The organism is Paucibacter sp. M5-1 (assembly GCF_027498415.2).
Classification (GTDB): Bacteria; Pseudomonadota; Gammaproteobacteria; order Burkholderiales; family Burkholderiaceae_C; genus Roseateles_E.
Window position 1 is genome coordinate 2,809,803 of the sequence record NZ_JAPZLM020000001.1, and the last position, 224,091, is coordinate 3,033,893.

The window sequence follows — 224,091 nt, forward strand, 5'->3', positions numbered from 1 at the left end:
GCTGGCCAATCTGCTGCCCTTCATCAAGCCCGGCAGCCTGCTGGCCGGCGACCTGCCCGGCAATGTATTCAAGATCTACTGGCCGCTGGCCAGCGCGCACAGCTTTGCGGCACAGGGGGCGGTGGGGCCGGCGAGTTGAGCGCCCGGGCAACCCAAGAGAGCCGGGGCCGGCAGGGGATATCGCGCTTACCCTATCCTGCAGTCTTGCCGTCCACCCTGCCATTGCCGCAATGACCCTGCCCATCCCCTCCTGGCGCCGCCTGTTGCTCGGCGCGCTCGCCGCGCTGGCCCTGCTGGGCGGTTGTGCCACGCTGGACGAGAAGCAGCGCGAGTGGATCTTCCAGCCCAGCGACCGGACCTGGTCCGGCGGGCTGGCGGCGGCCCAGGGCATGGATGAGGTGTGGATCGCGTTCGACTCCAAGCTCAGCGGTGCGCCGGTCAAGCTGCACGGCCTGTGGATACCGGCCGAGCGCGCCGATGCGCCGGTGCTGCTTTATCTGCATGGCGCGCGCTGGGATGTTCGCGGCAGCGCCAACCGCATGCGCCGCATGCAGGAGCTGGGTTTCTCGGTGCTGGGCATCGACTACCGCGGCTTCGGCCAGAGCAGCAAGGTGCTGCCCTCCGAGGCCATGGCCTACGAGGATGCGCGAGCCGCCTGGGACTGGCTGGCGACGCAGCATCCGCGCTCGCCGCGCTATATCTTCGGCCATTCGCTGGGTGGCGCCATCGCGGTGAACCTGGCCAGCGAGGTGCAGACCGCAGCGGCCGGCCTGATCGTCGAGGGCAGCTTCACCTCCATCCCCGAGGTGGCCAGCAGCTACAAATGGGGTTGGTTGCCGGTGGGCCCGTTGATCACCCAGCGCTTCGAAGCCGGCGAGCGCATCGGCGGCCTGAAGGTGCCGGTGCTGATCGTGCACGGCAGTGCCGACCGGGTCATCAAGCCCGAACTCGGCCGGGCGCTGTTCGAGCGCGCGCCCGAGCCCAAGCGCTTTGTGCTGGTCGAGGGCGGCTCGCACCACAACACCAATGCGGTGGGCCAGGGGCTTTACCGCGAGGCGCTGGCCGAGCTGTTCGGCCACCGCGCTCAGTAAGACGCAGTGCGCCAGCGCTGCTGCTGCAGCAAGGGACTGACCCGGTAACGCTCGCTGCGATAGGCGATGAACAGCCCGTCCAGCAGGGTCGCCACCATGGGCGCGCCCAGCAGGCCCAGCCATTCGAAAGGCCCGGCCGGGTAATTGACGCCCAGCTTCATCGCCAGGTCGGCGCCCTGCTCGTCGCAGACGCCCTGCCACACCGCATCGGCCCCCTCGTTGACCAGCATGGCCACGGTGCGCGCCACGGCAAGACCCGGCACATCGCGCAGCACCAGGGGCTGCCAGCCCAGGCTGCGCCACAGCGCCGCCACCTGGGCCCGCGCGGCCTCGCTGGCCTGCGGCGCAAAGGCCAGCGCCAGGGCGTCGGCGCGGTCCGGTGCCACCGGCCAGTCCATCACGCCCAGCTCCGGATGCTTGCGCTGGTGCGCCAGCTCGGCCGCGCTATGGCCCATGGTCAGATGCAGCTGCAGCTCGCCGAGTTGCAGGCCGGCCCAGTCGGCCGACTCGCCGCGGCTGAAGCTCAGGCCCTTGTGTGCCAGCCAGTCGGCCAGGCGCTCGACCAGCGCACCGCGCCCGACCACGCTGATCGGTGGCAGCTCCACACCCTCAACGGCCGCATCGACCGGCGCCGCCGGCACGCCCTCGTAAAAGCCCTTGCCGACCTTGCGGCCCAGCCGGCCGCCGTCGACCAGGGCCTTCTGCACCAGCGAGGGCATATAGCGCTTGTCGCCGAAGTTGGCCTCATAGACCGACTGGGTCACCAGATAGTTGGTGTCGTGGCCGATCAGGTCCATCAGCTCGCAAGGCCCCATGCGGAAACCCGCGCCGCGCAGCGCGCGGTCCAGCTCGGCCGGCGTGCCGGCCTGCTCCAGCAGCAGGGCCAGCGTCTCGGCGTAATAGGGCCGGGCGATGCGGTTGACGATGAAGCCGGGCGTGGACTTCGCATGCACCGGCGTCTTGCCCCAGCGCTTGGCCAGCTCGTAGATCACCTGCGCCACGCCGGGCTCGGTTTCGGCGCCCCAGACCACCTCGACCAGCTTCATCAGCGGCACCGGGTTGAAGAAATGCATGCCCACCAGGCGGGCCGGGTTCTTCATGCCATTGGCCAGCGCGGTGACGCTGATCGACGAGGTATTGGTCGCGATGATGGCGCCCGGCGCCAGCAGCGCATCGAGCTCGCGCAGCAGGGCCTGCTTGGGCTCCAGCTTCTCGACGATGACCTCGATCACCAGCGCCGCATCGGCCAGCTCGGCGGTGGCCGTGGCCGGACTCAGCCGCGCCAGCACCGCCTCGCGCGTGCCGGCCTCCATGCGGCCCTTGGCGACCAGACCATCCAGCGCCTTGGCGATCGAGGCGATCGCTGTCGCCGCCGCACCCTCGCGCACATCCAGCAGCTTCACCGCGTGGCCGGCCTGGGCCGCCACCTGGGCGATGCCCGCCCCCATGATGCCGGCGCCCACCACGCCGATCGGCGCCGGCTCGCTGCCGGCCACGGTCCAGATCTGATTCGTCTCGCTCATCTCAACAATCCTTATTGGGGAATCCAGGCGGCCGGCCGCTTGGCCAGGAAAGCGGCAAAGCCCTCGCGCGCCTCGTCCGTCATGCGCACCCGGGAAATCGTCTGCGCGGTCAGCTCGCGCACCGCCGGCGTCACCGGCCCGACCTCCAGCTCGGCGAACAAGGCCTTGATCTCGCCCTGGGCCGCCGGGCCATTGGCCAGCAGCTCGTCGACCCAGCGCTTGACCGCCCCGTCCAGCTCGTCCAGCGCCACCACCTCGTGCACCAGGCCCAGCGCCAGCGCCTGCGCGGCGCCGATGCGGCTGGCGGTCAGCGCCAGACGCTTGGCCTGGCGCGGCCCGACCGCATTGATCACATAAGGCCCGATCACTGCGGGCAGGATGCCGAAGCGTGCCTCGCTGACCGCGAACTTGGCCTCCTCGCTGGCCACCGCGATATCGCAGGCCACCGCCAGCCCGACCCCGCCGCCCAGCGCCAGGCCCTGCACGCGGGCAATCGTCGGCTTGGGGCAGGACGCGATCTTGTGCAGCATGCCGGCAAAGCCGCGCGCGTCCTCCAGATTCCATTCCTGGGTGGCCTCGGAGGCCCGCTTCATCCACTGGATGTCGGCCCCCGCGCTGAAGGCCTTGCCGGCCCCGGCCAGCACGATCACGCGCACCCGCGGATCGGCGATCAAGCGGTCAAAGCCCTGACCGATCTCGCTGATCATGGCCTCGTTGAAGGCATTGAACACCTCCGGCCGTGTCATCGTCAGCTGGGCGACACCGCGCCCATCCACCTCGATATGCAAAGTCTCCACGCTGAAACTCCTGGTAATCGGGGGAGTATCGCAGCGGTGCGGCACCGGGATCGGGCGCCTGGGCGCAGAGCATCAGCCGGCGCTCTCCGGCGGCTCGGTGCTCTCGCGGTCGTAGTACTCGACCGTGTTCTCCGCGCGAAACATCTTCCACAGCCCCGGCTCGCCACGCCGGCCGGACCCGATCATGATCTTGTTGGAATCCGGGTACTCGCAAGTCTCGATATCGACCACAGTCGACAGCGCCAGATAGCGCATGGTCACGGTGCCGGTGTTGATGATCTGATGTGCCACCTCGGGCCCGCCGGTCGGACAGGCGATCACATCGTGCGCTCGGATCGGATAACGCTGCGCGCCAAAGCGCAGCTCGCCCTCGCCTTCGAGGATGAAGAACATCTCTTCCTCGCCATGATGGTTGTGGAAGGGGCATTGCGCCTTGCCGGGCGGCAGCACCGTCAGGTTGTAGCCCAGCTTGCGGGCGCCGATATGGTCGCTGATCTGGGCACGCTTGGAGCTGTAGTAGCCGTTCTCCTCGACGTCGTTGAACACCAGTTCGTCGAGATTCATGATGGGCTTGGTCACGCTGGAACTCCCTTGACACGATGAGAGCTTAGGTCTTGGCGTCGGCCTTGATCTTGCGGACTGCCGCCACGTCCCCGAGAAACACCAGCAAGGCGTCTCGTTCGTCCTGCGACAGCGCCTTGCTGTCCAGCAGCTGCAGCTGCTTGATGACGACTTCAAGCGCCTCGGTCAGATGACCGATCTGCTTGCCATAGCTGCCGACCTGCTCAATGACCTGCTGCTCGACCTTGGCGTTGGATGTGGCGCCAAGGTTGACGCTGAACAGATTGAAAGACCAGTTCGACAGGATGGGCTGGGTCAGCGAGCTCGGCGCCAGCTGCAAGGGCATATAGACATTTGCCACGGCATACTCCCTGCATGTGATAGCTGCGAATGCAGCGCTATTCTGCGGCGAAAGACGCCGGCGGCTCAGCGCCCGAACAAACCCTTCACCAGGCCGCCCAGCCCCTTGACCACGCCGGAGACGCTGACGCCCAGCGTCTCGGCCAGGCCCGAGGCCAGCTTGGTGGCCAGATTCTCATTGAGCGAGAAGGCCGGGTCGTCAAGCCGGCCTTCGAGCGTGAAGCGCACCTGCAGACGGCCGTCGCGCGTCATCGCAGCCAGCACCGCCTGGCGCGGCACGCCGGCAAAGGTGGCCAAGGGGCCGCCGCCGCTGGCCAGCTCCAGATTCGTCAAGGTCAGCGTGCCGGGCGCGCGCAGCCGCTCGCCGACCACCGTCGCATGGACGTCCAGATCCAGCGTACCGCGCCGCACGCCGGCCTCGGCGACCTTCAGCAGATAGGGCTGCAGCGCCAGCAGGTCCACATCGCTGAAGCGCGCGCGCAGATCGGCATCGTGGCTGGACGGCGTGTAGCGGCCCTGGATCTCGATGCGGCCGTCGCGCTGCGGCCCCTTGAACACGCCACCAAGCTCGATCTGCAGCGCCTGGTCCAGCGCTGGCAAGCGCAGTGGACCGAGCCTGGCCGCCAGCTGCTCGATGCGCAGCTGCAGCGCCGGCCGGCGCACCGAGTGGTCGAAGAAAGCCAGGGCGCCATCGGCGATGCGGATCTCGTCGATCTCGATCGCCGGCGCCGGGATCGGGTCTTGACTCGGCGCCTGAGCCCGGCCGGCGCGTTCCTCGAGCAGGGCCGGCAGCAGGCGCAGCCGGCCATCACGGCTGCGCTGCGCAGACAGATAGCCGCCCTCCACCGTCACGCTGGCAATGCGCCAGGGTCCGCCCAGCAGGCTGCGCAGATCGGGCCGGATGTGCACGCGCTCGGCCCGCAACTCATCCTCGGCCGGCCAGCCCGGCGCCGCCTGGATACGCAGCTGGCGCAGCTCGACGCTGCCGCTCCAGCCGATGCTGATGTCCCCCAGCGTCGCGCGCGGTCCCAGTGCGGCCTCGATCCGCGTTTGCAGCTGCCACGCGGCCAGGTAAGGGCCGGCGACCAGCAGCAGGACCAGCGCGATGGCAAGAGCAACAAGGGAACGGCGGCGGGAAGGAGTCACGGCGGCAACAGCGGCAACAGCGGGAAAGAAGGGCCGCCATCGTAGCGCCCACAATGCGGCCATGCACCGCACCGACATCTTCCTGCAGCCGCTGCGCCTCGAAGGCCGCGAGATCCAGATCGAGTCCCAGTGGCTCCATACCCCGTCAAACCCCGGCCCCGGCGCCGAGCCGCGCCCGCTGATCGTGTTCCTGCACGAGGGCCTGGGCTCGCTGTCGCAGTGGAAGGACTTTCCGCAGCGCCTGTGCGAGGCGGCCGGCTGCCGCGGTCTGCTGTTCTCGCGCCCCGGCTACGGGCGCAGCACGCCGCGCACCGAGCCCTGGCCGCAGGACTATCTGCAGCGCCAGGCGCGCGGGCTGCTGCCGGCCTATTTCGATGCGCTGGGGCTGCAGCACGAAGCGCTGATCCTGTTCGGCCACAGCGACGGCGCCTCGCTGGCCTTGCTGTTTGCCGCCTATTTTCCGGCGCGCGTGCGCGCGCTGGCGGCGCTGGCGCCGCATCTCTTTGTCGAGCCGATCACGATCACCGGCCTGCGTGCCGCCAAGACGGCTTACGAGCAGCAGCCCAGCGCGCTGAAGGCCGCGCTGGGGCGCCACCATGCCGATCCCGACTCGGCCTTCTATGGCTGGAACGATGCCTGGCTGCGGCCGGGCTTCGAAGGCGGCTGGAATATCGAGGCCGATCTGAGGACGCTGGCCTGCCCGGTGCTGGCGCTGCAAGGTGTGGACGACGAGTACGCGACGCTGGCGCAGATCGAGGCGATCCGTCGCCTGCATGCGCCGACCCGCTTGGTCGCGCTGCCGGACTGCGGCCATGCGCCGCACAAGGACCAGGCCGAGGCCGTGATCGCCCAGACCCTGGCCCTGCTGCAAGAAGCCGGCGCCTGAGCCGCTCAGCGCGGCGGGTCGCTCGCCCCGACCACCTGGTTGCGCCCGCCCTGTTTGGCGCGGTAGAGCGCGGCATCGGCCGCCTGCAACAGCGGCGCAGCCTCCGGCGCGCCGGCGAGCTCGAGCATGGCCAGGCCGATCGAGACCGTCACCGCCAGCTCGACCCCACCCCCCACCGGCAGGCGCTGATCGGCGATGCGCTGGCGGATGCGCTCGGCCACCTCGCGAGCGGCGGCGGCCGGTGTGCGCGGCAGCAGCACGACGAATTCCTCACCGCCCCAGCGCGCCACCGTGTCACCGGCGCGCAGCTGGCCCTGGATCATCAGTCCCACCGCGCGCAGCACGGCATCGCCGGCGGCATGGCCGTGACTGTCGTTGACCGGCTTGAAATGATCGATGTCCAGGAACAGGCAGGCCAAGGCCTGGCTGTGGCGGCGCGCCTGGCTGATCTCGATCTGGCAGCGGTGCTCGAAATAGCGCCGGTTGTGTACGCCGGTCAGCACATCGGTCAGGCCGGCCCGCTTGACACGCTCCTGGTTCAGCGCGCTCTCCAGGCAGACCGAGGCGATCGCCGCCAGGCGCTCCAGGAACTTGGTGCCGGCCCCGCTGTTGTAGCGCGCCGCATCGCTGCTGCCGAACTGCAGGCAGCCGATCAGATGGCCGCGCCGGCTCAGCGGCAAGAGCGCCACCGAGGCGATGCCCGGCGCCGCGCCGAACAGGGCGCCGTGCAGGATGGCGTCGTAGGCGCCCAGCCAGGGCCGCTGATCCAGATCCAGCGCATCGAGCGCCTGCAGCGTGGGCGGCAGCTGCAGGCCGGGCAGCGCGCTGTCCTCATGCAGCTCGGCGTCCAGGATGCTGCGGATCTCCAGCTGGGTGTCCAGCAGGGTCAGGCCGACGAACTCGATGCCGAACACCGGCCGGTACTCCAGCAGCAGCAGGCGCAGCAGCTCGCCCAGCGAGCCGGCCGCGATCAGCCGGTGCTCCAGCTGGTCGAAGCGGCGCATCTTGTCCTCGTTGGCACGGGCCTCGCGCAGCAAGTCTTCCAACTGCTGACGCAGGGCCTGGTTCTCAGCCGCAAGTTCGCTCGGGTGCATGCTCAGCCATCATCCATCGCTCTCGCGCCATCGACGCGGGCGCTGCTGCGATTCTCGCCGCAGGCCGGCATGTCGGCCCCGCAGGAAATCCCGGCCCGGGGGGTCACAATCACAGCATCATCGTCCCCGCCCCATGACAGCTGTACACCCGCATCACCCCCTGCGCAGGTCGGCGGCGCTGCTCGGCCTGTGCCTGGCGCTGTGCGCCGGCCTCGCAGCCGCCCAGCCGATACGCCATGCGCTGGCCCAGCAGCAGAGCAGCCAGGTCATCACCTACGAGCTCGAGGTCTTGCAGCTGCTGCTCGACAAGACCCGGCCCAGCCACGGCGACTACAGCCTGCAGGCCACCGAGGTCGTGACGCAGAACCGCGCCTTCTTGCAGCTGCAGGCCGGCGAGGTCGATGTGCTGAGCTCGATGAGCTCGACCGAGCGCGAAGCCCAGGGCCTGGCGCTGCGGGTCTGCCTGTATCGCGGCCTGCTGGGCGTGCGCCTGCCAGTGGTGCTGGCCAACCGTGCGGCCGAGCTCGATGCGCTGGAGCAGCCAGAGCAGCTGCGCGCGCTGCGCCACGGCCAGGTCAGCGACTGGCCCGACAGCCAGATCCTGCTGGCCAATGGCTGGCGGGTCGAGCGCATGCCCAGGCTGGCGGCCTTTGCCGAGCTGCTGCGGCGGCAGCGCATCGACACCTTTGCGCTCGGCGCCATCGAGGTCTATCCGATTGCCGACGCCCATCCGGGGCTGGCCGTGCTGCAGCGCTGGGCCATTGCCTACCCCTCGGCCTTCTACTTTTTCGTCAGCCCCAAGCGGCCCGAGCTGGCCGAGCGGCTGCGCCGGGGCTGGGAGCTGGCGCTGGCCGACGGCAGCTTTGTCGCGCTGTTCGAGCAGCGCATAGCGCCGCAGCTGGCGCGCGCCCGCCTCGACCAGCGGCGCTGGTTGGTGCTGAACAACCCGCTGCTGCCGCCCGACACGCCGCTGGACAAGGCGCCATACTGGCATCCGCTGGTGCGCAGCAAGCTGCTGCCCGCCCTCAACTCAGGAAAGCCCCGACCATGATTCTCGAAGTCGCCGACATCCGCATCCAGCCCGGCCAGCAGGCCGCATTCGAAGAGGCCATCCAGCTGGGCATTGCCAGCGTGATCACACGAGCCCAGGGCTTCGTGCGCGCCCAGGTCCAGCATGGCATCGAGTCGCCCGAGCGCTATCTGCTGCTGATCGAATGGCAGACGCTGGAAGACCACACCGTGCACTTCCGCGGCGGCCCGCTGTTCGCCGAGTGGCGCGCCATCGTCGGCCCCTTCTTCGCCAGCCCGCCCCAGGTGGAACACTTCGAGCTGGCAGCGCAGCGCCTGGTCTGAGGCCGGTCCAGAAGCAAGCAGGCCGGACACCCTCGCGGGTGTCCGGCCTGCGCCAAGCGTGTTGGCAGCGTCTTACTTCTTGGCCTTCTTGGCAGCCGGCTTGGCGGCAGCCTTCACGGCCTTGGCGGGCTTCTCAGCGGCCTTGGCGGCCTTGCGGGCAGCAGCCTTCGGATCGACGGCGGCCTTGAAGCCAGCGCCCGGGGTGAACTTGGGCAGCTTGGCGGCAGCGATCTTGATCTTGTCGCCGGTGCTGGGGTTCACGCCGGTGCGGGCTGCGCGGGCGTGCTGCTTGAAGGAGCCAAAGCCGGGGATAGTGACCGCGCCGCCCTTTTTGACGGTGGTCACCACCGCGTCCAGCAGGGTTTCGATGATGCGGCCGGCTTCGGCCTTCGTCAGTTCGTGCTTGCTGGCCAGGTGCTCGATCAGTTCGGTTTTGTTCATTCCAGGATCTCAATTCTGTGTGGCGCCCGACGATCTCGGGCGGGCGCCATTCTCACTCATAAAACGCAGCGATCCCGATGGCGACGCGGGAAAACTCTGATGAGTGCCGCAGGCACCCATCAGAGTTTCGGCCCAAGGTCGCAGACCTTGGGTCAAAACAAAGCGCCCACCGTGACTGCACGCACCGCATCCCCCACCCTCAGCAGCCCGCCGCGCAACACGCGCGCGGTCATGCCACCATGGCCGCGCATCGCGTTGTAGCCGCCCGGGCCCAGCAGCTCTTCCATCCGTGAGCAGGGTTCGCAGGGGCCAGTCAGTTCCAGCACCACATCGTCGCCAATGCACAGATGCAGGACCTGGTCGCGAAACAGGCTGCGCGCGGCGATCAGGTTCAGACCGGAGATCACGAGGTTGCGGCGCAGCAGCGCGGGGTCAAGGCTTGCCCGCCCGCTCAAGGCCGCGACCACCGGCAGGTGCTCGGCCTGGATCAGGCTGACCTGGCGCTTGCCACCGCTGCGCTGGGCACTGCGGTCGCCATCCAGTCCCCGCCCCTCAAGGGTCAGGACTTGCTCGACCGAGCGCATGGCCACGCGGCGTGCGGGCCGCAGCAGGATGGCCTCGATGCGGCCGGGGCGCGGAAACTGCTGGCACAGGGAGCGGAGATCGTCGGGCATCACAAGAAGTCTGATCCAGAAAACGCAAAGGGTCAGCACTTGCGTGCTGACCCTCATTGTTTGGTGCCCAGAAGAGGACTCGAACCTCCACGGAGTTACCCGCTAGTACCTGAAACTAGTGCGTCTACCAATTCCGCCATCTGGGCTAGTTTCTTCTTCAGCACATTTACCGAACTGCGCGAAGAGGCCGGACTATAGCATGCGAATTTGCAGGCGCGCAAGTCCTGGCCCCAATCTTTTGTTCAGGCCGCCGCCGTCATCTTGAAAATGCCGGTGGCATTGCCGGCGTCGAAGCGCAGATCCAGGCCCTGCTGATCGTCCTCGCGTTCGCGCTGGATGAACTCATAGAACGAGCCCGGCACCGGCTGGGTCAAGACCCGACCCTCATGCAGGAACTGGCGCTCCACCTGGGCCGCGCGGAAAGCGGTCTGGCGCACCCGGCCGGAGGCCGAGGTCTCGATGCTGTCCTTGATCGGCCGGCCCATCACGCGCTGGGTGTCGGCCAGCAGCTCGATGTCGGCGACCCGGTCGGTCGCGTGGTTGAAGGCATTACCCTCGGTCGCGATCCAGGCCATCTCGGCCGACTCGGCCAGCAGGGCCTGGTAGTCGACCAGCGCGAACAGCGGGTGCTGGCGCTCGAAACAGCCCAACAGGCGCGGCAGCAGGGACAGCGCGGCATTCCAGGGCAGGACCTTGTCGCGCGCCAACTGTTCCAGCAGGGCCAGATCGGCGCTGGACAGCGGGTCGCGCGAGGCGCCGATGACGCGACTCACCGCCGCCTGGAAGGCCGGCGAGAACTGCTCGGGATGCAGCTCGGAGACGAAGAACTGCGCGATGTCCTCGGGGAAGTCTTCATGCCGCCAGCTGCGCCCGGTCATCTTCAGGCGTGTCAGCGGATAGGTCTCGGCATGGGCATAGCCCAGCGGCCGCAGCACCCGCGTGATCGCCGCCTCGCCGGGAGGCAGCGCGCCGCTGGGCCAGGCCACGGTGCGCAGCGCGCCATGGTCGAACACGACGCGCTCGCCGGCACGCTGGCAGTCGGCCACATAGGCGGCGCCGGCAGGCACGCGCGCGAGCAGGTCGCGGAACAGCGCCATACTCAGCGCCTGCGCCAACTCGGCGCGCGACACCGTGTCGCCGACCGGCTTCAGCAGCGCCGGCATCACCTGCAACTGAGCAAACGTCTCTTGCGCCGCAGCCTCGCCCAGCAAGGCGCTCAGCAGGCGGCTCAGCCCGGATTCAGTCATCAATGAAAACTCCCATGCTTTGGAACGGCCGGCAAGGCCCGGCCATATCGAGCGGAGCCCGAGGCTCCGGCTTTGCCGGGCCCAGGGGCTCTGCCCCCTTGAGGGGGAGGCGCGCAGCGCCTCGGGGGTGGATCAAATATCGAACTTCACACCCTGGGCCAAGGGCAGCGAGCGCGAGTAATTGACCGTGTTGGTCGTGCGCCGCATATAGGCCTTCCAGGCATCGGAGCCGGACTCGCGGCCACCGCCGGTTTCCTTCTCGCCGCCAAAGGCGCCGCCGATCTCGGCGCCCGAGGTGCCGATATTGACGTTGGCGATGCCGCAGTCCGAACCGGCCGCGCTCATAAAGGTCTCGGCCTCGCGGATATCGTTGGTGAAGATGGCCGAGGACAGGCCTTGCGGCACCTCGTTCTGCAGCGCGATTGCCTCGTCGAGCGTCTTGTACTTCAGCGTGTAGAGGATGGGCGCGAAGGTCTCGTGCCTGACGATGGCAGTCTGCGCCGGCATGCGCACCAGGGCCGGCGCGGCATACCAGGCCTCGGGATACTGGGCGGCCAGCGCGCGGTCGCCGCCGCTGACTTCGCCGCCCTGCTCGCGCGCGGCGGCCAGCGCGGCCTGCATCGCATCGAAGGCTTGCTTATCGATCAGCGGGCCGATCAGATTACCGGCCTCGACGGGCGAGCCTATCTTCAGCTGCGCGCGGGCGCGGTCCAGACGGGCCACCAGCTCGTCGTGGATGGACTCGTGGGCGATGACGCGGCGCGTGGTCGTGCAGCGCTGGCCGGCCGTGCCATAGGCACCGAACAGGATGCCGCGCACGGCCAGGTCCAGGTCGGCGCTGGGCGTCACGATGATGGCGTTGTTGCCGCCCAGCTCCAGCAGGCAGCGACCGAAGCGCGCCGCGACGCGCGGGCCGACCGCGCGGCCCATGCGGGTCGAGCCGGTGGCGGACACCAGCGCGACCCGGGCATCGTCGACCATGGCCTCGCCGACGGCAGCGCCGCCGTTGAGCACTTGCGACAGGTAGGCCGGTGCGCCCGAACCTTCCGCCACATAGCGGGCGACCGCCTTCTCGAACAGCGCCTGCGTGGCCAGCGCCGTCAGCGGGGTCTTCTCGCTGGGCTTCCAGACGCAGCTGTCGCCGCAGACCAGGGCCAGGGCCGAGTTCCAGGCCCAGACCGCGACGGGGAAGTTGAAGGCCGAGATGATGCCCACCACGCCCAGCGGCAGGTACTGCTCCATCATGCGGTGGCCGGGGCGCTCGCTGGCGATGGTCAGGCCATGCAGCTGGCGCGACAGGCCGACGGCGAAGTCGCAGATATCGATCATCTCCTGCACCTCGCCCTCGCCTTCGCTCGTGACCTTGCCGGCCTCCAGCGAGACCAGGCGGGCCAGCGCGGCCTTGTGGGCGCGCAGCTCCTCGCCGAACAGGCGCACCAGCTCGCCGCGCTTGGGCGCGGGCACCGTGCGCCATTCCAGGAAGGCAGCGTGAGCCCGGCCGACGGCAGCCGTCATCTCGGCGGCGCTGGCCTCGTGCACGGCGCCCAGCACCGCGCCATCGATCGGCGAGCGCACGTTCAGGGTGCCGCCGGTGTAGGCGGCAGCGGGAACGCCCAGGGCGCTCAGCAGGTCTTGCGTTTGATTCGTCATGGTCTGGATTCTCACTTAACCGATGGACTCGACCTGGCGCGACTGCTGATAGGCCTGGCCGAAACGATTGGCCAGGAAGGCCGGCAGCTCGACCTCTTCCTGGCGGATGAAGCCCTTGGCCGGCAGCTTGCCTTCGCGGAACAGATCGACCGCCGCGCAGATGCCAGCGGCGGTGGTGATCTGGATCGCCGACAGCGGCGCCTTCGCATCGCGCTCGGCGAAGATCTTGCGGGCAAAGACCTCCTGCATCAGCACACCGTTCTTCATGCCGGAGACGGTCACGAAGACCAGCACGACGTCCTGCATCGTGGCCGGCATGCTCTTGCGCATGATGTCCTTGAGCTTGTCCTGGTCGCTGGCCAGGGCCAGGTCTTCGAGCAGGAACTTCATCAGATCGCGGTGGCCGGGGTAGCGCACGGTCTTGTAGTCGAGATTGCGCACCTTGCCGGCCCAGGTTTCGCACAGCGTGCCCAGACCGCCCGAGGTGTTGAAGGCCTCGTACTCGGTGCCATCCAGCGAGAAGTGTTCCAGGCCTTCCAGCGGCAGGGCCGAGATGAACTCGCCGCCATGGATGGCTTCGCAGGGGTGGCAGTACTCGTTGATCAGGCCGTCGACCGACCAGGTCAGGTTGTACTTCAGGGCATTGGTCGGGAAGGCCGGCAGCGCGCCGACCCGCATCTGCACATCGCGCACCTCGTCGAAGCCGGTGGCCAGGTGGTGGGCGACGATGCCGATGAAGCCGGGCGCCAGGCCGCATTGCGGCATGAAGGCGGTCTTGGCGTTGCGGGCCAGGTCCTTGATGGCCTTGGTCGCGGCCACATCCTCGGTCAGGTCGAAGTAGTGGCAGCCGCATTCCAGCGCCAGTGTGGCGGCGGTGATGGCCAGGTGGTAGGGCAAGGCGTTGACGACCGTGTCCTTGCCGCGCAGCTGGGCCGCCAGCGCCGCCTGGTTCTCGGTGTCGACCTCGGCGGTGGTGATGCCCTCGGCGGCCAGCACGGCCAGGTACTTGGCATTCTTGTCGATCACGGTGACCTGATAGTCGCCGGTGGCGTGCAGCAGGCGGGCGATGGTCTGGCCGATATGGCCGGCACCGAGCAGGGCGACTTTCATGGGGATCTCCTTATTCGTTCGAGCAATCAACAGATGGCCGCAGTCTAGGAATGAGCCCGGACGAAAGAAAGCATGAGTTCGACGAAATCAATGCAGATAATGACGATTCGTCAGCATCATCATTCACATCGTCGAATTCAAGGGTTATCCATGACTAGCGCCGCACGCGACCCCATCGACCGCCAGCTGATCACCCTGTTGCAGGCCAATGCCCGCGAGAGCACGGCCAATCTGGCACGCAAACTGGGCGTGGCCCGCACCACCGTGGTGGCGCGGCTGGCCCGGCTGGAGCAGGACGGCACCATCGTCGGCTACACGGCCAAGCTGGGCAGCGAGGCGGCGGACCGCAGCGTGCAGGCCTTTGTCGGCATCACGGTGCAGCCGCGCGCCGGGCGCGAGGTGGTCAAGAAGCTCGGCGGCTTCCCCGAGCTGCGCCAGCTCGCCTCGGTCAGCGGCGAGTTCGACTACATGGCCCTGCTGCGCGCGGAGTCGACGATGCGGCTGGACGCGCTGCTCGACGAGATCGGCGAGATCGAGGGCGTGATCAAGACCACCAGCTCGGTGGTGCTGGCGCTGCGCGTGGACCGCAGCGCCTGAGCCCGCAGGGTGCGGGCACGGCGCTTGCTAGATGCCACTCTCTCTTGATCGGAGTGCCCGATGAACAAGCAACCACTCTCCACCGCCCGCGCCCAGAACATCGTCACCGCGCTGAAGGCCTTGCTGCTGGTGGCGGCCGTCTGGGGCCTGCTCTACCCGGCCCTGCTGTGGAGCCTTGAGCGGCTGCTTCAGCATCAAGGCTGATCGCGCGGGGCACAATGGCGCGCCGCCTGAGCGGTGCCGCCATGGGGTGTCTTGCATGACTGTTCTGATACTCGGACTTGTTCTGTTTCTCGGCGTGCACTCGCTGCGCATCGTCGCCGAGCCCTGGCGCCAGGCCCAGATCGCACGCCTGGGCGAGAAGCCCTGGAAGCTGGTCTATACCGCCGTCTCGCTGCTGGGCTTCGGCCTGATCCTGTGGGGCTATGCGCAGGCGCGGCTGACGCCCACCGTGCTGTGGGCCACGCCGCGCGGCATGAACCATCTGGCCGCCCTGCTGACCCTGGTCGCCTTCATCTTGCTGGCGGCCGGCAACGGGCCGCGCAACCACATCCGTGCCAAGCTGCGCCACCCGATGGTGCTGTCGGTCAAGCTATGGGCTTTTGCTCATCTGCTGGCCAACAACACCCTGGCCGATCTGCTGCTGTTCGGCAGCTTCCTGCTCTGGGCCGTGCTGTGCTTTCGCGCCGCGCGGCAGCGCGACCGGGCCGGCGCGCCGGCACCGGCGGCCGGAACGACGGCTGGCACGGTGGGCACCGTGATCGTCGGCATCCTCGCCTGGGCCGCCTTCGCCTTCTGGATCCATGGCGCCTGGCTGGGCGTGCGGCCTTTCGCGCGAGCCGTGGGGGCTTGATCAGCGGTCGATCAGGGCTTCAGGGCCGCCCGGCCGAGATCGGGCTGGTCGGTGAAAAATCCGTCCATGCCCAGGGCCAGAAAGGCCTTGAGCTGGCCCGCCATATCGCCCAGGGCCTGACCCTCGCGCCGGAACTCGGTCGGCAGAAAGCTGTTCTCGGCCCGGAAGGTCCAGCCATGGACCAGCAGGCCGCGCGCATGGGCCTCGGCGATCAGCCGGGTCGGCGTTCCCAGCTGGCCGCCGGCCAGCGGGATCATCAGGTGGGTGTGCGCACCGATGCCGTCGGCATAGGTCTTGATGAAGTCCAGGCCGGCCGGCAGGGCCAGGTCTTGATAAGCGCGCAGATCACCGGCCAGGCTCAGGTCATAGGGCCGGCCGGCGGCGCTGAGCAACTGCACCAGGCGGATGGCGGTCTTGCCGCGCAGGTACTGCAGGTTTGACACTTCGAAGGACTGGATGAAGACCGGCGCCTCGCGCGTGTTGCCGTAAGCGGCATGCAGCGCTTGCAACAGCTTGTCCTCCAGGCGCGGCAGGCCGGCCGCCTCGGTGAAGGCCTTGAAATAGCTGGGGTGCTTGGTCTCGGGATAAAGGCCGACGCCATGGGTCTTGGCCAGTGCGATGACTTCCTGCAGGGTCGGGATCGGGTATTTGTTGTCGTGCGCCTTGTTCGCCAGGCGCTGATCGCGCAGCCGCTCCTGGGCGCGGATATCGGCCCGGATCTCGGCGGCTGTGAAATCCTCGGCGAACCAGCCACCCATAGACCGGCCGTCAACCTGCTTGACGGTGAGCCGGTCCGCATACTTCTCCAGCTCCCAGACATTGCTGCTGGTGTCGGTGCGGTGCAGCAGCGGCCGGCCGTCGGCGCCGCGCTTGATGCGGCCATCGGCCTCCAGCTCGACCCGGGCCAGCAAGGGCTCATGGCGGGCCAGCAGCACACCGTCCTTGCTCATGACCAGATCGGGCTCGATGTAGTCGGCGCCCTGGGCGATCGCCAGCTCGTAGGCGGCCAGCGTGTGCTCCGGCAGATAGCCGGAGGCGCCGCGATGGGCGATCAGCAGCGGCGACTTGGCGGCAGCGGGCAAACCCGTCTGGGCCAGGGTGGGCGAGGTCGACAGCACGATCGCCAGGGTGGCAAGCAGCGTTTTCATCCGGACTCCTTGTTGACAGCCCGCAGCATGCCTCAAAGCCGCAGCGCCACGCGCACCCAACCCCCCTCTTGCTTGCCCATCCTCCGATAGCCCAGCCCGTGGCGCTCGCACAGGCGCTGGACGATGGACAGGCCCAGACCCAAGCCGGCGCTGGCCTGCCGCTCGCCCGAGCCGCCGCTGGCAAGACCCGGCCCTTCGTTCTCGACCCACAGCTCACCGTCGGCCCAGCGCAGGCGCACCAGGGCGCCCGGCGCATGCTGGGCGGCGTTGGCCAGCAGATTGTTCAGTATCACCGCCAGCACCTCGGGCTGGCCGATCAGCTCGAGCGCCGGGTCTATGTCCAGCTCGAAGGGCGGCGCCGGCTCTGCACGCGCCAAGGCCGCCGAGCGCTGCAGCTCCAGCGCCTGCAGCACCAGGGCCAGCAAGCGGTAGCGCTGCGGCGGCGGCAGTTGCAGAGGCTCGCGCGCCAGCGCCAGCAGGCTCTGCACCGTCTGCGTCATGCTGCGGCAGGCCTCGCGAATGCGCGCCAGCGGCGCCTCGGCATGCGCCGGCAGGTCGCCGCGCGCCTGCAGCAGCTCGGCCGAGTTGGCGATCACGGCCAGCGGCGTACGCAGCTCATGGCTGGCATCACGGCCGAACTGCTGCTCGCGCTCGGAGAATGCCTTGTTGCGCTGCCAGGCTGCCTTCAGCGTGGCGGCCAGCCGGCCCAGCTCGTTGCGCGGGAAGTTCTGCAGCGCTATCGGCGGTTCGGTGCCGGGCGGCGCCTCGCGCAGGGCCTGATCCAGCCGCGCCAGCGGCCGCACCGCCTGGCGCGCCAGCCACCAGCCCAGGCTCAGCGACAGCAGCAGCAACACGCCGCACATCAGCCCCAGATTCCACAGCATGGCCGCGCGCTTGGGCCGCACCTCCAGCTGCTCGCTGACCTCGGCCACCAGCCATTGCTGCGGCTGCTCCAGCCGCAACAAGTGGTAATGCCGCCCCTGCTCGCCGGCCAGCTCGCTGCGCCTCGGATGCGCTGCATGAGCGGCCGCCAGATCGGGTGGGAAGCTGCTCGCATCGGCATGCAGGCTGATGAAACGGCGCAGCGGTGCGGGCGCCGCCTGGCCGGCCTGCGCCGCCTGCCGCTGATGCTCGCCCTCCTCGGCCAGCATGCGTTCGAAGAAGGTGTCTTCCAGCGAGTACATCATCGCCATCGCCAACAGCACGAAGAGCGCGCAGACAAAAAGGGTCAGGCCGCCGAAGGCCAGCACGATGCGCTGCTGCAGCGACCAGGCGGCCCTCATGCCGGCAGATCCAGCCGGTAGCCCTGGCCGGGCAGGGTGCTGAGCAGCGCGGGCCGGTCGGGAAAGGGCTTGTCCAGCGCCTGGCGCAGCTGGTAGATGTGGGAACGCAGCGCGTCCGAATCGGGCGGCTCGTCGCCCCACAGCCTGCGTGTCAGCGCCTCGCGGCTCACAAGGGCCGGATGCGCCTCGGCCAGGGCCAGCAGGATCTGCCAGCCCAGCGGCTGCAGCGGCAAGACCTGACCCTGGCGACAGGCCTCGCGGCGGCGCCGGTCCAGGCTCAGTTCGCCCAGCACCAGCCGATGGGGCCGCTGCAGACGCGGCCGGGCCGCCAGCGCCAGGCAGCGTGCCGCCAGCTCGGCCAGCTCGAAGGGCTTGCTCAGATAGTCGTCGGCGCCCTGGGCAAAGCCGGCCAGCTTGTCCTGCAACTGGTCGCGCGCGGTCAGCATCAGCACCGGCACATGGCGCTCGCTCTCGGCCCTCAGCCGTGCGCAGACCTGCAGCCCGTCCAGGCGCGGCAGGTTCAGGTCCAGCAGCAGCAGGTCGTAGTCCTGCTCCAGCGCCATGCCCAGACCCAGCGCGCCATCACCGGCACAGTCGACACGGTGGCCCTGCAGGCCCAGGTACTCGGCCAGCGTGTCGGCCAGCGCCGCATGGTCCTCGATCAAGAGGATGTTCAGGCGCGGTCGCGACGGCATCTCGGTCATCGGGGCTCAACTCTCCAGTTCGGCCAGCAATTGTCGGGCACGCGCATGGTCGGGCTGCTGCTGCAGCGCGCGCTTGAGCAGCGCGATCGCCTCGGGCTTGTGGCCGAGCTTGGCGTGGACGCTGGCCAGTGCCGCCGTCATGCCGGCGTGGGCAGGTGCCAGCCGATGGGCCTGGGCCAGCATGGTCAGCGCGATGTTCAGGCGCTCGGGCGTGGCCTCGCCCTCGCTGAGCAGCAGGCCGTAAGTGCCCAGCAGCAGCGGGTCGTGGCGGTCCGCCTCGGCGGCGGCGGTGGCGCCAGCCAGATGCCGCTCGATCAAGGCCATCGTGGCCTCTTCGATGCCGGGCGTGCGCACCACCGGCGTGCGGCCCAGGGCCCGCAGCAGGGCTTCGACCAGGGGCGGGGTCGACAGCGGGTTCTGGCCGGTGATCAGACGCTCGTCGCTGACCACCAGCGGCAGCATCAGGCCGCGCGACTCGTAGCGCGCGCCCTGGGCTTGCAAGGCATCCTCCAGCAGAAAGGGCAGCTGGCCCAGGGTCTTGCCCGAGAAGCGGCGCTCCTCGGCATTGCTGAAGCCGGTCACGCGCCGACCGGCCAGCAGCGGAGTGCCATCGGCGCTCTTCAGGTCCAGCAGGGCCGCCGGGCCATGGCAGACCGCCGCCAGCACGCCGCCGCGCTGCCAGACCCCGCTCAGCAGATGCTGCAGCGGCGCATCGCCGCGCAGATCGAACATCGGCCCCTTGCCGCCCAGCACCAGCACGGCCGCATAGTCGGCCGGCTGGAGCCCGGCCGTCGGCAGCGTGGCCTGCAGCCGCGCCATCAGCGCGGCATCGGCCTTGACCTGGCGCGCCGTGCTCTCGCCGGCGGGCCGGCCCACGGGCGCGCCGCCCTTGGGGCTGGCGATGTCGAAGCTCACGCCATTGGCCTGCAGCAGCTGGGCGGCCAGCGCGAACTCGTGGAAGTCATAGCCCAGCTTGCCGCCGTCCTCGGCCTGGCCATGGCTGCTGAGCACCAGCAGCACGCGCGGCTCGGCCGGATTGGCGTTGGCCATGCTGAAAAGGCCGAGGGTCGCCGCAGCGGCCAGCAGCAGACGGCGGGAAGTCTTGATCAGGGTCATGAGCGGCTCCGGTGATGGGGATGCGCCAGCCTAGAAAGCCGGGCGTGAAGTCGCTGTGAAGCCGGCTCACTTTTTTCTTTGCGCCGCGCGAATCCTTTGCCCGCAAACCCCACTCTTGCTTGTCGAGGTGATGGATAGATCCTCGATCACGCAAACAAACAAGGAGTTGTGATGCTTTATGTCAAGAACCTGCCGGTCTGGGAACGGCTGCTGCGCGGCGCCGGCGCGCTGGCCATGGGCGCGGCCGCGCTGCTGTTGATGCCAGCTGGGCCCTGGGCCTGGGCGCTGGCGGCCGGCGCGGCAGGCGCGCTGCTCTCGGGCCTGCTGGGTTTCTGCCCGGCTTGCGCGCTGCTCGGGCGCAAGCTCAGGCAGCCGGGCTGATCAGTACAGGCCGCGGCCGCGTGCCATCAGCCGCGTCAGCCCCAGCATCGCATCGGTGTGCGGCGTGGCCAGGCCGAGCTGCTGCGCGATCTCGCGCACCGAAGCCACCAGGGCATCGAGCTCCAGCGGCCGGCCGGCTTCGACGTCCTGCAGCATCGAGGTCTTGAAGGCGCCCAGCTTGCGTGTCACCTCATGGCGCTGCTCGGGCGTCTGATCGACAGCGCAGCCGATGCGCGCGCCGATCTCGGCCGCCTCGCGCATCACATTCGTGACGAAGCCGCGCACCAGCTCGTCGTCGAGGATGCGGTCGCAGGTCGCGCCGGTCAGCGCCGAGATCGGGTTCATGGTCATATTGCCCCAGAGCTTGAACCAGATATCGCGCTGGATGCGCTCGGAGACCGTGGCGTTGAAGCCGGCACGACCCAGCAATGCGGCCAGCTGCTCGATATGGGCGGGCCGGCCGCCGGAGGGCGCGCCGAGGATCAGGCCCATGCCCATCACATGGCGCACCAGGCCGGGCTCGGGTGTCGTGCAGCTGGCATGGACCACGCTGCCGATCACGCGCTCGGCAGGGATCAGACCGGCCACCAGGCCGCCGGGGTCGACCGACTCCAGCCGCAGACCCTCGAGCTCGCCGCCCAGTCCATCGAAGAACCACCAGGGCACGCCATTCATCGCCACCAGCACGCGAGCCTGATCGTTCATGTCCAGCAAGGCCTTGACGGCCGGGGCCACCGCCGCCAGCGCCGGGCCCTTGACGGCCAGCACGATCAGGTCCTGCGGGCCCAGCTCCTCGGGCCGCTCGCCGGCCGCTACGGGCACCAGCCAGCGCTCGCCACCGGACTCGACACGCAGCCCCTGCTGCGCGCGCAAGGCCGCCAGCGTGGCGCCGCGCGCCAATGCGCTAAGCCTGACTTCGGCACCCAGCCGGTGGCCCAGATGGCCGGCAAACCAGCCGCCGATGGCACCGGCGCCCACAATGCACACTCTCATCGTCATTCCCGTTGCTGTCTCGAGCGCCCCTGGCCGGGGCGCAGGCAGCCAGTCTCGCACACCGCTGTAGGCGTCGACTGACAGACGGCAGCGGCCGGCGCCGCTGGTCGCGGCGGGGCAAGAGGCCTATGCTGCCCAGCAATGAGAACCTTGAGCTGCGAGCGCTGTGGCCAGCGCGTCTTCTTCGAGAACCTGGCCTGCGATGCCTGTGGCGCGGCGCTGGGTTTTGTGCCGGCCGAGCTGGGTTTCGGTGCCTTCGAGATCGGCAGCGACGGCGTCTGGCAGCGCCTTGCCGAGGGTGCCACCGCTCAGCGCCCTTGCAGCAACTACCGGCTCGAAGGCGTCTGCAACTGGATGCTGCCCGCCGACTCGGACCAGGCCCTGTGCCTGAGCTGCCGCTGCACCCATGTGATCCCCGCTTTGGGCAAGCCCGAGAACCGCGACCATTGGGCGCGCATCGAGCGCGCCAAGCGTCGGCTGTTCTACAGCCTCATCGCACTGAGCCTGCCGGCGCCCAGCAAGGACGACGACGCCGAGCACGGCTTGTCCTTCCACTTCCTCGAGCAGGTCACGCCGCAGCAACGGGTGCTGAGCGGCCATGACAACGGGGTGATCACGCTCAATATCGCCGAGGCCGACGACGCCCGCCGCGAGCAGATGCGCGCCCATCTGCACGAACCCTACCGCACCCTGCTGGGCCACTTCCGCCACGAGATCGGCCACTACTACTGGGACCGCCTGGTCAGCGGCTCCGGCTGGCTGGCGGAATTCCGCACGCTGTTTGGCGACGAGCGCGCCGACTATGGCCAGGCCTTGCAGCAGCACTACAGCGGGCCGCCGGCCGACTGGCGCTCCAGCTTCATCAGCCGCTATGCCAGCGCCCACCCCTGGGAAGACTGGGCCGAATGCTGGGCCCACTATATGCACATCCAGGACGGGTTGGAGACCGCTGCCGCCTGGGGCCTGCAGCTCCAGCAGGCCCTGCCCGGCGGCGCGCCGGTGATCGCGCAGCCGCTGGCGCGCGAGGCCGAGCTGGCGCCGGCGCTGATCGAGCAATGGCTGCCGATCTCGCAGTTCATCAACGCGATGGACCGCAGCCTGGGCTCGCATGACAGCTATCCTTTCGCCATGCCGACGCCGGTGATCGAGAAGCTGGACTTCATCCACCGGCTGCTGGCTGCGGTCGAGCGTGGCGAACTGGCCATGAATTTCTCGCCTACCATCGAATCGGAGGCCTGATATGGAAACCTCGTTTCATCGCTTCTCGGATCTGTTCGCCCAGCTGGGCCTGCCCTCTGACGAGGCCGAGATCCGCAGCTTCATCAGCAGCCATCGGCCGCTGCCGGCCGATATGAGACTGGCCGATGCGCCGTTCTGGAGCCCGGCACAGGCGGCGCTGCTGCGCGAGCAGGTGCGCCAGGACGCCGACTGGGCCGAGGTCATCGACCAGCTCAACGTGGCATTGCACTGATCGGACCAACGGCTTTTGCAAGCACCCGGTTCTCGTGCGACTCGCCTTCGAACATGAAGTGGGTCGCCCCATGATCCTGATACGCGCAGCGGCGGTAGAAGGCGAGTGCGCGATGGTTATGCACCCAAGGCGTCAGCCACAGTTGCTCGGCACCCGCCTCGGCCGCACGCTGCTCTGCCCATGCCAGCAGCCGGGAACCAACCCGCTGGCCGGTGAACGGCTCCTGCACATAAAGACGCAGCAGCTCGGCCGGCGCGCCCGGCGGAGCCAGAGGATGGGAGACGCCGAACACGAGATGGGCAAAACCGATCAGATGCCCCGCCAGCTCAGCCACGCACAGCGCGTCGGCCTCGCTGGCAATGGCCGCAGCGAACACCGGCTCCGAGTAGCTGCTCAACACCTCCTTGGCCAGCGCCGGCCGGATGCCCTGGGTTGCGTAGGTATCCAGAAACACCTGCATGGCTAGCACCGACAGGCACAGCGCGTCGCGGGGCTCGGCAGGGCGTAGCAGCAGGGTCGGCTGCGGCATATCTGTGGCCGCGAGATGCCTGGCCTCGTGATCGGCAAGCACATCGAGCGCGCGCTGCGACGAGGCCTGCCGCGGATCGCCGAGCGCCTGCCGAATCGCCAGCGACTTCAGGAAGCAATCCCGGGCCGGCCCGAAGCGCCGCTGCTCGGCGAGACAGCGGCCCCAGTGGTGCAGCACATAGTGCTCCAGCTGGGTCCAGCTATGCAGACGGGCAAGCTCCAGCGCCTCGGCGAACAGCACATCTGCCTCGGCTCGCTCGCCACAGTACTGGCAGGCCGTGGCCAGCGCATGGAGCAACCAGGCGGATGGCTCGTGGGCGGGATGCTGGCGCGCGGCCGGCAGGAACTCCGTGAGCAGCGCCCGGGCGGCCTCCTGCTGCCGGTCGGTCGTGAGCAGGCTGCCGAGATCGCCGGCATGATCCAGCGCCCGCAACAGATCGGCCTCGGCCCGCGCCTGCGCCAGCTGACGCTCGGCCTGCGCCATATCACGGTGCAGAGCGGCCAGATCGGGCGCGGTAAAGCGCAGGAAGAAGGTCTCGTCGGTGGCGGGGGCGTCGTTCATGTACCGCGCGAAGGTCATGGGCGGTGCGGGCTACTGCGCCGCCGCCGGCAACGCCAGCACGCCAGACCCGACCTTGCGCCCGCCTTCATAGAAGACAAACTCGGGCTTGTCTTTCATGACCACCACCTTGTCCAGGCAGCGCAGCTGCACCTGGGCACTCTCGCCCGGGCTCACCGAATCCTGCGGGCCTTGGATGCTGACGCTGCAGGTGACCTCTGCCGCCGAGCCGGCGAAGCGCAGCCCGGGTCGGTAGCCATTGAAGAACGGCGTCGAGCGCCCTTGCTTCCCATCAAACTTCAGCAGCGACACGGTCGCCGCAAATTCCGTGGCGGCAGCCAAGGTGATGCTCTGGGGCGCAGCCGAAAGCGGACCGGCCAGGATAAGCGCGGCGGGGAAGATGATCAGCAGCTTCATGGGTCTTTCTGGGTAACAGGGGTTGCGGGATTCTCATGGGCCGGGAACAGGAAATCCAGCCCTATGTTCGTAGCGCCGGGGCCAGGTCTTGCCACTCGAACGCCGTTCCGCCATTCGCCCCATCCGAAGCGGGGGGTTTCACGGCGGGATCGGGCAGGCCCCGGGATCTCACCGCAGAATGCGCCACCACTTCCGACGAACTTCCGCCTCATGACCGCCACCACGCTCTCTGCCTTCCCCATCACCCGCCGCTGGCCAGCGCAACATCCCGAGCGGCTGCAGCTCTACTCGCTGCCCACGCCCAACGGCGTCAAGGTCTCCATCCTGCTGGAGGAGCTGGGCCTGCCCTACGAGGCCCATCTGGTCAGCTTCGATCGCAATGATCAGCTCACACCCGAATTCCTGTCGCTGAACCCGAACAACAAGATCCCGGCCATCCTCGACCCGCAGGGCCCGGGTGGCGCGCCGCTGGCCCTGTTCGAGTCGGGTGCGATCCTGATCTATCTGGCCGAGAAGACGGGTCAGTTCTTGCCGCAAGACCCGGCCCTGCGCTACGAGGCCCTCCAGTGGCTGATGTTCCAGATGGGCGGCGTCGGCCCGATGTTCGGCCAGCTGGGCTTCTTCCACAAGTTCGCTGGCAAGGACTATGAGGACAAGCGCCCGCGCGAGCGCTATGTGGCCGAGTCCAAGCGCCTGCTGGCGGTGCTGGAGCAGCGCCTGACCGGCCGCGACTGGGTCATGGGCAGCGAGTACACGATCGCCGACATCGCGATCCTCCCCTGGGTCAACAATCTGGTCGGCTTCTACGGCGCCGGCGAGCTGGTCGGCTTCGCCGAATTTCCGCAGCTGCAGCGGGTCTTGCAGGCCTTCCTGGCGCGGCCGGCGGTGGCGCGCGGACTGAAGATACCGGCGCGCGACTGAGGTGGCTCCGAGGACCGAAGCAGGTTGACGAATCGGGGACCAGTCAGGTTAAGGTAGCGCCCCATGAAAACTGCACTCTGGATCTTCATCGCCTTCCTTGCCGCCCTCTGGAGCGGCTGTGCCTGGCTAGGCATCGAGCTGCTGCAATGGCTGGCCGCGCGTCTGAGCGCCGGCGACGCCGGCGAGCTGGAGCGCGCCATCGCCCAGTGGCCACTGCCCGCCTGGCTGGAGTATTGGATAGACCCGGCCTGGGCCGAAATGCTGCGCGGCGCTCTGACGGGCCTGATGGCCGCCATCACCCACGCTGCGCCCTGGCTGGGCACGGCCATGGGCTGGCTGCTGCCGCTGGCTTGGGTGATCTGGGGCGGCGGTCTGCTGGCCCTGCTGGCGCTCGGCGCCTTGCTGAACCTGCTGCTGAATCAGGCCCGGCCGACGCCGGCGCGTTGATCGCGCGGCCTGTCAAGGACGACGGCGCAGCGCGATCGCCGGGTAGGGGCTGAGCTTGCTGTCGCGCTGCAGGCGGCGCGAGAACTCGCACAGCGCCAGAGCCGGCGGCGCATGGCGCCGGTAGACCCGCCGCAGCGACACCGGCAGGGCCTCGGCATCGAAACGCACGGGCGCGGCCAGGTAGTCGGCGCCCCAGTCCTGAAGCGCCGTGTCGGGCCTATCGGTCGCACCATGATGGACAGGTCTCCCAGATGGGGTCGCGACCGCGCATCGCAAGCGCCACAGGCAAGACCTGGCACTGCCGGGGCAAAGGCAATAGACCCTTGCTTCGTGGGCTCTTGTCCTCTTCGCCTTGACCTCAAGCCGAGTTGAGATTCGAGACTGGCGGCCTGTTTCATCAACCCGACGATCCAACGATCCGAGCCCAGGCCATGCACACCTCGACCGACCTGCTGAGCTTCCACAACCCCGCCGGCCTCTACGACCCGGCACCCAATGGCTATTCCCACCTGGCCCTCGTTCAGGGTCCGGCCCGCTGGCTGCTGTTGTCCGGCCAGGGCGGCGAACACCCCAGCGACGGGCTGCCCGATGACTTCGAGGGCCAGTTGGCGCAGTGCCTGGCCAATCTGCAGACCGCGCTGCGAGCGGGCGGGGCCGGTCTGAAGGATGTGGCGCGCCTGACCGTGCTGGTGGTCGAGCATCGCGAGGCCAGGCTGGCGCAGCTCAGCCAGGCGCTGAAATCGCTGTGGGGCGAGGCGCCGACGCCGGCCTGCACGCTGATCCCGGTGCCGCGCCTGGCACTGGACGGCATGCTGATCGAGATCGAGGCCACGGCGGTGCTGACACACCCCAAGGCCGGGAGCGGCTGACCGCGCCCGCTTAAGCCGGCGCGCCCAGGCGCCGGCTCAGCTCGGCCGCCGCCCGCCGGACCTCCTCGGCCAGGCCGGGCTTGAGCCGGCTGCTGGGCAGGCTCAGGGTCAGGGCGCCGACCAGCTCGGCCTGCGCGCCGAACACCGGGGCGGCGACACCGCTCAGACCCTCGACGCGGTCGCCGCTGATCTCGGCCACGCCGGCCTGGCGGATCTCTTCGTAGCGCTTGCCGCGGGCGCCCGAGAAGGCCAGCAGCACCCGCCCGCCCGCGCCTCTGTCCAGCGGCAGCAGATCGCCGGCGCTCAGATGGTCGCGCAGCGGCTGCGGTGAATCGACCCGGTACAGGCACAGTCGCTGCTCGCCCTGGCGCACATGCAGCGCCGCGCTCTCGCGGGTACGCGCCACCAGCGCGCGCAGCACCGGCATCACCTCGGCTTCCAGCGAGAAGCTCGCCGCACGCAGCGACTGCAGGCGGGCCAGCTCCGGCCCCAGCGCATAAGCGCCATCGGACTGGCGCTGCAGCAGCCGGCCATGCTCCAGCGAAGCCAGCAGGCGCAGCGCCGTGCTCTTGTAAAGCCGGGTGCGCTGGGCCAGCTCGGCCAGGCTCAGGGCGCGGTCGCCGGCGCGGAAGGCGCTCAGCAGGCTCAAAGCCTTGTCGACCGCGCCGACACCGCCGGGCGCGGCCTGGGTTTCGGCCAACGAGGGGGTGGCAGATTTCCTGGGCATTGACGGGGCTCGCGACACACGCGATACTTTTCAGAACACAGTTCCATCTTATAGAACAACCCTATCATGTCAAGCAGCGTTCTGATCAGCGAGGTCGGTCCGCGCGACGGCCTGCAAAGCATCGCCACCGTGATGCCCACTGCCGACAAGCGACGCTGGATAGCCGCGCTGCATGCGGCCGGGCTGCGCGAGATCGAGGTCGGTTCCTTTGTGCCGGCGCGGCTGCTGCCGCAGATGGCTGATGTGGCGGAGGTCGTCGCTCATGCGCTGACCCTGCCGGGCCTGCGCGTGCTGGCCCTGGTGCCGAATGTTCGCGGCGCCGAAGCGGCCATCGCCGCCGGCGCCCACAAGATCAGCCTGCCGATCTCGGCCAGCGAGGCCCATTCGCTGGCCAATGTGCGCAAGACGCCCGAGGCCATGGTCGAGGAGCTGCGCGCGGTCGCCGCGCTGCGCCGGGACCAGGCGCCGCAGATGGGGGTCGAGGTGGGTCTGTCAACTGCCTTCGGCTGCACGCTGGCCGGCCGGGTCGATGAGGACGCGGTGCTGCGCCTGGCTGTGGCCTGCGCCGAAGCCGGGGCCGACGAGGTGGGCCTGTCCGACACCGCCGGCATGGCCAACCCGGCTCAGGTGCGGCGGCTGTTCACGCGGCTGCGCGCCGAGCTGGGGTCGCGCGCCGGCGCCGCCCATCTGCACAACACGCGGGGGCTGGGCCTGGCCAACTGCCTGGCGGCTTTCGATGTCGGCGTCAGGACCTTCGATGCCTCGCTGGGCGGCCTGGGCGGCTGTCCCTATGCGCCGGGCGCCTCGGGCAATGTGGTCACCGAGGACCTGGTCTTCATGTTCGAGGCCATGGGCGTGGACACCGGCATCGACATCCACCAGCTGCTGGCCGCCCGCGCACCGCTGCGCGAGGGGCTGCCCGGCGAGGCGGTCTACGGCATGCTGGCCGAGGCCGGGCTTCCCAAAGGATTTCAGTGATGACGCAAGAGCAAAGACAGCAAGACCTGCCACTGGCCGGCAAGAGCACAGACCTGCCCCTGGCAGGTCTGCGAGTGATCGAGTTCACCCATATGGTGATGGGGCCGACCTGCGGCATGGTGCTGGGCGATCTGGGCGCCGAGGTCATCAAGGTCGAGCCGCTCACCGGCGACAACACCCGCAAACTGCTGGGCTCGGGGGCCGGTTTCTATCCGATGTTCAACCGCAACAAGCTCAGCCTTGCGCTGGACATCAAGCACCCCAAGGGCCTGGAGATCGTGCTGAAGCTGCTGGCCGGCGCCGATGTGTTCAGCGAGAACTTCAAGAGCGGGGCTATGGAGCGGCTGGGCCTGGGTCACGACGCGCTGACGGCGCTGAACCCGCGCCTGATCTATGTCTCGCACAAGGGTTTTCTGCCCGGCCCCTACGAGCATCGCACCGCGCTGGACGAGGTGGTGCAGATGATGGGCGGCCTGGCCTATATGACCGGCCGGCCGGGCGATCCGCTGCGCGCCGGCTCCAGCGTCAACGACATCATGGGCGGGCTGTTCGGCGCGATCGGCGTGCTGGCCGCGCTGCAGCAGCGCCATGTCACCGGGCGCGGCCAGCCCGTGCAGTCGGCCCTGTTCGAGAACAATGTCTTTCTGGTGGCCCAGCACATGATGCAGTTCGCGGTCACCGGCAAGCCCGCCGCGCCCATGCCCGAGCGCATCTCGGCCTGGGGCATCTACGACGTGTTCACGGTCAGGGATGGCGAGCAGATCTTCCTGGCCGTGGTCAGCGACACCCAGTGGGCGCTGTTCTGCGAGGCCTTCGGCCTGGCCGAGCTGCGCGCCGATGCGCGCCTGGCTAGCAATAACGACCGGGTGCGTGCGCGCGACTGGCTGATCCCGGCGCTGCGCGAGCGCCTGGCGCCCCGGCCGGCCGCCGAGATCGCCGCCGTGTTCGAGGCCCAGGGCCTGCCGTTCGCACCCATCACCCGGCCCGAGCAGCTGATGGAAGACCCGCATCTGCTGGCCACCGGCGGCCTGGCGCCGCTGACCCTGCCCGACGGCCGCGAGACCCGCGTGCCGCTGCTGCCGCTGAGCCTGGACGGCCGGCGCCTGGGCCTGCGCGAGCAGCCGCCGGCGCTGGGCCAGCACAACCACCGCCTGCTGGCCGAGCTGGGCTATAGCGAGACCGACATCACGGCCTTGATCGCCGAGGGCGTGCTGGCCTAGGCGGGCGCCGCGCCGAAGGCGGACAATCGCGGGGTTTCGGGCCGCAGGCCCGTCAACCCGCCGCCTGGCGGCCCTTCCGTGCAGCACAGCTCCCCGCCCTCCTCCCACAGCCCTATCGTGCCCGCCTACCAGGACTGGCTGGCCCTGCGTTCCTGGCCGGTGCTGCGCTTCGTCTATGCGATCGGCGGCCTGATCCCCTTGCTCTATCTGCTGGGCGACTGGCTGATCGAGCCGGCCGCCGCCGAGGTGCTGCGCCTGCGCCTGGGCTATCTGCTGTTCTGGGCCGTGCTCAGCGCGCTGAGCTTCAAGCCCGGCTGGCGGCTGCCGATGGCGCTGTCCTACCCGCTCTACACCCTGGTGGGCGTCAGCTTCGCCTGCCTGATCGACGGCCAGCTGCTGGGCCGGCCCGAGTTCATCCTGGCCACCTCGCTGCTCTATCTGATGGGGCTGCTGATCGCCAAGTCCAGCCTGGCCCTGGTGCTGGTCTGCGGCGGCCTGACCGTGCTGGCCACGGCCGTGCTGTTGCCGGCCCTGGGTCTGGACGCGACCACCGTCAAGCGCGTGGTGTTCTTCCATCTGCTGTGGGCCGGCGTCTGCGGCGTGGCCGCCTGGGTGATACAGCGGCTCAATCGCCAGCTCTACCGCACCGAGAGCGAGCTGCACCAGCTGCTGGCCGTGAACCAGCATCTGCTGGCCGAGACCGAGCTGCTGGCCCGCACCGATGCGCTGACCGCGCTGCCGAACCGGCGCCAGTTCTTCCGCGCCGCCGAGAGCGCGCTGGCCGAAAGCCGCGCCAGCGGCCGGCCACTGGCCCTGCTGGCGCTGGATGTCGACCACTTCAAGCGCATCAACGACAGCGGCGGCCATCAGCTCGGCGACACGGTGCTGCGCGAAGTGGCGCTCTGCTGCCGCGCCAGCCTGCGCGACAGCGATCTGGCGGCCCGCATCGGCGGCGAGGAGTTCGCGCTGCTGCTGCCCGGCACCGGGCTGGCCCAGGCGGAGCAGTTGGCCGAGCGGCTGCGCCTGGCCATTGCCGAGCTGCAGCTGCCGGCCGCCGTGACGGTCAGCATCGGCTGTGCCGAGCTGGCACCCGGCATGGACAGCGCCGACGCGCTGCTGGCGCGTGCCGACGAGGCCTTGTATGCCGCCAAGGACGGCGGCCGCAACCGCGTCAGCGCCGGGCGGCGCACGACAATAGCCCAATGAGCAATCGCCAAGGAAAGAAAGCCTGATATGAAATACCTGCACACCATGGTGCGCGTCACCGATCTGGGCGCCTCGCTGAAGTTCTACCGCGACGCGCTGGGCATGGTCGAGGTGCGTCGCAGCGAGCACGAGGCCGGCCGCTTCACGCTGGTCTATCTGGCCGCCCCCGGCGATGAGGCCGGCAAGTACCAGCCCCAGGTCGAGCTGACCTACAACTGGCCCGATGCCGAGGGCAAGAGCGAGGTCTATACCGGCGGCCGCAATTTCGGCCATCTGGCCTTCGCCACGCCCGATATCTACGCCGCCTGCCAGCGTCTGCAAGACCACGGCGTGACCGTGCTGCGCCCGCCGCGCGACGGCCGCATGGCTTTTGTGCGCTCGCCCGACAATATCTCGGTCGAGCTCTTGCAGGACGGCCCGGCGCTGGCCCCGGCCGAGCCCTGGGCCTCGATGGCCAACACCGGCAGCTGGTAAGCCGCGCTGCCGGCCTGTCCCCGGCGGGCCGCAGTCTGTCGGATCGCGCTGGTGCCGTGGTCGAGCTGCCCTTAGTCTGCAGGCATTGCAAACCAGGAGGAACGACCATGACCATCAGCGACGATCTCGACAAACTCGGCGCGCTGCATCAGCGCGGCGCGCTCAGCGACGAGGAGTTCGCCCGCGCCAAGGCCCGGCTGCTGGCCGGCGATGTAGGCAGCGGCAGCGGCGCACCGGGTGCCGCGGCGATCAACGAGCTGCGCCGCAGCCGCGACGACCGCTGGATCGGCGGAGTCTGTGGCGGCCTGGCTCGCATCACCGGCATGGCCTCCTGGGTCTGGCGCCTGGGCTTCACGCTGCTGGCCCTGTGCGGCGGCACCGGCGTGCTGTTCTATCTGCTGATGTGGATCTTTGTGCCGCAGGACTAGGGCCGACCCCGATCAGACCGCGCGCGCCGCGCTGCTAGCATGGCCCGGCAGTTCAGCTAGGCAGTTCCGTTCCGGTCCTACGGAGGTTACCCATGCAAGAGCAAGCGTTGCGCGGTCTGATCGAGGATGTGCGCGAGGGCCGACTGGCCCGACGGTCTTTCATCCAACGCATGCTGGCCCTGGGCCTGACGGCGCCGATGGCGGGCCAGATGCTGCTCAATGCCGGTATCGCCCAGGCCCAGACCCGCTCCGGCTACAAGCCGACCAAGCGCGGCGGCGGCGGCGCGCTGAAGCTGCTGTGGTGGCAGGGGGCCACGCTGCTGAACCCGCACTTCGCCACCGGCACCAAGGACCAGGAAGGCGCGCGCATCTTCTACGAGCCGCTGGCCGCCTGGGACCCCGACGGCAATCTGATACCCATTCTCGCGGCCGAGATTCCCAGCCAGGCCAACGGCGGCCTGGCCAAGGACGGCATGTCGGTGATCTGGAAGCTCAAGCGCGGCGCCACCTGGCACGACGGCAAGCCCTTCACCGCCGATGACTGCGTGTTCAACTGGGAATACGCCAGCAACCCGGACACGGCCGCCGTCACGATAGGCACCTACAAGGACTGCAAGGTCGAGAAGATCGACAGCCACACCGTCAAGGTCATCTTCAAGAAGCCCACGCCCTTCTGGGCCGATCCCTTTGTCGGCACCCGCGGCATGCTGATCCCCAAGCATCTGTTCGCCGATTTCACCGGCGCCAAGTCGCGCGAGGCGCCGACCAATCTGAAGCCGGTCGGCACCGGGCCCTACAAGTTCGTCGATTTCAAGCCGGGCGATATGGTGCGCGGCGCGATCAACACCGGCTACCACTTCGAGCACCGTCCCTTCTTCGACACGATAGAGATGAAGGGCGGCGGCGACGCGGTCTCGGCGGCGCGCGCGGTGATACAGACGGGCGAATTCGACTACGCCTGGAATATGCAGGTCGAGGACGAAATCCTGAAACGGCTGGAGGCCGGCGGCCGCGGCCGCGCCGAAATCACGCCGGGCGGCAATATCGAGTTCATCGTGCTGAATATGGCCGACCCCTGGACCGAGACCGAGGGTGAGCGCGCGCACCCGAAGAGCCGCCACCCCATCCTGTCGGACCCGGCGGTGCGCAAGGCTCTGGGCCTGCTGGTGGACCGTGCGGCGGTGCAGGAGTTCATCTACGGCCGCACCGGCGTGGCCACGGCCAACTTCCTGAACAACCCGGAGCGCTTCCGCTCCAAGACCATGAAGTGGGAGTTCAGCATCGACAAGGCCGGTGCGCTGCTGGACGCGGCCGGCTGGAAGAAGGGCGGCGACGGCATCCGCGAGAAAGGCGGCAAGAAGCTCAAGCTGGTGTTCCAGACCTCGATCAACGCGCCGCGCCAGAAGACCCAGGCCATCGTCAAGCAGGCGGCGCAAAAGGCCGGCATCGATCTGGAGCTGAAGTCAGTGACGGCCTCGGTGTTCTTCTCCTCGGACGTCGGCAACCCCGACACCTACACCAAGTTCTTCTGCGACGTGCAGATGTACACGACGACGATGACGCAGCCCGACCCCGAGCTGTTCATGAACCAGTTCGCCTCCTGGGAAGCCGCCAGCAAGGACAATAAATGGCAGGGCCGCAATCTCTCGCGCTGGAGCAACGAGGAGTATGACAAGGCCTTCCGTGCGGCCGAGAGTGAGCTGGACCCGGTCAAGCGCGCCGCGCTGTTCATCCGCATGAACGAGCTGGTGTGCAGCGATCCGGTGGTGATACCGGTGGTCTACCGGCCGCGTGTGGCGGCGGTCGCCAACAAGCTCTATGCGCCGCTGAGCGGCTGGGACAACGATATGTGGAACCTGAAGGACTGGTTCAAGGAAGCCTGAGCCCCATCGTTGCAGCACCGCCGCTGAATGTTCCACTGAATGTTCCAATACCTGCTGCGCCGTCTGCTCTACGCGCTGCCCAGCCTGCTGGGCATCAGCGTCGTGCTGTTCACCGTGCTGGCGCTGGCGCCCGGCGACCCCTTCGAGGAGTTGGCCACCAACCCGAATGTGCCGGCCGAGGTGCGCCAGATGCTGCGCGCCAAGTTCGGCCTCGATGACCCCGTCTGGCAGCGCTATTTCCGCTGGCTGTTCGCGATGTTCCAGGGCGACTGGGGCTTCTCCTTCGTCAGCCGCGTCGATGTGGACCAGCTGATACTGCAGCGCCTGCCGACCACCCTGGTCATCATCGGCAGCTCGCAGATCCTCGCGCTGCTGATCGCGATACCGGTGGGTGTCTATGCCGCGACCCGACCCTACTCGGTCTTCGACCAGATCGCCAACACCCTGGCCTTCGTCGGCTTCTCGCTGCCGACCTTCTTCACCGGCCTGCTCTTGATCCTGCTGTTCTCGATCCAGCTCGACTGGCTGCCCTTTGTCTACCGTGCCGATATCGCGGCCACGGGCTGGGCCTGGTGGTGGGAACACCTCAAGCAGTCCATCATGCCGGTGGCCGTGCTGGGCCTGTTCCAGGGCGCCAGCTGGACCCGCTATGTGCGCTCGGCGGTGCTGGACGTGATCAAGCTCGACTATGTGACCACGGCCCGCTCCAAGGGCCTTTCCGAGGGCGGGGTCGTGATCAAGCATGTGCTGCGCAATGCGCTGATCCCGGTCGTGACCCTGGTGGCGCTGCAGATGCCGGCGGTGTTCGGCGGCGCCATCGTCACCGAGCAGATTTTTCGCATCCCCGGCATCGGCTCGCTCTTGATCAGCGCCATCCTGGCCAATGACACGCCGGTGATCATGGCGGTGACCTTTGTGTTCGCCTGCCTGGTGATCTTCTTCAACCTCCTGGCCGATCTGCTCTATGGCTGGCTCGACCCCCGCATCAGCTACCGCTAGCGCCCATGTCTCGCCCTGGGGCGAGGCCTGGCGGCGCTTCAAGCGCCACCGCATGGCCATGCTCAGTCTGGTGATCCTGCTGCTGATGGTGGCGGCCGTGCTGGTCGGGCCCTGGCTCTGGCCGGTCGCGATCAACGATATCGACTTCACGGCCCGACTCAAGAGCCCCTCGCTGGCCCACCCGCTGGGCACCGACGATCTGGGCCAGGACCTGCTGGCCCGCCTGCTCTACGGCGGCCGCATCTCGCTGGCCGTGGGTCTGGCGGCGATGCTGATGGCCGTGATCGTCGGTGTGCTGATCGGCGCAATCGCCGGCATCTCGCGCGGCAGCGTCGACGCGGCGCTGATGTGGCTGACCGATCTGTTTCTCTCGCTGCCCCAGCTGCCCTTGCTGCTGCTGATCATCTATCTGTTCCGCGACGGGCTGAAGGAGACCTTCGGCCCCGAGGTCGGCGTCTTCATCCTGATCGTCGTCGTGATCGGTGGCTTCCGCTGGATGCCGGTGGCGCGGCTGGTGCGGGCGCAGTTCTTCTCGCTGCGCGAGAAGGAGTTCGTCGAGGCGGCGCGGGCCCTGGGCGCGAGCACGCCGCGCCAGGTCACCCGCCACATCCTGCCCAATGCGCTGGGCCCGGTGATCGTGGCCGGCACCATCGATGTGGCGGCCGCCATCATTGCCGAGTCGACGCTGTCCTTTCTGGGCCTGGGCTTCCCGCCCGACATTCCGACCTGGGGCCGCATCCTCTTCGATGCCAAGGACTATCTGGACATCGCGCCGCACTGGGCCCTCTTCCCCGGCCTGGCGATCTTTCTGGCCGTGCTGACGATCAACTTCATCGGCGACGGTCTGCGCGACGCCCTCGATCCGCGCAAGGTAATGTGATGAGCACCGACGCACCGCTGCTCGACATCCGCGGCCTGAAGACCCACTTCGCCACCGATGCCGGCTGGCTGCATGCGGTCGATGGTGTCGACCTGACGGTGCAACGCGGCGAGACGGTCTGCGTGGTCGGCGAGTCGGGCTGCGGCAAATCGGTCACCGCGATGAGTGTGCTCAAGCTCTTGCCGATGCCGCCGGGCCGCATCGTCGCCGGGCAGATACTCTGGCAGGGCCGCGACCTGGTGAGCTTGCCCGAGAGCGAGATGCGACGCATCCGCGCCAAGCAGATCGCCATCGTGTTCCAGGAGCCGATGACCTCGCTAAACCCGGTCTACACGGTGGGCCAGCAGATCGCCGAGGTGCTGCGCCTGCAGGAGGGGCTGAACCGGCGCGATGCGATGGACCGCGCGGTCGAGATGCTGCGCCTGGTCAATATCCCGACGCCGGAGCGCCGCGTGCGCGACTATCCGCACCAGTTCTCCGGCGGCATGCGCCAGCGGGTGATGATTGCGATGGCCTTGAGCTGCAATCCGCAGCTGCTGATCGCCGACGAGCCGACCACCGCGCTGGACGTGACGATACAGGCCCAGATCCTGGAGCTGCTGGCCGAGCTGAAATCGCGGCTGGGCATGAGCATCCTCTTGATCACCCATGCCATGGGCGTGGTCGCCGAGGTCGCGCAGCGGGTCGTGGTGATGTATGCGGGCAAGGTGATCGAGGAGGCCACGGTCGAGCAGCTGTTCGCCAACCCGCGCCACCCTTACACCCAGGGCCTGATCCGTTCGATCCCGCGCATCGACCTGGCCGCCACCCACAAGGTCCGCCTGGAGGCGATTGCCGGCACGGTGCCCAAGCTGATCAATCCGCCCGAGGGCTGCCGCTTCGCGCCGCGCTGCAAATACGCCAGCAGCGCCTGCACCCAGGCCACGCCGGCGCTGCGCGAGATCGCGCCCGGCCACAAGGTCGCCTGCATTCTATGAGCACCACACCGCTGCTGAAGGTCGAGAACCTGGTCAAGCACTTCCCGATCAAGGGCGGGCTGCTGGGCCGCGAGCAGGCCCGCGTGCATGCGGTCGACGGTGTCAGCTTCGAGCTGATGGCCGGTGAGACCCTGGGCCTGGTCGGCGAGTCGGGCTGCGGCAAGTCGACCACCGGCCGCTGCATCCTGCGCCTGATCGAGCCGAGCTCGGGCCGGGTCTGGTTCGATGGCCGCGAGGTCACGGCCCTGGGCAAAAGCGAGCTGCGCGCCTTGGCGCGCGATATGCAGATCATCTTCCAGGATCCCTATGCCTCGCTGAACCCGCGCATGACGGTCGGCGCCATCGTCGGCGAGGCCCTGACCATCCATAAGCTGGCCAAGAACCGGGCCGACTACGAGGGCCGCATCGTCGAACTGCTAGAGACCGTGGGCCTGTCCGCCGACCATCTGCGCCGCTACCCGCATGAGTTCTCCGGCGGCCAGCGCCAGCGCATCGGCATCGCCCGCGCGCTGGCGGTCAGCCCGAAGCTGATCGTCTGCGACGAGGCGGTGTCGGCGCTGGACGTGTCGATCCAGGCCCAGGTCATCAATCTGCTCGAAGATCTGCAGGCCAAATTCAATCTGACCTATCTCTTCATCGCCCATGACCTCTCGGTCGTCGAGCACACCAGCACGCGCGTCGCGGTGATGTACCTGGGCCGCATCGTCGAGATCGCCAGCGCCCGCGAGCTCTACAGCCGGCCGCTGCACCCCTATACCGAGGCCCTGCTGTCGGCGGTGCCTATTCCCGACCCCACCGTCAAGCGCAAACGCATCATGCTGCAGGGCGATGTGCCCAGCCCGATCAAGCCCCCCTCGGGCTGCCACTTCCACACCCGCTGCCCGATCAAGCAGATGCCGCTGTGCGGCAGCGAGTCACCGCCGCTGAAGCAGAGCAGCGACGGGCATTGGGTGGCTTGTCATCTGCGAGGCTGAGCTACGGCCATCGGCTCGGACCGAAGCGTGGGCAGTCCTATGCCGGACACCAGCACGAGCAGCCCCGCCAGGCCTAGCCACTTCAGCAAGGAGCAGATGGCCATCAGCAGGTGCAGCAGCCCCGCCAGCAACTCGACCTGATTGACCGAGGCTGTGATGCACAAGAGGCCGCAGAGGTTTTCGCCCAGGTCGGCAAACACCGCCAGCGGCAGAGCCAGGCCCAGCTTGTTCAGCCCTGGCCGGTCGCCATCGCCCGCATGGCGCCGCCCGACCTTTTTCGCAAACGCATGCGCTGCCAGCCAGCTGAACGGGATCGAATAGCAGACGATCAGGCCAAGATCCCAGAACAAGGCCCATCGCGGCGAAGCAAAGTTCTGTGCGCCCTGGCCGAACTGCCAAAAGCTCAGCTGCCAGCGCTGGAAGTCCGCATTGCTGCCCAGATAGGCCAGCACCTTGTCCAAGCTTTCCCGCAGATCGCCCGACAGCGAGCCGGTGTCCGGTGCGCCGTACAGCAACTGGCCCAGCGCCAGCACGATCAAGGGCAGCAGGCCCAGGCTGTACCAGAACAGAACCGGGGTGCGTGCGCCCGACCAGCAGCTGTCGACAACGCATGCAGGTTCCGGCGTATGGGCCTGCGGCTGCAGCACCATCTGATCTCCGTTGTCCATCACGACCCTCGTCGTGTCGCGCACGCTCATGCCGCTCAAGGCCCACCAAGGCGTGCGGCAGAGCTCGCTATGAGCCAACAAACGGCGCCCAGTAGGCAGGACGGGCTCGGCGATTTCAGACAGGCGCCGCATCAGCAGGGCTTCGCTGTCCAGAGCTCGACCCGCTCCATCGTCCAGGCGCAGTCCGCACAGCACGGCCTCGCTGGTCAACCAGGCCAGGGCCGCGTCGCTGAGCGCGGCATCGGGAGGCGGATAGCCACCGCCGACATCGCAATGCGCGCCAGGGAACCAAAGCTGAACGAGGCTGCCCTCACGGCCGCTGCGGCTCATGAACGGGCCGTTGTCACGCGCATAGAGTCGCGGCATGAACTGGAGGCGATGCTCATCCAGAGCCAGCGCCTGGCGCACATGGATGAAGCCCTTGCCCTCGGGCTTCGGCAGCGCGCTGAACTTGGCACCGAAGGGCCACATGCCGACCGAGGCCACCGTGTCCCAAACCCCGACAAACTCGATGTCGACCTCACGCTCGCGCTCATCGGTGAACAGCCTTGCCGCCTGTGCGGAGATTTCGTCCCAGCGCCGGCGATCACCGCGGTCAGCAAAGTACACATGAAGCAGGGTCGGCAGCATTGACTCCATATGCGACTGCAGCACGCCGAACTGGTTCACCAGGCCAGCGATGCTGCGCGCGGTGAAGGCCCCGCGCGAGAAGCCGAAGATGAAGATCTGATCGCCCGGCTGGTAGTTGCGCATCAGGAAGAGATAGCTCTCGGCCATGTTCTCGTAGACGCCGCCGCCAAAAGCCAGTCCGGCCAGGCGCTCCATGCGGCGCTTCAGCCGATCCCAGCCGGTGGCACCCGGCAGGCCGCCTGCGTGGCCGACACCGGGGTCGTAGTGCAGCAGGCGCCGACCGTCGGGCGACGCGGCTTTCAGCAGCTCGCAGAGCTTGACGACATTGGTATCGGCATGGCCGCCGGTGAGGTTGTTGTTGGTGCCGTCGCAGAGCAGGATCAGCTGTCGCGGTGCGGAAGAGGTGTTCATGATGGTTCAGGCCTTGGGCATGGCTTGCAGATTGGCGGCGGCCGGCAGCGGTGCCGCCAGCAGGGCGGCCGCATCCAGGATGCCGCTGCCGAAGGCGCCGTCCTGCCAGATCGCCGGGCGGCGTGCGGTACTGCGAGCCAGGTGGCGGAAGGCCTCGACGCGCTGCCAGGGCTGCGCATAGGCGGCGGAGATCTCGGCGGCACGGTGCGTCAGCCACAGCGCCGTCGTGCCCGAGCTCAGAGCGGTCGCATAGGAAGTGCCATCGCCGCCAAAGCCATAGCTGAACTTGCTCGTGCCCTTGACCGAGGCACGCCGCAGATCGGCGGCCGGCGCGCTGAAGTCCACTTCCGGCCCGTAGCTGCTGCCGCTCCAGGGCCGGTCCTCACGGGTCACGCCGGCCACGGCCACGGTGCGCGCCAGCCGGGCCGGGCCGACTACCGAGTTCACATGGTTGCCCGCCGCGCAGACCAGTATCACACCGGCCTCATAGGCCTCGTTGACCGCACGGCGCAGCTCGGGCCGCATGAAGCCGAAGAACACACCCAAGCTGATATTGATCACACCGACGCCTTCGCGCACCAGATGCCGCACAGCTTGTGCAAACTCGCGCTGCGCATGATTGATCCAGACGATGTCGGTGATGCGCACCGGGATCAGCGCCACCTTGGGTGCAGCGCCGTAGTAGGCACTGCCAGCGGCAGCCGGATCCCAGCCGCAGATCGTGCCGCCTATGCGGGTGCCGTGGCCGGCTGACACGCCGCCGCCATTGTCCTGACCCCCACCCGGTTCGGGCTGCACCACCGGCTCCACCCCCTGCGTCGCAGGGAAAAAAGTCTCACCCCTGCCCGTGTCCAGCCAGGGGCCTGCATCAAAGCCGAACACCGGATGGCGGGTATAGCCGGTGTCGATCTGGCCGACCCGGGTCGAACCCCAGGCTATCGTGTCGGGGCCGCCCAGCAAGGCCCAGGCCTCGGGCAGGCGCGTCTGCAACAGATGCCAGTCATGGCCGGCGGCCACATCGGCGGCGCGCGAGGCCGCCGAGGGTTGGGGGCGGGCCGGCAGATCGATCGCATCGCGGCCAGCCAGAATCATCGCCGAGGTTTCGTCGGCAACGGGCTTGAGCTCGGCCACGCCCAGCACCGTCAGCATCTGGGCCAGCGGCACCGACGGGTATTCGATGCTCAAGGCATGCAGCAGCGCGGCGCGCAGAATCGCTTGGTGCTCGCTGAACGGGAACAGCCGGGCATCCAGCCCAGGCAGGTATTTGCTCAGCTGCTTCTGCACTGCAGCCAGCGCTCGGCCGTCGCTGACGAGGATGAAGTTATTGCTCATCGCACACTCCTTGTTGGAATGTGCCGATTGGAGTGATGAGCGTCGGTCGACGTCATCCCCTGCACAAAGGATCGGCGCTGCTCACGCCGATCGGATCACGCGCTCTTGCTGCGAATCAGCCCCTGACCTCGCCCTGCCCCAGCACCACCCACTTCATCGAGGTCAGCCCCTCCAACCCGACCGGTCCGCGGGCGTGGAACTTGTCGGTCGAGATGCCGATCTCGGCGCCGAGACCGTACTCGAAGCCGTCGGCAAAGCGGGTGCTGGCATTGACCATCACACTGGCCGAATCGACCTCGCGCAGAAAGCGCATCGCGTTCGGATGGTTGGTCGTCAGGATCGCATCGGTGTGGTGCGATCCGTAGCGGTTGATATGGGCAATCGCCTCGTCCAGGCTGTCGACCACCTTGATGCTGATGACAGGCGCCAGGTATTCCTCGCTCCAGTCGGCCTCGGTGGCGGCCGCCAGCTTGGCGCCGGCCAGGCCGCCTTGCAGCGGGCCCAGCAGGGCCAGCGTACGCGGGCAGCCGCGCATCTCGACGCCCTTGGCAGCGAAGATCGCGCCGATGCGGGGCAGGAACTCGCTCGCCTGCTCGGCATGCACCAGCAGCGATTCGGTCGCGTTGCAGGGGCTGTATTTCTGCGTCTTGGCGTTGTCGACCACGCGCAGCGCCAGGCCCAGCTCGACCTCGGCATCGACATAGCTGTGGCAGTTGCCGTCCAGATGCTTGATCACCGGCACCTTGGCTTCGCGGCTGATGCGCTCGATCAGGCCCTTGCCGCCGCGCGGGATGATGACGTCGACGAACTCCGGCATCGTGATCAGCGCACCGACCGCGGCGCGGTCGGTGGTGCCGACCAGTTGCACGGCCGTGCGCGGCAGGCCGGCTTCGGCCAGCGCATCGCCGACGATTTGCGCCAGCGCCAGATTCGAATGCAAGGCCTCTGAGCCACCGCGCAGGATGCAGGCGTTGCCGCTCTTGATCGCCAGCGACGCGGCCTCGATGGTCACATTGGGGCGGCTCTCGTAAATCATGCCGAACACGCCCAGCGGCACACGCATCTGGCCGACGCTGATGCCGCTGGGGCGACGCTTGACCCCGCTGATCTCGCCGATCGGATCGGGCATCGCGGCGATCTGCGCGCAGCCCTCGGCGACCGTGGCGATGACCTTATCGGTCAGCCTCAACCGGTCGACCATGGGCGCGTCCAGCCCGGCCGCCGCCTCCAGATCGCGCTCGTTGGCTTTCCGCAGCGCCGGGCCGGCCTCGCCGAGGCGGCGCGCCAGCGCCAGCAGCGCGGCATTCTTGGCGGCGGTGGGCGAGGCGGCCATCGAGGTGGCGGCGGCACGGGCCTGGCGGCCCAGGGTCTGCATCAGGGTCTGGATGTCATCACGCATGCCTCGATTCTCGCCGATGGGCTCATCGCCCCATGCGCAACAGCGCTTGCTCGGCCAGCCAGCGGGTCAGCTCACCCGAAGCCAAGCCCTCGCGCGCCAGCCGCGCCGACTGTCCCGACCACAGCGACATGAAGTCGCCCGATCCTTCATCCCCTCTGGGCTCGCTGGCCGCGCGCAGCGGCGCCAAAGCGCCGCCGGCGGTCGGGAAGGCCGGGGCCAGGGTCGAGATCGGGCCGACTTCTCGCATCAGACGGTTGACGATGCCGCGCGCCGGCCGGCCGGTGAAGAGATTGGTCAGCGCCGTCTGCTCGGCGCGCTCGCTGCGCAGCGCGGCGCGGTGCGGCGGCGCCAGATGGGCCTCGGGCGTGAACAGATAGGCGGTGCCGATCTGCACGGCGGCCGCGCCCAGCACAAAGGCGGCATGGATGCCCCGCGGGTCGGCAATGCCGCCGGCGGCGATCACCGGCACGCGCACCGCGTCGACCACCTGGGGCAGCAGCGAGAAGGTGCCGACCTGGGTGTCGATCTCGTCGGCCAGGAAATGGCCGCGATGGCCGCCGGCCTCGAAGCCCTGGGCGATGACGGCGTCCACGCCCTGGGCTTCGAGCCAGCGCGCCTCGGCCACCGTGGTTGCCGAGGCGATGATCTTGGCGCCGCTGGCGCGCACCCGGGCCAGCAGCTCTGGCGCGGGCAGGCCGAAATGGAAGCTCGCGACCTCGGGCCGGAAGGCCTCGATCAACTCGCAGCTGGCCGCGTCAAAGGGCTGACGGTTCGACGCCGGCGCCGGGCCGTCCGGGTCCAGGCCCAGCTCCAGGTAGTAGGGGCGCAGCCGCTGCCGCCAGGCGGCTTCGCGCTCGGCATCCGGCGCGGGCGGGCGGTGGCAGAAGAAGTTCAGATTGATAGGCTTGGCGGTCTGCGCCCTGATCAGCGCCAGCTGCTCACGCTGCTGGGCGGGGCTCAAGAGTGCGCAGGGCAGCGAGCCCAGGCCGCCGGCCTCCGAGACGGCCACCACCATCTCGTGCAAGGTGGGTCCGGCCATCGGCGCCTGGATGATGGGCAACTCGATGCCAAACAGATCGAGGATGCGGGTATCGGGCCAGTGGTTCATCGCAGCAGGTCTCCTGCATCAGAGCTTGGCACGCATCAGCAGCTGATGCAGGGGCAGGGTCTTGAAGCCCAGCTCGCGCAGGGCCTGACCCCCGAGGTCCAGGCGCTGCAGCTGGGGCACGCGCAGCGTGGCCTGCGGGAACTCGGCGCGCAGCGCCTGCAGCAGGGCGCGGGCATCGGTCTGCGCGGGCTGCCAGTCGATCAGGCTGCCCACCACCACCGTGGCATCGTCGGGTCGCGAGAACACCAGCTGGGCCGATCCCTTCTGCCAGGCGCTCATGCCAGTGGCCGATTGCAGCGACGCGGCCGTCACCTGCAGCGGCAGATCGCGCAACCGGGCCTGGGCCTCGGCGCGCAGCCAGGCCAGCGCGGCCTCGTGCTCGAGCGCACGGAACTCGCAGGCCGCCGGAGCGACGCTGCCCGGCAGCGCCTGGTAGCCGTGCAGCTCATGCAGGGTTTCGAAGCCGCGGCCGCGATACAGGCGCAGCGCCCGCTCGTTCTGCGCGAACACCTCCAGCTCGGCCTCGGCCAGGCCGGCGGCGCGGGCGCGCGCCAGCACATCGTCGAGCAGGCGCGCCGCGGCACCGCTGCCGCGCGCGACCGGCAGCGCGCCCATCGTCGCCAGCCGCCAGCGCCCGCTCTCGGGACGCGGCGCGACGAAGGCGAAGGCCAGGATCTGGCGATCCCGGCCCTCCAGCACCACGCGGCTGAGTTCCAGGTCGATGCCCTGGCGGGCTAGCAGGCCCGGCCATTGCGCCAGCGTGGTCTGGAAGGGTCCGATCAGATAGTCGGCAAAGGCGCCGACAAAGGCCTGGTGCAGTTGCTCGGGCGCCAGCTCGGCGGCCGAAACGACAAGGGTCGGGTCTTGACTCATGGTGGCAGCAGGTTCAAGGAAACAGGGTCACGATGGCCAGCCACAGCGGCGCGCTCAGCACGAAGGCCACGGTGGACAGCACGGTGGCGGCGGTCACCTCGGCCTCGCGGGTCTGGTAGCGCTGGGCGAAGATCAGTGCATTCGAGCCGGTGGGCAGGGCCGCCAGCATCACGATCACCGCCAGCGGCATGCCGCTGAGGCCGAAGCCCCAATGCGCGATGGGCAGCACCAGGGCCGGCAGCGCGAACAGCTTCAGCAGCGCCAGCGACAGCGCGCCGCGCCAGCGTGAGGGCCAGCCGTAATAGGCCAGCGACATGCCGATCAGCGTCAGGCACAGCGGCACGACGGCCGTGCCCAGCAGCTGCAGCACCTCGTCCAGCACCGCCGGCAGCGTGAGCCCGGAGGCATTGAACAACAGGCCGGCCACCACCGGCAGCACGACCGGATGGATCACGGTGTTCCTGACCGTCAGCGCCAAGGTGCGGCCTAGGCTGGCGCCGGGCCGGGCGCGTGCCAGGTCATGCTCGACCAGCAGGGTCAGCAGGGTCAGTATCAGCAGCGCATGCAGGCTGACCACGGTGATGTGGATGGCCAGCCCGGCCTCGCCGAAGATGCCGGCCGCCAGCGGCACGCCCACCTGCAAGGTGTTGCCGAAGCCCACCGTGATGGCCTGCACGCAAGGCAGGGCCGGCTCCTCGCGACCGGCGCCGCGCCAGCGCTGCACGCCATAGATCAGCAGGATCAGCAGCATCAGCGGGCCGAAGAAGGCGCTCAGGGTCAGCCAGGGCAGGCTGTCGAAATCGACCCGCGCCGTGGTGCGGAACAGCAAGGCCGGCACGAAGAGGTAGAAGGCCGCCGCCGACAAGACCTTGGCCGGGTCCCCCCCGCTGCCGCCGGCCGAGGCGTCGCCCAGCCAGCGCATGCGGCCGACGAACCAGCCGATCGCCACCGTGATGAAGATCGCCAGCAGCTTGTAGAAAATCATCCAGGACATAGGCAGCGAGTATCGCGCCGGCCCGGCCCGGCGCCTGTTGTGGAACTCGCGTAGCGAACAAGCCTCAGGACTGCAGCGCCATCTCCAGCTCGAAGCTGAAGCAGCTGCCCTGCCCCGGCGCGCTGCTGACGCTGATCTCGCTGTCCATCAGCCGCATCAGCTGCTGGCTGATCGACAGGCCGAGGCCGGTGCCGCCGTCGCGGCGGTCGATCTCGGAGACCTGCTCGAAGGGCTTGAAGAGCCGGGCCATCTGGGCCTCGTCCATGCCGATGCCGGTGTCGATCACCTCGACCCGCATGCGCGCCGCGCTGGGGTCTTGATGCAGCAGCCGGGCGCGCACCGAGACCTCGCCGGCATCGGTGAACTTGATCGCGTTGGACAGCAGGTTCAGCACCACCTGGCGCAGGCGCTGGCCATCCAGGCGCACCCGCGCCGGCAGCTCGGCGTCGATCTCGAGCCGGAACTGCAGTTGCTTCTCCTCGGCGCGCGGCCGCAGGCTGTCGCAGGCCACTTCCAGCAGGCCGCGCAGATCGACCACGGTGGGCATCAGCCGCACCCGGCCGGCCTCGATGCTGGCCATGTCCAGCAGGTCCGAGATCAGGCTCAGCAGATGCTCGCCGGAATCGCGGATCAGATTGATCTTGCCCTGCTGCGGCGTGCTCAGGCTGGTGTCCATCTGCAGCAGCTGGGCGAAGCCCAGAATGGCGTTCAGCGGCGTGCGGAACTCATGGCTCATCGTCGCCAGGAAGCGGCTCTTGCTCTGGTTGGCGCCCTCGGCGCGCAGCCGTGCCTGGTTGAGCTCCAGCGTGCGCTCGGCCACCAGTTCCTCCAGATGGTCGCGGTGGCGGGTCAGCTCCTGCTCGGCCAGGCGGCGCTGCGAGATGTCGCTGAGCATGCCCTCGATGCGCGGGCCCAGGCCATCGGTGTCGGCGACGATGTGCACGCTCAACTCGACCCAGAGCTGACGCCCCTCGCGCCCGCTGATCAGCAGCGGCACCTGCTGCAGCACGCGATGGCGCTGCAGCGCATGGGCGACCCGTTTGAACTCGGCCAGCTCGACCCCGGCCAGCCGGCGCAGGCTGACGGTGCCGGCCAGCGCCTGCTCGGGCCTCGCATAGCCCAGCATCTGGGCCAGCGCCTTGTTGACGCTCAGCAGCCGGCCGCGGCCATCGGCCTGGAAAATGCCCTCGGTGGCGTTCTCGAACAGGCTGCGATAGCGCTCCTCGCTGCGCCGCAGGCCCTCGGACGAGGCCTTGAGCTGCACGCTCATGCGGTTGAACTGCTCGGTCAGCTGGCCCAGCTCATCGGCGCGCTGCACCGGCAATGTGGCGCCCAGATCGCCACCGGCCACCCGCCGCGCCAGGCCGCCCAGCGCCATCACCGGACAGCTGACCAGGCGATGCACCAGCCAGTAGCTGGTCACGACGATGGCCGCCAGCACGGCGGCCAGCAGGCTGCCGACCAGCTGGCGGGTCTGGCCCACGCTGACCAGCACCTGTTCGCGGTTGAACACCAGCCGCGCCCGGCCGACCGCATTGGCCGGGCTTTGCGGCGAGGCCTGATGCAGGATGTCGACCTGGCGCTCCAACGGCTGCACCAGCGCCGTGTCACGACGCCGCAGCATAGGCTCGGCCTCGACCCCCACGGCCTTGATCTCGATCTCGTGCACCTCGGGATCGGCCATCACCGCATCAAGCAGATTGGCCACCGCCACCGTGTCCAGATTCCAGATCGGCCCGCCGAAACCACGCGCCACCATCTGGCTCATGCGCTCCGCGCGCCGGTCCAGCGCCGCCGTCAGCTCACGCTCCTCGCGTGCGGTCCAATACCAGGCGATCAGCACCACCAGCACCGTGGTGGCCAGCGCAATGCCGGCGATCAAGCGCGTCTGAATACTGAATGTTCTTGGCAGCCAGGCCATGCCTCTCCCTTAACGCCGCAGCGGCTGCCAAGTGTCGCCTATGTTCAGCCCTCCGGGGGACAGGGCTTGCCATCGCGCAGCCGCCACAGGCCCAGCGGGTTGTGCGGCTGCAGCGCCGGCGGCAGCAGCTCGGCCGGCAGATCCTGATAGCAGACCGGGCGCAGAAAGCGCTCGATCGCGGCCGTGCCCACCGAGGTATGGGCCGCGCTGCTGCTGGCCGGCCAGGGGCCGCCATGCACCATCGCGGGCGCCACCTCGACCCCGGTCGGGAAGCCATTGGCCAGGATGCGCCCGGCCTTGCGTTCGAGCACCGGCAGCAAGGCCTGGGCGAGCTGCGTATCGGCCGCATCCAGCTGCAGGGTCGCGGTCAGCTGGCCCTCCAGCGCCTCGGTCACCGCCAGCAGCTCGGCCTCATCGCGGCAGCGCAGCAGCAGCGCGGCGGGGCCGAACACTTCGTCATGCAGCAGCGGATTGGCGATGAAGCGCGCGGCATCGGCGACGCAAAGCTGGGCCGCGCCCTGCACCAGGGTTTCGACGCCGGGCTGCTCGCGCAGCCGCGCGGCGCCGGCCTCGAAGGCCGACTGGATGCCCGGGGTCAGCATGGTGCCGGCCGGCTTGGCGGCCAGCAGCGGCACGGCCGCCGCCACAAAGCGCTGCAGATCAGGGCCATCGAGCCCGACCAGCAGGCCGGGATTGGTGCAGAACTGGCCGACCCCCAGGGTCAGCGAATCGGCGAAGCCCTGGGCAATGGTCTCGGCCCGCGCTGCCAGCGCCGCCGGCAGCAGAAAGACCGGGTTGATCGCGCTCATCTCGGCATAGACCGGAATCGGCTGCGGCCGCGCCTGGGCCACGGCCATCAAGGCCTGCCCGCCGCGCCGCGAGCCGGTGAAGCCGACCGCCTGGATCACCGGATGCGCGACCAGGGCCTGGCCCAGCGCGGTGCCGGCGTCGTGCAGCAGCGAGAACAGGCCCTCGGGCAGGCCCAGCTCGCGCACCGCCTGCTGGATCACGCGGCCAACCAGCTCCGAGGTGCCGGGATGGGCCGGATGGGCCTTGGCAATGACCGGGCAGCCGGCCGCCAGCGCGGCGGCCGTGTCGCCGCCGGCCACCGAGAAGGCCAGCGGAAAATTGCTGGCGCCGAACACCGCGACCGGCCCGATGGCGATCTTGTGCGAGCGCAGATCGGCACGCGGCAGCGGCGCGCGTTCGGGCAGGGCCGAGTCCAGGGTCGCAGCGCTCCAGTGGCCGTCGCGCAGGGCCTGGGCGAACAGGCGCAGCTGGCCGACGGTGCGGCCGCGCTCGCCCTGCAGCCGCGCGACGGGCAGGGCCGATTCCAGATGCGCGCGCTCGATCAGCACATCGCCCAGCGCCAGCAGCCCCTCGGCGATGGCTTCCAGCAAGCGCGCGCGCTGCTCGGGCAGGCTGCGGCGCCAGGGATCGGCGGCGGCGCGCGCCAGCGCGCAGGCCCGCTCGACATCGGCCGCATCGCCGCCGCCAAAGGTCTCAGGCAAGACCTGACCCCGGATCGGGCTCCAGGCCTGGATCTCGCCGGCGGTGCCGCGCTTCGCTGCGGCGCCTATCAGCTGCTCACCGCTGATCGCCAGGCTCACAGCGCGGCCCCGACCTTGCGCAGCGCGGCGATCTGCGGCGCCTTGGGCAGCCAGAGCTTGTCGAAGTCGCTGATCAGCGCCTGGGTGTCCAGGCCCGGCTCGGTCCTGATCGCGAAGGGCACGGCCTTGAACTTCTCGATCAGGCCCAGCTCGGTGGTCACGATGTCCTTGATCTGCGCGTCCAGGCTCTGGCGCACCAGGCCGCGTATCAACTCCTTGTCCTTGGCATCCAGGCCCTGCCAGATGCGGCCCGAGACCAGCGGCGCGAAGGGCATGAACAGCGCATTCATCTGCAGCATGCTCTTGGCCACCTTGTCGAAGCGCTGGTTCCACGAGAACTCGATATCGGCCTCCAGCCCGTCGACCTGGCCGTTGGCCATCGCGTCGAAGACCTGCGGCGTCGGGATCGGCGTCGGGGCGGCACCCAGCGACTGGTAGAAGTCGCGGTAGACCGGCGTCGGGTTGATGCGCAGCTTCATGCCCTTGATGTCCTTGACGCCGGCGATCTCCTTGGTCGAGAACACCACGCGCATGCCGGTGATGCCCCAGCCCAGGCCTATGGTGCCGGTCTCGCGCGGCAGCACGTCCAGGAGCTTCAGCGCGGCCTCGTGGCGCACCAGCTTGGCGACGTCGGTGGTCGAGCGCACCAGATAGGGCGCGTTGATGGCCGCGACGCTAGCGACCCGCGAGCCCAGCTCGGCGGCCTGGATCCAGCCCATGTCCAGCGCGCCGGTCTGCAGCTGCTGCATCATCGCCGACTCGTTGCCCAACTGGCCCGAGTGGAAAACGGTGACGGACAGGCGGCCGTTGCTTTCCTTCTTGATGCTCTCGCCGAAGGCCAGCGCGGCACGGTTCCAGGAATGGCCGGCCGGCGTGATCAGGCCGAGGCGGAATTCCTTGGCCTGGGCGCGGGCCTGGCCGATGAAGGCGGGGGCGGCCAGCGCGGCACCGGCTTGCACGAGTTGGCGACGGGTCAGCAGAGTCATGGCGAGGACCTTTCGGGTGTTAGTTCAGGAGAGCGAGCGAGAGACTCGGGAACAGCGACAGCAGCACCAGCGCGACGCAGCAGATCACGAAGAACGGCAGCGTGACGATGAACATCTTTCCCGGCTTGGCGCCGGTCACGGCGGCCGCGACAAAGAAGCTCAGCCCCACCGGCGGCGACATCAGGCCCAGCACCAGGTTGACGACGACGACCACGCCGAAATGGCGCGGGTCGATGCCGTAGACCTCGGTGGCGATAGGCAAGAGGATGGGCACGGTCATGATCAGGCCGGGGATGCCGTCGATCACGGTGCCGATGATCAAGAGGATCACATTGACCAGCAGCAGAAAGCTGACCGGGTCCTTGGCCACGGTCTGTATCCACGCCGCCGCCGCCTGCGGCACCTTGCCGTAGATCAGCAGCCAGGAGAACACGGCCGCCGCGGCGACAAGAAAAAGCACGATGGCCGAGTAGACCGCCGCGCGCAAGAGGATGGCCGGCAGCATGCCGAAGCGGAACTCGCGCGTCACATAGCGGCCGATCAGCGCCGCCGCGACCGCGCCAACCGCCGCCGCCTCGGTCGGGTTGGCGAAGCCGCCGAGGATGGAGCCGACGATGACGATGGGGATCAGCAGCGTCGGCGAGGCGGCCAGCGCGGTGCGGGCGCGCTCGCGCAGGGTCCTGCGCTCGCTGCGCGGGTATTTGTAGATCACACCCATGCAGGCGATCACGACAAAGAACAGCAGGGTCAGCACGATGCCCGGCAGGATGCCGGCGGTCAGCATGTCGCCGACCGCGACCTGGGCCAGCACGCTGTAGACCACGAACATCACCGAGGGCGGGATGATGGGGCCCAGCATGCCGCCATAGACGGTGACGCCGGCCGCGAAGGTCTTGTCATAGCCCTGCTTCTCCATCTCCGGCACCATGATCTTGGACATGATGGCGACCTGGGCCGTGGCCGAGCCGATGATGGACGAGACCATCATGTTCGCGAGGATGTTGACATAGGCCAGGCCACCGCGCACCGAGCCGACAAAGGCCATCGCCAGCTCCACCAGGCGGCGCGTGATGCCGCCGCTGCTCATGATCTCGCCGATCAGGATGAACAGCGGAATCGCGATCAGGCCGTAGCTGTCGACCCCGCCGAACATCTGGCTGGGAAAGGACTGCAATAGCACGGTATTGCCGTTGCTGTAGATATAGACGATGCCGGCCAGGCACAGGCAGACGCCGATCGGCACGCCGACCAGCATCACGAAGAGGAAGAAGGCGCCGGTCAGCATCTCAATTCACCGCTTCTTCAGCGTTGTGGATATCGAAGCCCTTGACCTCGGCACGCGGCCGCAGGCCCAGGTCCTCGACCAGATTGGCCGCCGCATGCAGGCTGAACGTCAGGCCGAAAAGCGGCAGGATGGACTGCACGATCCAGGTCGGCCAGTTCAGCGTCTGGGTGCGCTCGGTGTAGAGAAAATTGAAGCTCTCGGCCGCATACTCCTTGGCATCGAAGCCGTAGCGGGCAATGCCCACCGGGTCCATCCACAGCCAGCACATCGCCAGCATCGCCAGCCCGAAGCACAGCACGCCGAAGGTGGCCAGGGCCTTGAGCCGGCGCGCGTTGCGCTCGCCGAGATGGTCGGTCAGCAGGCTGACCGCGAAGTCCAGCCGCAGCCTTGTCATTGCCGAGGCGCCGACAAAGCAGAGCCAGACCACCAGATAGACCGCCGCCTCGTCGACCCAGTAGATCGGCACGCCGCTGTAGCGGGTCACGACGTTCAGCAGTATCAATAGGGTCAGCCCGCCCATCAGGCCCATCAAGGCCAGACGTTCGAGCTTCAGGACGGCGGCGGAGGCCTGCTGCACCCGGCGGGCCCAGAGGTGTCGCGGTGCAGCAGCGTCGTTCATCGTGCGGGCCTGGCTCTGATCAGGCCACCGAGCGGTACTGGGCCGGGCGCGTTGCCAGCGCCTTCTCGACCACGGCGGTGACGAAGGCGCGCTCCTCGCCGATCAGCGGCAGGCGCGGCCGGCGCATATGCTCGCTGCCCACGCCCACCAGCGCGTCGATCAGCTTCAGGTTCTGCACCAGCTTGTTGGACACGTCCAGATGCAGCATCGGCGTCATCCACTGATAGAGCTTCAGCGCCTCGGCCCACTGCCCAGCCTTCATCAGGTCGAACAGCGCGACGGTCTCGCGCGGGAAGGCGCAGCCGACACCGGCCAGCAGGCCGTCGCAGCCCAGCGCCAGGCCCTCATAGGCCAGATCGTCGACGCCCAGGAAGAGCTGGTAGCGGTCGCCCAGCGTATTGCGCAGATCGGTGATGCGGCGGATGTCGCCGGTGCTTTCCTTGATCGCGGCGATCCATTGGCAGTCGGCCAACTCCTGCATATGCTCCGGCTTCAGATCGACGCGGTAGGCCACCGGGTTGTTGTAGACCATCACCGGCTTCTGCGCGGCCTCGGCCATGGTGCGCACATTGAGCATCGCCTCGCGGGCGTCGGCCACATAGATCACCGAGGGCATCACCATATAGCCGGCCACGCCCAACTTGTTCGCGCCCTCGATATAGCGCAGCGCCTCGCGGGTGCTGGTCTCCGAGACATTGGCCAGCACCGGCACCCGGCCGCCAGCGGCGTCCAGCGCGATGCGGGCCACCTCCAGCTTCTCTTCCAGGCTCAGGGTGCTGGCCTCGCCCAGCGAGCCGCAGGTCACGACACCGTGGATGCCGTTGCGGATCTGGAAGTCGATATGGCGGGCCGTGCCTTCGGCGTCGATGCGTTCATCGGCGAAGAACTTGGTCGTGACGGCCGGGAAGATGCCGGTCCAGCGGGGTTGATGGCTCATGGCTGCTGCTCCTGTGTTGCTGTGTTTTCACTGCTGTTGTTGTTAATATATTTGTAGCATTCTTAAAAAACATCAGCGTAAACCACTAGCCAAGGCCCCGCCAAGCTCAGCCCGGCTGCGCGCGCAGCGTCCCGAACTGCGCCGCCGGCTCGGGCGCGCTCCAGCGCCAGGGCAGCACCGCCGCGCGCCAGACCGCCCGCTGCACCCGCAGGCGCAAGACCCGCTGCGCCCCCGGCCAGGGGGCTCGCGCCACTTCGTCGTCCCACAGCAGTTCCGCCTCGGCCTGCAGCTGCAGCAGGCCGCCGCCTGCGTAGTCGACAAAGAGCAGACCGGCCTGCGGATAGAGGCTCAGATTGCCCAGGGTGTTGAAGAACTGGTTGCCCGGGTAGTCGGGCAGGCTCAGCAGCAGGGCGCCGTCCTCCCCCTGCGCCAGTTGCACGAAACCCGGCTCGCCGCCGCGGTGCGAGACATCGACCCCCTGCTCGGGCCCGCCCTCGGGCCGGGGTGCCGAGGCGCTGGCGATGAACAAGGTGTCGCTGCGCGCGATCAGCGCGCGGGCGGCGGCGTCCAGCCCCGGGCCCAGCCAGACCGGCACCGCAACGCCCGGTGGCTGCGGCTCGGGCCGGCGGGCCTGGATGTATTTGGGGCAGTTGCCGAAGCTCTGCTCGACCGCCAGCGCCAGGCCTTGCTGACTGTCGAAGGCGCGCACGCGGCCGTTCATCCGATTGCGCCGCCGCGTGTGCGGCTCCAGGCCCAGCACGCCCACCGGCGCGCCGGGGGCCAGCGTGGCCAGCGCCGGGTCGCCGGCATCAGGCACGACGGCCAGGTGCATGGCGCGCGCGTCCGGCGTGCGGACAAAGCCCGGCGGCCCGGCCAGCATCGTGGCCCAGGGCCGGCCCTGCGGGTCCAGGCTGCCCAGCAGCAGGGTCGGCAGCTTCTCGAACAGCTCGCGGTGCTGGTCGGGCATGTGGTCGCGCAGCACCACCGGGGCGATCTCGGCCAGGCGCTCGCGCAGACCGACCCGGGCCTGCAAGGCCTGCTCACCGGCATGGAAGGTACCGGCTGCGGATGAAGAAGGGGCGGCCATCACAGACGATCCGGCAGCGCAATGAACCCGGGCAAGGCCTCGACCCGGGCCAGCCAGGCGCGGATGCGCGGGTAGGGATCCAGCGCCAGGCCGCCCAGCCCCGCCTGCGAGCTGTAGCTGTAGAGCGAGATATCGGCCAGGCTGGGCGCGGCACCGTCCAGCAGCCAGTCGCGGTTCTGCAGCTCGGCCTCCATGAAGGCGAACAGATGGCGGCCCTGCACCAGGCTGCGCTCCTCGACCGGCCGGCCAACCAGGCCCGCGAAGCGCGCGCCGGCCACGCCGTCCAGCCAGCTGGCCGCCAGGCTGAACCAGCGCTGCAGCCGTGCCGTGCCCACCGGGCCGCTCGGCAGCCAATGGCTGTCGGGCGCATAGCGCAAGACCAGATAGAGCAGGATGGCGTTGCTGTCGCTGAGCACCAGATCGCCGTCCACCAGCACCGGCACCTGGCCCAGCGGGTTCAGCGCCAGGAACTCGGGCCGGCGCTGCTCGCCGGCCAGCAGATCGACATGAACGACTTCATAGGGCAGGCCCAGCAGGCTCAGCATCAGCTCGACCCGGTGGCAATGGCCCGAGGCGGCCAGGCGGTACAGACGCAGGGGTGGGGTGATCGCGGTCATCAAAGACTCCGTTGTGAGGAGGCTTGACCTTATCTATTGCCAATACCGTTTTGAATACCGATAGTCAGGCTTTCAGAATTACGCCGCTCGAAACAATGGACCATTTGCAAAGCCTGCGCGCCTTTGTGGCCGTGGCCGATGCGGCCGGCTTTGCCGCCGCCGCGCGCCGCCTGGACTGCTCGCCGCCGGCCGTGACCCGGGCGATCGCGGCGCTGGAGGGGCGGCTGGGCGTGCTGCTGCTGCAGCGCAGCACCCGCTCGGTGCGGCTGACCGAGACCGGCGAGCGTTTTCTGCAGGACTGCCGCCGCATCCTGGCCGAGCTGGACGAGGCCGAGCGCGCGGCGGCCGGCGTGCAGGGCGAGGCTCAGGGCCTGCTGGCGATCACCGCGCCACAGATGTTCGGCCGCCTGCATGTGGCGCCGCTGATCGCGGACTTTCTGCGCGCACAGCCGCGCGTGCAGCTGCGCAGCCTCTTCGTCGACCGCCTGGTCCATCTGCTCGACGAGGGCATCGATGTCGCCGTGCGCATCGCCCACCTGCCCGACTCGGGCCTGACCGCGTTGCCGGTGGGCAGCCTGCGGCGCCTGGTGGTGGGCTCGCCCGAGTATCTGGCCCGCGAGGGCCGGCCGCAGACCCCGCAAGACCTGGCACGGCACCAGGCCATCGGTTTTTCCTTCGATGCGCTGACGCCCAAGCCCTGGCGCTTCCGCGACGGCCAGGTGGCCCATCCGCGCGTCGCCTGGGTCAGCAATAACAACGAGGTCAGCATCGCCGCGGCCGAGGCCGGCCAGGGCCTGACGCGCTGCCTGGCCTACCAGGCGGCCGAGGGCCTGCGCGCCGGGCGCCTGTCCATCGTGCTGGCCGAGCATGAGCTGCCGCCGGTGCCGGTGCACATCGTCTACCCGGCCGGGCGGCGCGCACCGGCCAAGGTGCGCGCCTTTGTGGACTTCGCCCGCGAGCGCCTGGCCGCCGAGCCGGTGCTGCGCGGCGAGGGGCTAGCCCCCGCTTAGCCGCCTAGCTCTTGGCCGTGGCCTTCTTCGCGGCCGCCTTCTTGGCCGCCGGCACCTTGGCGGCGCGCGGCTCGAACTCGAACATCACCTTGCCCTCCTTCTTGTCATAGGCCAGGAAGGCCTTGAACTTGCGGCGGGTCTTGTTCGAGACGAAGTTCTCCAGCAGCTCGGTCTTGCCCTCGGCCAGCAGCTTGCGCATCTGGCCCGTCTCGATCGGCTGCTGCAGGATGATCTTGCCGCTCTTGAAGTCGCAGGTGACGGCCGCGCCGACCGCGTGCTCGCAGACGTAGTTGCTGCCGTGCTCGTAGACATGGCCCTGGCACTTCGGGCAGGCGCCCAGCGATTCCTGGCCGCCGAAGTCGACCGGCTCGCCGTCGCCCTCGGCCTTCTTGGCATCCTCGCCGAAGTCGAACTCCAGCTTCCAGTTGCTGATCTCCTCGTCATAGACCAGGGCCAGCTCGGCGGTGAAGGGCCAGCCGGCCTTGGAGCGGAAGCCTTCCAGCGGGCCGATCTTCTTGTCGGCCAGGAATTTCTCGACCTCGTGCAGCTCGAAGCTGCGGCCGCCCGGGATCTTGCCGATCGAGAAGCCGCAGCCCTCCGAGGCGCCGTCCTTGCCGGTGCAGGTGAAGCGGCGGTAGTTCTCCTTGACGATGCCGGCGCACTTCGGGCACGGCGTCTTCAGGGTCGCGTAGTCGCCCGGAATCGTGTCGCGGTCATAGGACTTGGCCTTTTGCACGACCTTCTCGGTCATCGCGGCGATCTCGGCCATGAAGGCGTCGCGCTCCAGCCGGCCCTTCTCCATCTCGGCAAGCTTGAACTCCCAGTCGCCGGTCAGCTCGGGGCGGGTCAGCTCCTGCACATCCAGGCCGCGCAGCAAGGTCATCAGCTGGAAGGCCTTGGCCGTCGGGATCAGCTCGCGGCCCTCGCGCAGCATGTATTTCTCGGTCAGCAGGCCTTCGATGGTCGCGGCCCGCGTCGCCGGCGTGCCCAGGCCCTTCTCGGCCATGGCCTCGCGCAGCTCGTCGTCGTCGATCAGCTTGCCCGCGCCTTCCATCGCCGACAGCAAGGTGGCTTCGGTATAGCGGGCCGGCGGCTTGGTCTGCAGGGCCTTGACGTCGACGCTCTCGGTCGCGACCAGCTCGCCCGGCGCCACCGCCACCAGATTGGCATCGTCCTCCTGGACTTCCTTGCCATAGACGGCCAGCCAGCCCGGCTTGACCAGCACCTTGCCATTGGTCTGGAAGTTGAACTCCTTGCTGTCCCCGTTGATCTGGGCCTTGACCGTCGAGATCCGCGTCGTCACCTGGAACTCGGCCGGCGGGAAGAACACCGCGAGGAAGCGCTTGACCACCAAGTCATAGAGCTTGGCCTCGATCTCGGTCAGGCTCTTGGGCGCCTGCAAGGTGGGGATGATGGCGAAGTGGTCCGAGACCTTGGCGTTGTCGAAGACCTTCTTGGTCGGCTTGATATAGCCGTTCTTGATCGCGGTCTTGGCATGCGCCGCCAGCTCGCGCAGCGGACCCGGCAGGTCCTCGCTGGCGATCATCTCGGCGGTCTGCTTGGCCACGGCCAGATAGTCCTCGGGCAGGAAGCGCGAGTCGGTCCGCGGGTAGGTCAGCACCTTGTGCTTCTCGTACAGGGCCTGGGCCAGGCTCAAGGTGGTCTTGGCCGAGAAGCCGAAGCGCGAATTGGCCTCGCGCTGCAAGGTGGTCAGGTCGTAGAGCCCGCCGCAGCTGCTGGTGGTGGGCTTGCTCTCTTCGCTCACGCTGGCCGGCTGGCCCTGCACGGCGGCGGCGATCGCGTCCGCATCGGCCTTGTTCCACAGCCGGTCGGCGCGCGCCTCGGCGTCCTCGCCCTTCTTGAACTTGGGGTCGAACCACTTGCCCTCGTACTGGCCGGCGACGGCGTCGAAGCTGCCGCGCACCTCCCAGTAGTCGCGGTAGACGTGCTTGCGGATCTTCTCCTCGCGCTCGACGACGATGGACAAGGTGGGCGTCTGCACCCGGCCCACCGTGGTCAGGAAGAAACCGCCATCGCGCGAGTTGAAGGCCGTCATCGCCCGCGTGCCATTGATCCCCACCAGCCAGTCGGCCTCGGAACGGCAGCGCGCGGCATCGGCCAGCGGCAGCATCTGCTTGTCGCTGCGCAGCTTGTCGAAGCCATCGCGGATGGCTTGCGGCGTCATCGACTGCAGCCACAACCGGCTCACCGGCTTGGTGATCGCGGCCTTGGCCGTGCCGGCGTACTGAATGATCAGGCGGAAGATCAGCTCCCCTTCGCGGCCCGCGTCACAGGCATTGATCAGGCTGGTGACGTCCTTGCGGCGTATCAGTTTGACCAGGGCATTGAGCCGGCCCTTGCTCTTGTCGATCGGGTTCAGGTCGAAATGCGGCGGGATCACCGGCAGATTGTTGAAGCTCCATTTGCCGCGCTTGACGTCGAACTCTTCCGGCGCCTTGATCTCGACCAGATGGCCGACCGCCGAGCTGACGACGTAATGCTCGTTCTCGAAGTATTCGTCGTACTTCTCGAACTTGCCCGACTGGGGCGTCAGCGCGCGCACGATGTCCTGCGCAACACTCGGCTTCTCGGCAATGATCAGTGACTTGCTCATGGTTCTTTCTTTTGGCGGACCGCCGCGAGTATCGCTGGCAGCCTGCCTACAATCCGGCCTCGCGCACACGCACACGCGCGCACGCCCATGATTTCAATGTAACCAACTCGAACGATGACGCAAGCCGCCGCCGCCAAGAAGCCCGCGCCCAAGAATCAGGCCAAGCCCCAGGTCAAGACCGGCCGCCGCATCCAGGTGCGCCGCTCGGGCGTGCACGGCCGTGGTGTCTACGCGATCGACTACATCCAGGCCGGCGAGACCCTGATCGAGTACACCGGCGAGCGCATCAGCTGGGACGAGGCCATGGACCGCCATCCCCACGACCCCAGCCAGCCCAACCACACCTTCTACTTTCATATCGAGACCGGCGAGGTCATCGACGCGCTGCACGGCGGCAACAGCTCGCGCTGGATCAACCACAGCTGCGAGCCCAATTGCGAGGCCGACGAGACCGACGACGGCCGCGTCTTCATCAAGGCGCTGCGCGATCTGCTGCCCGGCGAGGAGCTGTTCTACGACTATGGCCTGGTGATCGACGAGCGCTACACGCCCAAGCTGAAAAAAGAATTCGCCTGTTATTGCGGCAGCGCCGACTGTCGTGGCACGATGCTCGCGCCCAAACGTAACAGTCAACGTCACAACCAACGCAGCAGCACCTGAACACAGAGCCCATGGCCGAACATCAACAGTGGGGGGTTGAAGCCCTCTGGCAAGACCTGGAGGCGCTGCTGCCGGGCATGAGCATCGAGGTGCTGGCCCGTGCCGAGTCGACCAACTCGGCCCTGCTGGAGCGGGTGCGCAGCGACGCCCGCCAATCGTTCGAGCCCAGCCCCTATGGCCGCCGCGCCCACGATCTGCAGCCCTGCCTGCTGGTGGCCGAGCACCAGACCCATGGCCGCGGCCGCATGGGCCGCAGCTGGCACGCCGGACCTGGCGCCTCGCTGACCTTCTCGTTGGCCCTGCCGATGTCGCTGAGCGACTGGTCGGGGCTGTCGCTGGCGGTAGGCTGCGCGATCGCCGACGCACTGGAGCCCCCCACCGAGGCCACGCCGCGCCTGCAGCTGAAGTGGCCCAATGACATCTGGCTCGATGGCCGAAAATTGGGCGGCATCCTGATCGAGACCGTGCCGGCCGCCGGCCAGCGCATGGTGGTGGTCGGCGTCGGCCTGAATGTCGGCGGCCAACCGCCGGCCGCCGATGCCCAGTACCAGACCGGCTTTGCCTCGCTGGCCGAGTTGCAGCCGCAGCTCGATCCTCCGGCGGTGCTGGCGCGGGTGGCTCGGCCGCTGATCCAGGCCCTGCTGGACTTCCAGACAGCTGGCTTCGCCCCCTGGCAATCCGCCTATGCGCGGCGCGACCTGCTGCTGGGCCGCCACGTCACGGCCGGCGCACTGGAGGGTCTGGCCCAGGGCGTCAACGCCCAGGGCGAGCTGCTGTTGCAGACGGCCTCGGGCCCGCAGGCGGTGGCCGGCGGCGAGATCAGTGTGCGCCTGGCCGCCGACGAGGCCTCTTGAGCCCATGCTGAGAGTCCTGGTTATTGCCCTGCTGCTGCTGAATCTGCTGTTCTTCGGCTGGAGCCAGGGTTTACTCGACACCGTGCTGGGCCTGCGCGCCGGCGGTGAGGGCGAGCCCGAGCGCCTGAAGCTGGCCCAGCATGCCGAGCGTGTCACGGTGCTGTCGCCGCAGGCCATCAGCGCGATGCAGACACGCGGCTGCCTGGAGCTGGCACCGCTGCCCGGCGACGAGGCCTTGAAGGCGGCCCAGGCCGCGCTCGAACGCTTCGGCCTCGGCAGCAGCGACTGGCGGGTGCAGAGCAGCGATCAGCCAGGCCGCTGGGTGGTGGCGACCAACAAGCTCGAGTCGGCCGAGCAGCAGGCCCGCAAGGAAGAGGTCTTCAAGCGCCTGCGCCTGGCTTACGAGCCGCTGCCGGCCCCGCAGGGCGAGCAGCCCAGCCTGGTGCTGAGCCAGCATGCCAGCGCCGAGGCCGCCGAGGCCGCGTTGGCCTCCTACGAAAAGCGCGCGCTGCGCGGGCTGCGGGTGCTGCAGCTGCAGGCGCCCGGCCAGTTGCACAGCCTGCAACTGCCCAGCGCCGATGGCAGCGTGCAGGCCCGTCTGCTGAACGCCAAGGACCCTGCGCTGGCGCCGGGCTTCAAGACCTGCCCGCCAGCGCCCGCCGCCTCAGCCGCCAGCGCGGCCTGAGGGGCGACCCCGCCGCAGCGCCAGGCTGGCCACGCCCAGGCCCAGCAACCAGGCCAGGCTGCTGGCGCCACCACCACCACCTCCTCCTCCGCCGTCGGTGCTCGGTGCGGGTGCGGGTGCGGGTGCGGGTGTCGGTGTCGGTGTCGGTGTCGGTGTCGGAATTGGCGTTGGCGTTGGTGCAGGTGCCGGTGCAGGTGTCGGCGCGGGTACGGCAGCCGCGACGGCGGCGCCCGCGTCGAGCATGCCGGCGCCGCAGGTGCTGGTCGTGCAATAGCACTCCAGCTGCTCGGCGTTGCTGGGTGCCTGGCAGCTGGCGGTGCCGGCGGTGGCGCCGGTGGTCGGGAAGGGGCGCACGGTCGAGGTCAGCAGATTGCGCACCTGGCTGGTCGTCAGGCTGGGCTGCAGACTCAGCATCAGCGCCACCGTGCCACTGACCAGCGGGGTCGAGAAGCTGGTGCCAACACCGCTGGTGTAGCTGTTGTCGGCCGCCACCGGCCCTTGAGTCCCGCTATTGCCGGTGCTGTAGAGCGGGTAGAGGCAGGGGCCCGTCGCATTGCCATTGGCATCGACATTGACGCAGTTGCCGCCGGGCGCGCTGAGCGTGACCTGCGGCCCGATGCTGGAGAAACCCACTTTGGAGCCGACATGGCGCAGGCCGGCCACGGTGACGACGCCGGCGCAACTGCCCGGCGCGCCGACCGCATGACCGGCCGAGTTGCCGGCCGCCGCAACCACCACCACATTGCGGGCCGTGGCCTCGGCAATCACCTGGGGATAGAAGGTCCCGCAACTCGCACCGCCGCCCAGGCTCAGGTTCAGCACCCGGGCCGGGTTCGGATTGCTGGGCACGCCCGGCACATCGACGCCCATGGCCCAGCGCATGCCGGCCATGATGTCGGAATCAAAACCACCGCACTTGCCCAGCACCCGCACCGGCAGCACCTTGGCGCCCCAGGCCACGCCGGCCATGCCCAGGCCGTTGTTGCTGACGGCCGCGATCAGGCCGGCGACGCGCGTGCCGTGCCAGGAGCTGTTGCCCACATCCTCGCTGGTGCACTCGGCGCCGAAGGTGCCGGTATTGACATCGGCCTGTGTCACCCAGTCGCCGGGATCGGAGGCATTGCTGTCATGACCATTGCCGTCATTGGCCATCGCCAGGCCGCGGGCATCCGCGTTGTTGTAGGCCACGAAGTCATAGCCGCCGACCAGATTGGCCGCCAGATCGGGATGATCGGGGAGCACGCCGGTGTCGAGCACCGCAACGACGATGGAAGCACTGCCGGTCGTGCGGTCCCAGGCGGTCGGCGCATTGATGCCGGAGACGACCTCGCCGGCCGGCGGCTTCAGGTACCACTGCCCGGCCGCAGGCCCCGACCCGGCCACGGTCGCATAGGCCGGGTCATTGGGCACCAGGCTGTGACGCCGCAGATGGTCGACCTCGACCTGCTCGACCTCCGGATCGGCCGCCAGGCGCCGCGCCAGATCGGCCGAGCTCAGCCCCTGGGCGCGCACCACCTGGGTCCGGGCATCCAGGCTCAGGCCGGCGCGCAGACCACCCCGGGCCGCCAGCCCGGTGCGTAGCGCCAGCGCATGGGCGCGCTGACCGGCCAGATCGGCCACCTCGGCGGGCGCCGCCCGGCTGGCCATGGGTTTGGCCAGCACCGAAGGCGCGGCCGCCTTGAAGCGCACGATCACGCGGGCCTGTGCCTCGTCGCTTGCGCTCGCCGGGGCTGTCGCGGCCGACAGGCCGATAGGCAGGCCGGCCAGGCCCAGGGCCAGCAAAGAGGGACGGAACACGGGGCTGCGTAGGCGCTTCATGGTTTGACCCATTCTGGGCTCGGGCACGCCCAGCGGGCGCGATCAGCGCAGTTTAGAGGGCCGACCTTTGCGTCCGTGTGTAAACAAACGCAAAACCACCCGGGTGTTCGGGCGACCAAGCAAAAAGGCCTTGCCCGTCGCCGGGCAAGGCCTTGAGGTCAACAGGACGGGCTGCTTACTTGGAAATCACGCGCACCATCTCGAGCACCTTGTTCGAGTAGCCCCACTCGTTGTCATACCAGGCCACCAGCTTGACGAAGGTGGAGTCCAGCGCGATGCCGGCGTCGGCGTCGAAGATCGAGGTGCGGGCGTCGCCGCGGAAGTCGGTGGCCACCACCTTGTCCTCGGTATAGCCCAGCACGCCCTTCAGCGCGCCTTCCGACTGGGCCTTGAACTCGGCGCAGATCTCCTTGTACGAGGCCTCGCTGTTCAGCTCCACGGTCAGGTCCACCACCGACACGTCCGAGGTCGGCACGCGGAAGCTCATGCCGGTCAACTTCTTGTTCAGCTCGGGGATCACGACGCCGACGGCCTTGGCCGCACCGGTGCTCGACGGAATGATGTTTTCCAGGATGCCGCGGCCGCCGCGCCAGTCCTTGTTGCTCGGGCCGTCGACGGTCTTCTGGGTCGCGGTGGCGGCGTGCACGGTGGTCATCAGGCCGCGCTTGATGCCCCACTTGTCGTTCAGCACCTTGGCCAGCGGGGCCAGGCAGTTGGTCGTGCAGGAAGCGTTCGAGATGATGGCCTGGCCGGCATAGGTCTTGTCATTGACGCCGAACACGAACATCGGCGTGTCGTCCTTGCTCGGGGCCGAGAACACCACCTTCTTGGCGCCAGCGGCCAGATGCTTCTCGCCGCTGGCCTTGTCCAGGAACAGGCCGGTGGCTTCGACGACGATGTCGGCACCGACTTCGTTCCACTTCAGGTTGGCGGGATCACGCTCCTGCGTCAGGCGGATCTTCTTGCCGTTGACGACCAGGGTATTGCCGTCGACCGCGACCTCGCCGTCGAACTTGCCGTGCACGCTGTCGTACTTCAGCATGTAAGCCAGGTAGTCGGGCTCCAGCAGGTCGTTGATGCCGACGACTTCAATGTCCTTGAAGTTGGCGATGGCGGCGCGGAACACCATGCGGCCGATGCGGCCGAAGCCGTTGATACCGATCTTGATCGTCATAGAGGTCTCCTAAGTCAGAAAAGCAAAATCCATGAAAAAGGGGCGCCACGCACCCCTTCGAACTCAAACCATCACTTCTTCGTCTTCAAACGGGCCAGGCCCAGTGCCACCTTGACCGTGTCCACCACATTCTCGGGCGTGAAGCCGAAATGCTTGAACAGCACCGGCGCCGGGGCCGACTCGCCGTAGCTGTCGATGCCGACGACGGCGGCGACGCCGTACTTCCACCAGCCATCGCTGACCCCCATTTCCACCGCGACGCGCGGCAGGCCTTCGGGCAGCACGGCCTTCTTGTACTTGGCGTCCTGGCGGTCGAACACCGTGGTCGAGGGCATCGAGACCACGCGCACCGCGATGCCCTCGGCGGCCAGCGATGCCTGGGCATGCAGGGCCAGTTGCACCTCGGAGCCGGTGGCGATGATGACGCCCTGGGCCTTCTTCTTCAGGCCCACCTCGGCCGGCTCGCTCAGGACATAGCCGCCCTTGCTGATCTCGTCCAGATTGGCCTTGGGCGCATAGGGCAGGTTCTGCCGGCTCAGTGCCAGCACGCTGGGGCGGGTGGCATTGCCGATGGCCATGGTCCAGGCCACGGCGGTCTCGGTGGTATCGGCCGGGCGCCAGACATCCAGGCCCGGGATCAGGCGCAGGCTGGCCACATGCTCGATGCTCTGGTGGGTCGGGCCGTCCTCGCCCAGGCCGATCGAGTCGTGCGTGAACACATGGATGACGCGCTGCTTCATCAGCGCGGCCATGCGGATCGCATTGCGGCTGTAGTCGCTGAAGGTCAGGAAGGTGCCGCCGTAGGGGATGTAGCCGCCATGCAGCGCAATGCCGTTCATGATGGCGGCCATGCCGAACTCGCGCACGCCGTAGTTGATGTGGCGGCCGCCGTTGCTCGAGCCATCGGCCTCCAGGCGGAAGGCCGGCGTGCTCTTGGTATTGGTCAGGTTGGAGCCGGTCAGATCGGCCGAGCCGCCCAGCAGCTCGGGCACGGCGGCGGTGAAGGCTTCCAGCGCCAGCTGGCTGGCCTTGCGGCTGGCGACGGTCTCGCCCTTGGTGTGGGCGGCCACCACCGCGTCCACCGCGGTCTGCGCGAAGTTGGCCGGCAGCACGCCGGCCATGCGGCGCTGGAACTCGGCGGCCAGTTCGGGGTGGGCCGTGGCATAGGCGTCGAAACGCTCGTCCCAGGCCTGCTCCAGCGCGGCGCCCTTGGCCTTGGCGTCCCAGTCGGCATAGACCTCGGCCGGCACGACGAAGGGCTCATGCGCCCAGCCCAGCGCCTCGCGGGTCAGCTTGATCTCGTCGCCGCCCAGCGGCTCGCCATGGGCCTTGGCGGTGTTGGCACGGTTGGGCGAGCCCTTGCCGATATGGGTCTTCGCGATGATCAGCGAGGGCATGTCGGTGCTCATCTTGGCCAGCGCGATTGCGGCGTCGACCGCATCGACATCATGGCCGTCGACCGGGCCGATGACGTTCCAGCCATAGGCCTCGAAACGCTGGGCGGTGTTGTCGATGAACCAGGGGGCGACCTGGCCGTCGATCGAGATGCCGTTGTCGTCGTAGATCGCGATCAGCTTGTTCAGCTTCCAGGCGCCGGCCAGCGCGCAGGCCTCGTGGCTGATGCCCTCCATCAGGCAGCCGTCGCCCAGGAAGGCATAGGTGTGGTGGTCCACCACCGCATGGCCGTCACGGTTGAACTCCTTGGCCAGCATCTTCTCGGCCAGCGCCAGGCCCACCGCATTGGTGATGCCCTGGCCCAGCGGGCCGGTGGTGGTCTCGACGCCGGGGGTGATGCCCACCTCGGGATGGCCCGGGGTCTTGCTGTGCAGCTGGCGGAAGGCCTTCAGCTCGGCCATCGGCAAGTCGTAGCCCGTCAGGTGCAGCAGCGCATAGATCAGCATCGAGCCGTGGCCATTGCTCAGCACGAAGCGGTCGCGGTCGGCCCATTGCGGGTTGGCCGGGTTGTGGCGCAGATGGCGGCCCCACAGCGCGACGGCGATATCGGCCATGCCCATCGGTGCGCCGGGGTGGCCCGAATTGGCTTGCTGCACGGCGTCCATGGCCAGTGCGCGAATGGCGTTGGCCATCAAAGTGGGGTTGCTTGCAGCGGTTTGAGCCATGGTGGGTGCGGGCGGAGTTGCGGGTAAACGTGGGATTTTACTTGGCCGCCGGCCCCACCCCGGCTTGACCCAGAGCAAGACCTCGCGGCGCCCGAGCTGGCACGCTGCGCCATGCACTGCCGGAGACACCGATGACCGCACTGACGCTTCGCATCATCCGCGACGAACACCATGCGCTGGCCGCGATGCTGCGCACGATACCGCTGCTGCTGGCCCAGCACCGCCAGCAGGGCAGCCGGCCCGATTTCGATGCGCTGCGCGCGATGCTGTTCTATGTCGATGAGTTCCCCGAGCGCCTGCACCACCCGAAGGAAACCGAGCTGCTGTTTCCGAAGCTGCGGGCGCGGGCGCCGCAGTCGCGCGAGCTGCTGGACCGGCTCGACGCCGACCACGGCCGCGGCGAGCGCGCGGTGCGCGAGCTGCAGCACCGGCTGCTGGCCTTCGAGCTGCTCGGCGAGCCGCGCCGCGCCGCCTTCGAGCAGGCCGCCCGGCGCTATGTCGACGCCTATCTGCAGCATATGGCGCTGGAGGAGCGCGAGGTGCTGCCGCTGGCCGAGCAGGTGCTCGGCCCCGAGGACTGGGCCGAGCTCGACGAGGCCTTCGCCGGCAACCGCGACCCGCTGACCGGCCATGTGCCGGACGCCGAGTACCAGGCCTTGTTCGCCCGCATCCTGAACCTGGTGCCCGCGCCGCTGGGCCTGGGGCCACCGGACTGACCCCCGACGGCGCACCCTACACTTCCGCCCCATGCGAGCCATCATCCTCGCGGCCGGGCGCGGCGAGCGCATGCGGCCGCTGACCGACACCACCCCGAAGCCGCTGCTGAGCGTACGCGGCAAGCCGCTGATCGTCTGGCATATCGAGGCCCTGGCCGCCGCTGGCGTGCGCGATATCGTGATCAACACGGCCTGGCTGTCCGAGCAGTTCCCGGCCACGCTGGGCGACGGCAGCGCCTGGGGCCTGCGCCTGCATTACTCGGTCGAGGCGCAGGCACTGGAGACCGCCGGCGGCATCGCCCAGGCCCTGCCGCTGCTGACGGCCGATGGCGACGCGGCCTTCTGGGTGGTCTCAGCCGATGTCTTTCTGCCGGAGTTCCGCTTCGACGCCGATCAGGCGCGGCGCTTCGCCGACGGCGCGCGGCTGGCCCATCTGTGGATGGTGGCCAACAGCCCGCACCACCCCGATGGCGACTTCGCGATCAGCGCCGAGGGCCTGGCCGCCAATGAGGGCGGGCCGCGCCACACCTGGTCCTGCATCGGCCTGTACCGCGCCGAGATGTTCGCCGGCATCACCCCAGGCACGCGCGCGCGGCTGCGGCCCTCTCTGGACGCCGGCATCGCCGCCGGCCGCATCGGCGCCGAGTTCTACGCCGGGCCCTGGACCGATGTGGGCACGGTGGCGCGGCTGGACGCCCTGAACCGCAGCGCCTGAACCTCGCCGGCCATGGACGTCCGCACCCTCTTCCTGGCCCAGACCTGCGCACTGCTGGCCAGCGCCGCGATGCTGTGGATCGCGCGCGGCGAGGCCGACCGGCGCAACGGCCTGCGCCTGTGGATGCTGGCCGTCGCAAGCCAGGGCCTGGCCTATGCGCTGCTGTCCAACGCCGGCCGCCTGCCCAGCCTGCTGAGCGCCGGCCTGGGCAATGCGCTGGGCGCCGTCAGCGTGGCGCTGTTCCATGCGGCGATCCGTCAGTTTCTGGGCCAGGTCCTGCAGCGCAGCGGGCTGGTGCTGATGGCATCGATGGTGCTGGCGGTGACGGCGGTGGCGCTGACGGCCGGTGCCGACTACGCGCAATCCACCATCTTCAACGGCTTCGCCTACGGTCTGGTGCAGCTGCTCAATGCCTGGCTGCTGTGGCGCAGCCCGGCGCCGACCCTGCGAGGGGTGCAGCGGGTGGTCGCGGGCTTCTACCTCTTGATGGGCCTGCTGCTGCCGCTGCGCGCCGCCGCGCTGCTGCTCCAGCAGGGCCAGGGACGCGACTATCTGAACGTGCCCGCCGACTGGCAGGCGCCGCTATTCCTGTTCGGCTTTCTGTTCATCATCGTGACCACGCTGGGCTTTCTGCAGATGTGCAAGATGCAGGCCGAGGCCGAGGTGCGGCAGCAAGCCCATAGCGACGGGCTGACCGGCCTGCCCAACCGGCGGGCCCTCGACGAGGCCGTGGCCGCCGCGATCACGCGGGCCCGACCCTTTGCGCTGCTGATGGTGGACCTGGATCATTTCAAGGCCATCAACGACGGCTTCGGCCACCATGCCGGCGACGCCGCGCTGGCCGACTTCGCCGCGGGTCTGCGTGCCAGCCTGGCCGCCGGCGAGCAGGCCTTCCGCTGGGGCGGCGAGGAGTTCTGCCTGCTGCTGCCGGCCGGCGATGCCGGGGCGGCACTGGCGCGGGCACGGCAGCTGCACCAGCAGATCGCACGGCCGCCCCAGGGCGAGCTGCCGGCGCTGCGCTGCAGCCTGGGGCTGACGCTGTGGCAGCCGGGCGACTCCGCCGACACCCTGTTCCGACGCGCCGACCGGGCGCTGTACCGCGCCAAGTCGCTGGGCCGCAACCGGGTCGAGCCGGGCTGAGGCCGGCGGCCTATTTGGCCAGCGGCTTGGCGATCGCGTCGATGCGGGCCAGCAGCTCGGGCGTCAGCTTGGGCGTGACCGCCAGCGCGCCGAGGTTGTCATGCAGCTGGCTGAGCTTGCTGGCGCCCAGGATCACGGTGGAGACGCGCGGATTCTTGTTGACCCAGGCCAGCGCCAGCTGGGCCATCGTGCAGCCCAGCTCGGCAGCAATGCCTTCCAGCGCGGCCACGGCCTGGTTTTTCGCCGGGTCCTGCAGTTGCTCGCGCATCCAGGCCATGCTTTCCAGCGAGCCGCGGCTGCCCTCCGGGATGCCGTGCTTGTACTTGCCGGTCAGCAGACCCGAGGCCAGCGGGCTCCAGGTCGTCAGGCCCAGGCCGATGTCCTCGTACAGGCGGGCGTACTCGGTCTCGACGCGCTGGCGATGGAACAGATGGTATTGCGGCTGTTCCATCACCGGCTTGTGCAGATGGTGGCGCTCGGCAATCTCGTAGGCGGCGCGGATCTCGTCGGCGCTCCATTCGCTGGTGCCCCAGTACAGCGCCTTGCCCTGCTTGATGATGTCGCTCATCGCCCAGACCGTCTCCTCGATCGGCGTCAGCGGGTCGGGGCGGTGGCAGTAGATCAGGTCGACGAAGTCCAGCTGCAGGCGCTGCAGCGAGCCGTCGATGGCCTGCATCAGGTATTTGCGGTTCAGCGTGTCCTGGCGGTTCGGCAGGCGCGGCTCGCCGGCGGGCGCGCGCTCCATGCCCCAGAAAAACTTGGTCGAGACCAGATAGTTCAGCCGCGGCCATTTCAGCGCCTTCAGCGCCGCGCCCATCACCACCTCGCTCTCGCCCTTGGCATAGACCTCGGCGTTGTCGAAGAAGTTGATGCCGGCATCGAAGGCGGCCGCCAGCATCTCGGTGGCGGCCCTGGTGTCGACCTGGTTGTGATAAGTGACCCAGGAGCCCAGGGACAACTCGGAGACTTGCAGGCCGCTGCGGCCCAGACGACGGTATTGCATGGTGTGCTGATGACAGAGAGTGAGCGGACGGGCGCGAGCGTAGCGCACAGCGCGTCATCCTGCTGACGCGGTCGCGACTTGGCCCTGTCATCGCGGCTGCGAAGAATGCGCTTTTTTGCCCGAGCCCGACGCCATGACCGACAAGCTGTACAACCTGCTCCAGACCCGCAACGCACGCAGCCCGAACCGTCGCGATTTCGTCCGCGGCGGCATGGCGCTGGCGGCCGGCGCCCTGGTGGGCCTGCCGGGCTGCGGCGGCGGAGACGACGATGTGCCGGTGCGCTTCAGCCATGGCGTGGCCAGCGGCGACCCGCTGGCCGACCGCATGATCCTGTGGACCCGGGCCCGCGCCGAAGACGCCCATGACCCGCGCGACATCGTGCTGCGCTGGGAGATCGCCCGTGACGCCGGCTTCGCCAGCTTGGCGGCCAGCGGCGACGCGCTGGCCAGCGCCGCCAACGACTTCTGCGTCAAGGTCGACGCCAGCGGCCTGCAGCCCGGCCAGCGCTACTGGTTCCGCTTCCTGGCCGGTGCGCAGAGCTCGCCGGTGGGCCGCGCCAAGACCCTTCCCGGCGGCTCGGTGGCCCAGGCCAGGCTGGCGGTGTTCTCCTGCGCCAACTACCCGACCGGCTATTTCCACGCCTATGCCGACGCCGCCAGGCGCGAGGACCTCGACGCGGTGATCCATCTGGGCGACTACCTCTACGAGTACGGCCCCGGCGGCTATGCCAGCGGCAATGCCGCCGCGCTGGGCCGCGTCGTCGAGCCGGCCAAGGAGATCGTCGCCCTGGCCGACTACCGTGCCCGCTATGCCCAGTACCGCAGCGACCCCGATCTGCAGGCCCTGCATGCGGCGCACCCGATGATTGCCGTTTGGGACGACCACGAGATCACCAACGACGCCTGGATGGGCGGCGCCGAGAACCACCAGGCCGCCAGCGAGGGCGACTACGCGGCCCGCAAGGCCGCCGCGCTGCAGGCCTGGCATGAGTGGATGCCGGTGCGCGCGCAAAGCAGCCGGGAGCGCATCTACCGCAGTTTCGAGTTCGGCAATCTGCTGGCCTTGCACATGCTGGACACCCGCATCGTCGGCCGCGATGAGCAGCTCGACTATGCCGATTACCTCGGTGCCGGCGGCAGCTTCAATGCCGCCGCCTTCAGTGCGGCCATCGCCAACCCGCAGCGCCAGCTGCTGGGCAGCGCGCAAAGCGGCTGGCTGCAGCAGCAGCTGAGCGCGTCCACCGCGACCTGGCAGATGCTGGGCCAGCAGGTGTTGATGGGCCGCATGAACATCCCCGCGCCCATCCTGTTCGAGGCCAACAATCCGGGCACCGGCGTCTCGGTCTCGGCCTATGCCGCCATCGTCGCGAAGGCCCAGACCAATCCCGGTGCGCTGACACCGCAGGAGCGCGCCGTGCTGGCCCAGCCCAGCATCCCCTACAACCTCGATGCCTGGGACGGCTACAGCGCCGCCCGCGAGACCCTGCTGGCCGCCGCACGCCAGCTCAACAAGAACCTGGTCGTGCTGGCCGGCGACACCCACAACGCCTGGGCCAGCGATCTGGACGATCTGGCCGGCAACCCGGTCGGCGTCGAGTTCGCCACCCCCTCGGTCAGCTCCCCGGGCTTCGAGGAATACCTGCCCAAGGAGAACCCGCAGCAGCTGGCCGGCGCGCTGACCCAGCTGATCGGCCCGCTGCAGTACGCCGACACCTCAAGGCGTGGCTATATGGTGGTGACCGCGACGCCGCAGGCCTGCCGCTGCGACTGGATCTTTGTCAGCGACATCCTCAGCCGCAGCTACACCGCGAGCGTCGGCAAGAGCCTGCAGGTGCTGCCGGGCCAGGGCCAGCGCCGGCTGCAGGCCGTCTGAGCCAGGCACTCGATACGGGCCGGCCGCTATAGACTGCGGCCATGTCCGAGATCGCCGATTCTTCGTTCACCCCGACGCTGCGCCTGGCCGTGGTCGGCGCCGGCCCGGCCGGCCTGGGCCTGGCCCTGCTGGCGGCGCGCGCCCTGCCCCAGGCCCAGATCAGCCTGTTCGATGCCCGGCCGCTGGAGCGCGATGTCTCCGGCGACCCGCGCACGCTGGCGCTGAGCCTGGGCAGCGTGCAGCTGCTGCAGCGCCTGGGCGCCTGGAACGAAGCCGCCGCGCAAGCCATCCTGCAGGTTCATGTCAGCCAGGCCCCGCCCACGCTGAACCATCCGATCTTCGGCGCGGCCGGCGAGCCGCTGGTGCGCATCAGCGCGGCCGAGCAGGGGGTGGACATGCTGGGCGCGGTGCTCAGCTACGGCCAGCTGGTCGCGCCGCTGCAGGCAGCCTGGCAGGCGGCGGCGGCGGCCGAGCCACAGCGCCTGCTGAGCCGCTTCGGCGCGCCGGTCGCGGGGCTGAAGGCCCTGGACGTGTCGGCAGGCGGCGGCGTCGAGGTCGATGCCGGCATTGCCGAAACCTTCGATCTGGCCGTGGTCGCCGAGGGCGGCGTGTTTGCGGATCAGGCACGCAAGAGTCTGGCGCATGACTACCAGCAGAACGCCTGGGTCGGCACCGTGACCCTGGCCGAGCGCAGCCCGCCCGGCGTGGCCTACGAGCGCTTCACCCGCAACGGCCCGCTGGCCCTCTTGCCGCTGCCACCGCTGGAGGGCCGCAAGCGCGCGGCCCTGGTCTGGTGCATGCCGCAGGCCGAGGACGAGATCGCCAGCCTCAGCGATGCCCAGCGCCTGGCCGTCATCAACAGCCTGCTGGCCGCCGAGGCCGGCCCGCTGCAGGCGATCAGCCCTCTCAAGTGTTTTGCGCTGGGCCTGAACGCCGAACGCAGCCTGGTCGAGGGCCGTACCGTGCGCATCGGCAACGCCGCCCAGACCCTGCACCCGGTGGCCGGCCAAGGGCTGAACCTAGGGCTGCGCGATGCCTATGCGCTGGTCCAGGCGCTGCGCGGTAGTCGCGACATCGACGCCGCGCTGCGCAGCGTCGAATGGCAGCGCGCCCCCGACCGCTGGAGCACCATCGCCAGCACCGACTTCCTGGCCCGCAGCTTCGCCTGGCGCTGGCCCGGCCTGCCGCTCGTGCGCGGCCTCGGCCTGGCCGCGCTGCAGGCGCTGCCGCCGCTCAAGCGCGCGCTGGCGCGGCAGATGATGTTCGGCAGCCGCTGAACCGCCCCCATGACTGAACGCCTTGCCTCCTGCAGCTGCGGCCAGCTCAGAGCCCAGGTCGTCGGTGAGCCGGTTCGCGTCTCGATCTGCCACTGCCTGGCCTGCCAGCGCCGCACCGGCAGCGTGTTCGGAGCACAGGCCCGGTTCCGCCGTGAGAACGTCTCGCTGTCGGGCAACTCGACCCGCTATGTGCGCACCGGCGATGAAGGCTCCCGCGTCACCTTCCACTTCTGCCCCCATTGCGGCGCCACGGTCTATTACGAACCCGAGGGCCTGGAAGAGTTCCTGGCCATCCCGGTCGGCGCCTTCGCCGAACCGAGCTTCCCGGCGCCCAGCGTCTCGGTCTATGAGGAGCGCATGCATGGCTGGGTCGTACCGCCAGCGGATGCGGAGCATATTGGCTGAGGTCAGTCGGGCACGAGACCTCGATGCTGTGGCGGGGCATTGATTCGCATGGACGCCTCATCAAGCGCAGCAATTGAAGACTTCGAGATCCCGGATCCGGCCCTGCTTCGGCGGCTGCTGCGGGCGAAGGATCGCATGGACGCCGCCTCGCATGAAGCCTGGCCGGTGAAGCGGCTCGCCGAGGTCAGTGGCGTCTCCGAGACCCATTTCGCACACACCTTCCGGCAGGCCTTTGGCATCCCACCGCATCGCTACCTGTTGACGCGGCGCATCGAGCAGGCGGCCACCCTGCTGCGCGACACCGAACTGCCCATCACGGAGATTGCTTTCGCCACCGGCTGGGAGAGCCTGGGTACCTTCGGGCGCACATTCCGGGACATCACCGGCAAGAGCCCCAGTGCGCTTCGCATCGAGGCCAGGGCCGAGGCCACCCAGCTCGACCGCGTGCCCGCCTGCGTCCTGAAAGCCGCGCAGCGGCCGGACCTCACCATCGCAGTTTCGGAGAAGCGTCGCCGTGCAACAGAAGGTACAAATCGGCCACCAACAAAGGAGCGCTGATGAGCCAAGGTATCAATGTGGTGGGTGTGTACGTCGATGATCAGGACCAGGCCCTCGATTTCTACGTCAACAAGCTCGGTTTCCGCGTCCATACGGATGTGCGCAATGGGGCCTATCGCTGGCTGACGGTCCAGCATCCGGAGCAGCCCTTGTTTCAGCTCGGCCTGTTTACACCCGGGCCACCGATGCACGACGAGGCGACGGCGCAGGCGCTGCGCGCACTGGTCGCCAAGGGCGCGATGCCGGCCTTGGTGCTGGCCGTGGCCGACTGCCGGGCCACCTACCAGCAACTGCAGGCCCGGGGCGTGGAGTTCACCCAAGAGCCGGTCGATCGCTATGGGAGCGTGGATGCCGGTTTCCGCGACCCTGCGGGCAACGGCTGGAAGATGATCCAGGTAGCGGGGAGCTCGACATGAACTGCAGCAGCTTCTTGAGGCGCACCCACCGCTGGGTATCGATCGCCTTCACGCTGACCGTCATCGCCAACTTCGTCGCCCGGGCGCAAGGGCCGGCAGAGCCGCCGCCCTGGCTAACCTATGCGCCGCTGCTGCCGCTGGGCCTCCTGCTGTTGACAGGGCTGTACCTGTTCGCCCTGCCCTATCTCGGCCGTCGCCACGAACGGCATGGCGCCAAAGAGCAGGGGACGCCGGCCGCTTGAAGAGAACCGGAGCGCCAGGCGGGGTCAGGTCTTGAACCCTGCTGCATCCAAGACTTGGCATCGAAACCCTTCGTGGTCCAGAATCCCTTCGACCTCGTTCAAGCTCACATCAATCAGCAGCCCCATGTTCGATCACGTTGTATTCGGCGTCAGCGACTATGCCGCGAGCAAGGCCTTCTTCCTCAAGGCACTCGAGCCGCTCGGCGTCATGCTCGTCTCGGAGGGGCCGCTGGGCATCGAGCTTTGCCGCCCCGACAGCCAATCTTCGCTGTGCATCCGCCGGGTCGAAGCGAAGGCCACACACCTTCACCTGGCCTTCACGGCCGAGAGCCGCGGGCAGGTCGAAGCCTTCTACCGCGCCGCTCTTGAGGCAGGGGGCGAGGACAACGGTGCGCCGGGCCTGCGCCCGCAGTACCACGCGAACTACTACGCCGCCTTCGTCATTGGTCCGGACGGGCACAACATCGAAGCGGTTTGCCATCAAGCCGAGGGCTAGCTGACGCAATGAAGAAAGCCCTACTTCAAGGGCTTCTCCTCGCTAGGCACCGGCGCCGCCTCGTCCGGCAGCTTGGGCTCATCGCTGGCATGGTGGTCCATCGGCGTTTTCTTGCCGAGCTGCGGCGTCTGCTCCGAGCCCGGGGCGATCTCTTCGCCCTGATGTTTCTTGGCCTGCTGAACCTTTTTGTCGTGGGCGATATTGCGCGGGTCGGTCATGGGAAGGGCTCCGGAAATGGTTTGAAGCCCATCCTCGCCCAAGCGCCGCCCTGCCCGGGTAGGACAAGACGCCTTTCCAGCCAGGACAATATCGCCAACGCCGCCCTTGGGTCGCGGGATCGGCCAGGATACGGCCGGCTCAGCCCCGCTGCCGCCGCGCCATCAACCCGACACCCGCCAGCCCGGCCAGCATCAGCGCCAGGCTGGCCGGCTCGGGCACGCTGAGCGCCAGGCTGTGGCCGGCCTGCACGTCCAGCGTCGGCGCCATCAGATAGATCAGGCCGTGGTTGAGGTTGCCGGCCGCGTAGTCGCTGAACAGGCCGATGCTGGCGCTGCCGGCGCCCAGCACCTTGAAGGACAGCGTGGCCAGGCGCAGCGAGGCCTGGCCGGCGTCGGCCACACCCGGGAAGGCCGAGCCCGACAGGACCACGCCGGTCAGCGCCGAGTCGTCCGCCCAGCCCTCGGCCAGGCTCACGCCGGTCAGCGCCAGCAGGCTGGTGTCGAAGCTCAGGCCCATGCCGAAGGCCAGCAGCTCGTCGCCGGCGCGCTCGCCGTCGAAGGGCTGCAGCAGCGCGACATCGAGGCTGAAGCTCTGGCCGACCGTGGCGGTGGTGGTGCCGGACAGCGAGATGCTGGCGGCCTGAGCCACCGACAGGGAGAGGCCGGCAAGCAGCGCGGCGAGGGCAGATTTGATCTTCATGGCTTGGTTCCTTGAGCAGACGCTCACTGGCGGGTGAAGAGGGCGTACCAGAGCTTGTAGTCGGCCTGGGTGATGCATTTGTCGGCGTCGAAATTGGCCAGCGGCTGGTAGCGGGCGTCGCCCTCGCAGCTGCCCAGCGCGGCGCGCTGCAGATCGCGGTCGCTCACATTGATCGCGCCGTCGCCATTGATGTCGCCCAGCTTGCGTACCGCGAAGGGCACGCGGGGCGCGGCCTCCTGGTAGCCGTCGTTGAGCAGGAAGGCGAGGTAGTACTCGCCGGCGGCCAGGCCGGCGAAGGTGGTGCTGCCGGCGGCGCCCGAGGCATAGCGCCATTGCACGGCCGGGCTGCCGCTGCCCGGGGTCTGGGTGGCGCGGTAGACGGCCACCCAGTCCTTGACCCCGCCCGGCATGCCGGACCAGCTGACGTTCAGCGCCTCGCCGCTGCGGATCAGATTGCGGGCCACGCCCAGCACACGCGGCTCGGGTTCGCTGCCGGCGCCGACGGTGAAGGCCACCCGGTTGGAGACCTCGGTGTAGGAGTCGTTGATATAGAGCGCCAGGAAGTACTCGCCGTCGGGCAGCGGCTCGGTCGGCGACAGGCCGCCGCTGGCGCGGCCGTCCACGTAGTAATAGCTCACCAGCAGATCGATGCCCGGCGTGGCACCCTTGCGGAACACGCCGATATAGTCCTTGGCCGTGCCCGGGCCGTCGGCGAAGCGGATGTCCAGGCGCTCGCCGCTGCTCAGCGCGGTCTTGACCAGGCTGACGCTGGCGATCTCCGTGCCCACGGCAAAGGGCAGGCGCTCCGAGATCTCGAAATAGGCGTCGTTGATCATGAAGGCCGCGTAGTAATAGCCCTTGTTCAAGGCGCCCAGGGTCACGGTGCCGGCGCTGCTGGGCGTGTAGGCCCAGCTGGTGGAGCCGACGCCGCCGGGCTCCTGGCCGACGCGGTAGACGCCGATCCAGTCCTTGGCGCCGCCGGGCGCGCCGCTCCAGGTGAAGCTGGGGCGCTCGCCGGCATTGAACTGGGTCTTGTTGATCGCCAGCTCGGCCGTGTTGCCGACATAGAAGGCGGCACGCGGGGCGATCTCGGCATAGCTGTCGTCGGTGAAGAAGGCGGCGTAGTACTCCACGCCGGCGGCCAGACCGCTGAAGGCCAGCTGGCCGTTCACACCGGACACATAGCCCCATTTCACTGCCGGCGTGGCCGCGCCGGGCGTCTGGCCCTTGCGGTAGATGCCGACCCAGTCCTTGGGCTTGCCGCGTCCGTTCAGATGCTCGACCACCACGGGCTCGCCGGCCGGCCAGACCTTCTTTGCCAGGCGCAGCGCCGGGTCGCCGTCCGAGCTGCCCTGCACGGTGAAGCTGTGGGTCTGCGTCCACGGCGACCACTCGGCGTTGGCATCGCGGTGGCGGGCGCGGATGTAGTAGCGGCCGTTGTTCAGGCCATTGGGGCCGACGGCATAGCGCTCGATGTCGAGGCCGGCGTGGATGTCCACCGGCTCGTAGTTCGGCGCACCGCTGTCGCCGTAGAGATTCTCGACATCGCGTATCAGGTCCACCACCTTGCTGGAGAAGGCGGCGTCGCGGGCGATCTGGAACTGCGTGCTGTTGAGCGCCATGCCCGAGGGCGACTGGTAGCCCGCCAGACTGAAGGCATGCGGCAGGCTCAGCACGGCGCCGTCGACCACGCCGTCCAGCACCGGCTGCAGCGGCGGCGCGGCATCCAGATGACGCTCGAACTCGTCCACCAGGCGGTTGTCATAAGCAAAGCCCAGCTTGGGGTGGCCCACGGCATAGGAGGAGACCTTCATCGTGCGTGCGCCGAGATCGAAGTCGATCAGCTGCCAGGTCCAGTTCGCGATGGTCTTCTGCACATCATCCATATCGCGCTCGCTCGACTGGCCCCAGAACTGGTCCCAGGCGGTGCCGCCGCTGATGAGGTGATAGATGGGCCAGTCACGGGTTTGGCCGCGGGCATAGAGATGGTGATGGGCGCCGATGTTCAGCACATGCTTGCGCGTGCCGGCCAGGATGGGCATGGCCGTATCGCGGAACCAGCTGGAGATATCGCCGACATACTGCTCGGCCTGGTAGGGGCGGTGCACGACGCTGATCACCCAATCCACATCGGGGTCGGCATTGGCCGCCGCCACCACCTTGCGCAGCCACTCGGTTTGGGCCGCAAAGCTGTGTTCGGAGTTGGTATAGACCAGCAGCACGCGGCCGATCTGGTGGGCGTAGTAGCTCTCGTCGGCTGCGGCCGGGATGCCCTGATAGCTGATCTTGTCGTACTCGGTGTGCGCGCGCCAGTTGGCCAGGCCCGGGTCGTAATAGGTCTCGTGATTACCCAGCGCCATCATGATGGCCAGATTGCCCGACACCACCGACGAGGGCTTCATGTGCACGAACTCATAGTGGTCCAGCGTGCCCACATCGACCTGGTCGCCGTTGTTCAGCATCAGTTGTACCGACTCCTCCAGCGGCAGGCCGGTCAGCGACTCGATCTTGGCCTTGGCCGCCTTCAGCAGCGGCGTGTGGCGGTCGTCATTGCGCAGCTGGTGGTCGCCGGTCAGCAGGAGGCGGAAATGGCCGCTCTTGCGCGCAGCCGTGGGCTGGGTGCGGAAGCGATAGACCGGCGACACCTCGCTGCCGCTGCGCACGCGGTAGCTGTAGACCGTCTCGGGCTGCAGGCCGGTCAGCTGCACGCCGTGCAGCCGGTAATTGGCCGCCAGCACCTGGGACGAGCCGGTGGCCCGGCGCAGCAGCGGCCCGCCATTCGGACCGTACTCGACCACCGACTCGCTGCCCTGCTCCGTTTTCCAGCTCACCCAGATCGAGCTGGCGGTGGGTGTCTGCAGATAGGGCATGAGGTCGGCGGCCAGCGCCGCCGCCCCGCACATCAAGCCGCCCAGCAGGACGGCGGCGCAGCGGACCAGGCGCCGGGCAGACAAGGCCATGGAGATCATCAGGGGCTCGCGGGCAGTGAGACAAGCGCCGGATTCGAGCAGCGTGGTGTGACATGAGCACGGAATGCGAATGGTCCGGATGGACCTATTCGTTTCTCTGAATGTCAACAGACCCTGGATCACTGGGTGGCCGCGCCAAGGGCCTATCCGCGCCTTCGTCCTACGTCCAAACAGCCCTCTGTCCGTCGCTCGGGATCAGGACGCGGACCTAGGCTTGACGGTACTCGGCCTGGCCAACCCACCGTCACCCCACAGCCAGCCAGCCAGCCAAGGAGGACACCATGACCAAGATCCGCACCGGGCAGGCGAGCGCACCCCTGACCCGCGCGCAGTTCCAGCAACGCTTCCAGCTGCGCTTCTACGACCCCGCATTCGCGGGCGAGAGCGAGGCCATCGCAAGGCTGGAAGCGATCGCCTGGGATGCCTTGCTGAACGGCCGCAAGGCACCGATCACCCGGGCCGCCGGTCGCGGCTTTGCCGACCCCAGCTATCAGCTGTCGGTGCAGTGGCTGGAGACTCGCAAGCGCCTGAAGGCCGCGCAGAAGCTGTGGGGCGACAGCGCGGCGCCATCGCGCGTGCTGCTGGTCTGCGGCAGTGCGCGCAATGACGGCACTTGCCCCGGCGAGGTATCCAAGACCTGGCGCCTGACCGAACTGACCCGGCGCGTCGTCGAGCGCGATGCCGCTGTGCCACTGGCCCTGCAGCTGCTATCCCAACCACGCGCTGGACCAGGCCGACGACTGGATGGCCGAGATCTACGAACGCTGGGTCGCGGCCCATGCCGTGATCATCCTGGCACCGACCTACTGGTACCAGTCGCCGAGGCCGCTGAAGCTGATGATGGACCGCATGGTCTCGGCCGATGGCAGCAACCCCGACCCGACGACGACCCATGGCAAGCATGTGGCCGAGGCCGAGGCCATCGAACAGCAAGGCTGGGACTATCCGAAGCATCTGGTCGGCCGGGCCTACGGCCTCGTGGTGCACGGCGACGTGGCCGGCGTCGAGGCGCAGCGCCGCAACCTGAGCGACTGGCTGGATTGGATGGGGCTGATCGCTGCCGGCGCCGCCGCCCAGCTCGACCGCTACATCGGCTACTACCAGCCCTACTACAACAGCCATGACGCGCTCGATCAGGACAAGGCCGTGCAGGAAGAGGCCCGCAATGTCGCCCGTGCCGTGGTGCAGGCCGTCCAGGAACTGCGCGCCGGCCGGCTGAGCCAGCCCGACAAGCAGCTCAAGCCGCCGCGCCCGAAATGAATTGTTGCTGTCATCCCCCTCGAAACGAACACAGGAAGGAATCACCATGACCGAGAAATCTGCAAGCGTTCTCTGGACCGGCGCCGGCAAGAAAGGCCTGGGCAAGATCAGCACCGAGACCGGGGCGCTGACGGACTACCCCTATGGTTTCGCGAGCCGCTTCGGGGATGACCGGCGCGGCAGCAATCCCGAAGAGATCCTCGGTGCTGCACATGCCGCCTGCTTCACGATGGCGTTCTCATTCGCCTGCGACAAGGCCGGCTATGCGACCACCAAGGTCGAAACCCGGGCCGATGTGCGGCTGGCAACGCAGGGTGAAGGCTTTGTGATCGACCGGATCGCGCTGCGCATGCAGGCCGTCGTGCCCGGCCTCGACGAAGCGCGGTTCCAGGAGATCGCGGCGGCCGCCAAGCGCGATTGCCCGCTGTCGAAAGCGCTGGCCAGCGTGCCGGAGATCAGCCTGGTGGCCAGCCTCGAATCGGGCGCGCCGACATAAGTCTTATCGCCGGCAGCCGGCACGGCGGCCTCAAGTCGCCGGCCCATCCCATCGCAGCCTGTCGGTCAACCCCTGCATCACCGCCGCATCGGCGTCGCCCAGCAGGCCCGCGCGCAGCAGCGATTCGCGCTGCAGCTCGCGCATGCGCCAGCTGAATTCGCGCGCCAGGGCTTGCACCTCCTGCTGCACTTTGGGGTCGCCCTGCGCGGCCAGCTCGGCCAGCATGCGTTCGGGGTCGGCGTCGGCATCGAGGCCGCTGCTGGAGAACGCGGCCTGGATGCGCAGCATGCGGTTCAGGCTTTGCTGCAGGACCTTGCGCAAGCGCGGGCCGGCCTGCTCGATCTGCTGGTCGATCTCGGCGCGCAGCGCGCGGAAGCGCCGCAGCGTCGCCATCACGCGGCGGATCTCGGGCAGCATCTCGGACAGGGGCTGCTGGGCTTGCAGCCAGTCGGCCATGTCGGTGTCGACGCCGCCGAGCTGGCTCAGCACCTGCTGAAGCGGCTTGCCGAATTCGCCCGGCATCAGCTTGCTGGCCACGCTGGCGCGCGCCAGCGGCGCGATGCCGGTCTCGATCAAGGCCATCAGCCACTCGGAGGTGGCCAGGATCTGGCCCTGCAGCGGGAACTCCTCATCGGCGATGCCGCGCGGATAGCCGAAACCATCGAGCCGCTCGTGATGGTTCAGCACCGCCTCGGCCACCTGCTTGCCGGCGCCCTTCATCTCGCGCAGCACGCGCCAGCCGATCACCGGATGGCTGGCGATATGGCGCCATTGCTCGGGCTGCAGCGGCCGGTCGGTGCGCAGATGCTCGGGGTCGATATAGAGCTCGCCGACGTCATGCAGCAGCCCGGCCAGCGCCAGCTGCCGGTGGCGTTCGATATCGCCGGGCAGCAGGCGGCGCGCCAACGCCAGGCTCAGCATCGCGACGCCGACGCTGTGCGACAGCCGGTCACCCTGGTAGTCGGCATACAGGGTCAGCAGCGACTGCACCGGCACCGACAGGCTCAGGCCCGCCAGCGACTGCGGCACCGGCAGCGCGCGCGGGTGCTCGCACAGCTGGGCCAGCAGCGGCTGCTGCTCCAGCAGACGCTCGGCCAGCGGCGCGAGGCTTTGCGGCATTACGCCGTTGACCACCTGCACGCAGTCCTCCAGCGGCTTGGCCAGCTTGTGCTGCAGCAGGCGCTCGCGCGCCTGCGCGCTGATGCGGGCGCCCTTGGCCAGCAGCTTGATGCCGCTGCCGCTGACGATGTCCTCGCTGGCCTGCACCTCGCGGCTGGCGGCGGTCTCGACCATATGGTTCAGGTAATGCGGATTGACCCGCTCACGGTCCGGGTCCAGCTCGTCGGGGATCGACTGTGCATCCGGGTCCGTCGTCATGCGCAACCCTCGCCAAACACCCGCGCCTGATTGCCGCCCAGGCCCTTCGCCTCATACATCGCGCTGTCGGCATGGCGCAGCAGCGTGTCGGGGTCGATGCCGGCGCCGGGATACAGGGCGATGCCGATGGAGGCGCCGAGCTGCAGCCGCAGCGTCTCGATATCGGCCGGCTGGACCAGGCCTTGCAGGATGCGCCGCGCCAGGCCCAGGCCGCGGTCGGCGGCATCGACACCGTACTGCAGGATCGCGAACTCGTCGCCGCCCATGCGGGCGACGACATCGCCGTCGCGGGCGATCTGGCGCATGCGCCCGGCGGCCAGCGCCAGCATCTTGTCGCCCACCGCATGGCCGTGCTCATCGTTGATGGGTTTGAAACCATCCAGGTCGATGTAGTGGACCGCGAAGCCGGGCGCGCCGCAGCCACTGTCGCGCACCGCCGCGGCCAGGCATTCCAGAAAGGTCTCGCGGTTGACCAGCGAGGTCAGCCCGTCATGGCGGGCCGCATGGCGCACCCGCTCCTCGCTGCGCGTGCGCTCGGTCACATCGGTGTAGGTGCGCAGCACGCCGCCGCCCTCGATGGGCACGCTGCGCACCTCGATCACCCGGCCATCGGGGCGCTGGCGGTCGTAGCAATGCGCGCGGTCCAGGATGCCGCCGGAGCGCACGAAGTCCTGGATGTCCTGCGGCGTGCGGCTGAATTCGTCGCTGGCCCACTGGTGAGCCAGCACCGCCTCGAAGCTGGGCTTGCTGGCCATCAGTGCCTCGGGCAGGCCCAGCAGCTCGATCGCGCGGCGGTTGCACACCTCGACCACGCGCTCGGCATTGACCATCATGATGCCCTGCTCCATGCGCGCCAGCGTGGCCTCGAGCAGGGTCGATTTTTCCTTCAGCCGCGCCTCGCTGGCGCGCGCCCGCGCCTCGGCCTGCTCCAGCGCCTGCTGCTGATGCTTCAGCGCGCTGATGTCGACATGGGCGGAGAAGCCCTTGCCATCGGGGCCGCGCTGCTCGATCACGCGAGCCCAGCGGCCTTCGGGCAGCGGCAGCTCGAAGGGTGCGCCGGTGAATCTCAGATTGTCGGCCAGCGTCGACAGGCCGCGCCGGAACCCCTCGCCATCGTCGCCCTCACGGCCCTGCCAGGCGCGGCGGTAGACCGACTCGAAGCTGGTGCCGGCGGCAACCGCGCGATCGCGCAGCCCGTACATCAGCACAAAAGGGTGGTTGACCCAGGCGATCTGGCCGTCGGCATCGGTCACCATCACGCCGTCGGCCACATGGTCGAACAGTGCCACGCCGTCGCTGAACAGCGCTTCCGGCACGGCGATAGGGCCGCCTTGCGGCACCGCGTGCTCGCCGGACCGCCACAGGCGGATGCGGCCCACGCCCGGCAGCGGCAGCGAGGCCGCGGTCAGCCAGCGGCCGCCATGCTCGAAGGCGAAGGGCCGGTTCTGCAGCCGGTGGCGGGCCACGCCTTTCTCGATATAGCGCTCGATCAGCGGCATCTCGAAGGCATTCAACCGGCCTTCGTAGAAACGCCGCAGATTGGCGCTGTAGGGCTCACCGATCTGGATATGGGCCGCATGCTCTGGAAACAGCGTCAGGAAGCTGCGGTTCCACAGCAGGGTGCGATCGGCCTCGTCGAACAGGCAGGCGCCGATCTCCAGACCGTCCAGGGTCTGCGCGACGGCGCGCAACAGCGGCTGGGCCCACGTACTCGCTGCCTCTGACTCGCCCCTGCTCGTGCCGCTGCCCATGTGCTGCCATCCGTCCCATAGCAAAAACCGAAGAGCGCCGTGAGACGGCGCCACCGCTCGCTGGCGGCTGCTACCGGGGCAGTGTAAGTCGCGCGCTGCGGCCGCCGCAGCGCAGCGCGTGCAGGACTGCACGGCAGCGCGGCTCGCGTCATGACCGCGCTCAGCGCAGCGGCGCGCGCTCTTGACCGGAGGCGGTCTGCGCGTCGAGCCCGCGCGCCGGCGTCTCGGTGGTCTGCTGCGCGCTGCTGCCCACCGGCACCAGTTCCTCGATCACCCAGCGGCCATAATGCTGGGCCCGGGTCGCGCGGTGGCGGCGGGCAATCTCGGCGACCCGCTGCACCTGGGCCTCATGCGCGGCCTCCACCACCATGAAGCTGTGGCCTTGCAGCGCCAGCTCGCGATGGGCCTTGACGATATTCATCTCCTGGCCGAACGCGGCCAGCGGGCTGGGGTTGGCCAGATCGGCCTCGGCCTGGGCCTGCATCTCGGCGGGCGTCAGCGTGCGCACCACGGGGCGGCCGGCCTCGGCCAGCGCCGCCCGGATCGCCGCGAGATCGGCCCCGCGCGGCAGGGCCAGCACCACATGGCCGACCGGATTGAAACTGCCGAAGCTGGTGGGATGGGGTGTGGGAGCGTTCATCGCGAGGGCCTCCTGCGAGTGGATGTGCTGCCATGCTGGGCGCGGCACCGCCGGCTGTCGACCGGCCAAGACAGGGTCTTGCTGTCGGCGGGGGACTACAAGGCCGCCAGCCGCTTGATCTAGCGCAGGAGTACATTGCACAGGCGCCAGCCCGCCATGACCCCGAGCCCCCGGGGCAGCCAGCCGGCCGGAGACCGCCCATCATGACGCTGTGCCCGATTGCCCTTGCCGTGGGCTGCAAGAAATGCCCGGCCTTCTCGGTCTGCCCGCTGAAAAGCGTGATCGGCGATCAGCCGGCGAAGGGGAAACCGGCAGTGAGCGCGGACAAGGGCCGGGCGAGCGGCGCCAAGAAGCGCGACAAATAGGGGAGAAGTTCGGAGGGGTCAGGTCTTGAGGAGTGGGGCTGGCGAGGAGCCGGCGTCCGTCTCTGCCCCGACCCGGCTTTGCGCGGCATGCGCGGCCGCCTGATGCGCCACCCGTCCCAGCATCCGGCCCAAGGAGGACAGATCCAGCGCGGCCTGCGGCGCCGCTGCGGGCAGGCTCAGCGAGGGCACGCTCGCTGCGCAGGGCGCTGCGACCTCGGGCAGCCGGATGCTGGCCAGGTCCAGCACGGCAGGGTCGGGCGCGCGCGCCAGCGCGATGCGCGGCTGCGCCGCCGACTCGGCGGCAGCGGCGCGCCGGCGGACTTCGATGGCCGCAGCGCGTTCAGCCGCAGCGCGTTCAGCCGCAGCGCGTTCAGCCGCAGCGCGTTCAGCCGCAGCGCGTTCAGCCGCAGCGCGTTCAGCCGCAGCGCGTTCAGCCGCAGCGCGTTCAGCCGCTTGTTGCTCGGCCCGGGCTTGGAGCGCACGGCGGCGCTCGCTGAGGTCTTCGACGTCGCTGACGTCGTCCATATTCCAGCGGCCGGCACCGGGCCGGCGCGGGCGGCCTGCAGACGGCAGTGCGGGGCGCTGTGCGGCCTCCAGCCGGGCCAGCGAGATCGTCAGGTCGATCGGCTTGTCGCGCTCGCGCAAGCGCGCGCTGAAGTCATTCAGCAGCGCATCGAGGTCTTCGGGCTCGAAGCCGTCCGACGCCATGGCCGTGCCGGCCCGGTCAGACCCGCGCCTTGATGAAGGCCACATAGCGATCGACCCAGGCCTGCACAAACGCGCGGCTGCCCTCGTTGATGCCGCCGTCGGCATCGAAGAAGCCCTTGCCGGCGTGGATGAAGGCCTCGGGCTGGCCCAGCGTGGGCACATCGAGATAGGCCAGGATATTGCGCAGATGCTGCTGCGCCAGCGCGGTGCCGATCACGCCCACCGAGGCCCCCAGCACCCCGGCCGGCTTGCCGGCCCAGACGCTCTGGCCATAGGGCCGCGAACCATGGTCCAGCGCGTTTTTCAGCACGCCGGGGATCGAGCGGTTGTACTCGGGCGTGACGAACAGCAGGCCCTGGGCCGCGCTGATCTGGGCCTTGAAGCGCTGCACCGGCTCGGCCGGGCTGGCGTCATCGTCCTGGTTGTAGAGCGGCAGTTCGCCGATCTCGACCTGGCCGAAGCTCAGCTCCGGCGGGGCCAGCTTGGCCAGCGCGCTGGCGAGCTGGCGGTTCAGCGAATCGCGGCGCAGGCTGCCGACCAGCACGGCGATATGGATAGCGGCCATGGTGAACTCCTGGAGTGGACGGTGCCCGATGGTAGCCGGCTTACTTGAAGAACCAGTAGCCCACCAGGATGGCCGCCACCACGCCCACCACATCGGCGATCAGGCCGCAGGTCAGCGCGTAACGGGTCTTCTTGATGTTGACGCTGCCGAAGTAGACCGCCAGCACATAGAAGGTGGTCTCGGTCGAGCCCTGGATGATGGCAGCCAGCTTGCCCTCGAAGCTGTCGACGCCGTAGGTCTTCATCACGTCCACCATCAGCCCGCGCGCACCGCTGCCCGACAGCGTCTTCATCAAGCCCACCGGCAGGGCCGGCACGAAGTCGGTCGGCAGGCCCACCGCCGCCACGGCCCAGGCGATACCACCCACCACATAGTCCATGCAGCCGGTGGTACGGAACACCGAGATCGCCACCAGGATCGCGATCAGGTAGGGAATGATGGTGATGGCGACGCCGAAGCCTTCCTTTGCGCCCTCGACAAAGGCCTCGTAGACATTGATGCGCCGCCAGGCCCCCACCGCGATGAACATCACGATGACCGACAGGATCACCAGGCTGCCCAGCAGGCCGATGTACTTGGCCATCAGCTCGGGCGGGTAGCGGTGCAGCCAGCCGAACAGCGCCGCCATGATGGCGATGAAGCCACCGAAGAAGGCCAGCACCGGCGCGCTGAGCAGATTGATGCGCTGATAGGCGGCCACCGCGACCAGGCCGGCCGAGAAGGAGATGAAGGTACCGATCAGCGTCGGCAGGAAGATGTCGGCGGCGTTGAAGCCGACCAGGCCCTGGTCCACCGCCAGCGCCTGGCGGATCGCGATCACCGAGGTCGGGATCAAGGTGATGCCCGCCGTGTTGAGCACCAGGAACATGATCATCGCGTTGCTGGCCGTGTCCTTCTGCGGGTTGATCTCCTGCAGCTCCTTCATCGCCTTGAGGCCCAGCGGCGTCGCGGCATTGTCCAGGCCCAGCATATTGGCGCTGAAGTTCATCACGATGGAGCCGCCGGCCGGGTGGCTCTTGGGGATCTCGGGGAACAGGCGCTTGAAGAACGGCGCCATGCCGCGCGCGAACAGCTGGATCACGCCGGCATGCTCGCCGATCTTCATGATGCCCAGCCACAGCGACATCACCCCGACCAGGCCCAGCGAGATGTCGAAACCGGTCTTGGCGGTGTCGAAGATGCCGGTCAGGATCTGCGAAAAGATCAGCAGATCGCCCTGCAGCAGCCGCGCCAGCGCCACGGCAAAGCCGATCAGGAAGAAGGCGATCCAGATGTAGTTGAGCACCATGCGCGGGACGGTCAGGGTTGGCCAAGAAAGGCGCCCATTATTCCGGCTGCGCGATCAAGCGCCATGCCAGCTTGAGGGGGGCGGGATAACCGGGGGTGATGGGAGGGCGGCTTTCGACCCAGACATCCGCAGTCAAGACTTCTGGGGCCCAAGTGGGCGCAGCCCGGGTCGGCCTCGACGCGGCTGCGCCACCGCCAGCTTTTGAGCGCGTGCCGGCGCTCAGGGCAAGCTCGAATCAAACCAGCTCGTGCGGTCGGCTGCCGATCGCCGCACAGTGCCGGCGGTAGTCGGCGATGCGATCGGCCGTGTCGATCCGCTGCAGCACGCTGTGGTGCGCGCCGAGATATTCGACGCTGCCTTTGACGACCACATGCACGAGCAATTGCTCACTGCCCCTCGCTTCCCACCAGTCGACATTGCCGGCGGGTTCATACACATAGTCACCGGCTCGCAGCACCCTCCCATCGTTGAGGCGGCGTTCGCCGGCGAGGTTCAGCGCATGGACTTCGCCGGTGTGCCGGTGCAAGCCCACGCGCACGCCGGGGTCGAGCCGCATCAACTCGACCCAGCCCGCACCATCGGGCAGGAACTGCAGCGGCAGCGACCACTTGCCGTCACCTTCGGGTATCCAGTCATCCAGTCCCGCACGGCGCATGGCCGCGGCGACAACGAGCTTGGCGAATTCCATGGCTGTCTCCTCAAAGGCTTGGGTGCTGGTGGCGGTATTCCTGGGTCTTGCCGCCAAAGCCATAGGCGCTGGCCCGCACGTCGTGCACATGTACATAGCTTTCGTGGTGCAGCGGGCCCAGCAGGGCAGCAAAGGCCTCGAACGCTTCGGCCACGTAGCGCGCTTTCTCGGCCTTGGTATTGGTTTCGTCGACCACCTTGACGTCGAAGTAGAAGCTGGCCAGCTTCTGTTCGGCCAAAGACTTGCCGGCGACAAACCAGTCGCGCGGGTCGACGTAGTCGATCACCACGGCGGTCAGGTCGCGCCGCTTGCCGAGCACGCGGCTGGTCAGCTCGAGCAGCATCTCGTTGATGCGTTCGGAAAGCTCAGTCGTGCGCGGCGCGCTGACCTTGACGTTGAGTATGGGCATGGCTGTCTCCTTCGCTTGCGGGGTGGTTGGTGCAGTGAATGTAGGCAGCCCGGCCCCTGCCGGAAACCGTCGCGCGGCATAATCGGTTTTGCTCGCCAAGCAAAAGCAGACGCGCAGCGCCCAAGAGCAGAAGACCTTCCGATGCGACCTTTCCTGCCCGACCCTGCGGACCTGCGCTGGCTGGTGCGCTCGCTCGACCTGCGATCGTTCTCGGCAGCGGCTCGGGAGATGGATGTGGCGGTATCCGTCGTCTCGCGTGGTGTCGATCGCCTCGAAAGCGGCTTTGGCATCACGCTGCTGCGTCGCTCCACGCACGGCTTGTCGGCAACGCCCGAGGGCGCCGAGCTGGTGCAGGAAGCGCGTGAACTCCTGGGCCGGCTCGAAGACATGGCGGCGTCGTTCGACCAGCAACGCCACCGCGTGGCCGGCGCCGTGCGGCTGGCGTCGAGCCAGGAAATCTGCGAGCAACTGATCGTGCCGCAGCTGGCCGCACTGCGTGAGCGACACCCGGCACTGCGCATCGAACTGGTGGCCGACGACCGTGTGATGGACCTGGTGACCGACGGCATCGACGTGGCACTGCGCACGACGCTGGGCAGCAGCGATGCGGTCGTCGCCCGCGAATTGGGTTCGTTCGAGCGGCGCCTGTACGCATCGCCGGACTACCTGCGCCGGCACGGAGCACCGACCGAGCCGGCGGACCTGCACCAACACCAGACGGTGACCCATACCGCGCAGGGACCGGCCGTCACATGGGGTTTCCGCCATGCCGGGCGCAAGCTGGAGATCACCGTCAGATCACAGCTGGCGGCCAGCAGCTCGGCCCTGCTTCACCGCGCGCTGGTGGCCGGCGCCGGCATCGGGGTGCTGTCACAGCCCTTGGCTGCAGCGGATGCGGCGGATGGCAAGCTGGTCGAAGTCCTGGCGCCCTTCGCTTCACGGGCGGCGTACACGATGTACGCCGTTTCCTTGCCGAGCCGGCGCAACGCTTCGCGCGTGCGGGCGGTGACGGCCTTCCTGCAGGAAGCTGCGCGCAAGCACTGGGGGCTGGCGCCGCCCTGAGCAGCACCCGCCGGCAAGGCCGCCCTGGTGGCCTTTCGCCAGGCCGTTAATCAGCCCGGCTTCAGCCTGGTTGAGCCAGACCAACTGCCAGACGGGCGCTGCCCGGCCTCAGAACGCCGGCACCACCGCGCCGCTGTACTTGCTGGCGATGAACTGCTTGACCTCGGCGCTGTTCAGCGCGGCGGCCAGCTTCTTCAGCGCGGCAGAGTCCTTGTTGTCGGCGCGGGCCACCAGCCAGTTGGCATAGGGCGAGCGGGCGTCCTCGATGGCCAGCGCGTTCTTGACCGGGTTCAGCTTGGCTTCGAGCGCGTAGTTGGTGTTGATCAGGGCCAGGTCGACCTGGGGCAGGATGCGCGGCAGGGTCGCGGCCTCGATCTCGCGGAACTTCAGCTGCTTGGGGTTGTCGGCGATGTCGCGCGGCGTGGCCAGGATGTTGTCGGTGCTCTTGAGCTTGATGAGGCCGGCGCGGTCCAGCAGCAGCAGCGCACGGCCGGCATTGCTGGGGTCGTTCGGGATCGCGACCGTCGCGCCGCTGGGCAGCTCCGCCAGGGCTTTGTGCTTGGCCGAGTAGGCGCCGAAGGGCTCGACATGGACGGCCACCACGGCCTGCAGGTTCGCGCCCTTGCCCTTGTTGAACTCGGAGAGATAGGGCTTGTGCTGGAAGAAATTGGCGTCCAGGCGCTTCTCGGCCACCTGCACATTGGGCTGCACATAGTCGGTGAAGACCTTGATCTCCAGTTCCACGCCCTGCTTGGCCAGGCCCGGCTTGACGAATTCCAGGATCTCCGCGTGCGGCACCGCGGTGGCGGCCACGCTGAGCTTCTCGGCGGCGGCGAAACCGCTGATGGCCAGGGCGGCCAGGGCAATTGCAATCTTCTTCATGGGTCTACTCCTCTAGGTACAACAGAAAAAATCAACGGCGGGCAATCAACGACGGGTGAAGCGATGCACCAGCCAATCGCCCAGCATCTGCAGCAGCTGCACCAGCAGCAGCAGCAACACCACCGTCACCACCATCACCTCGGTCTGGAAGCGCTGGTAGCCGAAACGGATCGCCAGATCACCCAGGCCGCCGCCGCCGATCACGCCGGACATGGCCGTGTAGCCGACCAGGGTGATCGCGGTGACGGTGGCGGCCGAGACGATGGCCGGCCGGGCCTCGGGCAAGAGGGCCTGCCAGACGATCTGCCAGGTCTTGGCCCCCATGGCCTGGCCGGCCTCGACGATGCCGCGATCGACACCGCGCAGCGCGCCCTCGACCAGGCGGGCAAAGAAGGGCACGGCCCCGACCACCAGCGGCGGGATCGCGCCGGCCACGCCAAGAGACGTGCCGGCCACCAGCAAGGTGAAGGGGATCAGCACGATCAGCAGGATCACAAAAGGCAGCGAGCGCAGCACATTGACCACCAGCGACAGCAGCGCATAGGCGCGCGGCGCGGCCAGCAGCTGGCCCCGGTCGAGCAGGAACAGCAGCACGCCCAGCGGCAGGCCCAGCAGCAAGGTGAACAGCAGCGCGCCGCCCAGCATCAAGAGGGTGTCGACCCCGGCCAGGCCGATCTCGGCCCAGTCCATCGCAACAAAGATATCCAACATCAGCGCAGCACCTCCACGGTCACGCCGCGCTCGCTCAGCAGCGCCTCGGCGGCGGCCAGATCGCCGCCCGTCACCGAGATCGTCAGCTGGCCATAGGGCACGGTCTTGATGCGGTCGATACGGCCCGACAAGATGCCGAAGTCGATGCCGGCGCGCCGCGCCACCTCGCCCAGCAGCGGCTCATAGGTGCGCTCGCCCCGGAAGGTCAGGCGCAGCAGCCGGCCCGGCACATGGGCGTAATCGTCCAGCTGCGCCTGCTCGTCGACATGCTCGGCCTCCAGCACAAAGCGCCGCGTCACCGCCTCGCGCGGATGCAGAAAGACCCGCGCCACCTCGCCCTGTTCGACGATGCGGCCCGCCTCCAGCACCGCGACCCGGTCGCAGACCCGCCGCACCACCTCCATCTCATGGGTGATCAGCACGATGGTCAGGCCCAGCTCCTGGTTGATCTCGGCCAGCAGGTCCAGCACATCGCGGGTGGTCTCGGGATCCAGCGCGCTGGTGGCCTCGTCGCACAGCAGCAGCTGCGGCTTCGTCGCCAGCGCGCGGGCGATGCCGACGCGCTGCTTCTGCCCGCCGGACAGCTGGGCCGGGTATTTGTCGGCATGGGCGCTCAGGCCGACGCGGGCCAGCAGCTCGACCACGCGCGGGCCGATCTCGGCGGCCGGCCGGCCGGCGATCAGCAGCGGCCAGGCCACGTTCTGCGCCACGGTCTTGCTGGACAGCAGATTGAAGTGCTGGAAGATCATGCCGATGCGCTGGCGCGCCGCGCGCAGCCCCGCCTCATCCAGGCCCAACAGCTCGGCACCGGCCACCCGCACGGCGCCGCTGTCGGGCCGCTCCAGCAGATTGATCACGCGCAGCAGGGTGCTCTTGCCGGCGCCCGAGGCGCCGATGATGCCGAACACCTCGCCGGGCTCGACCCGCAGGCTCAGGCCCCGCAGCGCCGGCACCTGGCGCTCGCCAAGGCGGAAGGATTTATGGATGTCGTCGAGTTCTATCACCGGGGACGGCGGGGCCTGGCCCCGTCAAATTCGCAGCCCGCGATGCTAGTGGAAAACCCTAGATTTCCAAGAACGGAATCGCAATAAGCAAATTCAGCCGCCGCGCGCGGGGCTCAAAAGCGCTGATTGGCCAGATCGCGCAGCATCAGCTGGATGGCCTGGCGGACCGCGCCCTCATTGGCCAGGCGCAGGCGTTCCGGGTGCGACAGCAGGGCCTCGCTGAACTCGGCCTTGTGGACCGTGCGCACGCTGCGCTGGTAGACCACGGCCCCGCCACTTTGCTCGACCAGGCTGAAATGCACCGCGCTCGCGACCTCGGTGTCCAGCGACACCAGCGGCTGCGACAGTGCCAGCAGTTGGGCCTTGAGCCGGTAGCGCGCCGCCGGCGGGCTCGGCGCCCACAGGCCGACGGCCCGCAGCGACTCCTCCAGCGCATGCTCCAAGGCCAGGCTGCTGACCTTGGAGCCCCACCAGCGGCCGGTCTCGGCGCCGCCGCTGACATCGGCCAGCGCCACCTGGCCGCGCAGGCCCTCGGGCATGAAGCCGCGCAGCTGCAGCGCATCGGCCGGGGCCAGCGCCATCTTGTGCGACTGCGAGGCCGTGCCGCAGGCGGCCAGCCCGGCCAGACATCCGGTCGCGATCAGCAAATTCCGCCTGCTCGTCACCATCACAAACGCCTGTGTTGCAGGGCCGGCAGCTGCTGCCGCAGCTGGGCCAGCCGTGCCGTGTCGATCTCCGCCAGCACCACGCCCTCGCCCTCGGGCAGGCATGCCAGCACCTCGCCCCAGGGGTCGACGATCATCGTGTGGCCCCAGGTCCGGCGTCCATTCTGATGCGTGCCGCCCTGGGCCGGTGCGATGAGATAAGCGAGGTTTTCGACCGCTCGCGCGCGCAGCAGCAGCTCCCAATGGGCCTGGCCGGTGGTGTGGGTGAAGGCGGCGGGCACGCTGATCAGATCCAGCGGGCCGAGACTGCGGTAGAGCTCGGGAAAGCGCAGGTCGTAGCAGACCGACAGCCCGACGCGCAGTTCCTCTACCTGGGCCGCCACCGGCGCCTCGCCGGCCTGCAGCACCCGGCCCTCGTCATAGCGCTCGCGGCCGTTGTCGTAGCAAAACAGATGCATCTTGTCGTAGCGCGCGGCCTGGCTGCCGTCGGGCGCGAAGACCAGGCAGCTGTTGCGCACCCGCGCCGGATCGGCGGTGCGCAGCGGCAGCGTGCCGCCGATGATCCACAGGCCCAGCTCGCGCGCCGCATCGGCCAGCGCCTGCTGGATGGGCCCGGCGCCCGGGGCCTCGGCAATCGCCAGCTTGTCCTCGTCCTTCAGCCCGATCAGGCAGAAGTACTCGGGCAGCGCCGCCAGCCGCGCGCCCTGCGCGGCCGCCTCGGCCAGCCAGTGGCGCGCCCGCGCCAGGTTCACGGCCACATCGGGCCCGGACACCATCTGGATCGCTGCAATCTTCATCATCGTCAAATCTCCGTTCAGGGCGCCGACGCCGCCGCCTCGGCGCCGGCCTTGCGGTCCACCTTCTCGACCTTGGGATCATCCCAGCTGCCGGTGACATGGAACTCGCGGGTGTTGGCCGCCATCATCGGCTTGCGCAGCACCAGCTGGGCCAGGAAGGTGCCCAGGCCGACGGCCGGATTGATGGCCGCATAGGCCAGCGAGGCGCCGCCGGCATTGATCTCGGGGACGACCACGACGCGCAGGTCCTGGGTCTCGCGCGCCAGGTCGGCATGGCCCTCCATCACGACCACCGCCTGCACCCCGCTCATGCGCAGGTTCTCGCTGCTGGCCACGCCGCGCTCGATCTTGATGTCGCCGCCGAAGCCGTCGAAGGCAAAGCCCTCGCTGAACACATCGCGGAAGTCCAGGGTCAGCCGGCGCGGCAGCGACTGCAGGCTCAGGATGCCCAGCAGCCGGCCCACGCCCGGCTCGGCCTGCAGGAACTGGCCGGCATCCAGCGCCACCTTCAGCTGCCCCCCCATGCTGGGATAGTCCGGGCTCAACGGCGAGCCCAGCCAGGCGAGCTGGCCGGTCAGCTCGCCCTTGCCGCCGCGCAAGACCCGGCCCTGGCCGAGGCGCTCCAGCAGATTGCCGGCGTCGGCCACATCGAGCTTCCAGTCCAGCAGCGTGCGCCGCCGCCCCGTGCCGTCGGCCAGCCAGCGTCCGCTGGCATTGAGCAGCGCGTCGGGGTGCTTGAGCTGCAGCTTGTTCAGCCGCCATTCGCGCTGCGCCCCGTGCAGCGAGGCCTCGACCTCGACCCGGCCCAGGCGCTTGCCACGCAGCTCGAAGTCCTCGATCACGATGTCCAGGGTCGGCACGCTGTCGCTGGGTTTTTCCAGCAGGGTGCTGACCTCGTCGGCCTCACTCTTGGGCAGCGACAACCGCGCCAGCCGCGCGTAGACGCGACCGGGCTGCTTGTCGTGGGCGCTGCGCAGCTCCAGATAGCCGTTGAGCTGCTCGGCGTCCAGATTGATGCGCCAGCTGTGCTGCTCGGGCGCGTGGGTGATGCCGGCCACCAGCCGGCTCAGCGTGCGCCCGCCCAGCTGCAGCTCGCGGGCGCGCAGCGCGATCTGGGTCGGCACATAGCCGCCCATTTCTGCAGTCCCGCCCAGGGCGGACGACGCGGCGGCCGTGCCGCCCAGCAGGCTTTGCGCGCGCGCCTGCCAGGCGTCGAGATCGACCCGGTCCAGCGTCGCCTGCAGGCTCACGCCCTGAGCCGGCAGCGCCGGCAGCTTGTCCTGCAGCGCCAGCGCGCCGGCCAGCACCCGGGGCGGATCGACGCTGATGTCGCGCTGGTACTGGGCCAGCACCAGGCTGCCCAGCTCCAGCCGCAGCTCGTCGCGCTTGCCGGCCAGCAGCGTGCTCTGCAGGCGCAGCGGCAGCGCCGCGTCCGCCTCCTTGCGCAGCGGCGCCGGCAGGTCCAGCGACAGGCCTTGCAGGCTGCTCGTCAGCGTGAACTCGGTCTGGCCCTCCTTGATGCCCAGCTGCAGGCGGTAGGCGGTCTGCCCGCCCATCTGCTGGGCGAGCCGCGCCGCCAGGCCCAGCTCGCCAGCGCGCCGCAAGCCCTCGGCCGTGACCAGACCCTGGCCGGCAAAGCGCAGGCTGCCGTCGCGCTGGCTGCCGCCCTCGAAAGTGGCGTCGCCGCCCAGCACCCGGGCCGCGCCGCCCTGCACCGTGACGCTGCGGCGGTCAAACTCGATGCGCGCCCGGGCCCCGGCCAGCAATGGCAGCTGCGGCCCCAGCCGCACATCGTTGCCGCCCAGTGTCACGCTGCCCTTGACCGTGCTGCGCTCGACATCGTCGAGCGGGATCTGCAGCGCCAGCTTCAGCGTGGCGGCACCACTGGCCGTGGCGTCCTGCAGGCCCTTGCCTATCCACTCGCCCACCGGCGAAAGCTTGATGAAGCGCAGCAGCTCGGCCATGGGCCCGCGCCCGCTGCCCTCCAGCGCCAGCACCGGGTGCTGCACCAGGTCCTTGATGCCGCCGTTGACCGCGCTGAGCTCATAGCCCAGCACCTTGGCGCGGGCATTGCGGATGCGCATGCTGCCGCGCTCGAACACCAGCTCGCCGTTGACCTGCTCCATCGCCGGCCAGCTGGAATCGGGCACATAGGCCAGATCGACATCATGGGCCTGGACCGCGATGCGGAACTGGCCGGCCGGGCTGCTGTCGAAAGGGAAGTCCCACAGATCGCCGCGCACCCGGAACTGCACCTGGCGGCCTTCGCCGCCGCGCACCGCGCGCCGCACATAGTCGCGCGCCTGGGCGCCGACGCCCAGCGGCAGGTAGCGTGCCACCCGCGCCGCCTTGGCCTGGTCGAGCCGGCCGTTGAGTTCCAGCTGGCCGGGGAAGCGGCCGCCGCGACCGTTGACCGACTGCCCCGCCGGGCCGCCCTCGCCGGTGCGCCACAGCAGCTCCAGCTCGCCGCGCAGATCGTCATTGGCCAGCTTGGCCTCGCTGAGCCGCAGTTCCAGCGCCGGCGGCTTGCCGGCACGGGGCTGGATGCGCCAGTTCAGCATCGCGTTGAAGCGCTGCAGCGGCAGCAGCGGCTCCTCGAACACGCCGGGCAGGTCCAGCAGCCCGTCCTGCAGGCTCAGCCGGGCCTGGCCGCCGCCCTCATGGGCTTCGAGCTGCAGGCTGGCGCCGGCCACGCCCGGCCGGCCCACGCCCTGCTCGGCCGACTGGGCCGCCAGTTGCAGGCCATCGACCTTGGCCTGGATGCGGTAGCTCTTGGGCGCATCCAGCGGTCCGTCCCAGCGCGCCGTCAGCGCGCTGATCACGCCCTGCGGCGCCAGTTCGTCCAGCCAGTCGCGCTGGGCCTGGCCCAGCGGCAGACGGGTCGCGATCTGGCTCATCAGGGCCAGATCCAGGCGCTGGGCCTGCAGCTCGCCGCCGCTGATCGGCGGCAGCGGCTGGCCGGGCTTGGCGGCGGCCCGCTTGAGCGAGAGCGACCAGTCCGAGCGCGGCCAGGCCAGGCCGTCTGCGCCCTCGAAACCCAGCTGGGTGGCGCTCAGCGAATAGCCGTCGGCGCGCCGCTGCACCGCGAGCCGGCCCTGGATGCGGGTCAGGTCCAGCGGCTCCATCTCGGCACCCAGGCGCAGGCGCACGGCGCGCAAGCCCACATCGGCACTGACGCTGTTCGGCTGGCCGTCCTTGAACTCGGCCCAGGCGCGCAGCGCGCCGTCGCCCTCCTCCAGCTCGAAAGGCAGGTCCAGATGGCGCTTGAGCTGGCGCAGATCGGCATGCGGCAGGTCGGCATAGAGCTGGCCGCTCCAGTGCTGCAGCTCGGCGGGCCGCTTCAGCAGCGACTGGGTGAAACGCCCGCGCAGGCTGAAGCGCTGGCCCCAGGCCGCCGGCGGTGTGGCATCCAGGCGCAGATCGTGGCGGCGCAGGCCGTTGCGCAGCACCAGGTCGACCGCGCTGAGCTCCAGCGGCGGCGCGGCGCGGCCCTCGTCGACCCAGCGCAGCCGGCCCTGGCGGATCACGAACTCGGGCTGGGAGAAGAACCAGTCGGCCATGTCGTCGCCGGTGCCGGCCGCCGTGGCGCCCTCGTCCAGGCTCAGGCCGGCCACGAACAGCCGGCCCCGGGCATCGCGGCGCACCTCCAGCTCGGGGCCGTCGATCAGCAGTTGCGAAAAGCGCAGTTCCAAGGCCAGCAGCGAGCGCGCCGACAGGGCCGCCGAGACCCTGGGCAGGCGCAGCGCCTCGCGGCCGGCCGGGTCCAGCAAACGCACATCGCGCAGCTCCAGCGCCGGGATCCAGCCGCCCGAGCGCACCTCGATCTGGCCGATGCGCAGCGTCAGCCCCAGGCTTTGCGAGGCCATGCGCTCCAGGTCGGGGCGCCAATCATTGATGTGGGGCAGAATTGCCCAGTGCAAGACCAGCCAGGCCGACAGGAGCAAGCCCCAGGCGAGCAAGACCAGACCGAGAGCCCAGCGGGTCCCCCGCAGCAGCCAGCGGGTGGGTCGCTGTGCAACACGTCTTGCGGCGGCTGAAAAGCTTGCGATGAACGACATGTACGAGGGAGAAGCTCGCGATGGAGCAGAAAACAATATGACCGTGCTTGCATCTCCTTGGGTGCTGCATGCCCATGTCAGCGACGCAGCCCGGCGCTCCCAGGTTGGCGCCGAATCTAGCACAGCGAGCCAACTGCCATGACGACGGCCGGGCATTCTTTGCAGTCTGAAACAGTCAGCGCCACGCACAGCCGCTTTGTGCAGCGCATCCGGCGCCGCTATCAGGCCGAGCTGGCGCTGCTGCCGCCGGGCCTGCCGGACCGCGCGGTGATCGAGGCCCTGGTGGCCACCTTGCAGGCCGGCGGCCGGGCGCTGCCCAGCGCCTTGCGGGTGGCCCGCCATCTGGTGCTGGAGCGCCTGGCGGTGCTGGACATCGAGACCGGCGCGGCGATGGAGGACATCACGCTGGCGATGACACTGCTGGCCGAGACCACGCTGGACCTGGCGCTGGCCGAGGCGCGCAGCGCCCAGGACGCGATCCACGGCGCGCCGCGTAATGCCGAGGGCCAGGTGATCGAGTTCTGGGTCATCGGCATGGGCAAGCTGGGCGCGCGCGAGCTCAATGTCTCGTCCGATATCGACCTGATCTATGTCTACGAGGACGAGGGCGCCACCGACGGCGCCCTGTCCATCAGCGCCCATGAGTACTTCAGCCTGGTCGCCAAGCGCCTGTACACGCTGATCGGCGAGGTCGGCGACGACGGCCAGGTCTTTCGTGTCGACCTGGCGCTGCGGCCCAATGGCAACTCGGGCCCGCCGGTGGTCAGCCTGGCGATGCTGGAGGAGTATTTCCTGGTGCAGGGCCGCGAATGGGAGCGCTTTGCCTGGCTGAAGAGCCGGGTGGTCGCGCCGCTGGCCAGCCGCAGCAATGGCCGGGCGCTGGCGCTGCGCGCGCTGGTGACACCTTTTGTCTACCGCCGCTATCTGGACTACGGCGTGTTCGAGGGCCTGCGCACCCTGCACCGCAAGATCCGCGACGAGGCGCAAAAGCGTGCGGCCGGCCGGCCCGAGCGGGCCAATGATGTGAAGCTGTCGCGCGGCGGCATCCGGGAGATCGAGTTCATCGTGCAGCTGCTGCAGGTGGTGCGCGGCGGCCAGTTTCCCGAGATCCGCACCCGCTCCACGGTCAAGGCGCTGTCGCGAGTGGCGGCGCGCGGGCTGATGAAGCCGGCCACCGCCGACAAGCTGATCGAGGCCTATGTCTTTCTGCGCCGGGTCGAGCACCGCATCCAGTTCCTCGACGATCAGCAGACCCACTGCCTGCCCGGTGCTGACGAAGACCTGGGCTGGATCGCCCGCAGCCTCGGCCTGATCTGCCGCAGCGACACCTGCGAGCTGTTCGACAAGCTCTGCGAGGTGCGCGAGCTGGTGGCCACCGAGTTCGATGCGCTCTTGCACGACGGCCAGGCGCCCAAGCCCGGCGGCTGCAAGAGCGGCGGCTGCGGCGGGCCGGCGCTGCCGGTCGATGCCGAGGAGTTTCTGGACAAGCTGCCGCCCGCGCTGGCCAGCTCGGTGCGTCGCTGGGCCCAGCAGCCGCGGGTGCAGGCGCTGCGCGAGGAGTCGCGGCTGCGCCTGGCCAAGCTGGTGGGCCGGGCGGCGCTGGGCGTGCGCGACGGCGAATGCAGCCTCGACGCGGCGCTGCGCTTTGTCGACTGGATCGAGCCGCTGCTGCGGCGCGAGAGCTATCTGGCCCTGCTGGTGGAGCGGCCCTCGGTGCAGACCCGGCTGCTTCGCTTGCTGGGCCTGGCGCGCTGGCCGATGCGCTATCTGATGCTGCATCCGGGCGTGATCGATGAGCTGGCCGACAACCGCCTGCTGGGCGAACGCTTCAGCGGCAGCGAGTTCATCGGCGATCTGCAGGACCGCCATGCCGCCTGGGCCCGCTCCGGCGAGGCCGACGAGGAGGCGCTGCTGGACACCTTGCGGCGCGCCCACCATGCCGAGGTGTTCCGCACCCTGGTGCGCGATGTCGAGGCCAAGATCACGGTGGAGCAGGTGGCCGACGAGCTCTCGGCGCTGGCCGATGCCACCTTGCAATGCGTGATCGAATGGGCCTGGGCGCGGCTCAAGCAGGCGCATCGCGCGGCGCCGGGCTTCGCGGTGATCGCCTACGGCAAGCTCGGTGGCAAGGAGCTGGGCTACGGCGGCGATCTTGACGTGGTCTTCCTGTTCGACGACGCAGACGAGAATGCCGGAGAGATCTACGGCGCCTTCGTGCGCAAGCTGATCACCTGGCTGACCCTGCGCACCGCCGCCGGCGAGCTGTTCGATATCGACACCGCGCTGCGCCCGAACGGCAACTCGGGCCTGCTGGTGACCAGCATCCAGTCCTTCGAGAACTACCAGACCGGCCGCGGCAGCAACACCGCCTGGACCTGGGAGCACCAGGCCATCACGCGGGCGCGCTTCTGCGCCGGGGACGCGGCGCTGGGCCAGCGCTTCGAGGGCGTGCGCCGCGCGGTGCTGACCGCGCCGCGCGACCCCGCCGCGCTGCGCCAGGAGGTGCTGGCCATGCGCGAGAAGGTGCGCCAGGCCAAGCCGGTGCGGGCCGGGCAGTTCGATGTCAAGCACAGCCCCGGCGGCATGATGGACGCCGAGTTCGCGCTGCAGTACCTGGTGCTGATGTTCTCCGGCCAGCACCCGACGCTGCTGGACAACGCCGGCACCATCGCGCTGCTGCAGCGCGCCGAGGGCGTGGGCCTGCTGCCGCCGGGCATCGGCCAGGCGGCCGGTGATGCCTACCGCGAGCTGCGCCGCATCCAGCACCGGGCCCGGCTCGACGAGCAGCCCACCGCCGTCGACGCCACCAGCCTGGCCGAGCTGGGCCTGGACAAGCAGCGCGACGCCGTGCTGGCCCTGTGGCAAGCGGTGTTCGGCTGAGCCCCTGGGCGGCGCTGGCCGCCCTGCTCGCGCTCGGGGCCCTGCTGGCCCAAAGCTTCCCGACGGCCGGGCTCGACTGGCAGCCGACGCTGGCCTGGGCCGAGCCCTGGCGCTTCTGGAGCGCCGCCTTTGTGCACTGGAGCGCTCAGCATCTGCTGGCCAATCTGGCCGGCTGCGCGGTGCTGGCCCTGCTGGGCTGGGCGGCGCGGCTGCCGGCGCAGGCCGCGCTGGCCTGGGCCCTGGCCTGGCCGCTGACCCAGGCCGGCCTGCTGCTGCGGCCCGATCTGCTGCACTACGGCGGCCTGTCGGGCGTGCTGCATGCCGGCGTCGCGGTCGCGGTGCTGGAGTTGCTGCGCCGGCCCGGGCGCGAGCGCCTGATCGCGCTGGCCATCGCGCTGGGCCTGATCGTCAAGCTGAGCCTGGAGCAGCCGCTCGGGCCGGCACTGCGCGCGCTGCCCGGCTGGGACATCCTGATCGCGCCGGTCGCGCATCTGAGCGGGGCGGTCAGTGGTGCCGTCATTGGCGCCGTCAGCAGTGCGATCAGCGCGCTTGCGTCGCCGCGCCGCGCCCGGCCGGCGGCATGATGAAGGCATGAACCCCACACAGCGCAAAACCCATCTCGACACCCTGGCCGTGAGCAGCCTGCTGGTCTGCTGCCTGCTGTGGGGGCTGAACCAGGTGGCGGTGAAGGCGGCGCTGAGCGAGATCTCGCCGCTGTGGCAGGCGGGGCTGCGCTCGCTGGGCGCGGCCCTGCTGGTGTGGGCCTGGGCGACAACGCGCGGCATCAAGCTGTTCGAGCGCGACGGCACCTTGGCCGGCGGCCTGCTGGCCGGCGGGCTGTTCGGCCTGGAGTTCGCCTGCATCTTCGCCGGCCTGCAGTACACCAGCGCCTCGCGCATGGTGGTCTTCATCTATCTGAGCCCCTTTGTCGTCGCGCTGGGCATGCCCTTCATCGCCAAGTCGGAGCGGCTGAGCCTGCGCCAGAGCGCCGGCCTGCTCTTGGCCTTCGCGGCGGTGGCCTGGGCTTTTGCGGAAGGCTTCGGCCAGACCAGCGACTCCGGCCGCCAATGGCTGGGTGATGCGCTGGGCCTGCTGGCCGCGCTGCTCTGGGGCGGCACGACCCTGGCGATACGGGCGACCAAGCTCTCGGCGGCCAGCGCCGAGAAGACCTTGTTCTACCAGTTGGGCGTCTCGGGCCTGGGCCTGGTCGCGGCGGCGGCATTGATCGGCGAGACGCTGGCGCTGCAATGGTCGATGCGGCTCTCGGGCCTGATGCTGTTCCAGACCGTGGTCGTCAGCTTTGCCAGCTATCTGATGTGGTTCTGGCTGGTGCGCCACTATCCGGCCACCCGGCTGGCCAGCTTCACGCTGTCGACGCCGCTGTTCGGTCTGCTGGCCGGCGCGCTCTTGCTGGGCGAGAGCATCAGCCTGCGCCTGGGCGTGGCCTTGGTGGCGCTGACGGCCGGCGTGGCCCTGGTCAACAGGAAATAGTCGCCTGTCTCCAGCGCGGCAGTCGCTGCCCGGCGGCCCGCTTAGACTGCCGCCACCCCCAGACCTGCCGGAGACAAACCATGACGATCACGCTGTGCGGCTTCTCGCTGTCCAACTACTACAACAAGGTCAAGCTGGCCCTGCTGGAGAAGGGCATCCCCTTCGAGGAAGAGCTGGTGATGACCAAATCGGCCGATGAGGCGGTGCTGAGCTGCACGCCGCTGGGCAAGGTGCCCTTCATCCGCACGCCGCAGGGCCCGCTGTGCGAGAGCCAGGTCATCATGGATTATCTGGAGACCCTCCAGCCGACGCCGGCCCTGCTGCCGGCCGACCCCTTCGAGGCGGCCAAGGTGCGCGAGCTGGTGACCTTTGTCGAGCTGCACCTGGAACTGGTGGCGCGCGAGCTCTATCCGCAGGCCTTTTTCGGCGGCACGGTCAGCGAGGGCACGCAGGCCCGCGCCCGCAAGCTGCTGGAAAAGAACATCGCCGGCTTCAAGCGCCTGGCGAAGTTCTCGCCCTATCTCGCCGGCAACAGCTTCACCCAGGCCGACTGCGCCGCCTGGGTCAGCCTGCCCCTGGTCGCGATGGCCTCCAAGGCGGTGCTGAGCGAGGACCTGCTGGCGGCCGGCGGTATCGACTGGAAGCCTTATGTCAAGCTGATCGGCGAGCGACCCAGCGCGCAGAAGGTGGCGGCCGACCGCAAGGCCGACCAGGATCGCTTCGCCAAGGCCTGAAACCTGCCCTCCCCCTGCAATCGCGGGGGAGTCCGTTCGGCCATGCCCCGGTGACACGCAGGATTCACGGTCTTGCTGAAGGATGGCGCCATGCTGCCAGACAGCATCCATCAGCCCATCCAATCCGGGAGAACCCACAGTGTCCAAACAATTCCTCGCCATCGTCGCCCTGGGCGCCGCCAGCCTGTCCGCCAACGCAGCCATCGAGCTGGGCGAAGGCGCTCTGAGCTATCAGCAGAACTTCGACAGCCTGGCCAGCAGCGGCAGCACCGGCACCGCACTGCCGGCAGGCTGGGCCTTTACCGAGACCCTTGCCAACGCCAATGCCAGCTACGGCGTCGGTGATGGCGGCAGCAATGCCGGCAACACCTACAGCTTCGGCAGCGCCGGCAGCAGCGACCGCGCGCTGGGCAGCCTGCAATCCGGCAATCTGCTGACGGTGTTCGGCGCCTCCTTCACCAACCAGGCCAGCCGCGCGATTGACAGCCTGGCGATCAGCTACACCGGCGAGCAATGGCGCCTGGGCGCTGCCAACCGCGCCGACCGCCTGCAGTTCCAGTACAGCACCGACGCCAGCTCGCTGAACACCGGCAGCTGGACCAGCGTCAGCGCGCTGGACTTCGGCTCCATCGTCACCACCGGCAGCGCCCGTGCACTGAACGGCAACAGCAACAGCGCCGCCGTCTCCGGCAGCCTGAGTGGCCTGAGCCTGGCCCAGGGCGCCACCGTGTGGCTGCGCTGGACCGACTTCAACGCCAGCGGCGCCGACGACGGCCTGGCCGTCGACAACTTCAGCCTGAACGCCACCCTGGCCCCGGTGCCCGAGCCGAGCAGCTACGCGCTGCTGCTGGCCGGCCTGGGCGCGATCGGCTTCGTCACACGCCGCCGTCGCGGCTGACACGGCTGAAGGGCCTGGCACCGGGAGGTCGCCAGGCCCTGCAGTTCATCCCGCCGCTGCTGCAGTCTGTCGGCCCGCGCTAGGGCGACAGCGGGGCTCTTGTTATGGTGTGCTACATCAGCAACACACAAGGCCCACGCCATGCAGCGCTGGAACGATTCAAGCCCGATTTACCAACAGCTCGCCGACCGCCTGGCGGTGCAGCTGCTGGACGGCAGCCCGCCCGAGGGTGAGGCCCTGCCCTCGGTGAGGGTGCTGGCCAGCCAGTACCTGATCAATCCGCTGACCGTCAGCCGGGCCTTGCAGGCCCTGGTGGACAACGGCCTGGTCGAGCCGCGCCGCGGCCTGGGCATGTATGTGCAGCCCGGGGCCCGCTCACGCCTGCTGAAAAGCGAGCGCGAGCAGTTTCTGCAGCAGGAGTGGCCGGCTCTGCGTGCCAAACTGCGCCGCCTGGGCCTGAGCGCCAAGGATCTGAACTGGGAAGAACAGCAATGAGCGATCACAACAACACCCTCGTCGAGGCGCGCGGACTCAGCCTGCGCTATGGCAGCAAGACCGCCGTCGACGACATCAGCTTCACGATCCCCAAGGGGCGCGTCGTCGGCCTGCTGGGCCATAACGGCGCCGGCAAGACCTCGCTGATGAAGGCCCTGGTGGGCCTGCTGCCGGCGCAAGGTGAGCTGACGGTGCTGGGCCTGAACCCGGGCCGGCAGCGCGAGACCCTGCTGCAGAACATGAGCTACATCCCCGATGTGGCCGTGCTGCCGCGCTGGGCCAAGGTGTCCGAGCTGATCACCCTGATGAGCGGGCTGCAGCCGCGCTTCTCGGCCGAGCGCGCCCGCGCCCTGCTCAAGCGCACCAGCGTGGGCCTGAACGACAAGGTCAAGAGCCTGTCCAAGGGCATGGTGACCCAGGCCCATCTGGCGCTGATCGCGGCGATAGACACCAAGCTGATGATCCTCGACGAGCCGACGCTGGGCCTGGACGTGATGTCGCGCAAGAGCTTTTACGAGATGCTGATCGACGAGTGGTGCGACGGCGGGCGCAGCGTGCTGATCTCGACCCACCAGGTCGAGGAGATCGAGACCCTGCTGAGCGACGTGATGATGCTGGACATGGGCCGGCTGGTGCTGAACATCAGCCTGGAGGAGATGGACTCGCGCTTTGTCGCACTGAGCCATGACCCGGCCGCCGCCGACGCGGTGGCCGCCGCCCATCCGCTGCTGCGCTACCGCCAGCAGGGCCGGCCGGCGGCGCTGTTCGACGGCGCACCGCCCCCTCAGCTCGAAGCGATGGGCCAGCGCTTTCGGCCCAGCCTGGTCGACCTGTTCATGGCGCTGACGCGCAAGCCCGAAATGCAGTCATCCAGCAGCCAAGCCTGAGGAGCCAGAATCATGTGGACACGCTTTCAAACCCTAATGCTGCGCGAGTGGATGCAGCACCACAAGGGCTGGCTGCTGGTGATGCTGCTGCCGCCGGCGATCTTTCTGGCCCTGCTGCCCTTCGGCCAGGTCGAGCTCGAGATAGCCGAGCTCTCACCGCTGGCCCTGGCCGCCGTGGCCACCGCCCTGTGCGCCGTGGCCGTCACCGGCCTCAGCTGGGGCGCGGTCATGCTGCAGCTGCCCGGCCTGGCGCGGCGCGACAGGCAGGACCGCTCGATCGAGTTCTGGCTCTCGCTGCCGGCCGGCCATGGCGAGAGCATAGGCGCGACCCTGGTGATGCATGTGCTGCTGCTGCCGCTGCTGGCCCTGCTGGTGGGCAGCGTGCTGGGCCTGGTGATTGCGGCCGGCGTCGTCGTCAAGCTGGGCGGCCTTGCTGCGCTGACCGAGGTGTCCTGGACGGCCCTGCTGGCGGCCGGCCTGGCCGGCCTGGCGCGTCTGGCCCTGGGCCTGGTGCTGATGAGCTTGTGGCTGGCGCCGCTGTTCATGATCTTGATGGCGGCCTCGGCCTGGCTCAAGCGCTGGGGGGTGCCGGCGGTGATCGCCACGGTCGTGATCGGCGGCAATGTGCTGGACAAGGTCTACGCCAACCCCATCGTCTGGAAACTGCTGAACGCCCAGCTCCATGGTGCGGGAACGGCCTTCACCAACCACGAGGGCGAGCTCGATGCGCTGCGCCACTCGAGCGGCGGCGTCGCCGAGTTCGGTGGCGGCGTGGCCCGCTGGGCGCTGCAGGACTCGCTGGCGGCGCTGCAGAACCTGGCCTCGCCCCATCTGCTGGGCGGCCTGCTGGTGGCGGCGGCCTGCTTCGGGCTGCTGGTGCTGCGCCGCAGCCGCCCCTGATCAAGAACGGCTCGCGAAAAAAACAAAGCCCGCTGCTGCGGGCTTTTTGAGTTCAGGCCGTCTGCGGCCCGGCCGCTGCGGCGGCCACCTTGGCCGCCATCTCCTTGCGGAAGCGGTTGAGCTCCTGCACGCTGGCGAAGCTGCGCTCCATCAGCAGGCTCATATTGTGGAGGATGCGCTCCACCACCTTGTTCTCCCAGACCGCGTCGAACTGGATCTGCTTGTCCAGCCAGTGCTCCAGCCACTCGGGGTCGGGCACGCGGCTCTGCACGGTGTCGCGCGGGAACAGCGCGGCGTTGACATGCAGATTGGTGGGGTGCAGGGCCTGGGCCGTGCGGCGCGCGCTGGCCATCAACACCCCCACCTTGGCAAAAGCGGCCCGGGCCTCGTCGCCGAACTTGCTCATCGCCCGCTTCATATAGCGCAGATAGGCGCCGCCATGGCGGGCCTCGTCACGCGCCAGGGTTTCATAGATCGCCTTGATGACCGGCTCGGTATGCCACTCGGCCGCGCGCCGGTACCAGTGGTTCAGCCGGATCTCGCCGCAGAAATGCAGCATCAGCGTCTCCAGCGCCGGCGCCGGGTCGAAGTCGAAGCGCACCTCGTGCAGCTCGTCCTCGGTGGGCACCATATCGGGACGGAAGCGCCGCAGATACTCCATCAGCACCAGCGAGTGCTTCTGCTCCTCGAAGAACCAGACGCTCATGAAGGCCGAGAAGTCGCTGTCATCGCGGTTGTCGCGCAGAAACATCTCGGTGGCCGGCAGCGCCGCCCACTCGGTGATCGCGTTCATCTTGATGGTGCGCGCCTGATCGTCGCTGAGTCGCTCGGTGTCGAACTTGTCCCAGGGGATGTCCGTGTCCATATTCCAGCGCACCGCTTCCAACTGCTTGAAAAGTTCGGGATAAAGCATGATCCGTCCTCGGTTGGTCGGGGCCGATTTTATGCCCGGCCCGCCCGCCAGCGCTGCAACTGCGGCCCGATGGCCGCGAGATCGGCGATATGCAGCAGCCCAGTATGGGGGCTGCGCTTTTGCAGCGCGGCGCTATTGCCGCCGGCCCAGAGCTCGAGCGCGGCCGGCAGGCGCCCGCGCAGCTCGGCCAGCGCCTCGGCCACCGGGCCGGCCGCCAGATAGCCACTGAAGCTCAGGGCCACGATATCGGAGCGGTGGGCGGCCGCCGCCAGCACGATGTCGCCCAGCGGCGTCTGCACGCCCAGCGACAGGCATTGGCAGCCCTCCAGCGCCAGCAGGGCCTCGGCCATCAACAGGCCCAGGCCGTGCTGCTCGCCCGGCAAGGTGGTCAAGAGCACCCGTGGCCGCTCGGCCCGCGCCAGTTGCGGCACCGCCTGGATGGCCTGGCGCAGCACCAGCTGCACCGACTCGCTGTAGATGTGTTCCTCGAACACCTGCAGCTCGCCACGCATCCAAAGCTCGCCCACCTGCGTAGTCAAGGGGGCGATGAGTGACACCACCCCCTCCCCCAGCCCCGAGCGCAGCAGCGCCTGCGCCAGCATGCGGCGCAGGCCGTCGACATCATGAACACGCAGTGCATCGACAAAGGGCTGCAGCTCGGCCGCCGCCGGGCCGGCCAGCCGGGCCTGCTGCTGCGCCTGGTCGAGCAGCGACTGCAGGCTGCCGACATCGGCCGGCACCAGGCGCCCGGCGCGGTGGCCCAGATCCAGCAAGCGCTTGATCAGGCGCAGCTTCGCCACCTGCTCGGGCGGGTAGGCGCGCTCGCCCAGCGCATCGCGCAGCGGCTGCGGGAACTGGTAGCGACGCTCCCAGATGCGCAGGCTGTCCTTGCTGATGCCGGTATCCCGCTCGACGGCGGTGATGCCCAGCAAGACCGGCGACTCAGCCATGCGTGATCCCGTGGATTGGCTTTCGATTGACTAATTTGTCTTGGACAAACATGAGACAAAACCAAAATATTGGCTTAGTATGGACGTAACAAGTCGATTTGACTAGGACAAACAATGAACAGACGACTCGCATTGTCCATCGCCACCGGCCTGCTGCTGGGCCTGGGCAGCGCCTGGGGCCAGAGCTGCCCGGCCCTGCTGCAGCGCGAGATGCCGCGCCTGCAGGACGAAAAGCCGCAGCCGCTGTGCCAGTACGCCGGCAAGGTGCTGCTGGTGGTCAACACCGCCAGCTTCTGCGGCTTCACCGGCCAGTACAAGGCGCTGGAGACCTTGTCGCAGCGCTATGGCCCGCGCGGCCTGGTGGTGCTGGGCTTTCCGTCCAATGATTTCAATCAGGAGGCTGGCAGCAACAAGGAGATCGCCGAGTTCTGCGAGAACACCTTCAACGTCAAGTTCCCGATGTTCAGCAAGACCAGCCTGAGCGCCGGCAAGCCTGACAGCAACGGACTGATCCTCGACCTCGCCAAACGCAGCGGCCAGGCGCCGAAGTGGAATTTCCACAAATACCTGGTGGGCCGCGATGGCGCGGAGGTGCTGAGCTATGCCTCGGCCACCGATCCGCTGAGCCGGCCCTTCACGCTCGAACTCGAACGCCTGCTCGCCAAGCCTTGAAATGGCCGGAACCCGCCCCATGTCCATGACTGTTGTATCGCCCGCAGCGTTTGTACCCACTACCGGGGACAGTGCGGTGGAACTCGCCGCCAAGCCCTCGTTCAGCGGTTACAAAAGCTTGGCGAAACCGTTGTGGCCGCAGGTCTTGGAGGAGTCTGCAAAACAACTGTTCTCAGCCGCGCGTCAAAGCGCTAAAGTCAAACCAGAATTTAGGTCGCAAGATCGCCTCTGCGAAGAGGTCGAAATCCCGGAGCCCTTCTCCTCCTCCTCCCTCCCTCCCTCGTTGGCTTCGGGGCGTCTTGCAACCTCTTTTATGTCCGGGGCTTCCGTCGCAGGCGGAAGCCCTCTTCATTTGCGGCGCCAGCCGCTGGGCGCGGCCGCCCACGCCGAGACACTGGCCCCCTTTCTCGCCGGCCTGAGCCAGCCCGGCGCCGCGCCGGCCGGCCCGCAGCGGCGCATCGCGGTGGTCGGCTCGGGCATCAGCGGACTGTCGGCCGCCTGGGCGCTGAGCAGCCAGGCCCAGGTGAGCCTGTTCGAGGCCGGCGACTACTTCGGCGGCCACACCCATAGCGTCGACGTTCAGCTGCAGGGGCAGCACTGCGCGGTCGACACCGGCTTTCTGGTCTTCAACGAGCGCACCTATCCGCTGCTGATCCAGCTGTTCGCGCAGTTGGGTGTGCAGACGGCGGCCAGCGAAATGTCTTTCTCGGTGCAGTTGCCGAAGCAGGATCTCGAGTGGAGCGGCAGCAATCTGAACACCGTGTTCGCGCAGCGCCGCAATCTGGCGCGGCCGGGCTTCTGGTTCATGCTCAAGGACTTGCTGCGCTTCAACCAGCTGACGACAGCGCTCGCCGAGCAAGGCAGCGAGGCCGCGCTGGCCCAGCCGATCGCCGCCTTTCTCGACGAGCAGCGTTTCGGCCCCGAGTTCCGCGACTGGTATCTGCTGCCCATGGTCGCCTGCATCTGGTCCTGCCCGACCGCGCAGATGCTGAGCTTCCCGATCAGCACGCTGATACGCTTTTGCCACAACCACGGCCTGCTGCAGGTGACGAACCGGCCGCAATGGTTCACGGTGCGCGGCGGCGCCCGCCACTATGTGGACCGGCTGCTGCCGCGCATCGCCGACCGCCGCCTCAACACGCCCGTCACCGCAGTGCGCCGCCTGCCCGACGGCGGTGTGCAGCTGGCCACCGCGCATGGCAGCGAGCGCTTCGACGCGGTAGTGCTGGCCACGCACAGCGATCAGTCGCTGCGTCTGCTGAGCGAGGCCGCGCCGGCCGAGCGCCAGATCCTCGGCGCCATCGGCTATCACCGCAACCGCGCCGTGCTGCATACCGACACCGCGCTGCTGCCCCGCCGCCGCCGCGCCTGGGCGGCCTGGAACTACGAACACGGCGGCGGTCGGCAAGAGCAGCAGGCCGTCTGCCTGCACTATCTGCTCAACCGATTGCAGCCCCTGCCCTGGCAGCAGCCGGTGATCGTCTCGCTGAATCCGGTGCGCGAGCCGCAGGCCGCGCAGGTACTGGGCGAGTACGACTATGCGCATCCGGTCTTCGACCATGCCGCCACCCGGGCCCAGCAACGCCTGGGCGAGATCCAGGGCCAGGGCGGACTGTGGTTCTGCGGCGCCTGGACACGTTACGGTTTCCATGAGGACGGCCTGCTCTCGGGCCTGACGGTGGCGCAGCGCCTGATGGCCAGCTGGGCCGCCACCACCAGGGCAGGCGCATGAAAACCTGGCCGACCCAGGCCCTGATAGCACACGGCCCGGTGCACCACGGCCGGCTGCGCCCGCGGCCGCACCGCTTCAGCTATGCCAGCTACTTCCTGATGTTGCCGATGCGCGCGCTGCGCGCGCAGGCCTGTGCGGCGCTGAACCGCAACAGCTGGGGCTGGCTGAGCTTTCACGATGCCGACCATGGCGACGGTGGCCCCGACGCGCTGGCCTGGCTTGATGGGCTGCTGGCCAGCGAGGGCATCACGGATGCCGATGGCGAGGTCTGGCTGCATTGCTTCCCGCGCGTGCTGGGCTATGCCTTCAAGCCGGTCAGCTTCTGGTACTGCCACCGTGCGGACGAGAGCCTGGCCGCCATCGTCGTCGAGGTCAACAACACCTTTGGCGAGCGCCACTGCTATCTGCTGGCCGGGCCTGAGCTGGCCTATGGCCGCGAGCTGAGCGCCGCCAAGGTCTTCCATGTCTCGCCCTTTTGCCGGGTCGCGGGCCGCTACCGCTTCCGCTTCCTGCACACCGGCATGCGCACGGTCGCACGCATCGCGCATGAGGACGAGCAGGGGCCGCTGCTGACGACCAGCATTTCCGGCCAGCTGCAGCCGCTGACCCGCTGCAGCGCGCGCGTGGCCTTCTTCGCCCACCCGGCCTTCAGCCTGATGCTGATGGCCCGCATCCACTGGCAGGCCTTGCGCCTGTGGCTCAAGCGCACGCCCTTCTTCGGCAAACCCGCCGCACCGACCCGGTTTCTGACCCGCTAAGCAGCCCGTCCATGAACTCCTCCACGCTCACCTCCTCGTTCAGCCTGCCGGACAGCGCACCCGCAGCCGCACGCACCGTGTTCAAGCTGCTGGCCCGGCTGCAGCACGGCAGCCTGGATGTGCAACTGCCCGATGGCAGCTCGGCGCACTTCGGCGGCGCCGAGGGCCCGCGCGCCGCGCTGCGCATCCGCAACTGGGCCGTCTGCGGCGCCGCGCTGAAAAGCGGCGACATCGGCTTCGCAGAGAGCTATGTGGCCGGCCACTGGAGCACGCCCGATCTGTGCGCGCTGATGGAACTCTTCATCCGCAACCGCGAGGCGCTGGAGGCCGTGGTCTATGGTCGCTGGTGGGGCGCGCTGGCCTACCGGCTCAAGCACTGGCTCAACCGCAACAACCGCGCCGGCAGCCGCAAGAACATCCACGCCCACTACGACCTCGGCAACGATTTCTACCGGCTCTGGCTGGACCCGACGATGAACTACTCGAGCGCCTGGTTCGAGGGCGACCGGCGCCGGCCGCTGCCCGAGGCGCAGCAGGCCAAGATGCGCCGCGCGCTCAACGAGTGCCAGGTCTTGTCCGGCCAGCGCGTGCTGGAGATCGGCTGCGGCTGGGGCGCGCTGGCCGAGTGTGCGGCGCGTGACTTCGGCGCGAAGCTGACCGGCGTCACGCTGTCCAGCGAACAGCTGGCCTGGGGACAGGACAGGCTGCAGCGCGCCGGCCTGGCCGCCGAGCTGCGCTTCCAGGACTATCGCGACATCGCCGACCCGGCCTTCGATGCCATCGTCTCGATCGAGATGTTTGAGGCGGTCGGCCGCGAGTACTGGGAGGGCTACTTCAGATGCGTGCACGACAAGCTCAAGCCCGGCGGCCGCGCCTGCATCCAGAGCATCACGATCCGCGACGATCTGTTCGAGCGCTACACCCGCTCCAGCGACTTCATCCAGCAGTACATCTTCCCCGGCGGCATGCTGCCCAGCCCGAGCCAGTTCCGCGCCCAGGCGGCCAAGGCGGGGCTGCGCGTCGTCAACGAGCTGGCCTTCGGCGCCGACTATGCCGAGACGCTGCGGCGCTGGCGCGAAGACTTCATGCAGCGGGATGCCGAGGTGCGCAAGCAGGGCTTCGACACCCGCTTCATGCGCTTGTGGGAGTTCTACCTCGCCTATTGCGAGGCGGCTTTTGCGACCGGCAGCACCGATGTGATGCAGTTCACCCTGATCAGGGACTGAGATGGACCGCCGCCTTGCCTCACTGGCCCTGATCGCGCTGCCGCTGGCCGCCCAGGCCCAGCCCGCCGAGCTGCCCGGCTGGAAGCTGCAGGGCCAGGGGCAGATGCGCTTCTTCGGCCTGCTGGTCTATGACATCCGGCTCTGGGCCACGAGCCGGCCGGGGCCGCAGTGGTGGACCGCGCCGCTGGCGCTGGAGCTGCAGTACGCACGCAGCCTGAAGGGCGCCGAGATCGCCAAACGCTCGTTGCTCGAGATGCGCCGCCAGCAGACGATCGACGACACCACGGCCCAGCGCTGGCTGACCGAGATGGAGGCCGCCTTCCCCGATGTCAAGGCCGGCGACCGCATCAGCGGCCGGCATGAGCCCGAGGTCGGGGCCGACTTCTTCGTCAACGGCGCGCTGTCGCGGCGCATCGCCGACCCGCTGTTCAGCCGCCTGTTCTTCGGCATCTGGCTGGCGCCGCAGACCTCGGAGCCGGCGCTGCGCAGCCGGCTGCTGGGCCCCGGTTCATGAAGCCGCTCGACGGCCTGCGCTACGGGGCGCTGGGCTTCCCGCTGGCCTTTGTCGCGCTGCCGCTGTACGTGACCCTGCCGGCCCACTATGCGCAGCAGTACGGCGTGGCGCTGGCCGCGCTGGGCGCAGTGCTCTTGGGCGCCCGGCTGTTCGATGCCCTGGTCGACCCCTGGATAGGCCGGCTGGCCGACCGCTGGCTGAATCGGCGCAGCGCGCTGGCGCCGATGGCGGTGGCGGCCCTGCTGCTGGCTCTGGGTTTCGTGCTGCTGTTCTTTCCGCCGGCGCTGAGCCAGGCCGGCTATCTGGGCTGGTGCGCGGCGACGCTGGTGCTGAGCTATCTGGGCTATAGCGTGCTGGCCGTGATGCACCAGGCCTGGGGCGCGCGGCTGGGCGGCGACGGCCTGCAGCAGACCCGCGTCGTCGCCTGGCGCGAGGGCCTGGCGCTGGCCGGTGTGATCAGCGCCAGCCTGCTGCCCTCGCTGCTCGGCATGGCCTGGACCAGCGCGGCGCTGGCACTGGGCCTGTTGCTGGGCCTGGCCTTGCTGCTGCGGGCGCCGCGCGCACGGCCCAGCGAGCGCAGCGTGGCCGAGCAGGGGCTGGCCCTGGCCTGGCACACACGGGGTTTTCGCCGGCTGTTGCTGGTCTTCCTGCTCAACGGCATTGCCGCCGCGATACCGGCGACGCTGCTGCTGTTCTTTGTGCGCGACCGCCTGCAGACGCCGGCGGCCGAGGGGCTGTATCTGGCCAGCTATTTCGTGGCCGCCGCGCTGTCGATGCCGCTGTGGCTGCGCGTGGTGGCCCGGCTGGGCCGGGCGCGCGCCTGGCTGGCGGCCATGCTGCTGGCGGTGCTGAGCTTTGCCTGGGCAAGCAGCCTCGCCGCCGGCGATCAGCTGGGCTTTGTGCTGGTCTGCCTGGCCAGCGGTGCGGCGCTGGGCGCCGATCTCGCTATCCCCGGCGCGCTGCTGACCGGCGTGGTGCAAAGCGCCGGCCTGGCCGGCCGGGCCGAGGGCGTGTTCTTCGGCTGGTGGAATTTCGCCAACAAGCTCAATCTCGCGCTGGCCGCCGGGCTGGCCCTGCCGCTGCTGCAATGGCTGGGCTATGCGCCGGGCCAGCGCGACCCCGCCGCCTTGCAGGCCCTGACCTGGGCCTACTGCCTGCTGCCCTGCGCGCTGAAACTGGCCGCCGCTGGCGCGCTTTACGTGCTGATCATCAAACCCGAGCAGGAGGCTGTTTCATGCGCCCCGAACTGAATCGCCGTCATCTTCTCGTCCTTGGCGGCGCCCTGCTGCTGGCCGGCTGCGCCTCGGCCCCGACGCCGGCCGACTACGCCGGCCAGACGCCGACCCTGGACCTGCGGCAGTACTTCAACGGCCCGCTGCTGGCGCATGGCGTGTTCACCGACCGCGCCGGCAAGGTGCAGCGCCGCTTCACGGTCGATCTGAAAGGCAGCTGGCAGGGCGACGAGGGCCTGCTGGAAGAGGACTTCAAGTACAGCGACGGCAAGACCGAGCGCCGCGTCTGGCGCCTGCGCCATCTGGGCGGCGGCCGCTACAGCGGGCGGGCCGACGATGTGGTCGGCGAGGCACGCGGCGAGGCCGCCGGCAATGCGCTGCGCTGGAGCTACACGCTGCGGCTGCCGGTCGACGGCACGGTCTATGAGGTCGATTTCGACGACTGGATGTATCTGATCGATGACAAGGTCATGCTGAACAAGGCGCAGATGAGCAAGTTCGGTGTGCGCCTGGGCGAAGTGACCTTGTCCTTCCAGAAGCGCTGAGCCATGTCGCTCAATCCCAAGCTGCAGCACTGGCAGGGCAAGACCGCCTGGATCGTCGGCGCCTCCAGCGGTATCGGCCGGGCGCTGGCCGAGGCCCTGCATGGCGCCGGTGCGCGCGTGGTGGTCTCGGCGCGCCAGGCAGCGCTGCTGCTGGAGTTCGTTCAGGCCCATCCGGGCAGCACGGCGCTGCCGCTGGACGTGCAGGACGCAGCGGCCCTGCGTGCGGCCGTGGCCCAGCTGCAGGCCAGCCATGGCCAGATCGATGCCTGCATCTTCTGCGCCGGCCACTACCAGCCGATGCGGGCCCAGCAGTTCGGGCTTGACGAGGCCGTGCGCCATCTGCAGATCAACTATGTCGGTGCGCTGAATCTTCTCGACGCGCTGCTGCCCCAGCTGCTGCGCCAGGCTCAGGCGGGGCGCGGGGGTCATCTGAGCCTGGTCTCCAGCGTGGCCGGCTACCGCGCGCTGCCCAAGTCCATGGCCTATGGTCCGGCCAAGGCGGCGCTGACCCATCTGGCCGAGGCGCTCTATCAAGACCTGTCCCCGGAAGGCCTGGGCGTCTCGGTCGTGCATCCCGGCTTTGTCGCAACCCCGCTGACCGCCGGCAACGACTTCCATATGCCGGCGCTGCTGAGCCCAGCCCAGGCCGCGCAGGCCATGCTGGACGGCTGGGCCGACGGACGCTTCGAGATCCATTTTCCGAAGCGCTTCACGCTCTGGCTCAAGCTGCTGCGCCTGCTGCCCTACAGTCTTTACTTTCGCGCGGTCCGCCGCGCCACCGGACTCTGAATGGACCCACGCGCCCAAGCCATCGTCACGCTGTTCGAACAGCTGCAGCCCACCGACATTGCGCGGCTGGGCCGGCACTACGACGAGGCCGCCTATTTTCGCGACCCCTTCAACGAGGTGCACAGCCTGAGCGCGATCCAGGCCATCTTTGCCCATATGTTCGAGGCCCTCGATGCGCCCCGCTTCAAGGTGCTGGAGACGCTGGTCGAGGGGGACCAGTGCTTTCTGTGCTGGGACTTCGAATTCGGCCTGCGCGGCCGTGCGCAGACCATCCACGGCAGCAGCCATCTGCGCTTCGGCAGCGACGGCCGGGTCGTCTACCACCGCGACTACTGGGATGCGGCCGAGGAGCTGTACGAGAAGCTGCCGCTGGTCGGCGCCCTGCTGCGCCTGATCAAGCGCCGGCTGCGCGTCACCTAGCGCTTCAGTGCGACATCAGCACCGGCACCGTCATCGACTCCAGCATCGTGCGCGTGACGCCACCCAGCACCAGCTCCCAAAGCCGGGTATGACCGAAGCCGCCCATCACGATCAGATCGGCGTCGCTGTCGGCCGCCTGTGACAGCAAGGCCTCGGCCACCGAGGCATCCGGTGTCCACGGCGAGATCAGCCGCTCACCCAGCGAGGACTCGGGCCGCTGCAAGACCTTGAGCTCGGCCTCGACACCGTGCAGGCGCAGATAGGCCTGGGCGCGCAGCAGCGGCTCGGGTCCGGCGAGCTCGCTCTCGGCAAAACGCACCAGCTCGACCCGCTGGGCACGCCGCAGCAAGGGCAGCGCATCGCGCAGCGCCCGCGCGCTCTCGCGCGAATCACGCCAGGCCACCAGCACCCGCTCGCCACAGCGCGGCGTCTCGTGCACATAGGGCACGAACAGAATGGGGCAGGCGCCTGAGACCAGCAGGCGGCCGACCAGGCCCTCGGGCAGGCCGTGCTGCTGCCCGGGCTCCTGCTGGCCCATCACCAGCAGATCGCTGTTGCGCGCCGCCTGCACCATCTCGGTGGCCGCATCGCTCATCACGCTGGCGAAGCTGATCTCGCCGCCGGCCGCCGCCACCAGATCGGCCGCGCGCTGCTGGCGGGCCTTGTCGGTATCGCCACGCAGCTGCACCGCCAGGCTGGAGGCCTCGGGCGAGATATAGGCGCCCGAGGCACTGGGCGCCACCGCATGGATCGCGCTCAGCTGCGCGCCATGCAGCTCGGCCAGCCTGCGGGCCAACGCCAGCACCTGCGGCGCGCGCGGGCTGTCGGAGACATGAACCACCATTGACCGGATCCTTGTGTCCATTTGTGACTCCATGCGGTTGACGGCATGCAAGCGATGATAGGGTCGGCATCCCCAGACAGCGACCATGTCAAACTCGGACCATGGAGAAGAACCGCAAGCTCAGCGTCGTGATCCCGGCCCTCAACGAAGAGCGCCATATCGCCGAGGTTATCGCCGTGGTGCGTCGGCAGGCTCCCGATGTCGAGGTGCTCGTCATCGACGATGGCTCGATCGATGCGACCGTCGAGCGCGCCCAGGCCGCCGGCGCCCGCGTCGTGACCAGCAGCCTGCTGGGCAAGGGCGCGTCGATGGTGGATGGACTGGCGCTGATCGATACCCCCTGGGTGCTGTTCCTGGATGCCGATCTGGGCGGCCTGCGCGAGGACCTGATCGAGCGCATGACCGCGCCGCTGGCCGACGGCTTGGCCGATCTGGTCAAGGCCCGTTTTTCGCGCAGCGGCGGCCGCGTCACCGAGCTGACGGCCAAGCCGCTGCTGCGGGTGTTCTTCCCCGAGCTCGCGCATTTCGTCCAGCCGCTGGGCGGCATCATCGCCGGCACGACGGCCTTGCTGCGCACCCTGACCCTGGACGATGACTATGGTGTCGATGTCGGCATCCTGATCGATGCGCATCTGAAGGGCGCGCGTGTGGTCGAGGTCGAGATCGGCGAGATCGTCAATGACAGCCAGCCGCTGGACCGGCTCTCGCTGATGGCGCAGCAGGTCAGCCGCGCCATCATGCACCGCGCCAAGGCCAGCAACCGCTTCTCCTTCGAGCAGTTCCTGGAGCTGGAGGAGGTCGAGCGCCAGTCGCGCGGCACCTTCGAGCGCGTGGCCCGCCGCCTGGCCAGCGCCGACAAGGTCGCGCTGTTCGATATGGACGGCACGCTGATCGAGGGCCGCTTCGTCGAGGCGATGGCCAAGCACAGCGGGCGCGAGGCCGAGCTCGCGCAGTGGCTGGACCGCCACGACATCGATGCCTCGACCCGCAGCGACTCGATCGCCCAGGTCTTCAAGTTCGTGCACCAGCGCGACTTCCTGCGAGTGGCGCGGGCGCTGCCCTTGCGCGAGGATGCGGTCGAGGCGATCAAGCGCCTGCGCCGCGAGGGCTGGCTGGTGGGCGTGGTCAGCGACAGCTATTTCATCGCCGCCGACATCGTGCGCCGGCGTGTCTTCGCCGATTTCGCGATCGCCCACTTCATGAGCTTCGGCAACGAGATCAGCACCGGCACCGTGCGCATCAACCCGGCCTTCCGGCACGGCGACTCACCGAGTCCCGAGCTTGTCAGCAAGGCCAATGTGCTGCGCCATCTGCGCGACCAGGCGCGGCCCGGCAGCTTGTTCATCGCCGCCATCGGCGACAACCTGAACGATGTGCCTATGCTGGCCGGCGCCGATGCCGGCTTCACGATCGCGCCCAAGCATGAGGATCTGCGCCGCGGCCCCTGGCGCGAGGTGCAGCGGCTTGGCGAGGTCAGCGACGCGCTGCTGGGCGCGGCGACTACCTGAGCCAGCCCTTGCGGCGGAAGTAGATGAAGGGCGCGGCCACCGAGGCCAGCATCAGCGCGAGCGCGAAGGGGTAGCCCCAGGCCTGGTCGAGCTCGGGCATGTACTTGAAGTTCATGCCGTAGATGCTGGCGATCAGCGTGGGCGGCAGCAGGGCCACGCTGGCCACCGAGAAGATCTTGATGATCTTGTTCTGGTTGATGTTGATGAAGCCGACGGTGGCATCCATCAGGAAGTTGATCTTGTCGAACAGGAAGGCGGTGTGCGAGTCCAGCGAGTCGATGTCGCGCAGGATCTGGCGCGATTCCTCGAACTGCTCGGCATTGAGCATGCGGCTGCGCATCATGAAGCTGACCGCGCGCCGCGTGTCCATCACATTGCGGCGGATGCGGCCGTTCAGGTCTTCCTCGCGCGCGATCGCGGCCAGCACCTCGCCGGCCTCGGCATCGTTGACGTCCTTCTTCAAGACCCGTGCGCTGACCTTCTCCAGGCTGTCGTAGATGCCTTCCAGCGCATCGGCCGAATACTCGGCATCGGCGTCGTAGAGCTTGAGCAGCACATCCTTGGCATCCTCGATCAGCGCCGGGATGCGGCGTGCGCGCAGGCGCAGCAGCCGGAACACCGGCAGGTCCTCGTTATGGACCGAGAACAGCACGTTGTTGAACAGGATGAATGCGACCCGCACATTGCGCGGCGTCTCGTCGTCATCGATCAGGAAGTCCGAGCGGATATGCAGCTCGCCGTTGTCTTCCTCATAGAAACGCGCCGATTCCTCCAGATCGTCATCGACGATGTTCTCCGGGATCACCAGGCCGAAGCGGTCGCGTATCCAGCCCTTTTCCTCGACGCTGGGGCTTTCCAGATCGACCCATACCGGACGCGATTGGGCCAGGGCCTCGGGGCTTTCGATTTCTTCCTGAAACAGTCCGCCCTTCAGGCGGCCATTGTCCAAGGTGAACACATTGAGCATGCAACAGATCTCCAGCGCCGCTGCGCCGTCATGGCAGGGGACGGCATGGTCGCCATCCGGATAGGGATAAGGGGTCCCGTCTCACTCCGGACTGGCGGCCGCGTCTGCAAAAGCAGGAACGCGGCGGGCTGCAGGCACTGGAGGGACGGTCACCGAGGGTGATCGCTGTCCAAGGAAAACTCCAGAGATTGGGTGCTGTGATTATCACATCGCGACATTGGCCGCAGCAAGCCAACAGCGCATTGAAGCACAGCTTTGGTCCCGCCGGGGCTCGGCACTGCGAAAGGCTCGGGCATTCATGTCAAACGCTTGTCACACAAGCGCATCGGGCGCACACTGATTTCGCCCTCTGCAGTTTCTCAACCCCACCTCTGCTACCCCTCCCCACCCCGCATCTCCCGAACCCTGATCCCTGACATCCCTGTCCATTCCCCGATTCCGTGTTCCCTGTCCACCCTGTGAAAGGAGGCTCTATGAACCTGACTATCAGCGGCCATCATCTTGAAGTCACGCCGGCCCTTCGTGAGTACGTGCTCACCAAGCTAGACCGGGTGACCCGCCATTTCGATCAAGTCGTCGACATCAACGTCTTGCTGATGGTGGAAAAGCAAAAGGAGAAGGAACGCAGGCAGAAGGCCGAAGTGACCGTCCATGTGAAGGGACGCGATATTTTCGTTGAGCAGTCTCATGAGGATCTTTATGCCGCGATTGACCAATTGATGGACAAGCTGGATCGTCAGGTATGCCGTCACAAGGACCGGGTGCAGGATCACCACCACGCCTCGGCCAAGCGGCTTGAAATCGGCGCGCCCTGAAGCGCCACGGGCCTAGCGCCCTCGACGAAAGCGGCCTGCGGGCCGCTTTTTTGTGGCCGCAGCAGACCCAATTCGGTATGCGCACAAGGCTGTTGCTGCGCCGCCGCAAAATCGCGCAATACTGCACCCCGCCCCGAACTGCGGGGCCCACAGGACTTGTGCGCCTTCCTATAATCCCCTCCCTAGCTACCGAACAAGCGTCTCGCCCAAGGCCTATCAGCCGTAATCGGCGCTGTGACACGATGAACCGTCTCGCCGCTATCCTGCCGGCCAGCAATGTGCTGGTGAATGTGGACGCATCCAGCAAAAAGCGCGTTTTTGAACAGGCAGGCCTGCTGTTTGAAAACAATCACGCGATCTCCCGAGCTTCGGTCACCGACAACCTGTTCGCCCGCGAGCGCCTGGGCTCGACCGGTCTGGGCCATGGCGTGGCCATCCCGCATGGCCGCATCAAAGGCCTGAAGAATCCGCTGGCCGCCGTGCTGCGCGTGCAGCAGGCCATCGGCTTCGACGCCCCGGACGATGAACCGGTCAGCCTCTTGATCTTTTTGCTGGTGCCCGAGGCGGCAACGCAGCGGCATCTGGAAATCCTGTCCGAGATCGCCGAAATGCTGTCGGATCGCGAACTGCGCGAACGCCTGAAGACCGAGACCGAGGCCAGCGCGGTGCACCGCCTGATCTCGGAATGGGAACCGCTGAAGTCCGTGGCCTGACGATTCGCCGATTTAGTGAAAGCCACCTCGATCAGCGCAGACCGGCTCTTTGAAGAGCACCGCGAGGCCCTGCGCTGGGAATGGATCGCCGGCCACGCCCACCCGGAACGCCGCTTCGACGAGGCCGCGCTGCGCGACGCGCAGTCCGCCGCCGACCTGGTCGGCTATCTGAACTACATCCATCCCTACCGGGTCCAGATCGTCGGCCGCCGTGAGGTGGCCTATCTGAGCCAGGCCTCGGGGGAGGTGCTGGACCGCCGCATCGCCCGCATCGTGACGCTGGAGCCGCCGGTCATCATCGTGGCCGACGACCAGCCGCCGCCCGACCGGCTGGTGGCGATGTGCGACCGCGCCGAGATCCCGCTGTTCGTGACCACCGAATCGGCCGGCCATGTGATCGATCTGGTGCGCGCCTATCTGGCCCATGTCTGCGCCAACCGCACGACCCGCCACGGCGTCTTCATGGACATCCTCGGCCTGGGCGTGCTCCTGACCGGCGAATCGGGCCTGGGCAAGAGCGAGCTGGGGCTGGAGCTGATCTCGCGCGGCCACGGCCTGGTGGCCGACGATGCGGTGGACTTCTTCCGCATCGCGCAGACCGCGATCGAGGGCCGTTGCCCCGAGCTGCTGATGAATCTGCTGGAGGTGCGCGGCATCGGCCTCCTGGACATCAAGGCCATCTTTGGCGAGACCGCGGTGCGCCGCAAGATGCGGCTCAAGCTGATCGTGCACCTGGTGCGCAAGGAAACGATGGAGCGCGATTTCGAGCGCCTGCCTTACGAGCCTCTGTACGAGGAGGTGCTGGGCATGCCGGTGCGCAAGGTGGTAATCGCGGTGGACGCCGGCCGCAATCTGGCCGTGCTGGTCGAGGCGGCGGTGCGCAACACGATCTTGCAGCTGCGCGGCATCGACACCTACCGCGAGTTCGTCGAGCGCCACCAGCGCGCCATCGAGGGCGGGCAGAGCGAAGACTGAGCGGCGGCCGCCTCAGCTGCGGTGGTGCGGGCAGTTCTTCTTGATGCAGGACGCGTAAAGCGCCAGCGAATGCTCTTGCAGCTCGAAGCCGCGATCCTTGGCGATCGCGTGCTGGCGCTCCTCGATCTGGGGATCGAAGAACTCCTCGACCCGGCCGCAAGTCAGGCAGACCAGATGGTCATGGTGATGGCCTTCGTTGAGCTCGAACACCGCCTTGCCGGACTCGAAATGATTGCGCGACAGCAGACCGGCCTGCTCGAACTGGGTCAGCACCCGGTAGACCGTGGCCAGGCCGATATCGGCGCCTTCGGTCAGCAAGGCCTTGTAGACATCTTCGGCCGTCATATGGCGCTGCGCCGCCTTCTGGAAGATCTCCAGAATCTTGATACGGGGCAGCGTCGCCTTCAGGCCGCTGTTCTTGATCTCGTCGGTGCGGTTCATCGCTTCGGTGTGGGCCAGCCCGCCATGGGCCTGCCGCTAGAATGCGCCAATCATAGCCAGCTCCGGGCGACCAGCGCCCCCAGGCCTTAAAGATATGCAAGCAATCTCTCGTCACGCCATTCCGCTCGCCCTGCTGAGCCTGCTGGCCGGCTGCGCCCAGCTGCCGTCCCTGCCCTCGCTGGACGTGCTCCCCTCGGTGGCCGGCGACAAGGTGCTGGGCCTGGTGACGCCCTACCGCGTCGAGGTGGTGCAGGGCAATGTGCTGACCAAGGAGCAGGTGGCGCGGGTCAAGCCGGGCATGAGCCGGGCCCAGGTGCGCGATCTGCTGGGCTCACCGCTGCTGACCGACATCTTCCACGACAACCGCTGGGACTACGCCTTCTCGATCCGCCGCCAGGGCGCGCCGCATCAGGCCCGCCATCTGGTGGCCTGGTTCGACGGCGACCGCCTGAAGTCGCTGGACGTGCCCGATGACCTGCCGGGCGAGAACGAGTTCATCGCCTCGATCAATACCTTCAAGCCCGGCCGGGCCGTGCCCAAGCTGGCGCTGACCGAGGACGAGCGCAAGGCCCTGCCGATCCCGCCCAAGCCCGAGGCCACCGCGATCGAGCCCGTCGGCCCGGTGCGCAGCTACCCGCCGCTGGAGCCGCGCTCGTGAGCCTGAAGATCGCGATTGCCGGCGCCTCCGGGCGCATGGGCCGCATGCTGATCGAGGCCGTCGTCAACGCCCCCGACTGCCAGCTCAGCGGCGCGCTGGACCGTGCCGACAGCCCGGCCCTGGGCCAGGACGCCAGCGCCTGGCTGGGCCAGGCCAGTGGCACCCTGATCACGGCCGACCTGCGCCAGGGCCTGGCCGGCGCCGATGTGATGATCGACTTCACCCGCCCCGAGGGCACGATGGCCCATCTGGCCCTGTGCCGCGAGCTGGGCGTCAAGGCCGTGATCGGCACCACCGGCTTCAGCCCCGAGCAGAAGGCCGCGATCGGCGAACACGCCCGCCATATCGGCATCATGATGGCGCCGAATATGAGCGTCGGCGTCAACGTGGTGCTGAAGCTGCTGGAGCTGGCCGCGCGCTCGCTCAACGAGGGCTATGACATCGAGATCATCGAGGCCCACCACCGCCACAAGGTCGATGCCCCCAGCGGCACGGCGCTGGCGATGGGCGAGGTGGTGGCCGCCGCACTCGGCCGCGATCTGAAGGACTGCGCCGTCTATGGCCGCGAAGGCGTGACCGGCGAGCGCGATCCCTCCACCATCGGTTTCGCCACCGTGCGCGGCGGCGACATCGTCGGCGACCACACGGTGCTGTTCGCCGGCATCGGCGAGCGCATCGAGGTCACGCACAAGTCCAGCAGCCGCGTCACCTATGCCCAGGGCAGCCTGCGCGCGGCGCGCTTCCTGGCCGCCCATGGGCCGGGCCTGTACGGCATGGACGATGTGCTGGGCCTGAAGCACTGATCATCCGCGGCCATGGGCGGTTTCGCGCATTTCTGGGAACTGGCCGACAGCGTCTCGCGCAGCGTGGCCCTGCTGCTCTTGCTGATGTCGATCAGCGCCTGGATCGTGATCCTCTGGAAGGGCTGGCTGCTGCGCCGCACGCGCCGTGACATGGCGCGCGCCGTGCCGGCCTTCTGGGCCGCCGCCCGCCTCGACGAAGGCCGGCTCGCGCTGCAGAACTTTGACCGCGAGCTGGTGCTGCTGCCCCTGCTCGACGCCGCGACGGCTGCCAGCCACGGCGGCACACTGGAGGCTGCCGGCCGGCGCGAGTCGCAGCTGACGCGACGTCTGCGCGACGCGCTGCACCAGGTGCTGGCCCGGCTGCAGTTCGGCCAGGTGCTGCTGGCCTCGATCGGTGCCACCGCCCCCTTTGTCGGCCTGTTCGGCACGGTCTGGGGCATCTACCACGCGCTGCTGAGCATCTCGGCGGCCGGCAATCTGTCGATCGACAAGGTCTCGGGCCCGGTCGGCGAGGCGCTGATCATGACGGCCGCCGGCCTGGCGGTCGCGATTCCAGCGGTGCTGGCCTACAACATCTACGGCAAGTTCGTCGGCGACTGCGAGGCCGAGCTCGAAGGCTTTGCCCACGATCTGCGCGAGCTGCTCGACCAGCCGGCCGACTGAGGCAGACCATCATGGCTTTCGGACGCCTGGAACGCCGCGACATGCCCAAGCCGATGGGCGAGATCAATATGACGCCGCTGATCGATGTGATGCTGGTGCTGCTGATCATCTTCATGATCAGCGCACCGCTGATGACCTCGTCGCTGCGCCTGGAACTGCCGCAGAGCGAGGCCGCCACGCCGGGCGATGCACCGGCCTTCCTGAGCGTCGCGCTACAGGCCGATGGCAGCCTCTATCTCGGCGACGAGAAGCTGGCGCCGGCCCAGTTCCAGCAACGCATCGCGGCCCTGGCCAAGGACAGCCCCGGGATGGAAGTGCAGCTGCGCGCCGACAAGACCGCGCCCTATGGCACGGTGGCCGAGCTGATCGGCTGGTGCCAGGCCGCAGGGCTGAACCGCATCGCCTTCGTCACACAGACCGAGTAGCAAGCGGCCGGGCCAGCGGCCCTCCTACAATCGCGGCTTCCGCGCCCGATTGCCATCATGAACGAAAAGTACACCCCGTCCGAGGTCGAACAGGCCGCCCGCAGCCATTGGCAGGCCCGCGACGCCTATCGCGTCGTCGAAGACAACAGCCGCCCCAAGTTCTACGCCTGCTCGATGCTGCCCTACCCCAGCGGCAAGCTGCATATGGGCCATGTGCGCAACTACACGATCAACGATATGTTGACCCGTTCGCTGCGCATGAAGGGCTACAACGTGCTGATGCCCATGGGCTGGGACGCTTTCGGCCTGCCGGCCGAGAACGCGGCGATGAAGAACAAGGTGCCGCCCGCGAAGTGGACCTACGACAACATCGCCTACATGAAGTCCCAGATGCAGGCCATGGGTCTGGCGATCGACTGGTCGCGCGAAATCGCCACCTGCAAGCCCGATTACTACCAATGGAACCAGTGGCTGTTCCTGAAGATGCTGGAAGCCGGCATCGCCGAGCGCCGCACCCAGGTCGTCAACTGGGACCCGGTCGACCAGACCGTTCTGGCCAATGAGCAGGTGGTCGACGGCAAGGGCTGGCGCAGCGGCGCGGTGGTCGAGAAGCGCGAGATCCCCGGCTATTACCTGAACATCGTCAAGTACGCCGACGAGCTGCTGTCGGCGGTCGCCAATCCCGAGGACAAGAGCTATCTGCACGGCTGGCCCGAGCGGGTGCGCCTGATGCAGGAAAACTGGATCGGCAAGAGCGAGGGCGTGCGTTTCGCCTTCCCGCACCAGATCAGCGGCGCCGACGGCGCGCTGATCCAGGACGGCAGGCTCTATGTGTTCACGACCCGCGCCGACACCATCATGGGGGTCACGTTTTGCGCGGTCGCGCCCGAGCACCCACTGGCCGCGCATGCGGCCGCCGGCAATGCCGAGCTGGCCGCCTTCATCCATGAATGCAAGAGCGGCGGCACCACCGAGGCCGAACTCGCCACGCAGGAAAAGAAGGGCAAGCCCACCGGCCTGTTCGTCACCCATCCGCTGACCGGCGCCCAGGTCGAGGTCTGGATCGGCAACTATGTGCTGATGAGCTATGGCGACGGCGCCGTGATGGGCGTGCCGGCGCATGACGAGCGCGATTTCGAGTTCGCCAACAAATACGGTCTGGCAATCAAGCAGGTCGTCGGCGTCGAAGGCGAAAGCTACGACGACAAGGTCTGGGCCGAGTGGTACGGCGACAAGCAGCGTGGTGTCTGCATCAACTCCGGCGTGCTCGATGGCCTGGGCCACAAGGCCGCCGTCGCCAAGGTGGCCGAGCTGCTCGGCGCCCAGGGCCTGGGCGAGAAGAAGACCACCTGGCGCCTGCGCGACTGGGGCATCAGCCGCCAGCGCTACTGGGGCACGCCCATCCCCATCATCCACTGCGAGGACTGCGGCGCGGTGCCCGTTCCCGCCAAGGATCTGCCGGTCGTGCTGCCAGAAGACTGCATCCCGGACGGCAGCGGCAATCCGCTGAACAAGCGCGCCGACTTCCTGAACTGCGCCTGCCCGAAATGCGGCAAACCGGCGCAGCGCGAGACCGACACGATGGACACCTTCGTCGATTCGTCCTGGTACTTCATGCGCTATTGCGACGCGAAGAACCCGGACGCGATGGTGGCGGGCGGCACCGACTACTGGATGCCGATGGATCAGTACATCGGCGGTATCGAGCACGCGATCCTGCACCTGCTGTACGCGCGCTTCTGGACCAAGGTGATGCGCGATCTGGGCCTGGTCAAGATCGACGAGCCCTTCACCAAGCTGCTGACCCAGGGCATGGTCTTGAAGGGTGCGTTCTCGCACAAGCCTGCCGATGCCGGCAAGAACTACTACTGGGAGCACGAGGTCGACGTGCAGACCAACGAGCACGGCCAGATCGTCGGTGGCACGCTGAAGGCCGATGGCACGAAGCTGGACTACGAGATGACGACCATGTCGAAGTCCAAGAACAACGGCGTCGACCCGCAGCAGCTGATCGACCAGTACGGCGCCGACACGGCCCGGCTGTTCGTGATGTTCGCCTCGCCGCCCGAGCAGACGCTGGAGTGGAACGATGCCGGCGTCGAGGGCGCGCACCGCTTCCTGAAGCGGGTCTGGGGCTTCGGCGCCAAGAATGCCGAGGCCATCAAGGCCGGCGGCCGCGACTTCGCGGCACTGAACGGCGATGGCAAGGCGTTGCGCCGCGAGGTGCATCTGGCGCTCAAGCAGGTCTCGTACGACTACGAGCGCATGCAGTACAACACCGTCGTCTCCGGCGCGATGAAGCTGCTGAACGCGCTGGAAGGCTTCAAGTCCCAGGGCCAGGACGCCGCCGTGCGCGAGGGCTTCTCGGTGCTCTTGCGCGTGCTCTACCCGGCCTGCCCGCATATCGCGCATGCGCTGTGGGTCGATCTCGGCTTTGCCGCCGAGCTGGGTGATCTGCTCGACACGGCCTGGCCGGTGGTCGACGAGGCCGCCCTGGTGCAGGACGAGATCGAGCTGATGCTGCAGGTCAACGGCAAGCTGCGCGGCAGCGTCAAGGTGGCCGCCGGCGCCGACAAGGCCGCGATCGAGGCGGCCGCGCTGGCCAACGAGGAGTGCATCAAGTTCAGCGAGGGCAAGCCGGCCAAGAAAGTCATCATCGTGCCCGGCCGCCTCGTCAACGTGGTGGTCTGAAGCCCATGCTGCGCCGCACCGCCCTGCTCGGTTTGATGTCCGCTTCGGTGCTCGGCTGCGGCTTCGCGCCGCGCCGCGAACCCGAGCTGCAATTCCGCACCCTGGGCCTGAAGGGCTTCGCGCCCGACTCGGCCCTGGCCGCCGAGCTGCGGCGCCAGCTGGGCCGCACCAAGGTCAGCCTGCTGGCCGACTTCAACCGCGCCGAGGTGGTGCTGGAGGCGCAGCGCGATACACGCGACCGCACGGTCGTCGTCTCGACCAGCGCCGGCCAGGTGCGCGAGTGGCAGCTGCAGCTGCAGCTCGACTATGTGCTGCGCACGCCGGCCGGCGAGATCCTGCAGCCGCTGACCGAGATGCGCCTGAGCCGCGAGATGAACTACACCGAGACCGCCGCGCTGGGCAAGGAGCAGGAAGAGGCCTGGCTGTACCGCTCAATGCAGTCCGATGCGGTGGCCCAGGTGATGCGCCGGCTGGCCGCCATCCGCCTGCCCGGCTGAATCACAGCGACATGCAGATCCGCGCCGACGCCCTCGCCCCGCAGCTCGCCAAGGGCCTGAGGCCCATCTACACCGTGTTCGGTGACGAGCCGCTGCTGGCCCAGGAGGCCTGCGACGCGATCCGCGCCGCCGCGCGCGCGCAGGGTTATGGCGAGCGCAAGGTCTTCACCGTGGCCGGCGCCTATTTCGACTGGGGGCCGGTGCTGGGCGCGGCCCAGGCGCTGAGCCTGTTTGCCGAGCGCCAGTTCATCGAGATCCGCATCCCCTCGGGCAAGCCCGGCAAGGACGGCTCCGAGGCCTTGCAGCGCTATTGCGAGCGCCTGCCCGAGGATGTCGTGACCCTGGTCAGCCTGCCGCGGCTGGACAAGACCCAGATGAACGGCGCCTGGTTCGGTGCGTTGGACGGCGCCGGCATCACGGTACGGGTCGACCCGGTCGAGCGCCGCGCGCTGCCGCAATGGATCGCGCAGCGCCTGGCTGCCCAGGGCCAGCCGGTGCAGGACGGCGAGGAGGGCCAGCGCACGCTGTCCTTCTTTGCCGACCGTGTCGAGGGCAATCTGCTGGCCGCCCACCAGGAGCTGCAAAAGCTCGCGCTGCTGCATCCCAGGGGCGAGCTGAGCTTCGAGCAGATTGAGGCGGCCGTGCTGAACGTGGCCCGCTACGACGTCTTCAAGCTCAGCGAGGCCGTGCTGGGCGGCCATCTGGGCCGGGTGCTGCGCATGCTGGACGGGTTGCAGGCCGAGGGCGAAGCGGCCGTGCTGGTGCATTGGGCGCTGGCCGAGGACATCCGCGCGCTCAAGCGCGTGCGCGAGGCGGTCGACGCTGGCAAGCCGCTGCCGATGGCGCTGCGCGAGGCCCGGGTCTGGGGCCCGAAGGAGCGCCTGTTCGAGCGCATCGTGCCCGGCATCAAGCCGCACAGCCTGGCCCCCCTGGTCGAGGCCGCGCAGGTCTGCGACGGCATCGTCAAGGGCCTGCGCCACCCGGGCTGGCCGCTGGACCCCTGGGCCGCCTTGCAGCGCCTGGCGCTGATGCTGGTCGAGGTGGCGGCGGCGCCGCGCGCGCCCAAGCTGGCGCTGCGACCCTGATGTAGCCGGCGCTGCGGCGGCATATACACGGTTTTGCGGCCGCAGCGCTGACGCCGACCGGGCGAAGCGGATAGAGTGTGTCAAGGTGTTTTCCCCTCGCCATGAAGTCTCCACGCGTCCTCCCGTCCGCCCTGCTGCTCAGCGCCTTGATCGCCGGCCCCGCGCTGGCCCTGCCCTGGACCGTGCTGGTCCGGAGCACGGCCGGCGAGCCGCTGGCCGATGCGGTGGTGGCGGTGGAGCTGCGCGCCCAGACCAGCCGCGCCGCACCCGGTGCCAAGGCCGAGATGGCCCAGCGCGAGCGCCAGTTCCAGCCCCATGTGCTGGTGGTGCAGACCGGCACGGCGGTGAACTTTCCGAATTTCGACACGGTGCGCCACCATGTCTACTCCTTCTCGCCGGTCAAGACCTTTGACATCAAGCTCTACTCGGGCACGCCGGCCGAGCCGGTGCTGTTCGACAAGCCCGGCATCGCAACCCTGGGCTGCAATATCCACGACAAGATGAGCGCCCATATCGTCGTGGTCGACACGCCGCTGTTCGCCAAGACCGATGCCCAGGGCCTGCTGAAGCTGGACCTGCCGGCCGGTGAACACAATCTGAAGGTCTGGCATCCGCGCGTCGGCAGGCCGGTGCTGCTGGGCCAGCGCATCAGCGTGGCGGCGCCAGGCGGCCAGAGCCAGGTCAGCCTGAGCCTCGAATGAGCACGCTGCCGGCTTTCCTGAACCTGCGCCGGCTCGAGGGCCGCATCGTCGCGCTCTTCCTGGCCCTGCTGCTGGTGGTGCAGCTGGCCAGCTTTGCGGTGATACGCAGCAGCATCGAGCGCAATGCCAATGGCGCCATCGCCGCCGAGCTGAAGACCGGCGAGCGGGTGCTGCGCCGGCTGCTGGCCCAGGAGGCGGTGCGGCGCGGCGATGCGGCCGAGCTGCTGGCCAAGGACTATGGTTTCAAGGAAGCCATCGGCCTGCCGCTGGCCGAGGCCGGCACGGTCGAGACCATCCGCGACGCGCTCAGCAACCAGGGCGAGCGCATCGGCGCCAGCGTGGTCGTCTATGCCGACAACGAGCTGAAGCTGGTGGCCGCCACCCGCGAGGACGCCGGCCGCTTTCTCGGCCTGCTGCAGGCCAGGGTCAACAAGCCCGCGGCGGGCGATGCTATGCAGCTGGCCCTGCTGGACGGCCAGGCCTATCAGGTGGTGGTGGCCCAGGTGCGCACGCCGGCCCCGGTGGGCTGGGTGCTGATGGGCTTCGCGCTCGACGCCGCCGCGCTGCAGGACCTCAAAAGCCTGTCCGATCTGCGGGCGGTGGTCGTCATCAAGACCGGCACCGCCTGGCGACCGCTGGTCAGCAATTTCGACAGCGAGGCGGCCCGCAGCCTGGCCGGGCAGATCCCGGCGGCCGGCGAGCTGTTCGCGGCCGAGGTCGACGGGGAGCAGTGGCGTGGCCGTTTCGCGCCGCTGCTGGAGCCGCAGCAGGCCCTGGCCGTCGTGCTGCTGCGCTCCTTCGATGAAGCCATCGCTCCCTACCGGCAGTTGCAGCTGACCCTGCTGGCGCTGACCTTGATCGGGGTCGGCGTGTTCGCGCTCGGCGCGGTGCTGACGGCGCGACGCATCAGCGGGCCGATCAAGACCCTGTCCGACTCGGCCGAGCGCCTGGGCCGGGGCGACTACGAGACGCCGGTGCGGCGCCACAGCAGCGACGAGGTCGGCGACCTGGCCGATGCCTTCGAGGCGATGCGCCAGGGCGTGCGCAGCCGCGACGAACAGGTGCACCGGCTGGCCTTCTGGGACCCGCTGACCGGCCTGCCCAACCGCGAGCAGTTCAGCCAGCAGCTGGCCGCACGCCTGGCCCGCGACAACAGCCCCCGCGCCGTGCTGATGCTGGATCTGGACCGCTTCAAGCATGTCAACGATGTGCTGGGCCATGCCTTCGGCGACCGCCTGCTGTGCAGCGTCGCGCAGCGGCTGCAGGCCCTGCATCGGGACAGCGGCGCGCTGCTGGCGCGCCTGGGTGGTGACGAGTTCGTACTGCTGCTGGACGGTGCCGACCAGGCCACCGCGCTGGCCGCCGCGGCCCGCATCCAGGCCGATTTCGAGGCGCCGCTGCATATCGACGACCAGACCGTCGACCTCGGTGCCGGCATCGGCATTGCGCTGGCGCCCGAGCACGGCCGCGAGGTCAGCCAGCTGCTGGCCCGCGCCGAGTTGGCCATGTATGCGGCCAAGCGGCGCCAGCATGGCAGCATGGTCTACGAGGCGGCGCTGGACGCCGGCAGCCAGGAATCGCTGTCGCTGCTGGGCGAGCTGCGCCGCGCCATCGAGGGCCAGGAACTGCGCCTGTATCTGCAGCCCAAGGTCGATCTGCGCGACGGCACCATCGTCAGCGCCGAGGCCCTGGTGCGCTGGCAGCATCCGGTGCGCGGCCTGGTGCCGCCGATGCAGTTCATCCCCTTTGCCGAGCAGACCGGCTTCATCCGTGCGCTGACCGCCTGGGTCATCGAGGAGTCGGCCCGCCTGACCCAGGAGGCGCGCCGGCGCGGCATGGCGGTGCGCATCAGTGTCAACCTGTCGACCCGCGACCTGATGGACCAGGAGCTGCCGGCCAAGATCATGGCCCTGCTGGCGCGCCATGGTGCGGCGCCGGCCGATCTGTGCCTGGAGATCACCGAGAGCGCCATCATGGACGACCCGCAGCGCGCGCTGACGACGCTGGAGCGCCTGGCCGAGCTGGGCTTCAAGCTCTCGATCGACGACTTCGGCACCGGCTACTCCTCGCTGGCCTATCTGAAGCGCCTGCCGGTCAACGAGCTGAAGATTGACAGCAGCTTTGTGATGGCGATGGAGCGCGACCTCGATGACGCCAAGATCGTGCGCTCCACCATCGAGCTGGCCCACAACCTGGGCCTGAGCGTGGTGGCCGAGGGCGTCGAGACCGGCAAGGCCTGGAAGCTCTTGGCCGAGCTGGGCTGCGACGAGGGCCAGGGCTACTTCATCGGCCGCCCGGTGCCGGCCTCGCAATTCATGGACTGGCTGCCGAGCTGGCAGCCGCCCGACCTCAGCCATGAGTCGCTGGACACGGTGATGGCCGGCCTGAACTAGGGCGCCACCAGCGGCAGCTCGATGATGAAGCGGCTGCCCTGCCCCGGCGCGCTGACCACGCTGAGCCGCCCGCCCAGCAGGCCATGGACGATGTGGTGGCAGATGCTCAGGCCCAGGCCGCTGCCACCCTGACCGAAGCGGGTCGAGAAAAAGGGCTCGAAGACGCGCAGCAGCACCGCCTCGCTCATGCCACGGCCGTTGTCGGCCACCTCGATGCGGCAGCGGCCGCCGCTCAGCGCCTCGGCCCGCAGCCAGATCTCGCCCGGCTGCTCGGGCTGCAGGCCATGCAGCAAGGCATTGCCGACCAGCACCTCCAGCGCCTGGCCCAGCGGCCCGGGATAGCTGTCGAGCTGCAGGCCGGCGTCGATCTGCAGCAGCAGCCGATGGCCGGCCCGTTCGATCTGCGGCGCCAGCGCATGCAGGGCCTGCTCGCACAGCAAGGCCAGCGCGAAGCGGCGGCGCTGCTGGGTGTCGCGGTCCTGGGCCACCTGCTTGAAGTTGTCGACCAGCTGGGCCGCCCCCTGCATGCTGCGCTCGATCACCTGCAGGCCCTCCTGCGAGCTGCGGGTGTAGCTCTCGAGCTCGCTGCGCCGCAGCTGGCCCTGCTGCAGGCGCTGCGCCAGGGTCTGGGTGTGCTCCAGCAAGGTCGAGGCGGTCAGCAGGCTGTTGCCTATCGGCGTGTTCAGCTCATGGGCGACGCCGGCCACCAGCGCGCCCAGCGCGGCCAGCTTTTCCTGCGCCATCACCTGGCGCTGCAGCTCGGACAGGCGCAGATAGGCGCGCGCATTGTCCAGCGCAATCGCCGCATAGGCGCTGAGGCTGCGCAGCACCAGCTGCTCGCGCTCGCCATAGGCCTGGCGGCGCGGCGACTGCACGGTGATCACGCCGGTGATGCGCTCGGCCACGCGCAGCGGCACGAACAGCAGGCTCTGCATCTGGCTGGTGCCCTCGATCTGGGCCGGCGCCGCCTCGGCCCCGTCAAGCAGCAGCTCGCGGCCCTCGCGTACGCAGAGCGCGCAGAAGGACTGCGGGTCGGCCAGCGGGATCGGCGCGTCGGCAAAGCGCTCGCCGTCCTCGCGGCCGTACGCGCATTGCAGCTGCTCGCCGGCCTCGTCGAGCAGATAGACGGCCAGGCTGGGTGCATCGAGCAAGGCATGGACGCGCCGCTCCAGCACCTCGATGACGCGCTCGGTCTGCAGTTCGGCGGTGATCTCCTGGCCGATCTCGCCCAGATGCTGCAGCACCTGATGCGCGCTCTGCAGGTCGGCAAAGCGCGCCGCCTCCGAGGCGGCCAGACGGCGCAGATGCTCGCTCTCGGCGCGGGCCCGCTCGATCTGGTGGTGCGCATGCATCGCGCGCGAGCGCTGGCCGGCCTCCTCGCCATAGCGGCGCAGCCGGGCCTGGCTGGCGCGGTGCGCGCAGCCAAAGGCCGCCTCGAAGCGGCCGGCCGCCGCGAAAGCCTGGGAGGCACCGTCCAGCAGCTCGGGCGGCGTCGCATAGCCCGCCAGCGCCTCGGCGGCCGCCAGGGCCTGCTCATACAGTGCCAGCGCCGCGTCGACACGGCCCTGGGTCCGCGCGATATCGCCCAGCAGCGCGCGCAGCTCCAGCGCCGTGCTGCGTTCCTGCTGGGCCTCGGCCATGGCCAGCGCCTGCTCGGCAGCCGCGCGCGCGGCCTCGGCCCGGCCCAGCCCCAGCAGCGCCCGCGCGCGGCCCTGCTGCGCGTCGAGCTGCAGGTCCAGCGAGCCGGCCGTCGCCGCGCCCCGGGCCAGCTGCTCGAAGGCCTCCAGGCCGGCGGCGAAGTCGCCGCTGTCCATCTCGGTCTGGGCCAGGAAGCGGCAGGCCAGCGCGGCGGTGCGCGCCTGCGGCTGACCGGCGCTGAGCTGCAGGCATTCGCGCAGCAGCTCGCGAGCGTTGTCGAGCTGGCCCAGGCGCCGCAAGGCCTCGCCGGTATGGGCCAGGCACAGCCCGATCATGCCGGGCCAGCGGGCGCCGCGTGCCAGGTCCAGCGCGCGCTTGAGCCAGTCCATCGCGCTCTCGAAATCGCTCATCCGGGTGTAGGTGAAGCCCAGATTGGTGGCCAGCGCGATGGCCCGGCGCAGCTGGCCGCAGCGCATCGCCAGGCCGAAGGCGGTCGAGAAGGCCTCGATGGCGGGCAGGTAATCGGCCTGCATGGCCGCCAGCAGGCCGCGGAAATCGGCCAGTGCCGCGCCGCAGACCGGCTCGGGCGATGCCGCCGGCAGGCGCCGGCCCCAGTCGCGCTCGGCCGCCGCCGCATCGCGCATCACCTCGGCGCGCGCCAGGCTGGCCTCCATCATCAGCAGGCGCAGCGCGTCGCCGCTGGCGCGGGCCTGCTCGATGGCCTGCAGCAGGCTGGCCTGCAGCGCCGGACCGTCGCCCCGGTCGGCCGCCAGGTAATAGGCCAGCCAGTGAGCATCGGCACAGCCCCACGCGTCGGCACGGGCCTCGAAGCGGCGCAGGGCCTCTCTCAGCAGGGTTTCTGACTCGTCGAGCCTGCCCTCCAGCAGCAGGCATTCGGCCTCCACCAGCAGGCGGCGCGCCTGCGCCGGTGCTTCCTCGGGCCAGGCCTCGCGCAGAGTGCGGGCCAGGGTCAGCGCTCGCGTGCTGTCGCGCTGGCGCAGCGACCAGGCCAGCCACAGCCGCAGCTCGGCATCGTCGGGCGTGGCCTGCAACAGCGCTTCACAGCGCTGCACCTGCTCATCGAGCGCAAACATCGCGATCGTGTCCAGCCGGTGCTCACCCATGCGCCTAGGCTAACCCAGGCGCGCCGCGCGCGCTGCCCCCCGAATCAGTAGCCGCGCCGGCGCTCGACCCGGTGCGCCAGCGGCGCGCCGGCCCGCCAGGCCCGCAGATTCGCCGCCACCACGGCCACCGCGCTGCGCGCATCGGTCTGCGCCGCCGTGTGCGGCAGCACCGTGACGCGCGGATGGCACCAGAAGGCATGGTCGGCCGGCAGCGGCTCGACCTGGAACACATCGAGCACCGCATGGCACAGCCGCCCGCCGTCCAGCGCGGCCAGCAGATCGGCCTCGACCACATGGGCGCCGCGCGCCAGATTGACCAGGCTGGCCCCGGGCTTGAACCGGGCCAGCCGCGCCGCGTCGAAGAAGCCACGCGTGGCCGGCGTCAGCGGCAGCAGATTGATCACCGTGTCGGCGCGGCCCAGCTCGGCCGCCAGCGCTGCTTCGCCGTGGACACACTCAATGCCCGGCAGCTCGACCGGCCGCGTGCTGTAGCCGGCCACCGCATAGCCCTGGGCCTGCAGGGTGCGCGCGACGCGCCCGCCCAGCTCGCCCAGGCCCAGCACCAGCACCCGCCACTCGGCCGCGCGGCGCTGCTCGGGCTGGCGCCACAGGCCCTCGCGCTGCTGCGCCTGGACCTCGAAGAAACACCGGTGCAGGCCCAGCACGGCCCAGAGCGCCGTCTGCGCCATCGCCTCGTTCATCGCCGGGTCCACCATGCGGGCCAGCGGCACGCCCTCGGGCAGGGTCGGGTCTTGCATCAGCCGGTCGACGCCCGCCCACAGCGACTGGATCAGTCCCAGCCGCGGCAGGCCCTGCAGGCTGCCGGGCGGCGGGTTCGCGACGATGGCGATCTCGACATCCTCGTGAGGCACCAGGCGCCAGGCCTCGTCCGGCAAGGCCTCTTGCAGCAAGGCCAGCCACTGCGCGCGCTCCGCCTCGTCCCAGCTGCCGATCAACAACACGCTCATCAGGAATCCTTGTCTTCGAGCGCCTCGCACAAGGCCAGCAGGCCCGAGCGCAGCGTGGCCGCGCGCACCGCATGGCGGTCGCCGGGAAAGAGTTCGCGCCAGACCCGAGGCGGCGCACCGGCGCGGGCCAGGGCCAGCCAGACCGTGCCGACCGGCTTGTCGGCGCTGCCGCCGGTGGGGCCGGCCACGCCGGTGACCGCCAGCGCCCAGTCCAGCGGCGCATGGGCCAGCAGGCCCTGGGCCATCTGCTGCGCCACCTCGGCGCTGACCGCGCCATGCCGCGCGATCAGCGCCGCCGGCACGCCCAGCAGCTCGGTCTTGGCCTCGTTGCTATAGCTGACCACGCCGCGCTCGAACCACTGGCTGGAGCCCGACAAGCTGGTGCAGGCGGCGGCGATCAGGCCGCCGGTACAGCTCTCGGCCGTGCCCATGCGCTCACGGCGCTGGATCAGCGCCAGCGCGATGCGGTCTATCAATTCATGTTCTTCGGGAAACAACAACATGGTCTTCACCCCACAAGGGCGCGCCACAGCGCGATCACCAGCAGCGTACAGCCGGCCGCGACGAAATCGTCGAACAGGATGCCAAAGCCCTGGGCATAACCGACCGGCTTGCCGCGCTCGCCCTTGAACAGCCGGTCGGCCCAGCCCACCGGGCCGGGCTTGGCCGCGTCGAAGAAGCGGAACAGGCCGAAGGCCAGGGCCTGGCCCCATAGCCCCATCGGCATCGCCAGCCACAGCACCAGCCAGAAGGCCAGCACCTCGTCCCAGACGATGGCGCCGGGGTCGGGCGTGTTCAGATGCCGCGCGGTCAGCGTGCAGGCCCACCAGCCGATCAAGGTGCCGATGCCAATCGTCAGCCCCCATTGCAGATCGCCCAGCCAGGGGTCCAGCGCCAGGAAGGCAACCCAGGCCCACAAGGTGCCCACCGTGCCCGGCGCCTTCGGCGACAGCCCACTGCCAAAGCCCAGCGCGATCCAACGCGCCGGATGGCCCCACATGAAGCGGGCGGTGGCGCGGCGCGGCGCGGTGCTCGATGCCTCGTCGTCCGGCGTCATGACTTGAAATGATCAAAGGCCGCCGGCGTCTGCGGCAAGACCTGACCCTGGCCGTCGAGCACGCGCAGACCCGGTTCTGCCTCCAGCCGGCCGATCAGGGTCACCGGTGTGCCGGAGGCGGCAGCGGCGGCCTGCACGGCCGCGCGGGCCGTGGCCGGCGCGCTGAACACCAGCTCATAGTCGTCGCCGCCGGCCAGCGTGCACAGGCGCTGCAGGGCCAGCGGCTGGCGGGCCAACAACGCGCTGCGCGGCAGCGTGTCGGCCAGCAGGGTGGCGCCGAGATTCGAGCGCTTCAGCACATGGCCCAGATCGCCGAGCAGGCCGTCCGAGACATCGATGGCGCTGTGGGCGATGCCGCGCAGCGCCTGGCCCAGCGCGACGCGCGGCGTCGGGCATTCCATCGCGCGGCGCGCGAGCTCGAAGTCCTCGCCCGAGGCCAGCACCGCCGTGCCGCGAAACACCTCCAGCGCCAGCCGCGCATCGCCCAGCGTGCCCGAGACATAGAGGTCATCGCCGGCCTGGCCGCCGCTGCGCAGCAGCGCCGTGCCGGCCGGCGCCTCGCCCATCACCGTGATGCAGATGTTCAGCGGCCCGGCCGTCGTGTCGCCGCCCACCAGCGCGATGCCGTGCGCATCGGCCAGCGCGAACAAGCCACGCGCAAAGCCCGCCAGGAACTGCTCGTCCACCCGCGGCATCGACAGCGCCAAGGTGAAGGCCCGCGGCCTGGCACCGCAAGCCGCCAGGTCCGACAGATTCACCGCCAGCGCCTTGTGCCCCAGGCGCTCGGGCGCCACGGTCGAGAGGAAATGCCGGCCCTCGACCAGCATATCGGTCGACACCAGCCACTGCATGCCCGGCGTCGCCGCGATGACCGCGCAGTCGTCGCCGATGCCCACCGGCACGCCCGGCTGCGCCTCGGTCTCGCGCGTGAAGAAGCGCTTGATCAGATCGAATTCACCCATGGGGGGATTGTGTCAGCCCGGCCGCCAGCGAAGGACGCGGCCCGCGCGCGGAGAGAATGATTGACTACCGGCCACACGCGCAGCGTTCACCATGCACTTGAAGTTCAGCCATATCGATGTCCTGGTCAAGGACCTGGAAGAGGCCTGTGCCTATTACCAAAGAGTCTTGAGCGCGCAGCTGTCCAAGACCCTGGTCTGGCAGCGCGACGGGCTGCATGTCCGCTATGCCATCGTGCGCATGGCGCAAGAGCGCTTCATGCTGGTGCAGCCGATCACGGGCAATCTGAAGGAGTTGCTAGACACCCAGGGCCCGGGCACCATCTACCGCCATTGCTACAGCACGCCCGATATCGAGGCGGCCTACGACGAACTGCTGGCTCGCGGCGTGCAACCGGAAGACGAAAACGGCAAGCCCCTCGCCCGCGACCGCCTGCAAACCCCCAGCGGCGCCAGAATTCTCTGGCTGCCCAAGCAGTTCGGGCACTTCTCGATCGAGCTGCTGGAGGAGGCGGAGCTGGAACGCTTTGTTGACGAGGCGTTTGACGGTGTTGGCATCGGCGCTAGCGCCGAGGACCGGAGCTGAAAAGGCTGGGAATCCGGGGATACTTTTTCAGGACGGAACGCTCGTCAGCCTTTGCACGACGTGCTGCAGCCGTTTCGTGACTTGCGCAACGTAACTATTCACTTAGCCCAGCGATCCGAGCCGACGTCCAGTAAGTCCTGCGGCTGCAAAACTTGACGCCCAGGGCGAGGCGCAGGACTTCAGTCGTCCTTCTCCATGAGGTGGCTGCAGTAGCTGCAAAGTCCTCCTAGCCGCTGATCTTCACCCGACAACGGCTGACTACATCGGCCACACCTTTGGAACTCATACTTTTGTCCACACTTGGCGCAAAGCCCGTCCTCAACGATGTACGAAACGGCATCGCATTGGTCACAGTAGTCGAGCGGGGGATCACCCCCCTTAGTCATTGAATAGTACTGATCGGCAAAAAAGCACTCATCCAAGGCCGGTTGGATGATGTCCTCCAAACTCATGAACCTGCTGCATGCCGTGCAGGTGATGCGCTCCATTCCGGAGAGGTGCGCGCCGACTTCATCCGGCTTAACCAGATCAGAGCTGCAATGGGTGCATCGCAAAAATGCGGCTGCGCGAGCCATCCCCGGTGACCACCATTTCAACCTATCCAACTCGGCTAGGCATGTCTGCCGCTGGGCCTCGTACACGTCACTGACATCAAGCAGGACGCTCCAGGTCTCGTCACCGAGGAGTTCATGAGCCTCCAACTTCAACTCATGGGTCACGAAATCACGAACGACAATGAAGGTGTCTGCGATCAGTTCCTTCAAGCGACTCTCGGGCTCGGCGCTCACGTAGTGCTCAACATCGTTCCGCACCTTGATGATTGCGTTGACCCGCCCCCAGTCCGTGCTGATGCCGAGCGAGTTAAAACGCTCCTTGATCTGTTGAACATCCACCGTCTTCGCACCTGAGCCAACGAAGCTGATGTTGTCACTTTTGTCCCGGGAAGGACGAATCGACTGCTTGATCAGCACCTCATCCGAACCTGACGGCGAGAGCTGACGCAGCCTTTCCTTGAACAGCAACAAGACACCGGCGGAGATGTTACGGACGGCTGAAAGCACCCTGCGCGGATCGCTAGATGTGTGGTCCTCAACACCTATCTGGATCGAGCTGATTGCGTTATCGAGCAGTGTCTTCATAGGCCATCAGCATACTGTCTGAAACGACGGCGGCGAGTGAACGGAGCCCTGCTGAGGGGTTGGTATCTGGGCCCGCACCGAAACCCGATTTCAATAAGACCGCCTGTAAATGTGCAGTCTGTTCTCTGTGGCGCTGCATCGAACCCGAACCCCGGTCTTGAAGGGAAAACAGCAAAGACGCATCGAAAGCAGCCAGTACCGCACCCGGTGATTTCCTGGGAAGTCCCTGCAGATGCAGTTTGGACTCAACTAAGGCGCAAGAGAGTTTCTAGACTGCTTTACTTGGTCAAAGTTTGTTCACTATTTGGGCTTACCCGCAAGTTAGCCTTCTCATGAGCATTGTATGCGGCGATTATTACAGAGGAAACCGCCACTATCATTACCAAGCTAATCGTAAGCATTTGCATATTAGCACCCCACGGACTTGCGCCACTTGGTTCTTGACCCGCGTACGAGCCTTTGGCGAAATTGATTCTAATATCTTCTACATTGCGCTTCAGTTCACTATAGACCGTGTGGCTACGCCATATGCGTAGGCAGACTATTAACCAAAGCACTACATGAGAAGTTGCAATTACATAGCTAGTGAGCAATAGTCCTGCCGTGTTCTGAAAAAAAGAAAGAGCAGCAACGATCCCAGCACTGACAAAAGACACGACCTTTATGTACATGTCAGCTAGTCTGTACTCTTCGTCCCGAAAGCCGCGCATGTCGCTCTTGAACTCCTCATGCAGTTCCCAGGCAGCCTTCTCACACATACCTTTTGAGTTGAATTTGACTGTCATGATTTTCCCTTCTTCTTCGAAAATATATCGAAATCAGTCGCCTTGATACACCTTCGCAATGTGACGGTGGAACAGCTTTAAGCTTCCTGAATAAAGCGAAGCCAGTAACCACTCTAGATGCTGCTGCTCGTGGCCAATATTGGCCATGCATTCGTTAACTGAATTGAGCAGGCCGGCGGCGTCACTTCCTTTTGACAGGGCGCGTCTGAGCATATGCGATCGCAGATATAGGATCGAGAGCCTATCAATTAAATCCGCAGGGGATGTAAATGCTACGGGTACGTCGGCTACGCCTGGAGGAAGCAAAAGTTCGGAGAATGCAGAGTGCAACCTATTGATCAAGTCAACACGCCTTTGATTAAGCTTGTCGATAATGCGCTTCTGTTGACCAACCTGTGCATCAGTTATGTTGGGCACGCGCGCCATGTCCTCTGCATGCCATTGCTTGGCGTTATTGTCGGTAAGTTCGACAACGTACTGAAGAATCAATGAAACACTGGCGAACTCAGTTGCTGAGCCAATCGTCATTGCCTCAATCCGAGACTCAATGCAGTGACAAATGGTTTTTGCGTCCGGCTTAGTCATTTTTGGCATACTCGAGCGGACCTTACTTTTGCCGCAAAGTGTTATAGCAGAATAGCTTTGCTAGGCGAGACGACCTTGCAAGCGGAGGGCTTTTTGAGCACTAACGAGGCTGCCCAATAACCCCGTTCTCGCAGCCCTCCAGCCAATGCGGCGGGCCTGGGATCAGGATATCGGTCGGGTTGTTCATGGCGGGCCATTTTGCTTGCAATGACCGGCCTTCGGGGCGTTGCGCTGCAACTGATACCGCCCCAGCTCCCTTGCTGTTGTGCATGGATTTGCACCACCTGGCCGCCACCCGCCAGATCGAACTCATTGGCCTCAGGCGGTCGCCCCTTGCTGGCAACTGCGGAGCAGCCGCGTTCGCTCCCTCGTCCTACAACGAATCAGGCACTTCTCTGGTGTGGCGCATTGCCATACCCCGCGACAGTGAGATCCGATCTCTTTGAACCATGCAAGCCGGAGAACTCAGCATGATGATTTTCGACGCCATCCGTGAAAGTCACGACCTGCAACGCGATCTGTGCCGCAAGCTGACGGCGTCACGCGGGGACATGGCCGCTCGTGAGCTGCTCTTCCTGCAGCTCAAAGTCGAGCTGATGGCGCATGCAGCGGCCGAGGAACGACATCTGTACGTGCACCTGCTGATGGAGGACGGCGGTCTCGACGCGTCGCGCCACGCGCTGCATGAGCATCACGAGGTTGACGAGTTGCTGGACGACTTGTCCGTGCGGAACAAGAAGCAGGAGGTCTGGATCGCGACCGCCAAGCAGCTGAGCTTCAAGGTGCGTCACCATCTGAAGGAGGAAGAATCAAAGTTCTTCCAGCTCGCCGGGCGTCTGCTGTCGGAGACGAAGAAGCAGCAGCTGGCGCGCCAGTACGCGAAAGAGATCGTGCGGATGCGCAAGCACTACGCAGCCGAGTACCAAACGGTGGCGGTCAATCCGGCCAGCGGTCTGCTCAAGCCTGCGAAACCCGCGGTCGACAAGCCTGCAACGCGCGGCAGCGCCAGCGCGGGCGCTCAACTACGAGGCAAGAGCGAGCCGCGCCGAACGCGCTGATTGGAGCGGCAGCTCGGCGGCACGGTGCCATTGGGCAGCGCACTGGTCCCGCGCTATGCCCCACTCGCCCGCACCACCACCCGCCCATCCCCCGCCCAGCCGCTCAGATCGCGCGGCACCTCGGCGGGCGCCAGGTCCATCGCCTCGATGATCCCGAAGTAGCCATCCCGCCCCCGGGCCTTGGCCGCGTACAGCGCCGAGTCGGCCAGGGCCAGGGTGGCGGGCCAGTCCCAGGCACGGGGTCGGCGCGGGTCGAGCGGGAAGGCGGCGAAGCCGATCGAGACGCTGACGGCGACCGTCTGGCCGAGGCCGATGTCGAAGGGCTGATCGCGCACCGCGGCGCAGACGCGCGCGGCCAGCTCGGCGGCGTCGGCGCGGCTGGTCTCGCGCACCAGCACCAGCAGCTCCTCGCCGCCCCAGCGCACCAGCGAGTCGGTGTCGCGAAACACTTGGCGCAGGCGCTCGGCCAGCGTCACCAGCACGGCGTCGCCGGCGGCATGGCCATGGGCATCGTTGACGCGTTTGAAATGGTCCAGGTCCAGCAGCATCAGCACCAGATCGCTGTCGGGGCCGGGCAGGCCCGGCTCGCTGGCCTCGAAGCGGCGCAGGCACAGGCGCAAATCGTCCTGCAGGCGCAGCTCCAGATAGCGGCGGTTGCGCAGGCCGGTCAGCGCGTCGGTCAGGCTGGCCTCGCGCAGCTCGGCGGTGCGTTCGTCCACCAGGGCCTGCAGCACGGCCTCGCGCCGGCGCAGCAAGCGGGTGCGCCAGCGCACATAGGCCCAGATCGCCAGCAGCAGCAGGGCCACCGCCGCCAGCTGCGCCCACAGTGTCTGCCACCAGGCGGGCAGCAGCTCGATGGGCAGCTCCAGCCGGGCCGGGCCCCACAGCGTCGGGTGCGCCGTCACGCGCATCTGCAGCAGATAGCGGCCGGGCCACAGCGGGCCGAAGCTGGGGCTGCGCGCGCCGGGGTCGACGCTGGTCCAGTCGCTGTCCAGGCCCTGCAGACGGTACTGGTAGCGCAGCCGGCCGGGGTCGGCATAGTCCAGCCCGGCGAACTCGACGCTGAAACTGCGCGTGCCGGCCGGCAGGCGCAGGCCCTGCCCATCCAGGCGCTCGGGCGCATGGGGCTGGCCGTTGACACGCAGCGCGCTGATCACCAGCGGCAGCACGCCCGGATCCGGCTCGAAAGCCTCGGGCAGAACGCGCAGCAGACCCCGGCTGCCGCCGAACAGCAAGGCCCCGCCGGGCAGCTCGGCGCTGGCGAAGAACCAGAAGCTGCCGAAGGCCGCACCCTCGGCGGCGCCGAAGCTGTCGATCCGGTCGGCCTTGGGGTCGTAGACCTGCAGCTGGCTCCAGATGCGGCCGCGCGCGTCCTCGTGCAGATTGCCGCCGAACACGCCCTCGCTGCCATGGCGCTCGCCGATGCGGTCGAAGCGGGCCCGACCCTGCTGGTCCCAGCCGCGCAGCCGGTGCAGGCCGGCGACCGGCGTGTCCACCCATAGCGTGCCGTCGCGCGCCAGCAGCAGGCCCATCACGACCGGGCTGGCCAGGGTCTCGCCCGGCGCCTGCGGCACGGCCGCCAGCCCGCCGCCCTGCTCCCGGAACAGGCCTTGCTGGCCGCCGACCCAGAGCCGACCGGACCCGGCCTTTTCTTCGATCAGCGCATGGATGCCGCCATGCAGCGGCGCGCCGCCGGCCAGCGCCACCCGCTGCAAGGCCGGCGCCGAGGCGCCACGGAGCCGGTACAGGCCCTCCTGCATGCCCAGCCAGACCTCGCCATTGGCGCGCAGCAGCAGGCGCTGCGCCCGCCCGCCGTCCAGCGGCCAGTCGCGCAAGAGCCGGCCCTGGGCGCTGCGATGCTCCAGCCGGCCGGCCGCCGCCATCCACAGGCTGCCGTCTGGCGCCTCGGCCAGCGACTCGACCACGCTGGCGCGCTCGCGCGGCCAGACGCCCAGGCTTGCCAGGCCCCGGCCGGGCCGGCCATCGAGGCGCACGACGCGGCCGCTCTGCGTGGGCGCCAGCACCTCGCCGTTCCTCAGGCTCAGCAGCGCGCGCACATCGGCCTCGGCCAGCACGGCCGGCGGCCCGCCGTCCGCCGCAGGGTCCGGGCCGCGCACCGCCAGCGCCGGGTGGTGCTGATGGCGCTGCAGACCCAGGCCATAGCCGCTGATCCACATCGCGCCGCTGGCGTCGCGCAACAGGCCGCTGATGTCATTGCCGGCCAGGCCGCTCAGGCGGCGCGGGTCATGGCGCAGCCGGGCCTCGATCGCGCCGCTGCCCCGGTTCAGCCACAGCAGGCCCACCTTGCTGCCCACCCAGAGCCGGCCGGCGCTGTCCTCGGCCAGGGCCTGCACCGGCGCCTGCAGCTGCTGGACCCAGCGCACGCGCCCCTGTTCGACCACGCCCAGGCGGCCGTCCTGGGTGCCCAGCCACAAGCGGCCGTCACTGTCCTCGGCCAGCGCCAGCACCGGCGCGCTGGCGCCCGGCAGCGCTTCCCAGACGCCGTCGCGCAGCCGCGACAGGCCGCGCCAGTGGCCGGCCCAGACCGTGCCGTCGCGGCCCACGCGCAAGGCCAGCACGCGCGCCTCGGGCTCGCCCTGCCAGCGCAGGTCCTGGGCTTCAAAGCGCCGCGTGGCCGGCGTGTAGCGCAGCAGGCCCTGGCCCAGCGTGCCGACCCAGACGGTGCCCTGGCCGTCCTCGGCCAGCGCCCGGATCGGCGCATGCGGCCCGGCCACACCCCGCACACTGCCCAAGGATTCGACCCGGTCCTGCGCGGGATCGAAGACCATCAGGCCCATGAACTCGGTGCCTATCCACATGCGGCCGTCGCGGCCGGCGCCCAGCGCACGCACCCAGCCGAGATTGCGCCGCGCGCTGGTCGGGCCGTCCCGCTCGATGGGCCGCAGCCGGTAGCCGTCATAGCGGGTCAGGCCCTTGCTGGTCGCCACCCAGATGAAGCCATCGCGGTCCTGCGCCAGCGCGGGCACGGTGTTCTGCGGCACGGCCACGGCCCGGAACTGCACCTCCAGCGCCTCGCCGCCAGGCCCCGCCTGCACGCCCGCCACAAGAGTCAGCAAAAGCAGCAGCAGGCAGCACAGGCTGCGAAGGGGGGATGGCATGGGCGAAATTGTAAGCAGCGCCCTGTGTCGGCCCGGCCCAGTGCAAGGCCAACAGGCTTGCGCGACACTAGCGACCCACGCCAGCCTCTCAGACCCACGCCTCTTGGACACCCGCAGCACGCCCCGCCTCGCCACCCTCGCCAACGGCCTGCGCGTCGTCGCCATCGACATGCCCTGGCGCGCGACGGTCTCGCTGAGCATCTTCATCCGCACCGGCAGCCTGCACGAGAGCGCGCGCCTCAATGGCATCAGCCATGTGGTCGAGCACATGGCCTTCAAGGGCACGGCCACGCGCGACTGCCAGCGCATCAATCTGGACGCCGAGCGCCTGGGCGCCGAGGTCAACGCGCACACCGACAAGGACCACACGGCCTTCCATATCGAGGGTCTGCCGGAAGACTTGCCGGCCTTTGTCGCGCTGCTGGCCGACATCGTGCTCAACAGCAGCTTCCCCGCGGACGAGCTGGAGCGCGAGCGCCGCGTCATCGAGCAGGAGTTCAGCGAGTTCGACGAGGACCCGGCCAGCGTGGCCTTCCAGCTGTTTGATCGCGCCTGCTACGGCCCCACGCACCCGGCCGGTCGGCCCATCATCGGCACGCGGGCGAATATCCGCCGCTTCGCCCGCAGCGATCTGCTGGACTATGCGAAACGCCAGTACACGGCCAGCAATGTGGTGGTGGCCGCCGCCGGGCCGGTGGACTTCGAGGCCTTGGCGCGCGCCACCGAGCAGGCGTTCGGCGCCATGCCCACCGGCACACCCAATAGTGTGGAGGCCCCCGTCTGGCTGGGCGGGCTGAAGACGCGCCGCCTGGCCGGCAGCGGGCAATGCCAGGCGGTGCTGGGCTTTGCCGCGCCGGCGCTGACCGAGGACGCCCATCTGGCCTATGTGCTGGCCGCCGCGCTGCTGGGCGAGGGCATGAGTTCGCCGCTGCTCGACGAGATCCGCGAACGCCGCGGCCTGGCCTATCACACGGCCTGCGCGGCCGATATCGGGCCGCTGGCCGGTCAGTTCGTGATCGAGGGCTCGACCGCACCGGCCCAGGCCGAGGAGTTCCTGGGTGCGGTCGAGGCCCTGCTGCTTCAGCAGACCCAGGGCCTCGACCCGGTCGGGCTGGCGCGCGCGCGCAAGCAGCTCAGCGTGCGCTCGCTGCGCGGGCTGGAGCAGCCTTCGCGGCGCCTTGAAGCGGCCGCGCAGGAGCTGTTCACGCTGGGCCGGCTGCGTGACACGCAGCACTGGCTGGACCAGCTGCAGGCGGTCACGACCGCCGAGGTCGGCGCGGTGTTTGCGAGCCTGCTGGACCGGCAGCGCCCGGCCGCCATTGCGCTGGCCGGCAGCGTGCCGGCCAAGGTGCGCGAACGGGCGCAGCGCCTCTTCTCCAGCTCTTAATCCGCCCTGAAGACGCCTGCCGCTAAGCTCCCGCCGCTGTCGGTCTGCCGATCGGGCGGACACAGCAGCGAGCAACAGGGAGGCGGGGATGAGCTGGTTGAGGGTGGGATGGGGGCTGTGCGCGGCCTGGCTGGGTGCGGCGCAGGCCGATGACGGGCTGCAGTGGCAGACCCTGGCGCCTATGCCCATCGGCGTGCAGGAGATCTACCCGGCACTGCACCGGGGCCGCATCGTCGTGGCCGGCGGGCTCAGCAGCGAGCTGCCGGCGGCGGCCGGGCATCTCAGCAAGGCGCTGCAGATCTACGAGCCGCGCGAGGACCGCTGGTCGCTGGGGCCGCCGCTGCCCGAGGGCCGCCACCATGCCCAGCTGCTGAGCATGGGCGACACGCTCTATCTGATCGGCGGCTTTGTGCGCTGCGCCGGGGGCGACTGGTGCGCCAGCCGCGAGCTGCTGGCGCTGAAGGACGGCGCCACGCGGTGGCAGCGACTGGCCGAGCTGCCCGAGGCGCTGACCGAGACCGGCGCCTTTGTGCTGGGCGGGGAGCTGCACCTGACCAGCGGCCGCAGCCCGCGCGGCCAGGCCAATGCGCAATGGGGCGACCACGAGGATGTCGACGCGCACTGGGTCTTCAACCCGGCAGGCGGCAGCTGGCGCCGGCTGGCCGCCGGCCCGGAGCGCAAGAGCAGCGCCGCCGCTGCGGTCTTTGAGGGCAGTCCCTATCTGGTCGGCGGGCGGCGCTACAACGGCGCCAATCTGCGCAGCGTGCAGCGCCTGGACCCGGCCACGGGCCGCTGGCAGGCCCAGGCGCCGCTGGCCTTCGCTCAGGCCGCCCATGGGCTGGGTCAGCTGGGCGGCTGGCTCTGCGCCCTGGGCGGCGAGTTTGCCGAGCACGGCGGCGGCGTGCTGGCCGAGGTGCAATGCCTGGACCCCGGGCAAGGCAGCTGGCGCGTCGTGACGACCATGCCCGAGCCACGCCATGGCCTGGGCGTCGTCAGCCTGGATGGCAGCCTCTACGCGCTGGGCGGCGCGCGCCGGCCCGGGCTGGACCAGACCAGCGCCCGGCTGGACCGGCTCAGCCGTCGCGCAGCAGATTCGACAGCTCGACCGCCGACTTGACGTTCATCTTCTCGAACACCCGGGCGCGGTGCACCTCGACCGTGCGCACGCTGATGAAGAGCTGATCGGCGATCAGCTTGTTGGGCAGGCCTTGCACCACCAGGGCCATCACCTCGCGCTCGCGCTCGGTCAGCTCGGCCATGCGCAGCGCCAGCTGGCCCTGGCTCTGGCGGGCCGCAATCGCGGCGGCGCTGGCGGCCAGCGCCTCCTCGACACGGTCGACCAGGGCGTTGTCGGAGAAAGGCTTCTCGACGAAGTCGAAGGCGCCGCGCTTGACCGCGGCCACCGCGGTCGGCACATCGCCATGGCCGGTCAGGAAGATCACCGGCAGCGCGGCGGCCATGCCGCGCTCGATCAGGCGCTCGAACAGGGCCAGGCCGCTGGTGCCGGGCATGCGCACATCGAGCAGCAGGCAGGACGGCGCGTCGGGCCAGCCGGCGCCGTGGCCGGGCCGGGCGTCCAGCATGGCCTCGAAGGCCTCGGCGCTGCCGAAGCCCTCGGAGAGCAGGCGGCGCGAGCGCAGCAGCCAGGCCAGTGCGTCGCGCACCACCTCTTCGTCATCGACCAGGTAAACCATCGGCAGCTTGGTGGGCGTCTGTTGCATCGGGTTTTGTCCTCTCCTCGGACGCCATGGTATCGGCCGGCAAGGTGAAGCGGAACTCGGTGCCGCTGGGCCGCGTCGCGGAGGCCACCGTGTGGCTCTCGTAATCCATCGCGCCGCCATGTTGCTCGACCACGGTGCGGCACAGGCTCAGGCCCAGACCCATGCCCTCGCTGCGGGTCGTGAAGAAGGGAGTGAACAGCTGCTGCGCCACGCCGGGGTCGATGCCGGGCCCGCGGTCGATGATGGAGAAGGTGACCCAGCGCGGCTGGGTCTGCGTGACCCTCAGGGTCAGCACCCGCTCGGCCAGCGGCGTGGCGCCGTCCATCGCCTGGATGCCATTGCGGGTCAGGTTCAGCAGCACCTGCTCGACCATGGTGCGGTCGCAGCGCACGCGCGGCGCGGGCGTGGGCAGGTCGATGTCGATGCGGGTGCCGCTCTTGCGGGCCTGCAGACGCACCAGCGGCAGCACCGCGTCGATCAACTGGTCCACCGCGATCGGCTCGCGGGCCTGCTCGCGCCGGCGCACGAAGTCGTGCACGCTCTTGATCACGCGGCCGGCGCGCTCGGCCTGCTCGGCAATGCGGGTCACGGCCTGGCGCACCATCGCCGGGGTCTGCGGATCGTCCGCCTCGCGGGTCAAGAGGTTCAGCGAGGCAGTGGCGTAGCTGGCGATCGCGGCCAGCGGCTGATTCAGCTCATGGCTCAGCAGCGAGGCCATCTCGCCGACGGTGGCCAGCCGGGCGGTGGCCTGCAGCCGCTCCTGCTGCTGGCGCGACAGCTCCTCGATGCGGCGCTGGGCCGAGACATCGAGCACCGCGCTCATCCAGCCGGTCTGCTTGCCGACCGCGTTCTTCAGCGGCGCCTCGAAGATCAGTACCGGGAAGCGCTCGCCGTTGCGGCGCATGAAGACGGTCTCGAAACCCTGGCGCTGCTCCTGGCCGGCCTCCCAGCGGGCGCTGCGGTCGCGGTGGCGGTCGCGGTAGACCTCGATGAATTCCGGCGGCCAGTAGGGCGGCGTGGCCTGGCCCAGCAGCTCGGCGGCCTCGAAGCCGACGATGGCGCAGAAGGCCGGGTTGACGTAGGTGATATTGCCGTTGATGTCGCGGGCGCGCAGGCCGGTGATCAGCGAGTTCTCCATCGCCTGGCGAAAGCTCAGCGACTCGGCCAGCGCCGCCTCGGCCAGCGCACGCCGGCGCCCGTCGCGGGCCAGCAGCAGCACGACGGCGAACAGCGCCAGCGACAGCCCCATCACCAGCGCGGTGGCCAGATTGGGGATCAGCTGCGGCTCGCCGGCGGCGCTGTCGACGCGCAGCTGCAGGGTCAGGCCCGGCAGGTCGACGACGCGCTCGGCGAGATAGACACCGGCGCCGCGTGTCAACCCGGTGCGCGCCAGCCGGGTGCCGTCGCCCTCGACAAAAGACATCTCATGCACCCGCGCCAGCTCCGGCGTGACCGCCTCCTCCAGCAGCTGGCGAAGCCCCACGGTGGCAACCAGAAAGGCCGTCACCTCGCCGGCACGCAGCTGCGGCAGGCACAGATCGACCACCTCCAGCCCCTCGCCGCCCGGCAGCGGCACGAAGTAGCTGCGCGAGTAGAGCTGGGAGCCATGGCGCACGGCGGCCGAGCAGGCCAGCTCGGTCTCCAGCTGCAGCTGCTCGCGCCGGATCTGCGTGAACAGCGGCGCGGCATAGGGCGAGTCGACCGCCTCGACCACCTCGCGCCGCACATCGCGGTGCTCCAGCCGCAGCAGCGGCCGGGTGCGGCGCAGCATCTCGCCGGCATCGTCGCGCCAGCGGCTGTCATTGAGGCTTTGCCAAAGCAGGGCCTGCAGGCCCTGCAGCTCGCGCCCGGCCATCTGCTTGGCGCGCGCCGCCACCTCGGCGGCGGCCTGGTCGGTCTGCTCCTGGGCCCGCGAGGCCTCGTAGCTCAGGGTCAGCGCCACCAGCAGGGTCTGGGCGATCAGCAGCAGGGACACCAGCGCGCCCCACAGCAGCGCGCGGCGCCAGCGCCGCCACAGCGGCAGCGCGGGCGAGGGGGTGGCGGAGCGCTCGGTCGTGTCCATGCAGGCCGCAGTATCCTGTCTGCGGCGGTGAATCAGATGCGCAGTTTCGCGTATCAATTCGCGCCGATCTCGGTCCACACTCGGGCCTGATCCCTACAATCGCCGGCCACTCATGGCTCAGCCATGGGGCACGCCAGCCCAAACGCCTCGAATTGCCTATGTCAACGTCCGAACAAAAAAGCGCCCAGCTCCGTCAAGCCGCACTGGAGTACCACGAGTTTCCGACGCCCGGCAAGATCGCCATCGCGGCCACCAAGCAGCTCGTCAACCAGCGCGATCTGGCGCTGGCCTACTCGCCGGGCGTGGCCTTCGCCTGCGAGGAGATCGTCGCCGACCCGGCCAACGCCTTCCGCTACACCTCGCGCGGCAATCTGGTCGCCGTCGTCACCAACGGCACCGCCGTGCTGGGCCTGGGCAATATCGGCCCGCTGGCCTCCAAGCCGGTGATGGAAGGCAAGGGCGTGCTGTTCAAGAAGTTCGCCGGCATCGATGTGTTCGACCTGGAGATCCAGGAGAACGATCTCGACAAGCTGGTCGACGTGATCGCCGCGCTGGAGCCGACCTTTGGCGGCATCAACCTGGAAGACATCAAGGCGCCAGACTGCTTCTATGTCGAGCGCAAGCTGCGCGAGCGCATGAAGATCCCGGTCTTCCATGATGACCAGCACGGCACGGCCATCGTCGTCGGCGCGGCCTTCCTGAATGGCCTGAAGGTGCTGGGCAAGGACATCAAGAGCGTCAAGCTGGTGACCTCGGGCGCCGGTGCGGCGGCGCTGGCCTGCCTGGGCCTGCTGATGAAGCTGGGCCTGCCGCGCGAGAACATCTGGGTGACCGATCTGGCCGGCGTCGTCTATGAGGGCCGCACCGAGCTGATGGACCCGGACAAGGCCGTCTTCGCGCAAAAGACCGAGCTGCGCAGCCTGGGCCAGGTGATCGAGGGCGCGGATGTGTTCCTGGGCCTGTCGGCCGGCGGCGTGCTCAAGCCCGAGATGGTCGCCAAGATGGCCGAGCGGCCGCTGATCTTCGCGCTGGCCAACCCGACGCCCGAGATCCTGCCCGAGGCGGTGGCCGCGGTGCGCAGCGATGCGGTGATGGCCACCGGCCGCACCGACTATCCGAACCAGGTCAACAACGTCCTGTGCTTCCCTTATATCTTCCGCGGCGCGCTGGACTGCGGCGCCACGACCATCAATGACGAGATGGAGATCGCGGCGGTCTACGCGATCGCCGAGCTGGCCCAGGCCGAGCAGAGCGAGGTGGTGGCGGCGGCCTATGCCGGCGCGAACCTGAGCTTCGGCCCCGAGTACCTGATCCCCAAGCCCTTCGACCCGCGCCTGATGATGAAGATCGCGCCGGCGGTGGCGCTGGCGGCACAGGCCTCGGGCGTGGCGGCGCGGCCGATCACCGATATGGACGCCTACCGCGAGAAGCTGCAGAGCTTTGTCTACGCCTCGGGCACGACGATGAAGCCGATCTTCAACGTCGCCAAGCGCGCCGCCAACAAGCGCGTCGCCTATGCCGAGGGCGAGGAGGAGCGCGTGCTGCGCGCGGTCCAGGTGGTGGTCGACGAGGGCCTGGCCCGGCCCACGCTGATCGGCCGCCCGGAGATCATCGCCCAGCGCTGCGAGCGCTTCGGCCTGCGCCTGCAGGAAGGCCGCGACTACGACACGGTGAACGTCGAGCATGACGAGCGCTACCGCGACTACTGGCAGACCTACCACCGCCTGACCGAGCGCAAGGGCGTGACCCAGCAGCTCGCCAAGATCGAGATGCGCCGCCGCCTGACCCTGATCGGCTGCATGATGCTGCACAAGGGCGAGGTCGACGGCATGCTGTGCGGCACCTGGAGCAACACCGCGATGCACCTGCAGTACATCGACCAGGTGATCGGCAAGCGCCCCGGCGTCAAGACCTATGCCTGCATGAACGGCCTGATGCTGCCGGGCCGCCAGGTCTTCCTGGTCGACACCCATGTCAACTACGACCCGAGCGCCGAGCAGCTGGCCGAGATCACCGTGATGGCGGCCGAGGAGCTGATGCGCTTCGGCATCCGGCCCAAGGCCGCCCTGCTCTCGCACAGCAATTTCGGCTCCAGCAACTGCCCCTCGGCACTGAAGATGCGCGAGGCCCTGGGCCTGATCCAGACCCAGGCGCCCTGGCTGGAGGTCGATGGCGAAATGCATGGCGACACCGCGCTGGACGCCAATTACCGCGCCCAGCTGATGCCCAACAGCACGCTGAGCGGCGAGGCCAATCTGCTGGTGCTGCCCAATATCGACGCCGCCAACATCAGCTACAACCTGCTGAAGACCGCCGCCGGCGGTGGCATCGCGATCGGCCCGGTGCTGCTCGGCGCGGCCAAGCCGGTGCATGTGCTGACGCCCTCGGCGACCGTGCGCCGCATCGTCAATATGACGGCGCTGACCGTGGCCGACGCGAACGCCGCGCGCTGAAAACGCACCCGGCCCCTCGAGACGCCCCGCTTGCGGGGCGTTTTTACGCCCCATCCGGGTGCGTGACGAGGCCGTGACAGGCCTCGTTTTACAAAAGTTTGTAAGAGCTCACCATAGCAGTTTCAACTTCGAGAGTGCTGTCGCAGCCTATATATCCACGAATGCGTGCGCACACTAACTAAGCAGCAATAGCCCCGCAACAAGGGTGTGGCGGCTTGAGGTTTTCGGCCTCATTCGGTACCATCTTGCTTTCGATATTCAGGGTAAACCCGTGTTTTTGCTCGATAGGTCACCGATGTGGCCGTCTTGGCGCAATTTCGGTCTTGCCGTCGCCATGCTGGCGGCGCTGGGCACGGAAGTGCATGCCAAGCCGTCGGTAAGCCCGCAGCAAGACACGGTGGCCTTGGCGGCGTTGCCGCGCGAAGCCCAGAACACACATCGTCTCGTGCTTGCCGGAGGGCCCTTCCCCTACGACAAGGACGGCAGCGTGTTCGGCAATCGCGAGCGGCTGCTGCCATCCAAGGCCAGGGGCTACTACCGCGAATATACCGTCAAGACGCCAGGCGCCCGCAACCGCGGAGCCCGGCGGCTGGTATGCGGCGGTAAACCTCCGACCAACCCCGATGCTTGTTTTTATACCGACGACCATTACGCCAGCTTCAAGCGCATCGCGCCCTGAGCCCGTAGTGACCGGCGGCCAAAAGTTCTTGTGACTATATAGGAGGATCGCGACCATGCTTTTGCAGACCGTCCGTCCCAATATCGTGCAGGCCATACGGGCCTATCGCGTAGAGGACTTGGCCCAGGCAGCCCAGGATGCCGGCCAGCATTTCCTGTATGCCAATCTGAGCGAAGCTCAGTCCAAGCAGGAAGTGCTGGAGGGCATCGCCCAGTCCTTTCTGTTTCCGGCGCACTTCGGCAAGAACCTGGACGCCTTGCATGACTGCATGACCGATCTGGTCCACAAGTCCGGCGCCCAGCCCGGCTTTGTGGTGGTGCTGGAGCAGCTGCCCGACAACCTGCGCTTCGACCGCGAAGCCCGCGAGCAACTGCTCGACGTCTTCCGCGAAGCGGCCGACTACTGGGCCGACCGCAAGGTCCAGTTCCGCTGTTTCTATTCTTTTCAGTAGCCCGCTCCCAAGAAAACGGGTCATGGGAGCGGGCTGCTGAGGTGGCCCCGGTTGCTGAGAAGCCGGCTGCGAAAAGCAGCAAGGCAGCGGCGAATGCAAACTTCGGCATGAATATGCCGATGATGAGCAGCGCTTTCGATACCTCGATGTGGCTGAATGCGGCATAGCGCCGCCTGAAGTCAGCGCGCTTGCAGCAAGAAGAAAGGGACTCCGCTGGAGTCCCTTTTTGTTTTCAGAGCGCCTGGGCCAGCGCGATGTAATCGGCCACCGGCACCTCCTCGGCGCGGCGCTTCAGATCGAACTCGCCCTCGAAGCCACGCGCCGCCAGCCAGACACCCAGGCTGTGGCGCAGCAGCTTGCGGCGCTGCGAGAAGGCCACCTGAACCATCTCGCCCAGCAGCACCGGGTCCAGCGCCGGCGCCTGGGCATAGGGCAGCATGCGCACAATGGCCGAGTCCACCCGTGGCGGCGGATCAAAGGCCTCGGGCGGCACGTCCAGCACCGCCTCGACGTGATAGCGCCACTGCAGCATCACCGAGAGACGGCCGAAGTCCTTGTTGCCCGGCGTCGCGGCCATGCGGTCGACCACCTCTTTTTGCAGCATGAAGTGCTGGTCGACCACCTGATCCACAAAGCCCAGCAGATGGAACAGGATGGGCGTCGAGATGTTGTAGGGCAGATTGCCGACCACGCGCAGGCGCCGACCCTTGGCGGCGGCCAGCGCCGCGAAGTCAACCTTCAGCACATCGGACTCGATCACCTCCAGATCGTCGCGACGGCGCAGCTTGGCGGCCAGGTCGCGGTCCAGCTCGATCACGGTCAGCGGCCGGCTGCTCGCCGGCAGGCTTTGCAGCAGCGGCAGGGTCAGGGCGCCGAGGCCGGGGCCGATCTCGACCAGGGCCTGGTCCTCGGCCGGCTCAATCGCGCCAACGATGGCATCGATGATGCCGCCATCGGTCAGGAAATGCTGGCCAAAGCGCTTGCGGGCAATGTGAGCCATCAGATGCTCACTGCCATTCGCGCAGCTCCACAAAGGCGCGGGCGCGCAGCTCCGTGACCCATTCGCGGTAGGCGTCCTCGTACTTCTGTTCGCGCAAGGCATTGCGGGCCTGCTCGCGCAGCTGCTTGGGATCGACCTCGGTGTCGCGACGCTCCAGCACCTGGATCAGGTGGACGCCGAAACGCGAGGGCACCGGCGCCGAGATGCCATTGATCGGCAGCGCATTCATCGCCTCCTCGAACTCGGGCACGAAGCCGCCCGGCGAGACCCAGCCCAGATCGCCGCCGCCGGCGGCACTGCCGTCCTCGGAGTTGTCGATCGCCACCTTCTCGAACGTGGTCTGACCGCTCTCGATCAGACGCTTGAACTCGGCCAGGCGGCGTGCCGCCACCTCGGCGCTCAGCTGCTCGGAAGGCCGCAACAGCACATGGCGGGCCCGGGTCTGCGTGACCATATTGACGGCATCGGCCGCCGTGCGGCGCTGCACCAGCTTCAGCACATGAAAACCGGCCCCCGAGCGCAGCAGCTCGGCGCGCACCGCACCGGACTGCAGATCGCGCACCGCGTCGACGAACAGATCCGGCAGCCGGTCTGCCGGGCGCAGCCCGATCTCGCCGCCGCGCTGCTTGTTGCCGTCCTCGGAGACTTCGCGCGCCACCTTGGCAAAGTCCTCGCCCGCCTTCACGCGGGCCAGCGCCGCCTCGGCCTTGGCACGGCGCTCGGCCACCAGCGCCTCGGCCGCGCCCTCGGGCACCGCGACCAGGATCTGCGCGATATTGAGCTGGTCCGCACCGCCGGCCTGCTGGCGACGCTGCTCCAGGAATTTGTCGATCTCGCCGTCGGTGATGCTGATGCGGCCCTGCACCTCGCGCTCGCGCACCCGCTCGGTCATCATCTGGTCGCGCAGGTTCTCGCGGAAGCGCCGGTAGTCCAGACCCTCGGCGCGCAGGCGCTCGCGCAGCTGCTCCATCGTCAGCTTGTTCTGCGTCGCGACATTGGCGACCACCCGGTCCAGCTCGGGCTCATCGACCCGGGTGCCGCTCTCGCGGGCATGGGTGACGATGACGCGGTCCTCGATCATCGCTTCCAGCGCCTGCTTGCGCAGCGCCTCGATATCGGGCGTCTCGCCACGCCGGCGGGCCTCCTCGCGCAGGCGCTCGGTGCGCAGCGCCACCTCGCTGGCCGCCACCACATCCTGATTGACGACGGCGGCGATATGGTCGCCCGGCCGCAGATTGGCGCCGGTGCTCTGCGCCTGGGCCACTGAGCAGACCAGGGTCGCGCTCAGCACGCAGGCCAGAGGCAGGAAACGAAAGAGCTGCAGATCAGTCATAGGATTGGATGGGCGAGCGGTCGGAGCTCAGCTGACGGTAACCGGGGATATTGTCTCTCAGGACTCCGAGCGCATTGGAGCCCAGCTGGGACAGGCCCACCAGCTCCAGCTGCAGCAGCAAACGGGTATTGGTTTCGGCCCGGCCGGTCGACAGCCGCTCGGCCCCGACCCGCAGGATCCAGCAGCCGGCGTCATATTCGACGCCCAGCACCGAATCGGTGAAACGGCGGTCGCGCAGGCTGTACTGCAGCCGGCCGGCGCTGTACCAGGCGCCGCTGCAGCTGCCGCCGCTGCCAACGCTGCGCCGCGCGCGCGGCCCGTCGGACTGGGCCACCGCGCCGAACAGCGGCCATTGCCAGCCCAGCTCCAGCTGCTCGCTCTGCCCGCGCGCCAACCGGTAGGCGGCATTGACGGTGCGGAAGGGGCCGGGCGAATAGCGCGCGCGCAGGGTCGAGCGCACGCTGCGGCCCGAGTCGGCATTGAACTGCAGCGAACCGTCCATCCACCAGCGCTCGCTGACATGGGCCGAACCGAGCAGCAGCAGGTCGGAGACCTTGCGCGTCTGCGTCTGGCCGTCCGGCGTGATGCGCTGGTCATTGAACAGAAAGCGCTGCACCAGGCCCAGGCGCAGCAGCTCGGCGCCGCCATTGGCATCGATCCAGCGCGAGGTTGCGCCCACCGTCAGCTGATGGGCGTCGGACACCCGGTCGACACCGGAGAACTGGTTCTCGGTGTAGATCGAGTCGAAGTTGAAGTCCTTGGCCGCCGAGTCGAAATTGGGCAGGTCCAGTTGGTCGCGATACGGCGTCTTGACATAGAGCAGGCGGGGCTCCAGCGTCTGCGTCAGCCCGCGCCCGAACAGCCGGGTCTCGCGCTCGAAGATCCAGCCATGGTCGAGGCTGAAGCTCGGCACCGAACGGCTGGCCGAGCGCCGGCCATCGGCCAGGGCCTGGTCCAGCGAGTAGCTGGCCGCATTCAGCGACAGCTTGGGGATCAGCCACCAGGCCGCGCCGCTCATCGGCAGGCTGACATGGCCCAGCAGATGCACGCGCGAGCCGGTCTGGGTCTGGCTGCTGAGCGCGTCGGTGGGCAGGTCGAAGCGGTTGTATTCCAGCTCCAGCCCGCCCTCCAGCCGGGCCTTGCGACCCCAGGGGGTGAAGCCGGCCAGCACGCCCTCGTCGGCCAGGCTGGACAGGCGCACGCCGATCTGCGGCGTGCGCTGGTAGGGCGACTCGAAGCGGGTCTGCAGATCCGTGCCCTGCAGCAGCTGCCATTGCTGGATGCGCGCATAGGTCTGCGCCTCGCCCCAGCGGAAGCTGTAGCCGCGCTGCAGCTGCAGATCGCTGCCCAGCAGGCGCTGGGTGTCGCTGTCTATGCGCTTGGGCAGGTCTTTCCAGTAGTTGTCGTCCGAGACCCGCTCGGAGCGCAGGCGGTAGCGCCAGGCCAGGCCCAGCTCGCCGTCATGGCTGAGGTTCAGCGCCCAGCGCTTGCGGTCGGCGACGCGGTCATTCGGCAGCCAGGCCAGGTTCAGCTCGCCGCGATGATGAGGCTCCAGATAGCGGAACTCGCTGTCCAGGCCGACCCCGCGGCGTGTCATCACAAAGGGCGTCAAGGTGGCGTCGCGCTGCGGCGCGATATTCCAGTAATAGGGCAGGCCCAGCTCGACACCGCTGCGGTTGTCGACGCCGACATTGGGCGGCAGCCAGCCCGATTTGCGTTCCCCGCCCAGCGGAAAGCTCAGCGCCGGCGCGGCCAGGATGGGCACACCGTAAAAGCGCAGCACCGCCTTGCTGGCCAGGCCTTCGTTGGCCTCGAAGTCCATCTTCAGGGTCTCGGCCGTCAGCTGCCAGGCCTGGGTGCCCTCGCCTTCGACCGCCGGACAGCTACTGTAGGTCGCGGCCTCGGCGCGCAGGCGCTTGCTGTCGAGAAAGCGCAGCGAGCGGGCCGTGCCGCCTCCGCCGGTTTCAGAGAAGAAATAGCTGGGCTGCAGGAACTCGCCTTCGAAACGCTGCAGATACAGCTCCAGGCTCGGGCCGCGCACGGTATTGCCGGCCCGGCTGATCTCGACGCTGCCGGTGGCGCGCGCCAGATCGCTGGCCTGCTCGTAGCTCAGGCTGTCGGCGCGCAGCAGCAGATCGCCGTAGCGCAGCTCGGCCTCGCCCTCGGCCAGCGAACGCTGGTCGACCTGGGTCTGCAAGCGCTGGGCGCTCAGCACCAGGGCCGGCTTGCTGGTCTCGCTGCTGGCCGGCGCCATCAGCAGGCGCGAAGGGCGCAGGCGCAGCGGCTCGTCGGCAGGCGCAGCGACGGCCTGCCCGCACAGGCCCAGCAGCAGGGCTGACAGCAGCGGGGTCAGCGCGGTCGGCGGCGGTGAGGAGGGAAGCGGTGGGCGCAGCACGGCGTCGGCGGGCGTCTTCTTCGGACGATGTTGAGCGAGGGCTTCGGCACAGTGCCGACGGTTTGTAGAATTGATTATCCATGAGGCACCCGCCTCGCACCCAATGCCGCGCCGCTGCGGCCGTCCAAGCTCCCCCATGAACGCTATCGTCTGGCCCGACCCGGCCCGTGAACAACAGTTGCTGGCCTGGCTGGCGCCGCTTGCCGTCCCCCATGGCCTGCGGCCCGAGACACTGCAGCTGGCCAAGGAAGATGCCAGCACGCGGCGCTATCTGCGCCTGCAGACCGCGGGTGGCTCGCTGATCGTGATGGACGCGCCGCCCCAGCATGGCAGCCAGCGCGCCTTCATCGAGATCGCCGCGCACATGGCCGACTGCGGGCTGCGCGTGCCGACGGTGCTGGCGGCCGACGAAGGCCTGGGCTTTCTGCTGCTCAGCGACTTCGGCGACCGGCCCTATCTGCAGGCGCTGCAACAGGCCGATGACCGGGAAGCCGACGTGCTGATGCGTGCCGCCATCGCCACGCTGCTGCAGTGGCAGCTCAAGGGCGATGCGCAGCGGCTGCCGGCCTTCGACGAGAGCTTTGTGCGCCGCGAGCTGCAGATCTTCAGCGACTGGTGCGTCGAGCGCGAGTTCGGCCAGCAGTGGAACGCGACCCAGCAGGGCTGGTGGGCACACAGCTGCCAGGTCCTGGTCGACAACATCCTCAGCCAGCCCCAGCTGGCGATGCACCGCGACTTCATGCCGCGCAATCTGATGGTGATCGAGGGCGGGCCCGGTGTGCTGGACTTCCAGGATGCGGTGCGCGGCCCGATCAGCTACGACTTGGCCTCGCTGCTGCGCGACACCTTCATCTCCTGGGACGAGGAGCGCGAGCTGGACTGGGCGATACGCTACTGGGAACAGGCGCGCAAGGCCGGCCTGCCGGTGGACGCCGACTTCGGCGAGTTCTGGCGTCAGCTGGAGTGGACAGGCCTGCAGCGCCATCTGAAAATCCTGGGCCTGTTCTGCCGCCTCAAGCAGCGCGACGGCAAGCCCGCCTATGCCGAGGACTTGCCGCGCTTCTTCGCCTATGCGATCAAGGTCTCGACCCGCTATGTCCAGCTCTCGCCGCTGACCCATCTGCTGGAGGGCCTGCGCGGCAATCTGGTGCAGACCGGCTTCAGCCTGCGCTGACCGGCTCGCCGCAGACGCCCGGGTTGGTCTCGCAACCGGCGGCTGCCAGCCAGGGGTCGCGGTCCTCGCCGCCGAAGACCTCGACCAGGAAGTCGAGGAAGGCGCGCGTGCGCGCCGGCACATATTTGCGCGTCGGCATCGCGGCCCAGATCGTGAAGCTGAACAGCCGCCACTCGGGCAGCACGCGCTCCAGCGCATGCTCCATCAGCGCGTCCTCGATCAGAAAGGACGGCAGGCCGGCCACGCCGAGCCCGTGCAGCGCGGCGGCGTAATTGGTGTCCATATGCGCGGTGGTCAGCACCGGCCGCTTGGGGATCAGGGTCAGGCTTTCGCCACCCGGCTCGTCATCGCCCCAGACGCCGCGCTGGAACACGATGCCGCGCTGCAGCTCGGAGACCGGCGGCAGCAGCGAATCGTGCTCGCGCAAATCATTCGGATGCTGGGGCCGGCCGCGCTTGCTCAGGTACTCGGGCGAGGCGCACAGAATCACCTCGGTGCGCGCCAGCCGCCGGGCCACGAACTCGCCGTCCAGCGGATGGCGGGTGTGCAGAATCGTCAGGTCGAAGGCCTCGTCCACCGTCTCGATGCCGCCGGGCGAGCTCAGTTCCACCGAGACCTGCGGATAGAGCTTGTGGAACTTGGGCAGGTGCTTGGCCAGCTGATGCACCGCGATCGCCGGCGGCACCAGCACACGCAGATGGCCGCGCGGCTCGGTCGTCGCGGTGGTCGCCAGGGCCTCGGCCTCGTCGACCTCGACCAGGATGCGGCGGGCCCGCTCCAGATAGGCCTCGCCGATATCGGTCAGCGCCAGGCGGCGGGTGGTGCGGTTGATCAGGCGGGCGCCCAGATGCTCCTCCAGCTCGGCCACCAGCCGGGTCACGACGGCCGGCGCCAGGTCCAGGGCGCGCGCGGCGGCGGCAAAACTGCCCTCGTCGATGACGCGGACGAAAACACGCAAGGCTCGGAGCTGGTCCATGGGGGGCTGAGGCTGGGCCTCTGCAGGTAGTGGGCGCGGCCCAGTCTAAGTGATCACGATGACCGGCGCCCGGCCGGGCTCACAGGGCGGCCATCGCACAAAACACCCGCCAACATCGGCCCCTCATCCGGGGGGTCCCCGGGTCACGGGGTTGCTGCGTCCCCTGAAGCCGGGACAATCGGCCGGCCTCTCACCCCGCCCAGCGCATGCCTTCCGTCTATCTCCTACGCCGTACCCCCCAAGCGCTGCGCCAGGCCAGAGCCGCCCTGTTTGATGAGCTGCCGAGCTGGCATTGCGTCGGCGTCAGCACCCAGATGCATGAGGCCTTGCCGCAGGTCGAGCGCTTGCGGCCCGACATCGTCGTCTGCGATCTGCATCTGATCAACGGCCATGCGATCGCGCTGCTGCGCCGCCTGGAGCGGGCGCGGCCACGCCTGATGCTGCTGACGACGCTGGCCGACGACACCTTGCTGTTCGAATCGCTGTGTGGCGGTGCCCAGGGCTACTGGCTGGACGCCGGCGGGGCCAAGGGGCTGGGGCGGGCGCTGCAGGACTTTCAGCAGCGCCGCGCCACGATGTCGCCGGCGCTGGCGCGCCAGACGCTGGCGAGCTTCGGCCTGCTGCGCAGCGACCTGAAGCTGGCGCACTGCGTCAGCTCGGCGCATGACCTGGCCCCGGCCGCGCCGGGCTGCCTGCTCAGCAAGGCCGAGCAGCATCTGCTGAGCATGCTGGCCCAGGGTCTGCTGGAAGGCGAGATCGCACAGCGCTGGCAGACCAGCCCGGCCGATATCGGGCAGCGCCTGGCCTATATCTATGCGGCGCTGCAGCGCCAGCAGCAGGTCGCCCCGCAGGGCTTCATCAGGTCGTCGGCGGCGCCGTATCGATGAAGCTGGCGCGGGCCGACAGCTTGTCGAACAGGCGCGCCAGATTGGGATGCGGGCCGCGCCAGTCGATGCCGGGGAAGCGGAAGTCCAGATAGCCCAGCGCACAGCCGACCGCGATATCGGCCAGCGTGAAGTGATTGCCCGAGCACCAGTTCTTCTCGCCCAGGCCCTGGCCCATGGCCTGCAGGGCCGCCATCACCTTGCTCATCTGGCGCTCGACCCAGACGGCGCTGCGCTGTTCGGCCGTGCGGCCGACCCAGGTCTGCTCCAGGCGCGCCAGGATGGACGCATCCATCAGGCCATCGGCCAGCGCCTCCCAGGTGCGCACCTCGGTGCGCTCGCGGCCGCGCTCGGGGATCAGCTTGCCGACCGGCGACAAGGTGTCCACATACTCGACGATCACGCGCGAGTCGAACACCGCCCCGGTGATCGCGTCCTGGCCTTCCATCACCAGGCAGGGCACCTTGCCCAGCGGGTTCATCTTCATGATGGCGTCGCTGGACCAGACGTCTTCCAGCACCAGCTGGTAGTCGAGCTTTTTTTCCGCCATCACGACGCGGACTTTGCGGACGTAGGGGCTGGCGAGGGATCCGATGAGTTTCATGTCTGGCTTGTGTCGGACGGACTGTCCATTTCGAAAAGATTCTAGCGAAGCACTTGTTGTGCGCCAGGCTGTACAAAGCCTCCGAACTGGTGCATGCAGACATCCCCCGAAGGTCCCCCTTGTCAGCCCCGCGGCCCGGCCTCAGACTGCTGGCCCGACAGGCGGCTCAGACCGCCGCACCGGTACATATCAACAAGGGAGGACCGATGAACGAGCATTTTTCCGTCGCCGAGCCACAGGGATCGGCCGCCGGCCCGCGCGAGCTGTGCATCGAATTCAGCGCCTCGGGCAGCGAGTATTTCCGCATCTGGATCGTCAATCTGCTGCTGATCATCGTCACGCTGGGGCTCTACCTGCCCTTCGCCAAGGCGCGCCGGCTCAGCTATTTCTATAGCAACACCCTGGTCGACGGCCAGGCCCTGGCCTTTCACGGCAACCCCTGGAAGATGTTCCGCGGCTTTGTGCTGCTGGCCGTGCTGATGCTGGCCTATGGCGTCTCGGGCCAGATCTCGCCGACGGCCGGCGTCGCCGCCTTCCTGATACTGGCGGCGGTCTGGCCGGCGCTGTGGCGGGCGGGTCTGCAGTTCCGCCTGGCCAACACCAGCTGGCGCGGCCTGCGCTTTGCGTTCACTGGCGATCTGCGCCAGGCCTATCTGGCGATGCTGCCGGCCTATCTGCCGGCGGCAGTGATCGTCGTGGTCTCGCTGCTCAATAGCGAGGCGCTGGAGAGCAAGAGCTTCACGCCGGCCCAGGGCCTGATCGGCGCGGCCACCCTGCTGATCATGCTGCTGACGCCCTGGACCCTGAGCCTGAGCAAGCGCTACCAGCAAAGCCACTACGCGCTGGCCGGCCAGCATTCGCGCTTCGGCGTGGGCACCGGCGCCTTCTACCTGCTGATGCTGAAGTTCGTGCTGTTCCTGATCGGCTACGCCCTGCTGGCCGGTGCGGTGCTGGCCGGCGTCTACTTCCTGCTGCAGTCGCCGCTGCTGATGGCGCCGCTGGCCCTGCTGGCCTATCTGGGCCTGTTCGCCCTGGTCGGCCCCTTCTTCACGGTGGCTCTGCAGAACATGGTGTGGCGCGGCACCAGCAGCGCCGGCCTGCGCTTTGACAGCCAGCTGCGACTGCGCGCCTTTGCCTGGCTGAGCCTGAAGAACTGGCTGCTGACTGCGCTGACCCTGGGCCTGTACCGGCCGTTCGCGGTGGTGCACGCCAACCGCATGCGGCTGGAGGCGGTCAGTCTGCGCGTCAACGGCGATGTCGATGCCTGGGTGGCGCGCAAGAGCGCCGAACACCAGGATGCCAGCGGCGATGCGGCCGGCGATTTCTTCGGCATCGACATGGGGTTCTGAGCCCGTGGATCAGCCCGCCATCCTGCTGCTCGAGCTGTTCGACGGCCGCAGCGCCCGCCCCCAGCCGGTGCAGGCCTGGGTCAAGGCAGGCACGCTGCAGCTGCGAAATGCCGAGGGTCAGGTCTTGAGCTACCCATTGCGCCGGGTGCGCTGGCCCGAGCGCCAGCGCCACGGCCAGCGCCAGGCCCAGCTGCCCGACGGCGGCGTGCTCAGCGGGGACGATGCGCGCGCCTGGGATCAGTGGGCACGGGCCAGCGGTCTGCGCGAATCGCTGCTGGTGCGCTGGATGCAGAGCTGGCGTCGGGTGGCGGTCGCGATGGCGTTGCTGGTCGCTACCACGCTGGCAATCGGGGTCTGGGGCATACCGCTGGCGAGCGATGCGCTCGTCGCCGTGCTGCCGCCCCAGGCCGAGCAAATGATAGGCGAGCGTGCGCTGGCCGGCATCGATGCCCGATGGCTCAAGCCCAGCACGCTCCCGCCGGCCCGGCGCGAGGCCATCACGGCCGATTTCGCGGCCCTGTTGCGCACGTCGCCCGGCACCACGCCAGACTACCGGCTGCACTTTCGCTCGGCCGACAAGAGCGTAGGTCCCAATGCCCTGGCCCTGCCCGGCGGCCATATCGTGCTGACCGACGCGCTGGCTCAGCTGCTGAGCGATCAGCCCGATGCATTGGCCGGCGTGCTGGCCCATGAGCTGGGCCATGTGCAGCGACAGCATGGCATGCGCATGGTGGTGCAGGCCAGCCTGCTGGCCAGCCTGAACGGCCTCATCATCGGAGACTTCTCAGCTGTGCTCGTCAGTGTGCCGACCCTGCTAGGCCAGCAGGCCTACTCGCGTGACTTCGAGCGCGAGGCCGACGCCTATGCGCGTGACATGCTGCGCGCCGCTGGCCGCTCGCCGACGGCGATGCTGGTGTTCTTCGAGCGCATCGAGGCTTACAAGAAGGACCATGCAATGTCGAGCCTGCCAATCGCGCTGGCCAGCCATCCGGCCAACGAGGAGCGCAAGCGCTTCTTCGGCGCCGCGCCATGAAAAAACCCGGCCGAGGCCGGGTTGTGTCGGAGCGATCTGCCGCTCAGAAGCGGTGCACCAGATTGAGCGAGTAGGCGCTGGCGTCCTTGCCCGGCTTGTCGGTGAAGCCGTAGAGCAGACCTTGCGAGTACGGCAGCACCTGCTGGCCACTCTTGTTGTCCACATAGCTGGCCGAGAGCCAGACCGAGGTGCGCTTGGAGAATAGATGCTCCAGCGCCACGCCGCCGATGGCCGCCTCGCGCGCCGCCACCGAGTCGCTGTAGGCGCCGTAGCTGACGATCACGCGGTTGCGCTCGTTGACCAGGTAGTGCACGCCGCCATAGGCCAGATGACCGTCGAAGCCCAGATTGCTGGCGATCTGCGTGCCATAGGCCAGGAAGGCCGGTTTCAGCGCCGCCGGGATCGCGGTGTTGGCATTGAGCTGTGCGCGCAGCTGGGCACCGAGGATCGGGTGCTTGTCCTTGGCGCTGACCACGAGGCCGGTGACTTTCCAGGGGCCGGTCGAATAGCTGGCGCCGACGATGGTGTTCTCCAGCGAGTCCAGGCCCTCGGAGGTCTTGCGGCGCTGATGGGCCACGCCGATGTCGAAAGCACCGCTGGCATAACCGGCGCTGAGGCCCCAGAAGCGCCCCGGGCCGACCTCGCCCTCGCCGGCGCCCAGCATCGCGTTGAAGCGGAAGCCGTTCATCTCGGCCACATACTGCAGCGAGTTGTCGATGCGCACCTCCAGGCCGGTGGGCACGGACAGGGTTGCAAGGGCATTGCCGATATTGCCGGCCTGGTGCGGATCGAAACGGCCGTAGGTGGCGAATGCCGGGCTGTACTGGCGGCCCGCCAGCACCGCGCCGACCGGGGTGACGATGCCGGCCCAGGCCTGGCGATGCCAGAAGCGGTTGTTCAGCGAGGCCGCCAGCGAGGCGCCCAGCGCGGGCTCCAGCTGCGAGCGTATGGTGTTGGGCACGCCCACCAGCGCGCGCGCCGGGATCGCGAAGCCCGAGATCGGAGTCTGCTGGTTCTGCGAACCGGTGTCGGCGTAGAGCTGGTGCTCCAAGGTGAACATGGCGCGCCAGCCGCCGCCCAGGTCCTCGTTGCCACGCAGGCCCAGGCGCGAGCCCAGCTGGGTGCCGCTGGAGACGAAGCGGCGGGTCTTGTCGCCGTAGCCGTCGATCGCGGTCACGCCCACATCGATGATGCCGTAGAGCTGCACGCTGCTCTCGGCGCTTGTCTGCGCGGCAGCGCCGCCGCACAACAGGGAAGCGGCCAGGGCCAGGATGGCTTTGTTGTTCTGTGTCATTGGGGTTCTCCTTGTCGGTGCGGTCTCAGCGCACCCAGCCCTTGGTCTTCAGCGCCTCGTACACGGCATTGCCGAACTTGGCATGCGAGGTCACCGTCGGGTGCACGCCATCAGCGAACAGCGAGGTCGCGGCCGGCGCCACCGCCGCCGGGAAGTAGGTGCTGAACACGCCCGGGATCTCGAAGCAGACCAGCGAGGTGTTGTTGGTCTTGGCCGGGTCGCAGACCGGCACCGCGATATTGGTGAAGCCGTTGGCGGCCGGGTTGTCGTAGTACTGGGCCGACAGCGCGGCGGCGTCGAACAGCATCACGCCGGTGTCCATCAGCGCCAGCTCCTTCTTCAGCTGGTCGTTGAAGGCCTTGACGAAGGTCGACATCAAGGTGCGGCCCGAGGCGCCGACCTGGGCGCTCTGGCCCATCGGCGACTTGGCCGAGTCCGGCAGGGTCAGGACGACGATGCGCTGCGCGCCGGCTGCCCGGGCGCGCTTGGTCTGCTCGAGCAGGGCCAGCGCGGCCTGCTCCATCTCGATCACATACTTGCCGGCGATCGCCTGCTGCAGCGCGGCGATCTGGGCGGCCGACTGACCGGCCAGCGTCGCGGCGGTCACCGCTGCGGTGATCTCGGGACCGGCCAGCGCCAGGTTGTGGAAGACATCGTTGTTGCCGCCCCAGAAGACCACCAGGTCGGTGGCCGTGAAGCTGCCCTTGGCGAGCGCGCGGTCGACCTGCTGGACCACCGGCACGGTGGTGGCACCGGTGCAGGCGCCTGCGGCGTTCGGGCTGCAGCCGATGCCGGGCTGCTTGGCCACACGCGAGCCGCCCTGGGCGTAGTTGGTCGCGTTGGCGGCGCTGCTGATCTGGGCCGGCACCGGGAAGCTCGTGCCGTACTCGAAGCGCTCGTTGACGATGGTCGTGCCCAGCTTGCCGGCCAGCACCTCAACCCACAAGGCGCCGGCGCTGTTGGTGAACTTGCCGACCGGGGCCGCCGTGATCGCGCCGCCGGTGGCCTGGGCCACGGCCGCCTGGGCGAACTTGGTATAGGTGCCGCCATCGGTCAGGCTGTCGCCGAAGGCGACGATGCGGGTGGTCTCGTTGCTGCTGGGGGCGGGCGGCGAGCTCTCGCCACCACCGCAGGCGGCCAGCACGGCCAGGCTGACGGCGCCAAGCGCCAAACGGATATTCATGAAAGTCTCCTTTTTTGATAGGCCTGCGCGCAGCCAGCCCTGCATCGAGCGGCCCGGCCCGAGGCAGGTGGCATGCATGCCGCATGAATTGGCTGCCGACTGTAGCGAAGAGCCAGGGCCTCAAGACCTAGGGTTTCGGCGCCCCAACCCCGAACTTCGTGGGAAGCCTAGAGGCAGAGCTCTATTCAAGAACAAAGAAGCACAGGTTCTGTCTCTCGAACGCAACGGGGCGTGCGTGTTTACGGCGAGAGCGCCATAAAAAAAGCCCGCAGTCGCGGGCTTGTCGGTCGACGCGGATCGCCTAATTCAGTGCCTGCGGCGGCGGGCGGCGACAAAGCCTATCAAGCCCAGACCGCCCAACAGCATCGCGTAAGTCGACGGTTCGGGCACCACCGCCACCTGCAGCAGTTGGCCACGCACCGCACCGGCCGGGTTGGCCGCAGTATGCACATTCACATAAGCCAGGCCGCCCGAAAGCATGTCGAAGAAGGACATCGCCGGATAGCCTGCATTCACCCCGGACGGCGCAGTCGCGCCGATCGACGGCGCCGCGACACCATTGCCGCCGACCAGCAGCGTACTGCCCGAATTCAAGAACACAAAGGGTGCAGCATCAAGGCTGACGCGGACCGGGCCGTTCTCGGTGGTCGAAGCAGCGCCGTGGATATGGAAGGCGCTGGCGGCGGTGCCAGCTATCGCGCCGCCGCTAAGTCCGAACACCGCCATAGAGAAGTCATAGCTGTCATCCAGCAGCGACGCCGTGCCCTGGTCGTCGTAGAACAGGGTGGCGACACCGGTGGCCGTCGCAGTCGACGGGGTGCCAACTTCGTTGGCACTATTGAGCGAGGCATTGAACTGATAGACGGCCGACTGGGCGGCCAGCGGCAGAATCAGGGCCGCAACGGCCAGAAGAACGGACGGGGTTCGCATTACGGGACCTCCAGGAGACATGGGCTGAACAACGACGGCAACAGCGCGTTGTACTCCTCCCGCGGCGACCTGATAGCCCTAGTTCAGGGGACGCGGCAGCAGCCAGTCCACCGCTGCGGGCCGGCCCGGCAGGCTCAGCAGGGCCTGCGCCGGGGCGCAGCGGCTCAACACCTGGCCGCGCCGCACCACCAGCAGGCGCTGGGCGCGCAGCCGCAGCGCCTCGACCGCGTCGCCGGCCTGCAGCAGCACGAAGTCGGCGCTGCGGCCGACCTCGAGGCCGTAATCGTCCAGGCCCAGGATGCGGGCGTTGTTGACCGTCACCGCATCGAAGCAGGCGCGCATGCCGGCCTGCGAGGTCATCTGCGCCACATGCAGGCCCATGCTGGCGACCTCCAGCATGTCGCCGCTGCCCAGGCCGTACCAGGGGTCCATCACGCAGTCGTGGCCGAAGCCGACATTGACGCCGGCCGCCATCAGTTCGGGCACCCGGGTCATGCCGCGGCGCTTCGGATACGTGTCGTGGCGGCCTTGCAGGGTGATGTTGATCAGCGGATTGGCCACCGCATGCAGGCCGGCCTCGGCCATCAGCGGGATCAGCTTGGAGACGTAGTAGTTGTCCATCGAATGCATGGACGTCAGGTGCGAGCCGGTGACCCGGCCCTGCAGGCCCAGGCGCTGGGTCTCACAGGCCAGGGTCTCGACATGACGCGACAGCGGGTCGTCGCTCTCGTCGCAATGCATGTCCACCCGCAGGCCGCGCTCGGCGGCCAGCTCGCACAAGAGCTTCACGCTGGCCGCGCCATCGGCCATGGTGCGTTCGAAATGCGGGATGCCGCCGACCACGTCGACGCCCATGTCCAGCGCCCGCTTCAGGTTCGCCAGCGCCCCCGGCGCGCGCAGCACACCGTCCTGCGGAAAGGCCACCAGATGCAGGTCCAGATAGGGCTTCACCCGCTCGCGCACATGCAGCAGGGCCTCGACGGCCAGCAGGCGCGGGTCGCAGACATCGACATGCGAGCGTATCGCCAGCAGGCCCTTGGCCACCGCCCAGTCGCAATAGGCCAGCGCCCGCTCGACCAGGGCTTCCTGCGTCAGCAGCGGCTTGAGCTCGCCCCAGAGCGCGATGCCTTCCAGCAGCGTGCCGCTCTGGTTGACCCGGGGCAGGCCGTAGCTGAGCGTGGCGTCCATATGGAAATGGGCATCGACAAAAGGCGGGCTCAGCAGCTGGCCCTGGCCATCGATGATCTCGATGCCCTCCGGCGCCGGCAGGGCCGGCGCGATGGCGGCGATGCGGCCGTCACGCACCAGCAGGTCCTGGCCGCGGCGGCCATCGGGGAGGCAGATATTGCGTATCAGCATGGCCGCGAGCCTACCATTGGATGGGCCGCCAGCAGGCCGGCAGACCGCGAGGAGAACGGCCATGGACATCACGAGTTTCGAGCATTACCGGCAGCAAGCCCTGGCCGCCGGATTCGACGAGGTGCTGGAGCGGCGCTGGGCGCCCTTGACCGTGGTCGACGAGCACAGCCATCCCTTTGTCGCCAAGGCCGTCATGGCCGAGGGCGAGATGTGGCTGACGGTGGCAGGCCAGACCCGGCATCTGCGGGTCGGCGACGGCTTCGAGCTGGCGGCCGGCGAGCGGCATGCCGAGCGCTACGGTGCTGCGGGTGCGGTCTACTGGGTGGCGCGGCGCGCCGCCTAGCCGGGCGCAGTGCTGAAGGCCCGGGGCGGCGGATCGCCGACCTCCAGGCGTTCGTACTCGGAGATCAGCTGCGCGCCGAACAGCATCAGGGTCGCCCCCAGCTCCAGGCTCAGCAGCACCGCGATCGAGGTGGTCAAGGAGCCGTACACCGTGCTGATCTGCGACAAGGTGCCGAAGTACCAGACCAGGGCATGGCGCGACAGCTCCCACAGCAGGGCCGCAGCGATCGCGCCGAACAGCGCCAGCCGCAGCGAGGGGCGCCCCACCGGCATCACCAGATAGATCGAGGTCAGCACGAAGACCTCGCCAGCAAAACCCAGCAGATAGAACAGCAGGCCGGACACCCCCACCAGCGACCAGCTGCGCCAAAGGAATTGAACCTCGCTCTGGCCCATGGCCTGCAGCGCGCCGGCCACCAGCGTGACGACCAGCAGGCCGAAGCCCAGGCACAGGATGTAGCCATAGGGGATCAGTGCCGAGACCAGGAAGTGGCGCCGCCGTATCAGCACGCGGTGGTGGAAGATCACCGACATCGCGTTCTCCAGCACCGTGAAGGCCAGCGAGCTGAAGAACAGCATCGTCACCAGCAGCACCCAGCCCACCACCGAGCGGAAGGCCAGGAACTGCGCCAGCTCGGTCACGATGGCGCGCGAATGCCCCGGCAGCAGCCATTCCAGATAGCGGCCCAGGGTCTGCAGCAGCGCCGCCTGGTCGACCACATGCGAGAGCGCGATCACCGCCAGTATCAGCAGCGGCACGATGGACAGCAGCGCGTAGTAGGCCACCGCGCCGGCCAGCAGCAGGCCCTGGTTGGCGCGAAAGGCCTTCAGCGCACCGAGCAGGAAGGCGCCGGGATGGCGCAGCAGCTGCGCGGCGCGCGGATCAACGAGGGCACGCGATCGATTCATCGCCATCGCGGCTGCGCTCAGGGCCCGCGATCGACGCCGCGCCCCGGTGTCTGGTCATCCTCCGGCGCCGGGTCTATCGGCCCCTCATCGGGGTCGACGGGCATGGGCTGGGGCTCCTCATCATCACCAGGCGCCTTGATCGGCGGCCGGTGCGCGTGCAGGGTCTCGGGGGGCGAGGTCGGGTGGATGAAGGACATGGCGGACTCCGGTTGGCGTTCTTTCCTATTGCATCGTGCCGGGAACACCGTGGGGTGGGAGTCGGACAAGGGCGGCTGTTCGTGTCAGGCAATGCTCACAACAGGCCGATGGCTGTCCGGGCACCAAGATCACCGGCGGCAAGGTGATGAGCGGCAAGACCAAGCGAGTTGCCAACCGAGCAGCACAGGCCTTGCGGCTGGCTGCGGTCGAGCCAGTCGGCGCTGGGCGCGTACTACCGTCGCCTGTGCACCCGCATGGACAAAGGCAAGGCCGTCACGGCCGCCGCGCACAAGCTCGCCAGGCTGATCTACGCGATGCTGAGCAAAGGCGAGGAGTACACCGATGCGGGCCAGACTACTTCGAGGAACGATACCGCTAACGCGTGCTGCTCAACCTCACCGAGCGGGCCAGGAAGCTCGGCATGCAGATCGTTCCCGTGGCTCAACCCGGCTGAGAACACCATTGCAGATCAAGTACTTGGGAGGTGTTTCTTGAGAGCCCCCCATCCGGAGAGAGGCCTGATGAGGAATTGCCCCTGGGTCACCTGAACAGCGTCGAACTTGAAATCGTCTGGCTTTGCGAGTTCTGACGAGTGCAGTCCATAAATAATGTGTACCTTCCGGGAACCCACCGAGAAGGTAGAGATTGCCAAAAGTTTACATAGGACTGAGCAGCCCAAACGCCAACTGGGAAAGACTGACTTTGAAATGGAAAGTAACCAAAGCCAAATGCGTCCTCATAACGGAATGAGACAGCATTAATGAAGACCGGCTCACTAAGAGAGAACTCTAAGAACAGCACATCAAGACCGTAGAAGAAGTTGATCTGTGACGTCGCAGTTAGCGAACGAATTTGCAGGGTGGTCGGCGCGGGGCTTGGTGAGGGGGATGGTGCGGGACCGGGACTGGGTACCACATTTGCCTGCGCGGCGCCATCCACTGCATAGACTTCAAAGACGGATGACTGGAAGGAGTTGTAGTCGAACCAGAAGTATCCTTGGTTGCCCCAGTCTACACCCCAGCTATTAACAACTAAGTAGGCTTGCCTGTCATCATCGTAGCCAACTATGGCCATCGCATGACCTTCATTGGTCAACGATCCCGAGATGCGATATATGCCGGTTCGAAGACTTCCAGTTCCGAACGAAACAAAGTCTGAATAAACTCGCATTCCGATCGGAAGCGGCTTCTTCTCGTATATCTGGGTCTTAATGGCCTGAGAGTCTGCTGAGTTAAGGCGGCGGTATCCCAATATTCCGAACTGTCGATTGGCTCTTGGCGCTGGACATGATCGGTCACTATATGGGGCATCTTGAAGCGTTGTAATTCGATCCCGTATCAGAATATCACAGGCATCCGTAATCAGAGTTCCGTCTCGGCAAGAGGTCGGCCTGATCTGTTGAAGCTTCGCATAGAGGTCCGTCGGGCTAGCCTGACGTGCGGGGCTGGTCGGGTTAATCACAGCTTGCTGAGCTGCAGAGAAAGTAGCTGTCGTGTAACCAACCGCCCAAGCTACACACGATGGTTGATTTCCTTGGTCGCCTACAGGAGGCAGGAAGCCCGAGGTTCTGAGATCAGCCGATCGAGGTAATGCAACACCTGGCGCAGATGCCTTTGCATAGACGGTAGGAACGGCCGCAAGTTCTGCTTGAGATCGTACGGCCGCGCCAAACTGGTATGTTCGACCGGTGGATGGCGCTGGTGAGGGAGACAGCGGTGGCGGTGCTGGCGTTGGGGCCACTGGTGCTTGCGGGGAATCTGGTTGCTCACCGCCTCCGCCGCAGCCTGCAAGTGGTATTGCGACTGTGGTCGAGGCGATCGCGGTTGAGGACAGAAGGAAGTCGCGTCTCTTCATACGTCGCTCCGATAGATTGCTTGCGTGTCGGCTGTGTAGTCTGATTCACACAAGGCAAATCGTCGATACCAGTTAGCGCGGCCGTCCCCAAAGTTACCTATTGGGCAGCTACGCCGGTTGTCAACGTCATCGAATGCTGACCATGCCTTACCACTGCCAGGTTGCGGGCGGATTCCCCTGCATCAACCCTCGGCAGCGAGCGCCTGGCGCCGATCAACAATCTCTACGCCCCAGCCACCCGCCCATCGCGAAACCGGTCATAGGCCTCGCAGAAGTCCTGCGGCACCTCAAAGTACGGCAGGGCCCCGGTCGGGAAGATGGTGAACTGCCAGTTGGGGCGGCTCTCGACGATCGCCTTGCCGCGATAGTCGGTGAAGTCACCGCGCACGCCATGCGACATCCAGACCGGCATCGCGAGACTTTCGTAGACCGTGTGTATGTCGGCACTGAAGAGCTTCGCGGACAGGAAGTGCAAGGGGGCATGCTCGGCGCCGGGTACTCGGGTGGTCAAAACGTCGTAGGCCCAGAGCGCTTCGTCGATGTTCTTCGACCCCCAGGTTCGGCACAGAAAATAGCGAATCACGCCCGGCCGGGTCAGCGCACGGAAGAGTGCCAGCCCCCAGACGGCCCCCGGCCCGCGCAGCGCTTTGTACAGCCACGGCAGCCCACGCGTGCTGCCTGGGGCGGCACGCCACGGTTTCAGGCCGTTGAAGCCCGTGGGGCTGACGAGCGCCACGCTTCGGTAGCTGCCCGGCGCCTCTGCAGCGGCGCGTGCCAGGTACTCGCTCGACAGCGACAGGGCCAGTGCATCGATGGGTGCCGGCCCGCAGCGGGACTGCACCCATGCGGTGACGGCGTGAACCGCATCCGTCATCAGACGCGGCGTGTAGTCCCGGTCACTGCGATCAGAAAAGCCGTAGCCTGGCAGATCGACTGAAAAAACGGTGTGCGTCGCACGGTAGTGCTCATGGAGCGGTCGCATTTCTGCCGCAGACGCCGATGCGTTGATGCTGTGGATGAGCAAGAGCGGCGGGCCTTGGCCAGCGACGTAGACACTGAGGCGCCCCGCCGCACTGTCAAACTCGCAACGCTCGCCGCTGACGGCTGCTGGCAAGGCATGCTTCATGGTCACCAATCAGCGCTCGCCCTTGCGATAAGGCTTCATCAGCGCCTGCGGATAGGCCGCCTTGCGGGCCACCAGCACCAGGGCGACGATGGACAGCAGATAGGGCAGCATCAGATAGAGCTGGTAGGGCAGCACGGCGCCGCCGCTGCTTTGCTGGAGGCGCAGCTGCAGCGCATCGAAGAAGGCGAACAGCAGCGCGCCCAGCAGCGCCTTGCCGGGCCGCCAGGAGGCGAACACGACCAGGGCCACGCAGACCCAGCCGCGGCCGTTGACCATATTGAAGTAAAAAGCGTTGAAGGCGGCCAGCGTCAGGAAGGCCCCGGCCACCCCCATCAGCGCCGAGCCGGCCATGATGGCGCCAATGCGCAGCCGCACGACCGACAGGCCCTGGCCTTCAGCGGCGGCCGGGCTCTCGCCGACCATGCGCACCGCCAGACCCAGCGGCGTGCGGTTCAGGCCGTAGGCCAGCAGCGGCACCAGCAGCAGAGCCAGCAGGGTCAGCGGCGTCTGCGCATTCAGCACCGGGATCGGCAGCCAGGCCTCCATCGTGGCGAAGGGCTGGATCGTCGGCGGGTTCTCGACCTTGGGGAAGCTGACGCGGTAGGCATAGCTGGCCAGGCTGGTGGCCAGCAGCGTGATGCCCAGCCCCGAGACATGCTGCGACAACGATAGGCTCACGGTCAGCCAGCCATGCAGCAGACCCAGCAGCGCGCCGACCCCGGCCGCGACCCCGACGCCCAGCCACAACCCGCCGCCCTGGTAGACCGTCAGCCAGCCGGCAAAGGCGCCGGCCACCATGATGCCCTCGATGCCCAGGTTCAAGACGCCGGCGCGCTCGCACAGCAACACGCCCAGGGTACCGAGGATCAGCGGCGTCGCGATGCGCAGCACCGCGATCCAGAAGGCGCTGCCGGACAGCAGCTCGAGGATCTCAGCGCCCATCGCGACTCCTCAGACGGAGGCGGTAATTGACCAGGAGGCTGCTGACCAGCATCGCGATCAGCGCGGTCGCGACGATCACATCGGCGATATAGGTCGGCACGCCGACCGCGCGGCTCATGCTGTCGGCGCCGACCAGCAGGCCGGCGACAAACACCGCCGACAGCAGGGCCCCGAGCGGATTCAGGCCCGCCAGCATCGCGATCACGATGCCGCTGTAGCCATAGCCCGGGCTCATGTCCAGCGTGACATAGCCGGTGCGGCCGGCCACCTCGATCGCGCCGGCCAGGCCCGCCAGCGCGCCCGACAACAAGGCCACCTTCAGGCTGACCCAGGCCACCGGCATGCCGGCAAAGGCGGCCGCCTGGGCGTTGGCGCCGACCGCGCGGATCTCGAAGCCGGTGCGGCTGTACTTGAACAGGGCCCACAGCAGCAGCGCCGCCGCGATGGCCCACAGCAGGCCGGTGTGGACGCGGCTGCGCTCGACCAGCTTGCTCAAGGAGAGCGACTCCTGCAGGCCCACGCTTTGCGGCCAGCCCATCGCCAGCGGGTCCTTCATGGCCCCGTCCAGCATCCACGAAACAAACAGCAGCACGATGAAGTTCAGTAGCAGCGTGGTGACCACCTCGTCGACGCCCAGCCGGCTCTTCAGCAGCGCCGGGCCCAGCAGCAGCAAGGCGCCGGCCAGCGCTGCGGCCGCCATCATCAGCGGGAACAGCAGCCAGCTCGGCCACTCAAGACCTGACCCGCCATGCAGGCCACCGACCAGCACCGCCGCCAGTGCGCCCATATAGAGCTGGCCCTCGGCGCCGATGTTGTAGAGCCGCGCCTTGAAGGCCACGGCGGCGGCGAGGCCAGTGAGTATCAGCGGCGTCGCGCGGGTCAGTGTCTCGCTCCAGGCAAAGCGCGAGCCGAAGCCGCCCTCCAGCAGCAGCGCATAGGCTTGGCCGACCGGTGCGCCGGCCCAGGCCACCAGCAGCGAGCTGACGGCCAGCGTGATCGCCAGCGCCAGCAACGGTGCGGCCAGGCGCCAGGCCGAGGACGGGACCGAACGTTTCTCAAGCCGCATGGGCCGCCTCTGCTGTTCGAGTTCCTGCCATTTCCAGCCCGATGCTGGTCAGGGTCCAGTCGGCACGCGGCTTCGCAACGCCGAGCCGTCCCTCGTGCATCACCGCGATGCGGTCGGCGATGGCAAAGATCTCGTCCAGGTCTTCGGAGATCAGCAGCACCGCCGCGCCGGCCGCGCAGGCGTCCAGCAGCTGCTGGTGCACATAGGCGACCGCGCCGACATCCAGGCCCCAGGTCGGCTGGTTGGCGACGATCAGCCGAGGCCGATTGCCAGCCTTGCCGGCCTCGGGATCGCCGGTCAGCGCGCGGCCGAGGATGAGTTTCTGCATATTGCCGCCCGACAGGCTGCGGGTCAGCGTGTCCAGGCCGCGGTCTTCGAGGCCGCGCACATCGAAGCGCTGCACGATGTCCTGCGCATGAGCGCGTGAGCGCTTGCGTTTCAACAGCCCCCAGCGCGAGAAGGTCGGGGCGCGGTACTGCTCCAGCAGCGCGTTCTCCCACAGCGGCAGATCGCCGACCACGCCCGCCGCATGGCGGTCCTCCGGGATGCGGGCCACGCCGGCGGCCAGCCAAGCCCCGGGTCGTGGGGCCAGGTCTTGCCCCAGCACCCGCAGCTCGCCGGCCGCCAGGCCCACGAGCCCGTGCAGCAGATCGGCCAGTGCATGCTGGCCATTGCCGGCCACACCGGCCACCGCCAGCACCTCGCCGGCGCGCAGATCCAGATCGACACCGCGCAGCCCCGGCTTGGCCGCGAGCGTGGCGCCGCGCAGGCGGCAGACGATGTCGCCGGGCTGCGTCGCCGCGCGCTTGGGGCTTGGCACCGCGCGGCCCACCATGGCCTCGGCCAAATCGGCCTTGGACGCGCCGGCCGCGTCCAGCTCGGCGATCAGCTTGCCAGCGCGCAGCACCGCGATGCGGTCCGAGACCGCCAGCACTTCGTCGAGCTTGTGGCTGATGAAGATGATGGCCATGCCTTCGGCCACCAGGGCCTTCAGCGAGACGAACAGCGACTGGCTTTCCTGCGGGGTCAGCACCGCCGTGGGTTCGTCCAGGATCAGGATGCGGGCGCCGCGCACCAGGGCCTTCAGGATCTCGACGCGCTGGCGCTCGCCGACCGAGAGATCGGCGATCAGCGCGTCGGGATCGACCTGCAGGCCGAAGCGCTGCGCGGTATCGAGCAGGCGCTGGCGCTGCGCTTGGCGCCGCGCGAAGGGCTGCCACAGCGGCTCCAGGCCCAGCATCACGTTGTCCAGCACCGTCAGGCGCTCGGCCAAGGTGAAGTGCTGGTGCACCATGCCGATGCCGGCGGCCAGCGCCATCTTGGGCTGGCCCGGCGGCAGCGGCCGGCCGAACACCGTGATCTCGCCGGCGTCGGCGACGTAATGGCCGAACAGGATGGACACCAGCGTGCTCTTGCCGGCCCCGTTCTCGCCCAGCAGGGCCAGGACCTGGCCCTGCTCCAGCGTCAGCGAGATGCCGTCATTGGCCAGCAGCGCGCCGAAGCGCTTGCTGATGCCGCGCAGTTGCAGCGCCGGGAGCGTCACTTGCTGGTCGATTTCGGCTGGCTGTCGTCGACCTTGACGACGAAGCTGCCGTCCAGGATGGCTTTTTCCTTGGCCCTGACCTTGGCGACCACATCGGCCGGCACCTTTTTCTCGAAGGTTCCCAGGGGCGCCAGCTCGCTGCCCTTGTGTTTCATCATCGAGTAGGGGCCGTAGTCCTCGGCCTTGAAGGCGTTCGCCTTGACCGCCTTGATCGCGCGGTCGATGCTGGGCTCCATATGCCACAGCGCCGAGGCGACCACGGTGTCGGGATACTGGGCCTGGGTGTCGATCACATTGCCGATGGCCAGCACCTTGCGCTCCTTGGCCGCGTCGCTGACGCCGAAGCGCTCCGCGTACATCACGTCGGCGCCCTTGTCTATCATCGCGAAAGCGGCTTCCTTGGCCTTGGGCGGGTCGAACCAGCTGTTGATGAAGCTGACGGTGAACTCGGCCTTGGGGTTGATCTCCTTGGCCCCGGCCATGAAGGCATGCATCAGGCGGTTGACCTCGGGGATGGGAAAGCCGCCGACCAGGCCGATCTTGCCGCTCTTGCTGACGCCGCCGGCGATCATGCCGCTGAGATAGGCCGGCTCCTGGATGTAGTTGTCGAATACCGCGAAGTTGGGCGCGGCCGGCTTGCCGCTGGAGCCCAGCAGGAAGGCGGTCTTGGGATAGTCCTTGGCAACCTTGCGTGCCGCCGCCTCGACCGCGAAGGCCTCGCCGACCACCAGGCCATAGCCCTTCTCGGCGTACTGGCGCAGCACGCGCTCGTAGTCGGCGTTGCTGACGTTCTCGGAGAAGGCGTACTCGATCTCGCCGCGCGCCTCGGCCGCCTTCAGCGCCTTGTTGATGCGGCTGACCCATTGCTGCTCGACCGGCACGGTGTAGATGCCGGCGACCTTGAGCTTGGCCTGCGCCGCGGCCGGCAGGGCCAGGGCGGCGAGGCTGGCGGCGGCCAGACCGAGAGTGAGGCGGCGCAGGGCGGAGCTCGGGGCAGATCTCATGGCGTGTTTCCTTGATGTTGAGGTCGACAGGGGCGGACGCCTTGGCATTAGGCAAGAGGCGTGCCGGCCTGCCAAGCATGGTTTGCCAGAAGGATTTCGGCCGGCTCGGGCCGGCCGGATAAAATCTCCGGGTTTGCCCTCAGCTCTCGCGGCCAGCCCGCGCACACGCCATGACTACGCTCTCCGCCTTCTCCAGTATCAGCGCCCTCTCGCCCCTGGATGGCCGCTATGCCTCGCGCGTGGCCGCTCTGCGCCCACTGCTGTCCGAGTTCGGACTGATGCACAGGCGCGTGCAGGTCGAGGTGGAGTGGTTCATCGCGCTGTCCGATGCCGGCTTCGACGAGTTCAAGCCCCTGTCCGAGGCCGCGCGCGGGTTGTTGCGCTCGCTGGTGACGCGCTTCTCGGAGGCCGATGCCCAGGCTATCAAGGACATCGAGAAGACCACCAACCATGATGTCAAGGCGGTCGAGTACTGGCTGAAGTCGCGCTTCGAGAATGCGCCCGAGCTGAAGGCCGCCGGCGAGTTCGTGCACTTCGCCTGCACCAGCGAGGACATCAACAACACCAGCCATGGCCTGATGCTGAAGGCCGCGCGCGCCGAGGTGCTGCTGCCCACCGTCGACCGCATCATCGCCAAGCTCGGCACCATGGCCCACGCGCTGGCCGCCACGCCGATGCTCAGTCGCACCCATGGCCAGACCGCCAGCCCAACCACGGTGGGCAAGGAGATCGCCAACGTCGTCGCTCGGCTGCGCAACGCCCGCGCGCGCATCGCCGACGTCAAGCTGCTGGCCAAGATGAACGGCGCGGTCGGCAATTACAACGCCCATCTGTCGGCCTGGCCCGAGTTCGACTGGGAGGCCTTCAGCCAGCGCGTCATCGAGCAACAGCTGGAGCTGACGTTCAACCCCTACACCATCCAGATCGAGCCGCACGACTATATGGCCGAGCTGTTCGATGCGGTGACGCGCACCAACACCATCCTGATCGACTGGTCGCGCGATGTCTGGGGCTATGTGTCGCTGGGCTATTTCAAGCAGCGCACGGTGGCCGGCGAGATCGGCAGCTCGACCATGCCGCACAAGGTCAACCCGATCGACTTCGAAAACGCCGAGGGCAATTTCGGCCTGGCCAATGCGCTGCTGAGCCATCTGAGCCAGAAGCTGCCGATCAGCCGCTGGCAGCGCGACCTGACCGACTCCACCGTGCTGCGCAATATGGGCGTCGCGCTGGGCTACGCGGTGCTGGGCTATGAGTCGCTGCTGAAGGGCCTGGACAAGCTGGAGGTCAACGAGGCCGCGCTGGCCGAGGACCTGGACAGCGCCTGGGAAGTGCTGGCCGAGCCTATCCAGACCGTGATGCGCCGCTACGCCCTGCCCAACCCCTACGAGCGCCTGAAGGAGCTGACCCGCGGCAAGGCCATCACCCGCGAATCAATCCGCGAGTTCATCCAGACGCTGGAACTGCCCGAGGCCGAGAAGACCCGGCTGCTGGCGATGACGCCGGGCAGCTATACCGGCAAGGCTGGGGAACTGGCCCGCAAGATCTAAGCGGACGCCCAGCGGTAGACCTGGGTCTGCCGCGTCTCGCCGTCCAGCACCCGGGTCTCGACGAAGCACATGCCGATATCCGTCAGCACCCGCTGCGAGGCCAGGTTGTCGGGCCCGGTGATGGCCAGGATGGTCTGCATGCCCAGCACCTCGGCGCCATGGCGCAGGCAGGCTGCAGCGGCCTCGCGGGCATAGCCGACACCCCAGGCGCGCGGCACGAAGGCGTAACCCAGGTCCACCTCGGGCAGGCTGTCGCGCTTGATCAGGCCGCACATGCCCAGCAGCGCGCCATCCTCGCGGCGCTCGACGGCCCAGAAGCCGAAACCCAGGCGGGCATAGCTGGCCACCAGCTTCGCCTCGATCCAGGCCTCGGCGGCGGCCAGATCGTGCACATCGCGCGGGCCGATATGGGCGATCCAGGAGGGCTCGTTGAGCAGCTCCAGGATGAAGGCCGCGTCCGCCGGCCCGAAATGGCGCAGCCGCAGCCGCTCGGTCTCCAACACCGTCATCTTCCTGCTCCCAATGCAAAACCGGGACAATACGCCACCTCAAACCGTCGCCAGGCCGCCCATGAATTTCATCCAGCAACTCCACAAAGCCGAACAACTGAACCACTCGCTGCTTTGCGTGGGCCTGGACCCGGACCCGGCCCGCTTCCCGGGCGCCTGGAAGGGCGATGCCTCGCGCATCTACGACTTCTGCAGTTCAATAGTCGACGCCACCAAGGACCTGGTGATCGCCTTCAAGCCGCAGATCGCCTACTTCGCCGCTCATCGCGCCGAGGACCAGCTAGAGCGGCTGATGGCGCACATCAAGCGGGTCGCGCCCCATGTGCCGGTGATCCTGGACGCCAAGCGCGGCGATATCGGCTCGACCGCCGAGCAGTACGCGAAAGAGGCCTTCGAGCGCTACCAGGCCGACGCGGTGACGCTGTCGCCCTTCATGGGCTTCGACTCGATCGAGCCCTATCTGCGCTACCCCGACAAGGGCGCCATCCTGCTGTGCCGCACCTCGAACACCGGCGGCAATGACTGGCAGATGCAGCGCCTGGCCGATGTGCCGGGCCAGCCGCGCCTGTTCGAGCATCTGGCCGCGCTGGCGCAGACCGCATGGAACAAGAACGGTCAGCTGGGCCTGGTGGTGGGCGCCACCTATCCTGGGGAGATCGCCCGGGTGCGCGAGCTCGCGCCGACCCTGCCGCTGCTGATTCCCGGCGTCGGCGCCCAGGGCGGCGATGCCGACGCGACCGTGCGGGCCGGCCTGCGCAGCGACGGCCTGATCATCGTCAACTCCTCGCGCGCCGTGCTCTACGCCAGCAGTGGCGACGACTTTGCCGCAGCGGCCCGCCGCGCCGCGCAGCAGACCCGCGAGCAGCTGAACCAGGCCCGCCCCGCCTGAGCATTAGTTCGCGTTTACCCCGAACTGCTGCGATAAGCCCACGCATTCGGGGGCTGACCGGGTATTCAGGCCCTCGGGTTCTGGCGGAGACTGCGCTCTTCGTCGAAGACCGGCTTCGGCGCGAGCGGAGCGAATGGCGTTGTGAGCAAGGAAACCCTGGACGATTTGAGCAGCCTGGTCGGGCATGATGTCGGCCCCGGCGACGCCGCTGCCGCGCTGGAGCGCAGTGTGCGGCGTCATTCGATGCGCTTGTTCCTGGCCGCCTGCGCGCTGATCTGCGGCCTGGCCGGCAGTCTTCAATGGTTTGGCCGCCTCGGTGGCGAGCCCTTCAACGGACTGATCCCGCCGCTGCTGACCTGGGGCACGGCGGCGCTGGCGGCGCTGACCGTCTGGCAGCCGCCGCAACGCCAGGCCAAGGCCTTCGCGCTGCTGGTGATGAGCCTGGTGATCGCCTCGGCCGTCGCGCTGGCGCTGTCGCGCCAGCTGGGTCTGGCCTCGATCTCGCTGGGCATCATGAGCCTGATGGTGGTGCTGGCCACCGCGCTGCAAGGCGTGCGTGCCGGCCTCTTCATCTTCGGCATCAGCCTGCTGGCCGTGGCCGGCCTGGTGTTCGCCGAGCTGGAGGGCTGGGGTCCGGGCGCGGCCGCGCCTGCCAGCCTGCCCGCCCGCCTGGCCACCCATCTGATACTGCTGGGGTCGGGACTGGTGATCGGCCTGGGCTGCATGCGCATGCTGCGCCGCTCGATCCAGGCTGCCGGCGAGCGCAATGCACGCTTTCGCCATCTGCTGAGCATGGCGGCCGACTGGTACTGGGAGATGGACCGCGAGTTCCGCTTCACCCATCTGGCCGAGGACAAGCCCGGCTCCTCCGGCCTGGATCTGGCGGCACGCCTGGGCAAGGCGCCCTGGGATGTCGAGCATCTGGGCCTGTCGGACGAGGATCTGGACGCGCACCGCGCCGACCTCGAATCGCACCGCGCCTTCCATGGCGTCGTCGCGCGCCGGCGCGGGCCGGACGGCGCGGTGCGCTTTGTCTCGATCAGCGGCGAGCCTCGCTTCGACGCCCAGGGCAGCTTCCGCGGCTACTGGGGCGTGGGCCGCGATGTGACCAACGAGGTGCAGGCCGAGCAGGCCGTGGCCGCCACCGAGACGCGCTACCGCGAGCTGTTCCGCCGCTCGCCCAGCCCGCTGGTGCTGCACCGCTGGGGCCGGGTGCTGGACGCCAACCCGGCGGCGATGGCGATGTTCGGCTACACCCAGCGCTCCAGCATGATCGGCCAGGATCTGTTCTCGCACTACGAGCCGGGCGACGACGAACGCGCCCGCCAGCGCGCCGCCAAGATCGAGGCGATGGCGGTCGGCGCGATGCTGCCGATGGCCGAGTTCAAGCTGCGCACCCTGTCGCGCCGGCGCCGCCTGGTACAGGCCACCAGCGTGCGGGTCGATGCCACCAGCGGCCCGGCCACCCTCTCCTTCTTCATCGACCAGACCGAGGCCTCGCGCGCCCAGGACGCCTTGCGCCGCAGCGAGGGTCTGCTCTCGCATCTGGTCGCCACCAGCCCCGATGTGATCACGCTGACCGAGATGAGCTCGGGCCGCTATGCGATGGTCAACAAGACCTTCGAGCGGCTCTCCGGCTACAGCGCCGAGGAGGTGCTGGGCCGCACCTCGGACGAGATCGGCATCTGGCAGGATGTCGAGGAACGCGCCCGCGTGATCGATGGCGTGCGCCAGCACGGCAAGGTCAGCGAGGTGCCGGTCAACTTCATCACCAAGTCGGGCGAGCCGATCGCGATGGTGCTGTCGGCCGCGCCCTTCAATATGGACGGCCAGGCCTATCTGGTCGTCAACGCGCGCGATGTCACCGAGAGCGAGCGCACCCGGCTCGTGCATGCGGCGATCCTGCAGAACGCCTCGATCGGCATCACGCTGACGCGCGACCAGCATTTCGTCCAGGTCAATCCGCTGATCGAGGAGATGTTCGGCTGGCCGCCCGATGGCCTGCTGGGCCAGCATGGCAGCGTGGTCTGGCCCGGTGTCGAGGCCTATGCGGCGGTGGGCGAGGAGCTGGGCTCACGCCTTGCCGCCGGCGAGCAGGTCGAGATCGAACGGCCGATGCGCCGCCGCGACGGCTCGACCTTTCTGTGCCGGCTGCTGGCCAAGGCGGTGGACCCCAACCACCCGAGCCGCGGCGGCACGATCTGGATCATGGAGGACGTGACCGAGAAGCGCCGCGTCGAGGCCGCGCTGGCCCAGGCCAAGGACGAAGCCCAGGCCGCCAACCGCGCCAAGAGCGCCTTCCTGGCCAACACCAGCCATGAGATCCGCACCCCGCTGAACGGCCTGCTGGGCCTGGCGCGCATGGTGCAGCAGCCCGACCTGGACGAGGCCACCCGGCGCCAGTATCTGGACCAGATGCTGGACAGCGCCGAAAGCCTGTCAGGCCTGATCTCCGACATCCTCGATCTGTCCAAGATCGAGGCCGGCCGCTTGACGCTGGAGTCGCTGCCCTTCGCGCTGCGCGACATGCTGGGCACGATGCGTCTGGCCTATCTGACGCTGGCGCAGGCGCGCGGCCTGTCGTTCCGCATCGATGTCGACGAGGATGTGCCGGCCTGGGTGGTCGGCGACCCGATGCGCACGCGCCAGATCCTCAGCAACTATCTGAGCAACGCCCTGAAGTTCACGCAGGCCGGCGCGGTGGCCGTGCGGGTGCGCCGGCAGGACGAGGAGCGGCTGCGCATCGAGGTGACCGACACCGGGCCCGGCATCGAGCCGGCCCTGCACGAGCGCCTCTTCCAGCCCTTCACCCAGGCCGACGAATCGACCACGCGGCGCTACGGCGGCACGGGGCTGGGCCTGTCGATCTGCCGCGAGCTGGCCGAGCTGATGGGCGGCACGGTGGGCGTGAACAGCACGCCGGGCCAGGGCTCGACCTTCTGGGCCGAGCTGCCACTGCCCGGCGCGCCGACGCCGATCAGCACTACCTTGCGTGAGGCGCGCGACAACCAGGACCTGCAGGGCCTGCGCGTGCTGATGGTGGAGGACAACCCGGTCAATATGATGATTGCGGTGGCCTTGCTGGAACAGTGGGGGCTGGAGGTCTCGCAGGCCAGCGACGGCAGCCAGGCGGTCGAGGCCATCAACGCCCAGGCCAGCATGGGCAAGCCCTTCGACGCGGTGCTGATGGATGTGCAGATGCCGGTGATGAGCGGCCACGAGGCGACGCGCCAGGTGCGGCGGCGCTTCCCGGCCACCGAGCTGCCCATCGTCGCGCTGACCGCCGCGGCCCTGATCTCGGAGCGCGACGAGGCCCTGGCGGCCGGCATGAACGACTTCCTGACCAAGCCGATCGACGCGCCACGGCTGCGTGCGACCCTGGTGCGCCTGATCGGCCACAAGGACAACGACCAGCACCGCAGCTGAGCGCTGCCGCGGAGCGTCAGCCGGGCGGCGGCGCTGACAGGCGTTTGAGAAAGACGCCCATCTCGCGCCCGGCCTGGTGATCGCCCTGGCGCTGCGCCAGGGCCAGACCCTGTTGCCAGGCCGACCCGGCCTCCTGCGCCCGCCCTTGCGCCAGCAGGGCCTTGCCCAGCAGCTTCCAGGCGGCCGTGTAGTCCGGCTTGTGCTCGGTCGCCTTCTGCAGATGCACGGCCGCCGCCGCCGCATCGCCCTCATCGAGGCAGGCCTTGCCAAGACCGAAGCGCAGCAGCGCATCGTCGCGGCCACGCGCCAGCAGCGCTTCGAGGCGGGCACGCAGCGTATCGGGCGGCGGCGCGCCATGCGACGCGGTGAGCCGGTCGAGTTTGTCGGGGTCACTCATCAAGCAGGCCCTCCCAGGCATTGTTCGGGCCGGATTATGCAAGGACGGCCCTGGACGGCGCCGCGCCGAGCGCTCAAACCAGCGCAGCGGCGGCCGGGTCGAGCTTGGGATGGAGGCCGGCGCACAACAGCGCGGCGAACTGCTCCGGCACATCGTTGTCAAAGCTCATCAGCAGCTCGGGCGGCTGAGCCGCAGCGGCCGCGCTGAGGACATCGGCAATCCAGTTCTGCAGCGGCTCGCTCAGCGGCCGCTGGAGCCGGTCCGCCACCCGGGCCACGGTGTCGTCGCGCAGGCGCGCCGAGCTCAACACCTGCCAGGCATAGTCGACCTCATAGCGCTCGACCGCATCCCTGAGGCTTTCGCCGTCCAGCCGGGACTCTGCGGCAAACTGATTCAGCGTGCGGGTGCACAGAGCGGCGATCAGCCGGCTCTGCAACTCGGCCTGCGATGCGCGCATGGCGCTGGTCTCGGTATCCATCGGCGGTTCCCTGCTCAGAAAGAAAGCCCACGAGAATTTGCTCGGGCCGACGATCCATGGGCGGACCAAGGGACCACATCGCCAACCTTGCAGCAAGGCCGCCGAGGTCCTGGTGCCCATGACGCGGATCGAACGCGTGACCTCTCCCTTACCAAGGGAGTGCTCTACCACTGAGCCACATGGGCAAATCTGGAGCGGGATAAGAGACTCGAACTCTCGACCTATACCTTGGCAAGGTATCGCTCTACCAACTGAGCTAATCCCGCAGTGCGATGTCCGACGCGCCAGAACAGGCGCCAAACAAACAAACAAAAGCCCATCGCTGGGGATGGGCTCTTGCTGTGCTCTTGCACGATGTCTTGGTGGCTGGGGCGGAATCTAACGATTTTTCCCAGACCGCATCAACCAACTTTTTGCCACTTCGCCATTCTAGCGGGTACCCAAATGGGTACCTCAGACTGGTCAGGAGATTCGGAGCAGTTTCTGGAATCCAACCAGGGACAACTCGTACTCTCAGCTGCAATTTTACACCGTTCCCAGCACGGGCGGGGCGCCCGTCATTTCATGCCTTGCGCTGCAGGACAAGCGGCTGAGCGGGTACGCAGTCCATCTGACCTTGTGCCCTCCGAAGGCAGGGGTTGCTGGTTCGATCCCAGCCGGGCGCACCATATTTTCATTTTAAATCAATAGGTTAGCGAATTTTCAGGCATTGGACCGCAGTCCTGTACGGAAAACGTACGGAATTGTGCGTTGTCCAAAGGCTCTGAACTTTCCCTCCACGGCATTGAGACTCGCCGAGTCCGCGAGCCAAAACGCGGCTAAGCGCAATAGGGCCAGTCACGCGATCAAGTGCCCTGGCCAGCGCGGTGCGGCAGATCGGCAGGCTGTTCTATGTCCAGAACAACGATCTCGATGCGACCTTCCGCGGCCGCACGGCTGCCGGCGATGAGGCCAGCTCTCAGCTCTACCGCCGTCTGGGGGCGTCTCCGCCCTCTTCCGGCCGATCGTGCCTGTTTCCTAGGCGGGACGTCATTGCCGAACCAGAGGACCAGGTAGATCCCTCGGCGCTCAGCCGCATAGTCGCTGGCGTAGAGCCGGTCCAACTGGGTATCGGCGGCATGCCAGAGATCCTTGTGCCACTGACCTTTGATCTCGATAGGCACGCGCATGCCGTTGAGGGTTGCGCCGATGTCCGCGCGGTTGTCGTTGGCGAGGTGACGCTCTGGCGTCAAATCGATCCCTTCCGGCCTGGAGGTGAGCATGGTCAGCAGGTGGTCCCGGCAGCGTTCTTCGCCGAACGGGTTGCCCTGCGTATCAAAGAAGTCGCGCCAAGGATCCGCCGGATCTCCCACGAGACGCTTCTGAACCTGATCAAGCAACTCGACCAAGGTGACTTGCAGGTCCGTCACGGTTGCAGGTGAGCCTGCTTCGACAATCGTTCGGACCTGACCCAACATCGGTGGGCGGTATCGCTCTTCCACCGCCTTCTGCCGTTGCTCAGCAAATAGCACTCGTAGCGTGGAGGTGTAGCTGTCTTCTGGCGCATCGCGAAGGTCCCGCAATCCTTGGACGGCTGCCGGCGAGGTCATGGTCGCCAGCCTATTGGCTAGCGATACCAGGAAGTCCGTCGCATCCCAGGCGTTCTGGTCGCCGGTCCATCCGTTCTCAGGCCTGCCGCGGGTTGGGAAGCTCCCCCGGAAGGACTCAAAGATCCAGACAAGCTGGTCCACCGAGAACACCACGCTCGACTGGCGACTCCTGCCGTGGAAAGCACGCCGGCGTATGGACCACAGCAGCTGGGAGTCGCTGGCGGCGACCGTCGACAGCCGGTCCCGCTGCTTCTCGAAGTCGGCCACCACTGAGGCCGCCTCCCAGTTGCGGCGGCGCTCGTCCGAGAGGGCGCCTGCCAGGCGCGCACTGGCAAGGGCTGCCAGTACGTCATACCGACGCGATTCGATGAGCCGGTCAACTAGCGTGGCCTCAGGATCCGCTGCCATCTCGGGATATGTAGTGAGCCACTCCTGCGCGAGTGTTGCGGCACGCTGACTGTCCGCGTCTGTCCACATCAGCGAGACAAGCTGATCGACGTGAGAGAGGCGTCGTTGTAGCTGAGGCTCGATCCACAGGCGCAACGCGGTTTCAAGTAAGCCCCGTGCCTGCACTTCGTTATCGACTGCGGGCTGCAGCTCGGTGAGCTTAGCGTGGTCGTCGATGCGAGTGCCCCGCAACTCAAGGAAGCCTGCGGTCAGTCGGTCATCCGAAACGCCGTCGAAGCCGCGACCAAGACGAACTCGTTCTGATAGCGCCGCCGCTATGACCTTGCTGGCGTTCCATCGCCTGGACTCGGCGTTGCTCTCTGCCATCTGCTGCGCCGACGGCTCGATGTCCGCATGAAGAAACGCTTCAAACCCTGCCAGTGCTGCCGCGGTGACCTCCGGCCCGACCCACGTGGTTAGCCGATCAACCGGAGCTTGGTCGTGATCTAGGTCGTGAAAGAGATCGAGGTAGGCCTCCGCCAGGCTGATGATGAAATGGACTCGCCCCGCGCGTATCTCGTCGATGCTGCCCGACATATCCCGCCTCACTGCACCCCATCTCGCCGCAGTTTCGCGAGCATGACGCCGCGCACGTCTCGCGTTGTCGATCTCCCATTGTTGAGCAGGTGAGACGGTGAGTTGGTCTAGCCACTCCACGATGTCCGGACGCCCTTGAGCAAACCGCAGGGCGGCCGCACGGACTTGCACGCCGTCAGTCGCTGAGTGAGGCGCCATCCTCACGACGTCCTGCCACCGGTCATCTGAGCGCTCGGACTGCGGGTCCATGGTCTCGAGCAGGTGCACGACGTCCTGCTCCGTTGCCGCCAACCCACCAGACCGACTGTTCAGACGATGACTACGCTGCCAGACCGTCTTGGTTCCAGGCTCGTCCAGAAGCACCAGGCGTTGGATCCCACGGCGCAGTTCATCGTCATCGCGCAGCCGCGTGTGAAGGAGGACACGCTCCTCTCTCCGGTACCCGATCTCGGCATCGAAATGCCGCAACCATCCCCACAGCCTTGCTGGCTCAATCGCACCCATCGACAGGCGCCGCTGGATCAGCCGATATCCCATGTCGGTGAGCTCGTCATTGCCCCGACGCTCGTGTCGGCTGCCGAGGCCGGTCAACTGCTCGGCGAAGGCGTCCAGCACGCCTTCAAGTCGGTCATCCGAGATCGCACGCTCCAGCGCGGTGAACTGCATGATCATCCGGCGCTCTTGTTGGGCGTACTGGATGGCAACGCCAACGATGTCGCGATCCATGAAAACCGCGGGACCGACATGCTTCACGATGTCGACGGCCATCCGAGGGCCGTTGTTTCCACTGTGGCGCGCTACCTGCAGGACGGCAGGCCAGTCCTCACCCCCCATCGACTTCAGCGCTTCAAACGCCGCCCACCGAACCGCGTACCCGTTGTCCGACCTGCAAACCAGATCGCGTATGACCGGCCTGAGCGGCTCAGCGATCTCGGATCCAGCCACCGACTCGATGAGGAGCATTCGAAGGCCGTACGGCAACGATTCGGTGGTGATGACAGCTCTGACCCGGGCCAGCATATCCGCCCGCATGAGACCTCTCATCGCCGAAGCCGCGCCGTCGCCGATGGCGAACCGTTGGTCTTGAGCAGCTGTGCGCTCAAGCGCATCGAGAAGGAGCTCGGCCTGCCACGAGTTCAGCGCCGCCACGTCTCCATACTCGATCACGCCAGAGGGATCCGCAGCAATGACTTCTGCGGCGAGGTCGCCGCTGTGGAGTGCCAGCCAGGCGTGAAGACCGCGCAGAGAGGCAGGCACCACCCCGTGCGCATGAAAGAGCGCGAGCAGACGCTTGCGCCTCATAACGGTGTGGGCCTGGCGCGCCAGATAGCGCGCACCCAGGTATTCGCCGATGCTGCGATGCCAGTACGTCAGCCGGTTTGGCCCTGCCGCAGTTCCAAAGAGCCGACTGCCCAGGACCGAACGCAGCTGACTGGCGCCGGGCAACGCGGCAGCTTCTGCCAATGGAATCTCGATGTCGCCTGGATCAGCTGATTCGACGACGATCGCCTCAGCGCCCGTCAGGATCAACGCCGCAAACGCTGCCCCAGCAGCCTCAAATGCGGCTTCTGCGTCAGGCTGCAGTTCGAACTTTCCGTGGCTGTGCTCCCGGCGCAGAACGTCCACTGCACCCGCGAACAAGCCGGCCTTGGTCTCCGGCAACGGCCCTCCCCTAGCGACCCTGGCAATCATCTGCAGCGTCTGAGGATTGCCCATGAGCCCAGCGAGGTTCGATCCCGCCAGGCGGCCCATCACCTCATCGGCCTGACTCTCGTTGCCGTCCAGCTCGGCGACCAGCATTCTCCGAATCTCCACCTCGTCGAGCGGCTGCAGGTGCGCCACGAAGGGTTCCAGGTCGGGATACTGTTCCTTGATCGCATCCTTGCCGGTCACATGGCGCCAATCGGCGATCCGGCAGGACAGGACAAACCGAGGGAATCCCAGGTCAGCCAGCCGTTGAAGCACCGTGTCTACGGCATCGCCGTCATCCTTGGCGCTCAGCTCGTCGAGCGCGTCGATGACGAGCGTTGTTGCCGTGCCCAAGATGCGAGACGGGTTTGAACCAGCGTTCTTGAGGCGCCTGGCCGTGCAGTAGACATGACCAGGCTGCTGTCCGATCCACCGTAGTAGCTCCGTTTTGCCCATGCCTGCCTCGCCCAGGACCACGATCGACTCATGCCTGCCAGGCAGATCGGCTTGGCTGATCGTCTCACGTCCGCCATCTCTGGTATCGAACCAGAGCGTTCTCGCAATCCTCGTTGTCGACATCAAAACGTCCATGGGTCAAGTGTCGGCGCTGCCCGGTGGCTGCGGCCTATGAACTGTTTGATGAGCTTCCAACGCCAAGGACAGCCGGTCCATCGCTGCTCGATGTTCAGCCGCGATGAACGCCGGCATGCGGATCCGTTGGCCTATGCCGGCCAGTTCCTTTGGGTAGAAGGAAGAGAAATTGAAGGCGCACCCTGCCAGATTCCTCGACGACTTGGCGGCGCTCGCGACCTGGTCGAACAACGACAGCCTCCCGCTGGCCACAAACTCGACCAACCGCTCGAACTCGTCGATGGACAGAACGAACATGTGATTGAGTGGCAAAAGGTTACCTTCCGTGCCGACGGGTGCTGCCAGGCTTCCGGGGCCACACATGTCTTCCAGGAACAGCCCGGTCCCGATGACCAGATCGCGGCTCGTCACCACGATCAGGTAGTGCTCCTGGTCTTCAGGATGCGAGGTCGCCAGTTTGTGGCTGACCGTCTGCCCCTGCTCCACTGCCTCCAGCACGCGTTTGAGCTTGCCTCTGTTGCCCAGCTCGGTCTCCTGAAACAGGACGTCGTCCGGGAAGAGGCCCATCTTGGATTCGATCAAGAGCCGGCGGTTGCCATGGGTCACCACCGCCTCGACGTTCTTGATCTTCTCGCCACGGCCGTAGGCATCGAGGTACTGTTGGGCCGTGGTCAGCGGGAATCCCAGCCTCTGACTTTGATCGACCACGTACTTCTCGAAGACCATGCTGAACGAATCGGCGTACTTCTGGCCTGCCTTGGACAACTCCAGGTGGACGGCTTCGTCCATGTACCGATCCAGCACTGACCGGTGCCAGCACCAATATCGCCCCTGCCGCGTACGCAGCAACGGGAATCGTTTGAAGACGGGGAATACGTAGAGCTCCCTGCTGCGGCTGCCTTTCATCGGCGCCTCTTGCAACAACTCCAGCCGCAGGTCAGGCAGACTGCGTGACATCAGCGCGAGCACCTTCCGAATCATCCCATCGCGCATCGGTTTGAAGTGTTCCACGTCGACAGCGTTCAGCTCCCTCGCGCCGTCTCTGTTCGCTAGCGTGTACAGGAAGATGCACCCGTCGATGAATTCCTCGACCTCAAGCCCGATCTGTTCTCTGAAGATCCGCTTGCTCCTGTGGTTGGCGTCAAGCGGCCGGATCAGTCCTGCCGTCCTGTACAACCCCCAGATTTCCTGCCGCTGAAATTGCATCTGGGTGGCCAGCGCGATGCGCATCATGATTGACAGAGGCTGTGGCCGGTCCAGACCAAACTCGGCCTCGTGTCTCGCGGTTCGTTCGACGAACGCGCGATCGTTGCCATCCCATAGGGCTCGCTTCAAAAGGAGCAGCAGATCCTTGGGCAGCTTCCGTCCCACGCGAATAGTCGACCCCAGCTGCAGGGACCACTTAGCGATCAGGAGCGCCAGCCACGGCAAGGCCTTCAACTGATCGGGAGCAGGTCGATCCTCCCAAAGGTCGTCCATGACGCTGTCGGCAACTGACTGGATTGAAAACTTCTTGAGCTGGCGCTCGACGTGGTCTCTGAGTTCCACCCAACTCGGTGGATCTTCCAGCAGCCCGGAGCTCTCATCAGGGTTCGCCTCACCATCTGCGCCCTCACCATCGACCGATGCGCTCATAAGTCCCCCGACCGAGCCGACCAGGACTCCAACAGACCTTTCCCAGCCAAGTGCAGGTTCTGCGCGACGTCGACGGCTTCCTGGTCGACCGCACGCGTTGCGCACTCCAGCGCCAGTTGGTCGAGCACGTCCTCGCCGGTGGGCGTCCAGGCCGCCTGCAGGGCCTTGCCACTGAGGCCGAGGTACGGGTGTGAAGTCTCGCGTCGTCGCGCCATTGCCCGCATGGGCTGGTACAGGGCGCTCAGCGCCAGCTGAGGCAGATGCTGTCTCAATGCCATGGCGATGCGCAGGCCCTCCCGATCCAGATCGCCCCAGAAATACACGCTGGGGAGAGTAAACAGGCGCTCCAAGCTATGGCCGCTGCCGGTTCGACTCAGGACCTCACACCCCTTGCTCCTCACGCTCTCCAGCAAAGCCAGTCCTGCGCTGCTGTCGGACAACATGTTCAGGCCGTACCCGTACGCCGCAACCAAGGCTAGCTCTGCATCCATGCCCGCTTTGACAGCTTCTTCGAAGCTGGTCGTGTTCTCGATGAACAGCGCCGCCGAAGGATGCGCCGGTCCTGCCACGACGAGGTACCGGGGTGTCGTCGGGAGGCGATCAATCCCGAGCAATCTGAGTGTCGAAAGCGGGAGCCGGCTCAACACCTTGGAGGAACTCAGGATGTGCTGTGCGCTCACGCTGAAACTGTAGGCGCTACCCAGCGACGCCGACGTGTCCCGGATCCTGAGCAACCCAGCGATTACGTGCTGCATGTCCAGAGCCTCTAGGCCGTCAAAGAGCGCGTGCGAGACGGCCAGGGCATCTGCGAGCTGGCGATCCTGCATGCCGTGCTCGAGCGCCTCCCGCCAGGCTTTCTCGGTGTCGGGCATCTCCACGACGGCCGGCACCACGCTGAGGTAGCCCGTGTAGGGCATGCCCATCGTGTCAGGCGTGTACGAGACGAGGCCGTCCGCCCTCAGCGCGCGGAGTGCACCAGAAACGGAAACGGAATCAGTGCGCAGCCCCGCAGCCGCGCGGGCAGCGATGTCCGATGCAAGGAACTTGCGCCCCTTGGTGCCCGAGCCGCGGCGCAGCCAGGCCAGCACCGCGATGCTGACTTCATCCATCTATCGCCTCGCGCGCCGCAGGCTGCCGCTTGTGCATGAATGTCGCGAGACCCATCGAGCCCTCGGGGCGGTTGTCCTCGAACCGGACGTAGCTGCGCTCGCCCTCGACATCGCGATTCCCGACGCGCCGGCCGACAACATACGACGGGAAGATCTTCGAGTTGTTCCGGTACTCCGGGTTGTGTATGAGCCCGACGAGCTGCAGGCTGCTGTCGGCCTCGCCCAGACCCTTGAACGCCTCGTCGATCAGGCGGCGGTCCGTCAGATTGCTGAAGAGGCCATCGAAGAACAGCACACGTTGCGCCCGGCTGCGCAGCCGCTTCTTGGAGCCCCCACCGAGGTGTCGGCGCACAGCGCACTCCAGGTGGTACTCGGACTCGCGAATGAGCCACAGCATCTGCAGTGCGGACTTCTGCCCTTCTGACATCCCAGGCTGTACGGGGCGGGTCTTGCCGTCCCACATGCCCACATGAATGAACTGGACCGAGGGCTTCATGAAGATGCGATCGATCAGCGCGCGCCGGATGTCCGTGCCCAAGTTGGTATCAACGGTGGTCCGCGACAGCTTCTGCCGGTCCTTGGCCTCACGTTTGCGACTCTCGATGTGGTCGCGCAGGTCCTCCATCAGCTTCTTGATGTCCTCCGTGGAGATCACTTCGGCTTCGATCGTGAAGCGCGCATTGGAATTTCTCGCCATGACCGTGTTCATCGTCAGCAAGTTGCCCTTGCAGCTCTCCACCAGGCGCGTCAAGGTCTCGATGCTGGCCGACTCGACGACTTCGGTCGACTGCCTCAGTTCGACCAGTTCGGCCTGCTCGGCAGCCAGCTGATCACGCAAGCGGCCGCTGATCTCGGCAAGGGCGGTGAGGCCCTCTGTCGAGTTCGCGTTCTGAATGGCCTCGATCTCCGCTTCCGAGAACCCGCCGTTGGTTGCTGCCCGAGCCTTGTTGCAGAAGTCCTCTCGAACACGTTCAAAGTCAGTCCTGACACGGGTCGCATGCTTGCGCGCGTCGCCGACATTCTTTCCCGTACGGGCCGCGTCGATCGCCTCCACATCAGCGCGCAGGATGCTGATCGTGGTGCGGTCGAACCTGCCTTGATCGGGGCGCCAGTCGCGCAACTGCCAGAACAGCGCCTCGGCCGCGGGATAGGCCTCGTGCGATTCGGCGCGCGAGCTGCCGACTTCACGATTTCTCAGGTCTTCTTCAAACGGGGCTGCTGCATTCCGGCGGTCGCACAGGAAGAAGGCAAGCTCATGCAAAGCGTCGGACGCCAGCCCGGCTTCGGCGATGTCGCCATCCAAGGCCTCCTCCGAACCCCGGAGAGCCTCCACCTTGGCTTTGGCGCCCGCGCGCCGAGCCTTGGTCGCCGCGATTTGGCGCTGCAACTCTGCCTCGTCTTGACCCTGATGCTGCTTGAATGCCTGCGCGCGGGCGTAGTTGATCGACCGCAGCGGGTTCAGTGCGTCACGCGCGGTCACGAGGCCAGTGAGGACATGAGCATGGCTTTCCATGAACGCCGCGCTGCCATCCTCCTGGAAGGTCTTCGCGCGTGTCAGTCGATCCCAGGTGGACTGGAACGTGGACATGAAGGTCAGCTCGCGCTCGCCGGCTTGCTGCAGTTCGTCCACGAACCGCGTCAGCTTGGCCTGAAGCCCTGGCATCGCTGCGTCAATGGCGGCGACTTGAATCTCTACCGACGCTCGCTTCTCCTTCAGCTCCTGGAACGTCTTATGACCGCCGCCCATGACGAACTTGCGGGCGCCGTCGTGCGCCACGAACGCCTCCTGGGTGACCAACGGCGCGATCTCCGCCAGTCGGTCGTCGACCCTGACCAGTTGCCCCGATAGATCCTCGACTTCCAGGCTCAGCGTGCTCAAGGCCTCCGTACCACCGGCCTCGACAAACGCCTTGGCGTCGCGCAACAGCGCAATCGCCTCGGGCGTCACGAGTCGCTCAGCGGCCGCGATGCGCGGCTCCAGTGCCGAAAGCTCTGCTTGAGCGGCATTCACCTTCGCAGCAGACCCCTGCACCACGGCATCCTGCGCGCTCAGAGCCTGGCGATAGCCGTCGGTGTGCGGCGTGAGCAGCCGCGCTTGCGCCATGCCGTCCTCAATGAGGGCCTGTTGCTCATCCCTCCTGCCGCTGACAGCCGCGCGCTCCTCGACGAGGGCCTGAGGATCGACGATGGCCCGCATGCGGCGAGACTTGGCGCCGGCGAAGACCCCCAAAGACGACGTCGTCGACGAGTCGTGATCGGGGCCCTGCTTCAGCAACGCCACCAAAGGATCGAGCAAGAGCACGGGAACGTCGTGGCCGCCTTGCTGCAAGACCGCCAGAGCGGCTTCGGCGCGGTCGATATCGACGGCGACCGGTGCATCCAACAGGGGCGCGAGGGCCGCCAGCAGCGGCAACGTCTCGTCCTTGGGCAGTTGGAGACCGAGGATTACGTCCTGAGCTCTGGTCAGATCGAGACCCGCGTCGGTCAGCGCATCATAGGCGGAGGCGTAGTCGGCATTCCCGACCTCGTCGAGGTTGTCGAGTGCCGCCAGCTCGAGGTCAAGGTCTCGCACAGCCTCGCGCGCCACCCTCGCCTTCTCCAATGCGGCAGCGTGCGCGGCGTCTGTGGCGCGCAGCCAGTCCGTCGGACTGCGCCCCGTGCGCTCAAGATGCGATTCGAGGCTTTCGGCCAACGGCTGGTGCTGCTGGTACACGGCCTGAGCCCCCGCCTGGGACTCCAGCAGCGCCCTATGGTCCTTCTGCGGCGTGGCCACCCTGGGGTCAATCTCGCCGAAGAGCTGCCGGAAGGATTTTGTTGAATTGGACAGGAGCTGTAGCTTCTCCTGCGCCTGCACTGTCGTGCGACGCTGGCTCTCAAGTCGCAGCTTGTCCTTTCCAAGGGCTGTGTTCTCCTTGACCGGTGGACCGACTTTCACGGGATCGACCGGCCCAAAGAGGCTGATGAACGCGTCATACCCCTGCATGTGTTCGGACAGCCCGGCAATCCGCGCGATAGCCTCGGCAAGCTCTACCCTCAAGGTGGTACCCAAGTTCGTAGCGTCGTCCCGCTCCTTCTGCGCAAGGCGTGCAGCGGTCGTGCGACTGGCCTTGGTCGATTCCAGTTGTCCACGCTCGTCCTTAAGCCCCGCCAGACGCTCGTCGATGCCGATCAGTCCCAGTTCGTTGCGAACCTGCTTGAGCTCATCCCAGCCGCCCGTCAGGGTGCCCACCCGCAACTTGTGGTCGCTTACGGCATCCATGCGCGTCTGAATCTCGGACTTGAGCCAGTCTTCAACCCGCGCCGGCGTCTCGTGAAGATCCGCGGGAATCAGTTGCAACTGCGCGCAGAACTCCTGGAACGCCCCCTGGTTTTCCTTCCACTCCTTGACCTGCTTTTCCAGGTTCTCCTGATCTGCCTCGGCGGATCGGCCCGCCCGTTCGGCTTCGCCGATCTCACCCTTCAACCCTGCCTTGGCGCGCCACAGCCGTTTCAGGTTGTGGCGAAAGATGTTGGTGTCCACGCTGGTCCTGGCGAAGTCGAACGCCTCGTCCAGGACGCGCTGGTGCTCAGCCACGTCTCCAGCTCGCCTTGACGCCAGGTCGCGCGCTGCCTGCTGGCTGTAGTGGCGGAGCGAGTTTCTACGGCCGCCGTGGCTTTCGGAAATCTTGCTATCGCAATACAAATCAATGACTTGCGCGCTTGTCGCCTGGTGCGGAATCGCTGCTTGAGACGCAGAAGTGCGACCTGCAGATTCATTGAGCCGACCGGTCGGTATGCCGAGCAACGCCGCCAGGCCGGCGCTCTCGATCAAGATGCTGCCGTCCTTGTCCAAGACCATGGCCTTCAGGCAATCTCGCACCTTGGCGTCCAGCGAGAACTCGGCCAAGTCGCGCGGCACACCGGGCATCCGGGTGTCCCTCGCGTCAGCAAATCGCGTCAGGAAGGCGGCATCCACAGCCAGAGTCTGGAGCTGGGTCTGGTAGGCGACCCGCGCGACCTCGATCTTGTCGGCGGCGTCCATCACCGGCCGGAACTCACCTTCCAAGGCCTGGCGCCCATTCAGGTAGGCCTCCTTGGTCTCGACCTGCAGTTTCGCCTCGATGAAGCTCCCCATCGATTTCAAGATGGTGTCTTCAACATTGCGCTCATCCTCCTCTGCGGAGTCCCCCATGACGTTGGTCAACAACTGCGGGGCGACAACTTGACGGAAGTAGGCCTCATCGAACCTTTCGCCGGGACCTGCTGTGACCTTGGAGAACGCCGCAGATGCATCGCCAGCGCCGTCGCGATGGAACATGACGTTCTGCCGGACCACGTCCGGGCTCATGAAGGCTTCGACCACCTTGCCCCACTCGGCCGTGGTGCTCCATTGGTTCCAGTGCCCACGGACTTGCTTGAGGTTCGCCTGGATCGCCGCAGCGGTCATGAACTCGATGGAGGTACCAAGCGTTCGGCAGGCTGGCACGTCTTCAAGGACACCGGAGTAGCGGTAAAACCGCGGGCTGTCATCGTCGCGATTGGCGCAAACGCCGATCACGAAGGTCTCCGCGGGCGACGACTGAGGATCCGGCGTCATCAGGTCGCGCTGGGTCAGGTCCTGACCGTGGAGGATCGCAAACTCGATACGAATGTGCGTCGGCACCATCCCAGCGGGCGAGCACCGGTCCAGGAAGCGCCGTTTCAGCACTCGATCCTGGCTCAGCAGGTACAGAACGGCGTTGGTCAGCGATGTCTTGCCACCGCCGTTCGGGATCTGCACGGCAGTCGACGCTCCGCAAAGGTTGATGACGTTGGCCGGCCATAGCGGTCGCCAGTTCGCGACGCCCATGCTCGGCACCCAACCCTCGCAGAGGTAGTTGACGATCTCGATGCGGTTGATGTGAGCCATAGGGTTCTCAGGACTCTGCGGAATCGGATGGATGGGCCAGGAGTTCGCGACCAGCCTCGAGCGGGCCAGTGGCTTGGATCCATGGCTCCAGGCCTTGCAGGTGGTTGTTCTTCATCTCCAGCGCGCCCAGCAGAGATTGCCGGTAGCGATCGGCGCCAAGGTCGTCGACTTGGGCCCCATCAACCATCAGGTTGAGGAACCGGTCCGCATACTTCGCCACCTGCGCGCCGCTCTCGGCAATCAGGCAGTTGTAGACCGCATCGCCTTGAAGGGTGTCTTGGCCCAGCTTGCGAACGAGGTCGTTGATGTACTCATGCATGGACTGGACCAGATCGGCGCGCGTGAAACTGGTTTCCACGTAGCGGCTCACCTCGGTCGAAACCCGGTTGCGGCGGGTGTAGAACAGATAAAACAGCACGAACCAGAGCTGGGTGAACCAAATCCGCCTTGTGGTGATCGTCTCGTTCTTGAGCTGCATGCCCTCGTCGATACACCGTTCGCTGAACAGTGCGCTCGCCTGATCCAGGCGACGCGGCAACAAGAACACCCTGCCGCCGGCCGCCAGGCCTTGCGTCTGGAAATCGTCGAAGGACGCCAGCTCGAAACCCATGCCCTGCAACAACCCCTCCAGCTCGGTCCGTGCCTCCAGGTCTGCGTGGTCCAGCAGCCTGGCCAGCTCGCGCTCATCGGGGCGCCCCTTGCCACGCGGCATGGTCTCCATGCGGCGATGTTGCAGCAGGAACCCAAGCACCCGACCCATCTCAATCCTGTTCATGATGATGCGTTCCTCTCCGGTCGCGCCAACTCGAGATCCGAATAGATCAGTTCGCCCACTACAGGGTCACTGCGGCTGATCACCGCCTGCGGAATCCTGATCTCGATCGGCTCGCTCTCGTCCAGTGCCCACGGCGACATGTACACGCCGAGCAGCTCGGCCAGCTCAAGCCGACCGTTCAGCACGCACCAGCCCCTGTCCAACGCCTCTGATAGCGGCAGTGGCCCTGTTGCGAGGCGAGACCGGATCGCATCCGCGTACTCGTTCAGGAACTGCAACCGCTGGTCGACGGTCTCAGTAATGCCGATGGCGGTGTCGAACCTCGGTACGATCTCTTCCTTCGCGCCAGCGACCCGGACCTTCCCCTTGACGTCAATGGGCGAAGGGAACGCTCCGTTGAGCCTCAATGGCCCGAACTGCCGGAACAGCAGCGCGAGTTGACGGTCGGAGGGCGGTCGCTTGACCAAGTTGATTGCAGCCTCGAGGAAGTCCATTGGCGCGACGGCAGATGCACGCCGCTTGGCGGCAATCCGCGTCAACTCCGACAGATCGCGACCGAACGATTCCAGCGCTTGATAGACGCGCAGGACCTGGTGCTCAAGGTCGTAAACATCCACTGACAGCGTCTCATCGAGCTCATCGTTGGTGGGCGCGCGCCAAGATTTCAGCCGTGCTTCAGCCTGGCGGAGCAGTTCGGAAGTCTTCTGGATCACGTCCCGAAACCGAGGCATCTTGACCTTGAACACCTCGGAGTCCTGGTCGACCTGTCCTCGCTCGATTTCCTGCCGGAGTTCGACGCTGGCGTACCGGATCGTGTCCAGCAGCCCGTCGGAGAACGAAGGCACCACATCAAAATCTCCGGTTTCGATGGCCCTCAGCAGCTTGAGCGCGTCGCCCTCTGCGTAGGCGAAGTCAGTGATATTGGTGGAAACGCTGATCGCGTCGCGGCCTGTGGGCGTGAGCCGATAGTCGTCGGCGTAGTAGGTCCGCTCCACAAGGTTGGTCTGTTTTTCGCTGACCAGATCCATCTTCCCATCTGTACGATCAATCGCCCACAGCTCCGTCGGCCGAGAGAGGACATTGAGGACGTAGCGCAGGTCGTCGGGGTCGACCTGTGGGCTGATCTCGCGCACCGAAAGCAACACCGCGTCAAACCCAGTGAACGCGTTGCCGGAGTCATGGGCGAATCCACGAAGGACTTCGAGCACCAGAGCAGCCAGATCCAAGTAGCGCCCATCACGCCAGCCTGAGCGCTCTTCCTGTGTGTAGGCGGGCGGATTGCCGGGCTCGCGCAGCGCATCGTGAAGATCGATCAGCCGCGCACTCAGCCTCAGCAATGGAAGGCAGTTCATTGGAAGATTATCCCTGTTTCATTTTTAGTTATCTAAAACGATAACATATCAACAAAGATAACAGCTGCATTCTTGACTCTATGGAATTCCCGCACTGTATACTTCAACAGTTATCTTCCATGAATAATCACTCGCGTGCCACCCTCCAACGCCACAAGCAGCCAGGAAGACGTCTCCCAGCGCATCAGGGACATGGATGTCCTCGTCCGCTGGGAGGGTGAACTCTCGAATGCGCGCATCCGAGAGGTGTTCGGCGTCCAGGCGGTTCAGTCCAGTCGACTGCTTGCGACGTACATGGCTGAACGCGGTAGCGCGCTCTCCCGAGCGACACCCCGAGCACCAGTCAAGCCATCGGCCAGGTTCGACGACGAAGTTCCACCGACGTCTGCCGACGACTATCTGCGGTTGTTGGCTGGCGCGCCACCAAGCTTGCCGGGCTCAGATCTCATCATTGACGCGCGCCCCGCGCTATTGAGTGAGAATCCTCGGTTGTTTGCTGACCTGCTGAATGCCAGTCGCAATGGCACTGGCCTGCAGATCAGCTACGGCTCTATGAATAACCCGAGCGGAGTTCAGCGCTCAATCTTCCCGCACAGCCTGGTCCGCGCGCCACGGCGTTGGCATGTGAGGGCCTGGTGCGACCTGCGCAAAGATTTCCGCGACTTTGCACTTGGGCGAGTGTTGTCCTATTCGACGCTCGATGAGCCGGCGCCGAAGACCCGCCGGCACGATGCCGACTGGAACAGGTTCATCAACCTGAAGGTGGTGGCGCACCCGGCGTTCGGTGACGACCACCGGCGGCTCCTGTACCGAGAGTATTTCGCTGGAAAGTCGTCTATGAACCTGCGCGTGCGCAAGGCGCTTGCGAGCTATGTCGTTCAGGATCTGAGGCTGGCCACCGACCTTGGCCGAGATTACCCACCGCAGTTCCAGCTGTACCTGGAGAACGCCGAGAGCCTCAGCGACTTGTTCAGCGTCGGGGCGATTGCGTCATAGCTGCAATCTGCGTCGGTTTCATGCCTTTCCCGCGACAGGTGCGAGAGCGTGACGCCCATGGCGTCCTTACACCTTCCTGCAGATATGGCTCGGCAGCGGAACCACCGCCTTCCTCTTTGCACGAAGGCAGGATTCTGCTTCTTTGGCATGACAACTACTGCCGCAGTCGAAGGCAGGGGTTGCTGGTTCGATCCCAGCCGGGCGCACCATGTCGACAAATTCGGTAGCGCGGCACCCAACCCAACTGAGACCCTGAGAGTGCCGAATCGTGACTTGCGAAGAAGTTCGCAGCGGCTCCATTGGACGCGTCCCGCTACAGAAGCTTGTGAACGGCCACTGTGAGATGCCTTAGTCCACCGCAATGTTCACGCACTCGTGCGTGAAAACGTCGGCCACGGTCAGGCATTTGTTGCGCCGGCCGTTGGCCAGGCTGTTAGAAACGAAGTCTATGCTCCACGCTTCACTGACGCGGGTTGCCACCGTGAGCAGCACATGCTCGCTGGCCGCACGCCTGAGCTTCTTGCGCTCGCGCACCGCCAACTGCGCCTGGAGGTAAAGCCGATAGACGCGCTTGTCGTTGCTGCAGCTGTGGAAACCCCTCGAACGGAGCCCCCGGAGAGACCATAGGCTCACGTGGCGAGCGAGTAACCTGCCAGCATCGCTGTCCAATGCGGCAATTGCTACCCGAAATTCGCGCCACAAGAGCAACACCGTTGCAGTTGCACTTGTGGCGTATACACTATGCGCAATCTACAATTACTGAGGTCGAACGGCATGCCAAAGTGCGACTTCGATCCTGTACTGCAGGATCAATTGAAGCGCTACGTCTCCGAGCGAATGCTTAGTGTTCGCGCGGCTGCGGCTGAGCTTGATGTTGAGCACAGTGTGCTTTCTCGGTTCATAAAGCTGGGCAAGGCGCGCGCCGATACAAAAGCCAGATTCCGCGCTGCACTGCGCGAACGCGCCACGGAAACCGCAACAGCCGTTGCAGTTTCTGCCGACTCGGCGACAGGTGTTCGCCAATTGATCCGTGGTGACGTGCTAGCTGAGCGAGAGCTGCGGCAAATCAGGAGTGCTTGCGAGAGCGTCCTGAGACTGGTGGACGCGTACGAAGCTCAGTTGGCGGGAAAGATTTGAAAAGCTCTCTGGTGCTGACACCGGACGGCAAGAGGGAAGGTGGAAGATATGGCGATGACTCGAGGAGACCGTGATCGGCAAGCGCTGCAGCAAACGATGAAGGCCATCATTGCTGAGTCCAAGCGCAGTTCTGCAAAGGCAGCTCAGGCGACTCTGCCAGGGCTGGAGGCGCCATCGCGCGCTCGAGCCAAACCGCAGACTGCGGATGCCGATCTGCCGGAACGCATCGCCGAGCTCGTCTATTCGATCTCCCCTCAACGCCGCCTATCCGAGCTTGTGCTGGCCCCGGACGTCGTCGAGGCCGTCAAGGAGTTCATCGACGAGTACTCCCAGTCAGCCCTGCTGCGCTCGCACTCCTTGGAGCCGCGTCACACGGTCCTGCTGCTCGGCCCCCCCGGCAACGGCAAGACAAGCCTGGCAGAGGCGCTGGCGACGGAGTTGTCGCTGCCCATGCTCTCACTGCGCTATGACGCCATAGTAGACAGCTTCCTAGGCGAGACATCCAACCGCCTTCGTCGGCTGATCGAGTACGCCACCCAGAATCCCTGCGTCCTGTTCTTCGACGAGTTCGAAGCCGTCGGTAAGGAGCGCAGTGATGCGCAGGAAACGGGCGAAATCAAGCGCGTGGTGTCGTCACTGCTCGTGCAGATGGACCGCCTGCCCAGCCACACGGTGATCGTGTGCGCCACGAACCACCCCGAACTGCTTGATCGCGCGGTGTGGCGCCGGTTCGAGCTAAAACTCGAGATCGGCAAACCAGGCCCTGCGCAGCTCATGGACTGGTTCAAAACCTTTGCAGCCAGCCTGAAGGGGCCTGCAGGCATCACCGCGAAGCAGTTCGCCGACTACATGAAGGGTGAGAGCATGGCCGCCGTCGAGGCCTTCACGCTGGATGTGCGCCGAAAGGTAGTGTTATCACGGGGCAAGTTGAGCCCTGCCGACGCCATTAACCTCGTCATGAAGCGGGGTAATATTCTTGCATCAGTAACAATCGGTAGGGAGCAAGCGATTGGCAACGGAACACCCAATAGTCCGGCTAAAGCGCGTAAAAACAACCGGAGAGCGGATCAAGGCTAAGCGGCCACCCTGGCACCCTTCGAGAATCCCTTACAGCCGGCAGGCTCAGCGCCTGGGCGGCTTCTTCGTCAAGGCAGAGCAGAGCCTTGCGACGTACGCAGCGGACGTGACCGTCGCGGAAGACCCGAGAGCCGTCGTTCCGGAACGGTGCCTCGTATTCGAGCTCGTGGACGACGTCCCACTGTTCAATCTTGCCGCCAAGGCCCTCGGCCTGGAGTGGCTGGCCACGGAAGAAGTGGTTACCGACGCGACGCTGGAACAGGACGAGGACGAGTCGGAAGACGGCGAAGACAAGAAGCGCCCTACCGAGGATATGCCCGCTAAGCGCCTGTACCTCACGATGCCCACGGAGCGTGCACTGCAGCAGCTCCTCGCGCGCTGGAAGCGCTATGAAAAGGGCGTAGAACCGCGGGATAAAGGCGAGCGGGAACTCTGGAAGCTGTTCGGCTATCTCCACAACCTTCACGTCTGGTCCATCGAGGACCGCTTGGACCCGTCGATGGTTCGCTATGTCGAGACCATGCTCGAGGACAAGAAGCAGAAAGGTGTCCTCGTCGAGCTCGACCTGTGGTACCGGGACGAAGGCGAGCGACGCGACGAGTCCATGGAGACCCTGCAGGCGATGCTGGAGGAGGTTGGCGGCGAGCTGCTCGATTCGGTCGACATCGAGGAGATCCGCTATCAAGGCGCCCTGATCCGCGTCCCAGGCGATGTCGCCCGGCAACTTGCAGAAGGCCGGGGCGCACTGGCCAAGAACGACGACGTGATGACGATTCGGCCGCAATCGTCCTACGAGTCTCAGATCGAGCCCGGTGAAGCTGGCTCCAACGCCGCCTTGCCGGCGCCTTCGTTCGATCGTGACTGCATCGCGGTGCTGCTCGACGGCTACCCCATCGACCAGCACGTCCTGCTTGCAGACCGGCTGAGGCTCTTCGAGCTCGAGGTGAAGGGCACAAACTCGCCGGCAGCAGGCCGCCTCCACGGCACCGCCATGGCCTCGTTGATCGTCCACGGCGACCTGCAGTCACCGGCCACAGCGCCGCTAAATCGGCCGCTCGCGGTGTTGCCTGTCCTAGTGGCACCGGATCCGGCACGGCGCGAGACCACGCCAGCAGGAAAACTTCCGATCGGGGTCATCTATCGGGCGCTGACACAGATCATCCTAGCCCGGAAACATCCCGGCCACGTTCTGAGCAAAGTCGTCGTCATCAACCATTCGATCTGCGACGACTTCGCACCGTTTGTGCGCCGGCCGTCGCCATGGGCGACGTTGCTGGATTACTTCAGCCACGAGCACAAGCTGCTGTTCGTCGTCAGCGCCGGCAACATTTTCTCGTCCTTCCCGCTCAGCGAGTACAAGGATCTTGCGGCCTACAACGGCGCAACGGAAGACGATCGAGAAGCCGCAATGCTGATCGCCGTCGAGATGGCCAAGGGCACACGCAGCATCCTCAGCCCTGCGGAAGGTATCAACGTGTTGACCGTGGGGGCGGCACACGCAGACGACGCGCACCTCAGTCATGCTGCGCCGCCGGATCCTTACCCCAGCTACGCCATGTGCAACTTGGCCTCGGGGCTGGGTCTCGGCGTCAACCGGAGCGTGAAGCCGGACGTCCTGGAGAAGGGCGGCCGCTTCGTAGCCGGCGTTGCCAACGGGAAGAACGGCATCGACGTTCACCCCAAGGCAAGCACGCACTACGGCCAGGAAGTCGCTGCGCCTTCCAAAACGGGTCAATTGGATCGGCGCATGCGGACAGCCGGTACCAGCAATGCCGCCGCCCTGGTCACTCGGGCGGCACACTTCGTTGCGGATGCGCTGGATGAGGTCTTCGAAGCGGACAAGCTCGACTGGCACAAGCTGGACACGCGCGCGGTGATGCTGCGGACGATGCTTGCCCATGGCGCATCATGGGGAACGATCGGGGAGGTGCTCGGGAAGGCGTACCCTCCACGAAAGTCGTCCTTGCACATGGCGCGAAAGGACACGATCACCCGCTTCCTTGGGTACGGCCAGCTCGACGTGTCCCGCGTCGTCAGCGGCGGCTCCAACCGGATCACCCTTTTGGCCGAGGACAAGATTCACGCCGAGCAGCGGCACGAGTACGTCTTGCCCGTGCCACCCACCCTGCTCAATACCAAGGATCTGCGGAAGTGCACGATCACTCTGTCGTGGTCGTGCCCCACGATCCATACGACTTCAGACCATCGCGGAGTGACCCTGCGCCTCACTGACGCGGCCAAGACCACCAAGTTTTGGGAAGGCGTCAAGCGCAAATCCCAACCTAACGCCGCCACCGCCCATCGGGGCACGCTCGTTCACATGGTGCTGGAGGGCAATAACTTGGTCGAGAATGAGGAGGGGCGAATCGTGATCGGCGTGCAGGCAATGGCTAAGGTGGGCTTTGAAAAACTGGACGTGCCGTACGCACTCGCCATTACGCTTGAAGTCGGCCAACGCCAGCGCAGCCAGCTCTATGCAGAAGTCGAAGAGCAGGTCCGTGGCAAGGCCCGTACGCGTGTCAACACATAGGCCAGTTCGGAGATCGAGATCCCATGCCTGACTTCTATCGCGAAGACTCCCTCGGCTCGCATTCGCCGGAACAGATCGCAGCCTACCTCATCGAAATCGGTGACGAGGACGAAGCGCAATACTTCATCGGCGGCGCAGGCGGCCAGGCTGCAGGCTACTTCGACCGCTGCTATGCCCAGACGGGCATGGTCATCGGATTCATCCCTCCGGGCAACGGCGCCCAGGATGTCATCGGCATCTCGGCCGTACAAGCTGACGAGTCCTTGATCGGAAAGCGCATCAAGATGACCCTCGACAAGTTCTTCGTCGCCAACTATCCGGGCTCGGGCGTCCACACGATCCTGTGCGAGTTCGCCGGCAAGAACCAGGCTTTGGGCGAGACTGAGGAGCTGTCCTTCGCACTCCGATTCCAGGCGCGAGACAATTCGAGTCCGAGCATCGCAGGTGCACCCATCTTTATGGGACTGTACGTCGGCCCCGACGGGATCTCATTCAAAGGCCGCACCGTCAACGTAATGAACACTATAGATGATGCGGTGCTCGCGACGCTGGATTCTCCAGCCTTCAAGAGCGGCCTCACTCTGCTGCATACAGCACAGCCCGCCCTGAAGCCGCTCACCGTCTTAGCGACATCGTTAGTCACTAACGTCATCAAGCGTAAGTCCAACAAGCAAGTCCACGAGTTCGTTCTCGGCCTGGACTTCGCTGGCAGCGCCACCTCGGCGCGCTTGCGCCATGGTTCCTATGTCGTCGTCCAGACCGATGACGCCAACGGCTGGGATTGGAGCAAGTACAAGTGGAACGCCGACGGCATGGCGCTCCACCCGGTGGGTGATCCCGCGAACACGCCGGACTTCAACTACATGGTGTTCGGCGTCTCTCCGTTCTCTGATGCTGCGCCATTGCCGGCAAAGGCGTCCAGCCGCGCCAAGTAGAAGTTCCTCCTGCACACATGTGGCGACACTGCTGGAGCCCTGCAATTAGACGGCTGACTCCTTCTCTACAGATCAGCATTCCTTGAAGTTTCCGGGCAGCAGTTGATACAGAGAACTCGGCAGACAGGCATCCAAATGCAGGCGCCCCGCCTATCCTGCACTAGGTGTCTCTTGTGAAACGTTGATTCGGGCTCAGAGGCGTTTTCCCGCCGCAAAGACGACGCATAGCCGCCCCCTAGGCACCCGCAAGGCGACCGAGCCGACGGGAACCGAGAGCCTATCCGCCGCAAAGCCGACGCCCTCGCCGCTGACCCGCCTCACAGCGGACGTACAGCCGCCGCAAAGCCGCTGATTAATCGTAAAAATCAGCACGCGAGCGCATCCCACCCGCGCCTAAGTTTGTTGCACCACCCTCGCGAGCCCTGCCGTGGAACTGCAACCCAAACGCCCGCCCGGTCGCACCGACCGTAAAGCCGCCCGCTACAGCGCCGACATCGCCCGGCTTCGCGGCGCTGGCTACACCTACGAGGCGATCCGGGAAGCGCTGGCCGATGTCGGCGTCTTGGTGAGCACCAGCGCCCTGCGCCGCGAGGTGCGCCGGCTGCGGCAACGCCCACCCCAGATCCCCGCGCCTCCGCAGCGCACGCCGGTGGCGCACGCCGACGCGGTGCCCTCGCCTTCTTCGCCCTCGCCATCAGCGGCCGGCTCGCCCCTGCGGCCTTCTCAGGTGGCACCACTCCCACGCGCACCGCCTGGGACCCCGCCGCCAGATGAAGGCATGCCGGCCGCACCGCTCGTCGAGCACACCCGCGCCGCCGCCGAAGCCTTCTTCACCGCCCACCCCAGCCGCCTGCTGCATCCCCACAAGGACATCCCATGAAACTCGCTGTCATCAACTTCTCGGGCAACGTCGGCAAGAGCACCGTCGCCCGCCACCTTCTGGCCGCACGCATCCCCGGCTGCCAGCTCATCGCCGTCGAGAGCATCAACGCCCAGGACAGCCCCTCGATCACGATCCGGGGCCGTCAGTTCGCCCAACTGCAGGACGCCCTGCTGACGGTGCCCGACCTGGTCGTCGATGTCGGCGCCAGCAATGTCGAGGAGCTGCTGGGCGTGATGCGCCGCTACCACGGCAGCCACACCGACTTCGACGCCTTCATCGTGCCCACGGTGCCCGACCGCAAACAGCAACAGGACACCGCCGCGACGCTGGCGGAGCTGGCCCGCATCGGCGTGCCCCCTGAGCGGCTGCGGCTGGTTTTCAACCGGCTGGAGGACGATGAGCCGGTCGAGCGCGTCTTCGAGACCCTGCTCGCCTACTGCGCCGCCTCAGGTGTCGTGCAGCCACGCCTGGCCGCCTGCCTGCCCTACAACGAGGTGTATGCGCGGGTGCGGGGCACCGACTGCTCCCTGATCGAGCTGGCCGCCGACCCCACCGACTACAAGGCCGCGATCGTCAGTGCCGACAGCACGGCCGAGCAAATGGCCCTGGTGCAAAAGCTCGCCACCCAGCGACTCGCCCAGGGCGTCGTCCCGGAGCTTGACGCCTGCTTCGCTGCGCTGGAACTCGTGGAGTTGGGCCAACAGGCACCCAGCGACCAGGTAGATCTGTTCGCCTCTCGCCGGCCTCGCTCGGACGCCGCGTCCGCTGCAACAAGACGGAGGGCTTGATGAGTACGTCCACCGCCCGCGAGGCGCTGATCATCGAGGCCATTGGCGAGGTGGCTCGGCTGATCAACCAGGTCGAAGCCTTGGCACCGGAGATGCTGAAGACCGGCCATGCCTTGCGCAAAAGCGACGCCCAGCTGCACCAGACCCTGGCCGGCTTCGAAGCCCGTTTGGCCGCCATCTCGGAGCGCGCCAAGAACCAGGCCGTGCAGGATCTGCAGACCCACTTGCAAGCCTCCTCGAGGCAGGTGGGGGTACAGCTGTACGGAGCCCTGGCTGCGGCGGCGCAGCAGGCCTTCCAGGGCCAGATCGGCGCCACCGTGAAGGAGCAGCAGGTCGTCCTGCAAGACCTGCAGGCCCTCCTCCAAGGGCTGACCCAGCAGCGCGCCGAGCGCTGGATCCCCTGGGCAACGCATGCGTCGGTCGCCGGCCTGGCTTCCATGCTCACGCTCCTGGTGCAATGGCTGGGGCGCTGAATGCCCCGGCGACTCTGCGGCCGGCGTCACACGCACGCAGGCATGGCGCGCCGGTCGAGCCGTGGCGATCAGCACCCAGGCGGCCCGGCTTCGGGCGTGGCGGGTGCCAGGGGTGCCGATCTGGCAAGCCAGTTCGGCAAGCGGGCCCTTGCCGCGCCAGCGGGAAGGATGAGGCCCGCGCTCCCCTGGCACGGGGACGGGCCGCCTGGACTACCTCGGCAGCAACTCCAGTCGATCCGGAAGTTCTCGAACCCGCAAGTCGTGCAATTTGGCCACCGCCTGCGCAAAGCCAGCACTGTCGCCGGTCTTGAACAGGCCGCTGATCCGCAGCGCCGCCAGGCTGGGGTCCCCCACGATGGGCATCGCACTGTAGCGGTTCATCTCGTCCAGCGCCTCCGGCAGCGACGCGTTGTCGAAGACCGCTTCGCCGCGCTTCCAGGCCAGCACCTGGTCCATGCGCGGCCGATCACGCTGCGGCTGTGCGGGTGCAGCCGTGACGCCGCCACTCGTGCCTTGATCGCCTCGCACGCGCAGCCGCTCGCCGGCCGCCATCACGATGGGCGGCACGATCTTGGCGGCTGCAACGCGTCTCTCGGCCTCGCGCACCACCACCTGGCCTTCTACCAGCGTGACGTCAAGCGCCTCATGCGCACCTGCACCTGGCGGTGTCAGCCGCACCACGAAGGCCGTCCCGGTGGCGGTGACTTCCGTACCGGCGGCCTGCACGACAAAGGGTCGGCTCGCATCCTTGGCCACCTCGAAGAACGCCTCTCCGCCTTCCACGCGCACGCGGCGCTGGGTCTGGTCGAGTTCCACCTTCACCCGGGTCGAGGTGTTCAACGACATCCGGGTCCCATCCTTCAGGATCACCAAGCGCTGCTCGCCGATGCCGGTGTCGTAGCTATCGATGTCGCGCCAGGGCTGGCCCACCAGCACACCGACCACGAGGGCCGTCGCTGTGAGCGACAGGGCAAGCGCCCCGGGGCGCGGCCAGGCCCAGCCCCTGGTGCCGGCATGCGCGGGGCTGGCGCCCTGCCCTTCCCCACCCCGGCCCTCAGGCATGCTGGCAGCCGCTGCCCGGGCAACAGCGACCCGGTCGACGCCCGCAGCCTCCATCCACAGATCCGTACCGCGCTCGAAGGCCAGCCGGTGCGCTGCTGAGCGCGCCTGCCAGGCTCGGCATTTGCGTTCCATGTAATTTGATCGATCCGGCCCGTGCAGCCGCGCGATCCAGACCGCCGCCTCGGCCGCGATCTCTCGCGTCACAACGGGCTCGGCCCCCTGTCCTTCGTTCTGCCCGTCCCGCCCCTCTGCGCCATTCACGTTCGCCAGTCCTGCATCCCGGTGATGAGCTGCATCGTAGCCTTGGCGATGTGCTTCTCCACCGTGCTGATGCTCAAGCCGTGCTGATCAGCGATCTCCCGGTAGGTCAGACCGTCCAGGCGGTGGGCCAGGAAGATGTCCCGGCTTTTCTCGGTCAGGCGCCCCAAGCAATAGTGCAGCCGCGCCAGGCGTTCACGCCCCAGCACCACGGCCTCGACGCTCGGTGCCGTGTCGGCCAGCACGACTTCCTCAGCCAGCACCTCCTCGCCGTGATGGACCCGCATGCGGTGCGCATCGATCGACAGGTTCAACGCAATGCGCATCATGAAGGGTTCGGGATCGATCACCGCCTCCCGCTCTCGCTCGTAGCAGGCCAGCCGCACCCAGGCTTCCTGGACGATGTCTTCGGAATCCTGAGTCGAGCTGCCGCGCCGCCGCAGGGCGCTTCGGACGCGTGCGAAGACCGGGGGTAGATGCTTCTTCATGGTGAACCCTCCCAGGGTCAAAGGCCGGGCTCCACAAAGCCGGCCGAACTAGAACCGACAAGGCGCAACCGAGGCCGCACCACCTTCGACAGCTTGGAGAACTTGAGCCGCTGCTCTTCCCGAGACAGGGTCTGGGCGACGAACGACACCGCAGACGCGAGATCAGCAAAGGGACCATGGCGAGCCACGGCCCGGCGCAAGGCATGGCCTAACTGCTCCATGTAATCGTCGCCCGCGCGCACCAAGGCTCGGCGATGCGGACGAAGCGCATAGAACGGCCGAAGTCCATCAAGTACCTCGGACCAGTCTGGTGACAACACCGCCGCCCTGCCAAACACAGAGCCAGCCAGCAGGCGCTCCAGTGCGATGCGCGCCGCACGAACGCCCGAAGCTTCGCGGACGGCACGCCGAGCATCGGCGCGGAGCACGCCGACATCAGAAGCAACAGGCGCATACCTCTGACCCAGAACCTGCTGAAAGGTTGGCAGCACCTTCGCCCCAGAGCACAGGGCGCAAGCATCAAGATCCGACACACACACCAGCGAGATCTTGTCGACACCCCGGGAGTCAAGGTCCGCCCAGACACCCCGCCAGAATTCCCGGCCCACAGCGGCCCCGGGCCAGGCGCCCAGCGCTTCCCAGTCGCCGTCCGGCAGCACGCCTACCGCCCAGGTCACCGTTAGGTCGCGCGAGGGTCCATTGACCGAGAGCACCTGGACCTGCCGCTCTTCGAAGTGAGTGCTGAAGTAATCCCCGCAAAGCGCCAGCAGGTGAGCCATCTTCAGCTGAGCGAGTGGGTCCATCTTCTCTTTCTGGAGGCCAGTCAGTTTGGTCATAGCGTCTCCCACAAGTCGATTGCTTCTTACCCGCCTCATGCACGAGACCGAGCCGCGTTGGCGACGATGTCGCGATGCTTCATGCAGAAGCAAGTCAAATTGTGACTCAAACGCGGCTGACTTAAAAGCATCAAAGCGAAAGACTTCGCCGATGCCCTCAACCAATGTCTCAAACGCTCACAAAAGGAGCGCGCGCGAACACCTCGCGGGCAACCTTGTCCTGATGCGTAGAGAGCGGGGTTGGTCCCAGGAAGATCTAGCCTTGGAAGCGGGGCTCCATCGCACGTTCGTTGCTCATGTTGAGCGCGGCGCACGGAACATTTCCCTAGACAACATTGAGAAGCTGGCCACCGTGCTTGGCGTCGAAACCTACTGCCTACTACGCCCGAGTCCGAGTACTGAGTAGCGCGCATCGGCGTCTAGGCCAGTTTCCATATGCCAAGCGCTATGCGTACGACTGTTCAAGGCTGGCTGCCGACGGTCGAAATCTGCCGCCGAATGTCGGTAAGCGGGCACATGGCAGTCATTGATTGCCTTCGCGAGTTGAGCTCTTGCTGTGTCCCTAAGTGCCGATCACCGCGCAGAGCTTGCGGCGCGACAGACCAAAACTGGGTCAGATTTCCGCTTGGCCTCTGTCTTTGAACATAAACAACTCTGGAGCACGACCGGCAACTTGGTCGCTGTTTGGATGAGAGTGCCAGAAGTCGAAGATGGACTGTTGAGTGCATGCCTCGATGTGAAGAAGCGACTTCGTCTCTTCCTCGTCAAACGGAGCAATTAGCCCAGCGGCGGTATCTGCGTCGCCGAGCACCATGTACTCGAAGCGCTTCCTATCCGCCTCTGGCACATTCAACACGCCGCCCGTGAACGGCGCGACCTTCCCTGGCTGCAGCCCTACCCGATAGATGTCGGGATTGCAGGCCTCGTAGTAGACGGCCTGCCCTCTAGCGGCATGCAGATATACGTGCTGCGAGGCAACCAAGCTCGCCGGCACCGAGATGGGCACAGTGGCCGTTCGGTCCAAAGTCGATTGGCGATACACCTTGAGAGAGATGGCCTCTTTTCTCGACGCCGCGTTCGTCTTCAAAAGACCGATAAAGCCAGTTGACGCCATTGCAATCTTGGCCAGGTCTTGCTCTGAGGTAATGCGTCGGAGGCCGGTGAAGTATGCGTAAGCGACGTTCTTCAGTTCGCGAGTGCCTTGCACGTTCCAGTTAGACCCGCGAAAGTGGCCAGAAGCCTGTATCGCCTCCGCAGCCTGGTCGGTGGTGTGATGAAAGATGTCTAGCCGGAAATCGCCGCTTGGTTCAAGTGAGCACGTTCCGTCAGCACTCCGCGCGAGGTCGCCCGGGGCGGAAATCATGCAACGGTACACCTGAGATGAATCGCTCAGAGATGCCACGAATCCGCCCGAGGTGAAGGTGACGTTCACCAAGGGGCCGCCGCTGACCTCGATGCCAATGTTGGCTGCTGCATAGCCCTCCCAAAACGACAGTTGTGGGGCATAGAAGAACTTGGGCTGAAACCAGCGCATCCCACCAAGGTCGGCCGCAAGCAGGTCCGGAACGAGCAATGACGTCCCTTCGGCATGGACAAGCTTTAACTTGATGAAACCGTCAATGACGTTGGGGCGCATCTCACGCCAGTGGTCAATGAACTCAGCTTCGGTCGGACTATTCAAGGTTGCTCCCTCTGTTGGGTGTTGTGTAGGCGGCCCCACGCACATCATCAAAGAGAAATGGGGCCAAGACGACCACCGCAGACTGCTGCCCGCGCTCCGATTCGGGGCGTGGGCGTGGGCGTGGGCGGTGAATAGTGGCGCCCGTGGTCGCCAAAACCCTCTTCCGCACAATCTAGGTGCTGTGTGTTGTGGTTGCCTACCGGGTCGGACTGGTCAAGGCTGGTCTAAGGCCGAATACTTGGTAGAAAGTCCTCGTACTTCTGAGGCAGCAGGGCAAATTCGCCCCAGGCCAAGCGCTCGGCACACAAACCGATTCCATTGACCCCAATCTTTCCCCAGAAGATAACGTACCGGCCCTTCGAATCGTTCGAGATACCCTTCTGTGCCTGCACACGATCTACGACTTTGACGTAGAAGTCTTTCACTGCCCCATTGCATGCAAGCTTGGTCATCCGTAGATGCGTTGGTCTAGCAACTTGCCCTGCAACAAATGAGTCCATGATCTGTCCGAAGTACAACGCCTCCGACTCAGTGTGTTCCACCACAGTCCGAACATCCCTGAGCGCGTCGATGAGGCGGACGGCCGACTTCGATCCTGGGAAGACAAAGTACCGGTACAGGTTGGCGTCAAAGCGCCGGCACAGGGCCTCAATCGTCGAAAGCTTCGATGGCAGCCGAAACGTCTGGCCCGAATGTCTCGAAATAGGCAAGTCAGACAGCGGCCCCGCAACGTCTTCTACTGGCGTTTGATCGTATGGTCCCGCAGGCACGATCGGCACGGCCGGTTCGTTCAAGAATGCAGAAATCACAACCAGTTCGTTGCTGGCTATCGCTTGCCTGGCTTCCTCTTCGGTGGTGAAGAGCATCCCTTCCGGCTTCGTGGATCGCAACTCACATGGAATAGGCGGGGACGTCGGAAAATGCGAAAAGCAAGCCTTGCGGCCATTGGAGAAGACCGCCTTCGCTTCTGGTGTCCGGACCAACGGCTGACGGCAACCTGGGCAGTACAACCGCCCCCGCATGTCACTGGAGTAGTCCTGAGGTGCAACGCTTTTTGCCGACTTCAAAAGATCGGTCCAAGGGCTTTGCTCCGCATCCCAGGTTGGATGGAAGTATGCGAACTTGATGCGACTTACAGTGGGCTCAGTCATATCGAGGAATTTGGTGGAATCGCAGCAGTATGGCTTGCTCATATTGCTGCCACGATTTCTAGCGCAGCTCCTATCCAAATGACCCGTGACGATTCACTGAATCGCCTTGGGCTCGACTGGCGGTAGCGTCTGCCGTTGCCTTCATCGACTTTGCTGCGGAGACCTACGCTCAGCGCGAATCGCTTCGCAGTCTCGGGACTCCCGGCAAAGCGGGCTGATCAGGGTCGCAAGCTCGTCGAGGCCACGCCGGCTTGACTAGCCCCCTCAGAACCCTGTCCCCATGGAATTACCTCAGCGATCCGATGCCTGAAGGCATTTGTAAACGTCATCACGCCGGTAGGCGCCCCAAACCTGCGCAATTCCAAGACCCTAGGAAGCATCTCATCCCAGCAGGCGACGATGGGCTGGAGGTACTCCAAAACGGTTGGATTGGTGAGTATTCCTCTGAGCATGAATCGATCATCGAACTGCCTAGACTCAGTCGTCGTCATCGTCCAGTACAGAGTAGCTGACAGGGCAGCCTTGCCACCAAGCATGACGAGCCCCTTTCGATCCATTTCGTGGCTACAAATCGCCCGCATCAGCTTGCTATCCAAGTTCTCGTGGATCTGAGGCAGGTTGATCTCCAGGCGAGTTAACGGATTCGGATGCGAGCCCTCAACAACCGCACTGGGTGCAAGGGGCTTAGCTCCGTTGAAGCGGAAAAACACGAGCGAGAGGCCGCACAACATGAGGTACACCAGTCCCGCTAAAACCTCTGTTCGAGCCTCAACGGGAACGAACGTCGGATCACTGACATGTCGGATCAGCTCGACAACGTAGAAGTTCATTGCCTCGAAGTCTGCTGCCAGTTCCGTGGCGTGCGAAACAACCGCCTCTCGGCCTACAAGAACGTCGTCACCAGACGCCTCGAAGTCCTGAATGTCTGCAGCAAGCCCGGGGCCTTCGGCAGTCGAGCCGAACTCTGCGCGGATGACCCCATGCTCTTGCATCAGATGACCAAGCTCATGGAAGAAAACCCAGGTGATGGCGGCGACGAAGATGTTCTTCACATGCTCGCCTTCCTCAAAACACGTCGGGAGTTTCTCCCGGTTGCCGTAGAAGTCGTAGAGCCTGTCAACGTCCGTACCTTCGGGGATGCTTCGCAAAAACTCGCACAGGCCTTCAGCGTCCCTCCAAACTTGCCGCACGAGCTCGTAATAAATAGTGATGCTGTGCCGAATGGGTGCGGCGGGATCAGCGGAAGAAGAAGCGTAGGCACCAAACTTCCTACCCTCACGCCAACCGATAGACAGCTCCCCGCCGAGCTTCGCGTAGATGCCATCGTTCAGCTCCCGAGTGAGGGTTCCTAGGACCTGCCCTGCCAGCTGATAAATCTCAAAATCTTCCATTCGGTGTCTCGTACTCGCCGTAGACAGTGGCGAAACCATCGTTGTACCTGCTTGGTCGCCGGCATCGTTCGACCCTGTCGTCAACTTTTGCTGTTGGCGCGCTCGCTAGCTCATTGAGATATGGCTTAGGAAAGGCGAGGCAGAGCCGGATGAAGTCCACTCGGATCATCGCCGTCCAGGCACGTGGCGCTAGCCTCAACTCCTCCTCTGGAATCAGCCCCGGGCCCAGGTGGATTCGTCGACGCTCGGATGACCGCTCAGCGCTCATGACAAGCCGGACGCACAGCGACCGCGACCGACGGCTCCCGCTGCATAGTGGTAGCCGATCATGGCAGCGAATCAGCGGCGGCACACCAGCTCTCCGATCACCGCTCGATATCAGGCCCCTGCCGGTCTCTCCGGATGACCGGCTCAACATCGCGTCCACGCGCATGCGCCGGCACCTCGCGCTCCCACTTTCGGCCGTGCTCCCTCGCGAAGGCCGATTCCCGAATGAAGCTGGTGATGCGCTCCGCCAGCTCGCGATCACTGGGCTGATCTGAGGCCATGAGCGCGGCCACGATGTGAACCCATGCCCGCAGCGCGCCCATGCGGCTGCGCTGGTACGCCCCGCCTGATTTCATTGGTTCGGGGGAACTGCGCAGCCGTCCAGCCTCCCGTGCCTTGCGTTGCCATAGGTGCTCGTAGCGGCGCCCCTCCCCTCGGGCGGCCTGGCGCGTGGCCTCAGCCTCGATCCCATAGCCGCGCAGCCGCTCCGCGAAGGTCTCGCGCCAGCGATGCAGATCGGGCTTGCGCGGATTCAGCCGCCGACCACCCATGGACTCGGCCCGCACGCTCAGATGAACGTGCGGGTTCTTCTGGTGCTCGTGCAGCACCATCACATAAAAGTGGTCCTTCAGCTCGATCTGGGCGAACTCCCGGGCGGCCATAAGGACGATCTGCGCATTGGTGCCGCGTGGCATCGACAGCATCAGGTTGAAAGCTTCCCTGCGCGGGCTGGTCGCCTCGATCAGGGAGCCGCCCAAGCGCCACTGCTCGGCCAGGTCGTGCAGCGCCTCCTTGTCCTGACGAACAACACCCCGTTCGTCCTCGAAGGCCAGCTGTCCGTTCTTGCTGATGTAGCGGAAGTGGGCTGCGATGGCGCCCATACCGCGCCCGCCACCGGTGACCTTGACCATGACCTGCGGCGCCCGCCGGGTCACGGTAGCCTCGATGCGCCGACGGATGACTGCAGCCTGGCGACGCCACAAGGTATTCAAGCGCGGCGGCTCCACCTTGACGATGCGGTTGCCGGGATAGAACAAGCGCTCGCCCCATTGCACCAGCACACCGTCGATCACCGAGGATGAGGTCGGGGGCGCCATGTCGTTCACTCTCCATCTGGCTTGCGAACCGACCGACGCCATGACGTTGGCATTGCCGCCATCTGGGGCGCGGCCGAGGCCAGGTACTGACCCACCTCTGCGGTCAGCCTTGCCACCAGAGTTTCGAGGCCCGCCAGCTCAGGGGACGAGGACTGTTCCAGTGCGCGCCCCAGGGTCTTCAAACCGCTGTTCAAGGCCGCCAGCTTCGCATTGGATCGCACCAGCGACGACACAAGCTCCCTAGGGCTGGCATGCAGAGGATCTTCCACTGACCGCGTATCCAGGAGCTGCGCGACATACATCCCCTGCGACAACTCGGCCGCTCGCGCTGCGCGGGCCAGCTTGGCCGCCCGATCGGCCGGCATGCGCAAGGTCACCTTGGCGAATGGGGCGTCTCCATGCTGCGCAACCGATACGGCCAGCGCCGTGTCCATCGCACCGAAAGCGTCAACAGACTGTGAGTCCAGCCACTCGCCAAGGACGGATCTGGCCAGCGCAGCCGCGCTCACGCGGCGCGAGCGTGCAATGGCGGTCAATGCCGGGCCATGCCGACGGAAATCGATGGTCAGCCGCTCGCGACGGCTGCTGCCGCTGCGTGATGCATGGGCGCGCGGCTGGCGGACGAAAGTGGCGGTTCTCATGACACAAGTTTGCGTCGGGTTCGGCGCTTGGCGCGCGCTGATTTTTGCTAAAAATCAGCGTGTGCGCAGCCCAGCAGTGACGAACCGATAAGCGCCAAACAGCTGCGCTCGAACTGAGAGCGTGGATCGGATCCGCGTGCCGACGGCCACCAGCGAAAACAATGCCAACCGGCATCCACACGCGCCGGGCGACTCAGTGCCGTGACTTCTCTGCGCGCGCCACACCTGCAGCATCAGCCTTGAGTCGCGCCTGACGCCTCACCTGGAAGCGATGCGTCTGCGCCGGCTGGACGGTTTTGCCGGCCGCCAAGTCGTCCAGCAGATCAGCCCACATCTGAACCATCTGACGGCGCTGCTCAAGATGCGTGGCGCGGTCATAGCTGCCACCAAGCTCCTCATCCGACACGTGGGCCAGATGGCGCTCGATCACCTCCCGATCCCAGCCCAGCAGTTCGCGGATCAGCGTCCGCGCGGTGGCCCGGAATCCGTGCCCCGTCATCTGCTCCTTCGTGTCGTACCCGAGATTGCGCAAGGCCGCGTTGATGGTGTTGTCGCTCATGTAGCGCGTCGCCTCCGTACGCTTCGCCATGCTGCGGAACACCGGACCGGTGGGTCCGGTCAGCGGCAAGAGATCGCGCAAGACTTCGAGCGCCTGCGTGGGCAAGGGCACCAGATGGGCAGGTGTGCGGGAATCGCGCTTCTGCCACTCCCGCATCTTCATCTTCTCGGGCGGGCAACGCCACAGCTTCCCTTCGAGGTCGATGTCCTCCCAATGCGCCAGGCGTAGCTGACCGGGACGCTGAAACAGCATCGGTGCCAGCCGCAAGGCGGCACGGGTAATGACGTTGCCCCGGTAGGCCGCGATATCGCGCAGCAGTCGCGCCAACTCGTCAGGATCGGTGATGGCCGCGTAGTGGCGACTGCGAGGTGCGGGAAGTCCCCCGGTGCGGCTGTTCACAAAGTTCCGGGCCGGTTCCAGCACGCCCAAGTCGACCGCGTACTGGTAGACGTGCACGACGGCCTCCCGCACCCGCTGCGCGGTCTCCAGGTGGCCACGATCCTTGATGCGGTGCAGGCACCGTACAAGCTCGGTCGGCGCGACCGTGTCCATGGCTCTGCTCCCAATCCACGGGAAGATGTGCAGCTCCAGATGCCGCGTCACCTTCTCGGCATACCCCGCCGACCATTGACGGTCTTTGTGAGCTTGGGCAATCCAGGCGCGTGCTGTCAGCTCGAAGGTATTGAGGCGCGCAAGGCGATTGCGTTCAGCCTCTTCGCGGCGCACCAGCCGAGGGTCCACGCCTGCTGCGCGCATCTCGGCTTCGGCCCGTGCCATTTTGCGGGCGGCGGCAAGCGGGAGGGCCGGATAGGGGCCGAGGCTGAGCTTGGCCTCCTTGCCCGCTTCCCTGTAACGGTAGACCCAGACCTTGCTGGTCGGGCGAATACGAAGGTAGAGGCCCTCGCCATCAGCGAGCAAGTATTCCTTGTCGCGAGGCTTAGCGGACTTGATCAGGAGGTCGTTGAGTTGCCCCATGGTGTACCCAAAACATGACTGCGGTTAGAAAAGCAGTCTGGGGTACTCGATGGGTACACGCAACGACGAGACGTGGAGGGATCGCTTGAGACTTCCTGAGCCGCCTTTTTCAGGCTAAGTCCTTGATGAGCAAGGGCTTTTAGCTTTCTTGGAATCTCTCGGGATCGACCGAAAAGAGGGGGATGGTGGCCTGGGGCGGAATCGAACCACCGACACGCGGATTTTCAATCCGCTGCTCTACCAACTGAGCTACCAGGCCATCTGTCTTGTTTCTCGCTTCATCGACAGGTCTGCCGAATCAGCGAAGACCGCGACTATAGCATAGAAATTACAGGCCGCCACCGCGCTTGTTGCGCGTCAGATCCACACCGAGCTGCTTGAGCTTGCGGTAGAGGTGGGTGCGCTCCAGGCCGGTCTTTTCGGCGACGCGGGTCATCGAGCCGCTTTCCTTGGCGAGATGGAACTCGAAATAGCTTTTCTCGAAGGCGTCGCGGGCCTCACGCAGCGGGCGGTCCAGCTCGAACACCTGCTCGGAGGCCAGGCCGCTGCTCGGCAGGCTGACCATAGGCGGGGCGCTGAGAGTGGGTGCCGTGTGGACGCTCGGGCTCAGCAGCTCGCTGCGGGCATAGCTGCTGGGCACGCCGACCACCGGCGCGGCGCGCGGCGCGGTCTTGACCAGGGCCTGCTCGACGGCGCGCAGCAGCTTCTGCAAGGTGATCGGTTTTTCGAGGAAGGCGATCGCGCCGACCTTGGTGGCTTCGACCGCCGTGTCTATCGTGCCGTGGCCGCTCATCATGATCACCGGCATCGACAGCTGTCCGGCACTGCCCCACTCCTTGAGCAGGGTGATGCCGTCGACATCGGGCATCCAGATGTCCAGCAGCACCAGATCGGGCCGCATCCGTTCGCGCACGGCGCGGGCCTGCGCGGCGTTCTCGGCGAGCTCGATCGTGTGACCTTCGTCGGTCAGGATTTCGGACAGCAGGGCTCGTATGCCCAGTTCGTCGTCAACTACAAGAATGGTTGCCATGTATGCCTACTGTTCACGCGGCCCTGTGCGCATCGCCGGGTTCGGCCGGGCTGGGTGCAGTCGCGAGTTTTGAAAATGATAACGAAACTTGAGCGCCGATCAGCGCCTGAGCCTGGTCGCCCTGCAAATGAAGGTTGGCCAGGCGGATGCGCGCGCCGTGCTCGTCGGCGATTTTCTTCACCACGGCCAGGCCCAGGCCGGTGCCCTTGGTCTTGGTCGTGACATAAGGCTCGAAAGCGCGCTTGAGCACCTTCTCGGCAAAGCCGGGGCCGTTGTCGGTCACTTGCAGGCGCAGCGCGCGCAGCTCGCCGGCCTCGTTGAAGGCCTTCTGCGTGCGCACCAGTACATGGCCGTCGGGCTTGTCGCTGACGGCGTCCAGCGCGTTCTGCACCAGATTGTGGATGACCTGGCGCAGCTGGGTCGCGTCGCCCTCGATCAGCGGCGGCTCGCTGGCCAGCTCGGCCTGCAGCCGGCCGGCCTCCTGGGCCGGGGCATACAGCATCAGCACCTCGGACACCAGCGCATTCAGGTCCAGCGCGCTGAGCTTGGCCGAGGGCAGGCGGGCATAGTCGCGAAACTCGTTGACCAGCTGCTTCATCGCCTGCACCTGGTTGACGATAGTGGCGACCGAGCGCACCAGCATGGCCTGGTCGGCCCCTTCGAGCTTGGCTTCGAGCTTGTGCTGCAAGCGCTCGGCCGAGAGCTGGATCGGCGTCAGCGGGTTCTTGATCTCGTGGGCCAGGCGCCGCGCGACCTCGCTCCAGGCGGCCGAGCGCTGGGCGGAGACCACCTCGGAGATGTCATCGAACACCATCAGCCGGCCGTCCAGCGGCAGCTGCGCGCCGCGCACCAGCAGGGTCAGCGTGTCCTGGCCGGACTGCAGCTGCAACTCGAAGGCGTCCTGCCAATGGCCGCGCTCGCCGGCCTCGGGCGCGTCGCTGAGCTGCTCGAAGCGCTGCCAGACCGACTGGGCAAAAGCCTCCAGCTGCGGCACCTCTTCGAGCCGCCGGCCGCGATAGGCCGACAGCGGCAGGCGCAGGATGCGGGTGGCGCCGGGGTTGACGGTGTCGATCTGCTGCTGGGCGTCGAACACGATCACGCCGGCGGTCAGATTGTCCAGAATCGTCTGCAGATTGGTGCGCGCGCTCTCCAGGTCGGCCACGCTGCGCTCGACCAGCGCGCGGGCGTCGGCCAGCTGGTCGGTCATGTCGGCAAAGGAGCGGGTCAGGCCGCCCAGCTCGTCGCGCGAGGACAGCACCGGCTTGGCCGACAGATCGCCATGCGCGACCTGCCGCATGCCGTCGGCCAGCAGCAGCAGCGGCCGGGCCAGCTGATTGCCCAGGGTCACGGCCAGCAGCAGGGCCGCGAACACCGCCAGTATCAGCACCAGGGTCAGCGTGCCCAGATACATGCGGCGCAGGCCGTCGCGCTCCAGCGCGCGCTGCTGGTACTCGCTGTTGGCGGTCTGCACCGCCAAGGCATTGGCCAGCACCTGGCTGGGCAGGCGCTGCACCACCATCAGATAGCGGTCGGCGCTGCCCAGGCTCATCTCGGTGCTGGGCAGCAGGGCCAGCGCGCGCAGCAAGGCATTGCCCTGCAGGGCCTGGGCCTCGTCCTCCAGGCCTTCGAGCTGGCTCATCACCCCGGCGGCGCGCGCCTGCCGCAGCAGCACCGCGCCGGGCCGCTCCGGCGCCAGCGCGCTGGTGTCGCCGCCCACCGACATCAGGATCTGCCCGCCGCTGCCCACCAGGGCCACGGTGCGGGCCGAGAGCTGCTCGCGGATGCGCTCCAGCGCCAGCGGCTGCAGGCTTTGCGTGTCGGTCAGGCGGTCGGCGGCGTCGCGGGTCTTGTTCGACAGCTCGTTGACCAGGCCGTCGAGCGTGCCGCGCCCGAGGTTCAGGCCGGCGTCCAGCGCGCTGGCCAGCCGCACATCGAACCAGCTCTCGATGCTGCGGTTCACGAACTGGTAGGACACGGTGTAGATCAGCAGCCCCGGCACCACACCCACCAGCGCAAAGATGCCGGCCAGCTTCAGCAGCAGCCGGCTGCCGAACTTGGCCGCCCGCACCCGCAGCACCAGGCGCACCGCCGCCACGCTGATGACCAGCACCAGCACCGCTGCCACCGCCGCGTTGAGCCAGAACAGCCAGACATAGTGGCGCTCGAAAAAGCCGCGCTGCGCGGTGCCGCCGATCGACAGCAAAAAGGCCAGCACCCCGCTGGCGCCGGTCACGGCCACCAGCGAGACCAGCCAGGCCCAACGCGCGGCGCGGGTCATGGCTTGTTGCTGGTCAGATCGGGGTTCAGCGCCAGGCTGCGTTCGACGCTCAGGGCCCAGCCCTGCGGCGAGCCCAGGCCGATCTGCATCGGCCGCGGCAGCTGGCTGGTGTCGAGCCGGTAGCTGAACTCCAGGTAGTAGCGGCTGCCCTCTTCCAGATCCTTGCCCTCGGCCAGCCGCCAGCCGGCAATGCCGCGCAGCGAGGCCAGGGCTTCGGGCAGGGTGACATAGCTCTGGTGCAGGCCGCCGTTGCTGACGCGGTACTGGCGGGTCAGTGGCTGCCAGGCCAGGCGCCAGCTGCGCGAGACCCGCGAGACGCGTTCATCGCGCCAGTACCAGCGCGAGCGCAGCACCGAGGCCTCGGCGGTGAAATAGATGGGCACGCCCTTCAGCAAGGCGTCCTCGACCGGCCGCGGCAGCTCAAAGCGGGTGCTGAAGCTCATCAGCAGGCCGTCCTCGGCCCGCTCGGTGCTCAGCTGCACCAGTTCCACCCCGTCGGCCCTGGCCGGCGCCAGCCCGGCCAGCAACATCAGGGCCAGCAGCAGACGCAGCAGCACCGCTCGCGCCAGGGCGACGGACAACGGGGCGGCGGAGAACGGCAGGCGCAAGAGCAAGGGGCTAATCAGTTCTTTATCAGCAAGGCGTAGAAGAAGCCATCGACCACCGAGACCCCCGCACCCGCTTGCGGACCATTGTCGGCCAGGGGCAGCAGATGCCCCGTGAAGCCCTGCACCGGGACCGGGCTCGCATCGCTATGGCGTTGCAAAAATGCATCGACCTGGTCCTGCCCCTCGGCCTTGAAAATCGAACAGGTGGCATAGACCAGCCGCCCGCCGGGTTTCAAGGTCGGCCACAGCGCCTCCAGCAGCTCGGCCTGGATGGCGGCCAGCTGGGCGATATCACCGGGCCGGCGCAGCCAGCGCACATCGGGATGGCGCCGCACGATGCCGGAGGCGCTGCAGGGCGCATCGAGCAGGATGGCGTCGAAGGGCCGGCCGTCCCACCAGGCGGCGGTATCGCGCGCGTCCGCGGCCTTCAGACTGGCGCGCTGGTGCAGGCGGTCCAGGTTGTCCTGGACGCGGACCAGGCGCTGCGGGTCGGTGTCCAGGGCCAGCAGCTCCAGATCGGCCAATTCCAGCAGATGGGCGGTTTTGCCGCCCGGGGCCGAGCAGGCGTCCAGCACCCGGGCGCCTGCGGCCAGGGGGGGCAGGTCTTGCCAGGCCTGGACCACCAGCGGCGCGGCCAGCTGGGCCGCCGCGTCCTGCACCGAGACCTCGCCCTCGGCAAAGCCCGGCAGCGCCGTCACAGGGACGGCCCGCTCCAGCACCACGGCTTGGGGCGCCAGCGCCCCAAGCGCTCGTGCGGCGATGCCGGCAGCGGCCAGCCTTTGCAGGTAGGCGGCCGCGTCGCCATGCCGGGCATTGACCCGCAAGCTCATCGGCGGATGTTCGTTGTTCGCTCTGAGCACGGCCTGCCAGTGCTCGGGCCAGTCCTGGCGCAGCCGCTCTATCCACCAGGGCGGGTGGTTGAACTCGCCCTGCGGCTCGCGCTGCGCGGCCTGCACCACCGCCTCGCGCTCGCGCAGAAAGCGGCGCAGCACCGCGTTGACGAAGCCGGCGCTGGCCGGGGCGCGCTTGCGCGCGGCGCTGACGGCCTGGTCCACCACCGTGTGATCGGCATAGGGTGGCGTGGCCGCGGGCCACAGCAGGGCCAGCGCGACGGTCAGCAGGCTGTCGACCTTGGGCGGCGGCGTCTTCGGGGCCAGCTGGGCACGCGCCGCCTGGGCGGCGCCCAGCAGACGCAGCACATGAAAGCTCAGGGCCTGGGTGCCGGGGCGCAGCTCCTGGGGGCAGCGCGCCAGCACGGCGGTCAAGGACTGACCCTCGCGCACGGCCTGCACGGCGTCGGCCGTCTGCAACAGCAGCCGCTGCAGCGGCGGGGCCAGGGAGGTGGAAGCGGAAGAAGAGGACACGCGCCCAGTGTAGGGGCAGCCCGCAGCCGCCCCGGGGCGGCAGGGAATTTGCAATCCGGACACAATGGTGACCGGACAAAGACTACCGAGACGCCCATGACCGGGGACAAGCCTGACACCATTTTCCGCAGCGAGGCCGAACTGGCCGCCCTGCCCGCCTCCGAACGCATCCGCTACCGGCTGCGCGGTGCCGGCTGCCGCCACCATGCTAATGACAATATCGCCGCCTTCATCGAAGAGGGCGAGCTCGACGAGCTGCAGGCCGAGGTGCAGGCCAAGCTGCAGGAGGTGCTGCGTGCGCTGGTGATCGACACCGACAGCGACCACAACACCCAGGAGACCGCCAAGCGCGTCGCCAAGATGTATCTGCGCGAGATCTTCAAGGGCCGCTATGCCGTCGCGCCGCCGGTCACCGAGTTCCCCAATGTGACCCGGCTCAACGAGCTGATGATCGTCGGCCCGATCACGGTGCGCAGCGCCTGCTCCCACCATCTGTGCCCCATCATGGGCCGGGTCTGGATCGGCCTGCTGCCCAACGAACACTCCAATCTGATCGGCCTGTCCAAGTACGCGCGGCTGTGCGACTGGATCATGAGCCGGCCGCAGATCCAGGAGGAGGCGGTGACCATGCTGGCCAACGAGCTGCAGGAGCGGGTCCAGCCCGATGGCCTGGCCATCGTGATGGAGGCTGACCATTTCTGCATGCACTGGCGCGGCGTCAAGGACATCGACTCGATGATGACCAATAGCGTGATGCGCGGCGCCTTCCTGAAGGACGCCAATCTGCGCCGCGAATTCCTGTCCCTGCTGTCGAAAAAATAATGTCCTGGGGTCAGTCCTTGCGCGCTAGCGCAAGCCCTGACCCCTCTGATCGGAGTACTGCCATGCTAGTCCGTCTGCTTTATGCAAGCCGCGCCGCCAGCCCGATGAGCGAGGCCGAGCTCGCGGCCATCCTCAAGTCCTCGCGCGCCCACAACCCGGCCGAAGGCCTGACCGGCCTGCTGTGCTACAGCGACGGCATCTTCATGCAGGTGCTGGAGGGCGGGCGCGACGCGGTCAATGCGCGCTACAAGTCCATCATCGGCGACACCCGCCACCGCGATGTGATCCTGCTCAGCTACGAGGAGGTGGCCGAGCGCCACTTCGCCGGCTGGAGCATGGGCCAGGTCAACCTGTCGAGGCTGAACCCGGCCCTGGTGCTGAAGTATTGCGAGACCACCAAGCTGAACCCCTACGCGATGTCGGGGCAGGCACTGAAGGCGCTGTTCGACGAGTTGGTCAATACCGGCGCCATTGTCTGCAACTAGTCAAGCCAGTGAGTCCGCCCAGATCGTGCGCGCCCAGTTCCAGGCATAAGTGCCTTCCAGCTCAGTCGGGCCGGTAGAGACGCCGCCAGAGCCCGCCACGGT

At 67.6% G+C, this 224,091-nt stretch carries 210 protein-coding genes, 4 tRNA genes and 1 pseudogene (2 of these 215 running past the window's edge); 98 read left to right on the plus strand and 117 right to left on the minus strand.

Annotated elements, in window-relative coordinates:
* A protein-coding gene (locus O5M90_RS13155; RefSeq protein WP_269839106.1) for an FMN-binding glutamate synthase family protein crosses the window boundary here: on the plus strand, nt 1–139 show its 3' portion. The gene continues 1,505 nt to the left of window position 1, outside the view; the window shows 139 of its 1,644 coding nt (coding positions 1,506–1,644); its start codon lies beyond the left edge, outside the window; the stop codon is at nt 137–139.
* A gap of 91 nt (nt 140–230) precedes the next feature.
* Complete coding sequence (locus O5M90_RS13160; protein ID WP_269839107.1) at nt 231–1,091, plus strand: alpha/beta hydrolase; 861 nt, start codon at nt 231–233, stop codon at nt 1,089–1,091.
* Here O5M90_RS13160 and O5M90_RS13165 read toward each other — a convergent pair.
* From O5M90_RS13165 to O5M90_RS13185, 5 genes are all read right to left on the minus strand, one after another.
* Complete coding sequence (locus tag O5M90_RS13165) at nt 1,085–2,614, minus strand: 3-hydroxyacyl-CoA dehydrogenase (protein WP_269839108.1); 1,530 nt, start codon at nt 2,612–2,614, stop codon at nt 1,085–1,087. The two genes, O5M90_RS13160 and O5M90_RS13165, sit on opposite strands and share 7 nt — an antisense overlap.
* 11 nt (nt 2,615–2,625) lie before the next feature.
* On the minus strand, nt 2,626–3,411 hold the full coding sequence (locus tag O5M90_RS13170; protein WP_137944176.1) for an enoyl-CoA hydratase-related protein: 786 nt from the start codon (nt 3,409–3,411) through the stop codon (nt 2,626–2,628).
* Between the two features lie 72 nt (nt 3,412–3,483).
* Nucleotides 3,484–3,990 (minus strand): cupin domain-containing protein, encoded by a 507-nt coding sequence (locus tag O5M90_RS13175; protein WP_269839109.1) that lies wholly within the window; start codon nt 3,988–3,990, stop codon nt 3,484–3,486.
* A 28-nt stretch (nt 3,991–4,018) separates the two neighbouring features.
* Complete coding sequence (locus tag O5M90_RS13180; RefSeq protein WP_262969106.1) at nt 4,019–4,333, minus strand: hypothetical protein; 315 nt, start codon at nt 4,331–4,333, stop codon at nt 4,019–4,021.
* A 65-nt stretch (nt 4,334–4,398) separates the two neighbouring features.
* Nucleotides 4,399–5,478 (minus strand): DUF748 domain-containing protein, encoded by a 1,080-nt coding sequence (locus O5M90_RS13185; RefSeq protein ID WP_269839110.1) that lies wholly within the window; start codon nt 5,476–5,478, stop codon nt 4,399–4,401.
* Between the two features lie 61 nt (nt 5,479–5,539).
* Between O5M90_RS13185 and O5M90_RS13190 the strand changes: the two genes are divergently transcribed.
* Nucleotides 5,540–6,364 carry an alpha/beta fold hydrolase gene (locus tag O5M90_RS13190; protein ID WP_269839111.1) on the plus strand — a complete coding sequence of 275 codons (825 nt, stop codon included), beginning with the start codon at nt 5,540–5,542 and terminating at the stop codon, nt 6,362–6,364.
* Nucleotides 6,365–6,369: 5 nt separating this feature from the next.
* On the opposite strand, the gene O5M90_RS13195 is transcribed toward O5M90_RS13190, so the two are convergent.
* Nucleotides 6,370–7,458: a DUF484 family protein gene (locus O5M90_RS13195; protein ID WP_440402078.1), complete on the minus strand. Its 1,089-nt coding sequence runs from the start codon at nt 7,456–7,458 to the stop codon at nt 6,370–6,372.
* Nucleotides 7,459–7,591: 133 nt separating this feature from the next.
* Between O5M90_RS13195 and O5M90_RS13200 the strand changes: the two genes are divergently transcribed.
* Together O5M90_RS13200 and O5M90_RS13205 are read left to right on the plus strand one after the other, a co-directional pair.
* Nucleotides 7,592–8,509: a hypothetical protein gene (locus O5M90_RS13200; RefSeq protein WP_269839114.1), complete on the plus strand. Its 918-nt coding sequence runs from the start codon at nt 7,592–7,594 to the stop codon at nt 8,507–8,509.
* The gene (locus tag O5M90_RS13205; protein ID WP_137944182.1) at nt 8,506–8,811 is read left to right on the plus strand and encodes an antibiotic biosynthesis monooxygenase family protein; all 306 of its coding nucleotides are present in this window, start codon (nt 8,506–8,508) and stop codon (nt 8,809–8,811) included. Before O5M90_RS13200 ends, O5M90_RS13205 begins: the two co-directional genes overlap by 4 nt.
* A gap of 72 nt (nt 8,812–8,883) precedes the next feature.
* On the opposite strand, the gene O5M90_RS13210 is transcribed toward O5M90_RS13205, so the two are convergent.
* The 6 genes from O5M90_RS13210 to O5M90_RS13235 form a co-directional block, all read right to left on the minus strand.
* Entirely contained in the window at nt 8,884–9,252 is a 369-nt protein-coding gene (locus O5M90_RS13210; protein WP_137944183.1) for an HU family DNA-binding protein, read from the minus strand.
* 152 nt (nt 9,253–9,404) lie between these two features.
* Nucleotides 9,405–9,926, minus strand: coding sequence for an MOSC domain-containing protein (locus O5M90_RS13215; RefSeq protein WP_269839115.1), 522 nt, complete (start codon nt 9,924–9,926; stop codon nt 9,405–9,407).
* A gap of 61 nt (nt 9,927–9,987) precedes the next feature.
* Nucleotides 9,988–10,072 (minus strand) — tRNA-Leu (locus tag O5M90_RS13220).
* A 96-nt stretch (nt 10,073–10,168) separates the two neighbouring features.
* Nucleotides 10,169–11,158: a DUF1338 domain-containing protein gene (locus O5M90_RS13225; protein ID WP_440402513.1), complete on the minus strand. Its 990-nt coding sequence runs from the start codon at nt 11,156–11,158 to the stop codon at nt 10,169–10,171.
* A 147-nt stretch (nt 11,159–11,305) separates the two neighbouring features.
* Nucleotides 11,306–12,823 carry an L-piperidine-6-carboxylate dehydrogenase gene (gene amaB / locus O5M90_RS13230; protein WP_269839116.1) on the minus strand — a complete coding sequence of 506 codons (1,518 nt, stop codon included), beginning with the start codon at nt 12,821–12,823 and terminating at the stop codon, nt 11,306–11,308.
* 15 nt (nt 12,824–12,838) lie between these two features.
* A complete protein-coding gene (locus O5M90_RS13235) occupies nt 12,839–13,933 on the minus strand; it encodes a saccharopine dehydrogenase family protein (RefSeq protein ID WP_269839117.1) in 1,095 nt (364 codons plus the stop codon).
* A 150-nt stretch (nt 13,934–14,083) separates the two neighbouring features.
* Here O5M90_RS13235 and O5M90_RS13240 point away from each other — a divergent pair, with 150 nt between their 5' ends.
* From O5M90_RS13240 to O5M90_RS13250, 3 genes are read left to right on the plus strand one after another with little or no spacing between them, the layout of a single operon-like run.
* On the plus strand, nt 14,084–14,530 hold the full coding sequence (locus O5M90_RS13240; protein WP_269839118.1) for an Lrp/AsnC family transcriptional regulator: 447 nt from the start codon (nt 14,084–14,086) through the stop codon (nt 14,528–14,530).
* A 60-nt stretch (nt 14,531–14,590) separates the two neighbouring features.
* Nucleotides 14,591–14,734: a hypothetical protein gene (locus O5M90_RS13245; RefSeq protein WP_269839119.1), complete on the plus strand. Its 144-nt coding sequence runs from the start codon at nt 14,591–14,593 to the stop codon at nt 14,732–14,734.
* Nucleotides 14,735–14,789: 55 nt separating this feature from the next.
* Nucleotides 14,790–15,383, plus strand: a complete 594-nt coding sequence (locus O5M90_RS13250) for an NnrU family protein (RefSeq protein WP_269839120.1) — start codon at nt 14,790–14,792, stop codon at nt 15,381–15,383.
* A gap of 11 nt (nt 15,384–15,394) precedes the next feature.
* Here the strand turns inward: O5M90_RS13250 and O5M90_RS13255 are convergent, their stop codons facing one another.
* The 4 genes from O5M90_RS13255 to O5M90_RS13270 are packed head-to-tail and all read right to left on the minus strand — an operon-like array spanning nt 15,395 to nt 19,634.
* Nucleotides 15,395–16,531, minus strand: a complete 1,137-nt coding sequence (locus O5M90_RS13255) for a glycerophosphodiester phosphodiesterase family protein (RefSeq protein ID WP_269839121.1) — start codon at nt 16,529–16,531, stop codon at nt 15,395–15,397.
* A 32-nt stretch (nt 16,532–16,563) separates the two neighbouring features.
* Nucleotides 16,564–17,814 carry a sensor histidine kinase gene (locus O5M90_RS13260; protein ID WP_269839122.1) on the minus strand — a complete coding sequence of 417 codons (1,251 nt, stop codon included), beginning with the start codon at nt 17,812–17,814 and terminating at the stop codon, nt 16,564–16,566.
* Nucleotides 17,811–18,518, minus strand: a complete 708-nt coding sequence (locus O5M90_RS13265; protein WP_269839123.1) for a response regulator transcription factor — start codon at nt 18,516–18,518, stop codon at nt 17,811–17,813. Before O5M90_RS13265 ends, O5M90_RS13260 begins: the two co-directional genes overlap by 4 nt.
* Nucleotides 18,519–18,524: 6 nt before the next feature.
* Nucleotides 18,525–19,634: a type 1 glutamine amidotransferase domain-containing protein gene (locus O5M90_RS13270; protein ID WP_269839124.1), complete on the minus strand. Its 1,110-nt coding sequence runs from the start codon at nt 19,632–19,634 to the stop codon at nt 18,525–18,527.
* Between the two features lie 171 nt (nt 19,635–19,805).
* On the opposite strand from O5M90_RS13270, the gene O5M90_RS13275 reads away from it, so the two are divergent.
* A complete protein-coding gene (locus O5M90_RS13275) occupies nt 19,806–20,015 on the plus strand; it encodes a YgaP-like transmembrane domain (protein ID WP_269839125.1) in 210 nt (69 codons plus the stop codon).
* Here the strand turns inward: O5M90_RS13275 and O5M90_RS13280 are convergent, their stop codons facing one another.
* The gene (locus O5M90_RS13280; RefSeq protein ID WP_269839126.1) at nt 20,016–21,008 is read right to left on the minus strand and encodes a 2-dehydropantoate 2-reductase; all 993 of its coding nucleotides are present in this window, start codon (nt 21,006–21,008) and stop codon (nt 20,016–20,018) included.
* A 141-nt stretch (nt 21,009–21,149) separates the two neighbouring features.
* Here O5M90_RS13280 and O5M90_RS13285 point away from each other — a divergent pair, with 141 nt between their 5' ends.
* Both O5M90_RS13285 and O5M90_RS13290 read left to right on the plus strand, forming a co-directional pair.
* Nucleotides 21,150–22,247 carry a zinc-binding metallopeptidase family protein gene (locus O5M90_RS13285; protein WP_269839127.1) on the plus strand — a complete coding sequence of 366 codons (1,098 nt, stop codon included), beginning with the start codon at nt 21,150–21,152 and terminating at the stop codon, nt 22,245–22,247.
* Between the two features lies 1 nt (nt 22,248).
* The gene (locus O5M90_RS13290; protein WP_137944199.1) at nt 22,249–22,479 is read left to right on the plus strand and encodes a DUF2789 domain-containing protein; all 231 of its coding nucleotides are present in this window, start codon (nt 22,249–22,251) and stop codon (nt 22,477–22,479) included.
* On the opposite strand, the gene O5M90_RS13295 is transcribed toward O5M90_RS13290, so the two are convergent.
* Both O5M90_RS13295 and O5M90_RS13300 read right to left on the minus strand, forming a co-directional pair.
* The gene (locus O5M90_RS13295) at nt 22,460–23,569 is read right to left on the minus strand and encodes a GNAT family N-acetyltransferase (RefSeq protein WP_269839128.1); all 1,110 of its coding nucleotides are present in this window, start codon (nt 23,567–23,569) and stop codon (nt 22,460–22,462) included. The two genes, O5M90_RS13290 and O5M90_RS13295, sit on opposite strands and share 20 nt — an antisense overlap.
* Before the next feature lie 30 nt (nt 23,570–23,599).
* Nucleotides 23,600–23,983, minus strand: coding sequence for a hypothetical protein (locus O5M90_RS13300; RefSeq protein WP_269839129.1), 384 nt, complete (start codon nt 23,981–23,983; stop codon nt 23,600–23,602).
* A gap of 210 nt (nt 23,984–24,193) precedes the next feature.
* Here O5M90_RS13300 and O5M90_RS13305 point away from each other — a divergent pair, with 210 nt between their 5' ends.
* Nucleotides 24,194–24,904, plus strand: a complete 711-nt coding sequence (locus tag O5M90_RS13305) for a glutathione S-transferase N-terminal domain-containing protein (RefSeq protein ID WP_137944201.1) — start codon at nt 24,194–24,196, stop codon at nt 24,902–24,904.
* Between the two features lie 63 nt (nt 24,905–24,967).
* Nucleotides 24,968–25,351: a hypothetical protein gene (locus O5M90_RS13310; RefSeq protein WP_262969085.1), complete on the plus strand. Its 384-nt coding sequence runs from the start codon at nt 24,968–24,970 to the stop codon at nt 25,349–25,351.
* 12 nt (nt 25,352–25,363) lie between these two features.
* On the opposite strand, the gene O5M90_RS13315 is transcribed toward O5M90_RS13310, so the two are convergent.
* Nucleotides 25,364–25,519: a hypothetical protein gene (locus O5M90_RS13315; protein WP_269839130.1), complete on the minus strand. Its 156-nt coding sequence runs from the start codon at nt 25,517–25,519 to the stop codon at nt 25,364–25,366.
* 263 nt (nt 25,520–25,782) lie between these two features.
* On the opposite strand from O5M90_RS13315, the gene O5M90_RS13320 reads away from it, so the two are divergent.
* Nucleotides 25,783–26,220, plus strand: coding sequence for a RidA family protein (locus tag O5M90_RS13320; protein WP_269839131.1), 438 nt, complete (start codon nt 25,783–25,785; stop codon nt 26,218–26,220).
* A 10-nt stretch (nt 26,221–26,230) separates the two neighbouring features.
* Here the strand turns inward: O5M90_RS13320 and O5M90_RS13325 are convergent, their stop codons facing one another.
* Entirely contained in the window at nt 26,231–26,947 is a 717-nt protein-coding gene (locus O5M90_RS13325) for an IclR family transcriptional regulator (protein ID WP_269839132.1), read from the minus strand.
* Nucleotides 26,948–27,013: 66 nt separating this feature from the next.
* Between O5M90_RS13325 and O5M90_RS13330 the strand changes: the two genes are divergently transcribed.
* The 10 genes from O5M90_RS13330 (at nt 27,014) to O5M90_RS13375 (ending at nt 36,966) form a co-directional block, all read left to right on the plus strand.
* Nucleotides 27,014–27,925 (plus strand): hydroxymethylglutaryl-CoA lyase, encoded by a 912-nt coding sequence (locus O5M90_RS13330; RefSeq protein ID WP_269839133.1) that lies wholly within the window; start codon nt 27,014–27,016, stop codon nt 27,923–27,925.
* Nucleotides 27,925–29,145: a CaiB/BaiF CoA transferase family protein gene (locus tag O5M90_RS13335; RefSeq protein ID WP_269839134.1), complete on the plus strand. Its 1,221-nt coding sequence runs from the start codon at nt 27,925–27,927 to the stop codon at nt 29,143–29,145. Before O5M90_RS13330 ends, O5M90_RS13335 begins: the two co-directional genes overlap by 1 nt.
* A gap of 78 nt (nt 29,146–29,223) precedes the next feature.
* Nucleotides 29,224–30,351 (plus strand): GGDEF domain-containing protein, encoded by a 1,128-nt coding sequence (locus O5M90_RS13340; protein ID WP_137944208.1) that lies wholly within the window; start codon nt 29,224–29,226, stop codon nt 30,349–30,351.
* Nucleotides 30,352–30,378: 27 nt separating this feature from the next.
* Nucleotides 30,379–30,825, plus strand: coding sequence for a lactoylglutathione lyase (locus tag O5M90_RS13345; protein WP_269839135.1), 447 nt, complete (start codon nt 30,379–30,381; stop codon nt 30,823–30,825).
* Between the two features lie 107 nt (nt 30,826–30,932).
* Nucleotides 30,933–31,253, plus strand: a complete 321-nt coding sequence (locus O5M90_RS13350; protein ID WP_269839136.1) for a PspC domain-containing protein — start codon at nt 30,933–30,935, stop codon at nt 31,251–31,253.
* A gap of 92 nt (nt 31,254–31,345) precedes the next feature.
* Complete coding sequence (locus O5M90_RS13355) at nt 31,346–33,136, plus strand: peptide ABC transporter substrate-binding protein (RefSeq protein ID WP_269839137.1); 1,791 nt, start codon at nt 31,346–31,348, stop codon at nt 33,134–33,136.
* Nucleotides 33,137–33,175: 39 nt separating this feature from the next.
* Nucleotides 33,176–34,135: an ABC transporter permease gene (locus O5M90_RS13360; RefSeq protein WP_137944212.1), complete on the plus strand. Its 960-nt coding sequence runs from the start codon at nt 33,176–33,178 to the stop codon at nt 34,133–34,135.
* Entirely contained in the window at nt 34,101–35,015 is a 915-nt protein-coding gene (locus O5M90_RS13365; RefSeq protein ID WP_269839138.1) for an ABC transporter permease, read from the plus strand. The genes O5M90_RS13360 and O5M90_RS13365 overlap by 35 nt, the downstream gene beginning before the upstream one ends.
* Entirely contained in the window at nt 35,015–35,992 is a 978-nt protein-coding gene (locus O5M90_RS13370) for an ABC transporter ATP-binding protein (protein ID WP_269839139.1), read from the plus strand. Before O5M90_RS13365 ends, O5M90_RS13370 begins: the two co-directional genes overlap by 1 nt.
* Nucleotides 35,989–36,966 (plus strand): ABC transporter ATP-binding protein, encoded by a 978-nt coding sequence (locus O5M90_RS13375; protein WP_440402081.1) that lies wholly within the window; start codon nt 35,989–35,991, stop codon nt 36,964–36,966. The genes O5M90_RS13370 and O5M90_RS13375 overlap by 4 nt, the downstream gene beginning before the upstream one ends.
* On the opposite strand, the gene O5M90_RS13380 is transcribed toward O5M90_RS13375, so the two are convergent.
* From O5M90_RS13380 to O5M90_RS13445, 14 genes are all read right to left on the minus strand, one after another.
* Nucleotides 36,951–38,675, minus strand: coding sequence for a T6SS phospholipase effector Tle1-like catalytic domain-containing protein (locus O5M90_RS13380; RefSeq protein ID WP_269839140.1), 1,725 nt, complete (start codon nt 38,673–38,675; stop codon nt 36,951–36,953). The two genes, O5M90_RS13375 and O5M90_RS13380, sit on opposite strands and share 16 nt — an antisense overlap.
* A gap of 6 nt (nt 38,676–38,681) precedes the next feature.
* Complete coding sequence (locus O5M90_RS13385; protein WP_440402084.1) at nt 38,682–40,007, minus strand: S8/S53 family peptidase; 1,326 nt, start codon at nt 40,005–40,007, stop codon at nt 38,682–38,684.
* 115 nt (nt 40,008–40,122) lie between these two features.
* Complete coding sequence (locus O5M90_RS13390) at nt 40,123–41,406, minus strand: glutamate-5-semialdehyde dehydrogenase (protein WP_269839143.1); 1,284 nt, start codon at nt 41,404–41,406, stop codon at nt 40,123–40,125.
* Nucleotides 41,407–41,428: 22 nt separating this feature from the next.
* Complete coding sequence (locus O5M90_RS13395; protein WP_440402085.1) at nt 41,429–42,514, minus strand: NAD(P)H-dependent flavin oxidoreductase; 1,086 nt, start codon at nt 42,512–42,514, stop codon at nt 41,429–41,431.
* An 18-nt stretch (nt 42,515–42,532) separates the two neighbouring features.
* Nucleotides 42,533–43,387, minus strand: coding sequence for a GNAT family N-acetyltransferase (locus O5M90_RS13400; RefSeq protein ID WP_269839144.1), 855 nt, complete (start codon nt 43,385–43,387; stop codon nt 42,533–42,535).
* Nucleotides 43,388–43,400: 13 nt separating this feature from the next.
* Nucleotides 43,401–44,381 carry an AEC family transporter gene (locus tag O5M90_RS13405; protein ID WP_440402087.1) on the minus strand — a complete coding sequence of 327 codons (981 nt, stop codon included), beginning with the start codon at nt 44,379–44,381 and terminating at the stop codon, nt 43,401–43,403.
* A gap of 64 nt (nt 44,382–44,445) precedes the next feature.
* Nucleotides 44,446–46,302 carry an ATP-binding protein gene (locus O5M90_RS13410; protein WP_137944220.1) on the minus strand — a complete coding sequence of 619 codons (1,857 nt, stop codon included), beginning with the start codon at nt 46,300–46,302 and terminating at the stop codon, nt 44,446–44,448.
* A gap of 44 nt (nt 46,303–46,346) precedes the next feature.
* A complete protein-coding gene (locus tag O5M90_RS13415) occupies nt 46,347–47,906 on the minus strand; it encodes an aldehyde dehydrogenase (NADP(+)) (protein WP_269840072.1) in 1,560 nt (519 codons plus the stop codon).
* Between the two features lie 2 nt (nt 47,907–47,908).
* On the minus strand, nt 47,909–48,898 hold the full coding sequence (locus O5M90_RS13420) for a TRAP transporter substrate-binding protein (protein ID WP_269839146.1): 990 nt from the start codon (nt 48,896–48,898) through the stop codon (nt 47,909–47,911).
* 19 nt (nt 48,899–48,917) lie between these two features.
* Nucleotides 48,918–50,183 carry a TRAP transporter large permease gene (locus tag O5M90_RS13425; RefSeq protein WP_137944222.1) on the minus strand — a complete coding sequence of 422 codons (1,266 nt, stop codon included), beginning with the start codon at nt 50,181–50,183 and terminating at the stop codon, nt 48,918–48,920.
* Nucleotide 50,184: 1 nt separating this feature from the next.
* Nucleotides 50,185–50,802, minus strand: coding sequence for a TRAP transporter small permease (locus tag O5M90_RS13430; protein ID WP_262969069.1), 618 nt, complete (start codon nt 50,800–50,802; stop codon nt 50,185–50,187).
* 19 nt (nt 50,803–50,821) lie between these two features.
* A complete protein-coding gene (locus O5M90_RS13435) occupies nt 50,822–51,739 on the minus strand; it encodes a dihydrodipicolinate synthase family protein (RefSeq protein ID WP_269839147.1) in 918 nt (305 codons plus the stop codon).
* 106 nt (nt 51,740–51,845) lie between these two features.
* Nucleotides 51,846–52,826 carry a pyridoxamine 5'-phosphate oxidase family protein gene (locus O5M90_RS13440; protein WP_440402090.1) on the minus strand — a complete coding sequence of 327 codons (981 nt, stop codon included), beginning with the start codon at nt 52,824–52,826 and terminating at the stop codon, nt 51,846–51,848.
* Nucleotides 52,826–53,443 (minus strand): glutathione S-transferase family protein, encoded by a 618-nt coding sequence (locus O5M90_RS13445; RefSeq protein ID WP_137944226.1) that lies wholly within the window; start codon nt 53,441–53,443, stop codon nt 52,826–52,828. Before O5M90_RS13445 ends, O5M90_RS13440 begins: the two co-directional genes overlap by 1 nt.
* A gap of 95 nt (nt 53,444–53,538) precedes the next feature.
* Between O5M90_RS13445 and O5M90_RS13450 the strand changes: the two genes are divergently transcribed.
* Nucleotides 53,539–54,453, plus strand: coding sequence for a LysR substrate-binding domain-containing protein (locus O5M90_RS13450; protein ID WP_137944227.1), 915 nt, complete (start codon nt 53,539–53,541; stop codon nt 54,451–54,453).
* Nucleotides 54,454–54,457: 4 nt separating this feature from the next.
* Here the strand turns inward: O5M90_RS13450 and O5M90_RS13455 are convergent, their stop codons facing one another.
* Nucleotides 54,458–57,067, minus strand: a complete 2,610-nt coding sequence (locus O5M90_RS13455) for a DNA topoisomerase III (protein WP_269839149.1) — start codon at nt 57,065–57,067, stop codon at nt 54,458–54,460.
* Between the two features lie 114 nt (nt 57,068–57,181).
* On the opposite strand from O5M90_RS13455, the gene O5M90_RS13460 reads away from it, so the two are divergent.
* Genes O5M90_RS13460 through O5M90_RS13470 form a run of 3 tightly spaced genes read left to right on the plus strand, consistent with a single transcriptional unit; the run spans nt 57,182 to nt 59,266 of the window.
* Nucleotides 57,182–57,727 carry an SET domain-containing protein gene (locus tag O5M90_RS13460; protein ID WP_269839150.1) on the plus strand — a complete coding sequence of 182 codons (546 nt, stop codon included), beginning with the start codon at nt 57,182–57,184 and terminating at the stop codon, nt 57,725–57,727.
* Between the two features lie 11 nt (nt 57,728–57,738).
* The gene (locus tag O5M90_RS13465; RefSeq protein ID WP_269839151.1) at nt 57,739–58,581 is read left to right on the plus strand and encodes a biotin--[acetyl-CoA-carboxylase] ligase; all 843 of its coding nucleotides are present in this window, start codon (nt 57,739–57,741) and stop codon (nt 58,579–58,581) included.
* Between the two features lie 4 nt (nt 58,582–58,585).
* Nucleotides 58,586–59,266 carry a hypothetical protein gene (locus O5M90_RS13470; protein ID WP_269839152.1) on the plus strand — a complete coding sequence of 227 codons (681 nt, stop codon included), beginning with the start codon at nt 58,586–58,588 and terminating at the stop codon, nt 59,264–59,266.
* On the opposite strand, the gene O5M90_RS13475 is transcribed toward O5M90_RS13470, so the two are convergent.
* The 3 genes from O5M90_RS13475 to tkt form a co-directional block, all read right to left on the minus strand.
* Entirely contained in the window at nt 59,246–61,084 is a 1,839-nt protein-coding gene (locus O5M90_RS13475; protein WP_269839153.1) for a S8 family peptidase, read from the minus strand. The genes O5M90_RS13470 and O5M90_RS13475 overlap by 21 nt on opposite strands.
* Nucleotides 61,085–61,259: 175 nt before the next feature.
* Nucleotides 61,260–62,258 (minus strand): type I glyceraldehyde-3-phosphate dehydrogenase, encoded by a 999-nt coding sequence (gene gap / locus O5M90_RS13480; RefSeq protein ID WP_137944233.1) that lies wholly within the window; start codon nt 62,256–62,258, stop codon nt 61,260–61,262.
* A 71-nt stretch (nt 62,259–62,329) separates the two neighbouring features.
* Entirely contained in the window at nt 62,330–64,378 is a 2,049-nt protein-coding gene (gene tkt, locus O5M90_RS13485) for a transketolase (protein WP_440402094.1), read from the minus strand.
* A 131-nt stretch (nt 64,379–64,509) separates the two neighbouring features.
* Here tkt and O5M90_RS13490 point away from each other — a divergent pair, with 131 nt between their 5' ends.
* The 3 genes from O5M90_RS13490 to O5M90_RS13500 are packed head-to-tail and all read left to right on the plus strand — an operon-like array spanning nt 64,510 to nt 66,949.
* On the plus strand, nt 64,510–65,094 hold the full coding sequence (locus tag O5M90_RS13490; RefSeq protein WP_269839155.1) for a hemerythrin domain-containing protein: 585 nt from the start codon (nt 64,510–64,512) through the stop codon (nt 65,092–65,094).
* 31 nt (nt 65,095–65,125) lie between these two features.
* The gene (murU, locus tag O5M90_RS13495; RefSeq protein ID WP_269839156.1) at nt 65,126–65,809 is read left to right on the plus strand and encodes an N-acetylmuramate alpha-1-phosphate uridylyltransferase MurU; all 684 of its coding nucleotides are present in this window, start codon (nt 65,126–65,128) and stop codon (nt 65,807–65,809) included.
* Nucleotides 65,810–65,821: 12 nt separating this feature from the next.
* Nucleotides 65,822–66,949: a GGDEF domain-containing protein gene (locus O5M90_RS13500; protein WP_269839157.1), complete on the plus strand. Its 1,128-nt coding sequence runs from the start codon at nt 65,822–65,824 to the stop codon at nt 66,947–66,949.
* 10 nt (nt 66,950–66,959) lie between these two features.
* Here the strand turns inward: O5M90_RS13500 and O5M90_RS13505 are convergent, their stop codons facing one another.
* Nucleotides 66,960–67,952, minus strand: coding sequence for a potassium channel beta subunit family protein (locus O5M90_RS13505; RefSeq protein WP_269839158.1), 993 nt, complete (start codon nt 67,950–67,952; stop codon nt 66,960–66,962).
* Nucleotides 67,953–68,085: 133 nt separating this feature from the next.
* Here O5M90_RS13505 and O5M90_RS13510 point away from each other — a divergent pair, with 133 nt between their 5' ends.
* From O5M90_RS13510 to O5M90_RS13540, 7 genes are all read left to right on the plus strand, one after another.
* Nucleotides 68,086–69,825 carry an alkaline phosphatase D family protein gene (locus O5M90_RS13510; RefSeq protein WP_269839159.1) on the plus strand — a complete coding sequence of 580 codons (1,740 nt, stop codon included), beginning with the start codon at nt 68,086–68,088 and terminating at the stop codon, nt 69,823–69,825.
* A 41-nt stretch (nt 69,826–69,866) separates the two neighbouring features.
* Entirely contained in the window at nt 69,867–71,102 is a 1,236-nt protein-coding gene (locus O5M90_RS13515) for an FAD-dependent monooxygenase (protein WP_269839160.1), read from the plus strand.
* Between the two features lie 9 nt (nt 71,103–71,111).
* Nucleotides 71,112–71,507 (plus strand): GFA family protein, encoded by a 396-nt coding sequence (locus O5M90_RS13520; protein WP_269839161.1) that lies wholly within the window; start codon nt 71,112–71,114, stop codon nt 71,505–71,507.
* A 48-nt stretch (nt 71,508–71,555) separates the two neighbouring features.
* Nucleotides 71,556–72,065, plus strand: a complete 510-nt coding sequence (locus O5M90_RS13525; RefSeq protein ID WP_269839162.1) for a helix-turn-helix transcriptional regulator — start codon at nt 71,556–71,558, stop codon at nt 72,063–72,065.
* A complete protein-coding gene (locus O5M90_RS13530; protein ID WP_269839163.1) occupies nt 72,065–72,481 on the plus strand; it encodes a VOC family protein in 417 nt (138 codons plus the stop codon). Before O5M90_RS13525 ends, O5M90_RS13530 begins: the two co-directional genes overlap by 1 nt.
* On the plus strand, nt 72,478–72,723 hold the full coding sequence (locus O5M90_RS13535; RefSeq protein ID WP_262969049.1) for a hypothetical protein: 246 nt from the start codon (nt 72,478–72,480) through the stop codon (nt 72,721–72,723). Before O5M90_RS13530 ends, O5M90_RS13535 begins: the two co-directional genes overlap by 4 nt.
* Before the next feature lie 124 nt (nt 72,724–72,847).
* Nucleotides 72,848–73,219 carry a VOC family protein gene (locus O5M90_RS13540; RefSeq protein ID WP_269839164.1) on the plus strand — a complete coding sequence of 124 codons (372 nt, stop codon included), beginning with the start codon at nt 72,848–72,850 and terminating at the stop codon, nt 73,217–73,219.
* A gap of 20 nt (nt 73,220–73,239) precedes the next feature.
* Here O5M90_RS13540 and O5M90_RS13545 read toward each other — a convergent pair whose 3' ends face one another.
* The 3 genes from O5M90_RS13545 to O5M90_RS13555 all read right to left on the minus strand — a co-directional run bounded on the left by O5M90_RS13545 (nt 73,240) and on the right by O5M90_RS13555 (nt 77,097).
* Nucleotides 73,240–73,437 (minus strand): hypothetical protein, encoded by a 198-nt coding sequence (locus O5M90_RS13545; protein ID WP_269839165.1) that lies wholly within the window; start codon nt 73,435–73,437, stop codon nt 73,240–73,242.
* A gap of 139 nt (nt 73,438–73,576) precedes the next feature.
* Nucleotides 73,577–74,137: a cohesin domain-containing protein gene (locus O5M90_RS13550; RefSeq protein ID WP_269839166.1), complete on the minus strand. Its 561-nt coding sequence runs from the start codon at nt 74,135–74,137 to the stop codon at nt 73,577–73,579.
* Nucleotides 74,138–74,160: 23 nt separating this feature from the next.
* On the minus strand, nt 74,161–77,097 hold the full coding sequence (locus tag O5M90_RS13555; protein WP_440402096.1) for a fibronectin type III domain-containing protein: 2,937 nt from the start codon (nt 77,095–77,097) through the stop codon (nt 74,161–74,163).
* Between the two features lie 290 nt (nt 77,098–77,387).
* Here O5M90_RS13555 and O5M90_RS13560 point away from each other — a divergent pair.
* Nucleotides 77,388–78,366: pseudogene (locus tag O5M90_RS13560) on the plus strand (flavodoxin family protein).
* Between the two features lie 46 nt (nt 78,367–78,412).
* Entirely contained in the window at nt 78,413–78,862 is a 450-nt protein-coding gene (locus O5M90_RS13565) for an OsmC family protein (RefSeq protein ID WP_269839168.1), read from the plus strand.
* 30 nt (nt 78,863–78,892) lie between these two features.
* On the opposite strand, the gene O5M90_RS13570 is transcribed toward O5M90_RS13565, so the two are convergent.
* The 3 genes from O5M90_RS13570 to O5M90_RS13580 all read right to left on the minus strand — a co-directional run bounded on the left by O5M90_RS13570 (nt 78,893) and on the right by O5M90_RS13580 (nt 82,630).
* Nucleotides 78,893–80,239 carry an HD-GYP domain-containing protein gene (locus O5M90_RS13570; protein ID WP_269839169.1) on the minus strand — a complete coding sequence of 449 codons (1,347 nt, stop codon included), beginning with the start codon at nt 80,237–80,239 and terminating at the stop codon, nt 78,893–78,895.
* Nucleotides 80,236–81,930 carry a PAS-domain containing protein gene (locus tag O5M90_RS13575; protein ID WP_269839170.1) on the minus strand — a complete coding sequence of 565 codons (1,695 nt, stop codon included), beginning with the start codon at nt 81,928–81,930 and terminating at the stop codon, nt 80,236–80,238. The genes O5M90_RS13570 and O5M90_RS13575 overlap by 4 nt, the downstream gene beginning before the upstream one ends.
* A 220-nt stretch (nt 81,931–82,150) precedes the next feature.
* Nucleotides 82,151–82,630 carry a hypothetical protein gene (locus O5M90_RS13580; RefSeq protein WP_269839171.1) on the minus strand — a complete coding sequence of 160 codons (480 nt, stop codon included), beginning with the start codon at nt 82,628–82,630 and terminating at the stop codon, nt 82,151–82,153.
* 203 nt (nt 82,631–82,833) lie between these two features.
* Here O5M90_RS13580 and O5M90_RS13585 point away from each other — a divergent pair, with 203 nt between their 5' ends.
* Nucleotides 82,834–82,995, plus strand: a complete 162-nt coding sequence (locus O5M90_RS13585; protein WP_171018354.1) for a hypothetical protein — start codon at nt 82,834–82,836, stop codon at nt 82,993–82,995.
* An 18-nt stretch (nt 82,996–83,013) separates the two neighbouring features.
* On the opposite strand, the gene O5M90_RS13590 is transcribed toward O5M90_RS13585, so the two are convergent.
* The 5 genes from O5M90_RS13590 to O5M90_RS13610 all read right to left on the minus strand — a co-directional run bounded on the left by O5M90_RS13590 (nt 83,014) and on the right by O5M90_RS13610 (nt 86,653).
* Entirely contained in the window at nt 83,014–83,703 is a 690-nt protein-coding gene (locus O5M90_RS13590) for a hypothetical protein (protein WP_269839172.1), read from the minus strand.
* A gap of 16 nt (nt 83,704–83,719) precedes the next feature.
* Nucleotides 83,720–84,268 (minus strand): NADPH-dependent FMN reductase, encoded by a 549-nt coding sequence (locus O5M90_RS13595; RefSeq protein WP_137945651.1) that lies wholly within the window; start codon nt 84,266–84,268, stop codon nt 83,720–83,722.
* 40 nt (nt 84,269–84,308) lie between these two features.
* Nucleotides 84,309–85,556 (minus strand): nucleoside recognition domain-containing protein, encoded by a 1,248-nt coding sequence (locus O5M90_RS13600; protein WP_262969041.1) that lies wholly within the window; start codon nt 85,554–85,556, stop codon nt 84,309–84,311.
* Between the two features lie 235 nt (nt 85,557–85,791).
* The gene (locus O5M90_RS13605; RefSeq protein WP_269839173.1) at nt 85,792–86,244 is read right to left on the minus strand and encodes a cupin domain-containing protein; all 453 of its coding nucleotides are present in this window, start codon (nt 86,242–86,244) and stop codon (nt 85,792–85,794) included.
* 10 nt (nt 86,245–86,254) lie between these two features.
* Nucleotides 86,255–86,653, minus strand: coding sequence for a tautomerase family protein (locus O5M90_RS13610; RefSeq protein WP_262969039.1), 399 nt, complete (start codon nt 86,651–86,653; stop codon nt 86,255–86,257).
* A gap of 141 nt (nt 86,654–86,794) precedes the next feature.
* Here O5M90_RS13610 and O5M90_RS13615 point away from each other — a divergent pair, with 141 nt between their 5' ends.
* Complete coding sequence (locus O5M90_RS13615; RefSeq protein ID WP_269839174.1) at nt 86,795–87,715, plus strand: LysR family transcriptional regulator; 921 nt, start codon at nt 86,795–86,797, stop codon at nt 87,713–87,715.
* 108 nt (nt 87,716–87,823) lie between these two features.
* Here O5M90_RS13615 and O5M90_RS13620 read toward each other — a convergent pair whose 3' ends face one another.
* The 6 genes from O5M90_RS13620 to O5M90_RS13645 all read right to left on the minus strand — a co-directional run bounded on the left by O5M90_RS13620 (nt 87,824) and on the right by O5M90_RS13645 (nt 95,988).
* Nucleotides 87,824–88,597, minus strand: a complete 774-nt coding sequence (locus tag O5M90_RS13620) for a MetQ/NlpA family ABC transporter substrate-binding protein (protein ID WP_137945654.1) — start codon at nt 88,595–88,597, stop codon at nt 87,824–87,826.
* A gap of 45 nt (nt 88,598–88,642) precedes the next feature.
* On the minus strand, nt 88,643–89,308 hold the full coding sequence (locus O5M90_RS13625) for a methionine ABC transporter permease (protein ID WP_269839175.1): 666 nt from the start codon (nt 89,306–89,308) through the stop codon (nt 88,643–88,645).
* Nucleotides 89,308–90,312, minus strand: a complete 1,005-nt coding sequence (locus tag O5M90_RS13630) for a methionine ABC transporter ATP-binding protein (protein ID WP_137945656.1) — start codon at nt 90,310–90,312, stop codon at nt 89,308–89,310. The genes O5M90_RS13625 and O5M90_RS13630 overlap by 1 nt, the downstream gene beginning before the upstream one ends.
* Nucleotides 90,313–90,425: 113 nt before the next feature.
* Nucleotides 90,426–90,959 (minus strand): hypothetical protein, encoded by a 534-nt coding sequence (locus O5M90_RS13635; protein ID WP_171018476.1) that lies wholly within the window; start codon nt 90,957–90,959, stop codon nt 90,426–90,428.
* A gap of 20 nt (nt 90,960–90,979) precedes the next feature.
* Complete coding sequence (locus O5M90_RS13640) at nt 90,980–91,774, minus strand: carbon-nitrogen hydrolase family protein (RefSeq protein WP_269840073.1); 795 nt, start codon at nt 91,772–91,774, stop codon at nt 90,980–90,982.
* 17 nt (nt 91,775–91,791) lie between these two features.
* Nucleotides 91,792–95,988: a YhdP family protein gene (locus O5M90_RS13645; protein WP_332909466.1), complete on the minus strand. Its 4,197-nt coding sequence runs from the start codon at nt 95,986–95,988 to the stop codon at nt 91,792–91,794.
* Here O5M90_RS13645 and glnE point away from each other — a divergent pair.
* From glnE to O5M90_RS13685, 8 genes are all read left to right on the plus strand, one after another.
* Nucleotides 95,971–98,712 carry a bifunctional [glutamate--ammonia ligase]-adenylyl-L-tyrosine phosphorylase/[glutamate--ammonia-ligase] adenylyltransferase gene (gene glnE / locus O5M90_RS13650; protein WP_269839177.1) on the plus strand — a complete coding sequence of 914 codons (2,742 nt, stop codon included), beginning with the start codon at nt 95,971–95,973 and terminating at the stop codon, nt 98,710–98,712. The genes O5M90_RS13645 and glnE overlap by 18 nt on opposite strands.
* Nucleotides 98,691–99,296, plus strand: coding sequence for a rhombosortase (gene rrtA / locus O5M90_RS13655; protein WP_269839178.1), 606 nt, complete (start codon nt 98,691–98,693; stop codon nt 99,294–99,296). Before glnE ends, rrtA begins: the two co-directional genes overlap by 22 nt.
* A 7-nt stretch (nt 99,297–99,303) precedes the next feature.
* Nucleotides 99,304–100,203 (plus strand): DMT family transporter, encoded by a 900-nt coding sequence (locus tag O5M90_RS13660; protein WP_269839179.1) that lies wholly within the window; start codon nt 99,304–99,306, stop codon nt 100,201–100,203.
* 80 nt (nt 100,204–100,283) lie between these two features.
* Nucleotides 100,284–100,937: a glutathione S-transferase gene (locus O5M90_RS13665; RefSeq protein ID WP_269839180.1), complete on the plus strand. Its 654-nt coding sequence runs from the start codon at nt 100,284–100,286 to the stop codon at nt 100,935–100,937.
* A 139-nt stretch (nt 100,938–101,076) separates the two neighbouring features.
* Nucleotides 101,077–101,835, plus strand: a complete 759-nt coding sequence (locus O5M90_RS13670; protein WP_269839181.1) for a PEP-CTERM sorting domain-containing protein — start codon at nt 101,077–101,079, stop codon at nt 101,833–101,835.
* Between the two features lie 141 nt (nt 101,836–101,976).
* Nucleotides 101,977–102,330 (plus strand): GntR family transcriptional regulator, encoded by a 354-nt coding sequence (locus tag O5M90_RS13675; protein ID WP_137945665.1) that lies wholly within the window; start codon nt 101,977–101,979, stop codon nt 102,328–102,330.
* The gene (locus O5M90_RS13680; RefSeq protein ID WP_269839182.1) at nt 102,327–103,217 is read left to right on the plus strand and encodes an ABC transporter ATP-binding protein; all 891 of its coding nucleotides are present in this window, start codon (nt 102,327–102,329) and stop codon (nt 103,215–103,217) included. Before O5M90_RS13675 ends, O5M90_RS13680 begins: the two co-directional genes overlap by 4 nt.
* A gap of 12 nt (nt 103,218–103,229) precedes the next feature.
* The gene (locus tag O5M90_RS13685; protein WP_440402101.1) at nt 103,230–104,117 is read left to right on the plus strand and encodes a hypothetical protein; all 888 of its coding nucleotides are present in this window, start codon (nt 103,230–103,232) and stop codon (nt 104,115–104,117) included.
* A 52-nt stretch (nt 104,118–104,169) separates the two neighbouring features.
* Here the strand turns inward: O5M90_RS13685 and O5M90_RS13690 are convergent, their stop codons facing one another.
* Both O5M90_RS13690 and O5M90_RS13695 read right to left on the minus strand, forming a co-directional pair.
* Entirely contained in the window at nt 104,170–105,030 is an 861-nt protein-coding gene (locus O5M90_RS13690; RefSeq protein WP_137945668.1) for an acyl-ACP desaturase, read from the minus strand.
* Nucleotides 105,031–105,059: 29 nt separating this feature from the next.
* Nucleotides 105,060–105,980, minus strand: a complete 921-nt coding sequence (locus O5M90_RS13695) for a MerR family transcriptional regulator (RefSeq protein WP_269839185.1) — start codon at nt 105,978–105,980, stop codon at nt 105,060–105,062.
* Nucleotides 105,981–106,094: 114 nt separating this feature from the next.
* On the opposite strand from O5M90_RS13695, the gene O5M90_RS13700 reads away from it, so the two are divergent.
* The 9 genes from O5M90_RS13700 (at nt 106,095) to O5M90_RS13740 (ending at nt 113,868) form a co-directional block, all read left to right on the plus strand.
* The gene (locus O5M90_RS13700) at nt 106,095–106,652 is read left to right on the plus strand and encodes a glutathione peroxidase (protein WP_262969025.1); all 558 of its coding nucleotides are present in this window, start codon (nt 106,095–106,097) and stop codon (nt 106,650–106,652) included.
* Nucleotides 106,653–107,067: 415 nt separating this feature from the next.
* Complete coding sequence (locus O5M90_RS13705; RefSeq protein ID WP_269840074.1) at nt 107,068–108,384, plus strand: NAD(P)/FAD-dependent oxidoreductase; 1,317 nt, start codon at nt 107,068–107,070, stop codon at nt 108,382–108,384.
* Nucleotides 108,381–109,142, plus strand: a complete 762-nt coding sequence (locus O5M90_RS13710; RefSeq protein ID WP_269839186.1) for a DUF1365 domain-containing protein — start codon at nt 108,381–108,383, stop codon at nt 109,140–109,142. Before O5M90_RS13705 ends, O5M90_RS13710 begins: the two co-directional genes overlap by 4 nt.
* A gap of 11 nt (nt 109,143–109,153) precedes the next feature.
* Nucleotides 109,154–110,368: an SAM-dependent methyltransferase gene (locus tag O5M90_RS13715; protein WP_269839187.1), complete on the plus strand. Its 1,215-nt coding sequence runs from the start codon at nt 109,154–109,156 to the stop codon at nt 110,366–110,368.
* 1 nt (nt 110,369) lies between these two features.
* The gene (locus O5M90_RS13720; RefSeq protein WP_269839188.1) at nt 110,370–110,882 is read left to right on the plus strand and encodes a chalcone isomerase family protein; all 513 of its coding nucleotides are present in this window, start codon (nt 110,370–110,372) and stop codon (nt 110,880–110,882) included.
* The gene (locus tag O5M90_RS13725; RefSeq protein ID WP_269839189.1) at nt 110,879–112,132 is read left to right on the plus strand and encodes an MFS transporter; all 1,254 of its coding nucleotides are present in this window, start codon (nt 110,879–110,881) and stop codon (nt 112,130–112,132) included. Before O5M90_RS13720 ends, O5M90_RS13725 begins: the two co-directional genes overlap by 4 nt.
* Nucleotides 112,117–112,659 carry a DUF3833 domain-containing protein gene (locus O5M90_RS13730; protein WP_262969021.1) on the plus strand — a complete coding sequence of 181 codons (543 nt, stop codon included), beginning with the start codon at nt 112,117–112,119 and terminating at the stop codon, nt 112,657–112,659. The genes O5M90_RS13725 and O5M90_RS13730 overlap by 16 nt, the downstream gene beginning before the upstream one ends.
* Before the next feature lie 3 nt (nt 112,660–112,662).
* The gene (locus O5M90_RS13735) at nt 112,663–113,448 is read left to right on the plus strand and encodes an SDR family NAD(P)-dependent oxidoreductase (protein WP_262969020.1); all 786 of its coding nucleotides are present in this window, start codon (nt 112,663–112,665) and stop codon (nt 113,446–113,448) included.
* The gene (locus O5M90_RS13740; RefSeq protein ID WP_269839190.1) at nt 113,449–113,868 is read left to right on the plus strand and encodes a nuclear transport factor 2 family protein; all 420 of its coding nucleotides are present in this window, start codon (nt 113,449–113,451) and stop codon (nt 113,866–113,868) included.
* A gap of 4 nt (nt 113,869–113,872) precedes the next feature.
* Here the strand turns inward: O5M90_RS13740 and O5M90_RS13745 are convergent, their stop codons facing one another.
* The gene (locus tag O5M90_RS13745) at nt 113,873–114,733 is read right to left on the minus strand and encodes a universal stress protein (protein ID WP_269839191.1); all 861 of its coding nucleotides are present in this window, start codon (nt 114,731–114,733) and stop codon (nt 113,873–113,875) included.
* Between the two features lie 80 nt (nt 114,734–114,813).
* On the opposite strand from O5M90_RS13745, the gene O5M90_RS13750 reads away from it, so the two are divergent.
* On the plus strand, nt 114,814–116,220 hold the full coding sequence (locus tag O5M90_RS13750; protein WP_269839192.1) for an HAD-IB family phosphatase: 1,407 nt from the start codon (nt 114,814–114,816) through the stop codon (nt 116,218–116,220).
* Here O5M90_RS13750 and corA read toward each other — a convergent pair.
* On the minus strand, nt 116,213–117,187 hold the full coding sequence (corA, locus tag O5M90_RS13755) for a magnesium/cobalt transporter CorA (RefSeq protein ID WP_137945680.1): 975 nt from the start codon (nt 117,185–117,187) through the stop codon (nt 116,213–116,215). The two genes, O5M90_RS13750 and corA, sit on opposite strands and share 8 nt — an antisense overlap.
* Before the next feature lie 473 nt (nt 117,188–117,660).
* Here corA and hpf point away from each other — a divergent pair, with 473 nt between their 5' ends.
* The 3 genes from hpf to hprK all read left to right on the plus strand — a co-directional run bounded on the left by hpf (nt 117,661) and on the right by hprK (nt 119,690).
* Nucleotides 117,661–118,002: a ribosome hibernation-promoting factor, HPF/YfiA family gene (gene hpf / locus O5M90_RS13760; protein WP_137942681.1), complete on the plus strand. Its 342-nt coding sequence runs from the start codon at nt 117,661–117,663 to the stop codon at nt 118,000–118,002.
* Between the two features lie 242 nt (nt 118,003–118,244).
* Complete coding sequence (locus O5M90_RS13765) at nt 118,245–118,715, plus strand: PTS sugar transporter subunit IIA (protein ID WP_137942680.1); 471 nt, start codon at nt 118,245–118,247, stop codon at nt 118,713–118,715.
* 15 nt (nt 118,716–118,730) lie between these two features.
* A complete protein-coding gene (gene hprK / locus O5M90_RS13770) occupies nt 118,731–119,690 on the plus strand; it encodes an HPr(Ser) kinase/phosphatase (RefSeq protein WP_137942679.1) in 960 nt (319 codons plus the stop codon).
* Nucleotides 119,691–119,702: 12 nt separating this feature from the next.
* Here the strand turns inward: hprK and fur are convergent, their stop codons facing one another.
* On the minus strand, nt 119,703–120,131 hold the full coding sequence (fur, locus tag O5M90_RS13775) for a ferric iron uptake transcriptional regulator (protein ID WP_137942678.1): 429 nt from the start codon (nt 120,129–120,131) through the stop codon (nt 119,703–119,705).
* A 94-nt stretch (nt 120,132–120,225) separates the two neighbouring features.
* Here fur and O5M90_RS13780 point away from each other — a divergent pair, with 94 nt between their 5' ends.
* The 9 genes from O5M90_RS13780 (at nt 120,226) to O5M90_RS13820 (ending at nt 130,047) form a co-directional block, all read left to right on the plus strand.
* Nucleotides 120,226–120,789, plus strand: coding sequence for an outer membrane protein assembly factor BamE (locus tag O5M90_RS13780; protein ID WP_137942677.1), 564 nt, complete (start codon nt 120,226–120,228; stop codon nt 120,787–120,789).
* On the plus strand, nt 120,786–121,592 hold the full coding sequence (dapB, locus tag O5M90_RS13785; RefSeq protein WP_269839193.1) for a 4-hydroxy-tetrahydrodipicolinate reductase: 807 nt from the start codon (nt 120,786–120,788) through the stop codon (nt 121,590–121,592). The genes O5M90_RS13780 and dapB overlap by 4 nt, the downstream gene beginning before the upstream one ends.
* A 12-nt stretch (nt 121,593–121,604) precedes the next feature.
* Nucleotides 121,605–122,255, plus strand: coding sequence for a MotA/TolQ/ExbB proton channel family protein (locus O5M90_RS13790; protein WP_269839194.1), 651 nt, complete (start codon nt 121,605–121,607; stop codon nt 122,253–122,255).
* A gap of 11 nt (nt 122,256–122,266) precedes the next feature.
* Nucleotides 122,267–122,680 (plus strand): ExbD/TolR family protein, encoded by a 414-nt coding sequence (locus O5M90_RS13795; RefSeq protein WP_269839195.1) that lies wholly within the window; start codon nt 122,267–122,269, stop codon nt 122,678–122,680.
* Between the two features lie 57 nt (nt 122,681–122,737).
* Nucleotides 122,738–125,371 carry a leucine--tRNA ligase gene (gene leuS, locus O5M90_RS13800; RefSeq protein WP_269839196.1) on the plus strand — a complete coding sequence of 878 codons (2,634 nt, stop codon included), beginning with the start codon at nt 122,738–122,740 and terminating at the stop codon, nt 125,369–125,371.
* A gap of 5 nt (nt 125,372–125,376) precedes the next feature.
* Entirely contained in the window at nt 125,377–125,868 is a 492-nt protein-coding gene (locus tag O5M90_RS13805) for an LPS-assembly lipoprotein LptE (protein ID WP_269839197.1), read from the plus strand.
* 11 nt (nt 125,869–125,879) lie between these two features.
* Entirely contained in the window at nt 125,880–126,953 is a 1,074-nt protein-coding gene (gene holA, locus O5M90_RS13810; protein ID WP_269839198.1) for a DNA polymerase III subunit delta, read from the plus strand.
* A gap of 101 nt (nt 126,954–127,054) precedes the next feature.
* The gene (locus O5M90_RS13815) at nt 127,055–127,654 is read left to right on the plus strand and encodes a methylamine utilization protein (protein ID WP_269839199.1); all 600 of its coding nucleotides are present in this window, start codon (nt 127,055–127,057) and stop codon (nt 127,652–127,654) included.
* The gene (locus O5M90_RS13820; protein ID WP_269839200.1) at nt 127,651–130,047 is read left to right on the plus strand and encodes a putative bifunctional diguanylate cyclase/phosphodiesterase; all 2,397 of its coding nucleotides are present in this window, start codon (nt 127,651–127,653) and stop codon (nt 130,045–130,047) included. The genes O5M90_RS13815 and O5M90_RS13820 overlap by 4 nt, the downstream gene beginning before the upstream one ends.
* Here the strand turns inward: O5M90_RS13820 and O5M90_RS13825 are convergent.
* Genes O5M90_RS13825 through thiL form a run of 5 tightly spaced genes read right to left on the minus strand, consistent with a single transcriptional unit; the run spans nt 130,044 to nt 135,796 of the window.
* Entirely contained in the window at nt 130,044–132,809 is a 2,766-nt protein-coding gene (locus O5M90_RS13825) for a GAF domain-containing sensor histidine kinase (protein WP_269839201.1), read from the minus strand. The genes O5M90_RS13820 and O5M90_RS13825 overlap by 4 nt on opposite strands.
* A 44-nt stretch (nt 132,810–132,853) precedes the next feature.
* A complete protein-coding gene (locus O5M90_RS13830; RefSeq protein WP_269839202.1) occupies nt 132,854–133,777 on the minus strand; it encodes a 2-hydroxyacid dehydrogenase in 924 nt (307 codons plus the stop codon).
* Nucleotides 133,777–134,280 carry a CinA family protein gene (locus O5M90_RS13835; protein ID WP_269839203.1) on the minus strand — a complete coding sequence of 168 codons (504 nt, stop codon included), beginning with the start codon at nt 134,278–134,280 and terminating at the stop codon, nt 133,777–133,779. Before O5M90_RS13835 ends, O5M90_RS13830 begins: the two co-directional genes overlap by 1 nt.
* Before the next feature lie 5 nt (nt 134,281–134,285).
* Nucleotides 134,286–134,834, minus strand: a complete 549-nt coding sequence (locus tag O5M90_RS13840) for a phosphatidylglycerophosphatase A family protein (RefSeq protein WP_269839204.1) — start codon at nt 134,832–134,834, stop codon at nt 134,286–134,288.
* Nucleotides 134,831–135,796, minus strand: coding sequence for a thiamine-phosphate kinase (gene thiL / locus O5M90_RS13845; RefSeq protein ID WP_269839205.1), 966 nt, complete (start codon nt 135,794–135,796; stop codon nt 134,831–134,833). The genes O5M90_RS13840 and thiL overlap by 4 nt, the downstream gene beginning before the upstream one ends.
* A 91-nt stretch (nt 135,797–135,887) precedes the next feature.
* Between thiL and O5M90_RS13850 the strand changes: the two genes are divergently transcribed.
* Nucleotides 135,888–136,379 (plus strand): VOC family protein, encoded by a 492-nt coding sequence (locus tag O5M90_RS13850; RefSeq protein ID WP_269839206.1) that lies wholly within the window; start codon nt 135,888–135,890, stop codon nt 136,377–136,379.
* Between the two features lie 179 nt (nt 136,380–136,558).
* Here the strand turns inward: O5M90_RS13850 and O5M90_RS13855 are convergent, their stop codons facing one another.
* From O5M90_RS13855 to O5M90_RS13865, 3 genes are all read right to left on the minus strand, one after another.
* Nucleotides 136,559–137,518: a hypothetical protein gene (locus tag O5M90_RS13855; RefSeq protein ID WP_269839207.1), complete on the minus strand. Its 960-nt coding sequence runs from the start codon at nt 137,516–137,518 to the stop codon at nt 136,559–136,561.
* Nucleotides 137,519–137,796: 278 nt separating this feature from the next.
* Nucleotides 137,797–138,303, minus strand: a complete 507-nt coding sequence (locus O5M90_RS13860; RefSeq protein WP_269839208.1) for a hypothetical protein — start codon at nt 138,301–138,303, stop codon at nt 137,797–137,799.
* A 33-nt stretch (nt 138,304–138,336) separates the two neighbouring features.
* Nucleotides 138,337–138,888, minus strand: a complete 552-nt coding sequence (locus O5M90_RS13865) for a DUF4254 domain-containing protein (RefSeq protein WP_269839209.1) — start codon at nt 138,886–138,888, stop codon at nt 138,337–138,339.
* 470 nt (nt 138,889–139,358) lie between these two features.
* On the opposite strand from O5M90_RS13865, the gene O5M90_RS13870 reads away from it, so the two are divergent.
* Nucleotides 139,359–139,946: a hemerythrin domain-containing protein gene (locus O5M90_RS13870; protein WP_440402105.1), complete on the plus strand. Its 588-nt coding sequence runs from the start codon at nt 139,359–139,361 to the stop codon at nt 139,944–139,946.
* A gap of 53 nt (nt 139,947–139,999) precedes the next feature.
* Here the strand turns inward: O5M90_RS13870 and O5M90_RS13875 are convergent, their stop codons facing one another.
* Complete coding sequence (locus O5M90_RS13875; protein ID WP_440402107.1) at nt 140,000–143,065, minus strand: ligand-binding sensor domain-containing diguanylate cyclase; 3,066 nt, start codon at nt 143,063–143,065, stop codon at nt 140,000–140,002.
* A gap of 103 nt (nt 143,066–143,168) precedes the next feature.
* Here O5M90_RS13875 and O5M90_RS13880 point away from each other — a divergent pair, with 103 nt between their 5' ends.
* Nucleotides 143,169–144,452 (plus strand): M16 family metallopeptidase, encoded by a 1,284-nt coding sequence (locus O5M90_RS13880; protein ID WP_269839211.1) that lies wholly within the window; start codon nt 143,169–143,171, stop codon nt 144,450–144,452.
* An 88-nt stretch (nt 144,453–144,540) separates the two neighbouring features.
* Nucleotides 144,541–145,569, plus strand: coding sequence for a Kelch repeat-containing protein (locus O5M90_RS13885; RefSeq protein ID WP_269839212.1), 1,029 nt, complete (start codon nt 144,541–144,543; stop codon nt 145,567–145,569).
* On the opposite strand, the gene O5M90_RS13890 is transcribed toward O5M90_RS13885, so the two are convergent.
* Both O5M90_RS13890 and O5M90_RS13895 read right to left on the minus strand, forming a co-directional pair.
* The gene (locus tag O5M90_RS13890) at nt 145,526–146,173 is read right to left on the minus strand and encodes a response regulator transcription factor (protein ID WP_262968989.1); all 648 of its coding nucleotides are present in this window, start codon (nt 146,171–146,173) and stop codon (nt 145,526–145,528) included. The two genes, O5M90_RS13885 and O5M90_RS13890, sit on opposite strands and share 44 nt — an antisense overlap.
* Nucleotides 146,127–148,235, minus strand: a complete 2,109-nt coding sequence (locus O5M90_RS13895; protein ID WP_269839213.1) for a sensor histidine kinase — start codon at nt 148,233–148,235, stop codon at nt 146,127–146,129. Before O5M90_RS13895 ends, O5M90_RS13890 begins: the two co-directional genes overlap by 47 nt.
* A gap of 158 nt (nt 148,236–148,393) precedes the next feature.
* Between O5M90_RS13895 and O5M90_RS13900 the strand changes: the two genes are divergently transcribed.
* From O5M90_RS13900 to O5M90_RS13910, 3 genes are all read left to right on the plus strand, one after another.
* Nucleotides 148,394–150,688 carry an NADP-dependent malic enzyme gene (locus O5M90_RS13900; RefSeq protein ID WP_137942653.1) on the plus strand — a complete coding sequence of 765 codons (2,295 nt, stop codon included), beginning with the start codon at nt 148,394–148,396 and terminating at the stop codon, nt 150,686–150,688.
* Nucleotides 150,689–151,022: 334 nt separating this feature from the next.
* Nucleotides 151,023–151,367 carry a ribonuclease gene (locus tag O5M90_RS13905; protein WP_262969163.1) on the plus strand — a complete coding sequence of 115 codons (345 nt, stop codon included), beginning with the start codon at nt 151,023–151,025 and terminating at the stop codon, nt 151,365–151,367.
* Nucleotides 151,368–151,422: 55 nt separating this feature from the next.
* Nucleotides 151,423–151,818, plus strand: coding sequence for a barstar family protein (locus O5M90_RS13910; RefSeq protein WP_137942652.1), 396 nt, complete (start codon nt 151,423–151,425; stop codon nt 151,816–151,818).
* Nucleotides 151,819–152,050: 232 nt separating this feature from the next.
* On the opposite strand, the gene rsmA is transcribed toward O5M90_RS13910, so the two are convergent.
* Genes rsmA through O5M90_RS13925 form a run of 3 tightly spaced genes read right to left on the minus strand, consistent with a single transcriptional unit; the run spans nt 152,051 to nt 156,546 of the window.
* Nucleotides 152,051–152,818 (minus strand): 16S rRNA (adenine(1518)-N(6)/adenine(1519)-N(6))-dimethyltransferase RsmA, encoded by a 768-nt coding sequence (gene rsmA / locus O5M90_RS13915; protein WP_269839214.1) that lies wholly within the window; start codon nt 152,816–152,818, stop codon nt 152,051–152,053.
* A gap of 7 nt (nt 152,819–152,825) precedes the next feature.
* Nucleotides 152,826–154,151 carry a peptidylprolyl isomerase gene (locus O5M90_RS13920; RefSeq protein ID WP_269839215.1) on the minus strand — a complete coding sequence of 442 codons (1,326 nt, stop codon included), beginning with the start codon at nt 154,149–154,151 and terminating at the stop codon, nt 152,826–152,828.
* The gene (locus O5M90_RS13925) at nt 154,144–156,546 is read right to left on the minus strand and encodes an LPS-assembly protein LptD (protein ID WP_269839216.1); all 2,403 of its coding nucleotides are present in this window, start codon (nt 156,544–156,546) and stop codon (nt 154,144–154,146) included. The genes O5M90_RS13920 and O5M90_RS13925 overlap by 8 nt, the downstream gene beginning before the upstream one ends.
* Before the next feature lie 136 nt (nt 156,547–156,682).
* Here O5M90_RS13925 and O5M90_RS13930 point away from each other — a divergent pair, with 136 nt between their 5' ends.
* Nucleotides 156,683–157,720, plus strand: coding sequence for an aminoglycoside phosphotransferase family protein (locus O5M90_RS13930; RefSeq protein ID WP_269839217.1), 1,038 nt, complete (start codon nt 156,683–156,685; stop codon nt 157,718–157,720).
* Here O5M90_RS13930 and O5M90_RS13935 read toward each other — a convergent pair.
* Nucleotides 157,707–158,696 (minus strand): LysR family transcriptional regulator, encoded by a 990-nt coding sequence (locus tag O5M90_RS13935; RefSeq protein ID WP_262968980.1) that lies wholly within the window; start codon nt 158,694–158,696, stop codon nt 157,707–157,709. The genes O5M90_RS13930 and O5M90_RS13935 overlap by 14 nt on opposite strands.
* Before the next feature lie 206 nt (nt 158,697–158,902).
* Here O5M90_RS13935 and O5M90_RS13940 point away from each other — a divergent pair, with 206 nt between their 5' ends.
* Entirely contained in the window at nt 158,903–159,583 is a 681-nt protein-coding gene (locus O5M90_RS13940; RefSeq protein ID WP_137942647.1) for a response regulator, read from the plus strand.
* On the opposite strand, the gene O5M90_RS13945 is transcribed toward O5M90_RS13940, so the two are convergent.
* Nucleotides 159,555–160,184, minus strand: a complete 630-nt coding sequence (locus tag O5M90_RS13945) for a glutathione S-transferase family protein (protein ID WP_137942646.1) — start codon at nt 160,182–160,184, stop codon at nt 159,555–159,557. The two genes, O5M90_RS13940 and O5M90_RS13945, sit on opposite strands and share 29 nt — an antisense overlap.
* Nucleotides 160,185–160,390: 206 nt before the next feature.
* Between O5M90_RS13945 and O5M90_RS13950 the strand changes: the two genes are divergently transcribed.
* Complete coding sequence (locus tag O5M90_RS13950; protein ID WP_269839218.1) at nt 160,391–161,533, plus strand: YjgN family protein; 1,143 nt, start codon at nt 160,391–160,393, stop codon at nt 161,531–161,533.
* Between the two features lie 4 nt (nt 161,534–161,537).
* On the plus strand, nt 161,538–162,566 hold the full coding sequence (locus O5M90_RS13955) for a M48 family metallopeptidase (protein WP_262968976.1): 1,029 nt from the start codon (nt 161,538–161,540) through the stop codon (nt 162,564–162,566).
* Nucleotides 162,567–162,609: 43 nt separating this feature from the next.
* Here O5M90_RS13955 and O5M90_RS13960 read toward each other — a convergent pair whose 3' ends face one another.
* The 4 genes from O5M90_RS13960 to O5M90_RS13975 form a co-directional block, all read right to left on the minus strand.
* Nucleotides 162,610–163,860, minus strand: a complete 1,251-nt coding sequence (locus tag O5M90_RS13960) for a porin (protein WP_137942643.1) — start codon at nt 163,858–163,860, stop codon at nt 162,610–162,612.
* A gap of 25 nt (nt 163,861–163,885) precedes the next feature.
* Nucleotides 163,886–165,043 carry an SGNH/GDSL hydrolase family protein gene (locus tag O5M90_RS13965; RefSeq protein ID WP_171018235.1) on the minus strand — a complete coding sequence of 386 codons (1,158 nt, stop codon included), beginning with the start codon at nt 165,041–165,043 and terminating at the stop codon, nt 163,886–163,888.
* 306 nt (nt 165,044–165,349) lie between these two features.
* Entirely contained in the window at nt 165,350–165,973 is a 624-nt protein-coding gene (locus O5M90_RS13970; RefSeq protein ID WP_269839219.1) for a CHRD domain-containing protein, read from the minus strand.
* A gap of 78 nt (nt 165,974–166,051) precedes the next feature.
* Nucleotides 166,052–167,332: an amidohydrolase family protein gene (locus O5M90_RS13975; protein WP_269839220.1), complete on the minus strand. Its 1,281-nt coding sequence runs from the start codon at nt 167,330–167,332 to the stop codon at nt 166,052–166,054.
* Nucleotides 167,333–167,393: 61 nt separating this feature from the next.
* On the opposite strand from O5M90_RS13975, the gene O5M90_RS13980 reads away from it, so the two are divergent.
* Complete coding sequence (locus O5M90_RS13980; protein WP_262968972.1) at nt 167,394–167,675, plus strand: cupin domain-containing protein; 282 nt, start codon at nt 167,394–167,396, stop codon at nt 167,673–167,675.
* Here O5M90_RS13980 and O5M90_RS13985 read toward each other — a convergent pair.
* From O5M90_RS13985 to O5M90_RS14020, 8 genes are all read right to left on the minus strand, one after another.
* The gene (locus tag O5M90_RS13985; protein ID WP_269839221.1) at nt 167,672–168,589 is read right to left on the minus strand and encodes a YihY/virulence factor BrkB family protein; all 918 of its coding nucleotides are present in this window, start codon (nt 168,587–168,589) and stop codon (nt 167,672–167,674) included. The genes O5M90_RS13980 and O5M90_RS13985 overlap by 4 nt on opposite strands.
* Nucleotides 168,590–168,600: 11 nt before the next feature.
* On the minus strand, nt 168,601–168,780 hold the full coding sequence (locus tag O5M90_RS13990) for a hypothetical protein (protein WP_137942637.1): 180 nt from the start codon (nt 168,778–168,780) through the stop codon (nt 168,601–168,603).
* A gap of 541 nt (nt 168,781–169,321) precedes the next feature.
* Entirely contained in the window at nt 169,322–170,635 is a 1,314-nt protein-coding gene (locus O5M90_RS13995; RefSeq protein ID WP_269839222.1) for a C1 family peptidase, read from the minus strand.
* A 223-nt stretch (nt 170,636–170,858) separates the two neighbouring features.
* The gene (locus tag O5M90_RS14000) at nt 170,859–171,761 is read right to left on the minus strand and encodes an alpha/beta fold hydrolase (RefSeq protein WP_269839223.1); all 903 of its coding nucleotides are present in this window, start codon (nt 171,759–171,761) and stop codon (nt 170,859–170,861) included.
* Between the two features lie 9 nt (nt 171,762–171,770).
* Nucleotides 171,771–172,703 (minus strand): ABC transporter permease, encoded by a 933-nt coding sequence (locus O5M90_RS14005; RefSeq protein ID WP_269839224.1) that lies wholly within the window; start codon nt 172,701–172,703, stop codon nt 171,771–171,773.
* Complete coding sequence (locus O5M90_RS14010) at nt 172,693–173,769, minus strand: ABC transporter permease (RefSeq protein ID WP_269839225.1); 1,077 nt, start codon at nt 173,767–173,769, stop codon at nt 172,693–172,695. The genes O5M90_RS14005 and O5M90_RS14010 overlap by 11 nt, the downstream gene beginning before the upstream one ends.
* A complete protein-coding gene (locus tag O5M90_RS14015) occupies nt 173,759–175,312 on the minus strand; it encodes an ABC transporter ATP-binding protein (protein ID WP_269839226.1) in 1,554 nt (517 codons plus the stop codon). Before O5M90_RS14015 ends, O5M90_RS14010 begins: the two co-directional genes overlap by 11 nt.
* Nucleotides 175,309–176,316 carry a BMP family protein gene (locus O5M90_RS14020; RefSeq protein WP_137942631.1) on the minus strand — a complete coding sequence of 336 codons (1,008 nt, stop codon included), beginning with the start codon at nt 176,314–176,316 and terminating at the stop codon, nt 175,309–175,311. The genes O5M90_RS14015 and O5M90_RS14020 overlap by 4 nt, the downstream gene beginning before the upstream one ends.
* A 170-nt stretch (nt 176,317–176,486) precedes the next feature.
* On the opposite strand from O5M90_RS14020, the gene purB reads away from it, so the two are divergent.
* The gene (gene purB, locus O5M90_RS14025) at nt 176,487–177,866 is read left to right on the plus strand and encodes an adenylosuccinate lyase (RefSeq protein ID WP_269839227.1); all 1,380 of its coding nucleotides are present in this window, start codon (nt 176,487–176,489) and stop codon (nt 177,864–177,866) included.
* Here purB and O5M90_RS14030 read toward each other — a convergent pair.
* Entirely contained in the window at nt 177,863–178,375 is a 513-nt protein-coding gene (locus O5M90_RS14030; protein ID WP_269839228.1) for a GNAT family N-acetyltransferase, read from the minus strand. The two genes, purB and O5M90_RS14030, sit on opposite strands and share 4 nt — an antisense overlap.
* 61 nt (nt 178,376–178,436) lie before the next feature.
* Between O5M90_RS14030 and pyrF the strand changes: the two genes are divergently transcribed.
* Together pyrF and O5M90_RS14040 are read left to right on the plus strand one after the other, a co-directional pair.
* A complete protein-coding gene (gene pyrF, locus O5M90_RS14035; protein WP_269839229.1) occupies nt 178,437–179,264 on the plus strand; it encodes an orotidine-5'-phosphate decarboxylase in 828 nt (275 codons plus the stop codon).
* Between the two features lie 141 nt (nt 179,265–179,405).
* Nucleotides 179,406–182,690, plus strand: a complete 3,285-nt coding sequence (locus tag O5M90_RS14040; protein WP_269839230.1) for a PAS domain S-box protein — start codon at nt 179,406–179,408, stop codon at nt 182,688–182,690.
* A gap of 16 nt (nt 182,691–182,706) precedes the next feature.
* Here O5M90_RS14040 and O5M90_RS14045 read toward each other — a convergent pair whose 3' ends face one another.
* From O5M90_RS14045 to O5M90_RS14090, 10 genes are all read right to left on the minus strand, one after another.
* Nucleotides 182,707–183,087, minus strand: a complete 381-nt coding sequence (locus O5M90_RS14045) for a tetratricopeptide repeat protein (RefSeq protein ID WP_440402110.1) — start codon at nt 183,085–183,087, stop codon at nt 182,707–182,709.
* Between the two features lie 73 nt (nt 183,088–183,160).
* The gene (locus O5M90_RS14050; RefSeq protein WP_269839231.1) at nt 183,161–183,565 is read right to left on the minus strand and encodes a hypothetical protein; all 405 of its coding nucleotides are present in this window, start codon (nt 183,563–183,565) and stop codon (nt 183,161–183,163) included.
* 110 nt (nt 183,566–183,675) lie between these two features.
* Nucleotides 183,676–183,750, minus strand: a tRNA-Thr gene (locus O5M90_RS14055).
* A 5-nt stretch (nt 183,751–183,755) separates the two neighbouring features.
* Nucleotides 183,756–183,831, minus strand: a tRNA-Gly gene (locus tag O5M90_RS14060).
* A 579-nt stretch (nt 183,832–184,410) separates the two neighbouring features.
* Entirely contained in the window at nt 184,411–188,418 is a 4,008-nt protein-coding gene (locus O5M90_RS14065; RefSeq protein WP_440402111.1) for an NACHT domain-containing protein, read from the minus strand.
* Between the two features lie 3 nt (nt 188,419–188,421).
* The gene (locus O5M90_RS14070; protein ID WP_269839234.1) at nt 188,422–190,053 is read right to left on the minus strand and encodes a hypothetical protein; all 1,632 of its coding nucleotides are present in this window, start codon (nt 190,051–190,053) and stop codon (nt 188,422–188,424) included.
* Entirely contained in the window at nt 190,050–191,162 is a 1,113-nt protein-coding gene (locus O5M90_RS14075) for a Wadjet anti-phage system protein JetD domain-containing protein (RefSeq protein ID WP_269839235.1), read from the minus strand. The genes O5M90_RS14070 and O5M90_RS14075 overlap by 4 nt, the downstream gene beginning before the upstream one ends.
* Nucleotides 191,155–196,050, minus strand: a complete 4,896-nt coding sequence (locus O5M90_RS14080; protein ID WP_269839236.1) for a hypothetical protein — start codon at nt 196,048–196,050, stop codon at nt 191,155–191,157. Before O5M90_RS14080 ends, O5M90_RS14075 begins: the two co-directional genes overlap by 8 nt.
* 7 nt (nt 196,051–196,057) lie before the next feature.
* Complete coding sequence (locus tag O5M90_RS14085) at nt 196,058–196,825, minus strand: hypothetical protein (protein ID WP_269839237.1); 768 nt, start codon at nt 196,823–196,825, stop codon at nt 196,058–196,060.
* Nucleotides 196,822–198,177: a hypothetical protein gene (locus O5M90_RS14090; protein WP_269839238.1), complete on the minus strand. Its 1,356-nt coding sequence runs from the start codon at nt 198,175–198,177 to the stop codon at nt 196,822–196,824. The genes O5M90_RS14085 and O5M90_RS14090 overlap by 4 nt, the downstream gene beginning before the upstream one ends.
* Nucleotides 198,178–198,369: 192 nt before the next feature.
* Here O5M90_RS14090 and O5M90_RS14095 point away from each other — a divergent pair, with 192 nt between their 5' ends.
* The gene (locus O5M90_RS14095; RefSeq protein ID WP_269839239.1) at nt 198,370–199,173 is read left to right on the plus strand and encodes a WYL domain-containing protein; all 804 of its coding nucleotides are present in this window, start codon (nt 198,370–198,372) and stop codon (nt 199,171–199,173) included.
* A gap of 348 nt (nt 199,174–199,521) precedes the next feature.
* Here O5M90_RS14095 and O5M90_RS14100 read toward each other — a convergent pair whose 3' ends face one another.
* Nucleotides 199,522–199,707, minus strand: a complete 186-nt coding sequence (locus tag O5M90_RS14100) for a hypothetical protein (protein ID WP_269839240.1) — start codon at nt 199,705–199,707, stop codon at nt 199,522–199,524.
* A gap of 207 nt (nt 199,708–199,914) precedes the next feature.
* Here O5M90_RS14100 and O5M90_RS14105 point away from each other — a divergent pair, with 207 nt between their 5' ends.
* From O5M90_RS14105 to O5M90_RS14135, 7 genes are all read left to right on the plus strand, one after another.
* Nucleotides 199,915–200,310, plus strand: coding sequence for a hypothetical protein (locus O5M90_RS14105; RefSeq protein WP_269839241.1), 396 nt, complete (start codon nt 199,915–199,917; stop codon nt 200,308–200,310).
* Nucleotides 200,311–200,406: 96 nt separating this feature from the next.
* On the plus strand, nt 200,407–201,387 hold the full coding sequence (locus tag O5M90_RS14110) for an AAA family ATPase (RefSeq protein ID WP_440402113.1): 981 nt from the start codon (nt 200,407–200,409) through the stop codon (nt 201,385–201,387).
* Nucleotides 201,320–203,917 carry a S8 family peptidase gene (locus O5M90_RS14115; protein WP_269839243.1) on the plus strand — a complete coding sequence of 866 codons (2,598 nt, stop codon included), beginning with the start codon at nt 201,320–201,322 and terminating at the stop codon, nt 203,915–203,917. The genes O5M90_RS14110 and O5M90_RS14115 overlap by 68 nt, the downstream gene beginning before the upstream one ends.
* 23 nt (nt 203,918–203,940) lie before the next feature.
* The gene (locus tag O5M90_RS14120) at nt 203,941–204,852 is read left to right on the plus strand and encodes a hypothetical protein (protein ID WP_269839244.1); all 912 of its coding nucleotides are present in this window, start codon (nt 203,941–203,943) and stop codon (nt 204,850–204,852) included.
* A gap of 427 nt (nt 204,853–205,279) precedes the next feature.
* On the plus strand, nt 205,280–205,732 hold the full coding sequence (locus O5M90_RS14125; protein WP_269839245.1) for a hypothetical protein: 453 nt from the start codon (nt 205,280–205,282) through the stop codon (nt 205,730–205,732).
* A complete protein-coding gene (gene stbB / locus O5M90_RS14130; RefSeq protein ID WP_269839246.1) occupies nt 205,729–206,523 on the plus strand; it encodes a StbB family protein in 795 nt (264 codons plus the stop codon). The genes O5M90_RS14125 and stbB overlap by 4 nt, the downstream gene beginning before the upstream one ends.
* A complete protein-coding gene (locus O5M90_RS14135; RefSeq protein ID WP_269839247.1) occupies nt 206,523–206,996 on the plus strand; it encodes a hypothetical protein in 474 nt (157 codons plus the stop codon). The genes stbB and O5M90_RS14135 overlap by 1 nt, the downstream gene beginning before the upstream one ends.
* Before the next feature lie 210 nt (nt 206,997–207,206).
* Here O5M90_RS14135 and O5M90_RS14140 read toward each other — a convergent pair whose 3' ends face one another.
* From O5M90_RS14140 to O5M90_RS14150, 3 genes are read right to left on the minus strand one after another with little or no spacing between them, the layout of a single operon-like run.
* Nucleotides 207,207–208,319, minus strand: coding sequence for a FecR family protein (locus tag O5M90_RS14140; protein ID WP_269839248.1), 1,113 nt, complete (start codon nt 208,317–208,319; stop codon nt 207,207–207,209).
* Nucleotides 208,316–208,804: an RNA polymerase sigma factor gene (locus O5M90_RS14145; protein WP_269839249.1), complete on the minus strand. Its 489-nt coding sequence runs from the start codon at nt 208,802–208,804 to the stop codon at nt 208,316–208,318. The genes O5M90_RS14140 and O5M90_RS14145 overlap by 4 nt, the downstream gene beginning before the upstream one ends.
* A gap of 17 nt (nt 208,805–208,821) precedes the next feature.
* Nucleotides 208,822–209,640, minus strand: coding sequence for a transposase (locus O5M90_RS14150; RefSeq protein WP_269839250.1), 819 nt, complete (start codon nt 209,638–209,640; stop codon nt 208,822–208,824).
* A gap of 151 nt (nt 209,641–209,791) precedes the next feature.
* Here O5M90_RS14150 and O5M90_RS14155 point away from each other — a divergent pair, with 151 nt between their 5' ends.
* Nucleotides 209,792–210,046 carry a helix-turn-helix domain-containing protein gene (locus O5M90_RS14155; RefSeq protein WP_269839251.1) on the plus strand — a complete coding sequence of 85 codons (255 nt, stop codon included), beginning with the start codon at nt 209,792–209,794 and terminating at the stop codon, nt 210,044–210,046.
* A gap of 207 nt (nt 210,047–210,253) precedes the next feature.
* Here O5M90_RS14155 and O5M90_RS14160 read toward each other — a convergent pair whose 3' ends face one another.
* The 11 genes from O5M90_RS14160 to rsmB form a co-directional block, all read right to left on the minus strand.
* Nucleotides 210,254–211,321, minus strand: coding sequence for a hypothetical protein (locus tag O5M90_RS14160; RefSeq protein WP_269839252.1), 1,068 nt, complete (start codon nt 211,319–211,321; stop codon nt 210,254–210,256).
* 224 nt (nt 211,322–211,545) lie between these two features.
* Nucleotides 211,546–212,514, minus strand: a complete 969-nt coding sequence (locus tag O5M90_RS14165) for a hypothetical protein (protein ID WP_269839253.1) — start codon at nt 212,512–212,514, stop codon at nt 211,546–211,548.
* Nucleotides 212,515–212,690: 176 nt separating this feature from the next.
* The gene (locus O5M90_RS14170; RefSeq protein WP_269839254.1) at nt 212,691–213,863 is read right to left on the minus strand and encodes a hypothetical protein; all 1,173 of its coding nucleotides are present in this window, start codon (nt 213,861–213,863) and stop codon (nt 212,691–212,693) included.
* Between the two features lie 365 nt (nt 213,864–214,228).
* Nucleotides 214,229–215,227 (minus strand): relaxase/mobilization nuclease domain-containing protein, encoded by a 999-nt coding sequence (locus tag O5M90_RS14175; protein ID WP_269839255.1) that lies wholly within the window; start codon nt 215,225–215,227, stop codon nt 214,229–214,231.
* Nucleotides 215,228–215,232: 5 nt separating this feature from the next.
* Complete coding sequence (locus O5M90_RS14180) at nt 215,233–215,868, minus strand: hypothetical protein (RefSeq protein WP_269839256.1); 636 nt, start codon at nt 215,866–215,868, stop codon at nt 215,233–215,235.
* A 193-nt stretch (nt 215,869–216,061) separates the two neighbouring features.
* The gene (locus tag O5M90_RS14185; protein WP_269839257.1) at nt 216,062–217,402 is read right to left on the minus strand and encodes a tyrosine-type recombinase/integrase; all 1,341 of its coding nucleotides are present in this window, start codon (nt 217,400–217,402) and stop codon (nt 216,062–216,064) included.
* A gap of 183 nt (nt 217,403–217,585) precedes the next feature.
* Nucleotides 217,586–217,661: transfer RNA gene (locus O5M90_RS14190), tRNA-Phe, on the minus strand.
* Nucleotides 217,662–217,730: 69 nt separating this feature from the next.
* Nucleotides 217,731–218,432: a response regulator gene (locus O5M90_RS14195; RefSeq protein WP_269839258.1), complete on the minus strand. Its 702-nt coding sequence runs from the start codon at nt 218,430–218,432 to the stop codon at nt 217,731–217,733.
* A gap of 13 nt (nt 218,433–218,445) precedes the next feature.
* Nucleotides 218,446–220,710 carry a sensor histidine kinase gene (locus O5M90_RS14200; protein WP_137942622.1) on the minus strand — a complete coding sequence of 755 codons (2,265 nt, stop codon included), beginning with the start codon at nt 220,708–220,710 and terminating at the stop codon, nt 218,446–218,448.
* Nucleotides 220,707–221,291 carry a DUF4390 domain-containing protein gene (locus tag O5M90_RS14205; protein WP_269839259.1) on the minus strand — a complete coding sequence of 195 codons (585 nt, stop codon included), beginning with the start codon at nt 221,289–221,291 and terminating at the stop codon, nt 220,707–220,709. The genes O5M90_RS14200 and O5M90_RS14205 overlap by 4 nt, the downstream gene beginning before the upstream one ends.
* Nucleotides 221,292–221,332: 41 nt before the next feature.
* On the minus strand, nt 221,333–222,682 hold the full coding sequence (rsmB, locus tag O5M90_RS14210) for a 16S rRNA (cytosine(967)-C(5))-methyltransferase RsmB (protein WP_440402119.1): 1,350 nt from the start codon (nt 222,680–222,682) through the stop codon (nt 221,333–221,335).
* A gap of 96 nt (nt 222,683–222,778) precedes the next feature.
* Between rsmB and folE the strand changes: the two genes are divergently transcribed.
* Both folE and O5M90_RS14220 read left to right on the plus strand, forming a co-directional pair.
* On the plus strand, nt 222,779–223,504 hold the full coding sequence (gene folE, locus O5M90_RS14215) for a GTP cyclohydrolase I (RefSeq protein WP_137942620.1): 726 nt from the start codon (nt 222,779–222,781) through the stop codon (nt 223,502–223,504).
* A 62-nt stretch (nt 223,505–223,566) separates the two neighbouring features.
* On the plus strand, nt 223,567–223,989 hold the full coding sequence (locus O5M90_RS14220; RefSeq protein WP_137942619.1) for a BLUF domain-containing protein: 423 nt from the start codon (nt 223,567–223,569) through the stop codon (nt 223,987–223,989).
* Here the strand turns inward: O5M90_RS14220 and O5M90_RS14225 are convergent, their stop codons facing one another.
* Nucleotides 223,990–224,091, minus strand: partial view of an NAD(P)/FAD-dependent oxidoreductase gene (locus O5M90_RS14225; protein WP_269839260.1) — the end only. It continues 1,170 nt past the right edge of the window; only the last 102 of its 1,272 coding nucleotides appear in the window; its start codon lies off the right edge, out of view; the stop codon is at nt 223,990–223,992. It lies immediately after the preceding gene.

Coding starts and splice junctions, on each gene's coding strand:
- O5M90_RS13160 (WP_269839107.1), top strand. CDS start 231: ATGACCCTGCCCATCCCCTCCTGGCGCCGCCTGTTGCTCGGCGCGCTC.
- O5M90_RS13165 (WP_269839108.1), bottom strand. CDS start 2,614: ATGAGCGAGACGAATCAGATCTGGACCGTGGCCGGCAGCGAGCCGGCG.
- O5M90_RS13190 (WP_269839111.1), top strand. CDS start 5,540: ATGCACCGCACCGACATCTTCCTGCAGCCGCTGCGCCTCGAAGGCCGC.
- O5M90_RS13195 (WP_440402078.1), bottom strand. CDS start 7,458: ATGCACCCGAGCGAACTTGCGGCTGAGAACCAGGCCCTGCGTCAGCAG.
- O5M90_RS13200 (WP_269839114.1), top strand. CDS start 7,592: ATGACAGCTGTACACCCGCATCACCCCCTGCGCAGGTCGGCGGCGCTG.
- O5M90_RS13205 (WP_137944182.1), top strand. CDS start 8,506: ATGATTCTCGAAGTCGCCGACATCCGCATCCAGCCCGGCCAGCAGGCC.
- O5M90_RS13210 (WP_137944183.1), bottom strand. CDS start 9,252: ATGAACAAAACCGAACTGATCGAGCACCTGGCCAGCAAGCACGAACTG.
- O5M90_RS13215 (WP_269839115.1), bottom strand. CDS start 9,926: ATGCCCGACGATCTCCGCTCCCTGTGCCAGCAGTTTCCGCGCCCCGGC.
- amaB (WP_269839116.1), bottom strand. CDS start 12,823: ATGACGAATCAAACGCAAGACCTGCTGAGCGCCCTGGGCGTTCCCGCT.
- O5M90_RS13235 (WP_269839117.1), bottom strand. CDS start 13,933: ATGAAAGTCGCCCTGCTCGGTGCCGGCCATATCGGCCAGACCATCGCC.
- O5M90_RS13240 (WP_269839118.1), top strand. CDS start 14,084: ATGACTAGCGCCGCACGCGACCCCATCGACCGCCAGCTGATCACCCTG.
- O5M90_RS13245 (WP_269839119.1), top strand. CDS start 14,591: ATGAACAAGCAACCACTCTCCACCGCCCGCGCCCAGAACATCGTCACC.
- O5M90_RS13250 (WP_269839120.1), top strand. CDS start 14,790: ATGACTGTTCTGATACTCGGACTTGTTCTGTTTCTCGGCGTGCACTCG.
- O5M90_RS13255 (WP_269839121.1), bottom strand. CDS start 16,531: ATGAAAACGCTGCTTGCCACCCTGGCGATCGTGCTGTCGACCTCGCCC.
- O5M90_RS13260 (WP_269839122.1), bottom strand. CDS start 17,814: ATGAGGGCCGCCTGGTCGCTGCAGCAGCGCATCGTGCTGGCCTTCGGC.
- O5M90_RS13265 (WP_269839123.1), bottom strand. CDS start 18,518: ATGACCGAGATGCCGTCGCGACCGCGCCTGAACATCCTCTTGATCGAG.
- O5M90_RS13270 (WP_269839124.1), bottom strand. CDS start 19,634: ATGACCCTGATCAAGACTTCCCGCCGTCTGCTGCTGGCCGCTGCGGCG.
- O5M90_RS13275 (WP_269839125.1), top strand. CDS start 19,806: ATGCTTTATGTCAAGAACCTGCCGGTCTGGGAACGGCTGCTGCGCGGC.
- O5M90_RS13280 (WP_269839126.1), bottom strand. CDS start 21,008: ATGAGAGTGTGCATTGTGGGCGCCGGTGCCATCGGCGGCTGGTTTGCC.
- O5M90_RS13285 (WP_269839127.1), top strand. CDS start 21,150: ATGAGAACCTTGAGCTGCGAGCGCTGTGGCCAGCGCGTCTTCTTCGAG.
- O5M90_RS13290 (WP_137944199.1), top strand. CDS start 22,249: ATGGAAACCTCGTTTCATCGCTTCTCGGATCTGTTCGCCCAGCTGGGC.
- O5M90_RS13295 (WP_269839128.1), bottom strand. CDS start 23,569: ATGAACGACGCCCCCGCCACCGACGAGACCTTCTTCCTGCGCTTTACC.
- O5M90_RS13300 (WP_269839129.1), bottom strand. CDS start 23,983: ATGAAGCTGCTGATCATCTTCCCCGCCGCGCTTATCCTGGCCGGTCCG.
- O5M90_RS13305 (WP_137944201.1), top strand. CDS start 24,194: ATGACCGCCACCACGCTCTCTGCCTTCCCCATCACCCGCCGCTGGCCA.
- O5M90_RS13310 (WP_262969085.1), top strand. CDS start 24,968: ATGAAAACTGCACTCTGGATCTTCATCGCCTTCCTTGCCGCCCTCTGG.
- O5M90_RS13320 (WP_269839131.1), top strand. CDS start 25,783: ATGCACACCTCGACCGACCTGCTGAGCTTCCACAACCCCGCCGGCCTC.
- O5M90_RS13325 (WP_269839132.1), bottom strand. CDS start 26,947: ATGCCCAGGAAATCTGCCACCCCCTCGTTGGCCGAAACCCAGGCCGCG.
- O5M90_RS13330 (WP_269839133.1), top strand. CDS start 27,014: ATGTCAAGCAGCGTTCTGATCAGCGAGGTCGGTCCGCGCGACGGCCTG.
- O5M90_RS13335 (WP_269839134.1), top strand. CDS start 27,925: ATGACGCAAGAGCAAAGACAGCAAGACCTGCCACTGGCCGGCAAGAGC.
- O5M90_RS13345 (WP_269839135.1), top strand. CDS start 30,379: ATGAAATACCTGCACACCATGGTGCGCGTCACCGATCTGGGCGCCTCG.
- O5M90_RS13350 (WP_269839136.1), top strand. CDS start 30,933: ATGACCATCAGCGACGATCTCGACAAACTCGGCGCGCTGCATCAGCGC.
- O5M90_RS13355 (WP_269839137.1), top strand. CDS start 31,346: ATGCAAGAGCAAGCGTTGCGCGGTCTGATCGAGGATGTGCGCGAGGGC.
- O5M90_RS13360 (WP_137944212.1), top strand. CDS start 33,176: ATGTTCCAATACCTGCTGCGCCGTCTGCTCTACGCGCTGCCCAGCCTG.
- O5M90_RS13365 (WP_269839138.1), top strand. CDS start 34,101: ATGGCTGGCTCGACCCCCGCATCAGCTACCGCTAGCGCCCATGTCTCG.
- O5M90_RS13370 (WP_269839139.1), top strand. CDS start 35,015: ATGAGCACCGACGCACCGCTGCTCGACATCCGCGGCCTGAAGACCCAC.
- O5M90_RS13375 (WP_440402081.1), top strand. CDS start 35,989: ATGAGCACCACACCGCTGCTGAAGGTCGAGAACCTGGTCAAGCACTTC.
- O5M90_RS13380 (WP_269839140.1), bottom strand. CDS start 38,675: ATGAACACCTCTTCCGCACCGCGACAGCTGATCCTGCTCTGCGACGGC.
- O5M90_RS13385 (WP_440402084.1), bottom strand. CDS start 40,007: ATGAGCAATAACTTCATCCTCGTCAGCGACGGCCGAGCGCTGGCTGCA.
- O5M90_RS13390 (WP_269839143.1), bottom strand. CDS start 41,406: ATGCGTGATGACATCCAGACCCTGATGCAGACCCTGGGCCGCCAGGCC.
- O5M90_RS13395 (WP_440402085.1), bottom strand. CDS start 42,514: ATGAACCACTGGCCCGATACCCGCATCCTCGATCTGTTTGGCATCGAG.
- O5M90_RS13400 (WP_269839144.1), bottom strand. CDS start 43,387: ATGAGTCAAGACCCGACCCTTGTCGTTTCGGCCGCCGAGCTGGCGCCC.
- O5M90_RS13405 (WP_440402087.1), bottom strand. CDS start 44,381: ATGTCCTGGATGATTTTCTACAAGCTGCTGGCGATCTTCATCACGGTG.
- O5M90_RS13410 (WP_137944220.1), bottom strand. CDS start 46,302: ATGGCCTGGCTGCCAAGAACATTCAGTATTCAGACGCGCTTGATCGCC.
- O5M90_RS13420 (WP_269839146.1), bottom strand. CDS start 48,898: ATGACTCTGCTGACCCGTCGCCAACTCGTGCAAGCCGGTGCCGCGCTG.
- O5M90_RS13425 (WP_137944222.1), bottom strand. CDS start 50,183: ATGCTGACCGGCGCCTTCTTCCTCTTCGTGATGCTGGTCGGCGTGCCG.
- O5M90_RS13430 (WP_262969069.1), bottom strand. CDS start 50,802: ATGAACGACGCTGCTGCACCGCGACACCTCTGGGCCCGCCGGGTGCAG.
- O5M90_RS13435 (WP_269839147.1), bottom strand. CDS start 51,739: ATGAGCCATCAACCCCGCTGGACCGGCATCTTCCCGGCCGTCACGACC.
- O5M90_RS13440 (WP_440402090.1), bottom strand. CDS start 52,826: ATGGCCGCCCCTTCTTCATCCGCAGCCGGTACCTTCCATGCCGGTGAG.
- O5M90_RS13445 (WP_137944226.1), bottom strand. CDS start 53,443: ATGACCGCGATCACCCCACCCCTGCGTCTGTACCGCCTGGCCGCCTCG.
- O5M90_RS13450 (WP_137944227.1), top strand. CDS start 53,539: ATGGACCATTTGCAAAGCCTGCGCGCCTTTGTGGCCGTGGCCGATGCG.
- O5M90_RS13455 (WP_269839149.1), bottom strand. CDS start 57,067: ATGAGCAAGTCACTGATCATTGCCGAGAAGCCGAGTGTTGCGCAGGAC.
- O5M90_RS13460 (WP_269839150.1), top strand. CDS start 57,182: ATGACGCAAGCCGCCGCCGCCAAGAAGCCCGCGCCCAAGAATCAGGCC.
- O5M90_RS13465 (WP_269839151.1), top strand. CDS start 57,739: ATGGCCGAACATCAACAGTGGGGGGTTGAAGCCCTCTGGCAAGACCTG.
- O5M90_RS13470 (WP_269839152.1), top strand. CDS start 58,586: ATGCTGAGAGTCCTGGTTATTGCCCTGCTGCTGCTGAATCTGCTGTTC.
- O5M90_RS13475 (WP_269839153.1), bottom strand. CDS start 61,084: ATGAAGCGCCTACGCAGCCCCGTGTTCCGTCCCTCTTTGCTGGCCCTG.
- gap (WP_137944233.1), bottom strand. CDS start 62,258: ATGACGATCAAGATCGGTATCAACGGCTTCGGCCGCATCGGCCGCATG.
- tkt (WP_440402094.1), bottom strand. CDS start 64,378: ATGGCTCAAACCGCTGCAAGCAACCCCACTTTGATGGCCAACGCCATT.
- O5M90_RS13490 (WP_269839155.1), top strand. CDS start 64,510: ATGACCGCACTGACGCTTCGCATCATCCGCGACGAACACCATGCGCTG.
- murU (WP_269839156.1), top strand. CDS start 65,126: ATGCGAGCCATCATCCTCGCGGCCGGGCGCGGCGAGCGCATGCGGCCG.
- O5M90_RS13500 (WP_269839157.1), top strand. CDS start 65,822: ATGGACGTCCGCACCCTCTTCCTGGCCCAGACCTGCGCACTGCTGGCC.
- O5M90_RS13505 (WP_269839158.1), bottom strand. CDS start 67,952: ATGCAATACCGTCGTCTGGGCCGCAGCGGCCTGCAAGTCTCCGAGTTG.
- O5M90_RS13510 (WP_269839159.1), top strand. CDS start 68,086: ATGACCGACAAGCTGTACAACCTGCTCCAGACCCGCAACGCACGCAGC.
- O5M90_RS13515 (WP_269839160.1), top strand. CDS start 69,867: ATGTCCGAGATCGCCGATTCTTCGTTCACCCCGACGCTGCGCCTGGCC.
- O5M90_RS13520 (WP_269839161.1), top strand. CDS start 71,112: ATGACTGAACGCCTTGCCTCCTGCAGCTGCGGCCAGCTCAGAGCCCAG.
- O5M90_RS13525 (WP_269839162.1), top strand. CDS start 71,556: ATGGACGCCTCATCAAGCGCAGCAATTGAAGACTTCGAGATCCCGGAT.
- O5M90_RS13530 (WP_269839163.1), top strand. CDS start 72,065: ATGAGCCAAGGTATCAATGTGGTGGGTGTGTACGTCGATGATCAGGAC.
- O5M90_RS13535 (WP_262969049.1), top strand. CDS start 72,478: ATGAACTGCAGCAGCTTCTTGAGGCGCACCCACCGCTGGGTATCGATC.
- O5M90_RS13540 (WP_269839164.1), top strand. CDS start 72,848: ATGTTCGATCACGTTGTATTCGGCGTCAGCGACTATGCCGCGAGCAAG.
- O5M90_RS13545 (WP_269839165.1), bottom strand. CDS start 73,437: ATGACCGACCCGCGCAATATCGCCCACGACAAAAAGGTTCAGCAGGCC.
- O5M90_RS13550 (WP_269839166.1), bottom strand. CDS start 74,137: ATGAAGATCAAATCTGCCCTCGCCGCGCTGCTTGCCGGCCTCTCCCTG.
- O5M90_RS13555 (WP_440402096.1), bottom strand. CDS start 77,097: ATGGCCTTGTCTGCCCGGCGCCTGGTCCGCTGCGCCGCCGTCCTGCTG.
- O5M90_RS13565 (WP_269839168.1), top strand. CDS start 78,413: ATGACCGAGAAATCTGCAAGCGTTCTCTGGACCGGCGCCGGCAAGAAA.
- O5M90_RS13570 (WP_269839169.1), bottom strand. CDS start 80,239: ATGACGACGGACCCGGATGCACAGTCGATCCCCGACGAGCTGGACCCG.
- O5M90_RS13580 (WP_269839171.1), bottom strand. CDS start 82,630: ATGAACGCTCCCACACCCCATCCCACCAGCTTCGGCAGTTTCAATCCG.
- O5M90_RS13585 (WP_171018354.1), top strand. CDS start 82,834: ATGACGCTGTGCCCGATTGCCCTTGCCGTGGGCTGCAAGAAATGCCCG.
- O5M90_RS13590 (WP_269839172.1), bottom strand. CDS start 83,703: ATGGCGTCGGACGGCTTCGAGCCCGAAGACCTCGATGCGCTGCTGAAT.
- O5M90_RS13595 (WP_137945651.1), bottom strand. CDS start 84,268: ATGGCCGCTATCCATATCGCCGTGCTGGTCGGCAGCCTGCGCCGCGAT.
- O5M90_RS13600 (WP_262969041.1), bottom strand. CDS start 85,556: ATGGTGCTCAACTACATCTGGATCGCCTTCTTCCTGATCGGCTTTGCC.
- O5M90_RS13605 (WP_269839173.1), bottom strand. CDS start 86,244: ATGGAATTCGCCAAGCTCGTTGTCGCCGCGGCCATGCGCCGTGCGGGA.
- O5M90_RS13610 (WP_262969039.1), bottom strand. CDS start 86,653: ATGCCCATACTCAACGTCAAGGTCAGCGCGCCGCGCACGACTGAGCTT.
- O5M90_RS13615 (WP_269839174.1), top strand. CDS start 86,795: ATGCGACCTTTCCTGCCCGACCCTGCGGACCTGCGCTGGCTGGTGCGC.
- O5M90_RS13620 (WP_137945654.1), bottom strand. CDS start 88,597: ATGAAGAAGATTGCAATTGCCCTGGCCGCCCTGGCCATCAGCGGTTTC.
- O5M90_RS13625 (WP_269839175.1), bottom strand. CDS start 89,308: ATGTTGGATATCTTTGTTGCGATGGACTGGGCCGAGATCGGCCTGGCC.
- O5M90_RS13640 (WP_269840073.1), bottom strand. CDS start 91,774: ATGAAGATTGCAGCGATCCAGATGGTGTCCGGGCCCGATGTGGCCGTG.
- glnE (WP_269839177.1), top strand. CDS start 95,971: ATGACGACGGCCGGGCATTCTTTGCAGTCTGAAACAGTCAGCGCCACG.
- O5M90_RS13645 (WP_332909466.1), bottom strand. CDS start 95,988: ATGCCCGGCCGTCGTCATGGCAGTTGGCTCGCTGTGCTAGATTCGGCG.
- O5M90_RS13660 (WP_269839179.1), top strand. CDS start 99,304: ATGAACCCCACACAGCGCAAAACCCATCTCGACACCCTGGCCGTGAGC.
- O5M90_RS13665 (WP_269839180.1), top strand. CDS start 100,284: ATGACGATCACGCTGTGCGGCTTCTCGCTGTCCAACTACTACAACAAG.
- O5M90_RS13675 (WP_137945665.1), top strand. CDS start 101,977: ATGCAGCGCTGGAACGATTCAAGCCCGATTTACCAACAGCTCGCCGAC.
- O5M90_RS13680 (WP_269839182.1), top strand. CDS start 102,327: ATGAGCGATCACAACAACACCCTCGTCGAGGCGCGCGGACTCAGCCTG.
- O5M90_RS13685 (WP_440402101.1), top strand. CDS start 103,230: ATGTGGACACGCTTTCAAACCCTAATGCTGCGCGAGTGGATGCAGCAC.
- O5M90_RS13690 (WP_137945668.1), bottom strand. CDS start 105,030: ATGCTTTATCCCGAACTTTTCAAGCAGTTGGAAGCGGTGCGCTGGAAT.
- O5M90_RS13695 (WP_269839185.1), bottom strand. CDS start 105,980: ATGGCTGAGTCGCCGGTCTTGCTGGGCATCACCGCCGTCGAGCGGGAT.
- O5M90_RS13700 (WP_262969025.1), top strand. CDS start 106,095: ATGAACAGACGACTCGCATTGTCCATCGCCACCGGCCTGCTGCTGGGC.
- O5M90_RS13710 (WP_269839186.1), top strand. CDS start 108,381: ATGAAAACCTGGCCGACCCAGGCCCTGATAGCACACGGCCCGGTGCAC.
- O5M90_RS13715 (WP_269839187.1), top strand. CDS start 109,154: ATGAACTCCTCCACGCTCACCTCCTCGTTCAGCCTGCCGGACAGCGCA.
- O5M90_RS13720 (WP_269839188.1), top strand. CDS start 110,370: ATGGACCGCCGCCTTGCCTCACTGGCCCTGATCGCGCTGCCGCTGGCC.
- O5M90_RS13725 (WP_269839189.1), top strand. CDS start 110,879: ATGAAGCCGCTCGACGGCCTGCGCTACGGGGCGCTGGGCTTCCCGCTG.
- O5M90_RS13730 (WP_262969021.1), top strand. CDS start 112,117: ATGCGCCCCGAACTGAATCGCCGTCATCTTCTCGTCCTTGGCGGCGCC.
- O5M90_RS13735 (WP_262969020.1), top strand. CDS start 112,663: ATGTCGCTCAATCCCAAGCTGCAGCACTGGCAGGGCAAGACCGCCTGG.
- O5M90_RS13740 (WP_269839190.1), top strand. CDS start 113,449: ATGGACCCACGCGCCCAAGCCATCGTCACGCTGTTCGAACAGCTGCAG.
- O5M90_RS13745 (WP_269839191.1), bottom strand. CDS start 114,733: ATGGACACAAGGATCCGGTCAATGGTGGTTCATGTCTCCGACAGCCCG.
- O5M90_RS13750 (WP_269839192.1), top strand. CDS start 114,814: ATGGAGAAGAACCGCAAGCTCAGCGTCGTGATCCCGGCCCTCAACGAA.
- corA (WP_137945680.1), bottom strand. CDS start 117,187: ATGCTCAATGTGTTCACCTTGGACAATGGCCGCCTGAAGGGCGGACTG.
- hpf (WP_137942681.1), top strand. CDS start 117,661: ATGAACCTGACTATCAGCGGCCATCATCTTGAAGTCACGCCGGCCCTT.
- O5M90_RS13765 (WP_137942680.1), top strand. CDS start 118,245: ATGAACCGTCTCGCCGCTATCCTGCCGGCCAGCAATGTGCTGGTGAAT.
- fur (WP_137942678.1), bottom strand. CDS start 120,131: ATGAACCGCACCGACGAGATCAAGAACAGCGGCCTGAAGGCGACGCTG.
- O5M90_RS13780 (WP_137942677.1), top strand. CDS start 120,226: ATGCAAGCAATCTCTCGTCACGCCATTCCGCTCGCCCTGCTGAGCCTG.
- O5M90_RS13790 (WP_269839194.1), top strand. CDS start 121,605: ATGGGCGGTTTCGCGCATTTCTGGGAACTGGCCGACAGCGTCTCGCGC.
- O5M90_RS13795 (WP_269839195.1), top strand. CDS start 122,267: ATGGCTTTCGGACGCCTGGAACGCCGCGACATGCCCAAGCCGATGGGC.
- leuS (WP_269839196.1), top strand. CDS start 122,738: ATGAACGAAAAGTACACCCCGTCCGAGGTCGAACAGGCCGCCCGCAGC.
- O5M90_RS13805 (WP_269839197.1), top strand. CDS start 125,377: ATGCTGCGCCGCACCGCCCTGCTCGGTTTGATGTCCGCTTCGGTGCTC.
- holA (WP_269839198.1), top strand. CDS start 125,880: ATGCAGATCCGCGCCGACGCCCTCGCCCCGCAGCTCGCCAAGGGCCTG.
- O5M90_RS13815 (WP_269839199.1), top strand. CDS start 127,055: ATGAAGTCTCCACGCGTCCTCCCGTCCGCCCTGCTGCTCAGCGCCTTG.
- O5M90_RS13820 (WP_269839200.1), top strand. CDS start 127,651: ATGAGCACGCTGCCGGCTTTCCTGAACCTGCGCCGGCTCGAGGGCCGC.
- O5M90_RS13825 (WP_269839201.1), bottom strand. CDS start 132,809: ATGGGTGAGCACCGGCTGGACACGATCGCGATGTTTGCGCTCGATGAG.
- O5M90_RS13830 (WP_269839202.1), bottom strand. CDS start 133,777: ATGAGCGTGTTGTTGATCGGCAGCTGGGACGAGGCGGAGCGCGCGCAG.
- O5M90_RS13835 (WP_269839203.1), bottom strand. CDS start 134,280: ATGTTGTTGTTTCCCGAAGAACATGAATTGATAGACCGCATCGCGCTG.
- O5M90_RS13840 (WP_269839204.1), bottom strand. CDS start 134,834: ATGACGCCGGACGACGAGGCATCGAGCACCGCGCCGCGCCGCGCCACC.
- thiL (WP_269839205.1), bottom strand. CDS start 135,796: ATGGGTGAATTCGATCTGATCAAGCGCTTCTTCACGCGCGAGACCGAG.
- O5M90_RS13850 (WP_269839206.1), top strand. CDS start 135,888: ATGCACTTGAAGTTCAGCCATATCGATGTCCTGGTCAAGGACCTGGAA.
- O5M90_RS13855 (WP_269839207.1), bottom strand. CDS start 137,518: ATGAAGACACTGCTCGATAACGCAATCAGCTCGATCCAGATAGGTGTT.
- O5M90_RS13860 (WP_269839208.1), bottom strand. CDS start 138,303: ATGACAGTCAAATTCAACTCAAAAGGTATGTGTGAGAAGGCTGCCTGG.
- O5M90_RS13865 (WP_269839209.1), bottom strand. CDS start 138,888: ATGACTAAGCCGGACGCAAAAACCATTTGTCACTGCATTGAGTCTCGG.
- O5M90_RS13870 (WP_440402105.1), top strand. CDS start 139,359: ATGATGATTTTCGACGCCATCCGTGAAAGTCACGACCTGCAACGCGAT.
- O5M90_RS13875 (WP_440402107.1), bottom strand. CDS start 143,065: ATGCCATCCCCCCTTCGCAGCCTGTGCTGCCTGCTGCTGCTTTTGCTG.
- O5M90_RS13885 (WP_269839212.1), top strand. CDS start 144,541: ATGAGCTGGTTGAGGGTGGGATGGGGGCTGTGCGCGGCCTGGCTGGGT.
- O5M90_RS13890 (WP_262968989.1), bottom strand. CDS start 146,173: ATGCAACAGACGCCCACCAAGCTGCCGATGGTTTACCTGGTCGATGAC.
- O5M90_RS13895 (WP_269839213.1), bottom strand. CDS start 148,235: ATGGACACGACCGAGCGCTCCGCCACCCCCTCGCCCGCGCTGCCGCTG.
- O5M90_RS13900 (WP_137942653.1), top strand. CDS start 148,394: ATGTCAACGTCCGAACAAAAAAGCGCCCAGCTCCGTCAAGCCGCACTG.
- O5M90_RS13905 (WP_262969163.1), top strand. CDS start 151,023: ATGCTGGCGGCGCTGGGCACGGAAGTGCATGCCAAGCCGTCGGTAAGC.
- O5M90_RS13910 (WP_137942652.1), top strand. CDS start 151,423: ATGCTTTTGCAGACCGTCCGTCCCAATATCGTGCAGGCCATACGGGCC.
- rsmA (WP_269839214.1), bottom strand. CDS start 152,818: ATGGCTCACATTGCCCGCAAGCGCTTTGGCCAGCATTTCCTGACCGAT.
- O5M90_RS13920 (WP_269839215.1), bottom strand. CDS start 154,151: ATGACTGATCTGCAGCTCTTTCGTTTCCTGCCTCTGGCCTGCGTGCTG.
- O5M90_RS13930 (WP_269839217.1), top strand. CDS start 156,683: ATGAACGCTATCGTCTGGCCCGACCCGGCCCGTGAACAACAGTTGCTG.
- O5M90_RS13935 (WP_262968980.1), bottom strand. CDS start 158,696: ATGGACCAGCTCCGAGCCTTGCGTGTTTTCGTCCGCGTCATCGACGAG.
- O5M90_RS13940 (WP_137942647.1), top strand. CDS start 158,903: ATGCCTTCCGTCTATCTCCTACGCCGTACCCCCCAAGCGCTGCGCCAG.
- O5M90_RS13945 (WP_137942646.1), bottom strand. CDS start 160,184: ATGAAACTCATCGGATCCCTCGCCAGCCCCTACGTCCGCAAAGTCCGC.
- O5M90_RS13950 (WP_269839218.1), top strand. CDS start 160,391: ATGAACGAGCATTTTTCCGTCGCCGAGCCACAGGGATCGGCCGCCGGC.
- O5M90_RS13960 (WP_137942643.1), bottom strand. CDS start 163,860: ATGACACAGAACAACAAAGCCATCCTGGCCCTGGCCGCTTCCCTGTTG.
- O5M90_RS13965 (WP_171018235.1), bottom strand. CDS start 165,043: ATGAATATCCGTTTGGCGCTTGGCGCCGTCAGCCTGGCCGTGCTGGCC.
- O5M90_RS13970 (WP_269839219.1), bottom strand. CDS start 165,973: ATGCGAACCCCGTCCGTTCTTCTGGCCGTTGCGGCCCTGATTCTGCCG.
- O5M90_RS13975 (WP_269839220.1), bottom strand. CDS start 167,332: ATGCTGATACGCAATATCTGCCTCCCCGATGGCCGCCGCGGCCAGGAC.
- O5M90_RS13980 (WP_262968972.1), top strand. CDS start 167,394: ATGGACATCACGAGTTTCGAGCATTACCGGCAGCAAGCCCTGGCCGCC.
- O5M90_RS13985 (WP_269839221.1), bottom strand. CDS start 168,589: ATGGCGATGAATCGATCGCGTGCCCTCGTTGATCCGCGCGCCGCGCAG.
- O5M90_RS13990 (WP_137942637.1), bottom strand. CDS start 168,780: ATGTCCTTCATCCACCCGACCTCGCCCCCCGAGACCCTGCACGCGCAC.
- O5M90_RS13995 (WP_269839222.1), bottom strand. CDS start 170,635: ATGAAGAGACGCGACTTCCTTCTGTCCTCAACCGCGATCGCCTCGACC.
- O5M90_RS14000 (WP_269839223.1), bottom strand. CDS start 171,761: ATGAAGCATGCCTTGCCAGCAGCCGTCAGCGGCGAGCGTTGCGAGTTT.
- O5M90_RS14005 (WP_269839224.1), bottom strand. CDS start 172,703: ATGGGCGCTGAGATCCTCGAGCTGCTGTCCGGCAGCGCCTTCTGGATC.
- O5M90_RS14010 (WP_269839225.1), bottom strand. CDS start 173,769: ATGCGGCTTGAGAAACGTTCGGTCCCGTCCTCGGCCTGGCGCCTGGCC.
- O5M90_RS14020 (WP_137942631.1), bottom strand. CDS start 176,316: ATGAGATCTGCCCCGAGCTCCGCCCTGCGCCGCCTCACTCTCGGTCTG.
- purB (WP_269839227.1), top strand. CDS start 176,487: ATGACTACGCTCTCCGCCTTCTCCAGTATCAGCGCCCTCTCGCCCCTG.
- O5M90_RS14030 (WP_269839228.1), bottom strand. CDS start 178,375: ATGACGGTGTTGGAGACCGAGCGGCTGCGGCTGCGCCATTTCGGGCCG.
- pyrF (WP_269839229.1), top strand. CDS start 178,437: ATGAATTTCATCCAGCAACTCCACAAAGCCGAACAACTGAACCACTCG.
- O5M90_RS14045 (WP_440402110.1), bottom strand. CDS start 183,087: ATGAGTGACCCCGACAAACTCGACCGGCTCACCGCGTCGCATGGCGCG.
- O5M90_RS14050 (WP_269839231.1), bottom strand. CDS start 183,565: ATGGATACCGAGACCAGCGCCATGCGCGCATCGCAGGCCGAGTTGCAG.
- O5M90_RS14065 (WP_440402111.1), bottom strand. CDS start 188,418: ATGGACGTTTTGATGTCGACAACGAGGATTGCGAGAACGCTCTGGTTC.
- O5M90_RS14070 (WP_269839234.1), bottom strand. CDS start 190,053: ATGAGCGCATCGGTCGATGGTGAGGGCGCAGATGGTGAGGCGAACCCT.
- O5M90_RS14075 (WP_269839235.1), bottom strand. CDS start 191,162: ATGGATGAAGTCAGCATCGCGGTGCTGGCCTGGCTGCGCCGCGGCTCG.
- O5M90_RS14080 (WP_269839236.1), bottom strand. CDS start 196,050: ATGGCTCACATCAACCGCATCGAGATCGTCAACTACCTCTGCGAGGGT.
- O5M90_RS14085 (WP_269839237.1), bottom strand. CDS start 196,825: ATGAACAGGATTGAGATGGGTCGGGTGCTTGGGTTCCTGCTGCAACAT.
- O5M90_RS14090 (WP_269839238.1), bottom strand. CDS start 198,177: ATGAACTGCCTTCCATTGCTGAGGCTGAGTGCGCGGCTGATCGATCTT.
- O5M90_RS14095 (WP_269839239.1), top strand. CDS start 198,370: ATGGATGTCCTCGTCCGCTGGGAGGGTGAACTCTCGAATGCGCGCATC.
- O5M90_RS14105 (WP_269839241.1), top strand. CDS start 199,915: ATGCGCAATCTACAATTACTGAGGTCGAACGGCATGCCAAAGTGCGAC.
- O5M90_RS14110 (WP_440402113.1), top strand. CDS start 200,407: ATGAAGGCCATCATTGCTGAGTCCAAGCGCAGTTCTGCAAAGGCAGCT.
- O5M90_RS14120 (WP_269839244.1), top strand. CDS start 203,941: ATGCCTGACTTCTATCGCGAAGACTCCCTCGGCTCGCATTCGCCGGAA.
- stbB (WP_269839246.1), top strand. CDS start 205,729: ATGAAACTCGCTGTCATCAACTTCTCGGGCAACGTCGGCAAGAGCACC.
- O5M90_RS14135 (WP_269839247.1), top strand. CDS start 206,523: ATGAGTACGTCCACCGCCCGCGAGGCGCTGATCATCGAGGCCATTGGC.
- O5M90_RS14145 (WP_269839249.1), bottom strand. CDS start 208,804: ATGAAGAAGCATCTACCCCCGGTCTTCGCACGCGTCCGAAGCGCCCTG.
- O5M90_RS14150 (WP_269839250.1), bottom strand. CDS start 209,640: ATGACCAAACTGACTGGCCTCCAGAAAGAGAAGATGGACCCACTCGCT.
- O5M90_RS14155 (WP_269839251.1), top strand. CDS start 209,792: ATGCCCTCAACCAATGTCTCAAACGCTCACAAAAGGAGCGCGCGCGAA.
- O5M90_RS14165 (WP_269839253.1), bottom strand. CDS start 212,514: ATGAGCAAGCCATACTGCTGCGATTCCACCAAATTCCTCGATATGACT.
- O5M90_RS14170 (WP_269839254.1), bottom strand. CDS start 213,863: ATGGAAGATTTTGAGATTTATCAGCTGGCAGGGCAGGTCCTAGGAACC.
- O5M90_RS14175 (WP_269839255.1), bottom strand. CDS start 215,227: ATGGCGCCCCCGACCTCATCCTCGGTGATCGACGGTGTGCTGGTGCAA.
- O5M90_RS14180 (WP_269839256.1), bottom strand. CDS start 215,868: ATGAGAACCGCCACTTTCGTCCGCCAGCCGCGCGCCCATGCATCACGC.
- O5M90_RS14185 (WP_269839257.1), bottom strand. CDS start 217,402: ATGGGGCAACTCAACGACCTCCTGATCAAGTCCGCTAAGCCTCGCGAC.
- O5M90_RS14195 (WP_269839258.1), bottom strand. CDS start 218,432: ATGGCAACCATTCTTGTAGTTGACGACGAACTGGGCATACGAGCCCTG.
- O5M90_RS14200 (WP_137942622.1), bottom strand. CDS start 220,710: ATGACCCGCGCCGCGCGTTGGGCCTGGCTGGTCTCGCTGGTGGCCGTG.
- folE (WP_137942620.1), top strand. CDS start 222,779: ATGACCGGGGACAAGCCTGACACCATTTTCCGCAGCGAGGCCGAACTG.
- O5M90_RS14220 (WP_137942619.1), top strand. CDS start 223,567: ATGCTAGTCCGTCTGCTTTATGCAAGCCGCGCCGCCAGCCCGATGAGC.